Below are 230,686 nucleotides of genomic sequence, written 5' to 3'. Positions count from 1 at the left end.
GAAAGAGAGTTCCAAAAAGCAGTGGATCACCTGGAGAAATTCTCCTCTGATGATTATTTTGTCCAAGCCAAGGCCTATGCACTTATTGGTGATGCCTATTTTGAATTGAAGAACATAGACAAGGCCATCAGCAATTATGACAAAGCAGCCAAATACAGACCCAATAAATTCTTTACGCCCCGTTACCTCATGAAATTGGCAGTGGCATATGAAGAAGCTGGCCAACTGAATAAGGCCATCGAGGCTTATGGAAGAATCGAACAAGAATACTTTGAATCATACGAATTTACCGCAGCACGAAAGCATAAAGCTCGCCTGGAAGGCCTTGCTTCAAACTAATGCGTTACGATCTGCATTAAAAAAAGAGTAAGGCCTTCGTCTTACTCTTTTTTTGTTGTATCCTAAAAACCACATAAATCATGGCTACCTCCCTGAAAAACCTGAGTCAGCATTCAGACAACAACATCATCAATATCAGCAAAAAGAAAATTGCTCTGGTGGTATCAGAATGGAATGATACCATCACCGAATCCTTGTATAGTGCAGCTTTGGAAACTTTGCTGAAGCATGGCGCCAAAAAGGAAAACCTTTACCGAAAAAATGTACCCGGCTCTTTTGAGCTTCCCCTTGCTGCCCAATGGATGGCAGAACGCAGTGAGATTGATGCCGTAATTTGCCTGGGCTGTGTGGTTCAGGGAGAAACCAGGCATTTTGATTTTATCTGCGATGCAGTAGCGCATGGCATTACCCAGGTAGGCCTTAAATTTAACAAGCCGGTTATTTTTGGGGTACTCACGCCCGATACCCAACAGCAGGGACTGGACCGGGCAGGTGGCAAGCATGGGAACAAAGGTGATGAAGCAGCCATCACAGCGATCAAAATGTTAGGGTTTTAAGCCCAGCAATTTTGAGGAGTTGTTGCCTCGCTCCAGCTTAACTTTTATTCAGAATTTACCATCAAACCTATAAAACCACATCCATCACATGAAAATCATGAAATTTGGAGGGACTTCTGTGGGAAGACCCGACCGCATGCATCAGGTAAAAGATCTGATCACACGAGACCCTGAAAGAAAAATCGTGGTCCTTTCCGCCCTTTCCGGCACCACCAATGCCTTGGTAGGGATAGGTGAGGCGCTGGCTGAAGCAGATAAAGACCTGGCGAAAAATAGAATAGATGCCCTTCATGCCCATTATCTTCAATTCTATAAGGATTTGCTAAAGCAGGATGATACGCTTGTGAAAGCCGAAAATATCATAAAGGAACATTTTGAATTCCTTAACATCATTCTGAAAATTTCTTTTAATGAAGCCATAAACAGGGATATTCTGGCGCAGGGCGAACTGCTATCTACCAAATTATTTTTTACTTTGTTGGAAGAATTACAGATTCCTGCGGTCTTTTTATCTGCATTGGATTTTATGAGTATTGATGAAAATCAGGAACCGGAACTTTTGAAAATAGGGGAAAAATTGAAATCCATTTTGGCGGAACATCCCGAAAACCAGATTTTTGTAACCCAAGGATACATTTGCAAAAACCACCGGAAAGAAGTTGATAACCTCAAAAGAGGCGGCAGTGACTATACAGCCTCCCTAATCGGGGCAGCCCTAGGGACAGACCTCATTGAGATATGGACGGACATAGATGGCATGCACAACAATGACCCACGGATCGTGGACAAAACCCGGCCCATAGCTGCCTTGTCCTTTGATGAAGCGGCAGAGTTGGCCTACTTCGGAGCTAAAATCCTTCACCCAGCTTCCATATGGCCAGCCCAAATGTACAATGTTCCCGTCAAGCTGCTCAATACCATGGAACCTGACGCTCCAGGCACCACCATTACTGCCAAAGAAACTACCACGGGTGTGAAGGCACTCGCTGCCAAAGATGGCATCACCGCGATCAAAATCAAATCCAGTCGGATGCTTTTGGCCTATGGTTTTTTAAGAAGGGTTTTTGAAATCTTTGAAAAGTACCGCACCCCCATTGATATGATTACCACCTCTGAGGTTGCCGTCTCACTGACCATAGATGACACCTCACACCTTGAAGAAATCAAACAGGAATTGGAGCAGTTCGGAATCGTGGAGGTGGATGAAAACCAAACCATCATCTGTATCGTAGGCCATCAGGTAGCTGAGACCAAAGGGAGCATCAAAACCATCATGGATGCTTTGAATGAATTTCCCTTAAGAATGGTTTCCTATGGTGGAAGCCGTCACAATGTCTCCATTTTGATAGATGCCTCCTTAAAAAATCAAGCTTTAAAAAGTTTGAATGAAGGATTATTTATCTGGTAAAAAGTAAGGCTAAACATCAAATTGTTGAGCCTTTTTGGGAAATGGTCAGGGGATTGGCGCTTCAGAGGCGCTGCATCCACCTGGCCAACAAAACATCGTGGACGAGGTAATGATCCCCATCCCTTATGACCAATTCTTTTTGCTCCAAAGCTTTTAAAGCTGTACTGACCGTACTGGCAGCTCCGAGCTGATAAGTTTGAATAAAATCTTTACCTGTGGGATTTTTAAGAGGCTCTGCTTTGGCAATGGATTTCAAGAGCTGCCACTGCACATGGGTCAGCAGCTTGGGGAAATTGCTGAAAATGGATTGGTGCTGGTCCAGAATCTGATAAATAACTGTATTCAAAGCCTCTTCTTTGACCTGGTCAAATTGACTGTAAAGGTGATTACAGATCAGTTGCACAGTGTAGGTTTGTCCCCTTGACCACTCGTAAATTTTTTCTATCAAACTATTCTTGATGGTTTTCTGATTTTGGTTAAAATGCTTTTTGATGAAGCTTGAATAGCTTTCCAAAGGAATGGAATCCAGGGCCATCAATTGGGCACTCTGGTAAAAAGGTCTGTTTTTTTCTACAAACATGGCCTGCATCATACCCCGGTGGCTTCCTGAAAATATAAATCTTATTTCTGGGAAATCCTCCACCCATGACCTAAACTGAGCTTCAGCTTCCTGGCCGGGATAATAAATAACCTGCTGGAATTCATCCAAGGCGAGGATGATATTTTTCTTTCTATCCCTCAAAAATTCACCCAATACCTGTAGTGACTGTACATTGAATTCCGGCTTTCTTAGGCCTAAACTGATTTCTGGGTTTCCCGAAAAAGGATCAAAGCTTAATGTTGCCCCAACCATGGCGAGAAGCCGTTGCAATGTAGCGGACAAGCCGCTCTGCGTCTTCCCGAATTTTTCATAAATGGCTATGGTGATGGCTTTGATCGCACCAGCCATGTCTTGAGTCGGAAGTAAATCGACAAAGATCGTTTCTGTCTCTTTTTCTTCTTCTACTTCCTCAAAGAATCCTTTGATCAGCGCGGTTTTACCCATCCGTCTCCATGAAAATAAAACAATATTTCTTCCATTTTGAACATGGTTATGCAGAGATTGAATTTCTTCCAGGCGGTTACAGAAGTACTTTTTGCCTCTAAAAGCTTGAAGAACAAATGGATTAACGACTTTTTTCACCTTCCAATTTCTTAAAAATAACTTTATTCGTAAATGGCGTTACGTATTTTCCGTAATGGATATTCCGTTACGGAAAGTACGTAATTTAAATTCAATTTCAAATTTTTCACCTAAATATTAAACTGGAATTGTAAAGAAAAACCATGTGGGAAAAACGCCAAAAAGTTGCATCTTCGCCTATGCAAAAAGAATCAACTCCAAAGTCAGGCTTTCTGCAAAAGCTACGCAGCAAGTGGCAATTGAAGAGTATTTGGCAAGTTGTCCTTGTCCTTTTGGTATTTGCCTTAACTGGATTTACCGTGTTGTTTATCAAAAAACCTCTGTTTGATTTTTTGGGCATCAGCTTAGAAAAAGGTGGATTCTGGAAGACGGTTCTCTACTTGATTTTTGTTTTGCCCTTATACCAGTTGATTTTGCTTTTTTATGGTTTTCTCCTTGGTCAATTCCACTTTTTTTGGGAAAAGGAAAAACTTTTTTTCCGACGTGTTGGGAAAGTATTTTCAAGTCAAAAGAAAACACCATAAGTACCCTGAGGTTATATTAAGTGGTTTAAAAAGTTTACATTTGTAGGCGAAAAAATAAAACAGTTTGAAATGGCGAAAAAAAGAGGTGTTGGACTCGAAACGCATGAAAAAAGAAAGTTAAATAAGGAAAATTTAGGAAAGCTAAGCGGTATATTCCGTTTTGTTTGGCCTTATAAGACTCCTTTTTTATTAGGTCTCTTATTTCTGCTTTTGTCCAGCCTTACCTTATTGGCCTTCCCATATGTCGCCGGCAAACTGATAGATACTGCACAAGGAGAGCCATGGCTTTTCAATGACATCAATGGGATTGCCCTGATGCTTTTGGGCATCCTTTTGGTGCAAAGTATATTTTCTTTCTTTAGAGTTTGGCTTTTTGCAGTAGTCAGTGAAAAATCCATGCGGGATATCCGGCATGCTTTGTACCATCGACTGGTCCACCTGCCTATGTCTTTTTTTGACAGAAGAAGAACCGGAGAACTCATCAGTAGAATCACTTCGGATGTCAGCATGCTTCAGGACACTTTTTCAGTGACACTGGCAGAATTGTTTCGCCAAATCATTACACTTGTAGCCGGTGTAGCGGTACTCTTTGTCATGACGCCAAAATTGACCTTATTTATGCTGGCCACTTTCCCGGTCCTGGTCATCATTGCCATGGTTTTCGGAAAATTCATCCGCAAACTTTCCAAAGCCACCCAAGATGAATTGGCCTCCGCCAATGTAATAGTAGAAGAGACCCTTCAATCCATCATGACCGTCAAATCGTTTACCGGGGAAGCCTTTGAAGCTGCAAGGTATGGCAAAGGTCTGAATAGGGTGGTCAAAGTAGCCCTGAAAGCGGCCACCTACCGAGGGGCCTTTATTTCCTTTATCATCTTCGCCTTGTTTGGCGGCATCGTAGCGGTGATGTGGTATGGTGCTTCCTTGGTAGGGTCGGGGGAAATGAGCGTGGGCAATTTGGTTTCTTTCGTCCTCTACACCACTTTTATTGGCGGCTCTATCGCAGGTCTAGGAGACATTTATGGCCAACTACAGAAAGCAATTGGTGCTTCCGAAAGGGTGCTCGAAATCATGGGGGAAACCCCTGAGGAGGCGCTGAAACCTGTTCAGAAAGTCAAAGTAGAAGGGGCGATCCAATTTCATGAGGTTGCCTTTACCTATCCTACAAGAGCTGAAATTGCGGTTTTGAATGACATCAGTTTCCATGTCAGGGCGGGAGAGAAGATCGCTCTTGCCGGCCATTCCGGAGCGGGTAAATCCACCATCATCCAGCTGTTGCTTAAGTTCTATGACATACAAAAAGGTCAAATTCTGATTGACCAAAAGCCCATTCAGGATTGGAACTTGCAGCAATTAAGATCGCAGATTGGCATTGTACCCCAAGAGGTGCTTCTTTTTGGGGGAAGCATCAGGGAAAACATTGCTTATGCTAAGCCGGATGCCACTGAAGAAGAAATCATTCTGGCAGCCAAAAAAGCCAATGCCTGGAGGTTTATCAAAAAATTTCCAGAAGGATTGGATACGCTTGTCGGAGAACGGGGAGTGAAATTGTCTGGAGGGCAAAGACAAAGGGTGGCTATAGCACGCGCCATATTGAAAGATCCAGCGATTCTAATTCTGGACGAAGCCACTTCATCTCTCGATGCCGAATCAGAGGCTTTGGTACAGGAAGCCTTGGACGTATTGATGAAAAACAGGACCACCATCATCATTGCCCACCGATTGGCAACCATCCGAAAGGTTGACCGCATCTATGTACTTCAGGAAGGAAAAATTGTAGAAGAAGGCAGCCACGATTGGCTCGCTGCTCAGGAAAACGGCTTCTATGCCAATTTGGTCAGGTTGCAGTTTGCAGAGTAAACACAACGACAAAAGCTCATCGGTGGAAATCATTTTTTTTAAATACAAAAAAAGGCTGATCTCCACTGACCAGCCTCTTTTGCTTTTCAACTTATTTTTTTCTTGCTTTTTTCATGGGATTCTCTCCCTGAGAAGCTCCTCTCACCCCTCCCCTTTGTTGAAATAATTCAAATCGATTGGGAGCATATTGTCTAGGCCAGGAATTGTTGCTTTCATCAATGTCGGCTGTTTCCCTGAATGGATCCAAAACAATGTGGCTGATTTCATTTTTCTTTGCAAATACTTTGGTTACTGAGGTTTCATTTAAACGCCAGATTTCCGCAGGGATTCTTTCTACCTCTGAGGTACCATCTGTATAGTTGAACTCCAAAATCAATGGCATGACCAATCCCCCTACATTCTCAAAAGTTATTTCATAAAAATTCAATCCGGAATTAAGCAGTTCTTTTTCTTTTGTGCTCAAACCTGCCATAAAATCACGGTAAGCTTTTTCATCTTCAGGAGTTACCGAAAAGGGATTATAGCTATTATAAAAGTCTCTGGTAGCAGGGTCTGTCTCTACTACCGTTTGGGGGACATCCTGTTTGTTCCTGGATTTGGTAATAAAATCCTCCTCTATGTCAAATGCAGCTTTGTCATCAGCCTTTTTTTGAGCCGCGGTTCGGTTATCAAGCTTGTACCAGTTGACTTCTTGGATAGCTATATCCACGGCTTCAGTTCCATAGAACCAGCCTCTCCAAAACCAGTCCAAGTCAACCGCTGAAGCATCTTCCATCGTACGGAAGAAATCCTCAGGGGTGGGATGTTTGAACATCCATCTTTGGGCATATTCTTTGAAAGCAAAATCAAAAAGCTCCCTGCCCATGATGGTTTCCCTTAGAACATTGAGTGCCGTCGCAGGTTTTGCATAAGCATTGGGGCCAAATTGAATGATGTTTTCTGAATTGGTCATGATCGGTTCCAGCAAGTGTTTTTCACTTTTCATGTAAGGGACTATTTTATGGGCTGGACCCCGTCTTGAAGGATAGTCGCGGTCCCACTCCTGTTCAGCCAGGAATTGAAGGAAGGTGTTCAGACCCTCGTCCATCCAAGTCCATTGCCGCTCGTCTGAATTGACGATCATAGGGAAATAATTGTGACCCACTTCGTGAATGATCACGGATATCATCCCGTACTTTACAGCATCGGAATAAGTCCCGTCAGCATCAGGTCTTCCATAATTGAAACAGATCATGGGATATTCCATGCCATTGGTGGCTTCTACCGAAATGGCTACCGGATAAGGATAATCAAAGGTTCTGGAAGAATAGGATTTGAGGGTATGGGCCACGACTCTGGTAGAATACTGTTCCCACAGTGGGTTGGCCTCCTTGGCATAGTAAGACATGGCCATTACTTCATTACCCCCCTGCTTCACGGCCATGGCGTCCCAAATGAATTTTCTGGAAGAAGTCCAGGCAAAATCCCTCACGTTCTCCGCATGAAAAACCCAGGTTTTCTTGTCTCGAGCCCTACCTTTCTCCAAACGCTCAGCTTCTGCTTGTGTACGGATAATCACTGGCTTGTCGAAGGTCTGTTTGGCTCGATTCCACCTTTCCAATTCGTTGGCACTGAGCACCTCCTCGGGGTTTTGCAATACTCCTGTGGCTCCCACCATGTGATCTGCTGGCACTGTAATTTTAACTTTATAATCTCCAAAAGTTAGCGCAAACTCTCCTCTTCCTACAAATTGCTTGTTTTGCCATCCCTCAAAATCTGAATAAACGGCCATTCTTGGAAACCACTCGGCCATGGTATAGAGGTAATTGCCATCTTGCTCGAAAAATTCATAGCCAGGCCTACCCCCGATAAAACTCATCCGGTCATGGATGTTAAAACTCCAATCCACGGTGAATTCAAAGGATTCCCCTGAAGGCAGTGGCTGGGGTAAATCTACCCGCATCATGGTCTGATTGATGGTCACCGGAATTGCTTGCCCATTTAATCCCTTGACCGAATGAATGGTATATCCCAAGTCCTGGTCATGCCAAAGAATCGACTCCAGTTGCCGCAAAGACATGCGGGGATTAATTTTACTTTCGGCAATTTTAGGCGTATTGGAATCTTTCGCCCGTTCATTTTGGTCCAATTGAATCCATAGGTAAGACAGCGGATCCGGGGAATTGTTGATATAGGTCACTTTTTGGCTACCAGTAATGGATTGGTTGTCGTCATTAAGTTCGACCTCAATTTCATGATTGGCTTTTTGTTGCCAATACAGGTGACCAGGGGCACCTGATGCGGTACGATACACATTGGGAGACCGCAACATGGGCCCCAATTGTTCAAAACGCTCACCGTGGTTTTGCTCTGTTCTCTGTGCCGTAACTGAAAAGGCCACCAACATGACCAAGCCTAGACCTAATATAAGTTGCTTCATGATTTTATATTGTATTAACTAATTCATAATTAAGTTATGTATAAATTGTTTTGGCCTCTTTACCAGAATTTGGCGTCGATCATCATCATTAGGGACATGCCTAGAACAATTGCCGAAACGACTAAGGTCCATTCTTTGCGGTTGATTCCCATGATCCCAACCAATACTGATGAAATTAAAAGGAAAACCGCCACGACCACCAACTGCCCCACTTCCAATCCCACATTAAACGCCAAGAGAGGTTCTAAAATTGATCGTTCCCTTCCAAGTAAAGACCGCAGGTAGTTGCTGAAGCCCAGTCCATGTATCAACCCAAAGAAAAGGGCAAATAGGTAATTGATCTGAAGGCCCCCGGAACCGGATGGCTTTGGTTTAATGATATTGACCAAAGCGGTAATGGCGATGGTCACTGGGATAAGAAATTCAATGAGGTTGCTGTTCAGATTGAGTAACTTAAAAGTAGCAAGCGCCAAAGTGATGGAATGTCCAATGGTAAATGCGGTGACCAAAATCAGAATTTTTTTCCAATCTCTGCTTAGGTAGATGGCGCACAATACGATCACAAACAAAATGTGATCAAAACCTTTTAAATCAAGAATATGCTGAATACCTAATTGAAAATAGAGTTGAAATTGACTCATATAGGAAGTTTAGTTATCAAAAGGTCCCATTGCATTTTCGGGATTGCAATATTAATGTATAATTTGCACAAAATATACAATAGATCTGAACAAATGCATCAATATTACATGTTTACCCTAGTTTGGGGATATGTGGCCTTTTTTCACCCCTTTTATATCAGCTTGACGGATATTAGGTACAATCCAGAAGCTAAAAGCGTGGAAATTGCCCAGCGAATCTTTTGGGATGATCTTGAAGTGGCTTTGGCAAAAACATACGATAAAAAAGTCGACTTTCTGAATCCAGATGATCCAGATCAGTTGGAAGCACTGCTGGAGGATTACCTCACTGCACATAACCAAATCCATATTAACGGAAAAAAAGTCCAGCTAATGTACTTAGGCCATGAGGTGGAGGAAGATGCAGCGTGGTTTTACCTTGAAGCAAAAAAGATAGCCAAACCCAAATCGGTTCAAATCACCAACACTTTACTTTTTTCTCAATTTGAAGACCAGCAAAACATTGTGAATTTTTACATGGATGAAAAACCAAAGAGCCTGCTTCTTGATAAAAGAAAGGAAACAGGCTCCTTGAATTTTTAATATCTCGCTGTGGTAGGATTGGGAAGCAATAGGCCTTCTTGACGAAGTGCTTTGCTAATTTTCCTGGCGTAGTGGTTGTTCAATACATCATATCCGGCATACAGTTCTCCCCTCAGAAAAGCATTGGAAACCCAAACGTTTTCATAGTTTTTGGTTTCAATCAGGAAAGAATTGACCACAGCCCTAGGTTCAGAGGTACTTCCCAGAAAAACCTCATAATATGTTTTCAGATGAACAAACAGAATGGCATCCACCCCTGATTGTTCGATGGCGTCTTTAAATTCCATGTAAGACACCTCATTGTGCACAGGGAAAAGCTCATCGGTATCCAATACCACAGCTGGTGCAAGATTTCTTTTCAAAGACCTGAATAGCTGCCCCCTAAAGCGGATGTTTTCCAGGTGATTGAATTGATTCATGATGACATGTTCATAGTTGTCAAAGTCCCATCGCCTAAAATCATCTTGTGATTCCACAAAAACCACAAGGTACCTGTTGTAGAAATTTTTCTCTTCCGTAAGTTTTTGGGAATTCATGTTTACAGTAGCACAACCAAAAACCAGAAGTAACAGCGGATAAACAAAAAGCTTTTTCATATACCTCATATACTGAAACTAACAAGGTAAGGTTGCGCTGAATGAAAAAAGGCCACCTATAAATAGGCAGCCTTTCTGTATATCAAGTGATTAAAATCAATAACCTGGGTTCTGCGGAATCGGTGCAGTAGCGTTAGTCAGTATCTCCTCCAAAGGAATAGGCCAAATGAAAGCATTTGAACTGTATGCAATGGCATGGTCTGTTGGAATAACTCTGTCTGTTGTATAGAAATCTAGGTTTCCAATCTGTCGAGACGATGCTTTTGCAGGTACTCCGTCCATTCTTCCTTCACCAGAAAGCCGGTGAATATCCGGCCATCTTCTGCCTTCACCAAGAAACTCTATTCTTTTCTCGTTGAAGATGGCGGTTAAGACACCTTCCTGTCCACCTAATCCAGCTGCGGTAAAGGAAGGAACACTTGCTGGAAGGGCCCTATCTCTCACCGAATTCAGTAAAGTCACTGCTACATCCAAGTTACCTAATCTGGCATTGGCTTCTGCGGCAGTCAAGACCAATTCAGAATACCTCAATATTGGGGTAGGATCTGCCCTTGTTATCGGATCAATGTATTTTGCCGAATAGATACCAGCAGCATTTCTTGAGGTCAAGAGTTCCCTTCTAGTATCTTCGGGATGCCAGAAGTTTGATCTCCAGATCAAAGGACTTACTTTAACAAGTCCCCTTCCTCCATCAGCAGGATTGCCATACATCGCAGGCAAAGCACCGTTCACAGTTCCGTTTGATTCAGCTGAATTGATAAAAGAAAAGATGTTGTCAGTTGATGTCCCTCTAAATGGAGCAGCTGGATTGGCTGTAACAGCATATCCTGTAACTTTAGCAAATTCGGTTAAAACACCCTGCCAATCACCCATATGCTGCTTTACTCTGATTTTTAAGCCTATTGCAGCACCTTTATTGGCCCTAGCCATTCCTCCACCTTCTGGAAGCAATTGTTCCGCTTCATCAAGATCAGCTATTAACTGTGCATAATCTTCACCTACTGTGGTTCTACCCACTGCTTCACCTTCTGTTACTAAAGGAACATCATTTATAGGGAAGATACGGTATGGGATACCCATAGAACCTGGATCATCAGTGTAGGGTCTTGCAAAGTGGATCAATACCTCATGATGAGACAATGCCCTCATAAAAAGCATCTCCCCTCTGTAACGGTTTCTTTGATCTTGGGTAAGAACTCCCTCAGAAAGCGCAGGCTCTAAACCTTCTAAAGTAATGTTAGCCCTGTTAATCACCCTGTACAGTGAACTCCACATGTTGTTGTTGTTCGCAGTATTGGGATTGTAGGTTCCAGTATAGGTGATTTCATAGAACAATTGATCATTGTACATGTCCTCACCTCTCATATCACCTTGCTGAACAGTGGCTGCACCAAAAGGGTACCCTCTACCATTTACTGAAGAGCCATTAAAGAACCCTCGTTGAGCGGCCTCATAAACACCGAATACAATCGATTCTATCCGGGCAGCGGTAGCAAATGCCTCCGCATCTGGAATGATGGTGGCAGGAAGCGTATCAATAACGTCGCAAGAGCTTGCCCACATAAAGGCAAATCCCGTCAACCCGGCTTTTATTTTTGTTGAAATTTTCATTTTCATTTCTACTTTTTTTAAAGTGCTGTAAATTAGAAACCGACATTTAGACCCAAAGACCATGTTCTGATGATCGGCGCCACATTCCAGTCTACACCAAAGCTTAGCTGACCTTGGAACTGATTAAGTTCTGGATCAAGTCCGGTATATCCTGTGAAAATAAATGGATTCTGAACTTGAGCAAAGAACCTTGCAGTTGAGATGGCTCCGTTGAAAGTGGAACTTAACCACTGGGAAGGCAATCTATAACCCAAAACAATGTTTTGAACCCTTACAAAATCCCCTTTTTCCACAAATCTTGAGTTGGAAGCGGAGGTTTGCCACATGTTTTGATCCTGACCAGAATACAATCTTGGAATGTCAGTGGTCTGTCCACTTTCTGTCCATCTGTTGAGGATATCTACGTGGTTATTGGAGAATCCCTGTCCTAAAAGGCCTCTGTAAGATTCATTCATGATGAAGTTCCCTCCACTGTATCTCAAGAAGATTTCTAAGTCGAAGTTATTATAAGAAAAGTTATTAGTCCATCCACCATACCATTTTGGAAGCGTATTTCCTAAGAAATCTTGGGTAGGTCCTCCTGCAGCAGCCGTAGAAACGTCACCAGGATTATTGGCATCGTAGGTTCTCCAGCCTAATGCACCTTGTTGTAAATTATACTGGATAACATCATCATTTCTCAAATAAAGCGGATTACCATTGGCAGCATTGACACCCATCCAGGTAAACCCATATAATTCAGCCATTGGCCTGCCTTCTTCGGTTCTATTGTAAGTACCGGTAATCGGGCTGATCAAATTGGTGACTTCGTTGGTAATGAAAGAGAAGTTAAAGTCGGTATTCCAAATAAAGTTGCCTCTCTCCATGACTTTAGCAAGTGCTCTTAACTCAAAACCTCTATTGATCAATGATCCTATGTTTTGTGAAATGCTATTTCCAGGTACACCCAAAGAGGAAGCAGTTGGCGCATTCAATACAAGGTCAGTCACATCATTGGTAAAGTAATCCAACATCAAGGTAACCTGACCTACGGTCATATCTAAACCTATGTTAAACTTAGCGGACCTTTCCCAGCCTAGGGCATTGTTGGCCACGTTGCTATACCCAATACCAGCTCCTGCACCGCCCAATACCGGGCCAAAACCCCCAGCGTAGGGAAAGGCTTGTCCATCAAGGATTTCCGTATTTCCTACTTCCGCGTAAGATGTCCTGATTTTCATATCAGAAATTACAGAGCTGTTAAAAAAGTTTTCGTCAGATATCCTCCATCCAACGGAACCTCCAAAGAACCAACCTCTTCTGTTGTCGGCTGGCAATTGAGACATCCCGTCATTTCTTGCCGTTACTGTAGCCAAATATTTGCCTCTGTAGCTATAATTTACCCTTCCGAAATAGGAATCAAATCCGATATCTGAGAATCCTCCCCCAGAAAACTGATTGTTGTAAGAACCAGAAATTAGGTTTCTTTGGATATAGAACCTGTCGGAGAAATCAGTGCCTTGAGCAGAGAAGTTATAGAAATTGGTATACTGGTACTCAGTACCTAGTGTTACGTTGAATGTATGGTCCTCTGCTACAATTTTTTGATAATTCAGCGTATTGGTCCAGTTCCATCTGAAAACAGGGGCCATTTGCATAAAAACAAACCCATTTGAACCTCTTCCATCTCCGTGTCTTGGATCGAGAGACTGAAAATCATCATTGAGTGTTAAGTCAATTCCAATTTGAGATCTTGCAGTTAAACCTTCGACAATATCCAATTCAGCAAATGTGGCACCATTAATTCTATGTACCCTGTTTCTGTAAATGTTATTGGTCAAGGCAAAGGCTACATTGGGAATGTTGTTATCAGGACCTACCAAATTCGGAGCAAATCCAGTTGTACTTCCATCAGGCTGTACATTGAATCCATCAAATGCTGTATTCTCAGAATCAAAAATGGGCACATTTGGGAGGTTTCTGGTTGCATTGTAAACTGCACCCGAAAGGGAATTTGCACCGTTGTTCAAGCCATTGATTTCAGTATAAGAATAAGCGGTGGTTGCTCCAATTCTTACTCTTCTTGAAATGTCATGGTCAATATTAGCTCTAAAAGAATATCTCTTTAAGTCATTGGCTATAATCGCAGATTCCTGATCGGTAAAACCGATGGAAAAGAAATATTTGGTTGCCTCAGATCCACCTCTGATTGAAAGGTTGTGTTGTTGGGCAAAACCATTTCTGAATATAAAATCCTGCCAGTTGGTGTTGACTCCAGATTGTACTGCATTTCCGGTACCTCCTGCGTTGGTTACCTTTTCGTTGGCAATGGTTACGAATTGGTCACCATTCAAAACCTGGAACCTATTGACTTCCTCATTGACACCCATGCTGACGTTGTAAGAAACCTGAGCTTTTCCGGTGGAACCTCTTTTGGTTGTTATCAAAATTACACCGTTTGCAGCTCTGGAACCAAAAATCGCCGTAGCTGATCCATCCTTCAAAACCTCGAATGACTCAATGTCAGCCGGGTTGATGTTTGCAAGAGGGTTGGATGCATTTACACTTGAACGATCACTGTCTACCAAAGGCACACCATCAATTACGATCAAAGGGTTCGCTCCTCCTGAAAGTGAATTGACGCCCCTAATTCTGATGATAGGCCTAGCACCCAAAATACCACTTGGCGTGGTAATCTGAACACCTGGTGCCCTACCTGCCAATTGAGATTCAAAGGAAGGTGTCACCAAGTTTTCAATGGCGGCATTGTCAATAGAAGTAACTGAACCAGTCACCTCTCTTCTTTCTTGTGTTCCATACCCAACTACTACCACTTCGCTGAGGGTCTTGACATCAGGTGCCAATAGTACATCTACTACTGTACGGTTTCCGATGGCAACTTCCTGGGTTAAGTATCCCACAAAGCTAAATACCAAAGCAGTGGAGCCATCCGGTACATTGACCGAATACGTTCCGTCTAAGTCAGTGATGGCACCGACTGTCGATCCTTTAACCTGGACATTGACACCTGGTACGCCATCCGGTTCATCAGTGGATGTGACGCGTCCAGTTACAGTCCTACTTTGCGCCACTACGGAAAAAACCGTGATCAGTGTCAACGCAAAGCCTAGTAAAACTTTCTTCATACGTTTGTCTTTAAGTTTTTTTAACAGTATTAATAATGCAATTATGACTACTTTTATTAATAAAAGCAAGGTAATTGAATAAAAGGGAAACCATTTTTGAAGGCAAATAAATGGGTTTGGTTAAATTCAGAAGCCTGTTTGACCATTTTTTGGTACTTAATTTTAAATACGGTAAATAATTAACCCATTTCTTCGATATTTCTTAATTTATTTTAATTCAATTAAAGTAAATTGATTCTAAACCTTATTTTATTTTGAAACCGTAATTAAGATCGCTTAATAAAAAAAAAGTTTTTACTGAAAATTTAAAAATTATTTATTTTCAAATTACCCAGATTAGCCATTTCCCAAATTATATCCTTTAAATTGAAGGAGAGAAGATGCAATCAATTAGTTTTAAGAAGATCCATCGAAGTAAAAAAAAATGAAAATTTAATGAAAAAAATAATCTAATCTGGGTCTAAATTGAAACGGAATTAAAAATTAAAAATTTGAAAAATATAGAAACCAAATAAATTAGATGAAAAAATCCCATTTTTAGCGCATTATTTTTATATTCAGCAAGAAATTAAAAAGCATATTTTTGAAATACAATGATAAGAAAAATTAATGATCATTTTACCCACTCAATTTAAATGTTTTCCAAATCTCCCAAATGCGTTCCTTTCTTTTAAGAAGTGTAATTTTGTTCACCCACATTGACGTAGAATATTCCATATCTTTTACCATTTCCAAGACAGGTTGAAAGTCCCTGGTTTTTAAATCCCTGTATGCTACTGTCATGTGTGGCTTAAAAATTTGATCGCTCATTTCTCTATTGAGCAATAATTTTGTCTTACATATATGGGACACCTCCTTTTGTAGACTTATCAATTGAGGTTCATTTTTCACACTTAAGTAAACAACCCGATTGCCAAAATGTCCCACCCCTTCCAAAACCAGTTCAAAGGCAGGCTTATCTACAAAAAATTGCTCCAGGGTAACCATTAGCTTTTGCTCTCTTCTCTCATCCCATGTAAAGGGCATCTTTAAGGTGATATGTGGTGGGGAGTTTAATGCATACTTGGCATTGAATTTCTCCCTGATTTCCAATTTGATGCGGTTTACAGCTTCACGAATTTCCGCTTCGGGCACCACAGCGATAAAATATTTGGCAGGCATTTTTGGCATCTACAGGTCAAAATTCAGAAATAATTCATTTAATAAAAAAGTATTGGTCATTTTAAAACCATGTTGGTTACAAAAGAATATTCTTGAATTTATTTCAAAGCAAGTCTAAAAAAAGTAACTTGAGGTAAAAATCCAGAAAAACGACATGGCAAAAACTTTTAAAGTGATGGTAGGCCTTGACCTGACTGAAATGGATGAAATTCTTATCCAAAAAATTGTGGCTCTCGCCCCAATCATTGATATTTCCAACATTTATTTTGTCCATGTGGCCAGCGACCTCACTTTGCCCAAGGAAATCACAGAGGCCTATCCTGACTTGATGGCACCGGTGGATGAAGCCATTCGTAAAGACCTTTCCAGTAAAATCGCCAAGCATGATATCCCTACAAATGTCAGCTGGGAGGTCAGTGTAAAGGAAGGCAATTCCGTAGATACCATATTACGGTGGGCCAAAATCAAGGATGTTGATTTTATGGTGGTCGGAAGAAAGGAAAGCTTGGAAGGCAGTGGATCCTTGTCCAAAAGTCTGGCTAGAAAAGCCCCCTGTTCAGTAATCTTTCTTACTGAAAAGGCGCCCGCCAAAGCACCTGAAAAGATTCTGGTACCCATAGACTTTTCCACCTACACCAAATTGACGCTTGAATTTGCCCAGCATATAGCAAACAAACTGAATGGCACTGTACAATGTATCCACATCTATGAAGTACCGATCGGCTACCACAAGACAGGCAAAAGCTTCGAAGAATTTGCGAAAATCATGAAAGGGAATGCAGAAAAGGAATACCACAGATTCATTCAAAAAAATAAACTTCCGGAATATCCGTGTGAATTTTTATTGAAAGAAAATGGTAATGTGGCCCGTTTTATCCTCAAACTTGCCAAAGAGCATAAAAACGACCTTATCATCATGGGCAGCAGGGGAAGAACGGATTCTGCGGCTGTGCTATTGGGCAGTATGGCGGAAAAACTGATTGAAATCAATAATCTGACCCCTATGGTCATTTTCAAAAAGAAAGGGGAGACCATGGGCTTCTTTGAGGCACTGATGAAGTTGTAAACGGTTATTAGTAAAGTCAATTTCCTAACATCCACCCATTATCTATATCTATCACCTTTAAGCAGCATCCATAGTAATTGCAATAAACATTCCTTCGAGTCAACTTATCCTCAACCTTCTCCCTTTTCAATCCATCCGCCACCCAAAGCACGGTAAAGTTTGACCTGCGATTGCAGCTGATTGGTTTTGATTTCTACTAACTCAATCTCAGCTTGAAGGGCTCTGCTTTGGGCATTAAGCACTTCAAGATAATTTGCATACCCAACTGAAAACAAGGTATTGGAATTATCCACAGACCTTTTTTGTACTTCCACTTCATAAATTTTTAGCTGCAACTGCTCATCATACATTTTGAAATCATTTACCCACTGCAAAATCTCCAGATAACTTTTTAGCACGGTCTGCTCATAATCCAACAAAGCAATTTTTTGAGAAGCCTTGGCACCTTCAAATTCCGCTCGGATCTGATTCCTGTGAAAAACCGGTGCCATCAACCCCGCTCCAATTTGATAGACTGTGGATCCTGGAGTAAGGAATAGCCTGCTGAAATCAAATGCATTGAAACCTGCCATTCCCATAAGATTGAAGGAAGGAAAAAATGCAGCTCTAGCGGCATTGATGTCCGCACTTGTGGCCAATAAATTTTGTTCGGCCATCCTTATATCTGGGCGGTAAATCAATAAATCAGAGGGTAGTCCCAATTCCAGCAATTCTGGATCTTGAAAAGCCTCCTCCATCTTTAACCGTTGGATCTCATCTACAAATGTTCCCAATAAAGTACTTAAGTAAAGCTCAATAGTTCTGATTTCCCTCTTTTTTTCGACTGCCAATGCCTTAGAATTGAGCATCAGGGCCTCAAATTGATCCACTGCAAGCTGGGTTTCTTTTCCTGAAAACTTAAGGTCTTTAGATAGATTGACTGCCAATTCCTGTAACCTGATGTTATCATTCAGAATCCGAAGTTCTTCGTCCAAACCAATGAGCTGGTAATATCCCATGGCTATTTCAGCAATCAACCAAGTCTTGATATTGTTAGCCATTTCTTCAGAAGCAAGGTATCTTTTGGCGGCAGCCAATTTTCGGTTTCTTAATTTCCCCCACACATCGATTTCCCATTGAAAATCTGCACCAATAAAGAAATCTCTATAGGGATCAGGAATTTTTTTGTCTTCAGGAACTGTGGGGGAAAGATTGGAATCTGCATTTCCTATACCATCCATGGTATATTCCCCGAATTTCCTGGTGGATGCTCCGGCTATCCCACTTACCGTTGGTAATAGTCCGCCTTTGGCCATAGATAATTGAGCCCTTGCCAAGTTAATGCTCTGCAATGCTTTTAAGTTGTCTTGGTTTTTATCTAACCCTATACGGACCAATTTTTTGAGATTTTCGTCCTCAAAGAACATGTCCCAATTGAGCAGTGCAGCCGAAGGCTGACTTGGAATCTGAGATTGCTCGAATTCCAGAGGTATTTCAGATGCTTGAATGAGGGTATTTTTGGGAACTTGACAAGCAACCGCAAAAACCCAAATCGACAAGACACAAATTGGAAGCTTATTTTTTATTTTAGCGATCATGCTTTCACTTTTTGAGATTCGTCAGCCTTTCTTTTGAACTTGGTAGCCAGGGTTTCGAATACAACATAGAGACCCGGGATAAGGATTACCCCGACCAGGGTTCCAATTAACATGCCTCCAGCTGCCGCTGTACCGATCGTCCTATTTCCAATAGCTCCCGCTCCTGATGCAAAAGCCAGAGGAATCAAACCTGAAATAAAAGCAAAAGAAGTCATTAAAATCGGCCTTAACCTTTCCACACCTCCATTGATTGCGCTTTGCAGAATGGACAAGCCCTTTGCTCGGTTTTGGATGGCAATTTCGATAATCAAAATGGCATTTTTCCCCAAAAGCCCTATCAGCATGACCAAGGAGACCTGTGCATAAATGTTGTTTTCTAACCCGGCAAGCTTGAGAAACAAAAACGACCCAAAAATCCCGGCAGGGAGAGACAGTAAAACCGGAAGAGGTAAGAAGTAACTTTCATATTGAGCCGCTAAAAGAAGATAAACAAAGACTAGTGACAACAAGAAAATATAAACCGCCTGATTTCCTGAGGCGATTTGCTCGCGGGTAATCCCTGACCAATCGATGTCAAACCCCCTCGGTAGGATTTTAATTGCTGTTTCTTCGACCGCTTTGATCGCATCACCGGAAGAAAAGCCATCCGCAGCATCACCTGTGACAAGGGCTGAAGTAAACATGTTGTACCGGGTCAGCTGCTCCGGGCCAAACACCTTCTCCAAGGATAAAAAATTGGAGTATGGCACCATTTGCCCCCTTTCATTCTTGGCATACATTTCCAATATTCCCTCCGGATTGGTCCTAAATTCCGGAGAAGCCTGAATCATAACCTTGTACATTTGCCCGTACCTGATAAAGTTAGAGGAATAATAACTCCCCACATAACTTTGTAGGGTTTCCATAGACTGATTTACCGATATACCTAGTTTGGCTGCCTTATCATGGTCCACATGCAAAACATATTGAGGGAAATTAGGCTCAAAATTAGTAGATACTTCCTTGAGCTCCTGCCTCTGATTAAGTTCTTCTACAAATTTAGCCGTTACTTGTGCCATGACAGCTAAATCACCTCCTGTTCTGTCCTGAAGCCTCAATTCAAAGCCTGAGGCATTTCCAAATCCTGGTACCGGTGGTGGAGAAAAAAATTGGATCTCTGCACCTTTGATATGTTCCGTTCTGGCCTGATAACTTTGAATCAATTCATTTACATCCTTATCCCGATCATTCCATCCGACTAAATTGATCATACCCATACCATAGGAGGCTCCAGCCGTTTCGGTCATTAGGGAATAACCTGCCAAGGTGGAAACCGACTCTACCTCCTCCAATGGCAACAGACTGGCTTGAATCTGATCCATCACATCCCTTGTTCTTTCCACAGTGGCACCAGGTGGCGTGGTTGCATTGACATAAATCATTCCTTGGTCTTCATTGGGAATAAATCCAGTAGGCAAAATGGCTATGCCACCATAGGTGAGAGCCAGAAAAAGGATCAATACCCCAAAAGTAAAGATCTGTTTTGCCGCCACTTTGTCCAAAACCATGGCATATTTTGATGAAAGGGCCTCATATTTTTGATTGAACCCATTAAAAAATCTGTCCATCCAACCATTTTTTCCACTATGTTCTACATCTGAAGGCCTTAACAAGAGACTGCAAAGTGCGGGAGAAAGGGTGAGGGCATTGATTCCCGATATGACAATGGCAATGGCCAAAGTCAGTGAAAACTGTCTGTAAAATATTCCCACAGGCCCAGAAAGGAAACTTACAGGTACAAAAACAGCTGACATGACTAAAGTAATGGCCACAATGGCACCCCCGATTTCTTTCATAGCGGCAATGGTGGCATCGGTCGCGTTCATTCTGTCCCTATGCATTTTGACATGAACCGCCTCTACTACGACAATGGCGTTATCCACCACAATGCCTATGGAAAGTACCAAGGCAAACAGGGTCAATAGATTGATAGAAAAGCCAAACAATTGAATAAAAAAGAGGGTGCCTATCAAAGATACAGGAACAGCTATCGCTGGTATCAAGGTAGATCGGAAATCCTGGAGAAAAATGAATACGACCAAAGAAACCAAAAGGAAAGCTTCGATCAAAGTTTTGATCACCTCAAAAATGGAGGCATCCAAAAACCGGGAAACATCATAGGAAACTCCGTAACTCACTCCTGGAGGAAATGAAGATTCCTCCAACTCTTCCATTTTGTCTTTAATATTTTTAATGACTTCCCGGGCATTGGACCCAGGTCGTTGTTTGATCATGATGGAGGCTGAGGGCTTGCCGTCAGTCATGGAGACCATGCTGTACTCCAAAGCATCAAACTCGACATCAGCGACATCTCTAAGTTTGAGTAGGGAGCCATCCGGCAGCGCTTTCAAAGTTATGTTTTCGTAATCCGATTCTTGATTGAACTTTCCAGTGTATTTCAATACATATTGAATAGCCTGTGGATCCCTATCGGAAGATATCCCTGATTTTCCTGGTGCTGCCTCTACATTTTGGGATCTGATAGCTTCTGTCACATCCTGTGGAGACAGGTTATAGGCGACCAAACGGTCTGGTTTGAGCCAGATCCGCATGGCATAATCTTTAAAACCCATGATTTGGGCGAAACCCACCCCATCTATTCGTTTTAGTTCAGGTAAAATGTTTATATCAGCAAAATTGTAAACAAACTTTTCATCCTGGCTAGTATCTGAGGTTACCAGGTTTAGGTAAAGCAACATAGAATTCACTTCTTTTTCTGCTTGAACACCCGCACGAATTACCTCTTCCGGCAATTCATCCAATACTGTGGCAACCCTATTTTGTACATTCACAGCAGCTTGGTCTGCATCAGTACCGACTTCAAAAACAATATTGATCAGGGTAATCCCATCATTGGTATTTACCGAGGTCATGTAAGTCATCCCTGGAACGCCATTAATGGCCCGCTCCAATGGGGTAGCCACGGCTTTGGCCAAAACGTCTGCGTTGGCTCCTGTATACCGGGCAGTTACCGTGACAGAAGGCGGAACGATTTCAGGGAATTGTGTTATGGGCAAAGAGGTCAGCGCCAATAAACCCAACAAGGTAATGAAGACGGAAATAACGGTGGAAAGTATCGGCCTTCTGATGAAAATCTCTAGCATAATTATCTCTAAGGATTAATTTAATACTTCTAAAGAATCATATGCCTCGGATTCAGAAACCGCAACTGGAGCGATCTCCATCCCGTCTTTGGCCTGTTGAATACCTTCATAGAGTATCCTGTCCCCTTCTTCAAAATCGTCTGAAACATAATAGACACCAAATCTCTGAATAGGTCTAAAGCTTCGAACCCGAACTTTGTTGTTCTCATCGAGAAGATAAACATAAGTATAGTCCTGAATTTCAAATGTTGATTTTTGTGGAATAAGAAATACATTTTCCATTTCAGAAGTCATTAGGATTTTTCCGGTAGCACCATGTTTGATCAATTGATCGGGGTTTGGAAATCTGACTCGGAAAGCCAAAGACCCCGTTCCCTTTTCAAAATCTGCATCCATGGTTTCCAGCTTACCCTTGAAAGGATATTGTTCCCCGTCTGCTAAGATTAAGCTAAGTTCTTCACTCATTCCATCTGCTTCACCTTCCAGTTTTGCACGCATATATTGCAGATATTCATTTTCTGTCACTTTGTAATAAGCAAAAATTTCTGAAATGTCAGTGATGTTGGTCAACAAATCTCCTGCTGTGACCAAACTCCCTTTCTTATAGGGTATTCGATCCACAATCCCATCAAATGGTGCTTTGATGCTGGTGTAAGAAAGGCCCGTCCTCGCATTTTTCAGCATAGCCTCCGCTTCCGCAATGGTCGATTCTGCCACAGCCTTTTTGGACTTGGCCAAATCAAGTTCAGATGCTGTAATGATGTTTTTATCAACCAGAATTTGTAACCGTTCTACTTCAAGTTGGGCAGCTTTGGACTCTGCCTTTGCCTGCATGTATTTGGCATTGGCAGAATTCACCAGTTCATTGAATTCCGCAGAGGTCAATTGGAATAAAACATCACCTTTTTTAACAGGCTGACCTTCATCCACATAAATCTGCTCCACATAGCCTTCCACCTTAGCCAGTACTTCAACAAACTGTACGGCCTGAAGATCACATACATATGTTTTTGGAACATCGATGGATTTCGGTTTCAGCTCTAAAATCGGAATATTGATCAAGCTGATCTTTTGATTTTCTTTACTGTTTCCCGTACTGCAGGATTGGAAAACTCCCATTGACAGAAATAGGATCAAAGTAGCCATCAGAGCGCCTCCAATTCGATAGAAAGCACCCGAAGCCATAGAAATGCCTTTAGGTTTCATTTGAATAAATAAATAGTTAAAATTCGCTTAGATAAGGGTATTTTGGGCTATTTAAGCGATTCAAGCTTACTAATAAAAACGACTGAAAAAATCAAGGTGCATTGACCAGGACCGAATACCCTGTCAAATAAATTTGTTTGTTAAATACAATGGTATCGTAAACTTTTAGCAAAGGAATTTCTAAGGAAGAAACCTGAAAAAAGAGCAATAAAGAATCTACCACTTTGACCACCTCTGCCCGATCGATCTTTTGCGAATGAGTATTAAGAGGTCTTGAGATGGAGGTTGGGAAATCCACATAATCAAAATCAATTTCCGCTACCTCAACCTCTTGAATAACAGACTTATCTACTTTTCCCTCAAAACCATCAAAAATGATCAATACCAAAAGAAAGGAAGCCAAAAATATGGCTATACTTCCCATAGTAGTACTGAATTTGTTCTGAAGGTTACCGATCATGGCACAAAATTAAGGCAAATTTTAATATTAAATCAATAGGTTTTAGATTATTTTATTATGAAGACTGAATCCCAATAGACCTTATCTTTTTTGTTTAAATTTCTCCTTTTAGATCTTCTTAAGGTTGAAAGATTTTAGCTTTCTTTTTCATGATTGATTCAATTTTCTCATCAATTGCTATGCCAATGATTGAATTTTAAAAAGTTGACTTTATTCCGTGCAGTTCTTACAGATTTCGATTTGGCTTCTGTCTTTGAGCAACTGGGTCCTAAATTGCTGATAGGTCTCATTTCGCCATATGTCCATAAGCCTGGAATGCCGTAAATTTCCCATTTCATGACTGGCATCCTTGTCAAAGCAGCAAGGGACCATTTTGCCGTCCCAAGTGACCACTGCCCCTTTCCACATGCGCCAACATCGATTGCTGATCTTCCTTTTTAAAGCCCATTTCCCGTTTTCAACATGTTTATACCTAGAATACCTTAAGTTTTCAGGGATCAAATCAGAACCATTTTCATAACCATAAATCTGGGCAGTCTTCAGCTCCAACCCATCTACCTTCCATGCTTTGGCCAAATTTTTTATGGCTGGAATTTGGTGTTCATTTTTGCCGGTAACAAGAAACTGGAGAATCACCTGAGGGAAAACTGCCCCATGTTGATCCCGAATCCGGATCAATTCGCTGACTCCATTCTTGACTTTCTCGAAATTACCTCCTATCCGGTACGTCTCATAGGTATCCTGCGTAGTACCGTCCACTGAGACGATCAAATGCCTAAGTCCAGAGTCTATGGTTTTCTGGATGTTTTCCTGGGTTAGGTAGTGGGCATTGGTCGATGACGAGGTATAAATTTTTAATTTGTTGGCATAGGCCACCATATCCAAAAAATAGGGATTGAGATAAGGTTCTCCTTGAAAATAAAGGTGAAGAAAAGTGAGGTGCTTCGCTGATTCGCGGATGACTTGCTGATAATGACTCATCTGCAACATCCCGGTAGGTCTGCTGAAACTACGCAAACCGCTTGGGCATTCGGGGCACCTCAGGTTACAACTAGTAGTAGGCTCGAAAGAAAGCACGGCAGGATTTCCCAGCATCATTGGCCTTCCCATCAACCTACTCATGTGAAAACTTAAATAAAGCAAGCCATAATTCAACAGTTTCCCTATGGTCAGAAACTGTAAAAAAGCCCACCCTTGTATCCACTTGCTTTTCATCAAAGAAAGATACTTCAAAAAAGCCTAACCAAAAAAAATGGCCGGGACAAAGCCCAGCCATTTCAATTTAGAATATTTATACTTTTTAATCCTCAGCAGGAGGTAGCAATACACTGTCGATCACGTGAATCACACCATTGGTGGCGTGTACATTTAGCAGTCCGGGTATCAGCCCAGATTCATTGATTTCCAGATCAGCAAGATTAACCGTCAGGATTTGATCTTCCAATAGAGTGGGTAACTCAGCACCTTCTCTTAGGTCCTGAGAGAAAGCTCTGGCAGGCACTACATGGTAAAGCAACACGTCAGTCAACAATTCCAAAGGAATATCATCCACTCCGTCTACTTCCAAAGCCTCATAAAGTGCTTCAAACGCAGCATCGGTAGGTGCAAAAACAGTTAAGTTATCTTCAAACCCACCAGAGACCGCATCTACCAAACCAGCTCTGGTCAAAGCAGCAACCAATTGAGTAAACTGAGGCTCGTCACCAGTGGTAAATCCAACCGCGATTTCTGCAATAGACTGAGTAGGAGACGTAATTACATAATCTATGGTGTGAATGATTCCATTATCCGCCATCAAATCTACTGCTGTAATTTGCGCATTTCCGTTGATAAAAATACCACCATCTGGATCCACGCTGACAAAGAAAGGATTATCCGTCAGGTTGGTGACTGAACCTGCCTCAACAGCAGAAGAGGGCACTTCACCCGCTACTACGTGGTAGGATAAAATATCAGCCAGCATGGGTGAGGCCAATATTTCTTCGGCAGTCAAATTATTGTCCTCCAAAAATGCTGTAAAGGCCGCATCAGTAGGGGCAAATATCGTGAAAGGTCCACCATCATTTAAAGTTTCAGCTAAACCAGCTGCTGTAGCAGCAGCGAGTAGTGTATTGAATCCATTTTCTTCCAATACATCTACTAGGGTGTTGTCTTCTGGATCAGGATCTGGAGCGGCAGGGGGCATCAAAACCTCATCTATTCCGTGAATTACACCATTGGTGGCCACAATATTCCTCAATACTAAACCTGCAGAGCCATTAATGGTAATCACATCTATATTGTTCTGAAAGGTCAAAGACTCATTGGCCAACAAGGTAGGTAGGGTACCGGAAGGAATTTCACTTACTGTCCTTCGACCTGATATCACATGATATTGTAATATTCTTGCAAGTTGATCTACTGGGATGTCATTCACACTGGTAATTCCCGCATCTGCAAAAGCTTGATTGGTAGGCCCAAAAACGGTAAATGGTCCCGGTCCTGCCAGTGCTTCTGCCAAACCAGCCCTTTGGATGGCCTGAACCAAAATTGAAAATTCACTTATCCCCTGTGCCGTCTGCACGATATTTTGTGGAGTAGGCGGAGTTGGGGTTTCAAACACATGGCAAGCGGTCATCAGAACGAATCCCATCAAGGCAACGAAGGAATACGTTTTGTTTTTAAAATGGGTCATTGATTTTTTCATATGCTATGGATGGTTTAGTTGATTAATGATTAGATATAAACCTTGGATCAAGATTAAAGTTTAAAATATCGAGAAGAAAATGAGTTATAAAAAGCACAAACGAACTTGTTTAAGCAACGAAATTAACAAAAACATTGATCAAATTTACCAAGCAGCCATTTTTTTTTCCTTTTGACTGGTTTAATGAGGTTGTTTTTCAGTGTTTTGTCCCAAACCGATTTTAGTAAAAAATTCAAACCAATCCTGATGAAAATTCTTGGCCATAGGATCTTTATCAATGGTTTCTTTTGATTTCAATCTGTTCTTTGGTATTCCTAAACATTCAGTATTCCCTTGACATCATTCGTCCACTCTTCAATTAGTAGGTTTAAAGATGCCCATTATTCCGGACGGTCCTACCAGCATTTGCCCAAGCTGACTTTAATTTAAAGGTCTTAAAAAGTGTACCTTTCCCGAATATGGTTATTTTTGGATTTCTAAAGATTACTTCATGAATCAAATGTTAAAATACGTTTTCCTCTTTCTTTTGCTCATAACGGCCTGCAAAAAACAAGAAAAGCCTTGTACACTGTCAGACGAAATCCTGATGACGCCTTTGAATTTAGAAATTGAAAGGATGGAAATCTTGTTTTTTGATTCTGTAGACCAAGATCTGGATTTGTTTCTGGAGGACCATGGGGTTTTTGTAAGAGACTTTTTGCAGGAAAGCGCTTATGAAAATAGGGATGAACTGCTTGAAGAACTTAATTACATGCGGACAGACGAGTCTTTTCAGGAATTATATGGAGAAGTAATGACCCATTTTTCTGACATCAGCGAAATTGAAAGAGATCTGGAAAATGCATTTAGATACATAAAATATTATTATCCTGAATTTAAAGTTCCCAGGGTATACACTTTCGTTAGCGGATTCAGTTCAGATATTTTTATCAACGAAGAAATCCTGGTCATCGGGCTGGACTATTTTTTGCCAGCCAGCCACCGCTTTCAGCCCACGGATTTGCCCCAATACATTGCAGAGAGGTATCAAAAGGATTATCTAGTGCCCAATATCGTCATGGCCATTTCATCTCGGTTTAACAAAAGTGACCTGAAAGATAAAACCCTTTTGGCTGAAATGATTTATTATGGGAAAGCTTACCACTTTACCAAATCCATCCTCCCTTGTGTCAAGGACGAATACATCATTGGGTATACCAATGAAGAAATCATGGCCTGCTATGCCAACGAGGAAATGATTTGGACTCATTTTATTGAAAATGAACTTTTGTTTATCACCAATCCATTCGATGTAAGGAAATACACCGGCGAAGCTCCTTTTACAGATGCCATCAGTCCTGATGCACCAGGTAGAATTGGAAGGTGGCTAGGCTGGAACATTGTAGATGATTATCGCTTCAATAAAAACGTCACCCTACAAGAGTTGATGGCCGATACGGACGCAGATAAGATTTTCAGGCAATCAGGATATAAACCTCGTCTTTAAAACCTGGCTTAAAGGAAGCAGGATCCAAAATATGGAGGGTTTTCATAATGGCCGTTTCCTTATCAAAGTAATGGACAGCCAATTCCCTTGCTTTCTTTTGCATTTCTTGTAATTGTCCGGGGGACTGAATAAAGGACTGCATGGACTTAATGGCTTTTTCAGGGACAGCTGGATCAGCAAAAAGGCCTACTCCGTTTTTGGAAACCAAATCGTACACCCAACCTTTGTGGTTGACCAGTACCGGCAATCCCATGGCCAAGGCATCAAAGAATTTGTTGGGACTGTTGGTTTTCAATACTGGGAGGTGTTCAAAAGAAATGTAGGCCATGTCAGAAAGGGATAATATCTCCTTGACTTTTTGCTTGTTGCCAAAAGAAATGAATTTTACATTGTCCAATCCTTCATTTGATGATTTAGCCTTCAGTTCCTTTTCCAAAGCCCCTTTTCCCATGATCACAAACTGGCATGAATATCCCATCTTTTGGGATGATTTAGCCAATCCCAACAAATCCTGAAGGGCATTGACCCTACCTAAAGCGCCCGTGTAAGTAATGGTGAAAACAGGCTTCAATCCAAATTTATCCAGCAAGGCTTTGCTTTTCCCTGTGGGGGTGAAAAAGTTGGTGTCGGAAAAGTTAGGAACAAGGTAAACCGGCGTTTGGTGTGCTTTAAGCTTGATGTGGTTTTTAATACCAGGTGAAAGGGCCACAATTTTGAGCGCATGCTGGTAGATTTTTTCTTCCAGACGATAAAGACTTTTTTTTACCCAAGCCTGTCTTATTACCCCTACTTGTATCGGAGCTTCAGGCCATAGGTCTCTTACTTCAAAAATATAAGGCAAGGCAAATTTTCTTTTGGCCCATAATCCGATAATCCCGGTGGTCAGCGGTGTAGAGGTGATGTACAACAAGTCAGGTCTAGGAATTTTTTTTATCAACTTTTTGGATTCCCTGACGAATTTCAGAAAAGCGAAAGACCGTTTTAAAAAGCCAAATTCGTGCTCATACCTGACTGGTAAATAATGAACTTTAATGCCTTCAATGACCCGGTAATCATAATCGGGTGAATTATGGGCCGTAATCATTTCCACTTCTATCCCAGCTTCCACCATCCCTTTGGCCAGATGATAAGAGCGAATCGCTCCTCCTTGCTCAGGTGTTAAAAAGTATTGATGGATGTAAATGACCCTTTTCATAGATGGTGGTATTCCAACCAAGACCCCAAAACAAACAAATTCCAAATGGCCAAATAATCTGTTTTGATTCGGGATTCGGCATTTTGGATCAAATTAAGCATTTCCTCTGGAAAATCCTGACCATGCTTCTGTTCGAAGCGCCGGAGCGTCTCCAGTATGGTTTTCCTGAACGTTGGGTGGTCCCTCATCCAATCCTTCAATGGTAACCCAAAACCCATTTTTTTGCGTTTGGTAACGGCTTCCATCCCTGACGCATTCAGTAATCCATTTAGCCATTCTTTAGGGCCGAGGTTGAGGTGTTGGTCTTCAGAAAGGCTTAGGCTCATTTCCACCAAAGGCTGATCCAGATAAGGTGCCCTCCCTTCTATGCCATGACTCATGCAGGCGTTGTCGTGGATTTTAAGCACATCGTGGATCAGATAATAACTTCTGTCCCACTCTAAGGCAGCCTTGTAGGGAGGAAGTTGTTTTGGATAAAAATGAGAGAATGCATTTAACTTTGATTTGGGGATTTGATACAGTGAGGAAAAATTGATGTAAGTCGCCATTTTATCATTATCCAATCCATCCAAAAACTTTCTGCCAGCCCTTGACCAAGTCGGCACCCAATTCTTAAACCTGATTAGAAATTTGCTCAAATGGGGATGCTTTAGGTACCATTTGTATGCCTTATGCCTGTTATAGCCGCCAAACAACTCATCAGCACCGGCCCCACTGATCAAAACTTTTACATAGGGCTTGGCTGACATGGCCAATTTCCAAGTCAAAAATCCCGCACTGTCACCAATGGGTTGATCCAAATGGACAATATAATTCTGCCATTGCTCCATGACAAGTTCAGGGGTAACTGTGATTTCATGGTGTGCACAATGGTACTTTTCTGCTACCGTTTTTGCATATCTGGCATCTTTGGAATTTCTTTGGTACTTCTTTTCAAATCCTATGGTAAATGTGTGTAAAGGTACTTGGGTCTGCTGCATCCATGTCTGCAGTAAAAGCGTACTATCCACTCCTCCACTCAATATTATTCCAACAGGAACATCCGCATGAAAATGTTTCAGCACTGCATCTGTTAACATTTCCCTGAAATCGTTCTGGCTTGGCAGTTTAATTGGCCTTTTGAATATCTCGAGGTAAAATTGATTGAGGATATCCCCTTTGTAGTCCAGTAACATAACTTTTCCTGGTAGCCACTGAAAGATGTTTTGAAAAAAAGTTTCCTCAGGAAAAGTATGCCGTGAATAAAAATAAGGCAAAAACTGAGCGCTTTCCAACTTTTTCCTATAAAGACCAGCGGCCAAAATACCTTTGGTTTCGGAGGAGAAGAGCCAGGTTCCATCGGATTCCCAGTAATAAAGTGGTTTTTTCCCATAGGGATCTCTACCCACGATAATGGTTTGGTCTTCTTGGTCTACAAATACGAAAGCAAACATACCCTGTAACTTGGAGACTCCCTTTTGTCCAAATACCCTCAGCCAATTTACCAGCACTTCCGAGTCAGATTGGGTCTCGAAAACAATACCTTGGTCGAGTAATTCATTCCTGAGGTCTTGGTAATTGTATAGTGCACCGTTCCATACCAAAATCCCTTTACCGTCTTTCGAAAAAACCGGTTGGTTGGCAATGTCCCTTAAGTCAAGAATCTTGAGCCTGTTACCAGCCAGCCAGACTCCTTGGTCCACCTTGATCCAATCTGATTGATCAGGACCTCGGTGACGGGTAGCCTCCATCATTTGCTGGATGGCCAGTTCACCGTTATCTCGGTTGTTCAATACCAAATTGATACCACACATGGCTTACTTTCTTCCTGCCTCAGTTCCCACAAATTCCTCCAAAATATTTAGTCTGTTTTTTTCGAAGAACCTGCAAAAATGGGTGATGGAACATTCTGGGCATTTGGGTTTTCTGGCAAGGCATACATATCTGCCATGGAGAATGAGCCAGTGATGCGCTTTATGGATGTGTTGTTTGGGAATGTGTTTGATCAATTGCTTTTCCACCTCCAATGGCGTTTTAGCGTTCATTGCCACCAATCCGAGCCTTTTTGAAACCCTAAATACATGGGTATCTACTGCCATGTTGGGTTGATTCCAAACCACTGAGGTGATCACGTTGGCTGTTTTCCTGCCAACCCCTGGTAATTTGGTTAGCTCCTCCACGGTTGAGGGCACTTCTCCGTTAAATTCATTCATCAGCATTTTGCCCAACCCTAACAGGTGTTTGGTTTTGTTGTTGGGATAGGAAACTGATTTAATATATGGAAATAGCTCATCAAAGTCAGCCGTGGCCAAGTGGGCCGCAGTAGGAAAATCACGGAAAAGGGCTGGAGTAACCATATTGATCCGCTTATCGGTACATTGGGCTGAAAGGACTACTGCTACCAGCAACTGAAAGGGATCCTCATATTGCAGTTCAGTCTCTGCGACGGGCATGTGGGTTTCAAAGTGTTCTATGAAAGCTCGGTATCTATCTTTTTTCAACATAGGTAATGTATTTCTTCGCTGAGGACCTTAATGATGATTATCATGCTACTTGCCAAGGCCAAAAATGATGGTTTTGGCTACTGCTTTAATGATAACGTAGTCAGGCAAAAATTGATTGAATTAATCAGTTTTAATCACTTCTTGATAAATTTTTCCCGGAAGATGGTATTTTATTTGCTCCTTTGCTATCCAAACTTATATTTAAGACAAAATTAAACTTTATGCTTATTAGATCAAGTAGATGCCTCCTTTATGCATTTTTTCTAATTTTTATTGGCGCTTCTTGTAGTTCAGACGAACAGATTCCTTTAGATCCCAACAGGGAAGTTTTTTGGGAGGATGTAGCTTATGGGGAAGACGAGAGACAGGTGATGGATGTTTTGCTCCCAGCCAATAGAAATAGGCAATCCACCAAAATACTGATCTGGATCCACAGCGGGGGCTGGATTAACGGAGACAAGCGGGAATTTGAAGCACAAAGGGATTGGCTAAAACTCCAATTGCCAGACTATGCCATGATCGCGTTCAATTACCGTCTTTTTGATTTCAATACCAATGCCAATCGTTTTCCCACCCAAGAAAACGATATCAGGGAAGCGGTGGATTTTGTACTTTCCAAAAGTGATGAATGGAATATATCAGGTGATATGGTTCTGGCAGGTGCCAGTTCGGGAGGGCATTTGGCGCTGTTGCAAGCTTACAAACATAACCAAGCCAAACGAATAAAAGGAGCAATTGCCTACTTCCCTCCCAGCAACTTGGAAGCACTCTTTACTTATAATTCCTTTACTGCACTGGGATTGGCCACTATATTGGGAGGTACACCCGATCAGGTTCCTGATTTGTATCAGCGTTCCAGCCCATTTCATTTTGTGGGTTCAGACAGCCCTCCTACACTTTTGTTGCATGGAAGTGAAGACCTCGTAGTTCCGGTCTCTCAAAGTATCAGCTTACAAGAAAAGCTGATCCAAGAACAAGTGATGCATGAGGCCTACATTATTGAGGGGCAAGGCCATGGATTTGATGAGGAGGTCCTGATAGAATCTTTAGACACAGTGATCCAATTTATTCAGTCCAATGTGCCATAGCTCGAGATTGAGCATCCAAGAGAAGATGGCACGCTTAGGTTCACTTTACTTTTTCATCATCCTTCAAGGGAGATTGTAAAACCCTACCAAAAAGGCTGATTTTTCTTTAAATATTTACCCACACTATAGTGCCTTATGAATAGACTGGCCAAAAAAAAACCGAAGATCCTGTTATGCAAACCTGATCTTCGGGTGAACCTTATTGTAAGGTTATGAAACGCTTTGTAATCCGGTAGATTTAAACCTCTTTTTGATGGCTCTTACTACTTTTTCAGATGGATGGAGGATGATTTGATTGATGTGTTCAATTGTGCTCAGCATATCAAGATAATCTTGCATCAGAGAACTGTTCTCTCGCAAGGCCTGCACTAAATTATCACTCTCCCCATCATTCATTTCCTGATAAATATACCTTATCAGGTCATTTTGGGTAAAAGATTTTGTCATAGGCTACATTTATTTGTTTCAGTTTTTTCCTCATGTTGATCAACGCATACCTCATGCGTCCCAGAGCGGTATTGATACTCACCCCTGTTTGTTCAGCAATTTCCTGAAAACTCAAATCCATATAATGCCTCATAATAAGGACCTCTTTTTGGGATTCAGGCAATCCTTCTATCAATTGCTTGACCAAGTCATGGGTCTCTTCTTTGACCCTTTGGTCTTCTATGGTTTCCTCAGAAAATTTCAACGTGTTGAAAATGTTGCCCCCATCCTCCATGACAATGGTGGGATAGCGCTTCATTTTCCTGAAATGATCAATGGCCAAGTTATGGGCGATTCGCATCAACCAAGGCTGAAACTTACCCTCTTCATTATAACCGTCAGCATTTAAAGTATGTACTACTTTCACGAAAACATCTTGTAACAGGTCTTCGGCAACGCCTCTATCTTTGACAATCATATAAATTGTCGTATACACTTTGGATTTGTACTTATCAACCAGCGCTTCAAAGGCAACTTCACTTCCGTTTCTATACTGATTGATCAGTTCACTGTCCTTAGGTCCTACCCTCTTACTCATAAATAATTGACTTTTAAATAACGTAGAGGTTTATGCCATATTGTGAAATATTTTAGAATGAAACATATCTGTATATTCAAATGTATCAAAATCCAGCATATCAAGCAATCAATCCAAAAATTTTTTTCCTATTCCTTCCTTGAAAAAACAAATTAAACGAAAAACGTATTTTGAAAATTCAAAAAATATAGAATAAAATACTGTTTTAAGTATTTATTGTGAAAAAAATAAAACAAATCAAGTGCCAAAAAAAATTAACTCACTTTAAAAAAACGTAATATATCAAATTATGTTATCTCATATATTGGATTTTTATGACAAAAGAACCTAAATCACATTCCATACTGTTATACTTTATTGTCAACAAATTACCATATACGCTGTTCTCTTGATAACTTTGCGCGTCATGAATGAAATCCAAGAATCGAAGGTAAAAAATTGGGAAGATCTAGATCCTAAACAATTCATTATCATTAAAAATGCGAAGGTCAATAACTTAAAAAACCTGAGTGTAGCCATTCCAAGGAATAAATTAATTGTTGTAACAGGTCTTTCCGGATCTGGAAAATCTTCATTGGCTTTTGACACCCTCTTTGCAGAAGGACAAAGGATGTATGTAGAAAGCTTGAGTTCATACGCCAGACAATTCTTGGGCAGGATGGAAAAACCTGATGTGGAATACATCAAAGGCATTTCGCCAGCCATTGCCATTCAACAAAAAGTGACCTCCAAAAACCCTAGATCAACAGTAGGAACCACGACCGAAATTTATGATTATTTAAAGCTTTTTTTCAGCAGGATAGGTCGTACTTTCTCCCCCATAAGTGGCGAAGAAGTGAAACACCACACTGTAACGGATGTGGTGGATTACATTCATGGATTTGAAGAAGGAGAGAAAGTAATGATCAGCTGTCCGCTACAGGTAGCAGACCATCGGAACATCACCCAAGAACTTGAAGTTTTGCTGGGAAAAGGGTTTTCCAGGATCATGATCAATGGCGAGGCTTACTTTGTAGAAGACCTTTTGGCTAATGGGGAAGTACCAGATGGAAATATGGACATCCTGATCGATCGGGCTGTTGTCAGGATGGAAGATGAGGACAATCTATTCCGAATATCAGACTCCGTTCAGACTGCTTTCTTTGAAGGTCATGGGGACTGTCACATCATTGTCCCAGATAAGGCAGAAAAAACCTTTTCAGATAGATTTGAGCTAGACGGGATTAGTTTTGAATTGCCCAGTGTAAATTTCTTTACCTTCAATAATCCTTACGGTGCCTGCAAAACCTGTGAGGGTTTCGGATCTGTATTGGGAATAGATCCCGATTTGGTGATACCAGACAAATCCATGTCAATTTACGAAGGGGCCATCGCTCCCTGGCGTGGGGAAACTACCCGTAAATGGCTGGAACCACTATTAAAAAACGGCATTCGTTTCGATTTTCCTATCCATAGACCTTATGAGGATTTGGATGAGGCGCACCAATCACTTTTATGGGATGGCAATGAGTATTTTAAAGGTTTGAATGAATTTTTTGCCCACCTTCAAAGTAAAACCCATAAAATCCAATATCGGGTCATGTTGTCCAGATTTAGGGGAAGAACAACCTGTCCTGATTGTAAAGGCACCCGATTAAGAAAAGACGCCAATTATGTAAAAGTAGACGGGAAATCCATTACCGATGTGGTGTTAATGCCATTGGATAAGGCCCTTTCTTTTTTTCAGCACATCAACCTAACCCCCGAGGAGCAAAAAATTGCCAACCGCTTGCTCAAGGAAATCATCAATAGGCTGGAGTATATGGAAAAGGTAGGCTTGGGTTATCTGACCCTCAATCGCCTTACTTCTTCTCTCTCAGGCGGGGAATATCAGCGCATCAAACTGGCCACCTCACTGGGAAGTGCCTTGGTGGGATCTATGTATATATTGGATGAACCAAGTATTGGACTTCATCCAAGAGATACAGATCGACTTATCGTGGTGTTGAATGCTTTACGGGATTTGGGAAATACAGTGATAGTGGTAGAACATGAGGAAAAAATCATGAAAGCTGCAGATCAAATTCTGGACATCGGGCCAGAAGCCGGTGTGCATGGTGGTGAATTGGTTTTCCAGGGAAGCCTTGAAGAACTCTTGATAGCCGGGAATTCTTACACAGCACAATACTTAAAGGGAGAGGAGCATATCAACCTGAAGAAACGAAACAGGAAGTGGAAAGACAGCATCCTGATCAAGGGGGCGCGGGAAAACAACCTCAAAAACCTTCAAGTGAAGATCCCTCTGCATACCCTTACCGTTGTGACAGGGGTGAGCGGTTCCGGTAAATCAACTTTGATCAAAAAGGTGCTGTATCCAGCCTTAGGCAAAGTGTATGGTAACATCATAGATGAAACTGGCAAATATGACCGACTAGAAGGGGATTACAAGTCGATCACCCAGGTGGAATTTGTGGATCAAAACCCCATCGGGAAGTCAAGCCGATCCAATCCAGTCACCTATGTGAAAGCCTATGATGCCATCAGAAGCCTATATTCGGAACTTCCTCTTTCCAAACAAAGAGGTTACAAACCAGCTTTTTTCAGCTTCAACGTAGATGGAGGAAGATGCGAGGCCTGTCAAGGCGAGGGAACCCAGAAAATTGAGATGCAGTTTATGGCTGACATTTTCCTTACCTGTGAATCCTGTAAAGGAAAAAGGTTTAAAAATGAGATCTTGGATGTAAAATACCAAGACAAAGACATTTCAGATATCCTAGATATGACCATTGACGAAGCTTTGGAATTCTTCAAAAACAAATCTGCCATCACCCATAAACTGATGCCCTTGCAGGAAGTAGGATTGGGTTACATTGGCATGGGCCAATCTTCCAACACACTCAGCGGGGGAGAAGCCCAAAGGGTCAAGTTGGCCTCCTTTTTGGGGAAAAACAACAACAAAGGACAGGACCATATTCTCTTTATATTTGACGAACCAACCACAGGACTCCATTTTCACGACATTAAAAAACTCCTGTATTCGATCAATGCGCTCATTGAGCAAGGCCATTCGGTCATCATTATCGAGCACAATACCGAGGTGATCAAATCTGCTGACTGGGTAATCGATTTAGGCCCGGAAGGAGGAGAAAATGGTGGACAAATTACTTTTGAGGGCACGCCGGAAGACTTGAAAACCATTCCAGACAACCATACGGCCAAATACTTACGTGAATCTATGATGAGCTGATTTTTTGTAGATTTTATTATAATTTAACCTAACCTCCTAACTATCAAGATCGAAACAACACATGTATTGTCTAAAAAAGGGCATTAAAGACCGTTTAGGCCATTTATTTGGTTAGCCGAATCCACGAAAAGTTCAAACAATTTTTGAGAGGATTATTAAATCAAACTTTCATGTATTATCTTTAAATGTCAGAGATGGGATTCCCAATGGAAGGAGAGCATAAATCCGATTTTATTTTGCTTTTCGCTTCTTATCTGATATTCACCTTTCATCCATGCATGTAATTTTACAGAAATGACATTTGAAATAATACCATCTATATGGATTATTAACGGGAAATGTGTCCGGTTAAAAAGAGGAGATTTTTCGACTGAAGAAGTGATCTCTCACAATCCCCTGGCCATTGCCCAAGCTTTTGAAGATAATGGGATCAAAAGACTCCATCTTGTAGACCTCGATGGAGCCAGAAGAGGAGAACCCAAAAACTACCATATCTTAGAAACCATCTCGGGATACACCAACTTATCGGTGGACTTTACTGGCGGAGTGACTACAGACGGTGATGTGATCAAATGTTTTGAACATGGTGCCAAAACCATTACTGCAGCATCAGTGGCTGCCAAATCTCCAGAAAAATTTACCCAATGGATGGTCTCCTATGGTAGAGAAAAGATTAATCTTGCTGCCGATACCAATCCTGCAGACCATAAGATAAAAATAAAAGGATGGCTTAAAAAAACGGATATAGATCTCTTCGAACACATTGAATACTTTTATGATCGAGGGCTGAAATATCTGAAATGTTCTGATGTATCCAGAGACGGTGTTATGGAAGGACCGAATCTGGAACTGTACAAAGAAGTGCTGGAAAGATTTCCCAGCCTTAATCTAATTGCAAGTGGCGGAGTGAGAAATACCGATGACTTCAAAAAATTGAAAGAAATAGGTGTTAGGGGAGTCGTATTCGGGAAAGCCTTTTATGAAGGGAAAATTAAATTAGAAGAGTTAAAAGAATTTGCCTAAATAAAATTTCTACTCTACACCTTGCTTCTGATCTTCTTTAAATTTATCCATGATGTAAATGAATAAATTAAAAGATAAGGTGGATACGTTTTCCTTTTTCACTATTTCTTTGTCATTCCCTTGACGGTAAATTTGATTTTCTTTCTTTGGAGCATTATCTACCTTGACATTGACGGATTCTTTTGAATTTTTGGATGGTGCAACGGAATACTCCAACAATGGTTCTCCAGGATTTTCATAGGAAGAAATTACACCTTCTTCTTTGTCAACCTCTGGGAAATTTTTATCTTTTTCATCTTGAGAATAGGCACTGAAACTTATAAAAACCCCACAAAAAAACGTAAAAATGATTGCTTTGGCAGAGTTTCCTACAAATTTCATAAAAGTATCCATGATTATAAGTGTTAGGTTGACTTTTAATTAACGGAATTGAGTCAGCTTTGTTTCAAAAGTATTAAAATAATCACTCCAATGCAAACGATAGACTTCTCTGATTTTCAAAAACTTGAGTTAAGAATCGGCACCATCATCCATGCCGAAACTTTTGAGAAAGCCAGAAAACCAGCTTTTAAGCTACAGGTAGATTTAGGAGAAATTGGGATAAAAAATTCCTCTGCTCAAATCACTGAAAACTATGACATAGAAGATCTCAAGGGAAAACAGGTGATTTGCGTTTGTAATTTTGCACCTAAACAAATTGCGAATTTTATTTCTGAAGTATTGATCACTGGTTTCAAAGACGAAAAAGGTCACGTGATTTTATCCACTGCAGATAACAAAGTACCAAATGGCAGTTTGTTGTTTTAGGGACCTATCTCAATTAACAATCCCTCGTCTCCAATTTCTGTTCGGTATACTTTCAGGTCATCACAACCACCCATTTTGGCCTGTCCCGTCTGCAGATCAAAGCGGTAATTGTGCAACGGACAGACTATTTCCTTCTCAGCATTGGGCCAACCCGACGACAGTTCAGCCCCTCTATGCGGGCAAAAAGGCTCAAATGCAAAATATTGACCCTCTATCCTGAGAAGACAAATCTTTTTCTCTCCCAATCGGCTTAGTATAGGTTTCCTATTGGGGAGAAGAGATTCAACTTCCTCTTGGGATTTACCAATCATGTATTTTTTCATTTTTTTCCCCTTTGCATTTTGTAACTTAGTTGTAAACAATTACCAATCATTCCATAATATAATGAAACAAGCAATCTTCTCCACATTGGCTTTCTTAATTTCTATTTGTCTACACGCCCAGGATTTATCCGGCGCATGGAAACTTACCCATCAGGATGGACAGGCTGTTGGAGACCGGGAGGTGATCAAAACCTATCAAGATGGCTATTTTGCTTTTGGTGCAAAAACAGCTTCTAAAAATGAATTCCTCAATGCAGGAGGAGGTGAGTATGCCCTGGAAGGAACCCAATACACTGAAACCTATGACTTCAATGCTTCTTCTAAAGACAAAGTAGGACAATCCTACACTTATAACCTGGATATGGTAGAAGGAAAAATGGTTTTGTCCCTTGAAACCTCAGGACAAACCAAAGTGGAAATTTGGGAGCAGGTATCAGATCAAAAAGATGAGCTTACAGGCAATTGGGTGATTACCGGTAGAAAAAGAGGCGATGAAATCAGCAGCATGACGCCGGGTGCCAGAAGAACGGTCAAAATCCTCAGTGGTGGTCGTTTTCAATGGATTGCCTTCAATTCAGAAACCAAGGAATTTAGTGGAACCGGTGGTGGTTCTTACACCGCTGAAAACGGCAAGTATACTGAACAGATTGAATTTTTTTCAAGAGACAATGACCGAGTAGGTGACAGTCTTGAGTTTGACTTTGAAGTAAAAGAAGGAAAATGGCACCATAGTGGATTAAGTTCCAAAGGTGATCCCATTTACGAAGTTTGGTCTAAGTATCAGGAAGCATACAGTAAACCTCAGTAAGTATATTTTAAAAGGTGAAAATCACTGAAGGCCTGTTGTTTGAACTGCTTTAATATAATCAATTCAAAAACCAAATAGCGGCATTCAAAGCCAAAGCAAAAGATATCCATAGCAGATAGGGGATCATGATGAATGCCGCCCATCGCTTTATTGGATAAAATAACCGGATGCATATCAATATGGCAATCCACAGTGGTATGATAATCACCAAGCCCAAAATTGGAGACTGCAATCCAAAAAAAGCAGGAGACCAAAGGGCATTCAACGCAAGTTGGATCCAGAAGGCAATCAATGCAGATTTTTTTAAAGGATGATTGGAATTCCAAATCAACCATACAGCCAATCCCATAGCAAGATAAAGGATGGTCCAAACAGGACCGAATAGCCAAGAAGGTGGAGTGAAAAATGGCTTGTTCAAGGAAGGATACCATGTCTCCACGGAAGAAAACGTCGCCAAAGCTCCCAAAACTGCAACCAGTTGAGGTATAACAAAAGAGATTACTAACTTTAAAATTTTAGGCAAAATATTGTTTTAATTTATAAACCTTACCAGCTGCCACCAGCTCCACCACCTCCGAAACTTCCACCTCCGAAGCCGCCGAAACCACCACCCCCGCCAAATCCTCCGCCGAAGCCTCCCCCAAAGGAGCCCCTACCCGAGGAAAAATCCTTATACTTCCCGCCTTTTCCACCCTGTAGCATTCGACCCAATAAAACGGTGGTGAGCCAATCCACTTCTGCCCCTTTGCCTCCCATGTGGTTATCATTGCCAGACTTCTTGCTCAGCATCGGAATGATCACAAAGAAAAATACAATGAACAAAAACAGAAAAATCAACCCCCCATATCCCTCAGACGCCATTTCTTCCTCCGCCTGATATTCCCCTGAGGCCAATTTGATGATCATATCTGTGGCTTTATCCAGACCCCCATAGTAATCCTCCATTTTGAAAGCCGGTACGATCAGATTACTTACGATTCTTTTTGCTAGTGCGTCCGGCACAGCACCTTCCATGCCATATCCGGTTGCCAAAAAAACCTCTCTGTCATCCATGGCGGCCAAGATCAATACACCATTGTCTTTGTCATTTCTACCTATCCCCCATTTATCTCCAAGCTGAAAAGCATAGTCACTTATGTCATACATTCCCACAGATTTAATCAATACAATAGAGATCTGAGTAGAAGTACTATCATTGTAGGCCATCAATTTGGTTTCCAATTGGTTGATTTGAGAAGCACTTAAAGTCTTTGTAAAATCATTGACCAGTTTCGGCGGAGAGGGAGGATTGGGAAAGTCACTTTGCGCTCTAACCGGCAAAACAAGGGTAAAAAGAATTCCCAGGAGGACAAAAAACAAGAGATTTTTGTATTTGATCATCTCATCCAAAGGATATCTCATCCGGTAATTCATTGATATTGTCCACGTCTTCAAAGGGAAAATGCTGGCTAAGTTGCTCACCGGCCAATTTGATTCCCGTAGTGAGCCCTTTGGTATATTCCCCTTCTTTAAAATGTTTGATCATGGTGTTTTTGATGTTTTCCCAAAAATCGTCAGGCACTGTCTGATTGATTCCTATATCCCCTAAAATAGCCAGTTTGTGGTCTTCCACTGCCAGATAAAACAATACACCATTCCTTTTTTTTGTTTGGTGCATTTTCAGCATTTCAAAAACTTCAGCGGCACGATCAAGTACATCCCCTTTGCAGTGACGTTCTAGATGTACCTGGATTTCTCCGGAAGTTTTCAACTCAGCCACTTTAATGGCTTCCACGATCCTATTTCTTTCTTCTTTGGAAAATAATCCTATGGCCATTAATTAGTCGTTTTCAATAGCAGTACACATGGTTTCACCGAAATGAGAAAACCCAATTTTTAGCCAATTGATTCCCTTTTCTAATGAAAAGTTGAGATCACTTGGGATATCAAAACTGTACTTGTGGAGCAGTTTCTGCTCCCGGAGCAGATTCAAAGTACCCCTTGGCCTCAAAACCATACCAACCAGCAAAAAGATTGTTTGGGAAAGTCCTTAGATTGGAATTGAAGGCTTGTACCGATTGGTTGAAATTTCTTCTAGCTACAGCAATCCTGTTTTCGGTCCCTTCGAGTTGTGCCTGTAATTCGAGAAAGTTCTGGTTGGCCTTCAGATCAGGATAGCGCTCTACAGTAACCAAAAGCCGACTTAGTGCACCACTCAACTGATCTTGGGCTTCCTGGTATTGCGCCAGGTTTTCCGGTGTCAGGTTATTCGCATCTACATTGACAGAGGTTGCTTTAGCCCTGGCATTGATCACACCTTCTAAGGTTTCCCTCTCGAAATCAGCATAACCCCTCACTGTGCTCACCAAATTAGGAATCAAATCCGCCCTTCTCTGGTATTGGGTTTCTACCTCAGCCCACTGTCCATTGATGGTCTCTTCCGTTTGAACAAATGAATTGTACACCCCTACTGCTTTGGTGTAGATGAAAATCCCTACTATTGCAATGATGATGATAGGAATAAGTGCTTTTTTCATGGATATGTTTTTTATTTAAAAATAGCAAAATGAATGCAAAATCTAATTTTATGCCATTTTATATTTTAAGAATTAATTGTGAAAATGTGCCTTAGTGCACTTTTGAGGGTATGGTAACTTTCATCTGCTTGAGATAAACCACAAATTTAGTCCCTTTATCAACCTCACTGACCACTTCCATCCTTCCCCCATTACTGCGGATCTGCTCGTTTACGAGATAGAGACCCAAGCCTTTGCCCTCCACATGCGAATGAAATCGCTGGTAAAGGCCAAAAAGCCGCCCTCCAAATTTCTCCATATCGATGCCAATGCCGTTGTCTTGAAACTCTATAACCGTAAAGCCTCTTTTCCTTGAAGTCCTGATGTGGATTACAGGATCCCGTTCAGGATGTTTGTACTTGATGGCGTTGGTCATGAAGTTAAGGAAAAAATTATCCAAATGGGCATGAATGTAGTTGATATAGGGGGCGGATTCGAAATCTTTGATGATGGTTACCCTGGCATCATTGATTTGTTTCTTAAGACTGATTTCTATGTTAGAAAGTATGGTTCGAAACTCCAATCGTTCCACCTTGGGTATCTTCTCCTTTTTCACAGAAACCACTTCTATCAGGTCCTGCAAGGTTTCATTGAGCAGAGTAGTAGATATCCTAAGGTTTTCCATCACCTCCTCATTTTCATGATCGGCAGGATATTGGTAGTTATACAAATCTATTAGCGAAGTGATGTTGACAATGGGGGCCCGAAGATTATGGGAGACGATATAAGTAAACCGTTGCATTTCCTCGTTTTGATGTTTGAGGTCAGCTATCAGCTTTTCCCGTTCCACTCCTGCTTTCTTGGTATCGGTGATGTTTTGGGTCACTATCAGAAACCTTTCAATTTCCCCTTTTTGGTTTAACAAAGGAACCCCACTGTTGAGGTAATTGTACCCCATAAACTCAATCTCATACTGTACTGATTCCCCTTTAAGCAGTTTTCGAAGCTGAGATTTTGCCACTTTTGTCACCTCAGCCGAATATTTATCCAAGTGCTTTGTGCCTATAAACTTTTGACCATCAATCTTCAGCTTGGCATATTCCCTTCCATCTGTATAGATGTAGCGGAGATTCTTATCCAAAACATCCACAGTCCCATTAGGGAAATTTTCCGCAATACTTCGAAACAACTGCTCAGAATTGACCAAATCCTGCTCAAAAATCATCCTTTGCAATTCCGCACCTACACGATCCCCAATGATGCGCATCAGTGGCGTAAGGCTAGTTTCCAATGGCATGGTTTTTTTGTTCATCAAGGCCAGAAGACCGATTTTTTTTCCTCTCCTATCCCTGAAAGTCACAGAAACGACGGACTCAATTTCTGAATCATGCAAAAAGTCCGGTTTTGGGAATAACCTCCAGGCATTGTATGGGATATTCTGTACGTTGAACTGTGACTCATGCAGCAGCATTTCAAAGGGAGAGTCCCTTACCGGAAATTCCACCTCGGGCACCAATTCCCCATTGGAAACAAAGGAAATGGTTTTGATGGTTTTCTTGTGTGCGTCAAAGCGCCCAATGAAACACATGGGTATTTGCATGTTTTTGGATAGGAGCTTTACCAACTCATTGAAGAAATCCTGGTCATGGAATTTGGCGGATTTTTCTGAAATTTTATTCAGCAGACTTTGCACAAAATACTCCTCAGTAATGTCTTCAGCTATGGCTTGGAAGGTTGAATTATCATTCATCGCCGAAAAGGTTACCCTGACAAAAAAACTTTTTTTACTGAAAAAAGTGGTATACGGTCCTTCATAAAACCCGAATCCAGTCGCAAAGCATTTCTGCACAGCCTCCATAACCGGATGATCCCCCAAAAGCTCAAGAAAATTATTTCCCAAAATAAGGTTTTCATCAGGAATGCCAATTTTCTTCAAAAATGTGGCATTCACATCCAATACAATACCTTCCCTGTTGAAATGAACGATGCTTTGAGGATTATTGTCAAAGATGCTCTTGTATTTCAAAAAATGCTCCTGCGCTTCTTCTTCTTTTTCTTTGGTATAGGAAACGTCTACAAAAAAACCGGTCCAGATCGAATCACGCTTGTATTGGTTGAGCCGGTTAGAGGCTCCATAGATCCATTTGATCTCACCAGACGGAGTTTTTACCCTAAAATAGTTTTCAAATTTTTCATTTTTTTCGGTGGCAAGCTTACTGGCACTCAGGTAATGTGAAACATCTTCTTTGAGCATCATTTTCAGAATGAGATCTGAATGTTCAATCAGCTCGTTGGGATTGAGTTCAAAAAGACTTTTCGAACCATCGCTTACAAATAAGAACTGCTCGGTCTGGTCCGGTAATTTTTTCAACATATACACCATACCGGGAACTACTTTCGTCAATTCCTGTAATTTGGATTGATTTTCATATAAATCTTCCTCAACTGCCTTTATCCTGGAAACATCTTTGATGGTTCCCATGACCAAGGGTAAAATCATGTCTGGTTGTTGATATATTCTGGCCATGTCCTGGACATAGATGTAATGTCCGCTTTTGTGCCTTAACCTATAGGTGGTATCAAAGGTCAACCTTTCTGAAATGTCCTTGCCTCCACCCAGTAAAAATTGGTCCAAATCCAAAGGATGAATCAAGGCCTTCCAGTCTTCTAATGTGGACACCTTCCAATCCGCGGCTTTATAGCCAAGTACCTGTTGGATTGCACCTGACCAATGCATCAGGTTACTGCCTAATTCATGCTCGTAAAACATGGCCCCTGATTGTTCCTTAATCAATACCTCCCTGTCACCGGAAAAAATTTCAGGCTGGGACACATAAGTCATTGCCAACAGTACATATCCATTGTTGATGATCTCCTTTCTCAGCACCAAATACTTTTCAAATAAAGGAAACTCCTTGACTTCGCTGTCTTTTAAAAAATCATCCAATTGTTCTTCTTCAAGGAATTTAAAGCGTTCTATCAGGTATTGTTTGAGCTGAGAAACATGTTTGAAGTTTTCCTTGATATGGTTATCTGAGCTATTAAATATCAGCCCTTTACGGATGTGGTATAGCCAACAAAGTTTGGATTCTTCTTCTTTGGAAACAGAGGAAATAAGGATATTGACCAGGTAGTTTTGATCATCCTGGGCTATGGTATATCCTTCGATTTGGACCATTTGAAAAATATGGCGATCTATGACAAGGGGAGCGCCCACTTTTTCCCCTTCTCCCATAAGATAAAAGAGTGATTCATAAAGCGGCCGGGTAACTGTGGGTAATATTTTTTCGAAAAAGGATTCCTTATAAAATTTTTCCGACTTACCTAAAAACTTGCGAATGTCAGAGGAAACGTACAGCAATTCATACCTCTGATCGCTAAGTCTGTTTAAAGTAAGTAATAAGTTATTAAAGTAAGTGTTAAAATGTTTAACCATAACTTTGGCTTCTTAACAATATAGTAAAAAAAAATTGATGGATAATCCTAAATTACAACAAATTGTACTTTTAAATAAACTAAATGATTGAAAAATGTTTAGAATTTTTACCCAATAGTTTCGTAAAAAAAATGATTTTAGCCAAATTTTGGATCTAAGCCGCTGAAAAAACCGAAAAAGCCTAATTTTTGCGCCGGTTTTGATCAAATCTGCCTTTTTAGCTCAAAAGTAGCCTCAATAATCTGCTCAACAACCACTGTTTCGCCCGCTTCAGATTCTTCCTTTCTCCTGATCACATCCAGGCGGATTACCCTTCCTTCTCGGGATCTTAAAATTTTGTTGACCTCTGAAAGTTCCCAAAAATCAATGGGGATTTTATTGACTGCCAATATTTCATCAAATGTCCTCAGCCCATTTTCATACGCTGGCGATCCATCTCTCACCTCCGATAAGTAGAATCTCTTTTCGTCCGTAGGCAGCATCCTGATGCTTACCCCACTCATGTCAAACTCAAAGGGACGCCCAAAATCCTGTCCTTTTTTAAAGAGCATTCTGTTTCTTTGGTAATCCAGAATTACCTTGGTTCTACTGATCAAATCTGTTCCTATGCTTCCTTGTCTCCCACTTTCCTGGATGATAAAAGAAAACTCGGTGATCTCGGGATAGGAGGTTATGACCTCTTTGAATTTAATCCCACCTATTTTTACTTTATTGACCCTTCCGATAAATCCAAAAAGGTCACCTCCCAAGGATCTCCCCAACTCACTTTCCATTACTTTAGGTGGTAATTTGATATCATCTGTGGTTTCCCTGTTCAGCAACAGGCCATGATTGGCCCCGGTGTCAATAAGCAGCTTTAGGTTTAGGTCCGGGCCTTGAATCTGATCCAAAGAGGCCCTTAGGTAAGGCTTGCTGTTTTCTATCACCAAATCAGTTTTGCGATAACCCAACGGCCTCCATTTCATGGCAGAGGACCGGTAGAATGTTAGGGTCTTTAAATCATAATCAATTTTTACGGGATTAAACTTGAAAAACTCATAGCCGATGACCCCCATGATGGGAATGCCGATGACCATTTCCAGTTCCATAAAATCCTCGTCCAAAACCAGCATGGGTTGCATTTCTCCCACCACAGGCCCTACATCCAAAGTGTTGTTGGGGGAAACTGATGCTGTGAGCACAGTTTGACCATCGGCACCCATGAGATTGAGTTTCCGCGTATACTGAAGGCCGATTTCATCGCCGAGAGTTTTGCTGAACAGGATATTGGACCTGACTCCGGTATCAAGGATGAAATTGACTGACATTTCGCCATTGATCGAGACTGGCACGATGATCAGATTGTTGTAGTCGAAAAAGGGTATAGTGACTGATCTTCGGTCTTTTTTGATATTAAATCCAGGAATTTGTGCTTCTACACCTAGGCTGCACATAAAAAAGATTAAGATATATAAGGCTATATATTTGGGGTTCATGGTTTGATTTGGGTTCCTCTTTCTTGTGTTAATATAAAGAATTAAATTCAGCCCTCAATTGTTTTATGTATTGAATCTATCCTAATATAACATAGATTTTATGCCAATTATTCCCCTTCAAGCCCCCTTTATTTAGAATCAAAGCAAATTGTTCACATTGATGGCCGTCTTGGCTTTCCAATTTGAAAAATCTAAAATTTTATGGCATCTTTAATCTTCAGAATACACAAGCATGGCAGAAAAACCAGTGGTAGAAAAAGCAAAAAAGATTTTTGAAAACTTCCTTATCCGACAAGGCAGCAGGAAAACGCCTGAAAGGAATTCTGTGATCGATGAGTTATATGCACTTCCACAAGACGAACACATTGATGTAGAGGGATTGTTTTTGCTGATGCGCAACAAGGGATATACCATCAGCAGGGCTACCATTTACAATACCTTAGACCTTTTAGTAGCCTGTGGCCTGGCTGTCAAGCATCAGTTCAAAGACAAAGTAGCCTTATACGAACAAGCCCTTACCTACAAACACCATGACCACCATGTTTGCAACCAATGCAGGAAAATCAGGGAATTTTCTGATGAGCGAATCAACGCCATCAAAGTGGCCATGGGCATTGAGTTTCAATCCGCCATAAGCAGCCACTCTTTGGTGCTTTATGGGGATTGCCAAATTGATGATTGCGTCAACCTGAAGCTGGGCTAACCCAATTTCTCAATCTTTGCATGCTGATTTAAAGAAAAGTATTTTTTGTAAATCGGCTTTCTGTACCAAAACTGAAGAAACAAGGCAGGGTAAAGCAAAATGGTAAGTAGTTTAAAAGGAGCTTTGTACTCGATTTCATCCCTGATGACCGTTCCTAATCCTAAATTGATCAATCGATGTCTGTGCTTCCAACTTTTGAGGAAAAAAGGAAGCTTAATCCCCTCATCTACAAAGACGAACTCATTTTCATCTGTTCGATCATAGGTGATTTCACTGGTCCAAACCTGTTTGAAAAAAATAAAGTTCAGCTCCAGACTTACGATGTCCCCTTTGCTAGAACCGTCAAAACGCAACAATTTAACCGGGGGAAAAGGAGGACTTAACTTATTGAAGAGATCCTTGTCAAACCCTTCCTTCACCTGGAGATAAGGTTGGTCTACTTTGGTTTCTATTTTTATTTTCATGACTAAAGTTTGCTCTTGGTTCTCTACTATTGAAACTCTGAGAATAAGTTTTGGTTCAAAATTCAATCCAATAGCCACTTTTAATAAAGCCTCCTCCGGATTTAGGTAAATCCGGAGGAGGCTTTTATTTGACTTAATTTTTAATTAAGCTTCTTAAGATACCTGAAAAACTCACTGTCCGTGGTTAAAATCAGGCTTGTGTTTTCATCCATAGATTTTTCAAAGCTTTCCATGGACCTTAGAAACTTGTAGAGATCCACGGCTTGTCGGTTTCTGTTGTAAGCAGAAGCATAGATGCTTGTGGCCTCTGCATCAGCGAGACCCCTGATTTCTTCCGCATCTCTGAAAGCCTCAGATTGTATCAAGGCCAAATCTTTTTCCTTGTTACCTTGGATCTTTAAGGCTTCGCCTTGACCTTCTGATCTGAACTGATCTGCAATCCTGTTTCTCTCACTGATCATCCTGTCATAGACCCTATCGCGGACCTCATCCACATAGTTCATTCGTTTGAATCTGAAATCCAAAACCCTCACCCCCAAGTCAGAAGTACGCTCATTGGCTTTTTCAAGCACGATTTTTTCAATGGCCGCGCGTCCTACTGAAATGTCTTCCAAGACTTCAATTTCTTCCATAAAATCCTCGGTGATTTCAGGGTCCCGGTTGGTAGACCGCACCAAATCCAACAGGTCATTGCTCGCAATGGCATTTCTGGTTTCTCCATCCAAGATATCATCAAGCCTGGATTGGGCAGACCTTTCGTCACGCAATCTGATGAAAAACTGGAGGGGGTTGGTAATTTCCCAACGGGCATAGGTATCTACAAAAATAAACTTTTTGTCTTTGGTGGGCACTTGGTTTCTGTCACCGTCCCATTCCAGATAGCGTTTTTCGAAAAACTGTACTTTGTGCAAAAATGGCACTTTGTAATTCAACCCGGGTTGGGTCCTCGGTTCACCCACTGGCTTACCAAATTGGGTGACTATGGCCTGCTTGGTTTCATCCAACACATAGATGCTGTTGCTCAGCAGCAGCATGGCTACCGCAGCTATGATGATTAATGTAATGGCTTTTCTATTCATGGCTGTATTCCGGTTTTCTTATCGATATTCAAAAGAGGAAGCACGTTGTTCCCTTTTTCATCCACTATGATCTTATTGCCCAGGTTGGGGAGGATTTTTTCCATTGTTTCCAAATAAATCCTTTGTTTGGTGACTTCAGGGGCTTTTACATATTCTTCAAAAAGCGCATTGAACCTGGTGGCTTCACCTTGGGCCCTGTTGACCCGGTTGAGGGCAAAGGCTTCTGCCAGCTGAATGGTTTCCTCTGCCTCACCTCTTGCACGTGGAATGACCCTGTTGTAGTCGGCCTCGGCTTGATTGATCAGCGTTTCCCTTTCCTGCTGTGCCTGGTTGACAGCATTGAAAGAAGGTTTGACTGGTTCGGGTGGGTTGACATCCTGGAGCACCACCTGATCGATTCTGATGCCATTTTCATATTCATCACATAGCCTTTGGAGCAGCACCTCTACGCTTGTAGCCACCTCCTGCCTGCCTACGGTAAGCACCTCATTGACTGTCCTGTCTCCAACGATTTTCCGCATGGCAGCTTCGGACATGTCTCTGAGTGTTTTATCCGCATTTCTAACCTTAAACAAGTATTTATAAGAATCACTGATTCGGTATTGGACTACCCATTCTACATCAGTAAGATTGAGGTCTCCGGTCAGCATGGTCGATTCATCATAATACCCTGTTTTGGTATATTCAGAGCGCTGCCCTGGCTGAGCGGTTCTAAACCCAAATTCTTGTTTGAGCTGTCTCTGAACAGGTATTTTATGCATGTTTTCTACCCAGAAAGGTAAAATAAAATTAAGACCAGGCTGAACAGTACGACTGTACTGGCCAAGCTGGACAACGACGCCCTCTTCTTCCGGACCTACCGTTTTGACGGAGGTGAGAAGGCCGATCAATATGAGTGCTCCTATCACGATCCTACCCAGGTATTTTCTAAACCAGTCAGGATTGATATTGATCTCATAAGCTTGTTGTGACATATTATTTGCGGGTTTTGATTAAATGATAAGCCTAAAGATAAGGCATTACCTTGGTTAAATGGATACTTAATTCCAAAAGGAAAACCACGGAAACATTAAAGAGCCAATAGAAAGATCAAAAACAAGATCCCCCATATGGCATCCATGTAATACCAATAAGTGGCAAATAGCTTCAGCCGCATTTTTTCGTAAGGATTCACCAATAAATAGAGGTGTTTGATTTCATCCCCCTCCGTTTTTTTTAAATCCGTCAAAAGAAACAGGGCAAAAATCATGGCCCCCAATAGGTGAAAAATATGAATGCCACTCAATACATAGATGAAACTTCCAGCCGGATATCCTTTGAAGTCCACGCCCATTTCCTGCAACTCTTTCCAGCCCAAAAACTGAAGTGCTGTAAAAACAATTCCCAATAGAAAAGTAGTCCAAAGCGCATTTTTCAAACCTTCTGTGTTGTCACCTTGATAATGTGGGATCAACCGGGAGACATAAAAACCACTTAGGATGATGGTAAAGGTACTGGCGATAAAGGCGTCTGGAATGCTGTAATGATTCAAAATGCCTGCGTCAGGCCTGGAAACAAAAAATGCAAGCATCATAAATAGAAAAATCAACCCACTTCCGAACATCCCCAGATAAACCAAAGTCTGATAGGGGTGCATGTTTTCAATTTTCTGAAACCAGGTGAGTTTTGTCTGTGGGGCCATTATTCAATTCATTGGATTATTAGAAACATTTTAAAGCCATGAAGGTTCAGGATTTAACACTTAATTTGAAGATGGTTTTGCCAAGCTTTAAACAAACCTTTTAATTAACTTTGCACTTCGAAATCAAACCATCACCATTCTTCCGCTTATTTTGGACAACAAAGCCTTTCTTTCTCTATTCGAACAAGATCCTTTTATTCAAACTTTAGCCCATGAGGTGAAGCATGCCCCTTCTCAGGTTTTTCATCTCAAAGGCTTGAAAGGAAGTGCGGACATGGTGGTCCTGAGCGCCATCGCCAAAATCAACAAAGGCCATCACCTGATCATTGCCCATGACAAAGAGGAAGCTGCCTACCTGAACAGTGACATTCAAAATTTAATGGGAGACAAAGAGCCAATGCTCTTTCCTTCCAGCTACAAAAGACCTTACCAATACGAAGAAATCGAAAATGCCAACATCCTGATGCGGGCGGAGATTCTCAACAAAATACTGGCAAGGGAAAGTAAAACTGAAATCATCGTCACCTATCCCGAAGCCCTTTACGAAAAGGTCATCAACAAGCAGTCTCTCAAGGAAAATACCTTTACCGCCAAAGTAGGAGAAAACGTAGATGTAGCATTCATTGAGGAGCTTTTGCAGACGTATGATTTTGAAAAAAGCGATTTTGTCTATGAACCGGGACAATTTGCAGTAAGAGGAGGAATTATTGACATTTTTTCCTTTGCCCATGAATGGCCCTTCCGATTGGAATTGTTTGGTAAAGAAATTGAAAGTATCAGAACCTTTGATCCTGAGACCCAGCTTTCCAAAGAGTCCATCAAAAAGGTCAACATCATCCCAAATATCCAAACCCAACTCCTGAAAGAAGTTAGGCAATCGTTTTTGGATTTTTTGCCATCTTCCACATTGCTATGGTTTATGGACTATCAGATGTGTCTTGATATGCTGGACATTTCCTTCGAAAAGGCTTCCAGCCAGTTTGACCAGATCACCCAACAGAATCAAAACAGCAAACTCTTGTTAAAACCTGCCGACCTTTTCGAAAATGCCGAAAGCTTCGGCGGGAAAATGCCTGGATTTACAAGGGTTGAATTTGGCCAGAAGTTTTATTTTTCACCGGATAATGAACATACTTTTTATACCAAAGTCCAGCCCTCATTCAATAAAAATTTTGATCTTTTGGTCAGTACCTTGGAGACACATGAACAGGAAGGTTACTTAAATCTCATCCTTTCGGAAAGTGAAAAGCAGATCGATCGGCTAAAGAATATCTTCTCTGAACTCAATCCTACACTGCAATTTCAATCCCTGCTTTTCAGTTTGCGTGCGGGTTTTTCAGATGAAAACCTGAAGTTGGCCTGTTATACCGACCACCAGATTTTTGAGCGGTACCACCGGTATAAAACCAAAAAGAAATCCAGCAAGTCCAATGCCCTTACTTTAAAGGAATTGAGAAGCCTTCAGCCCGGGGATTATGTGGTCCACGCTGACTATGGAGTAGGTAGGTTTGCCGGTCTGGAAAAAGTAGATGTGGCCGGCAAGCTGCAGGAAGCAGTAAGATTGGTCTTTAGAGATGATGATCTGCTTTATGTGAACATCCATGCTCTCCATAAAATCTCCAAATACTCTGGTCAGGAAGGCACCGCACCCATCATGTCTAAACTGGGTTCTCCTGAATGGGAAAACAAAAAGAAGAAAGCCAAAAGCAAGGTAAAAGACATCGCCAAGGATTTGATTGCCCTATATGCCAAAAGGAAAGAGGCTCCTGGCTTTCAGTTTTCAAGAGACAGTGTATTGCAGGTAGAACTGGAAAGCAGTTTCATCTATGAAGATACCCCAGATCAGGCCCAAGCGACTGAAATGGTTAAAGCAGATATGGAAAAATCCCATCCTATGGACAGATTGGTCTGTGGCGATGTGGGTTTTGGAAAAACCGAAGTAGCCATTCGTGCGGCGTTTAAGGCGGTAAATGACCGGAAGCAAGTGGCCATCTTGGTCCCTACCACGATTTTGGCGATGCAGCATTTCCAAACTTTCAATGAAAGGCTCTCCGAATTTCCAGTCAAAGTGGAATACATCAACCGATTCAGAACAGCCAAAGAAATCAAAGAAATCATTCAGCAAACCGCCACTGGAGAAATAGACATTCTAGTAGGTACCCACCGCATTGTGGGCAAGGACATCAAGTTCAAGGACTTGGGGCTTCTGGTCATCGATGAGGAGCAGAAATTTGGCGTATCGGTCAAGGAGAAGCTCAAACAATGGCGGGTCAATGTGGATGTGCTCACCTTGACAGCCACCCCCATTCCCAGGACCCTCCATTTTTCACTCATGGGGGCCAGAGACCTTTCCGTGATTGCCACCCCTCCACCCAACAGGCAGCCAGTCACCACCGAAATCCATACTTTCAATGAAACCATTATCAGAGATGCCATCGCTTACGAATTGAGGAGAGGTGGGCAAGTCTTTTTTGTTCACAACAGGGTAAATGAAATAGATTCCATTGCCAACCTCATCATGCGGCTGGTTCCGGATGCCAGGGTGACGGGTGCACATGGACAGATGGAGGGGAAGAAATTGGAAAAGGTAATGGTGGACTTTATCGACGGGGCATACGATGTATTGGTATCCACCAACATCATCGAGTCGGGGTTGGATATTCCCAATGCCAATACCATCATCATCAATAGGGCCCATATGTTTGGCTTAAGTGACCTACACCAAATGCGTGGCCGTGTGGGCAGAAGCAATAAAAAAGCATTTTGTTACCTGCTGACCACGCCTTCTTCCGGACTGACTTCTGAAGCTAGAAAACGACTACAGACCTTGGAACAGTTTTCTGAACTTGGAGATGGGTTTAAGGTAGCCATGCGGGACCTGGATATCAGGGGGGCAGGAAACCTTTTGGGCGCAGAACAAAGTGGTTTTATCACGGATTTGGGATTTGATATGTACCATAAGATATTGGACGAGGCGGTACAGGAATTGAAGGAAAATGAATTTGCCTATCTTTTTGAAACTGATTTAAAGGAAAAGGTGGAAGTTTTGGTTCAGGATTGTGTGATAGAAACGGACATGGAATTGCTCATACCGGAAAATTATGTGAGTAATATTTCCGAAAGATTGAATTTATACACGCAATTGGATAGTTTTAAGGAGGAATCTGAGCTTTCTCATTTTGAAACCATTTTAAGAGACAGGTTTGGCCCGATTCCTGATGTAGTGCAGGATCTCCTAGAAACAGTAAGGTTAAGGTGGTTGGCTGAGGGGCTGGGATTTGAAAAGATCGTGTTGAAGAATGGGTTGATGAAGTGTTATTTTGTCCCTGCTACCCGAGAAAGTTACTTTCGGTCAGAAACCTTCGGGTCGATCATCAAATTTATTCAAATTCAGCCCAAAAACTGCAAAATAAAAGAACACAAAAACCGTTTGATTCTTATCATAAACCCCGTAAAGTCAGTCGATTCCGGTAAAAAATGGTTGAGTGAAATAAAAAAATGAAAAAAAATTCAAAATTTTTCATCCGCAAATTATTGTTATTACCCTAAAATAAATTGTAAAATTTGGTCAAATATTGAATTTTCAGGGTTTTATATCATATCGGGGATAAACTAAAAATTTTGAATCAACATTTAAAAGGTTATATATTAGCAATTCAATAAGGCATTAAAATTCAATTGTCAAACGATGATGAAAAATAATAGTTATAGCTTACTCATTGCATGCGTTGTAATAGGAGCAGCATCAATTTTGTCCTCTTGTAATAAACAAAACCCTTCTTATGGAAGGAGAACAACGGCAAACCCTGGAAAGATAAGTGCATCCACCGGAGCTAAATTAAATTTTAATATGGATGACACGACGCAATTTACTGTTGCCAGAATCAACAGGGAAATTGTAGGCCCCAAATTGAAATTTATTCAAGGTGGGCGTGCGGTACTTGGAAGTCAGGAACAAGACGTCATGGCTTTCAGGGATAACATAGAAAGAACAGTTACCATCAACTCTTTTTACTTGGATGAAACCGAGGTAACCAATTTGGATTACCGGGAATTTCTTTTTGATTTCAAATCCAAAGTAAGTGCTGATTCTATTCAAAAAGTAGAACCTAATGAAGGTGTATGGTCTGATGTATTGTCTAGCAACGATGTATATGCTACTTATTATTTCAGACACCCTGGCTTCAACTTTTATCCGGTAGCAGGCGTTTCCTGGGCTCAGGCTCAAGCTTATACCAAGTGGAGATCAGAATATGTCAACAAAGTGTACAGAGAATTCTACAAAGTAGATTCTACCTTGAACCAAACCCAATTGATGGCGAGAGGTGTGGTACTTCCAGAGTACAGACTTCCTAACGAGGCTGAGTGGGAATATGCTGCCAAAGCGATGATCGGTACCCAGTATTTGGACGAAAATCAGGAACACGGCAGAATTTATCCTTGGGATGGCAGAGGCGTAAGAAACCCATATGATGTCAAAAGAAAATCAAAGCAGGGTGATTTCCTGGCCAACTTTAAAAGAGGTAGAGGTGATTACGCCGGTATCGCAGGTACTCAATCCAACGATGGAGATATTTTACCCTCCAATGTATATGACTATCCGCCAAATGATTTTGGCTTGTACAACATGGCCGGTAATGTGAGTGAGTGGGTACAGGATGTTTACAGACCATTGACTTTTCAGGATTTCAATGACTTGAACCCCAGCAGAACGGATGGTACTCTCGATGAAGAGGAATTCTACGAAACTTCTCTTATCGATGACAACTACCGAGTGTACAAAGGAGGATCTTGGAAAGACGTAGCTTATTGGCTGTCTCCAGGAACAAGAAGATTTATGCACCAGGATTCCGCTACTAACCACATCGGTTTCAGATGTGCGATGATTGCGATCGGTTCAATGACAAAATAACAATTGAAGATTATATACCAGCAGTAAGGGGAGCTCAAATGCTCCCTTTTTTTATGCCTATCAAACAAGTATTCCTGCCGTTTACCAAGTTCCCTTATTTTTTATTTGAAATCACCTCAGTTTGGCACTTTTTGTGTGTATTTTTGGAACCATGGGTGCATGTAAAAATGGACCTTAATGTTTAATCAGCCAATATTTTACCTCATTTCATTATAATGCACATTCCTATTGATTAACTGTCGTTGACCTTTCATTTTTCGTCGGATGAAAAGGAGGATGTTGCCATTATGTGGTCCCCAATTTGGGGAGCTGGGAAAAAAATACTGACTTACATCACCAAATAAATTAGCCCTTATGAATTACAACAAAGCTTCCCTCGTGGGATGTCTGCTTCTGTTCAACCTATGCTGGTTGACAGAAGTGATGGCACAGGAAAAATCCGGCTATCAAAATCCCCCTTCTTCCATTGCAGCACTTGCCGATGCCCCTCCTACTCCATTGGTGAGTTTTAGCCCCTCGGCCGATCTTATGATTATCCTTGATAGACCCGGATTGACTTCCATCGAAGAATTGAGTCAGCCTGAACTTCGTTTGGGTGGCATCCGGATCAACCCGAAAACATCAGGTCCCAGTCGTTCCGCCTTTTATAATGGCATCCGAATCAAAAAAATGATAGGTGGTGAAGGCCTTTCCTTACAGGGATTGCCCAATGATGCCAAAATCAGGAATGTAAGTCTTTCCCTAGATGAGAAATATGTGGCATTTACCCATACTTCTTCCACAGGAATCAGTCTATGGGTGGCCGACATCAAAAAACTCAAAGCCTATCAGCTTGCCGCTGATCAAATCGTCAATGATGTGTATGGCAATACACTGACTTGGCTGCCGGACAACCGGATCATATTTAAATCCAACAATCCTGACCGCGGTGACATGCCTGAAATGCCCGTTAAACCCAGTGGCCCCAATATCCAGGAAACCTCTGGTATTGCAGCACCTTCCCGGACTTATCAGGATTTGCTGCAGAATCCTTATGATGAAGCTTTGTTTTCCTATTTTATGGATACCCAACTGATGGTGGTAGACCTGGATGGCAAATGTGAACCTATCGGGGATGCTGGCCTTATCAAATCCTTCAGCACCTCACCTGACGGATTTTACATCTTGGTGGATCTGATTCAGGAACCTTTTTCTTACTTGGTACCAGCCAGTCGATTTCCTTATGAGGTAGAAGTATGGAATATCAAAGGTGAAAAGGTCAAAACCATCGCGAGCATTCCTCTTGATGAGGTAAGGCCTACCGGCTTTGATGCGACCGTCACGGGCCCTCGATCCATCAACTGGAGACCTGATGAACCCGCTACCCTGTATTGGGCTGAGGCACAGGATGATGGGGATCCGAAAAAAGAGGTCAAAGAGCGGGATCATATTTATACCCTTTCTGCCCCATTTTCTGGACAGAAAAGCAAACTTACGGGAACCAGCCTTCGCTTTGCAAGCATTTCGTGGGGGGATGACAAATTTGCTATCCTCAATGAAAGGTGGTTTGAATCAAGACAGGAAAAACGAAGCGTGATCAATCCCTCCAATCCAAACCAGGCACCCAGGACAATCATTGAACGCTCCTATGATGACATTTACAACGATCCGGGAACCCCTATATTTACCCAAAACAAATACGGACAAAATGTACTGTTGACCAAGGGAAGCCTAATCTACATGAACAGTGAAGGTGGATCACCTGAGGGAAGCATGCCTTATTTGGCAGCTTTTGACACCCAAAGTGGTAAAGAAGAAATCTTGTGGCAAAGTGAGGCACCTTTTTACGAAAGGGTAGTCAAAGTAACGGACCATACCGTAACCAGACTCATCACGCTGAAAGAGGGCCCAGATACCCAGCCCAATTACTGGATCCTCAATACCAAGAATAGGATCGCACCTATTCCATTGACCTTCTTTGAACATCCCTATGAATCCATCAAAGGAATACAAAAGGAACTGGTCACCTACAAGAGAAAGGATGGCTTGAACCTTTCAGCCACCGTATATACCCCTGAAGGCTATGACCCCAAAAAAGATGGCAGACTCCCTGTCCTGATGTGGGCCTACCCAAGAGAATACAAGTCTGCGGAAATTGCCGCACAAGTAAGGGGCTCAAAGTATGAATTTACCCGACTCAGCTGGGGCACACCGCTTTATTGGGTGACCCAGGGCTATGCCGTCATGGACCGCACCGAAATGCCTATCGTAGGGGAAGGAGATGAAGAACCCAATGATTATTTTGTGGAGCAACTTGTGGCCAATGCCCAAGCGGCGATAGATTATATCGTTGACGCAGGCATCGGTGACCGCAACCGCATTGCGGTAGGAGGGCATTCGTATGGTGCCTTTATGACGGCCAATTTGCTTTCCCACTCCAATTTGTTTGCTGCGGGCATAGCCAGAAGCGGGGCTTACAACCGTACCCTCACTCCCTTTGGCTTCCAGTATGAGCAAAGGACCTATTGGGAGGCTCCTGAAGTATACCATACCATGTCGCCTTTTATGAATGCGCACAAAGTCAAAACCCCAATTCTCTTGATCCATGGTGAGGCCGACAACAATTCCGGCACTTTCCCGATCCAGTCTGACCGTTATTACAATGCCCTCAAAGGTCATGGCGCCACCACAAGATTGGTGTTTTTGCCCAACGAAAGCCACGGATATGCTTCCAAGGAATCCATCATGCATACTTTGTATGAGCAACATGAATGGTTGGAAAAGTTTGTGAAAAACAAGAATTCAACTGCTGTCAGTCAGAAGTAAAAAAGCTTAAACAATACAAAAAAGTAAAAAAAGCCTCCTAAAGGAGGCTTTTTTGTTATGTTTCTTTATGTTACCCAGCTTCATGAAGTGAATATGAAAAGGGGGTTTGCCTAAATCTAATTTTATCAGAACATTATTTTAATATCTGATCCGATCATAAAATTTTTTTTCTTTGTTTAGTATTGTTAGATTATCTTAAAAAAACACGTAAACCTTTTAACCACAAAGACTTACATTTTGATAAAACCTAGTCGGAAAAGAGAATCACCTGTAATTCTGAATAGAACTGAAGACCTTGGCCAGAAAACTTAACCTAAAATCAGCAACCCAAGCCTTAAGTTGTCAGTAAATAGAAGTATGAAAAGACCTATCATTTTGCTTCCGCTGATGTTGGCCCTATTTTCCTGCGCCACAATTGACATGAATTCTTTTATGGTGGGAGAACCTACCTCTCTATACAGTGAAATTCTGGTACTGTTTACCGATGCTGAGGATGAATTTTATGAATGGAATGAAGAGAATTACCAATATACCTTGATGGGTAGAATAAACAGCTTAGACAAGGCAAGACTACGGGAAAGGCTGACCAAGGAAATGCGCAGTCAGTTGATGCCCACGCGCATTCGTTCTGTGGAAGATTTTTTTCCCATTCAGAAACTTTTACCTTATGAAGAATTTATGTCAAGACTTGAGGCAACCCAAGTTGAAGCCATTCTTGTGGTCAACACCAGGGGCTCTTGGAATACAGAACTCTTCCTCGATGGTGAGGTTTATCATCAGCCTAATGCAGAATATCACTGCTTTTTGATTGATCGAAACGGGATGGAAAAAGTATGGATGGCCAAAGTAGGAACTTATGGGCACTCTTTGAATACCCACAGTGGTTTACAAAATCGCTTTATTCAGCACTTGGGAAAAGAGCTACATGCCAAAAACCTGATCAACAAACCTGTTTACGGGAATACGGCGATGGGGGTATATTAAACTTCCAAAAACCGCTAATGCAGTGATCTTGCAATTGATTTGCTTTGGATAAAGCTCCCCTTCAAAAAGTATATTATTTCAACCGCATCCGCAGCACTTCACTGTCAGCAGTGATAAAAAGCCACTTTTCATCTGCGGAAAAAGCGCAGTTGGAAGTGGCTTCCCCTGTGGCAATTCTGGCTACCGGTTTGGCATTCATGTCAAACACCCATACACCTCCTGGCCCGGTAGCGAACAGGAACCCGGCACTGTGCACCTTCATGCCATCGGGCAGACCCGCATAACCTGCCTTGCCCACGAAAGAGGTCGCATCATAAAACAAAGTCCTGTTGTCCAACACCCCCGGTGCCAATACATCATACCGGTACCAAAGCGCGGCTTTTGGGTCAGAATTGGCGACTAGCAGGCTACTTTGGTCAGGAGAAAAAGCGATTCCATTGGGACGGCTCATGGTATCCAAAAACAACAGTTCACCATCGGTTTTCAGGCAATAAATGCCCTGAAAGTCAAGCTCCTTGGCCGGGTCATTCATATTCAATTCCAGTCCATAAGGCGGGTCGGTAAAGTAAAGGTTTCCGGCTTTGTCGTACACCGCATCATTGGGGCTGTTCAATCTTTTTCCCTGATAGCTGTCCACCAATGTGGTGAATTCAGCCTGCGGATCATCGAGAGCACTTTCCATCCTCGCCATCCGGCGGTCCCCATGCTGACACATGACCAGCCTGCCTTCCGGGTCCAGCAGCAAGCCATTGGCCCCCACCTCTCCGCCACGTGGTGTTTTACCGGTATATCCTGAGGGTTTCAGGTATAGGCTGCTTACTCCATCCCTGACCTGATAGATGGCATTGTTGGGAATATCGGCAAAAAGCAAGGTATTCGATTCTTCCAGCCACAAGGGCCCTTCCGTCCATTCATGTCCTGAGGAAATGATTTCCGGTTTCGTATCCGGATCAATCAATGACAAAACCTTATCGTCAAACATCTCGATATGAGCATCTTGCTTGATTTGAGGTCCTGCGGGCTGACAGGCTTGATAAAATAAGGTCAAAACAAGGAAATAAGGCAGGATTCTTTGCATAAGCTGGGTTTTATGGTGATGGATTCGACTAAAATAAATATTATTGTGGGGATTGGCTACCTGCATCTGTCAATTAACCTTAATTTTTGATCAATGAATGGCTTGATTGGTTTTATTGATATCGAAGTTGATCCCCAAAGCGGGAAAATTTTCGATTATGGGGCCATAAAGTCTGATGGCAGCAGCTTTCATTCCGGAGACTTTGACGATTTTTCAAAATTTATTTTAAACACAGACTTTGTCTGTGGCCACAATATCCTCGATCATGATCTTGAATTTCTCCGGCAAAAAGGGGCAGTGTTTGGCAAGGTGATGGATACGCTTTATCTGTCCCCACTCCTGTTTCCCAAACAACCCTATCATCACTTGGTCAAGGACGACAAGCTTCAGACGGACAGCCTTAACAATCCCTATCATGATGCGCTAAAAGCCAAGGATCTTTTTTTTGATGAGCTCAGTGCTTTCGAATCCCTGGATTCAGAAATTCAGGATATTTACCATGCCCTTCTCCATGATAAAGAGGCCTTTAAAGGGTTTTTTGAGTTTTTGGATTTCAGGAGATCCGTGGATCATCCAGCTCAATACATCCGGGAAAAATTTGAAGGATTGCTCTGCATCAATGCCAATCTGGAAAGGATGGTGGAAAAGCATCCCCTGCCTTTGGCGTATGCACTCTCCCTGATCCACGGGGGGGACCGTTTTAGCATTACTCCACCATGGGTACTTCGGCAATTTCCCGAAACCGACCGCTTGATGACCTTGTTGAGAGGCCGACCATGCTTACAGGGTTGTACCTTTTGCAATGAAAAACATGATGTACAAATGGGCTTGAAGGAGATTTTTGGTTTTGACCGATTCAGGTCTTACGGTGGTGAGCCTTTACAGGAAAAAGCCGTTCAGGCTGCGGTGGATGGAAAATCCCTTTTGGCCATTTTTCCTACCGGAGGAGGAAAATCCATCACTTTCCAATTGCCTGCCCTGATGGCTGGCAGAAATGAAATGGCCCTTACAGTGGTCATTTCTCCTTTGCAGTCTCTGATGAAAGATCAGGTGGATAACCTTGAGACGTTGGGAATCACCGAAGCGGTTACCATCAATGGCTTATTGGATCCTATCGAAAGGGCCAAATCATTTGAAAGAGTGGAAGAGGGATCTGCCTTCCTCTTGTATATCTCACCCGAATCCCTTCGCTCCAGATCCATTGAGCGGCTTTTACTGGGCAGGAAAATCAACCGATTTGTCATCGATGAGGCCCATTGTTTTTCTTCTTGGGGACAGGACTTCAGGATTGATTACCTGTATATCGCAGATTTTATCAAATCCCTGGAAAAAAAGAAAAAACTGCATGACCCCATCCCCGTTTCCTGCTTTACCGCCACTGCCAAACAAAAGGTCATAGAAGATATCCGGAGTTATTTCATGGAAAAGCTTTCCCTGAACCTCGATATTTTCCGTTCTACGGTTTCCCGTACCAATTTGACCTTTGAAGTGGTGGAAAGGAACAAAGAGGAGGATAAATATGGCGCCCTCCGGGATTTATTGGAGGCCAAGCAATGCCCCAGTATCATCTATGTCTCTCGGACTAGAAAGGCATTTCAACTGGCAGAAAGACTGATCAAGGACGGTTTCCAGGCCAGGGCTTATCATGGTAAAATGGATAAATCGGAAAAGTCCGCAAACCAAAACGCCTTCATAGCCGGAGAGGTGGACATCATGGTGGCCACTTCTGCATTTGGTATGGGCGTAGACAAAAAAGATGTGGGTTTGGTGGTGCATTTTGAAATTTCCGATTCCCTGGAAAATTATGTTCAGGAAGCTGGCCGGGCCGGCAGGGACGAAAATATCGAGGCGGATTGCTTTGTCCTGTTTGACGAGGAGGACCTCAGCAAGCACTTTATCCTGCTCAATCAGACCAAACTCACCCTCAAAGAAATTCAACAGGTGTGGAAAGCCATTAAGGAATTGACCCGCTACCGGAGACAGGTGTCCAACTCCGCCCTGGAAATTGCCCGGAAAGCTGGCTGGGATGACTCCATTCTGGATATAGAAACCCGGGTGACCACAGCGATTGCTGCCTTGGAAGATGCAGGCTACCTCAAAAGGGGCCAAAATATGCCCCGGATTTTTGCCAGCAGCATTCAGGCCAAAACCGCACAGGAAGCCATCAACAAAATCGATGCATCTACCCTTTTTTCCGAGAAGCAAAAGGAAAAAGCGGTTAGAATCATCAAAAAACTGTTTTCCTCCAAAAGCAGGCAAAAAAATCAGGATGAAGAGGCGGAAGCCAGAATCGATTACATCGCTGACCATTTGGGCATCGTCAAAGAAGAGGTGATTGAAATCATTCAACTGCTTAGGCAAGAGAAGATTCTGGCAGATGCCAAAGATCTAAAAGCCTTTGTACGGAAATCCGAAAAGGTCAACCGTTCCTTGGATATAGTGGATGCTTTTGGTCTATTGGAGAATTTTTTGCTTGGTCAGTTTTCCCAAAAAACGGACGTTTACAACCTCAAAGCCTTAAATGAATCCGCAGAACACGAGGGATTGCAGGACGTAACTCCGGTGCGGATCCGCTCAGTCCTCAATTACTGGGGCATCAAAAATTGGGTCAGCAAGAGGTTTTCCAAAACCTCCAAAAACCATGCAGAACTGAAGTTGAATCTGCCCCTGGAAGTCCTGAAAGAAAGGTTCAGAAAAAGGCACGAGCTGTCCAAATTTATCATTCAATATCTCTTTGAACATGCCAAGAGAGCTGAATCTGAAGGGCCACTCTTTTCAGAAGAAATGCAAGTGGATTTTTCAGTTCAGGAACTCAAAGAGGGCTTTGAATCTTCGAGTGACCTTTTTGTAACGGAATGCACTTCTGCTGAAGTGGAGGATGCCCTTTTCTACCTCTCCCGCATAGAATCCCTGAAAATCGAAGGCGGATTTTTGGTCTTGTACAACAAGCTTACCATCGAAAGGACAGTGGAGGACAACAAGACCCGGTACAAGCAGGATGATTACCAAAAGCTGGAACGGTTTTACGAAAACAAAGTGCAACAGATCCACATCGTAGGGGAATATGCCAAAAAGATGATTGCCGATTACAGGGAGGCACTGCGGTTTGTGGAGGATTACTTTCAAATGAATTATCCTGCTTTTCTCAACAAATATTTCAAGGGCAACAGGCAGCGGGAAATCAGTCAGAACATCACTCCTGCCAAATTCAAAAAGCTTTTTGGGGAGCTTTCCCCTTCACAGCTGAAAATCATCAAGGACCAAAATTCCAAGTATATCGTGGTGGCCGCAGGCCCGGGCAGCGGCAAAACGCGGATCCTTGTACACAAATTGGCGGCCTTGTTACTGATGGAAGATGTCAAGCAGGAACAGTTGCTGATGCTTACTTTTTCCCGTGCGGCGGCAACGGAATTTAAAAAGAGGCTGATGGAGCTCATTGGAAACGCAGCCCTTTATCTGGACATCAAGACCTTTCATTCCTATTGTTTTGACCTGTTGGGGAAAATGGGGACGCTGGAAAAATCCGGAGAAATCATCGCTCAGGCCACCACCCTTGTCCGGGAAAACAGGGCAGAAGTGAAGGAAATCACCAAGACGGTCCTGGTCATCGATGAGGCCCAGGACATCAGTGCCGAAGAATTTGCCTTGTTGGAAGCCTTGATGGAGCAAAATGAGGAAATGCGGGTCATCGCAGTGGGAGACGATGATCAGAACATTTATGAATTCCGGGGATCAAGTTCCATTTACCTCGAAAAGTTCATCACGGAAAAAAAGGCCATCAAATATGAATTGGTGGAAAATTTCCGAAGCAAGGGCAATCTGGTGGACTTTACCAACCAATGGGTGGAGACCATTGACCATAGGCTGAAGCATACGCCCATCATGGCAAGGGACCAAAGCCCCGGTGAACTCAGGCTGACCAAACATGCCGGAGATTTTATGGTCAAACCCATGGTGGAGGAGATTTTATCCACAGACCTGATGGGCACTGTAGGGGTCCTGACCAAAACCAATGAAGAGGCCCTCAAAGTAGTCAGCTTACTGCTGCAGGGGGGACTTCCTGCAAGTTTGGTGCAGAGCAACGATCTATTCAACCTGCTACAACTCTACGAAGTGAGGACATTTTTCAAGGCACTTAGGTTACAGCCAAGTGAATCTACCATTTTGGAAGAAAAGTGGATTCAGGCCAAACAGGTCTTGAAAAAGGAGTTTGGAGGCAGTAGCACTTTCGAATGGATCAGCAACATGTTGGAGGACTTTGAGAAAATCTACCCAAAAGTCAGGTTCAAAACCGATTTGGAGACCTTTATATCCGAATCCCGAATGGAGGATTTTTATAGGCATTCTTCTGATAGCATACTTGTATCCACCATCCACAAAGCCAAGGGCAGGGAATTTGACCAGGTCTTTCTGATGTTGCAGCAAAGGCAGGTGAAGGAAGACAAAGAAAAACGGCTCTTGTATGTGGGCATGACAAGGGCCAAAAGCCTGCTGTCCATTCATTGTCAGGGGCAGTATTTAGACAACCTGAAAGTACCTTCCATAAAATTCAAAGCAGAGACCAACCCATTTGAGGATACCGACAAATTGGTCTTACCACTTACCCACAAAGATGTGTTTTTGAGTTTCTTCCATAGCCGACAGCGACTGATTTCCCAACTCAGACCAGGGATTACTTTAAGGTACCAGGATTATGAATGTTTCAATGCCCAAGGCCATGCGGTCCTGCGGTTTTCAAAAGCTTTTTGCAAGACCCTTGATGACCTTGCTGTTAAAGGCTACCATATTCAGAAAGTCAGCGTAAACTGGCTGGTTTATTGGAAGGATTCCGATACTGAACGGGAGGCATTGGTGGTGTTGCCGGAGGTGGTTTTGGGGAGGAAGGGGGATGGGGACAATTTTGATAACCATGATACCAAGTAAAGCTTGCCAGGTGAAAAAAAGGTTCGAGTAATACATAAGAAACCTATGGTCAAGGGTGAGGAATCACAGCGTGCGATGAGGTCACTGAGATCAAAAGCTTGGGAATGGGGACTATCAAATCGGCAAGCATTTCCCTTCCCCTGACCTGGAGATATCTGAGAAAAAACCGGCACTTGAAGGCAAGGTTTATCCATGATCCTGTTTGCCCTCTTTTTCAGCATCTACACTTCATCTATGATTTTTAAAGGTGCTTCTGTAAGCCTAAAAGAAGCCGTCGCCAACATGGCCACCATCAATGCCCTTGGCATTGCCCGGCTTGTAGGAAGTGTATTTATTCTCCCTTGCCTGGTTTATTTGATTTACAGTTTTCAGAGGAGGCCGATTTATGTGATGAGGGGGAAGGAATAGACCAGGAGGTGTTATCTTAGCAAAACAAATCGTCTGAAATAATATTAGCCTAGATTAATACTGTTTCATTTTTTTGAAATTGATATTAATATTCGTATCATTGTTTTGTGTAATCTAATTTATTGTTTGCCTGTGAAATATTCTGAGCTTGAGCGAAAACTTAAAAAAAATGGCTGTTATCAAGTCGAAGATGAAGGGAGGCATCCCATCTGGTTTAGCCCTATTACCGGAAAGGAATTTCAAACATCCCACCACAAAAGCCAAGAAGTAAAAAAAGGCACACTGAATGCGATCTTAAAAGATGCAGGAATCAAATGAAAGCCAGGCATTAGTCAACATTCAATAATTAAAAATTGTAAAATAAAAACCGTGAAAAATGGAAGTCAAAGTGAAAATCGAAAGAGGAGATGATGGCACTTATGGTGCATATATTGAAACCAACAAGCTTCCTTATGGTATAATCGGTGAGGGAAATACCGCCAATGAAGCGATACAGGATTTCTTGAATTCATACCAAGAAATGAAACAACATTATATGAGAAAAGGAAAAGCATTTGTTGAAGCTCAATTTGAGTTTGTCTATGATGTTGCTTCCTTTCTGAATTACTATAGTAAAGTCTTGACCCTTGCCGGCTTGGAGAAAATCACAGGTATAAACCAAGGACAATTAAGCCACTATGTAACCGGACGCCGAAAACCCGGAAAGAAAACCGTGGAAAAAATAGAACAGAATCTGCATCGGTTTGCTGATGAATTGAAGGAGGTGGGGTTTTTGTGAAATAGGTGTTTTATGTTGGATCAATATGTTTAAAAAACTTTTCGTTAAATTAGAATTAAACTTTTAAACCGGGAATTTTTATGAGAGATGAAATCTTTTCCAACATCAGCAACCAAAGCCCGTTGATATTGATTGCCCATTTTGTTTTCCGGACCCTGAAACAGAATTGATCACCGAATCCGCCACCGCCTTCGCCATTTCCGACAAGTACCCAGTGAATCCCGGCCATACCCTTATCATACCCAAGCGGCATGTGGATAATTATTTCGATCTTACTTTCCGCGAACAGTCCGCCTGTGTGTTTATGCTCAATTTTGTCAAAGAGTTGCTTCAAAAAAAGTATAATCCGGATGGCTTCAATATTGGCATCAAAATAGGCACTGTCGCAGGTCAAACCATCCCCCACACCCATATCCACCTGATTCCCCGTTATCAAGGAGATGTGGATAACCCTTTCGGAGGAGTTCGAGGGGTGGTGCCGGAAAAGAAGGATTATCCATCTTCTAAAAAGTAAATCACACGCTCAATTAACATTTTGTAAATTTATACTTCCTCATGGAAGTATCTGTACGGTCTTTTTTTCTAGTAGGCAAATAGAAAACTAAATAGGACCTTCATCGAATCTCACAATGTATCTGAATTTGATTCAATATATCCATACCTCTTATTTGGTTCAGGAAGCAATCACCTTCACCGATGAGCAATCGCCTTCTTGGTGATGTAATAACCCAACAGGCCGGAAAGAAAAGAGGCCAACAAGATCCCCATCTTGGCCTGTTCGAGATAAACCTGATATTCGAATGCCAGGGAGTTGATGAACAGGGCCATGGTAAAGCCAATCGCTGCCAGAAATGAGGCTCCCAATACCATCTTGGCATTCAGGTTCTCAGGCATTTTGTACCAGCCCAGTTTCAGCCCCAGCATGGACAGGCCAAAAATCCCGATCAGCTTGCCGACCATCAAGCCCAAGATGATCCCCATGGATACCGGACTGGAGATCATTTCCGCAAAATTTCTGTCTATCACCACGCCGGCATTGGCAAGGGCAAAAATGGGCATCACCACAAAAAGCACAAAGCTGTGCATGCTGCGCTCCAGCCTTTGCAGGGGAGAGATGGAATCATAGGAAATGCGTTGGATTTCTCCGATGATGTTTTCTTCATTGGGAGAGAGCAAATAGACTTCTTTCTCGGACTTCCCTGCCACTTTGAATTGTTCCATCAGGTGATTGAGGTCTGCCAAATACTTGTCCTTGTCTATGGCCCTTGTGGCCGGAATGGCAAAGGCCACCAATACCGCGGCAATCGTGGCATGGACCCCTGACAACAAAAAGGGTAACCACACCCCTACAATCCCAATAATGGCAAAAACAAGCACGTCTCTAACCCCCAATTTGCTGAGTAAAAACAACAATCCCAAAAACACTCCCGCTATCACCAGATTAAATACAACGATTTCTGAAGTGTAAAAAAGTGCCACTACTGAGACTGCCCCGATGTCATCTATGATGGCCAAGGCAGTGAGAAACACTTTAAGCTGTATGGGCACCTTGGGACCCAAGAGATAAAGTACCCCCAGTGCAAAGGCAATATCTGTGGCCATCGGAATTCCCCAACCGTTAAGCGATTCAGCTGAACCTTGACTGTTGACAAAATAGTACACCAAAGCCGGTAAAATCATTCCACCTGCCGCACCCACCATGGGCATGACAACATTTTTAGGGTTAGAAAGCTCCCCAGCTATAATTTCCCGCTTGAGTTCTAAGCCTATCACAAAGAAAAAAATGGACATCAGACCGTCATTGATCCATAGTAGCATGGTCTTGTACACCGCAAAGTTGCCAATGGTAAAACCAACTGTTTTGTATAAAAATGCCTGGATATGTTCATGGGCAGGGGTATTGGCCAATACCAAGGCCATGAAGGCAGAAAAAAACAACAAATAAGAACTAAAGGAGCTCTTTTTGACAAACTGAAGGATTGGGTTGAGCGCTTTTACATCGTTTTTCTTGGTTTCCATAGGAGGAGGTTGTTAGATAAAACTATTGTTAGGAAATTGAATATTTGACTTTTCAACTTAAATATATTACCCTTATGGACCCACCTTAAACCCCTAAATTACTGCACCATCCAATCCAAAAGTACCAGTTCACTTTTTTGAATATGCTAAACGAAAGAAAATTTAAATTAACGGAAACATTTTTGATTACAAGCAAAATAACCAATAAAAATTTGTCCCAATCAGCCAATAATCAAATAAAATGAGCAAAAATCACTCATTTACCAAAATTATTCTTCTGTAGCTAAAAAAACTCAGTGCTCCATTGTCTCCCACTTCCAAAACAACATGCAGGTCCTGCCCGGGGTTGAGCTTGGGCATTTCAAAGACCAGTTCTTCACCCTGGGGATTGTGAAATTCCAAATCGCCATTAAACTTTCCTGCCTGCTTGTAAACCCATCATTTGTACCGCAGTTGATGCCCATCCGGAACAAAGGTTTCTTTGGCGGAAAGTTGTACTTTATTTCCTGCTTTCACTTTCCCTTTTGCCAAGTCTTTTCTTTCATTTTTGTTCAGCACAATGATCGGGTTGTGGTTGGCATCTGCCTTGGAATTAGCCACGGTCCAGTCCATTCTGACAGCTAAGTCATGTTGAAACGCCTTCCTTCACCTCCAGATGGTCGCCTGAATCGAAACTACACCGATGAGCAATCGCCTTTTTGATGATAAAATATCCTAGCCATCCTGAAATAAAGGAAGCTGACAAAATACCCATTTTGGCTTGCTCCAGGTAAATATGGTTTTCAAATGCCAGAGAGTTGATGAACAAGGCCATGGTAAAGCCAATCGCTGCCAAAAAGGACGCCCCCAAAACCATTTGGGTATTCAGGTTTTCCGGCATTTTGTACCAGCCCAGTTTCAATCCCAACATGGACAGGCCAAAAATCCCGATAAGCTTGCCAACCATCAAACCTACGATGATGCCTAGGGATACGGGACTGCTAATCATTTTCGCCCAATCGCTTTCTATCTCTACGCCCGCATTGGCGAGGGCAAAAATGGGCATTACCACAAAAAGTACCAAACCATGCATGTTGCGCTCCAACCTTTGTAAGGGTGAGATGGAATCATAAGATATGCGTTGGATTTCTCCGATGATAGCCTCCTCTTTAGGGGAAAGCAAGTAAATTTCTTTCTCTGATTTTTTTGCCTTTTTGAACTGTGCCATGAGCTGTTTGAGATCTTCCAGATATTTTTCCTTATCTATGGCCCTAGTGGCAGGGATGGCAAAGGCCACCAAAACTGCTGCAATAGTGGCATGGATCCCTGATAAAAGAAAAGGTAACCACACCCCGATAATCCCGATTACCGCAAAAACAAGAACATTTCTGACCCCTAGTTTGCTCAACAAAAACAAAAATCCCAAAAAAACCAAGGCCACGGCCAGGTTAAATACCGAAATTTCAGAAGTATAAAAAATAGCCACCACTAAAACAGCCCCTATGTCGTCAATAATAGCCAATGCAGTCAGAAACACCTTGAGCTGTATGGGCACCTTGGGACCCAAAAGGTACAACACCCCTAATGCAAAAGCGATATCAGTGGCCATCGGTATACCCCAACCGTTAAGCGATTCAGCCGACTCTTGGTAATTGAATAGGTAGTAAATCAAGGCAGGTAAAACCATACCTCCTATAGCCGCGACCATGGGCATGATGATGTTTTTGAGATTGGATAATTGGCCTGCTTTAATTTCCCGTTTAAGTTCTAAACCTATGACAAAGAAAAAAATGGACATCAATCCATCATTGATCCAGAGCTGCGTGTTTTTATACAATTCAAAATTGCCTATGGTGAAGCCTATTGTTTTGTACAAAATTGCCTCTATGTAGACATTGGCTGGGGTATTGGCCAATACCAACGCAGAGAAAGCAGAAAAAAACAACAACAAAGAACTAAAGGAGCTCTTCTTAACATACTTTAAAATAGGTTGAAGGCCATTTGAATTGTTTTTTAATAATTCCATACCAGTAGGAAGTTTTGAAATACAATAATTAGAAGTCTGTTTGATATAATATCCTTTTCAAATTTTACTTGAGTTGTGCTTATAGACCCTCCATTATCCCCAAATATTATCACACTTTCTTATCCAAAAGCATCAGTTTTTTTTGATACGTGGATTTTATAAAATGGATTAAAAAAAAATTACCCTCCTTTTAAAGTAGGAGGGTTTTTTAGTAAAAAAACCTTATTAAATCATTTCCGAATCTTTCAAAAACCCAAAAACTATTTACTCATTGGTCAGAATGATTCTTCTATAACTGAAAAGTCTCGGTGCTCCATTGTCTTCCACTTCCAAAACAACATGCAGTTCCTGCCCGGAGTTGAGCTTGGGCATTTCAAAGACCAGTTCTTCACCGTGAGGATTGTGAAATTCCAAATCGCCATTAAACTTTCCTGCCTCCTTGTAGACCCACCATTTGTACCGCAGTTGATCTCCATCCGGATCAAAGGTTCCTTTGGCGGAAAGTTGTACTTTTTTTCCTGCTTCTACTTTCCCCATTGCCAAGGCTTTTCCTTCATTGCCATTCAGCACTATGATGGGGTTGTGGTTGGCATCTGCCTTGGAATTAGCCACGTTCCAATCCATTCTGGCAGCAAAATCATGCTGGAATGCCTTTCTCCACCTCCAGATCGTCGCCTGATTGGAAGCTTCCTTTCTGCCACCGGGCAAAGTCACTTCATCCTGGGTATCTATGGAGGAGGTCCAGATCTTATCCACTTCACCATAGGATTTCCAAAGTTCATATCTACCTGCCCAGCCTCCATAGGTCGGGCTTTTGTACCAAGCCAAACCATTGTTGATCAAACCTATAAATGAAGGTGTATCTCCTTCCATTATGTATTCAACGTGCAGGTAATTTGCCCCTAATGGCCCATGGTTTTCCATGATGTTTTCCTTGAGCCAAGGGTTGTCCACCAATTCAAAATCGAGCATGGGCCCGTTTTTGTACCAGCGGTCTCCTCCTATCCCTGTCCAGGTGGCCTTGTAATATTCCCGCCAGTTGTCCCCGGCACTTGCATCGACGATATAGAAAATTCCGGGAAAATTATGCCTGACCCATGGACCTGCAAAATCCTGATCCGATATGGTATATACCCTCAGTTTGTCTACAAATGTCTTGACCTCAGTCTCGGATCGGGTGTTTTTTACTTTCCAAAGTGCCTGTGCCAGACAGTTGGCCCCTCCCCAGACCGACACCCATAGTGGGCGCTCGTCTGCCTTGTCCACGGCTTTGATCAAAAGCTCTGAACCCGGTGAATCCTTGCCTTCACCTACCCCATCCATGCTATAAAGTGGCAAATGCTCAGTGGTAATGCCCAATAGATAATCCATGCTAGGAAATCCATTTGCATGTTTGTCCAGATTGGCTTTTACTTCTCCGTAGTTCCTGACCAGATCTTCGATTTTATCTTTCCGGGTTTGGTTTCGGAGGTGGGTGGAAGTGGTGGCCACTATGCCTTCGATGTCATACTCATTGGCATAGACCAGAAATCTAACCAGGGATTGCTGATCATCAGGTTCATTGGTGATGTCTGTAAGTACAAAGACCCGTTGCTTGACGGGTTCTTCAAATGTAAGGGGAGTTTGGGCCAAAGTAAGTCCCTGCCAAAATAAGAGTAGTACTGCTGCAATATATTTTTTCATGATTGGTTTGGATAGGTTTATGGTAATTGGTTAAAGATAAATAAAATTATCAGGTATGTTTCAAAGGAATTGACCAAGATTTCAAATGACTTAGGTCGAAAGCCTTACAATTTATGTAAGGACTCTCTACTTCTATTGCGTTTTTTGGTGAAGTTTCTTTTTCAGAGACTATCAGTAACACACGCATCTCCTCCGGCCTCTCTAAATCCAAATTCCTTCTCCCACTTTTCCCCTCTGCTTTGAATCGGATTGGTCCTAAAGCAGTGCGGTAGGTCAATTTCAGTTTTTCCAGGTTCCCCATTTGAGGACGGATATGGACTGTTTTCGCACCAGGCTCGATCACCTCTATGCCTGCGAGACACATGTAGGCGGCAAAAAAAGGTGCAATTCCCGCATGGCTAAACTGATTTTGTGAATCTGGGACGGCATGCCATTGTTCCTGAATGGTATTGTTTTCCTGCACCGAAAGCATTTGAAACCACCTGTTTTGAAAATCCATCAACATGGGCGACGTGTCCCCCAACCTGGTCAAAGCCCAATAAGGCCAAATGGCATTCGCAGGATAACATCTTCCAAGTCGCTGAGGCCTTTCTGTAAGTTCCTTCAAAAGAGCCGGGGCCTCAGAAGTCAACATAAAGTCACCCAAGACATAGTGCGCAAGAGACCTTTCACAGGTTCGTTTTTCTCCGTCCTCCTGATGCCAGGGCAAATTGATGATCAGGATATTTTGTAAAGCATCCCAAAAGACTGCCTTTACCCTTCTTGACAATTGCTCGGAAAGTCCTTCCATTTCCTTGGCTTCGGCTGCCAAGCCAAACTCACGGGCAAGTGGAGCCAGAGCTAGTTTGAACATACTAGCCGCATACAGATTAAAGGCGCATTGCTTGTCTCTGTTGCTTTTGTAAGCATCTGTATCCATCCATACGGCGGCTATTCCCAGATTTTCGACAGGAAGCAAACCGTCTTCTTGAATGGATTTCTTCAAAAATTCATAAAAAACCATCAATCGTGGAAAGGCCTCTTCCAAATCCTGCAACCGTCCGGAATACAAATAATGGTACCAACAGTCAAAACAAAATCCTATGCTATGGTCCAATAAAATTCCCCATGGCGTCAGGTCCAATTGTCTTTGGGCTATCCTGTTTAACCGGTCATAAGCTGGCCAACTGTCCATAAAATAACCCTCTAAAGTCAGCCCCTGACTGTATGTATCCACATAGCGGTAAGGAAGAAGTCTTTCCCCAAATCCCGCATGCAATGCATGGAGCATGTGGCCAATGTCGCCACTGTATTGTTGCCTTTCCCGCCCCACACAATCGACAATCGTCTCATGGCTATTGTTGTACACGGTATTGATGCAGGCCAAGAGGACTTTGTTGTAATTTGGACTACTGGTACTGACCTCTGCTTGATCAGGAAAATCATACACCCTCCTCAAAAAGCCGACTTTGGTTATTGTTATAGGCCCATTGCATTGGTGCAAATGAAGCTGTATCCATTTGACACTTTCGTAGTCAAAGGTGATCAGCGTATTCATCCCTTCCTTACAAATAAACCTTGTCCATGAATTAAAATTATTGTTGGTCAGGGGTGGCCCTCCTTCTCCTACTGTCCTATGGCTTTGCTGCACCATCAGTTCTATTGTTGTTCCTTCGGCACATTCAACGGTAAAATAAGGCCAGCCAACCATTTGCTCTTCCCATTCAAAGGAAAGGACAATGCCTTCATTTTTAGCTTTTGAAGACCCAAAAGTCCAGGTGTCTTGCTCAGGACTTCCGTAATGTATATTTTCTTTCCACCGAAATGCCTCTTTTGTTTTGAGGTCAAAATACTCTTCGACAGGTACTTTCCATGTGATGATATGGGCCTCCCTCAATGAGGGGCTTCCTGCATCCATTTCCTTGATCAGAGGAACAATCCTCCTTCTCAGTTGGGTATTTTGATTGCCGCCACTGTCATACATATAATCCGTGATGGATGTGCTTAGTGCTGTCTTGGCGCTGTCCCCAACCATCTCTTCCGTGAAAAACCAGGATTCATCCAACTCAAATCCGGGGGAATACCATCCTTCCGGATAAATTCTATTGTCAAAAACTTCCTGCAGAGACCTCAAATACCACCTTTTGTATTTTCCCAAAGGCCAGCTTTTGGCAACCTGAACCTGCCAGTTGTGATCAGATACAATGCTTTCCTCTCGGCCGCCGACATATTCTATTTTAAGGTTGAAAATAAAACCTGCTTTTCCTGCCGGCCAAGCCCCGTCCCCAAACCCATAATAAAGGACGGTAGCTCCGATTACATTTTCTCCTGAGTTTAGAATTCCCCCAAGGTCCATAGGATCTGCTTCGGTAAATCTTGGATCTGATGGAGAAGGCCCAAACTGTATTCTCTGACCGTTGACAAACAAAAGATAGCGGCTGTCTCCTAGGATCCAACCTTTGGCAGATTTGATGTTTTCTGAAATTTGAAAGGATTTTCTGAAGTGAAAAAAGGAATTGGGAAGCACCCTTTCGCCGGGATACCAAATCCATTTGGCAGGACTGAGATCAAGAGTTTTTCGGCTTGGAAATTGAAAAGGCTTGGTTTTTAATTTCTTTTCCAAGGCTTTTTTAGGAAGGATTTCACTACTCCATGCCATTTTATTAGGGACCAACGAAAATGTACCGGATAGGGCAATCACTCCAATAAAGTCACGTCTGGAAAGTGTCATAGAGGGGTTTAAAATATTAAGGTTCTTTTGACTTAGGCCTGAAAATAAAAATACACAATTCCATCAAATGTACCGTATTCTGCAAAGTTTTCATTCTGGCCATATGGTTCTCCTTCTGTATTGGTTCTTACCACACCAGCTCATAATAAAAAGTTTGGTGCTCCGACCCGTCGAGTTGGAGCCAACCGTCGGAAAAAGAAAAATTACGGCCTGTCCTTCTACCCAAATGATCCAGAACATGTACGGTTCCTTTTTTAATTTTTCTGAATTGGATCTTGACTTGCACGGGTTCCAGCAAAAGTGGTGGTCCCCCGATTTCCTTCAATTCATTGTCATCTCTATTGTATTCCATTCCGGTGTTTGAGGACTTGGCCAGTGTGGTAATCAGTAGGTGTCTGGATTGACGGATATTTTTTGTTTTGTCCAAGCTACTGACAAATACCACGGCAAAATCATTTTCAATCTCCCATTCCATTTCTTTGAATACATGCAACTTGGCCCCGCCGAATCCCACCATACCTACTGTCCCGGGAGTATCGATTGTAAAGAATCCCTTTCCTTCGGTATTCCAAGTCAGTTGACCGGTGTTGGAACTTAGATTTTTTGGGTTTTTATTGGCAGATAAGTAAGTCTCGGTTTCTTCAGGATTTTGAGTAAATTCCACCACCACTCTCCCTTCTGCCAAGGCAGATGGAGGCACTTCCCCAGAAAAACTTTTGACATCGTGGTCCTGTGTAACCTGTTCTTTGAACCCCAAATCTCCAGAGGTGAGACTTGGAATATGGACTTTTCTCCTGTGAATGGTTTTGCCTTCCTGTACATCACCTCTGTAAATCATCCTTGCTAGTGCGGGAAAAAGTCCCATTTGGGAGGGGACATCGGGGTTGTAGACTCCCTGTGACTTTGGAAATTGTATGGTGGGGTGAAAACCCGGATAATCATTGCTGAAAATGTAGGAGGCATCCCAACCCTGAAGGCCCATGCCATAAACAGCAATGATGGGAGAAGCCTCGATGGTCCATTGATTGGGAATCAGGCTCATCCACTCCGAAAAGGCAAAGGGGCGACCCTCCACCTGCTGCAGACCAGCACTCAACAAGCCTGATCCGGGACTGGAAACCATGGCCTCATTTTTGAATTTGCCTATCTTCAACTGATGTCCTCCGGCTCCCCCTCCGAAATAATTATGTCGGTCAATGAAACCTGCTTCATAATCTGCATAAAGGTTGTAATAATGGGTAATGCCGGAACCGGCCTGCCAACAGGAACCTACGATGGGTCCTTTGTAACCCGTATTGCGCACAGCAGTTACAAATTTCTGATAAAAGTCAAGCTGTTTTTCAAACAGGAACCTTGCCTTGTCCAAAAAAGACTGCCTCATTTTTCGACCTTCGTTTATGGCCTCTAGGTACTCAGCATCAAATTTGGAATGGTTGGGATCAGGATAAATATTGCGGTCAGCCAAGCGTTGTCCATCTGGAATTGCCCCAAGTTCCCATGCATTCAACAAGGCTTCCTCGGATCCATATTTTTCCAAAAGCCAATCGGAAAACTGTTCGAAGAGCAGCTTTCTGTATGTTGGGGTTTGCTCTAGGGTTCTTTCAATGGCTCCCCAAAAAATATTGTCCTCGTTTTGAAACTCCACGAAATTGAGGGCAGGATCATCTGCATACCGTAATCCCGTATGGGGATTGAGGTGGTTGAGCATATTCACAGTCAGTTCTATATTGAGTTCCTGCAGGTCGGGTGCAAAATTGACCAATCCCGCAGTCGATCCATTTAGGTGCGCCCATGGAAATTCGGTATTGGCGATCTCATCATAAGCCAACACTCGGTTGCGGTCAGCTTTCTTAAGTCTGTGTCCATAGATGTGTGACCATCCGTAATAGATTCCTTTTTCCCTCAAGGTCTTCAAAAAGTAATCCATGCGTTCATATTTATCTTCTGCCAATTGGGTAGAGGAATCTCCTTTGGCCGCATACCAGGTAAACTTATGAAAGCGGACGGCATTGACCCCGTATTTGGCCAGGTAATCGGCATGTTTATGGGCGGTTTCCGGTTCAGAAAAAATGATACCCCCAGAAATGTTTACCCCCCAGAATTTGATCTTTTGGCCATTTTCAAATTTAAAATCCTGCCCATCCATCATCACTATGCCATGTTTTCCCGCAGGAGCATCCAACCAGTCATCCATGCTGATGACCGCTTTCGAAAAATCCTGCTCATACATCAATGGGAACCAAGAACTCCGGTCCACCTGAGATTGGCAATGGATGAAGTACAAACAAAACAAAGGCAGCAAAAATCGCTTCATGACACGTTCAGAAAGGGTTGAATAAACGCCAATTTGACTCAAGATATTTTGGTCCTCATCCTGTACTGTCAAGAATTTAATCAATACAGGACATCAAAGGACAGTATTTTTAACCTATTTTTATTATTTGATCTTCAATCCAATCTTTATGAAAAAAATAATTCTGTTGGGGCTATGCTTTCAGTTGTATTGCTTTGTGCCCATAATAGCCCAAACGGGTTCTGTTTTGGATATTGATGGGAATGCTTACAGAACCGTCAAAATCGGCAACCAAATCTGGATGGCTGAAAATCTCCGGACAAGCCGATACCGTGACGGTGATTCCATCCCGGAGATCAGCGACCGGAAAGCATGGGAAAATACCCAATCCGGTGCAAGCAGCCACTACCAAAACAATCAAAGTGAATTTGGAGAAAAATACGGAAAACTTTACAACTGGCATGCCGTGTCCACCGGGAAGCTATGTCCCAAAGGCTGGCATGTGCCTGGTGACGAGGAATGGCAAGCACTGGAAAGGCACATCGGCATGAGCGAAGATTTGATCGCCACAGTCGGGGCAAGGGGTTGGGACCAACAATGGGATGGAAAGCTGAAATCGGCAGACAAAGGCGCATGGCACACCGACAGGGACTATTATAGCAATGAAACAGGCTTCACCGCTCTGCCTGCAGGTTACAGGACCCATACCGGGACCTTTCAGTTTATTAGGCAGTTTGGACATTGGTGGACGTCGAGTGCCGACAATGAAGCCATGGCGTGGAAGCGCCACCTTTCCTATTACCGGGACATCATCAACAGGAACACCATGTTAAAAAATGCAGGACTGTGTGTGCGGTGTGTAAAAGATGAGTCATGAGACTTGGCCTGACCATCAACCATCAGTCACCTTAACACCCCTAAATGCTTAAGATTTAATGAAGAATTTCCAAAAAGCCATCTTTTTTTCAGTAATCATCATCTTGCTCAGTTCACCCCTTGACGCGAAATCATGGTATGTATCCAAGTCAGGTCATGATCAAAACAGAGGCAGCTTGGAAGCGCCCTTTGGCTCCCTTGAAAAAGGTCTGAGAATGGCGGTTCCCGGAGATTCTGTCATTGTGCGGCAAGGAAAATATGAACTGCATCAGGGGCTGACCATCTCCAAAAGGGGAACACAAAACCAATGGATTTCCTTGGTCGCCTTTCCCGGTGAAGAGGTCCTTTTGGATGGGGAAAAATACACCTACGATTCGGAAGGAAATCACCTGAGTTCCTCCAATCATGCCATTGTGCTGATCAAGGACGCAACCTACTTTAGGATGGTTGGTTTTACGGTGGCCAACAGCCATTCCCAAGGCATCATCGTCCGTGGTCCAGGCACCACTGACATTGAGGTGTTGCATTGTAAAGTGGACAATACCTACGGATCCGGCATTGGCCTTTGGTACTCCGACCGTACCCGTGTCGCCCATTGTGAAATCACAGGTGCCAACCGGATGAACATGGCCACTACCGGGAGGAGAATCGGATCCGAAGCTCCGCATGAAGCTTTGACAGTGGCTGGTGCAACCCATTTCATCATTCAATACAACCACCTTCACCACTGTGACAAGGAAGGAATAGACGTAAAAGAAGTCAGCAGAAACGGGATCGTCCATCACAATTATGTGCATGACCTGAAAAGACAGGGGCTCTATGTGGATGCCTGGTTTGGGGAATTGGCCAACATTGAATTGTTTGGCAATGTGGTCCATGATTGTGAATGGGGTTTTGTGATCTCAGTGGAAGGAGAAGGCTCTTTGGTGAATGGGGTAAACTTTCACCACAACCTGCTTTATGACAACAGAGGTTCAGGGATTTATTTTGGAAAGTGGGGCCATGATCTCCTGAGAAAAAATATCAGAATTGCCCACAATACAGTCGTTAACAATGGTACTCCCAAGCATTGGGCAGCTCCAGTAGGTGGCCTCGACCTTAGGTCTGAGGCTTTTGAAAATGTTCAGGTGGAATACAACATATTTTTTGGCAACTACGGATACGACATGGCAGTGCCCTTTCCGGCATCAACGGAGAGGGAACAGATCCTATTCAGCAAAAACCTTTCATTTGGGCCCAACTGGGTGGGGAAAAACAGCCATGTTGACGAAAGTTCCTCCTATGGAAGCATGTATGCCGTTTCTTCTGAAATCATATCCAAGGCTGTATTTGAAGATCCTGAAGCCAAATCCTTTTTCTTAAATCCAGAACAGCTCTGGCAAAGCAGATTATGGCCTGAGCATTTGGATGGGAAATACTTCGGTGCATTCAATCCTTACCCACCCCAAAACAAACCCTTACCCTGATGCTTTCCAAACTACCTCAATACAGCCTGTTGCTTTCTACGATCATCCTCATGATCAGCTGCCAAAACCCAGATCAGGTCAGAGACAAATACCGGGTAGTGATCATGACCGACATGACCCATGATGATGGCAATTCATTAATCAGAATGCTGTATTATCCTGAGGTTTTCGATATTGAGGCTGTCATCATCACCCAACAGCTCCCTGACTATGACTTTGATGCCAATGAACCTTGGGACAAGGCCATGGGTATATACAAGGCCTATGAACAGGAATTGCCCCAACTCCGCAAACACTTGCCTGATTTCCCCTCTTATGAGGCGCTGATGGCGGTAACCAAGCCGGGAAGAGGTGCCTTGGTCATTAATTTTCTACAGGAGGGTCAGCGATTTGATGATTACATCGGGGAAGGCATCAATCCCAATGCCGAGCCCAAAGACTCGGAAGGCAGCGAATTTCTGATAGAAGTATTTGAGAAGGAAGATGACAGACCTATCTATGTGCAGCTTTGGGGAGGTCCTGTAACTTTCGTGCAGGCGCTCTATCGATTCAGACAGCGAAATGGAGACGAAAAACTTCAGCAGTTGCTCCAAAAAGTATTTGTCTATGGCATCCTGCTTCAGGACATTACGGCAGATTACTTTGTTGACCTTTTTCAGATCAAGGAATCCGGTTGCATGGGTCTGGGAACCTATCAGCCGGAAGAAGGATTTCAGGGCAGGAGGGTGCAGCCCGGAACGTTTGTCTATGATGGCGGGCATTTTTGGGATTACCTCAAAGCCGTAGACTATCGTACCGTCAATGGTCATGGACCCATGTCGGAGATCTATGACAATGGAGGTGAAGGAGATACCCCCGCTTTTCTTTACCTGATCTCGGCTTTCTATGGATTGAATGACCCCATGGATCCCACCATGGGATCTTGGGGGGGCAGGTTTGTCCCTATGGACGAAAGTTACGGGGCGAATTACTATCACACCTGCGGACTGGAAAAATCCAACCTTATTCGGTGGGTACCGCAAACCAGTCATGATTTTTGGGCCAGACTGCAATGGTCGATCAAAGATCCTGAAGAGGTCAATTATGTGCCAATGGCCTGCATAGACGGTAACAAAAGCAATGAGATCCTTTACCTGAAGGCAAAAGCCGGTGAAAAACTAACCTTTGATGCCTCTTGTTCCACTGATCCCAATGGGGACGATTTAAGCTTTCAATGGTCCCACTATCAGGACGCGGGGACCTTCAAAGGTCAATTGAACCTGGATGAAACTGATCAACCAAATCTTACCCTTGTTTTACCGGAGGATTATCAGGGAGAAGCCATTCATTTGATCCTTGAGGTCAAAGACAATGGCGAGATTCCCTTGGTGGCTTACAGGAGAGTGGTCATTGGGGGTATTTAGTTGAACAGGATATCGGAGAAAGGGCCCGAAGCTCAAAGTACCGAAGCAAATGACAACTAGGCAACCAGCCCCCGCAGGTGGGCCTTGACAACCCGACAACGGAAATTGGATAATCAGATAAGCAGACAACCGGGATATCGGAGAAGGCGCCCGAAGTTGAAAGCCTCGTAAATCCAAAATCATAACAGGATATCAGAGAAGGGCTCGAAGCTGAAAGCTCAAAGTACCGAAGCAAATGACAACTAGACAACCGGCCCCTGCAGGTGGGCCATGACAACCCGACAACGGAAATTGGATAATCAGATAAACAGATAATCAGGATATCAGAGAAGGCGCCCGAAGTTGAAAGCCTCGTAAATCCAAAATCATAACAGGATATCAGAGAAGGGCTCGAAGCTGAAAGCTCAAAGTACCGAAGCAAATGACAACCTGACAACCGGCCCCCGCAGGTGGGCCATGACAACTAGACAACGGAAATTGGATAATCAGATAAACAGATAATCAGGATATCGGAGAAAGGGCCCGAAGCTGAAGACTTCGTAAATCGTAACTCGTAAATCCAAAATCATAACAGGATATCAGAGTAGGGGCTCGAAGCTGAAAGCTCAAAGTACCGAAGCAAATGACAACCTGACAACCGGCCCCCGCAGGTGGGCCATGACAACCCGACAACGGAAAATGGATAATCAGATAACCAGGATATCGGAGAAAGGGCTCGAAGCTGAAGACTTCGTAAATCGTAACTCGTAAATCCAAAAATCATAACAGGATCTCGGAGAAGGGGCCCGAAGCTGAAAGCTCAAAGTACCGAAGCAAATGACAACTAGGCAACCGGCCCCCGCAGGTGGGCCATGACAACGGACCCCCGTAGGAGGGTCCTGACAACCTGACAACATGAATATTCCAACTTCCTGCCTTAGAACCTTCGTGGCAAACCTTAAAAAGAAAATTACAAGCTAAAAGCGCCTTTCATGCTTTCCATCTTTTGGTCCACCTGAGTATCCACCATAAAGGAAAGTTTGACGTTTTCCCAGGCAAAAGTCACCTTAGCTACCTTGTTGTCTTCAGCTGAGATGTGGTAAGAAAGCCTTTCCTGGGTCTGAGACAACTTTTCAGGCGTTACTTTGATGGAAACCGCATTGTCCTTCATCATGGCTTCCTCATCGATTTTGCCCTCTTTCATATAGGCAAAAACCATGTTTCCCTTGCTGTTGAAATGAATGGTCCAATCCCCGGATTCCTGAGGGGTCATGAAGATGGAATATTTGCCTGGCCGGAGGTTAGTACCGCCGATGTTTACCCCGGTGCTAAATTCGATGATGGTGGCTTGGTTGGCACCTGCCCTCCAAGGGGTACCGTATTTTTCCGTTTCTCCGAAAATTTTCCTCCCTCTGACTGCGGGTGAGGAGTAGTCAATGCTGATTTTGGTGAATCCCACCACCTGGGAAACTGAGGCCGCAGGACTGGGTGCCGGGGCCTGCATCTGTGCCATGGTTTCAAAAGGGACAGCTAAGACCAACATCATCGCGATGGCCATAAGACAGTATGTTATTTTTTTCATGCGTTTTGGTTTTTTGGTTTTACGTATTGGTGAAGATACAACTCCTCAGGCAAATTCTGGTTTTTGAATCAGGGATTTTAATTTCAGAAAACAGGGTGTTATGGATAAAGGAGAAGTTCAATTACACCCTATTGCGGAGGCAAAGCGATCAAAGCATTTAAGTATTCGGAAAAAGACTGACTGATATCGGCTTTCTCCGATATGAAAAACTGGGACTTGGCGTTCCCGCCAGTTACCCATCGGCAACCCTTTTCGGGATCAAATTCCAGGTTGCCTTGGGGGGCTGCTTTCAAAAATTCCCCCAGCCCCTCCACGGCAAAGTAAACGGCAGCCAAATCCCAACTGGGCCTTTGGTCTTGCAGGGTTTTCTTTTCCACATTCCAAAGCCAATCCCGGTAAGCTGTTCTGACAATGTTGCCGGCCGGGGTATTTTGGAGGCCTTTTCCGGTCAAGACTTTTGAGCCGGCATCCACCAAATAGATTTCCTTGGGAAAATGTTGAATTAAATAGGCTGTGTATGAACTTGTCCCATTAAAGAAGAAGTTCCAGTCTCTGACCAAATGGCCTTCCTCATTGGCGGCATTTAAGGCGCCCAAGGCCACCCAGCGCTTGACTTTCTTTTGAACAAGCTCCCGACCGGTCAACGCACTGTAAGCATCAGGTTCTGAGATCAATAAATCATACAAACCTTGGGTATGGCCTATGGTCACATAGGTGATGCTGTTGTCTTCCTGCTCAGCCAAAAGCCTTCTGTTAAGATCTGTTTGTTCAGTAAACTCCCTGTTATGGATCCGTGTGTGGCCAAAGGCTGCGGTATCCCTGGCCAATTTCTCAGCCAGCATTTTATCTACCGGATCTCCAAATTCAAAATCATGGGAAGCGCCTACTGGAATATCGGGTTTGCCATAGTACACATTGATGGCCTCTACAATGGCTGCTCCATAGGGCACTTTTCCGGAGCTGTAAACCACCCCCAAAATGTCGGCCTTTTCCATCCTTGCATATTGATGGAGAAGGGCCAAAGCGCCTACATCATCACAATCAGATCCCATGTCGGTATCCAGGATGATTTTTGGCTTTTCTTCTCCGCTTGATTGGCCAAGGCCGATGCCTGGGATCAAACAGGATATCGCAAACATCAAGCAAAAACGGGAAGCTAACCGACTAAGCTGTTCACAGAAGAAAGATTTTTTGAAAGGCATGGTCTTTTCTTATTCATCAAAAGTAAACTTGATGATCCGGTTTATGCTGGGAATAGATAATGATATCATCCAAATGCTCCCTGAGGGAATCGGACTGAAACAGGTTATCATGTTTACTTCCCCCCAACAACAGTACCGGCTGACCTTTATATCGCCAATAAGCCGGGTTTCCGGTATAGGGCCGCAGGGTTTGGGAATAGCCCCAAAAAGGAATGATTCCAAGGAGAAAGAAAGTTAAATTCCATCTATAAAACTCCGCGATTCCATTTTTACCCATCGAATTTCCCATAAACGAAATTTAGTGAATTTAGCCGTTTAATCCCCCTATCAGAAACCAGCAGGCGTTTTTGAGATTGCTTTAAAGCCAAAGGATGCATCATGGACCAGGGCCTGACCTGCTTCCGAAAGGTCCCCGTCCGTCTCATATCGATAATCAGGAGTGTCTACTACTCCATAAAAGGGCTTATCCGGCCCATCTGACCATGCCCAAAACAACCACCCTATTCCATTTGCTTTACAGGTCTCCAGCAAAATTTCCGGATTATAATTGATCGCAGAACCCTCTCCTGACCAGCCAAACTCTCCCAAAACTACCGGGGCATCCAGCATGGCCAGTCGGGGAACCAATTCTTCTACAGAAAACGGCGGAGTCCAGTTGGTAAATTCCTTATCGTTTGTTCTCCAGAATCCATACATGTGGATGGAAAACACCACATTTTTTAAAGGGTCATGATGAAAGATTTCATTCCCATAATCCAGTAATGAATTGGGGTTTTGTCCACAGTTTCCCCCTGCATCGATCACAATCACATTATTGACATTGGCCGCCCTTAACCTGCTTATGGCTTCTTTGTAGCAGGATAAAAATGTTTCATCTGCTGCCCCCCATTCGTTGGCGATGTTCAGCATGAGTTCCTTTTCAAACTCGATCAGCAGACTCCTGTTTTGTGGTTCCAGCCACTCGTCCACGAGCTGTTTGAGCCCCATCTTACCGTCAGCGGGAGCTTGGTCACAGTTGGTCACACAGGTGCCGTCATGCATTTCTATCATGGGGACCAGTCCGGCATTGATGGCTTTCTGTACCAGAGCCCTTTTTTGCCCGGTTGTCCGGCTTTGGTTGTTCCAAGTCCAGGATTTCCCAGCGGTAACCAAGCGTACCGTATTGGCACCGGATTTGGGAATTTCGTTTTCCAGGGCATTCAGGCTATTTTGCTCATCCAGCCAAATGTGGATGCTATTCACCCCAAATGGGATAAATTCCTGGCCGTTTTTATCCAACAACTTTCCATTTTCTACCCTGATCCCAGGGCTTTCTTCTGATTCTTCTATCTCAGGCAGGTCAGTACCTCCATCATCAGCATTACAGGAAAAAACAATCAACAAAAAGCAGCAATAAATGGCATATTTGAAAACAGGCATATCAAGTAAGGGGTTAAATTTCGAATAAAAATACACCCTATTCCTGCCAGCCTTATCCTGTACTTTCCTACCTTTTCTACAGACCGGTCGCCCTGTTTTCTTTTCCTCTTTTCTGAATGAGTGTTGCCCTGATTTTTTCTTTTCGATAAAATGCTAGTGGGTTTAACAATCCTCCAGCCTGAATTCTTGCTTCCCGGATCAAGGGCCTCACATCGGTCTGATAAGCTTGTTGCAGACATTCCTGGGCCATGACCACATCTCCGGTCATTTGGTATTGGACCAAAGCATCTCGGTCCACCATCAGCGCTTTGGCATAGGCAACCTTTATGGCCTCCAATGCCTGCATCAGGTCTTCAAGAGGATCCTTGGTATTGTGGCTTGCATCAATCATCCATGAAATGCTGTCCCAGGTCTGACATCCATCCGCTGCCCCGGCTACCAGTTCAAGGAAGATCAGAAAAAGCTGGTAGGGCTTGATGCTTCCGGTACTCAGGTCATCGTCCCCGTATTTTGAATCATTGAAATGAAAACCCGCCAGCATATTCTGCTGCATCAAGGTGGCGACAATTTGTTCGATGTTGGTATTGGGCAGGTGGTGTCCCAGATCCACCAAAACTTTGGCCCGGTCACCCGTCTCCCTACAAAGCAACATGGAAGTGCCCCAGTCAGGGATTACTGTGTGATAAAAATTAGGCTCATAGGGTTTGTATTCCAACAAAAGTTTCCAGTCTTCCGGCATTCCGGCATAAATTTGCTGTAAAGAAGCGCGGGTATGGTCGAGGGACTTTCTAAAGCTGCTTTGACCGGGAAAATTACTGCCATCCGCCAGCCAAATCGTAAGCCCTTTACTCCCTAATTTTCGTCCGATTTCTATCACATTAAGATTGTGGACAATAGCCTGTTCCCTTGTCGCCTTGTCCGCATGGCTTATAGAGCCCATCTGATAACTCAGCGGCTGTCCATAGTCTTGAAAAGTATTGGAATTGACTGCATCAAAACTGATCCCATAGGATTTTGCGTGGGATTTTATACCTTCATAATCTGTGGGAATGTCCCATGGAATGTGGAGAGAAACCGCATCCGTACTTTTGGTTAACTGACGCAGTAGGCCTATATCCTCAATTTTTTCTTCCAGGTTTCTCGGTTCGCCACCTATTTTAAAACGGCCAAATCGGGTCCCTCCTGCACCCAATGCCCAACTGGGTACGGCAATTTGAAATTTCTGAATCTTTTGGATCAAATCATGGACCTGCTTTCCCTCAGCTTCCAATTGTTCTTGGAGACCCGAAAAGGCCCGATCGTGCGCCTTTTCATAAGCGGAATTGGCATTGTCTATGGATTCAGGATTTATCTGCATGGTTTTTTTCGGTATTTCGGTTGATCCAAAGCGGAGCGGTGACAAACCACAACAACATTCCGACGGCCATCAGACTGTTGTTGGTTTGGATGGTAATTCTTTCCATAAAAAGCAACACGGAAGGAATTAGGGTGAGACCAAGCCCCACATAAGACAGAATTTTTAAGAACAATGTCATGCGAGTACCTCCTTGTTTTTAGGGTTGAATACTTTCGAAAGGACCAGAAAGAGCAAAACCGCCACAAACCATCCCGGCAAACCCAGAAAGAAGATTTCCACTCCAAATCCCAAATTTAAAACCAGGCAAATGCCCAAAGTAAGGAGCCAGGTCATAAAGGTGGATACCGAAAAGGAAACCTTTTTGTGATAAGCCATTTCGGGTCTGATTCCAAATTTGGACGACAGGTAAAAGTCCGCAAAGATGACCGCCCCCATCGGCATCAACAACAAGCCGTAAAGGGCCACAAAGTCCAGCAATCTCATGACTAAAGCAGGGAAACAGGCTGCCAAACTCGTCACTGCCCCCACCCAGGCGGTTACCTTCCAGGTGGGCAACTTCGGAAATATCCCCTGCAAAGCCAAGCCTGCCCTGTAGATGGTAGGATTGGCGGTAGACCAGCCTGCCACTACCACACAGACAGGGCCTGCAATCCCCACTGCCGCATAGGCGATTGGACCAGGGGCAAATTCCGAAGAAAAATCACTGCTTTGTAAAAAGGCCGCATAAAGGATTCCTGAAGCAATCCAAGCAATAAAATGGCCTAAAAACATGCCTGAAAAGGAAAGAAATCCATATTTCCATGATTTGGCATAGCGGAGAATGGTCAGGTCTGACATCCCAATATGCATGGCCATGTTACAAAACCAGGCAAAAAACATCACGTGCCAAAAGGTGAATTTACTCACCCCCTCCAGAGGAACTCCTGTCCAAATCACCTCGTTGGCTACAGCCCAGAATTCAGAGATATGGCTTACCCCTAGTCCGGGTAAAACCGCCAACGCAGCAGCAATGAATACAAGAATCATCCAAGGAGCGGTAACATTTGCAAATCGGGCCACTTGGGCATATCCTCTGATGGCGACCAAGGTGATCAAAAACCCGATCAGCAATACCGCAATCACCCATCCCAAAGAGGTGGGCAGCCAAGTATCCAGCGTAGGCATGGTTAGGCCAAACGGTATTCCGACCGCAGTAGCCGAAACTGCGATCATGGATCCGGCCAAAAAGCAAAACATCAATGCATTGACCACATTGTAGATGGAAACCGTGGTGCGTCCACAGATGCGTTCCAGCTGATAGTAGAGGGTCAGTCTTTTATTGGTGGCTATAGGAGCGGTCATCAATCCCCAGCTCAACACCGCCAGCACATTGCCCAAAATCAAACCCGCAAAAAGATCTATTGCACCTACGCCATGGGCCACAAAGAGAGGCCCTATGACAAATTCTGTTCCTGCCGTATGTTCACCGGCATACATGCCCAAAAAATTCCGCCAGCCTTTTTGACCGGCCAAAGGAACTGGCTCTCGCTCATATTCCTTTACTGGGCCTACAAGCTTTTTGATGGGTTGATTGCTCATTGAAAAGGGTTAATCGACCAATTAAATGAAATTTTTTACCTGCACTATCCTGTACCATCCTAACCTATCAAATTTGGTAATTTTTAATGAAAACCCCTTTACTGTATTGATTTTTATTGTCATATTGAAAGGCTATAACTGTGAATATTTTAAACCCAAAATATTATCCTGTCGCTGAATTTCAAGGGTTTAGCTTCAGATAAACCCTATGAAAACGGATACCTATTTGATTTTTGATATCGGCAAAACCAATAAAAAAATGGTGCTTTATGATACTGATCTAAACATCATTCAGGAAGAAAGCACCTCCTTTGAAGAGTTATTGGATGGGGACGGGGACCCTTGCGATGACCTGGCCGGCATCAGTGAATGGATCCTCCAAAAAACAGCTGCTTTTTTACACCATCCTGTTTTTCAGGTAAAAGGCATCAATTTCTCCGCCTATGGAGCAAGTATGGTTCACCTGGACCAAAAACAGCAGGTATGTACCTCATTTTACAATTATCTGAAGCCCGTAGAAAACTTTATCTGGGAAGATTTCCTACATGAAAACCCTAACCTGCTTCTACAAACTGCATCGCCAGCCCTCAGGATGCTCAACAGTGGTTTTCAACTTTATTGGCTCAAATACAAAAAACCAGAAGTTTTCAGAAAAATCCACTTAAGTCTCCATTTTCCCCAATACCTCTCATTCCTTTTTGGAAAAAAAGGCTGGGAGGATCCCTGTAGCTTAGGGAGTCATACCTTGCTTTGGAATTTTGAAACGCAAACTTATGCCGAGTGGATAACTCGACATGATTTGAAACGACTTTTCCCCCCTTTTCCAAAAGCAATGGCACATCCCATATCTTACCTCGGTAAAAGTTTTTTATTGGGTAATGGACTCCATGACAGTTCAGCAGCTCTGATTCCTTACCGGCAACTGCTCAAGAACCCTTTCGTATTGATATCAACGGGGACCTGGAGCATTTCACTCAATCCTTTTGACCATCAACCTGTGGATCAAGCCGCTTTGGACAATGATTGCCTCTGCTATCTGCAACCTGACGGGCAACCCGTAAAAGGTGCACGGATATTCCTGGGTAAAGAATTCGAAGTGCAGGTAAAACTTCTTGTTAAGCAATTTGGGCAACCGTTAAAAGAGATCACTGAAATGACTTTTCCGGATAGGGTTTTATTTGATTTCTATCAAACCAACATAAAAAATCCCGCGGTCTTTAGTCCCCTCGCAATGAGCGGAACGGGTCCAAAAATCCCACCATCCTCCACTCAGAATCCGTTAAGCTTATTTGAAAGCCTTGAAGAGGCTTACCTTCATTTGATGTTGGATCTGGTCAGGTGGCAAAAAATAAGTACCGATTGGTGTCTGAAGCAGGTAGATTGCGAGACCATTGTCGTCAGTGGAGGATTTGTTAAAAACCGCGTGTTTTTGGCATTTCTCCAGTTCCACTATCCCAAAAAATACATTTTTACCAGTGAACAGTCCAAAGCCTCCACCCTTGGAGCCGTTATGGCAATTAATGAAGATAATATAATGAATGACAAAATACTCTACCTAAAACAAATAAAAATCAAGGATATCCCTTCGTAAAGCGTAAAAAAATCATTATTTTCCAAGACAGCACAGGATAGGAAAAACAATCCAAACAGTGAATTTTAGTTGTACAATCAAACCTAGAAAAGCATATGAATATCGGTACCAAAAGTTTCAAGCATGTCAGTTTTTTATGGGATAACCAGAAAGCGGATACTTTTGAGGGAGATGAGGTAGGTTTATTGATCTATCGATCCAATATTCTTGGCAGTGACCTCAGAATCACCAATTATGGCGGCGGAAATACCAGCTGCCGGACCATGGAAAAAGACCCCCTAACCGGTGCCGAAGTCCCCGTGATGTGGGTAAAAGGTTCTGGAGGAGACATAGGAACTCTGACCAAAAGCGGCTTGGCAGGTCTTTACCTGGATCGCTTGCATGCTTTGAAAAGTATTTACAGAGGCCTGGAATTTGAAGATGAAATGGTAGAGTTGTTCAACCACTGTATTTATGACCTGAATTCTAAAGCACCATCGATAGACACACCTTTGCATGCTTTTTTACCTTACAGACACATCGACCACCTGCACCCGGATGCCTTGATTGCAATTGCTGCTGCCAAAGATGGGGAAGAAATCATCCATTCCCTTTTTGGAGATACCATCGCTTGGACTCCCTGGCAAAGGCCTGGTTTTGATTTGGGATTGAAATTAGAGGCTGCCAATGAAAAAAACTCCGGTTTAAGGGGTATCGTCTTGGGTGGACATGGCCTCTTTACTTGGGGAGACAACAGCTTTGACTGTTACATCAACAGCTTGGAGGTTATAGAAAAATGCAGCAGGTACCTGGAGGACAATTATGGCAAAAAAAGGGCTGTATTTGGCGGGGTAAAAACTGAAACCAAGCTCTCGGATACTGAAAGGAAAGGCCAAGCCGCAGCTTTAGCACCCACGCTGAGAGGATTGTGTTCCTCTGAAAACCTCATGGTTGGGCATTTTACGGATGCCCCAGCGGTGATGGAGTTTATCAACAGCAAGGATGTCGAACGCCTGGCTGCCATGGGCACAAGCTGCCCAGACCACTTTCTAAGAACCAAAATCTGTCCTTTGGTTTTGGACATGAGCCCAGAGACAAATTTGCAGGATACCAACGGTATCGTTGAAAAGCTGGAAAAACAATTTGATGACTATAGAAAAAACTACAAAAAATATTACGAAGATCACAAACATCCCAATAGTCCAGCCATGCGGGACCCGAATCCTGTCGTCATCATTTGGCCAGGCATAGGCATGTTTACCTTTGCCAAAAACAAACAGACTGCTAGAGTAGCGGCTGAATTTTACGTTAATGCCATCAACGTGATGAAAGGGGCGGAAGCGGTATCCTCTTATGTTGCGCTTCCTTTGCAGGAGGCTTTTGACATAGAGTATTGGCTCTTGGAGGAGGCGAAACTTAAAAGAATGCCTGCGGAAAAACCCCTTTCCCGAAAGATAGCCCTGATCACTGGAAGTGCTGGGGGCATAGGTAAGGCCATTGCAGAAAAATTTGTGCAGGAAGGTGCCTGCGTGATCCTTACTGACAATGACCCCGACCGATTGGCGGAAGCCAAAACCGAATTTGAAAAGAAATATGGAAAAGACAATGCCATAGCACTTCCACTGGATGTCACGGACAGCCAAAGCCTTGACCAAGCCATAGAAGCCATTTGCCTGCAATATGGAGGAGTAGACATCATAGTCAACAATGCAGGCATTTCCATCAGCCGGGCTTTTGATCAGCATACGCTAGCGGAATGGGATTCTCTTTTGGACATCTTGGTGAAAGGTCAGTTTATCGTCTCTCAAAAAGCGCATGAAATCCTAAAAAAGCAGAAAAAAGGCGGAGATATCATCAATATTGTAAGCAAAAATGCCTTGGTGGCAGGTCCAAAAAATGCCGCCTACGGAACAGCAAAAGCAGCCCAACTGCATCTGAGTAGGTTGATGGCGGCAGAACTTGCCGAGCACAAAATCAGAGTCAATGTCATCAACCCGGATGCCGTGATCGAAAATTCAAAAATCTGGGAAAGCGGATGGGCAGAAGACCGGTCAAAAGCCTATGGGGTTGCACTAGAAGAATTGCCTAAATTTTACGCCAATCGGACCCTGTTAAAAGAACCCGTAAGGGTAGATGACATCGCATTGGCAGCATTTGCCTTTGTCAATGGTCTCTTAAATAAATCAACCGGTAACATCTTGAACGTGGACGGCGGCTTTGCTCCTTCCTTCCCAAGATAGCCCACTAAAAACAATAAACCCTATAACCCAAAGTATCATGATTTTAGACAAAACGGATCGCATCAACAACGATTCCAAAACTCCTAAATACCAACAGGTCGTCAACCTGATTTTGGATGATATTGAAAAAGGCGTATTAAAAATCGGAGAACGTATCCCTTCCATCAACGAGACGAGCTTCGACTTTTTATTGTCTCGGGATACCGTGGAAAAAGCCTACAACGAGCTAAAAGACAGAGGCATCATCACCTCAGTCCGAGGCAAGGGCTTTTATGTCAGTTCCAACAACATCTCGAATCAAATCAAAGTTTTGCTCCTTTTCAATAAATTAAGCTCTTACAAAAAAATCATTTATTATTCCATTGTGGACAACTTGGGTGAACAGGCACAGGTGGATCTACACGTACATCATTACAACAAGTGTGTGTTCCAAAGGCTGCTGGAACAGAACCTTGGAAAGTACCACTATTATGTGGTAGCGCCACATTTTTTTGATGAGGAGTCCCATCAGGAAGATGGCTATGATCTGATCAAGATGATTCCGGAGGAACGCCTGCTCATCATGGACCGTGCCGTCAAAGGGCATGAAAATGAATTTCCAGGTATTTTTCAGGATTTCGAAAAGGACATATTTGGTGCCATGGAAAGTGGATTGGATCTGCTTAGAAAGTATGATAAACTTAAATTGGTGTATCCAAGAGGATTTATGTATCCTCCTGAAATCGTAGATGGCTTCAAAAAATTCTGTTTTTTCCACAATTTCGATAATCTGATCCTCGATGGAATCGATGAGGAGCCTTTGTATGCCAAGGATGTCTATGTAGTTTTGGCCGAAACAGATCTGGTCAACATTGTCAAAAAAAGCCGGGAGCAGGGCTTGAAACTAGGGGAAGATGTAGGTCTGATCTCCTACAATGATACCCCACTCAAAGAAATTCTGGCTGACGGAATCACCACCATTTCCACAGATTTTGAGCACATGGGCAAGACGATAGCGGATCTGATTTTGGGTAAAGGGGAAAAAACGACCACCAAAAATCCATTTAAAATGACCATCAGGAAGACCCTGTAAGCATACCAAATTTTGATTGAGCTCATAGGCCATCATTTCCACCGACCTTTAACCCAACTGTACCATGGGAATTGATAAGATCGAAAAGTTCGATGAGAATTCCAGCTTACCCAAACACAGGCAGCTCGCTGATCTGATTTTGGAAAATATAGAAAAAGGGGTTTTTAAAAAAGGTCAGCGGATTCCTTCCATCAACGAAACCAGTTTTGACTTTTTGGTTTCGAAAGACACCGTAGAAAAAGCCTACCAGGAGTTAAAAGAAATGGGCATCCTCACCGCTGTAAGAGGTAAAGGATTTTATGTCACCAAGACCAAATTTCAAAAAAAGCCAAAGGCCTTATTGCTGTTTAGTAAATTAGACCCTTTTCTTCGGACAACTTACCATTCTATCATCAAGGGGGTGAATGATCGGGCAGTATTGGACATTCACCTTCACCATTGTAACCTAACTATCTTTTCCAATCTGATCCGGAAATACAAGGGGATGTATGACTTTTACGTAATTGTGCCTCAATTTTTCGATGGTCAACAGCATGTGGAAGATGGATTTGAAGTGATTCGGAAACTTGCGAATAACCAGGTATTGATTCTGGACCAAGCAGTGCTCAACCATGAAAAGGAGTTTGCCGGAATCTACCAGGATTATGAAAAAGATATTTTTTCCGCACTTGAAACCGGGTTAACCCACTTAAAAAAATACAAAAAACTAAATCTTGTTTTTCCAAAAGACCGCTTGTACCCGCTTGAAATTATCAAAGGATTTAAAAAGTTTGCCTTTTTCCATGAATTTGAAAATCATATCATTGATGCTGTGGATGAAACTGATGACTTGGAAAAAGGCGAAATTTATCTGGTGATATCAGATACAGATATGGTTCAGGTAGTCAAAAAATGCAGGGAACAGGGCTTGGACCTCGGCAAAGACATCGGACTGATTGCTTATTATGACAGCCCACTCAAAGAAATTTTGGCCGATGGCATCACGGCCATATCCGCCGATTTTGGCCATATGGGTTCCTTTATTGCCCAGCTTATTACAGGGGAGGAAATTCTTCAATTGGTTAAATGTCCTGCCAAGTTAATCATGCGGAATTCCCTTTAAAGATTGTCCTCTTACTTTTAATATAAATTCTCTGTTCAGGTAAGTACTGGACAGAAGGCCTTCATTTAAACCTTATTTTTAAGTTTAACAAAACCAGTGGCCTATATGACTTTCGATTTAAAAAAATCCACCTTGAATGTATTGCTTGCATGTGGTATTATTTGTTCCTGTGGAGGAGAAGAAAACGGTCCCAATGCTCCCAATGGCAATGGGAATTTAGAAACAGTCCCTGTCAATATCACACTAGACCAAAGTACGACTTTTCAGGAGATCGATGGTTTCGGGTTTTTTGGGGCAAGAGACGTGTGGTGGACCGGCAACAGGGAAAACCTGTATTCAGATACATGGGCAGACCTGGTGATTCGCGATCTGGGGATCACCATTTGGAGGAATGAATATTATCCTCCTGCTACAGCCACCCAAGGCCAGGATGCCGACTGGGAAAAGCAACTCCCAGTGGTAAGAGGACTCAGGGACAAAGCCAATCAACATCAGGTAGACTTGAAGTTTATCTTTACCGTTTGGTCACCACCTGCCGATTTCAAGTGCCGGGAAGCCAATAACGAAAGATTTCCCGGGGAGCCCCATCCGGAAGGAACCAAACAAGGAGGTACCCTGGATCCCAATAAATATGAGGCATTCGGCAATTGGCTGGGAGATGGCATACAGTTATATGCCAATGAGGGCATTGAGGTCTATGCCATCAGCCCTCAGAATGAGCCTCTTTTCAGACAACCTTTCAATTCCTGCTATTACAGGCCTGCTTGGTACAATCAAATGCTGGTCAATTCCATTCCAATTGTTAAGGCACGTTTCCCGGAAGTCAAGGTATTTGGATCCGAAAATATGCTGGCCATAGAGGCTGGGGATGATGGGCAGTTTTTCTACCATGAAGCCCTGAAAAACGATCCGGAAGCAGCTGCTATGATTGACATTCAGGCCATCCACGGCTATGTGGATGGGGTGGTGCCATCCAGCACTTCCCAGATGGTCCGATTGTGGAATGATTTTCAGCAGAAATATGTCACGGCCATGCCTGATCCGGTCTGGATGACGGAAACTTCAAGTTATTATGAAGATTGGACCACCACCGATAACCGATCGGGAGCCTTGGATCTGGGTTTGGCCATTCATTCGGCTTTAAGTGACGGTAATGCTTCCGCCTGGGTATGGTGGCAAGGTGCCCAAACCGACGGAATGAGTGAATTTAATCTGATGCGGGGAGAAGAAAGAGGGAAGCGGTACCATGTCTCCAAGCATTTTTACCGATACATCCGTCCCGGAGCGAAAAGAATTCAACTGGAACTTGAACAGGAAGACTCAGATTTGTTTGCTTCGGCCTTTGTGCATGAAAGCCGGGATATTTACACAATTGTGTTGATCAATGCAGGTTCGGACTTACTCGAAGTCAATCTCCAGGGTTCCGGACTTCCTTCCAGCTTTGAATCATTTGCCAGCAGCGCCACCCTCAACTGTGAAAAAGGGGAGGACATCAACAGCGGAAAGGTATTGATCTCCCCAAAAAGCATCATTACCCTGGTTTCCGGGGATGTGTATGAATGATTTGAAAGGAAATAAGGTAGAATTATATTGAAATAAAATAGAAATATGGGGTCGGGATATTGATGGAGATTAGTTGGATATTTTTTATCCCATTTGATATTGAGATACTTTTTCCGCAAAATTCTATTGAATTTAGCGATTATGATCGCTGATTTTATATAAATTTTGCGATTAGGAACTTCTTAAATCATTCTTTTTCATAGTAAAACAAAAAAAATTCGATTGGTCTACTGTGGCCTATCCTTAAACCATTGTCCGGCAATTACAAAAACCACCGCACCGATCAAGGTCACAATAATACCCAAACTGTCGTTTAATAATGGTTTATCCAGCCAAATGGCTATAAAATATCCTGCTAAGATGACAGCTCCCATGATAAAAAATCCAATCATCATAAAGGTAGGAAAACCATTTCCCTTCACATTTTCTTTTTCTCTCTGTGACAGGGTACTATAGCCTGCAATTAAATTCGGAAATAGTTTGACCATAATTCCGATCGCTATAAAAAATAACGCAACATAAATATGCTTCATGGTTGTTGGTATTAGGTGTTGAAAACTGGATTTGAAATATAACTGTAAAAAGTTTGTCTGACAAGAAACTTAGTTTGATCGGAAAATAGAAATAAAGGTTGAAATTTGTTAAAATCGAATCTTTAGCCTAGATCCCGAGAGCAGAACGATTCGGGATTAATTAGATATTTGAATGATAGCAATCAGAAAAGCAACACCCGCTGACTACAACCAAATTTGGAACATCCTCAAAGACGTAATCGCCGGCGGTGATACGATTGCTTTCAGCCCGGATAGTTCCCGGGAGAAAATGTTGGGGTTTTGGTGCGGAGCGGACAAGCATACTTATGTTGCTATCATAGATGGAGAAGTTGTGGGAACACTTTTTATCAAAGACAATCAACCTGACCTGGGGTCACATATTGCCAATGCCGGTTATCTGACATTGCCATCTGCAAGGGGAAAGGGAGTGGGATTGGCCATGGGTGAGTTTTCATTGGTCGAAGCCAAGCGGCTTGGCTATCAGGCCATGCAGTTTAACATTGTTGTAAAAAGTAATCAAGGGGCTGTAAGGCTGTGGGAGAAGTTGGGATTTAAAATCATCGGGGAAATTCCGGAAGCATTTAACCATTTGCAATTGGGAATGACGAATGCTTATATCATGTATCAGAAACTTTGATGGAAATCAATACTGTTTTTCAAAAAATCAGATTTTAATGGGATCTGTATTGGGGGCAAGGATATTGGTTGATACTTGGGGATATTTATTGATATTTTTTGGCGAGGTTAATTTTTTAAGATTTATCGGTAGAAAATTAAGAGTGAAATCGAAAAATCAGGCGTATTATTTAGAACGTAATCTAAAAATTAGGCGTAATATTTAGATTATAATCGAAAAATTAGGCGTATTTTTTCGATTACGATTTAAAATTCAGTATCTTCGATCTTCAATTTCGCAACAATGATTACCAGAACTCTTGACGAAAAAATCATATCTTCCTGTTTCAAAGGCAAAACCATTTTACTGCTTGGACCAAGACAGGTAGGGAAAACAACGCTTCTTAAAGAAATTGTCAAGCAATTAAATGTCTCCTATATTTGGTTCAATGCTGATGAAGCGGATATTTTGGAAGCTTTTTCTTCTGCAGTTACCAGTACACAATTGATCCAACTTATTGGGACCAACAACAAATTGGTCATCATAGATGAGGCGCAACAGATTCCCGAAATCGGCAAAAAACTTAAACTCATTTTCGACAATAGGCCTGACATACAAATCATCGCAACCGGGTCTTCGGCTTTTGATCTTCAAAACCAAACAGCCGAACCATTAACGGGGAGAAAAAAAACCTTTCATCTTTTCCCACTTAGTTTCAAAGAAACAGTAAATCATACCTCCCTGATTGAAGCCAAGAGACTGTTGGACTCAAGGTTGGCTTATGGATTTTATCCTGAGGTAGTAAACAATCCCGGGAATGAAAAGGAGATCTTGATAGAAATCGCCCAAAGCTATCTTTACAAAGACGTACTACAAATAGACAACATCCGAAAACCAAGCCATATCGAAAAAATATTAAAGGCATTGGCTTTTCAAGTTGGAAGTGAAGTCAGTTACCATGAATTGGCCCAAATCGTAGGAAATATAGATACGACCACTGTTGAAAAATACCTTGACTTATTGGAAAAAGCCTTTGTCATTTTCAAACTTCCTGCTTTTAGTCGGAATCAAAGGAATGAAATCAAGAAGGGTAAGAAATATTACTTTTATGATAATGGGATACGCAATGTCCTGATCAGTAATTTTTCGCTTCCTGAAATTCGCCAAGACAAAGGAGCTTTATGGGAAAATTTCCTGATTTCTGAAAGGCTCAAGCAAAATGCATACAACCAAAAGTTTGTCAACTCCTACTTTTGGCGCACCCATGACCAGGCAGAAATTGACTATCTTGAAGAGGCGGACGGTATCCTGTATGCCTTTGAATTCAAATGGAAAGATCAGAAAGTAAGATTTCCGGCATCTTTTCTCCAATCCTATCCGGAACATCAGACGGCTGTGGTCAATAGAAAGGAATTTGAGGAATTCGTTGGCTTGTAAAAAACATTATCTCAACTGCACTATCCCAATCACCGGATTGGCCTCTTCAATAGTCGCATCTTGGTATTCCACGCTTTTGACAAAATAAAAAGTGTCCTTGGCCAGGTCCACCGGCCTTAAGATCAAAGGTTCACCATCTTCATCCAAAACGCCTCCGTTGAGGTTATAGCCCTTTGAAGTCCGCTTATCGTACAAAAACATCTTCGCTTCCCAATCAATAGTATATTCTACTATCAAATAGTTGGCCGAATAAACAACATTTTGCAAAATCAAAGTCTGAACACCAATAACATTAGTAAGACTTTCCTTCATAGACTGTGGTTTTTCGAAATTTAATTTCAGGTAGGGGATAAACTTTTTATCTGCAAAACAGTACAAAGTATCCCTGATCAAGTTTTCTGAGGTAAGAACTGATTTGTAAAAAAACACCCCCTCCCCATTGTCAGAAAAAAAATGCTTGTATCCATAACCGCCTATTTCTTTTTGATTCAATATAACTGTCCTGAAAGGGAGGGTATCCAAGATGTCCAAATCAGCATTGAGTTCAATTAGATTGGTCTGATTGGCAAAACCATTTTCTAAAGGGATTCCAATTTCTTCTGTCAGGATAAAGGGTGTTTGCTTCACAAGCTCCACATAATTGACAAACATGCGAAATGACTTTTCATTTAAGAACTCACCCTCTTTGTTATAAACTATTATTTTCTTTGCGGAAGCCACATACACCAAGCCTGTCTCAGGGTCCAAAGTCATAGCACTGTTACTTCGATATTCTCCAGGACCATCACCCTGACTCCCAAAAAGTCCAATAAACCTTCCTTCCCTATCGAACATTGAAATTTTATATACTTCTCCCAGATAAAGTTTTTCATCGGTTACTTTGACATCTTTGAGGTAACCTAATAAGGCCCCCTCCACCGTTTCTAGCCGAATCCGCTCAATGGATTTGGCAATGTCCGCAAGATGTAAATCCTCATCGAATTTTTCCGGGATTTCAATTTGAAGAAGAACCGACTTGGGCTTTTCGTTACAGGCCATTTGGTGGACCAAAAAGAAAAGAATTAAATAAAAAAGAGATTTAGACATGGCTCTTCCAAGTATTAAATGATACGTCAATATACCAAGAGAATAGTTGAATTTCAAAAGTTTATCTCTTTCTCATATAAAATTTGGCATCATTGACTATTTATTGATTTGTTAGATCTTTTGAGGATGTTATCCCATCCTATTCCTTCATAAAAATGTGATATCAAGCATTTTTTCAAATGAAAAAATGTATGGTGTTACACTTTTGCAAAGGAAAAGCATATGAGGATTTTGGAGCCTTCAAACTTTTCCTTTTGGACATTGGCATTTTGGGAGCAATGGTTGAGATTGATGCCATTACCATATTGGAGGGCAATCAACTCTTTACTGAATTTAAAGGAGCCGTTACTGAACAATTTGTCTTACAGCAATTGATTGCCTCAGGATCAAAGCCATTTTCTTGGTCAGCTGATAATGCAACAGCGGAAATGAAGTAAAGGCAGAACAAAATCTAAAAGCCAAAAGCTTAAAGGTATTTTTGGAAAAGTACAAAACGGAAACTAATGTCAGAACTTCTCTATCGGATTACAGAAAAGAGGAATGGCTTGTCAATGTCCCCTTGTATGGCATTCATACCATCTGTTAATTTAGATCAAAAAAAGACGCACCGATTAGGCGATTTTGCACAGATATTTATTCTGTGGCTATCTGTGGTATCTGTGAGAAAAACCAAAACTTAAGCAAAGGATATCTTCTATTAAATGAAAACTATGTGTTTAAAACGATGTTCCATCTTATTTATATATTATTGAATGGCCTTTTTTTTAAAAAAATCCAAATTTTATAAGGAAAAATATAAACAATATAGAATTGGTTCGGTTTTGTAAAAAACAAAACTTCCAAAAAATGAAAGAATTAGGTAATGCCACCTTTGAGAACTACATAGGTCTGACTCAAGGTTTCAATGAAATGGCCTATCAGATGGTGGCCCACGTGTTAACGCTCGGCTATGCGGTGATGTTGGCAGGGCTTTTTTACTTTATCCTAACCATCAAAACGGTAGCACCTCGATACAGAACATCTTCTGTATTGTCAGTAGTGGTCATGGTGTCTGCCTTTTTGTTGCTGTATGCACAGGCAGAAAATTGGACCAGCAGCTTTGTTTTTGACAAAGAGCAAGGGAAGTATTTCCTGGGTCAGGGCGCGGATCTTTTTAACAATGGCTACCGATACCTCAACTGGCTGATCGATGTTCCGATGCTCCTCTTCCAAATCCTATTTGTGGTTACCCTTACCAAATCGGATTTTTCCAGTATCAGAAATCAGTTTTGGTTTTCCGGAACAGGTATGATCCTTACCGGTTATATCGGGCAGTTTTATGAAGTGACCAACCTTACCTGGTTTGCCATCTGGGGTGCCATTTCAACCGCTTTCTTCATCCACATATTATTCCTCATGAAAAAAGTAATCAATGAAGGAAAAGAAGGAATACCTGCAGCTGCACAAAAAAACCTAGATACCATTTGGCTGTTGTTTTTGGTCAGTTGGATGCTCTATCCAGGCGCATACCTGATGCCTCACCTTTTGGGAATTGAAGGTGGATTGTTCAATGAATCAGGGGTGGTGGGCCGACAGATCACTTACACCATTGCGGACGTGAGTTCCAAAGTCATCTATGGGGTACTCTTGACCAATGTTGCCCAGATTTTGAGTAAATCAGAAGGGTACGTAGAGGCCAACACCTAAATGTTTTCAGCCCAGGCTGAAATAATTTTATTGAAATGTTTCTAACTATTGTTTAACAAAACCATTCAATTAATATCCATTGTAATTTTTTCTAATTTGTTTTCTTTTGATTGCTCTGTTTCTTATCGGTATCGTTGGGAAGCAGAGCAATTGTTTTTTTCGCATCCCTCCTTTTCTATTAATACATCTCATTCAAATTGACCAAGTGAATTGACCCATTGAGTATTTTAGAAAAAAATTACTAAAACCGAACATACGGATTTTTTAATGGTATATTGAACCGAAACAATTAACCCATGTCAAATACAAAAGCACCCAAGTCAAGTAAAAATGTTAGAGGAACCATTACCTGTGACAATACCACAATTCATTTGCTTCAGGCCAATGATTTTGTTGCGGAGAGTATCCGAAATATGATGTCAGAGCAAAAAGTTCTCATGATCAATATCACCTCCTCAGCAGGAAGTGGAAAGACCACCCTGATGCAGGAAACAGTCAAAAGGTTAAAGGATGAAATCAAGATAGGTATATTGGTAGGGGACCTTGAAACAGAAAGGGATGCAGACCGCATCAAGGAGGTAGGTGGAAAAGCCCTGCAGATTGTAACCGGTGGCATATGTCACTTAGAAGCTCAGATGGTTTGGCAGGCTTTGAAAAGTTTTGATACAACAGGCTTAGATGTGCTCTTTGTAGAAAATGTCGGAAACTTGGTCTGTCCCGCTTCCTTTGATTTGGGCGAAGATTATCGTGTGACACTGATTGCCACCACTGAAGGTGATGACAAGCCCCAAAAGTACCCCAAAATGTTTTTGACCAGTGAATTGATGTTGGTTTCCAAATCGGACCTTTTGCCCTATCTGCCTTTCAGTGTGGCTGCTGTGACCGAGGATGCGAGAGCCATTAATCCAACCATCGAAGTTTTAGAAATCTCTTCCACATCAGGAGAAGGATTGGGGGCATGGTGTGATTGGCTCAGATCTAAGATAAAAGAAAAAAAGACATCTGATTCACTGACGGTTTAGTGCAGTGCTGGAAAATCCATATTGAAGGGCAGGTTCAAGGAGTCGGGTTCAGGCCTACAGCGGCCAGAATTGCCTGCGAGAAAAATATTTCCGGTGAAGTTTTCAATACTTCCTCCGGAGTAATCATTCGGCTTTTTGGCTCCATAGCACAGCGCGATGAATACCTCGATGCACTAAAGGCCAACCTTTCTCCCCTTGCCCTGATTACAGCAATTGTAGTGTCAGAAGTGCCAAATGCCGAACCATCCAATGGTGTTTTTAGCATCATCAATTCAAAAGAAAACACGAAAAAAAATGCCATACTGAGCCCTGATTTTGGCATCTGTGAAAGTTGCAGAAAAGAAGTTTTGGATAGGAAAAACCCCAGATATCAGTATCCCTTTATTTCCTGCACCCAATGCGGCCCCAGGTATTCCATTCTTGAAGGCATCCCTTATGATAGACACCGGTCTGCCATGAAAGATTTTGAGATGTGTTCCAGTTGCTTGGCAGAATATCATCACCCCAATGACCGAAGGTATCACTCTCAGACCAATTCCTGTCCCGAATGCGGCATGCAATTGGCTTTTCATCCCGATCAAGGTTTAAGTTTTGCTCATCCCATAAAATTTGTAAAAAAAGCCATCTCAATCATCAAAGAAGGGAAAATTTTGGCTGTAAAGGGTTCGGCTGGCTTTTTGTTAATTGCGGACGCGAGCAATGTTGAAGCGGTTTCCCTGCTCCGGGAAAGAAAGAAACGGCCAAGAAAGCCGCTTGCTTTGATGGTGCCTGATAGCGAAGTATTCGACGAATATTTTTTTACTGATCATCCAGTGTTGGAAGCGATGGAATCACCGGCAAGACCCATCGTCCTCTGCAAACCCAGAAAAAATACAACTTTAAGTATCACAAAGGAATTGATAGCCCCTGGCTTGGATCAGCTTGGGGTATGTTTTCCGGCTGACCCCTTGATGTACCTGATTTCCAAGCACTTTTCGAAGCCAATTATAGCCACTAGTGGTAACTTACACCAATCCCCGCTGCAATTTGAAAACCAAGGGGCCATAAAAAATCTTTTTGGAATTGCTGATGCGGTGTTGTATCACAATAGAGCGATCCATTTTCCACAAGATGACAGTGTTTGCCGTGTAGCCAAAAGATCTTGTCAAAAAATAATTTTACGAAGGAGCCGGGGAATGGCACCTACTTTCTGGAATATCCCAAAAACAAAAACCGACACCACTATTTTGGCCCTTGGTGCTGATCTAAAGAGTACCTTTGCCCTTTGGGATGAATACAATGTCTATGTAAGTCAGTATTTAGGGAACTTGGAAAGCATTGATTCACAGGAGTGCTTTATGCAAGTCCTGAATAAACTATTGCAACTCACTGAAAAACAACCGGAATTGCTGCTCTTAGATCGGCATCCAGAATACCACAGCAGAAAATTTCTAGATGTATTTCCATCTGTAGATTTCGTTGAGGTCCCTCATCATGAGGCACACTTTGCCGCCTTGCTTTGGGAGCATGCTGCCTTGGACCTTTCGGAGCCGGTATTGGGTATCATTTGGGATGGCTCAGGTTTTGGTAATGACGGGGCGATTTGGGGTGCAGAATTTTTTGTTTATTTTGAAGGTCAGTTTGAGCGGCGTTTCTCTTTTGATTACTTTGATTTTTTCCTTGGGGACAAAATGTCCAAGGAGCCAAGAATTGCGGCTCTGTCACTTTGCCATCGCTTGGGTGAATATCCCTCTTTCTTACAGGAAAAATTCACCCCAAAGGAGTGGTCTCTTTACACCAAAATGCTTTCAAACGGCAATCATGCCCAGACCAGCAGTATGGGAAGGGTATTCGATGCTATTGCATCGATCTTGGGACTGACGGATTTCAATAGCTTTGAAGGGGAGGCGGCCATGCTACTCGAAAATATAGCCCAAACATACTTTGATGAGCAGCCCGCCATGGAGATAAGTCCTTATAGTTTTACAGAAACTAGTGATAATAAAATCGAATATGCCCAAATCCTACTTCAAATATTGCAGGATAAAGCCGTGGGCTTTGATCCGGGTTTAATTGCTGCAAGATTTCATGTAACTTTAGTTAGAATCATTGCTTATTTCCTTGAGAAAATCCATTGTCAAACCTTGGGATTTTCAGGTGGCGTTTTTCAAAATGCTTTATTGGTAGACCTTCTTCAACAGGAATTGGGAGGGAAATACCGTCTCTTGTTTCATGAGCAAATGTCACCCAATGATGAGAACATTTCACTGGGTCAAATGGCCTGGTACCATATCAAAAATAAATCTCACAAAATTAAAACGAAGACCTATGTGTTTAGCGATTCCCGGTAAAATAAAAAGTATAGAAACCATGTATGACGGTTTGGTAAGAATGGCTAAAATCCAGTTTGGCGGGATTGTCAAGCAGGCCAGTTTAGAAATGGTCCCGAAAGCAAAAATCGGGGATTATGTATTGGTCCATGTGGGTGTGGCCATCAGCATTGTGGATGAGGAGGAAGCCAAAAAATCCTTTGAGTATTTGGAAATGATCGGTGAAATAGACGAATTGATAGAGCATACCCAAACCGACCGGAATGACCTGCCTCCTCTTGAACAGGATAATCAGAAATCCGTCGATTGAGGACGCAAACAGAAAATAATCAGGTTCATACCAGATAATTAACCTTAAGCCTAACCAACATGAAATACCTTTCAGAATATAGAAACCCAGAATTAGTCAAAAAATACTTGGATGAAATCCGGCAAGCATGCACCCGTCCATGGATGATTATGGAGGTCTGCGGAGGGCAGACCCACAGTATTGTCAAAAACGGATTGCTGCAGCTGCTCCCAGAAGAAATCACGATGGTCCACGGTCCAGGTTGTCCGGTTTGTGTCACCCCCATGCATTTGATTGATAAAGCTGTTTATCTGGCCCTTAAAGAAAAGGTGATTTTGTGTTCTTTTGGAGACATGTTGCGTGTCCCCGGATCTACCGACAGCCTACTGGAAGCCAAGTCAAAAGGAGCCGATGTTCGGATCCTGTATTCACCATTGGAAGCGGTTAAATTGGCCAGGGAAAATCCCGACAAGCAGGTGGTTTTCTTTGCGGTGGGTTTTGAAACCACTGCACCTGCCAACGCCCTTTCCGTAATACATGCCCATAGAGAAAGCTTGAAGAATTATGCCATCCTCGCCTCCCATGTGTTGGTGCCCCCGGCCATTGATGCGGTGATGAACGATGAGATGGTAAAAATTCAGGGTTTTTTGGCTGCCGGACATGTCTGCACCATCATGGGGATCAGGGAGTACCAACCCTTGGTGGACAAGTACAAGGTTCCTATTGTGGTGACCGGATTTGAACCTGTGGACATTTTACACGGTATCCTGATGGTGGTCAAGCAGTTGGAAAAAGGTGAATTTAAACTGGAAAACCAATATGCCCGAGTGGTAAGACCTGAGGGAAATCCGGATGCCATAAAAGTAATTGAGGAAGTCTTTGAGATTACGGACAGAGAGTGGAGAGGAGTGGGAAACATTCCCTTGAGCGGTTACCAGGTGAAGGCAAAATACTCGGAATTTGATGCCAATATCAAGTTTTCAATCAAAATGCCCAAGGTGGAAGAAAATCCTGAATGTATCGCGGGACAGGTTCTGAAAGGCATCAAAAAACCACACGAATGTCCGCAATTTGGCAAAGGCTGTACTCCCGAAAGACCCCTGGGTGCTCCTATGGTGAGTAGTGAGGGTGCCTGTGCTGCCTACTACCACTTTTCCAAAATCAGTGGACAATTGACTGAAGTCTGATGGGGATAACATTAAATTATCGCATGTATGTCTGATCACCGAAGTATTTTATCAGCCTCCTGTCCCATGCCCAAGCTTGATTTTGAGATCATAACCATGGGTCATGGAAGCGGCGGTTTGCTGACCCATAAACTCCTGGATGCAGGCGTGTTTGATTTACTTTCCAACGAATTCCTTGACAAGCAGCACGATGGTGCCATAGTTGATGTATCTGCGGGGAAAATGGCTTTTACCACGGATAGCTATGTGGTTTCGCCCATTTTTTTCCCAGGGGGAAATATTGGAGAATTGGCCATCAATGGCACCGTAAATGATCTTTGTATGTGCGGGGCAAAGGCCGAATTCATCTCTTTATCATTTATTATTGAGGAAGGTTTACCCGTCAAAGATTTTTGGGAGATTTTGATCCACATCAAACAGGCCTGTGATCTGGCAGGAGTCAAGGTGGTGACCGGAGACACCAAAGTAGTAGAACGGGGCAAAGGCGATAAAATCTTTATCAATACCAGTGGTATTGGCAAGGTACTTCCAGATGCATCTATTGATCTTGATCGGGTAAAACCCGGGGACAAAGTGATCATCTCCAATGACATCGCCAAGCATGGAATTGCCATTATGAGCGTGCGTGAAGGGCTGGAGTTTGAATCTGACATCGTCAGTGATACCTGCCATTTCAACGCCATCGTTCCGGAACTGATCAGTAGATTTGGCGAAGATATCCACTTTTTGAGAGATGCTACCAGAGGTGGGTTATCCACGATCCTCAATGAGGTCGCCCAATCCTTGAACAAGGGGATTACCATTCACCAAAAGGCCATTACAGTCGACGAGTCCGTTTCAGGTGCTTGCGAATTGTTGGGGCTTGATCCATTGTACGTGGCCAACGAAGGGGTATTTGTTGCTTTTGTAAAAAATAGCATAGCAGATCATGTGGTTGACAAAATCAGGGCTTGGAAGAATGGCTCTCATGCAGCAGTGATAGGCGAAGTCACGGAACGACATCCCGGACAGGTGGTACTACACAGTGAAATCGGAGGAAGGAGAGTAGTGAACATGCTGTTGGGTGAACAACTCCCAAGAATTTGCTGATATGAACGAAGAAAATCCAAATATAGCACTCAACATTACACTGAAAAGGGCAGTCCCACCCGCTTCACATGCAGTTTCAACTGTAAAAAAAATAGAAGGAGCCCAAAGGGTTTTCTTAGGAGATCCTGAAAGTCCATTCTTGGCTCCAAGAGGGGTCTATGTACATGGCAACAAATTATTGGTGTCTGATACAGGGCAGAATCGGATATTTATCTGGAATGAGATTCCTATTGGCATTCAGCAAAAACCTGACCTTGTCATCGGGCAATCTGACCATAAAAAAACAGGCAGAAATGCAGGAGGATTGGCCTCGTCCCAATCACTTCAATATCCATCTGCAGTTTGGACGGACGGGAAGTGCCTTATTGTAGCTGATGCATGGAACCACAGGGTGTTGATTTGGAAGGATTTCCCAAACAGAGATCATCAAACAGCAGATGTGGTAATTGGACAAGACGATTTTACAGGAAATCTCCCCAATAAAAATGGGGTAAATACAGATCCTACAGCTTCTTCCTTGTACTGGCCGTATGGCATTGCCGTGTATGATGGGAAATTGTTTGTGGCGGATACAGGAAATAGAAGGGTATTGGTATTCAATCGTATTCCTGTAGATTCGGGAGCGAAGGCAGACTTTGTAATCGGCCAGGAAGATTTTGAAAGCAGAGGTTATGATCCCGAGCATGCCATTTGGCCCTATTCGGTTTCTCTCGGAAAAAAGGGTGAGTTGGCGATCACTGATACCCAATATTACAGGGTCCTGCTATGGGACCATTGGGAAGATGCGCTTTCAGCCAAGGCCAAATGCCTGATCGGTCAACCCAATTTTGAGGCCAACGGTCAGAATCAGTTTGGGTTGAGTCCCGCTCCAAATACGCTGAATTGGTGTTATTTTTCTTGCTTTTTTGGCGAGGGAATCTTTGTAGGAGATACAGGGAATTCCAGGGTTTTATGGTATGAGAAAATTCCCGATAAACATGGAGCAGCTGCCGATTCACTCATTGGAAAGCCGGATTTTTATACCGGAAGTGAGTTTGCAGATACTGTTTTTGGAACCGAAAAGTCTTTGTATTGGCCATTTAGTTTTGGCGTGGAAGAAGTGAGGAACCAAATGGTCTTGGCAGATACAGGAAACCATAGAATTATGATTTGTGATTTATTGACCCTTAAGTGAATATTCGAATGACTGCGGTGGAGCGTCTGCTGGAAATGATGCAAAAGTATAATTTGCCTGTTTTGTCTCAGGCAGGAATAGAAATTCATACCCAATCGGGTTATGTCATCGAGGTGGAAGGTTCAGCATTGTACAAGTTGATTCATTTGGGAGATGTGGTTGCACCTTTTGATGACTTGGATGAATTGTGCGGTTTTATCAAAACTTACAGTTGAAAGATAGGCGCTATGGAATTGATTGAAATTTTTATTGTGGCGATGTCTCCCAGTATCAATTCTCCCGGCAAATTTGCTTTGATCTTGGAAGACACGGATAAAAAAAACAGATTTCCATTACTTATTGGAGAAGCGGAAGCACTATCCATTGGCGTGGCATTGGAGAAAATCAAGACCCAGCGTCCCCTGACCCATGACCTGTTTTTTGAGGTAATAAGTTTGTTTGATGCCAAGGTGGACCATGTATGGATAAAAGAAGTGAAGGACAATATCTTCAAAAGTGAAATCGTATTGAAAAAAACCAATCAAACCGAAGAACTGCGGGTGGACAGCAGAACATCCGATGCCATAGCCTTGGCCTTACGCTTTGACAGCCCCATTATGATTTCCAGACAAGTATTGGAAGAACAACGTTTGGATATGGATATCTATGTAGGAGAAAGTAATCGAACCGCATATTCTGCCTATACTTTAGAGGAACTTGAGCGTCTGCTTCAAAATGTGTTGGCAAAGGAAGATTACCAAAGTGCCGTGAGGATCAGAGAAGTAATCGCAAAAAGAAAAAATAATGACAAATAGCCATGCATGAGATTTCTTTGGTAAAAAACATCTTTGGGTCACTGGATTCAATCTATCCGGAAAAGGATAGGGGAAAAATAAAAAAGATATACATGAAAGTGGGCTTACTTTCAAATGTAGAACCGATTTTGATGCAAAATGCCTTCGAAGCGGTGGTGGCTACGGAAAGAAAAGAGTATAGCTCCTGCGAACTTCAGATTGAAGTTTTGCCTATCTTGGTCTATTGTGAAGATTGCTTAAAAGAATCGGAAGTACTCAATTATAGGTTTGTTTGCGCCTGCAACAAACCTACGAACAACATCATTCAGGGGAACGAGCTCCTGATTTCCGGTGTTGAATTTATGGAGTGAGACAATGCATCTTGAAAAACAGTTGGTCTCGGGTTTTCAAAAAACAAATTCTCCTAAAATTTCCTATAACGCCAATGCCGAGAAAGGATACGAAAACCAGAATCAAAAATGTAGCCCTGAACCTGTTCAACAGGGATGGGTTTGTCAATGTGAGGCTACAACACATATCAGATGTCTGTGGGTTGAGTTTGGGCAACATCGGTTACCATTACAGAACAAAAAATGACATCCTTTATGCGCTCTTCAGTGATTTCGTAGATGAGCAGAAACTTCTGCTTTCAGAGTTTAGGGTATTGCCTTTGTTTGAGGATTTCAACCGGTTTTTAATCTCCAATTTTGAATTGCAGCAGCGGTATGTTTTCTTCTATAAAGATACACTGGATCTGACCAGAATGTATGAAATCATCAGCAAGCAATACAAGGAGCATTTGAACTGGCAGGAGTTGCAACTACAAGGCATGCTGGTTTTCAATGAGGCAAGGGGTGCACTCGATTCCTTGGGCGATCCTTCTTTTGGTCCCAAAATGTCATCTCTCCTGGTTTGGGCCAGTGAAAGTTGGATCAATAGGCAGGCCGTTATTGGTATAGAGGAATACAACAGGGGAAGCTACCTTGAAATGGTTTGGTTTTTATTACAACCCTATTTTACACCTATAGGAAGGGAAGAATTTGATAACAGGGTGGTTATATTTGAACAATGAAAAGGAATCCGGTTTTAGACTACCAAATGTATGAATGGATCCTCAAGTCCATCAACCAAATGTCTTTATACGACGACAGATTGGGGCATGAGTCTGAATTCAACTTTTTGAGAGCCAATCGATGGCTAGGGGATACAGCAGTCATAGAAAGAATGATCTACAGAAAGGGGGAGTTCAGGATTGATCTGGTATTTGCCCATCATAAGCAACCTTTAAAATTACTCATCAGGAACATCACTGTCCAATCTGACAGGAGAAAAGCAGAAATCATGTCGCAGCTATTTAGAAGACAAGCTGCCAAAGACCAAAGAGGAACGTTGTTAATCAAAGAAGGTTTGTTAAATTTGGGGTATAATTAATTTTTGGGAAGATGTCCAAAACTAAAGATAAGATTTTAGACGCAGCCATCAAAACCTTCAATGAACATGGGGTGGCAAATGTCAGGCTACAACAAATCGCTGATGCTGCTGAGATAAGCGTGGGAAATCTGGCCTATCATTTTAAGAATAAAGAAGCAATTGTTTCATTTACCTATGATTACATTTTTGCGGAGTTTTCAGAAATACTATCCGATTACTTGTTGATAGATAATTTTCAGGGTTTGGATAAAAACCTTGGACAGTATTACGATTTTTTCATGAAGTTCAAGTTTTTCTTCATTGATATGTTCGAGATAGAGCGAAATTATCCAGATATACTGGGTAAATGGCATCGATATATCAACAGGATGTTGTTGCAGATCAAATCAAGGATAGAATTTGATGTGCAGCGGGGTGTACTGGTTCCCCAGTCTGATGAAATGAACGAATTGCTGTCCAACAACATCTGGATGTCCATTATTTTTTGGTTGCCACAGAGGATCCTTAGGGGTCAGCCTGCAGAGGAAAAATTATTCAAAGAGGCCGTTTGGAGTCAGATGACTCCCTATCTGACAGACAGAGGAGAGGAAGAATTTGTTGTTTACATCTATCCTGTTCTTATTTAATACGAATCCTTGTCTCATTTTTTGGCCATCTGATATCTAAATCGGATACTTTAAAACCAAGAAGGTAAGCCAGTTTTATTTCCGAATTAGAAAATTTTTTCTAATTATTAGAAAAAATACTCAAATAAATTTAGGAAATGCTTTCTAATTTGAATCATAATTTTTAGATTTGATAAAGTCGATGAATACCAAAGTAAATTTTGGTTTTAATCGATATCAACTTAACATTTAAACCCGAAAACAAACTAATATGGCAAATGTTCTTTGGTTGCAAGGAGGGGCATGTAGTGGCAACACCATGTCTTTTTTAAATGCAGAGGAGCCAACGGTAGTGGAATTGGTGACTGACTTTGGAGTAAACATTCTTTGGCACCCCTCCATTGGCTTGGAAATAGGACATCAGGTGTCTGAACTCCTGGAAAGTATCGTTGCTGGAAAAACCCAACTGGATATCCTTGTTTTTGAAGGTTCCATTGTTCAGGGACCCAACGGTACCGGCTCGATGAATTATTTCGCGGAAAGACCGATGATGGACTGGATCAAAGACTTGTCCAAGGTATCCGCTTATGTGGTAGCGATCGGTGATTGTGCCACCTGGGGAGGAATACCCGCAGTGCCACCCAATCCCTCAGAAAGCACAGGAATGCAATTTCTCAAAAAGCAAAAGGGTGGTTTTTTAGGCCCTGATTATGTCTCCAAAGGAGGTCTCCCAGTAATCAATATCCCCGGCTGTCCAGCCCACCCGGATTGGATTACCCAGATCTTGGTGGCCATATCTACAGGAAGGATTGGAGATGTTCTGTTGGATGAATTCCACCGACCCAAAACCTTTTTCACAGACTTTGTGCAAACCGGTTGTCCCAATGCGATATCCTTTGCCCAAAAGGTGGATGGGCATTTCGGCAAAAGAGGAGGCTGCCTCTTTTATGAGGTTGGGTGTAGAGGACCCATGACCCGTGCCAGTTGCAACAGGATCTTATGGAACCGTCAATCCAGTAAAACGAGAGCAAATCATCCTTGCCTTGGCTGTACAGAACCTGGATTCCCTCACAATGACCTGGTCAAAGGGTCTGTATTTAAAACGATGAAGTATCTGGGTTTTTTACCCAAATCGGTACCCGTAGGAAATAGCAAGGCAGCCTACTATGCCCGAGCCGGTTTTGAAAAAGCCATGGGTACCCTTGATAAAGCAGTAGTAGGAAACAGACCCCAATTTGAAACATCAAAATAACCTAAGGCAATGTCAAATTTCAAAGAATTAAACATATCCCCCGTCGGTCGTGTGGAAGGGGACTTGGATGTAAAAGTATATATGGAAAACGGCGTGGTAACCAGGGCCCACACCCAGGCGGCCATGTTCCGTGGGTTCGAACAGATTATGGCAGGGAAAGACCCTCAGTCAGGTTTGATTGTCACTCCGAGAATTTGTGGAATATGCGGAGGATCTCACCTCTATTGCGCCTCCTCCGCTTTGGATACCATTTGGAAAACCCAACTTACACCCAATGCACTTCTGCTGAGGGCAATCGGTCAGGCTTCAGAAACGATTCAGAGTATCCCAAGGTGGTTCTATGCCATCTTTGCTACCGATATGGCCAATAAAAAATTTGCCAATAAACCTCTCTATGAGGAAGTAACCAAAAGATTTGCTGCCTATGTGGGCACTTCTTTCCAAACAGGACTTACTGCTTCTGCATTGCCCGTTGAGGTGTATGCCATTTTTGGTGGACAATGGCCTCACTCATCCTATATGGTCCCTGGAGGGGTCATGTGTGCACCTACACTTAAGGACATCACGAGAGCCCATGCGATTTTAAACCATTTTAGAAACAGGTGGCTGGAAACCAATTTCCTGGGCTGCTCTATTGAAAGGTACTTGCAGGTCAAGTCCTGGGATGATTTGCTGGCATGGGTGGAGGAAAACGAAAGCCAAAGAAACAGTGATTTGGGATTATTCATCCGAGCTGGTTTGGAATTTGGTCTTGATAAATTTGGTCAGGGTGTCGGTAAATTCATTGCTTATGGCACTTACCTGCACAAGGACAAATATAACTTCCCAACCATCGAGACCAGAAATGATGCCGTGATCTCAGCAGGAGGATTCTATGACGGAGCCAAGTTCCATCCATTGAACCATCTGGACATACAGGAACATGTGGATCATGCCTGGTACAAACAGGTGCCACCTGCACACCCATGGGATGAACCCATACCCACTCCTGTACCCTCACAAAATCTTGAGAACACTGATTTTTCAGGCAAATACAGCTGGTCCAAATCCCCAAGGTATATGGGGTTTGCAGCGGAAGCAGGACCCTTGTCGAGAGTAATCATGGCAGGAAATCCTGATAATCTTGACCACCAAAACAGAGACCCTTTGTTTTTGGATATTATGGATAAATTGGGTCCCTCCGTATTTACCAGAACGCTTGCAAGGCTACATGAAGCCCCTAGACTTTACGAATACCTCAATCAATGGCTAGGTCAGATTGACTTGGATGGTGAATTCTACATCAAGCCGGAAGAAAAAGACGGCAAAGGCTGGGGGGCTACCGAGGCAGCCAGAGGAGCACTGGCGCACTGGGTAGAAATCAAAGATGGCGTCATTGAAAATTATCAGGTAATGGCACCTACTACCTGGAATGTGGGTCCTAATGATGGGAAGGGAAACCCCGGTCCCATAGAAGCGGCTTTGGAAGGCACTGAAATAGAAGATCCTCACGATCCTGTAGAAGTAGGTATGGTGGCCCGTTCATTTGACAGCTGCCTGGTATGTACCGTCCATGCCCATGACGGCAAAAGCGGTAAAGAACTTACAAAATTCAAATTATAAATTCCTCTTCCTGCAGAAAAGTGGAAATCTGATTAGGTTTCCACTTTTTATGTTTTTCCAAAAAACCAAAATCATAACCAATGGGAGCATGCTCCCCTTTGATTTAATCCGTTTGACATGAAGAAAACCGCCATATTGGGTTTTGGTAATCCGGTAAGGAGTGATGACGCTGTGGGATGTGAAGTCATTAGACTACTGAAGGAGAAATTGAACCCTATTCCAGAACAACTCACCATTATCGATATGGGGACCTCTGCCTTTGAAGTCTTGTTTTCCCTAAAGAATCACGATAGAATGCTATTGGTAGATGGGGTAATCAACTCCGGACATGAAGATGGAAGCCTCTTTAAAATGCCGGCCGAAGAAATTAAATCTTCTATACAAGATGATCCAATGGTTTTCCTTCATAGCCTAAAATGGGATCAAGCACTTTCCTATGCCAAAAAAATCTTTCGGGATGAATTTCCTGAGAATGACATCACCGTATACCTGGTTTCTATTACAGATACCAAATTGAAAGTGGGCATGTCTCCTGTCATCGCAGCAGCGGCCAAGTCTCTTACAGAAAAAATCATGTCTGACTTAGAATTGTGTGAACAACATGGAAAGAGCCTTTGATTTCAATCGAATAATCCCTCCGTTGACAAAAATGCTGGAAACTCCAGTACAGCTATTCAATCAGCATTTGGTCCTTTATTTGGATGTGGCGGAAGGGTTCATTGGAGAAAGCCGGCAGGTTTTTGCCTCATTTATCAATGAAGAAAACAAATTGCTTCTCGCCAATGTCAGCAATGTGGGTTTCAAAGCAAAGCATAAACCCATCATGCTTTTTGTCAAGCAGAAGAATGTCAGGGGAGACAAATCCATTTCTCTGCAGGAATTTTTTGCAGATTGGCCCCATATATCCAAGCACAATAGAGAATTGAAATACCTTTTCAACGAGAATGAAGGTATTCTTGAAATAAATTTATGCGTATGATCAAGTTATTCTGTGAAAAAGCGCTCTGGGAGGAAATCAAAGAATCCGTTTATTTCGAGTTCAAAATAGAAGCGTGGGTGGATTTTGGTGACATACTGTCCCAAAAACCTTCAGCTACGGCCACTCACCTAATTGTCGAAAATGGATACATTTCTTTCCCTGTAGACTGGCAAAACTCCATGCCTCCCTACCTGCTTCCCGAAAAAATCCTTTTCAAAGAAAACATCCTGATGGCTTTGGTCATGTTGAGATTGGGCGAATTGGACAAATCTCTTCATCTTGTACAGTCCGATCCTGTACTCAAATCGGAATTGGAGCACATCTTTCAGTTGCTTACCGGAGACCCAATGGATCCTAAATCCCTCGCGGTGGAAACTTACCAGGATTTTGACGATTACCGCTTGATGCATAATCACGCTGTGGTGCGCCATTATGGAAATTGTGAAGAAACCCAAATAGATTATTACTACAGAGAGGCTGTTTTTTCAGCTCCTAGTGAAGAATACGCTGCATTTACTGCATTTCATTTTTTCAATTATCTTTTTGATCAAGGAAGGTATGAAGAGGCAGAAGGTTTCCTTCATAAAATTAATTTGCCTGAGGTTTCCATGGAAGCAAAAATGAAAATCCAAAGCAGCCTGTCTCATTTGCATACCCAACAGCTCAGTCCGCCCTATGATGCCGAACACTTGGAATCTCTTAAAGACACCATATGGAAATGCGTCACCTATTATGACATTCATGGCTTCAAAATCGAAGAGGCACAATGTCTATTGGATGCAGGTCTCATTGCATCCATTTCGGGAAGTTATGCTGAAGCACTGGGATATTACACCAAGGCTGTCAAACTGTTTCAGAAAGAAGATTTGGACGAGTTTGCCTTTCAGGCTTTGTTAAAAAAAGCCAGATTGCTGACCACTTGGGCCCAAAATGGTAACCCACAGTTTTATAAATCTGCCATGGATGCCTATCAGCAGGCCAGTCGGTTTTTTAAGAAAGAGCATTTTCCCCTGGCATATGCTGAAATCCAGGAAAACCTTGGGATCGTCTATTCAGAAATACCGGACGAAGCAAAAAAGAAAAGCATTTGGGCTGCAGTTTCTGCATCATCCTTTCAAGAAGCCTTATCCATATTTAACAAAGAAGATTTTCCCTATGATCATGCCCGCGTATGCAATCATTACGGAAATGCGCTTATGAAATATCCACAGGCCGTAAGGTCGGACAATTTTGTCAAGGCATTGAGTTATTTTCAGGAAGCACTTTCTATAAGAAATGCCGAGGAATTTCCTATGGAAAGAAGTATCACCCTCTTAAACTACCTGGAGGCATGTTGGAATGCAGACAATTCACATGATGAGAACAATCCCGGCCGACTGCATGAAATGCAGAGCAGAATCAATGAGCTTCTGGAAATCAATGCAGGAGAAGATTTTATCCAAGATGCCAAAATCCATCAGGAAAAATTAGATCAACTGAAAACAATCATAGCAGAAGAAGAAAATCCTTAAAGTCCTAAAAACCCATAATCAGGAAGAGGAACCTTCTCCTTCTGAATTTCCCAAATAATTAGGAATGACCATCTTGCTGCCACTCAGTTGTTTCATCTCACAAATAGGGCCGTAAATCTGCTTTAAAATACCTGTTCCCAGAACTTCTTCCGGAGGACCGTCTGCTATGAGCTTTTGGTTGTCCATCACCAGCACCCTGTCACAAAACCAAAGGACATGATTGGGGTCATGGGTACAGACAAAGAGCGCTTTCCCCTGCTTTTTTAAATCCAAAAGCATGTTCCAAATCAGGAGTTGATTTTTAAAATCCAAAGAAGAGGTGGGTTCATCCAGCAACATAAGTGGCGTTTCCTGTGCGATGGCCCTTGCTATCAACACCATTTGCCTTTGTCCCCCACTCAATTGACTGAAGGGCTTGTCCGCGAGATGATCGAGTGAAAGTGATTGTAAGGCTTCCTCCACTTTGAGATGATGCTGGTCAGATATGTTGAAAAAATTGGAGATGTGTGTGGTTCTACCCATCAACACCATTTCTCTCACCAAAAAAGGGAAGGTGACAGGATGCTCCTGAGGGACATAAGCCACATTCTTTGCAATTTCGGATGTTTTAAGCTTTGCAAGGGGCTGATCTTTTAAGTGAATTTCGCCGGCATAAGGCTGGAGAAATCCCATACAGCACTTAAATAAGGTGGATTTACCGCTGCCATTGATCCCCAAAATAGCACATAGCTCACCTTCCTTTAAAGTAAAACTGACCTCCTTAAAAATCAAGTGGTTGCCATATTGAAAACTTAAACGGTCTACCTGTAGCAATTTTATAGGGTTTTAGTTCTGAGTAAATAAAGTAGATAAGGTGCCCCTAATATTGAAGTGAGAATGCCAATGGGTATTTCACCTTCGATTAGGTTTCTAGCCAGTGTATCACAAAAAATAAGAAAGAGCGTTCCAATAAAGGCTGAAAGAGGAATGACATATCGGTTGTCTGGACCAATCAACATCCTGGAAGCATGAGGTACCATCAGCCCCACCCAGGCAATGATGCCCACATAGGCTACAGAAAGTGAGGTCAAAAGCGTCGCACAGATAATCAACAGTATTTTGTTTTTCCTTGGATCCACTCCCAGACTTTTGGCTTCCTCATCTCCTATGGATATGATATTGAGTTTCCAAGCCAAAAACCAAACCAAACCAGCCACAGGAAGGATGATGGGTGCAATTAAATAGATCTCATTCCAGCTGCTGTGGTAAAATCCCCCCAACAGCCAAAAGATGATTTCCCTTAAGGCAGCATCATTGGAAATATATTTTAAAATGGATACCATAGAAGAAAAAAAAGACCCGATAACCACCCCGGCCAGAATGAGGGAAAGCGTCTGTATTTGTCCTCTGATATGACCGAGAGACAATGCAATCAGGACCGTAAGCGCTGCAAAAATGAAAGCGGATAAGGGGATGGAAAAAAACAGGACTGGAAATACAATGGCCAAAGAAGCTCCAAAAGCCGCACCACTCGACACCCCTAGAATGTAAGGCTCCACCAAAGGATTACGAAAACATCCCTGAAAAACATTACCGGAAACCGACAACGCAGTCCCAACCAATCCTGCTATTAGAATCCTGGGGAGTCTGATATCCCAAATGATCAATTGCGCCAATTTACCCCTTTCATCCAAAGAGCCTTCTCCATTTTTGAATTGAAACAGGACCTGAAAAATTTCCTTTAGCGCCAAGTCATAAGGACCTATGCTCAGAGATATCAAGGCAAACAAAACCACCATCAGAATCAAAAAAAGTAACCATATCTTTTTCTTTTGATTTGTTTTTTTTCTGTTTACAACCTTTTCCATAGATTTAAATCCCATCAAGCGTCCAGTCCAACCACATGACTGATCGAATTTCTTTGGCCTTTTCCTCACTTACTCCATAAACCCTCTGGTAGAATTCTAGTACCCAATCATGAATCTCAATATCCTTAAAAACTTCCGGGTAGCTGACCTTTGCCATCATCATGACATCTATGGGGTATTCTATCCTTTTGGAGCAATTGCAGGGGGTCCAAGGTAAGGCCACAACTTTTCTGGCTTTGACAGCCTTGAGATTTTGTAATTTGGCATAATAGGGTGCCTCATACAATTCCTCTGGTGGATGGTAGCCTGAGGCGGTCGGTAGAACAATGACATCCGGATCCAAAGCCAATATCTGTTCGGTATTGAGCAATAAGGAGGATGTCCTCCCTCCATATCCCTGATAGGCGTTTCTGGCATTTACCAGTTGCTCAATCATATAGCCTTCCATGGTGTCTTTCCCTTTGGTGACACCGGCACTTCCCCCTTCTCTGGCTAGTGGAGATAGTCCTAGTAAGAGTAAACTGGGTTGTTCATTTTTGGTAAGTCTGTTGGTTCTGTTTTTGACCAAGTGGATGGTACTGTCTAAAAAGCGGATCAATGCTGCTGCTTTTTCCTCTTGATCAAAAATTTCCCCCAGTAAAGAAATTTCTTGGTTAAACTTGCTGAGATCAGGTGGATCAAATTGGTTGGTCCCCTTCAAAACCACTACAGGAATACCGAAGGAAGACAAAATGGACAAGGCCTGCTTACTTTTTGGATCTGCAAGATTGGGTAGCGTGCAGCAACCCTCTCTCAACAAAATCAGATCAGGCTGCAGTGCAGCGATTTTTTCCAATTGAAGGGGCAAACCCGAGCTGGCCACCAAGGGAAGTTCGGCAACAAAAGGAAAAAGCAAGCGGATCGGATTCATGCCCTCCGAGAAATGGAGACTGTTTTGAATTCCGGGAATTTCATAAGCAAAGTTTCTCTGCAAACAACTTGACCCAACTGCAATCAACTTATCCATTACTCCAAAGTTGGCCATGACCGTCTCAATCATGCCATCGCTGACGGTGAGGATTCTTTTTGGATTGATGGGAATATCCACTGATAGGTTTCTCATATCAGTTATCGTTTTGAATCCCGTTTTGATGGCATCCTGAGTTGTTTTTTCAGGATTGTTTTGACAACCTCCAACTAAAAGGATCATCCCTACCAACAAAAGGTATTGACTATGGAAGGAAAACATAAATTCATTCTGCGGCATGTCCGGAATTTGTCAAAAGTCGGTTAATAACAAATTCTAAACTACCACTTTGGAGTTGATAATTCACCATCTCACTTTAGTAAAAAATTTCTATATCGAAAATAGGTTCAATATACTCAAATCAATCTGAGCCCGTCACAATGAAACATAAGGGTCATTCATTCATTTGGTTTGGGAAAGCTTCTGATCACCCCCCTTAATCTCGGATAACTTTCGAAAATATCGCCGTTACCGGTTACTCTCGGGTCATTGGTTTTCATCAGGTAGCCGCCCAAAAGCTGTCGGTGTTCTAGCAGGTCTGATTTGAATTCCGGGTTGTCCGAAAGGTTATGGAGACAGTAGGGATCGTTGCGAATATCAAAAAGTTCTTCTGTTGGTCTTTTGGCCACACTCAGTTGCAAGTATTTTCCATACTCCTCATCATCGGCGTGCTCAACAAGAAAATCTTGGGTGGGAGCGGCATCAATATCGTAATAGGCCTGATGCATGGGCCCTAAGGTTTCATCCGACAATATTTCCTGAGGATCCCCGGCTGGCCACCTATCCGGAGTGAAGTTTCTAACATAAAGAAAATGCTGTGTCCTTACCCCACGCTGTGAGTAACCCAAGTTATTCCATCGGGAACTGGAATGGCGCTCTCTGGCAGCGTATACCGCATTTCTGGATTCATCCACAAGGCCTTGCTTGTCGGATTTCAAAATGTTCATCAGACTTTTCCCTTCCATCACCGCCAAGACTTCTCCACCTATACCTGCAACCTCCAAAAAAGTCGGAGTCAAATCAATCAGGCTGACCAAATCGTCCACAATTCTTCCACCCGATACCTGATCTCCCCACCTGATGGCCATTGGAACATGGATGCCATCCTCATAGAGATTGGCTTTGGCACGGGAAAATGGCATTCCATTGTCAGAGGTCACCACTATAATGGTATTCTCCAGTTCTCCCAGTTCCTCCAAGAGGGCTATCATTTTAGACAAATGAAGATCAAACCATTCAATTTCAAGGGCATAATCCAATAAATCGGCGCGTATCTCCTCCGTATCAGGTAGATAATCAGGAACTTCAGCCTGTTCAAGTTTCTTGCCAGATGCCAAGCCTGAACCTTTTTCATAAACCCTGTGAGGTTCTGAACTTCCATACCAAAAATGAAAAGGCTTTCCTTCTGGGCGCTCATCTAGAAACTTCTTGAAATTTGCAGCATAGTCTGTTTTCACTATGCCATCAAAAGGGGGCTCAAGTACCAGAGAACTAAAGGCATTTCCTGCTGGGTTGCGTTTTCTTCCGCTGGCTTCCCAATTTCCTGGTGCCCAGCCCTTTTGGGTATAGCCTATAAAATACCCTGCTTCTTCCAGCAAATCCGGATAGACCATATATGCCAAGGGAAACGAACTGGCATGAGTCCCTGCCTCTTCGATCTGCCAGGTATTCATTCCTGTGAGTAAGGCTGCTCGACTGGGAGAACAGCCCGGAGAAGCTACGAAAGCATTATTGAAAAGAATTCCCTCATGGGCAATTCGGTCAAAAGCCGGGGTATTCACCATTTTGCTTCCATAAGCCGATGCATGCGGAAATGACTGGTCATCTGATATGGCAATCAGAATATTGGGTCTTCGCGGATGATCTGCTCTTTGCTCAACATCCTGTTTACAGGATGACATCAGGCACAGAAAAAGGAGGATGCTGTTGGCAATATTTGACTTTGATTTACTCAAGGAAGACACAAGCATTTTATAAATTGATTAGCATGGGCAATTTTAATCCTTTAATTATTTCTATTCTTTTGGGCATCGAATGTCCTTGGCAAATTGGAAGTCACCTATCAATTTTAGTTAATTCTCCTAAACATGTTAACCTGTTCTGTCCTGATTCTTGGAATCCAAATTAAGCATGCAAGCAAGATCATTAAAGTGAATCACCTATTTGCAAATCAATCCTTGTTTTAACCTGATACTACAGGATATATCATGTTCGATAATTTTTGAAATTGGAAGCTTGTTCTGAAATCGTACTTTAGAGGGTTATCTTCAGAAATTCATAGATACTAATTGATACTTGTGGATACTAGTAGATATTTTAGGATATTAGATGCATTGCAAGTCCATTACTGAGGGAAAATATCCAGAACCTACCTAGATTCAATAGCAATGATGATCTAATATCAATATCTTCCCTTTTTAAAATGTACCCAAGGTAAGCATGAATTTAAATAAAAAAATCGCCCTATTTATCCCTTGTTACGTCGACCAGTTCTACCCCAATGTAGCCATTGCCACTTTGGAGCTTCTGGAAAAATTGGGTTGCAGCGTAAGTTATCCTATAGGCCAGACCTGCTGCGGACAACCTATGGCCAACGCGGGATACGAAAGGGGAACCTTAGGAACTACCAAGCATTTTTTGGAAACTTTTAAGGATTATGATTACATCGTATCTCCCTCGGGAAGCTGTGTGTTACATGTCAAGGAACATGCTCCTGCAATCGCAGGTATGGAATTAGAACAACAAACATTGCATGACAAAATCTTTGAACTAACGGAATTCTTGACAGATGTGCTCAAAGTGGAACCCATCAAGGGTTCTTATCCCCATAAAGTAGGTTTCCATGCTTCCTGTCATGGCCACAGGGGATTGCGTCTGGCTTCCTGTTCTGAACGTAACGAACCCTTTTTCAGCAAAACCAAACAACTTTTGGAGCAGATTGATGGTTTAGAATGGGTGGACCTGACCCGAAAAGACGAGTGTTGCGGCTTTGGTGGAACATTTGCAATCATGGAAGAAGCGCTGTCTGTACAGATAGGAAAGGACCGTTTGGAAGATCATTTGGTCCACGGGGTAGAAATCCTCACTGGTGGGGACATGTCCTGCATCATGCACCTCGAGGGGATTGCCAAGAGAAACAAACATCCTCTTCAATTTAAACATATTGCTGAAATCCTTAATGAAGTCATCTCATGAGCCATTCTGCCAAAGCCTCAGAATTTTTAAAAGATGCCGCCCAGTCCAAGTGGCATGATGAGACGTTGTGGTTTGTCCGGGACAAACGGGATACCATCAGCAAGACCATACCCGAGTGGGAGCAACTTCGGGATCTTGCCTCTCAGATCAAAGACAATGTGTTGGCCCATCTGGATGGTTATCTTGTGGAATTTGAAAAAAATGCACAAAAAAACGGGATCAAAGTCCACTGGGCCAAAGATGCAGAAGAACACAATCAGATCGTTCTAAGCATCCTGCAACAGCACAATTGCCAGGCCATTGTCAAGAGTAAATCGATCCTGACAGAGGAATGTCACCTCAATCCATTTTTGGAGCAAAATGGAGTCGAGGTAGTGGATACAGACTTGGGTGAGCGTATTGTACAGTTTTTGAATCAACCGCCCAGTCATATTGTGATGCCTGCCATCCACCTGAAGAAAAAGGAGATTTCAGCCCTTTTCCACGACAAACTGCAGACCGAAAAAGGCAATGAAGACCCAGCCTACCTCACGCATGCCGCCCGCCTACACCTTCGGGACAAATTCCTCAGAGCCAAAGTCGCCATTACCGGGGTCAATTTCGGAGTGGCCGAAACGGGGGAATTTCTGGTTTGTACCAATGAAGGCAATGCCGATATGGGTGTTCACCTGGCCGATGTGCACATTGCTTGTATGGGCATAGAAAAAATCATTCCACGCAGAAAAGACTTGGGTGTTTTTCTGCGTCTCTTAGCCCGATCAGCCACAGGACAGCCGATTACCAATTATAACTCCCATTTTCGCTCACCTGCTTTGGGTAAGGAAATCCACATCGTCTTGGTAGACAACGGCAGAACAGCACAGCTAGGCAGAGAGAAATTCAAAAACTCCCTGAAATGTATCCGTTGTGGGGCCTGTATGAACACCTGCCCGATCTACCGAAGAAGCGGTGGTTTCAGTTATGGTTCTGTGGTGCCGGGTCCCATAGGTTCCATTCTTTCACCAGGTTTGGATGTTAAAAAATACAGTTCACTTCCCTTCGCCTCCACGCTTTGTGGATCATGCTCAGATGTCTGTCCGGTCAAGATCAACATCCATGAACAACTCTACGAATGGCGGCAGGAAATCACAAAAGCCCAAGGGACTAATGCCAAGAGCATATCCATGAAAATCGCCAATGGAATTTTTGCGGTACCCTTTGCCTATAAGGTTAGCGGCGCCCTGATGCGGGGTGCTTTAAAAATTCTTCCTGACAGCATCACCTATTCGGGTTTGAACACCTGGGGAAAGCAACGCGAACTGCCTGCTTCACCAAAGGAATCTTTCAAAGACTGGTACAAGAAGAACAGGTCATGAGCAGCAGAGACAGCATTTTAGACAAAATTTCCTCCATAAAGGTTGAGAGGAAGCCACTCCCTGAGATACCAGATTTTGAGGTTGCGGAAGATTTAAGGGAGCTGTTTATCCGGTCCATTGAAGGAAACAAGGGGGAGGTAATCGATCAAACCCAATTAAAGGAATTTTTGGAAATCAACCGGTTTATCAAGGTCATCTGCTTGGCACAAGAAATAAAGGTTACAGCCAATTTGGCACTTCCTGATGATGCTCACGAATTAAATGATTTGGAGGTGGCAATTATTCAAGGGCAATTTGGCGTGGCTGAGAATGGGGCCATTTGGCTGACCGATGAAAATATGTGTCTCAGGGCTTTGCCTTTTATCACCGAACATTTGGTGATTGTACTGGATGAAAAAACCCTGGTCTCCAACATGCATGTTGCTTACCAAAAAATAGGCGACCAACATGCCGGTTTCGGCCTTTTTATCGCCGGACCATCCAAAACTGCCGATATTGAACAGTCTCTGGTAATCGGCGCTCAGGGTGCCAAGAGTTTGAGGGTAGTCCTTACCAACCTTTGAGGTATTTTTTTCCTCGGTTGTCCTAAAAACTCTTTGCGCCTCTGCGCCTTTGCGTGAAATTTATTTTCAACCGGGTGATATCTAAAGCTCTAACTCACACAGGAAGTCCTAATCCAGAACCAACTTATTTTTTATCCTTTTTGATTCAGATAACCTTCCAATGCCTTTACATAATTGTCAAAGGCATCCTTTCCTTTTCGCGTTATTTTGCAGGTGGTCAAAGGGAAATTGTCCCTAAATGATTTTTCTACTTCAAGGTATCCCGCTTCCTTCAATTTACTGATCTGAACACTCAGATTGCCTGAGGTGGCGCCGGTTTTTTCCTTGATGAAATTGAATTCTGCCTCCTCCACAGACATCAAAATGGAAACAACCGCCAGTCTCAATTGACTATGGAGCAGTGGATCTAGGTCTTTGAACATATTCAATGACTCACCGGCTTCATCAGATGGGCCGGCAATATATAACTTACAACAATCACCACCATCAGTAAAAGCAACTGGAACTGAAAAGGTTGGAAAAAGGCTACCACACCCAAGATGATACCCAATATCCCTCCCCATATCAAGGGATTAAATTGAATGGCCTTACCAGTGGCGTAACAGGCCACACCATAGAACAACATAAAGCAAGGATATACCACTTGCCAGCCTACATGAGTTGCAGCGATCAAAAGACCAACAACCGCCATAAACATCCCACTCCATACCCCTTGCATCATCCTCCCGTGAAACGTTGAAGCCCCGGATTTTTTTACCTTTTTGGCAATATACACAAAGTGGACTACTGACACTGCCGGCATCACCAACCACACCAGATAAGGCTGCCCATAACCGACAAAATACGCCAAAACATAGTGAATCGCTGCACAAATCAAGGTCGCGTAACCCCATAAAAAATACAAAAACCTATCCGAATACAACTGATATCGGGTGGATTCAATCATCTCTCTGATAAGCTGAATGCTTTCAGCCTCATCCCAATTTTTTGCTTTTTCCATATGCCTACCTACTATTTTTTGTCCAACAACATGTTAAAACTAGGGTACCAAGTGTTCCCGTCCTGGGAAAACTCCCCCGTTTCAATCCATTGGCCTTTTTCATTGAGAGAAATTAAATACCTGATTTTACCTTGTGGGATCTCAAAGCCCCACTCCCATTTCTCCTGGTCATGTACCTTGATGTAAGCCTCCGTTTTTTGTCCGGTGCTAAGCCAACTATTCATTTCATACTCTTGCCTCGCTTCGTCAAAAGTGATCACAGCAAATGCATTGAATTCCAGTTCTTCTCCTTGATATCCCTTTCCTTCAACAATCATTACTTGTCCGCCTAAACGCAACTCAACATGTTCATGTTGATCGAGAACCATGTTTTGGCCCGGTCCAGTAGTGACATTGGATTTCCCCTGCCATTGTCCTTCGATAAAGGCCAATTTCTTTATGGCTTCCTCTGAAGTCACCTGTGCTTGAATAGCATTTGCTCCAACAAGCAGACAAATTATTAAAATGAGTTTTTTCATGGTATGGATTGTTTTGGTTTAGACAAATGTAAAGTAGTTTACATTATAAACCAAATTATTTACAAAATATCCTTCCAAAAAATAATTCGATTTGATGGGTTTAGGCCACATAATACATTCAAAAATCATGTGGACCCTGTTCCCTATTTGGTAAACCTTTTTAAGACTAAGCATAGGATTGGAAAAACCCTTCAAAGATTGCCTGGTTAAATTAACCACATAGTTACATGGTTCACATAGAGGTTTTTTACTCAGATAACTTGATTTCCTCAAATAGAAATTCGAAATATAAATTCATTTGAATTATCAGGTTAATTGGATCCAACCATCTATAAAAACCCAATCTTTGTGTTCTCTGTGCCCTATGTGGTAAACTCGAAAAAGTAAACAATTTGGTAAAAAATCGGATATCCTCCTAATATCTATCAATATCAGCTTTGGCCAGAATCCATTATTTTTGCGTGAAACATGCCGTCTAGTCAGAAAATTAATTTATAAATTGAGTGCTTATCCCATTCTGAACCATGAAAAATTTTCCCAGATACTTCTTTATCTTTTGGATTTTGGCCTTTCTGCTCTTTGCCTATTGGCAAATCAATGATCCCGATCCTGAAATTTGGGTGTCTGTTTATCTTGTAGCCGCCATTTTCAGCTATCTGGCAGTAAGGGGCATACATCCCATTCTTCCCCTTTCTGTTTGTATCCTGGCCTGCCTGATTGGTGCCATTTATTTTTTCCCTGACTCAGTGCCCGAATGGGTCGGCTATGAATTGGAAAACAAAGACCTGACGATGAAAACGCAGGAATCGGAAGAGGCCAGGGAGACATTTGGGTTGCTGGTTGTGGCCATGGTAATGGGCTATTCTGCCTTTCTGGGTTTTAAAAAGCAAAAGTCATCAGGATGATCATTTCTATGTATTTTTGAGTAAATTCCCCCCTGACCCGAAACCTACACACATGAAAATCAATATCCTTATCCTGACATCACTGATCCTAGGAACCCAAGCCATGGCCCAAAAACCCGAAATGGAATATTTTGAAATGCGTACCTACCACGCACACGAAGGTAAACGGCCTGATCTAATCAAGCGGTTTGAAGACCACACATTAAAATTGTTTAGCAAAAATGGCATCGGTAACCTGGCTTATTTTATCCCTACCGATCCCAACGACCAAACCCTGACATTTATCCTGGCCTACCCAGACCAAGATAGCAGGGACTTGCTTTGGAACCAATTTGCCAATGACCCCGAGTGGCAGGCCGCTTACAAAGCTTCAGAAGCCAATGGCCCCCTTGTGGCGAAAGTCGATCAGGTTTTCATGACCATGGCTGAAGACCTCAATGAGGTAAATCCTGAATGGAATCCCAAAAAGAAGAAAATTTTTGAATTACGGACCTATACCCTTTACCCTGGCAAGCTGGATGACATTCACCGTCGATTCCGGGACCACACCCAGACATTATTCGAAAAACAGGGAATGGAAAATGTGGTCTATTGGTATACCGTGGAATCTTCTGGAAACCAACCCAAGCTGGTCTATTTATTGGCCCATAAAAATGAGAAAAAAGCAAAATCTTCTTTTGAAAAATTCAGAAATGATCCGGATTGGATCGCAGCAAGGGATGCCTCAGAACTGAACGGACCCATCGTGGAAAAAGTAGAAAGCAAGTATCTGAAAGCTTTGCCCTTTTCTCCCTTACAATAGTCCTATCCAAACTTATCCATTCGTGATTATTCGATTGGAAAAAGGGGTAATCTTTGATTTACAAACATTAAAAAGCCGAAGAGAATACATCCCTTCGGCTTTTTTGGTTCTTTATTGTTTTAAACAACAAGGTTTCAATTTGCGTGGTATAAGGTAAATAGAGACTTTTCCACATTTTAACCGACAACTAATTCTGTTTGAATTCAATCGAATAGAGGATGGCATTGGGTTCATCTTCCGATTGGGGAGTAGTCACCACAAACACATCTACCAATTTTCCGGCGGTATCATGCTTGATAGGAATTTTCAAACTTCCCGGACCTACCCTCTGATTGCCTTTTTCTCCCACTTTAAATACCCCTTCACCTAGTTTTTCTCCTGTAGGTGAACCAAGCCTGATTTCTACTTGGTAGCCTTTTAAGCTCGCTTCCTGTCCCCCACCTTCTATTTGGAGTGACTTGATTCCAGTCAAATCCACTCCGGAAAAGGAGAAAGAACCGATCTCTTTGGGCATGATTGCCAAATCGCGCCCACCAAAATTTCTGACGGAGTAGCCCTCTAAGTTATCGGCCTGACCCATATTCATCACCGGATTTCTTAAGGTCACCGTGTTGTTGGCGGAAAGGGGCTTGATGTTTTCACCGCCTCTGTCTGTAAAACTTGCTGACAACACAAATACCCCGTTTTCACTGAGGGGTTTATCTACTGTTGGATCTACTTTGCCACTGGCAGGAAGACTTGGAATTTCCTGAGTCCTTCTACCCAGGGAAAGGATGTAGGCTACGATTTTACGTGCATCACCGCTTTTAAGATCGGGATTGGCTGGCATCACGGTTTCTCCCCAGACACCTCCGCCTCCCTTTTGGATTTTTCCCACTAGATATTCTGTGGCCTCCGGATTGCTTCTGTATTTTCTGGCCACTTGCACATAGGAAGGTCCTATTGAAGTTTCATCTTCTTTGTGACAGGTCATACAGGTCAGCGAACTGACCAAACTTTTTCCGGACATGGCTTCGGTCATGATCTGATGTCCCTTGGCAGCTTCTGCTTGGTCCAGACCAGCGATATAATCTGCTGTCACCCAGAGACTGGAAAGATCTTCACCGATGTTTGGGTCATCTTCATCCGATACCGTTACAGCATAGGCCACCGGTTTTCCGGGAAAATAAAATGTCTGGTTTCCTTCCAGTTGGATGTCCACGACCGGAGCGATATTGCCGGCATACAATGACACAGTAGGACTTTTTACGGATAGTTTTTCAGGATCCTGAACCTCCACTTTGACATCATAATCCCCTGCTTTGGTATACGTATATTCCAGCTGCGGTTCTTTGGTGGTGACAGTCTCACCATTACCCAAATCCCAAATATAAGTCAGTGGATCATTTTCAGGATCAGAAGCTTTTACTTCAAAAGAAACCGTCAAAGGCAGAGCACCGGAAGTTTTGTCCAAACTGATGTCATGCACCAAGGGACTTCGGTTTCCTGGATTAAAATCTATTCTGAAAAGGCCCGCATCTGGATTTTTAGAAAACCACCCATTCCCATATTCCAAAATATAGAGTTTTCCGTCCGGACCTACCTCCATGTCGATCGGAGCATTGAACTTGGTTGTGGCCATGAATGGCTCCATTTTATCATAGTCACCCTTAGCGGTCATGGTCACTGCTTTAATCCAACCTCTTACCCAATCGTAGATAAACAATTTCCCATCAAAATAATCCGGATACCTGGTATCTTTGGGAAACATATCTGTATAGTAAACAGGACCCGCCATGGCATTTCTCCCTCCTGTACCCAATTGTGGAAAAGTGGTGGAATTGCCATAAGGATAATAAATGAATGCTGGCTGCGCTTCAGGAAGCTCTTTCAGCCCGGTATTGTTCGGAGAGTTATTGACCGGCTTTTTCACATCATAGGGTTGGCCAGGCTTGCCGGTGGCAAAGTCAAACTCCACATAGGCTGCATTGTTGCCCACAAAATAAGGCCAACCATAGTTGCCTGCTTTTCTGGCTTGGTTGACTTCATCATAACCCATTGGTCCTCTGGTGCTCAAACTGTCCCCGCTCGCATCAGGACCTACATCACCCCAATAGAGGTAATTGGTTTTCTGGTCTACTATGATCCTATAGGGGTTTCTTGTACCCTGCACGTAGATTTCAGGTAAGGTTCCTTCTGTACCCTTGGGGTACAAATTATCATCCGGGATGGCATAAGAACCATCTTCGTTCACTTTTATTCTCAATATTTTCCCCCTTAAGTCATTGGAATTCCCTGCGCTCCTTCTCGCATCAAACTGTTCAAAACCTGGTCTGCCGTCCAATGGTGCATATCCCCGTAGGATATACTCACTGTCTGATTGATTGAATGGGGTGGAATTGTCTCCTGTGGAAAGGTACAAAAGACCATCTCCACCAAATGCAATAGATCCCCCGGTGTGGCAGCAGATGTCTCTCTGGGAATAAAATTCAAGGACTATCTTTTCCGAAGCCAAATCAAGTTTGTCATTTTCAAACTTAAACCTTGAAAGTCGGTTGACCTCTTTTTCAGTGGGACTGTAGAAAACAAAAATATGCCCGTTTTTGGCAAAATCAGGATCTTTTTGTATTCCCAAAACCCCTTCTTCAGCATTGACCCTAGGCACATCTGTTCTCCAATACACATCCAGTTTGGCTATCTCATTTGCCGTAGAATCTCCATTTTTGTAAAGCAGGATTTCCCCTCTTCTTTGCGCAATCAAGATGTCCAGATTGGGCAAAATGGTCATTTCTGTCGGTTCAAAAAATTCACCCATAACCAAGGTTTTCTTCTCAAACCGGTTTTCCTCAGGTCTCTTCTGGGTTCTGGCCTTGGTATAGTCCAGTTTCTTATTGCTGCCCATGGCATATTTGATCCCTTCCAGGATATGCTTGAGAAACAATTCTTCCTGAAATGATTCCTTGGTATGGCCTCCCGCTGTGTAGAAGGCCCTGCCTCCATCATATTCGTGGTACCAGGCCATGGGGTGGAAACCCATGGGTTTGGTGTGTTGGTAACTTTCTTCATCGATATCCATCAATACATTTACATCCGGATTAAGACTTTTGAAATGGTACCATTCATCTTTTCGGTTCCATATTTCAGGTAAAAAACTGGTAGTCGAATGCTTGCGGTCAGTTACCCGAAGCTTGCCATCCTGAACATTGGGATGGGGGTCTCCTATTCCGGGGTGATAGGAAAAATATCCACCTACCAATCTGTTGTACCATCCCCAATGATACTCCGTATCAGCAGCGGCATGAATCCCTATAAATCCCCCTCCGGATTGGATGTACCTTTCGAAGGCTGTTTCCTGGTCATGGTCCAAAACATCGCCGGTGGTACTCAAAAAGATCACCGCTGCATATTGGCTGAGGTTTTCTTCCGTAAACAGACTGGCATCTTTGGTGGTATCCACCGCAAAACCGTTTTCAGCACCCAATTTTTGGATGGCAGCTATGCCCTCAGGGATAGATTCGTGATAGAAACCAGCCGTCTTGCTGAAAACCAGCACTCTGGGTTCACCGGGTCTTTTGTTACAGGAAAAGCAAAATGTAAGGAATAGAATAGCAAGTAATAGAATTCCAATGGGGGAATTTCGGGTCTTCATAGGTGATAAATTTTTGGAAAGATAAAAAATAAATGGTTGAATGACTGTAAGGATTATTTAAAAGGACATTTTTCAAGATAAACCAATCCATTTTGACATTTACTCATAATTAAAATTGGGTCGCAGGATGAAACAGGATGCTTTATTTGGTTTCTGAAGCTATTATTGACTAAATTAAATCCCCTAAACCCCAACTTTATGAAATGGATAGCCTGTCTTTTCCTTGCCTTCTTCAGTTTATCTCAAGCCACTGCCAAACTGAGCTTGACCCTGCTTAGGTGCGAAAACCGCGTCAACCCGGTGGGACTGGATGTAACAGAACCCCGGTTTTCCTGGGAGTTGGTGTCCGACAAAAGAGGGACCTTGCAGACAGCCTACGAGGTAAGGGTCAGTAAAACAAGCAATTTCAAAAATCCGGTCTGGGCCTCAGGCAAGGTGGAATCAGGACAATCCATACTGGTAAAGTATCAAGGCGAAAAGCTGATTCCCAACCAAACCTACCATTGGCAAGTAAGGACATGGGACAATCAGGGTCAGGTTTCAGGTTGGAGCAGTGCTGCTACATTTAAAACGGGGTATTTTGGGGCTTCCGATTGGAGTGCACAATGGATTGGTCAGGGATTCCCGGAGGAGAAAAGCAGGCCAAGTCCCTATTTTAGAAAAGAATTTGCCGCAGAGAATAAAATTGAGCAAGCTACCGCTTACATTTCAGCCAGAGGACTTTACATGGCTTCCATCAATGGCAACAAAATCGGAAATGACTACCTGACCCCTGGCTGGACCAGTTATCACCATCGCATTCAATACCAGGTGTATGATGTGACTGAGCTGATCCAATCGGGTCAGAATGCAGTCGGCGTGGTTTTGGGAGATGGCTGGTACAGGGGATCCATCGGCTTTACCGGTCAGGAGATGTTCTATGGAGATGAATTGTCTTTCCTGATGGAAATCGTCCTGGAATATGCTGATGGGAGCAAACAAAAAATCATTTCTGATGACAGCTGGACATCGGGCAAAGGGGCGGTTTTGAGTTCAGACATTTACAATGGTGAAACTTTTGATGCCAGGTCGGAACCCAAAGGATGGAATCAAGTGGGATTTGAGGCATCGAGCTGGATGCCTGTAAAAACCAAAGATTATGGCTACGAGGACTTGGTCGCCACATACAATGAACCCATCAGGGCACAGGAAAACTTTCCAGTAAAGCAGCTCTTTACAACCACCGATGGGGAAAAGGTGATGGATTTTGGCCAAAACCTGGTGGGTTTTGTCCGGTTTAAAGTCAGAGGAAATGCAGGGGATACGGTCAAGCTTTCCCATGCAGAGATTTTGGATAAAGAAGGCCGGTTTTACACCGATAACCTGAGAGCAGCCAAACAGCAAATCACCTACATTCTCAAAGGCGGGGAAGAAGAAATCTATGCGCCTTATTTTACTTTTCAGGGATTCCGGTATATCCGGCTCGATGCTTTTCCGGGAGAGATCAAAGAGGCTGATTTTACGGCTGTTGCCCTCTATTCGGATATGGAAACTACCGGAAGCTTTACCACTTCACATGAATTGCTGAACCAACTGCAGCACAACATCAAATGGGGCCAAAGGGGCAACTTTCTGGATGTGCCTACGGACTGCCCGCAGCGGGATGAAAGACTGGGTTGGACCGGAGATGCACAGGCATTTTCCAGAACGGCAACATTTAATTTGAATGTACATCCCTTTTTCACAAAATGGCTAAAGGACGTTGCCCTTGACCAAAAAGAAGATGGGGCTATTCCCTTTGTGGTGCCCAATGTCATCGGTGAAGGAGCTACGGGTTCGGCAGGCTGGGCAGATGCTGCCACCATCATCCCTTGGGACATGTACCTGGTGTACGGAGATACCAGCATCCTTGAGACCCAATATGAAAGCATGCAAAGTTGGGTGGGGTATATGGAAAATACAGCAAAAAATTACCTGTGGAATACCGGCTTTCACTTTGGGGATTGGTTGTTTTACCGTCCTGATGATGACAATGACGGCAGGGCTGCCGTTACCGACAAATACCTTATTGCCCAATGCTTTTTTGCCCATTCCACCCAAATCATGATTCGGACCGCTGCGGTGCTGGGCAAAGTGGAAGATGTCAAAAAATATGAGGCGCTTTTGGCTGAGGTCAAGGCAGCTTTTCTCAAAGAATACCTGACCCCCAACGGCAGATTGGTATCAGGAACCCAGACCGCGTATGTACTGACCCTGCACTTTGACATGCTCCCGAATAACCTGAGGCAACAGGCCGCAGACCGCTTGGCCGAAAACATCAACAGCTATGGTCACCTGACCACCGGTTTTTTGGGCACCCCTTATCTCAACCATGTATTGTCAAGGTTTGGTTATGATGACTTGGCCTTTCAGCTTCTTCTCAGAGAAAAATACCCTTCTTGGCTTTATCCGGTCACCATGGGTGCCACGACCATTTGGGAGCGATGGGACGGGATCAAACCGGACGGATCTCTTCAGACTCCCAATATGAATTCCTACAACCATTATGCTTATGGGGCCATTGGAGACTGGATGTACCAGCACCTGGCCGGGATACAATTGGTTCCTGAGCATCCCGGTTACCGTCAGTTTGTCATCAAACCCAAAGTGGGTGGCGACCTCACTCAGGTAAAAGGAAGCCTCAAAACCTATTATGGTGAAATCATTTCAGATTGGAAAATTGAAGAGGGTAAATTTAACATGACCGTTCAAGTCCCCGCCAACACCCAGGCCATGCTTTACCTGCCCTCCTCAGATAAAAGCCGCATTTTGGAAGGTGGAAAAAACATGTCCACTAAATCTGCCTGGTCCGCAATGCCTTTGGAGGGGGAATATACGCCGGTTAAATTGGGTTCAGGAAACTATACTTTTGAAGTTACTGACTGGAAAGCTGAGGAACTAAACACGGACTAATTTGATGGGATAAGTTTTGCCTGCATTCCACTGGCATACATAGAGGTTATCGTCCTGGTCCAGGCATACATCATGACAATGCTTGAAAATGGGCTGGTCCTGCACCATAAGCTGCAATAGCCCGTCTTGATAGACAGGAGCAGTACCACCGGGATTGGATACGACCTTATCGGAAGCATCCAGAATGGTGACGAAGCCTGAGTTGTCCATGGGCTCCAGGTATTTGCTTCTGGACCAACAAACCCCCGAATACAGGTGATCCCCATGAATGACTGGCCTGCATACAAATGCGCCAGGAAGAAAAACGGTCTCCAGATATTGGCCTTCCATGCTGAACCTCTTGAATGAATTATGTACCCTTGAGGTACAAATCAGGCTGGGAGTTTTGCCCTTTCGGGTCTCTATGCAGATGCCATGGGCGGTTTTGAACTGCTCATCCCCATGCCCATCTCCGCCAAACTTCCGGATAAATTCCCCATTGTGGTTGTATTGCAAAAAGTATTGAGATCCATAGCCATCCGCAATATATAGATCACCGTTTGGAGCCACCGCGGTTTCTGTAGGCGTATAACGCATCCCTTCCTGATAGATTCCTTGGGTAAGGGGATTTGGGATTTCAGAGATGATCCTGCCTTTCAGATCAGTTTTGACCACCCGGCCCCCATTGTCCACGATCCAAAGCATCTCCTCCCCACCTTCATTGACCAGGCTCAGTCCATGGGCTGCCGGCAAGTCAAGCGTCCATGTTTCCAGCAATTTGCCCCCTTGGTCATAAATGATGATGTTGTTGCGCACCTCATCCGTCAAGAGGATCATACGGCCTTTTTGATCCATGACCATTTCATGACAATTGAGCACCGGAGTGCGAGAACTGTCCAACCTGCCCCATTCGGGAAGTACTTTATAGGTAAAATCACCGTGACCGATGACGGTGTCTTTGCCTAGGGCCCAGGTCAGGGAAGGAGATGCCGCCATGGCCATTCCGGCTAAAGCCGATTTTTTCAGGAAGGTCCTTCGATTCTTTTTCATAATCACAAAAACATTTTTGGGGTTTTCTCTAAATTTAAAAAGATTTTCAAGATTACAATTCATTTTTATTAACTTGGATCAATGCTCAAACCTTAACCCAAACCGATGAAAACCTATTCAAGAAAGATTTTATTCCTTTTGCTAGCTCTGATTTCCTATCCCCTTTGTGCTCAGGAAATTGCCCTTCAACTCTACAGCCTTAGGGAGCAAATGAAAGAGAATCCGGTAAAATACCATGAAATGATCGCCCAATGGGGAATCCAAAATCTAGAAGGCGGCGGAACCTACGGCATGTCTCAGGAAACCTATGATCAATTGCTCAAAGACAACGGACTAAAAATCATCGGAGTGGGTGCCAATTACGAAACCCTCAAAAATAACCCACAGGAGATCATCGACAGGGCCAAGCATTACGGAGCAAAATATGCCACCTGCACCTGGATCCCCCATACGAATGGAGAGTTTTCTTTCAAGGAAACCAAGGAAGCGGTTGACTTATTCAATGAAGCAGGAAAAATCCTTAAAAAATCCGGTATCACCCTGGCCTATCACCCTCATGGTTATGAATTCAAACCACACGAGGGAGGAGTTTTATTCGACTATTTTCTCAAAAATGCCAAACATTTTGATTTCAACATGGACGTGTATTGGGTGCAGATGGGCGGGGGTGACCCTGTGGCCATCATGAAAGCCTATCCAAAGAAATTCCCCATGCTTCACGTCAAAGACCGTGCCCACGGAACTCCCGGCAGTACGGATGGTAGAGGAGATGTGGAGTCCAATGTGCCGCTAGGTACCGGGGACTTGGACATGGAAGGCATCATCCTTCAGGCCAAAAAGAACCGGACCAAATACCTGATCATTGAAGATGAATCGTCAAGGTCAGTGGAACAGATCCCCCACAGTGTAGGATTCATCAAAAAAATTCTGGATCGATAAGCCCCATGGAAGACAAGCAACTGAGAAGCCGGCAATGGTTTGGCCGGAAAGGAAAAGATGGGTTTATTTACCGTGCTTGGATGAAAAATCAGGGCTTTCCTGATCATCTTTTTGAGGGCAAGCCCATCATTGGCATCTGCAATACCTATTCAGAACTCACCCCCTGCAACGCTCATTTTCCCGCCTTGGCAGAGGCTGTGAAGCGTGGGGTTTGGGAAGCCGGAGGCTTTCCGCTGGAGTTTCCCGTCATGTCCCTGGGAGAATGTACCCTGAAACCCACCGCCATGCTTTTCAGGAACCTGGCCAGCATGGATGTGGAAGAAAGCATCCGTGCCAACCCTTTGGATGGCGTTATTTTGCTGTGTGGATGTGACAAGACCACCCCCTCCCTGGTCATGGGGGCCTGTTCTGTCAATATTCCGACCATGGTCGTGTCCGGAGGACCGATGTTGGCAGGCAGGTTCAAAGGCAAAAAAATCGGTACATCTGACCTTTGGCGCTTTGTAGAAGACCATAAAACCGGAAAGATGAGCCAGGAGGAGTTCGTTGCAGCAGAGGCGGCCATGGCCCGATCCCCGGGACACTGTGCACCCATGGGCACTGCCTCCACCATGGCGGCGATGGTAGAATCCCTTGGTCTTGCCTTGCCCGATAATGCCACCATACCTGCGGCTGATTCCCGACGCAAGCGCCTGGCCCACCTGGCAGGCATACGCATGGTGGAAATGATCAAGGAAAATGTCCTTATGACGGATATTCTCACCCGTGAGGCTTTTGAAAATGCCATCATGGTCAATGCCGCTCTCGGGGGATCCACCAATTTTATCATTCACCTTTTGGCCATAGCAGGAAGAATCGGGGTGGAGTTGAACATTGCTGATTTTGATCGGCTTTCAGCCAAAATCCCCCTATTGGCCAATGTGCAGCCTTCGGGAGAACATTTTGTGGAAGATCTTTTTTATGCGGGTGGCTTGCCGGCAGTCATGAAAGAGATGGAGCAATTCCTCCACAAAGATCAGCTTACCGTCAACGGCAAAACCATCGGGGAAAACATTTCCAAAGCCGAATGCTGTGACCGCAACCTGATCGGTACTTTGGAAGCGCCTTTTAAACCTGACTCCGGCATTGCGGTGCTCAAAGGCAATTTGTGCCCCGATGGGGCTGTGCTCAAACCCTCCGCTGCTACCCCTAGACTGATGACCCATACCGGCAAAGCGGTCGTCTTTGAAAACATTGATGATCTGAAAGCCCGCATCGATGACCCGAATCTGGACATCGACGAGGACTCAGTGATGGTATTGAAAAATGTGGGCCCCAAAGGTTACCCGGGAATGCCCGAGGTGGGTAACATGCAAATCCCCGAAAAACTGCTGAAAAAGGGCGTCAAGGACATGGTCAGAATCTCAGATGGCCGCATGAGTGGAACAGGATATGGCACCGTGGTCTTACACATTTCACCTGAAGCGGCTGTTGGGGGCAATTTGGCTTTGGTGCAAAACGGCGACCTTATTCGGCTGGATGTGCCAAACAGATCCCTGGATCTATTGGTGGAACCAACAGTTTTGGAACAAAGGAGGATGGCATTTGAATCAGAAAACCTTGGTTACAACCGTGGGTATGCCAAACTATTTATAGAGCATGTGAACCAAGCCCATGAAGGGGTGGATTTTGATTTTTTGAAGGGGTCTTCAGGTTCGGTAGTCAAAAGAGATTCTCATTAAATCATGAAAAATCAGGTAGCCATCATCACCGGAGCCGGGAAGGGAATCGGCAGGGAAATCGCCAAGCAATTGGTCATCAAAGGGGCGGCTGTTTTGCTCAATGACCTGGATGCGGAGTTGGCTGAGGAGGCAGCCAAGTCCATCAGGGAACAAACCAAAGGTCAATGTAAGGGAATGGGTGGAGATGTCAGTGACTTGTCTTTTTTGGAAAAATTCGTGGATAGGGCCCTTTCTGAATTCGGGAGATTGGACATGGTAGTGGCCAATGCGGGCATTACTTTGTACGGGGATTTCTTTACTTTCCCAGAAAAAGATTTCTACAAAGTCTTACAGGTCAATTTGGGCGGTAGTTTCTTTTTGGCACAAACGGCGGCTAAGGTGATGAAAAAACAAGGTGAAGGGGGATCCTTCCTGTTTACCTCATCGGTGACTGCCCATCAGGCACACCTTGACCTTGCGGCTTATGGGATGACCAAGGCAGCCATAGAGATGCTCGCCAAAAATCTGGTCATCGACCTTTCTCCGCATAAAATCAACGTCAACAGCATCGCCCCAGGTGCGACCCTGACGGAAAGGACCCAAGAAGATCCCGATTATGCCAAAACCTGGGCCAAGATCACGCCCCTGGGTCGGCCTGCTTCTGTGGAAGACATCGCACATGCTGCGGTGTTTTTGTTATCACCGGAGGCGAGACATATCACCGGACAAAATTTGATCATTGATGGGGGATGGACCAGCATCAGCCCTTTGCCAAAGTAGTGGACCTGCTCTAAAGTGAAGCTTCCATCAACAAGGGAAAAAACTGACCTTCCATTTTGGCCCCCTTTGGGATGATGGGTACTCCTTTGAGCAAGGTTTCGTCCGAATTGGACAGGGTACCTTCGGCGAATACATTGAGCACAAAAGCACTTCTGGATCTCGAAGAACGGTTTTCATAGCTGCCATGCACCATCAGCGGATGGTGGAAGGTGCCCTTCCCGGCTTCAAGTTCGATGGGCACAGGATTGAAAGCTGCCTTTTGGGCTTCGTTCATAAATTCCATCAGGCCATCCATGTTTCCTGCCAAGGCCGGTTTTTCCAGTAATCCCCAAGTATGGCTTTTGGGGACATAGTAGAGACATCCATTGTCCACTGTCGCATCATCGAGACCACACCAGCAGGTCAGGTGCTGCATTTTGACGGTTCGGGTCCAGTAGGAATAATCCTGATGCCAAGCCACCACTCCCCCATGGCGGGCGGGTTTGCAAAAGAGTTGGTCATGCCAAAACCTGAGGCCCCGCTCTCCCAGAAGCTGATGTGCTGCCATCACAAAGGCGGGATTCCAAATCACATCATGGAAAGCCCTGGAAATCCGCCAATGCCCGAGAGAATGAAAGAGCACCGAATCAGGATCTTCGGATTCATTGCTGTGAAATTCATGGAACAAATGATGCAAGGGATGTGAAGGGTCAGCCACTTCTTCTAAATCCTTTTTTAAAGCCGAAATCTGATCTGAATTCAATAGTGTAATGCCTGAAAGATAGCCTTCCTCCTGAAAAAATTCCAGTTGTCCCTTGCTAAGGCGATAGGGTTCCCACTCCTTCTTGCTTTTTGGCCAGGGAAACAGGTCTGTAAGCGGGTGGTGGAATTGGGAGAGGTCTTCCATGTCATTTTGGATTTTAAACCCAATTTAAGCATTCGTCCTGAATTTCCATCAGGTGATGGGGACTGACAAATTTGGCTAAATATTTAATCAAGAAATCATGCTAATTCTCACGTCAATTTTTTATCTTCAAATTTAAATCAAAAAGTCTTTATGAAAATCTTATCATGTTTATTGTTGGTTATGGGCTATTTTATTGCTCCGTCTTTTGCTCAGGAAAAAGTAGTGGAAAGGGAACGTAAAGTCTACACCTCTTCGGGTGGAGAATGGATTTTTTCTTCCGGGACTTTGGACAACCTCAACAATGTGGTCCGCTTTTCTCCGGTATTCAATTTCCAGAACCTGGTCAATTTCGATGAAACTGACCGTTTTGGCTGGTTTACCGGACTCAATCTGAGAAACGTCGGTTTCATCTACGATGAATCCCCTTCAGTTCGAAAAAAAGCCAGGGTGTATAACTTAGGCATACCGCTCGGGGTGAAAGTAGGGGACTTAAGCAACCGCTTTCTATTTTTTGGATATGAACTTGAAATGCCCTTGAACTACAAGGAAAAGACATTTACCAATGAACGGAGAACGGATCGCTTCAACGTCTGGTTCAGCGATAGGGTAAGGCCTTTCCAACATTCCCTTATGGTAGGCATGGGCCTTCCCAAAGGCACAAGCATTAAATTCAAGTATTACTTCAGCCAGTTTTACAACCGAAATTTCCAGCAAACGGATGCAAATGGCATCACCAGCAGGCCTTATGAAGATCTCAATGTGAACATATTTTATGTCTCCCTGAATTTCTCATTGTTCAGGAATACGGACTTTTATTACCTGGATAAATAAAACAGTCCAAATTAAGCCATTCTGCTTGCTACTGATTTGGGTTATTGAGGAAATTCCCATCTGGGTGAAGATTGACGAAGACGCTAGGTGTATCTTCACCTTATCAAAGTGAATTGGCAATTCAACAACGAAACAGATTGTATTATTTGAGAATAAGATAGAAGTATAAAACTTCGGAGAAAATTTTTAGAAAATCCTGAAAAAAGGTCAAAGTTAGCCAAGCGACAAAAGCTAAGCCCCATCCCTGATCAAAAAAACCAATTTTTCAAAACCATATTTTCAGGGACATTCTTTATCTTTCCATTTGACGTCACCCTGAAAAAAATATGCTGAAGCGCGGTATCCGGAAGTGGGATCTGTTTTTTTTGATTATCAATGGTGTTATCGGAGCTGGTATTTTTGCCCTGCCGGCCAAGGTATTTGCGCTCTCAGGTGCTTATTCTCTTTTGGCCTTTGGCGTCTGCGCCCTGATGATGTTGGTGCTGATTTTGGTTTTTGCCGAAGTGAGTTCCAGATTTGAAAAAACAGGTGGACCCTACCTCTATGTGCATGCTGCTTTTGGTCCTGTGCCTGCCTTTATCATAGGCTGGCTTTTGCTGCTGACCAGGCTTTTCAGCTATGCCACACTGATCAATCTGATGGTTCTCTACCTCTCCTTTTTTTCTGATGTTTTTATGGAGGCCTCCATCCGGATTGCCATGATTTTGGGAATTACCTTTGCACTGACCCTGCTCAACTGGATCGGGGTCCGCAGTTCTGCCCGAGTGGGAAATGTACTTACGGTTGCCAAACTCTTTCCCTTGGCCATCTTTATCATCGTGGGCTTGTTTTTCCTGGACACGGACCTGATCAACTTTGCCGAGCGCCCTGATTTGACTGCTTTCTCTGCCTCCACCCTCTTGCTGATTTTTGCCTTTGGCGGATTTGAGTCCGGTTTGGTCAACAGCGGGGAGATCGAAAACCCCAGAAAGAATTTACCTTTTGCCCTTATTGCTGCTACCTTGGTCATCACCCTTTTTTATGTCCTGATCCAATTGGTTTCTATAGGGACTTTGCCCGAGCTGGCCCAATCTGACAAACCCATCGCCGATGCCGCACAGGGCTTTATGGGTTGGGGAGGTGGTTTGTTGATCACCTTAGGTGCGGTGGTTTCCATTTTAGGAACCTTAAATGTGCAGGTACTGAGTGGCTCAAGAATGCCATTTGCACTCAGTGAAGAGGGTCAGTTTCCGCAAATCTTCTCCCGGGTCCACCCGAAATTTGCCACTCCGGTGGTTTCCTTGTTGTTTTTTGGCATCTTGGTGGGCTTTGTGTCGGTATTTTGGGGATTTATGAGCAGCCTGGCCATATCTGTGATTTCACGCCTGCTGATGTATATTTTGGTTTGTGCCGCTTTGATCCGACTCAGACAAATTCACCCTGGCAAGGGCTATTTCCGAATACCATTGGGAAAGTTCTTTGCCATTTTTGGGATCCTGATGTCCATTTGGCTGCTTTCGGGCACGGATCTTCTGGAAATCCGCGATGCTGCCCTGTGGACCGGTCTGGGACTGGTGATTTATGCCGTTCATTATTTTGGAAAAAGAAGAATACGGTGATTGATCAGGATGAAATACCGGAGCTCAGAATTCTGAAAAAATCATCCCATACCTCATGTTTTGGTCGAATGGGATTTTTATCATCCCCCATTCTCACAATGACCATGTTCCATTCCGGAATGATGAAACACATGTTGTGGTTTAACCCGCTAAGATAGGCCGTGCCAATCGGGGCATGAGGCATTCTGCTCAGGCCATCTTTGGAATTGACCCACCAGTTAAACCCATAAGAACCAGAGCCCTTGACATTCGCTCTATCTCCTCTAAAGACAGGTAGCCCAGAAGGCACTTGAGGGCTTGTGGCCTCACGGACAAATCGTGCACTAACCAGCTGCTCCTCCTTCCATTTGCCCCGATTCAAAAATAGCCAACCTATTCTTGCCAGCTGGGATGCATTCAGATGTACGCCTGTGCATCCGTTGTTTATGTCTATTCCGGCGGAAGTAGTTTGTTCTGTACCCCAGTGCCATTCTCCTAACCCTATTTTTTGCATAATGGCTACATCCAAGTACTCATGCATGGTCCTTCCAAGTACTTCGGTTAGGCCTTTTCCGAACATCATCTGTGCCTCATCCCAATATTCAAAATGGCTCCCAGGTTCAAAATGTGGCGCTTCAGGGGAATAGGGAGTCAGAGACCAGTCCGCATTTTCATCCTCCCAGCGGCTCCTCCCTTCTGCACTATACCCTGAAGTCATGGTGGCAAAGTGTCTCCAAGTCAGTGTCCCATATTGATATTTCAACTCCGGCAAAATTTCTGCTACATGGTCGTCCAACCTTATTTTTCCCTCATCAACCAAAAGCCCCATAACCAAGGAAGTAAAACCCTTTGAGCAAGAATAAATGTTTTGGGAACGCTCCACAGCATCACCACTGAAGATGACTTTGCCATTTCTTATCACCATCACTTGGCGGATTCCATCCTCAAAAGATTCATTCCGGAGGAATTCCAAAGCATGAGATAGGTGGGTCTCATCTACTCCAATCTCCTCATGCTGGGCATAAGACCATGTAACACCTGGATATTCTATTGGTTGGCTTGGTCTACAGGAAAATATAACACTGAGTACAAATAGATTAAAGACGAATTTCAGACGCATCTTGGTTAGGATTTTATGATTAAATGTAATGAAATTATGCCAATTTGGATAAGCTTGCTTATAGTCTTAAAGCTGTTACGAACCGGGCAATGAAAACAGTTGGAAAGTAAGAATGCTCCACTCTGCCAAGAGCACCACGGGCGATGGACTACGTGAACGGGACAACGGTTTTTTTCTGTGATGTATATTTTATGTTGTTGGAACATCTCAGGCCGCTTTTGTCGGTCAGCCGGATTGACAAAGTGACTTTTTCAAAGCTGTTCATCTTCGATTCGACCACCATACGGCTTTTTTCGGACATCATGAAAGGCGTGGGCCGCAATCCCAAGAACGAGGGAAAGAAGAAGGGAGGCAGAGTAGTGAGGATTATATCTGCCTAACTGATATGGTAAGGGGTGAAGAAGGTGAAGACCATATCAGATACTGGATGCGGAACAGAAATACGGTTGAGTTTATCGGACTTTGGGAAACCCTTCATAACCCAGGTTTTAAACCTGTCGAATTCGACACCTTAGAAAAAAAGCTGGACTTAATAATTTTAACCTGACGCCGAGAAAGTGGATTGAAGCGACGAACGCAATTGGGATTTTTTCAAAATCTGGCAGATATGGGGGTACTTATGCCCACAAAGAAATCGCTTTTGAGTTTGGCTATTGGATAAGTCTAATGTTCAAACTTTTGCTATAAAGGGATTTTTTATGAATTTCGGATTGATCTGAAAACCAAAAGAGCCATAGAACGGAATATTGAAATAATGGGTGAGGCAATGTTCAGAATCCTAAAGGTGGATTCCACCTTCAAGATCAAAAACGCCAGAAAGATTGTTGACACAAGGAATAGAATCATCCATGGATATCACGGTGTATCCGAAGAAACTATCTGGTCCATTGCAATCCGAGATTTACCGGAACTGGAAAGTGAAATCGATGATTTACTGGAAGGTGCTAGGCAATAGGCACCGGCCAAAAAATAATTTTTGATTTTGGAGGCAATACCCACGAACTACGAAATCATTATCTTTAAGCGATCAGATGTTAGATTTCAGGATACAACTCCTGATGCCCGTCGTCTTCAAGCAGAATCCTGATGCCCAAAAACTCAATGAAATTCCTGCTTCACCTAATTATTTTTGTCCTTTTGACAATCATAACCCAGATTGGTGGTATGATCTATCTGATTTCAATTTTAGCAATCAGGAAAACAACTGAAAAAAGGGGACTAAAACGATTTGGAATTTTCGTTTTACTTTATCTCATCGCAACCTATCTGATTGTCCCAAATATCGCCCCGATTTTTGGGCGGGAAAAAATCAAAGAAACTGAATCATTAAAAGCTCATTCCATATTTTACACGCTCGCTAACCGAAATTACGTCCGGCCAGAATTAAACAAATCCATCGAGCGGATTTCAGCAGAATTCAGCAATCGGAACAACGGAATTAAAATGCTTTACCTTGACGCCAATTTCCCATTTATAGACAAATTCCCCCTTTTGCCCCATCTTAGCCACAATGACGGAAAAAAGATAGACATAGCTTTGATTTATGAAACCAACGGGAACTTGACCAACAAAAAACGTTCAATAAGTGGGTACGGAGTCTTTGAAAATCCAACCCAAAACGAGTTTGATCAAACTACAGTTTGTAAAGAAAAGGGCTTTTGGCAATATGACTTTCCCAAATACCTAACTCTAGGAAAAATCAACAAGGACATTGAGTTTTCAAAAAGAGGAACACGGGAACTGACTAACCTAATTTTAATCCAAAGCGAAATTGGAAAAATTTTCATCGAGCCACATTTAAAGACCCGACTGGATTTGAGTAATGAAAAAGTGAGATTTCACGGTTGTCAAGCTGTAAGACACGATGACCACATCCACATTCAATTAAAATAAAAAAATACTGCCTCCCGTCTAACGGTTAAGGTGGAATCTCACCCACATACCATTCACAACCTGTCCCGTCACATAGTCATCGGCTTACGGAGCTTCCCGAGTACTCGGAGAATGGCTTCGAATAACCGCCATATCCAAGCTGAATTACATTAGTAGCAAGGCGTGACGAACCCAATGGCAGCCTTGCTACTGAAAACAATGGCATTTTTAGCAAAACAAACAAATCTAAACGTATCAAATCGTATTATTTTGTATCTAAGCGACAATCACATAGTGACAAAAATTCACCTAAATATGGGTATTTTTTAGTTTCAGAAAATTAACTATGTTTGGATGCAAAAACGAAAAGTTTCTATATCATCCAATGAAAACAAATTCTTTTAGAAAATTCCCGACAGTTGTTTGGATTTTGTTTGTTGCCATATTTTTATTCAGATGTACTTTCGAACCTCATGATGAATACATATCCTCAATTAAACCACCTGAACCGATCACTGTTAGTTTCATCGTGAATGACCCGGGAATTAAAGACTACACCTGAATATTCAAAATTGAATTTAAGTATCGAAACTGAAATTAAACCATTTGTAATGGTCAGGTAGACACCATCCCTTAAAAAAATACCACGTTTTCTTGGAATTGAGACAAAACCTAACGTATCCTATACTAGACCCTTACTAGGCCCTAAGGTATCTATGCCGGAACACCATGGCAAAAAGGATGTAAATTGAATTATTAGATCTCCTTAGAACAAAAACGAAGGGAGGATATGGTTTTGTGGCCCTGCTTGCGTATAGTGCATCGCGGTAAGCTAGATCATGGGGATCTATAAGTTGAAATTTTTGAATAATTGGGTTTTGGTGGCAAATTGAAATATGAAATATTTACCCTTGATCTTCTTTGCAGGGGGGTGATTCCGAACAATAATCATATCGAAATGAAATCACTCTCCCTTCTCCCCCATTACTCCGTACTACGCTTATACTTGAACGTTGGGTGTAATTTGACCTCAACAAGAAAAGTCATCACAAATTTGAGTTATACGGACTTATTTTTAATATTTGTACGTATAGAAATAATTGACTATGGACACTAAATTGACTTTAAAGCTTAATCAAAAGATTATTGAGAAAGCCAAAGAATATGGTTCCAACAAAAAAATCAGTTTATCTCGACTTATTGAAGCCTATTTACAATCCTTGACTACCGAAAATGACACCTCTGAATTTGAGATTTCGCCATTTGTGAAAAGCATTGCGACGGGAACTGAAATACCAACTGATTTGGACTATAAAAAAGAGTATGCTGATTATCTAATGGAGAAGTACAAATGAGCAAAAGGATTTTTATTGACACCAATATTTTGTTGGACTTTTTAGGAGAACGGAAACCTTTTTACGAGCCCATAGCCAAAATTGCAACTTTAGCAGAAAAAGGAAAATTAACAATTATTGTTTCCCCTATTTCCTTTGCAACGGTAAACTATTTTCTTGCAAAATTCGAGAGCCCAAAAATTGCGAAAGAAAAACTAAGGAAATTCAAAATAATCAGCAAAATAAGTTCTTTAGACGAACATACAGTGGAAAAGGGACTTAATTCTTCCATCAAAGATTTTGAAGATGATTTACAATATTTCAGTGCGACAGAATCGGAATGCGAAATAATAATAACAAGAAACGGAAAGGATTTTAAAAAATCGTTATTACCTGTAATGACAGCGGACGAATTTTTGAAATCTTTAAATACAAAATAAATACACACAGTCGAGAAGGTAAAGGGGAATCCCACCCCATAAACCGCTTACAGAACCGTATCCCGATGAAAAATCGAGACATGCTGTGAATCTCTCGATTCATACAGTTCTTATTATGCAGTCGGTTATAGTCAGCTATGCGAGACTAATTTGTACCCCAGTTCCCAGTGATAGAACAGGTTTGGAAAAGAAACTGAATTAAAATGCCTAAAGCTAAAATAATTATGTTAGTAGCTATTCTTAACATTCTATCAATGGATGTGTTCGCTTGCTCATGCAGTCGTGCCTGGAGAAATAGTTTTTTATCTAATGTAGGGCGGTTTGATGTAATTGCAATGGGGACAATTGGACAGCCGAATTCAGATGACGGATTTGGCAAACCTTACCTAAATATTACAAACCTATATAAGGGAAAAGTAAATGATTCTATCATTCAACTTGTGGATGGCGGTCTTGATTGTAGACATATTTGGAATGCAGATTCTGGAGTTCAGATAATTGTAGGTTTAATCATAGATAATCATAAAAACAATCAGAATGAAGTCCAGTATTACGGAGCCGGCTGTATAACATCTGTTTTAGTTTTAAGCGAAAAAGATAGAGTGATTTCAAACTCAAAACATATTGATTATGCTGGACAGGTACGTAAAGCCAGAGTTAGCTGGTTATTTAGGAAAATGAAGCTTCGAAAATTTGAAAGAAAGTTCAAACCATTACCCCACTGAAATCTAAATAATCAATAACCCCCTATTTATCCTTCTTTCTGCAAAGCAACCATACCGTAGTCGTGATGGCAGCATAAATGGCCACTTTTTCGATCAAGCCAATTTTGTCATATTTCCATTGGGCAGGCCAGCCTTTTTCTGCGATGATATTTGGGAAGTTGCCCTGTTTGATATCATCTATGATCCCTTCAATGGCATTGATCCGGTCGGCCAAAATAAGTGGAATCCAGTGACTGAACTCGCCTTCCCCATGCTCAAAGGCAAAGCGTCTTAATTTGCCGCTCAAACCAGAGGGTTCCGGCCCTAAGCCATACACCGCACTTACATTCGGTCTTTCGTTGGAATGCAGGACTTCTTGGATAATGGGTTGTTGCTTTTGACCCCTTCTTTCGTATTTCAATGGGCCCTCTTTTCGGTTTTGCATCGGATAGGTAGGATCGTTTTTGGGATCCGCATCTATTCCCCAACCTTTTATATGCGAATTATCTCTTGTCTCATTGTTCATGGTTATCTACTTTTAAGGCTAACAGATTATGGAATCAATACAGGTTTGATCATGTAATCCAGTTTATCGGAAAACATTCTATAGGCATCAGCTGCCTCCTCCAAGGGTATTCTGTGCGTAATCAGCTCCTTCGGATTGATGATACCATCCTGCACATGTTTGATCAATCTTGGAAGCAGTCTTTTGACGGAAGCCTGTCCCGCCCGGATCGTGATGCCTTTATTCACCACATTGCCGATAGGTACCAGATTTCCCGTAGGACCATACACACCCACTACCGAAACAATTCCGCCTTTTTTCACAGAGTTGATGGCCCACTCCAAGGCAGTGGCTGATCCTGCCTGAAGCAATAATTTCCTGCCTGTGATGGTTTGCAAAGCATCGCCGGCTGCTTCTGCCCCCACAGCGTCTATGCATACATCGGCACCAACCCAATCCGTGATTTGTTTGATGAACTTTACGGGATCTTCTATGGAAAGAAAGTTGTAGACTTCGCAGTCCGCATATTTCTTGACAAAATCAAGCCGGTATTCTTCCTTATCGATCACAATCACCCGTCCTGCCCCAAACAGCCAGGCACATTTGGCGGCCATGATTCCCACCGGCCCTGCACCAAACACCACTACCGTATCTCCTTTTTGGATGCCGCCCATTTCGGCCGCTTGGTAGCCGGTGGGCAAAATGTCGGTAAGCAGAACAGCATCATCAAGATCCATGTTTTCAGGAATGACCATAGGGCCAACATTCGCATAAGGCACCCTTACGTATTCCGCTTGACCACCCTGATGGCCTCCTGCAAGGTGGGAATAACCAAATATTCCGCTCAAGGCGGTAGACTGAGCATTGGATTCATGGCAGGAAGAATACAATTCTTGCTCACAAAAAATGCATTCTCCACAAGCAATGTTAAATGGTACGATCACCTGATCTCCCACCTTGATGTTGGTCACATCAGGGCCAATATCAGCCACCGTTCCGACAAACTCATGGCCAAAAATACTGCCTACCCTTGTGTCGGGTACATTTCCATTGTATAAATGAAGGTCAGAACCGCAAATACAGGTCCTCGTTACTTTGATGATGGCGTCTTGTGGATGCTGAATTGTGGGGATTGGCGCATCTCTGTCCACACGGATTCTTCGTTTTCCTCTATAATTAGTTGCGAGCATAATGGTATATTGAGAATTGATGGTTAAACAGGATAAAAAGAACAATGAACATTGTAGCGCTTAACGGCAACCGTGGCTTTCAATGACTATCCTATAAAGCTATGAATCAAACCATTGTATTTCTTACACAAATCACAGGTAGATTTACAAATAAGACTGCTCAGGCAAATTTTAAAGATATTGATTTAATCTTGAATTTTTTAAAGACAATGAATAGCAGGCAACATATTATGCAAGGAATGGAAGCCCTGAAAGATCCGATAGAATCCAAATCGATAGTTTTTAGTGTAGTAATCAATAAAAAAGCTGATTAATATCATTATCCAAATCCAATTTTTAAGGGAAATTTGATTTGTTAAACCATTCAATTGACAGTTATTCGCTACAAGGTCTTATTCTGTCCAATGATGACTCTTAACTGCAATCAATCTCTTACATCATGAATTCAATTCAACTTGAATGTGAAATTACAGGTCATGAAAATAAAGAAACCCTGTTTTTTGTGCATGGCGCAGGGGGAAATGCGGGTCAATTTAAACAACAGCACCGCTTTTTCTCCGATCATTACAAGGTAGTTTCGGTATCCTTAAGAGGACACGGAGAATCCCCTTCACCCTCTCCTAATACCACCGACCAATATTCCTTAACACTTTTGGCAACCGATATTATCCATTTGATTGAAGACCTGAAGTTGGACCGTATCCATTATGTGGGCAATTCCGCAGGTGGGGTGTTGGGGTATATTGTTGTCAATAGAATCCCAAGCCGTTTTTTGAGTTTGACCACCTTCGGAACCACAAGTCAGATGAACATACCCAGGTTTCTGGCGCCTGTAGTCAGAGGAATTGATACGTTCATGCTCAGGTTTTTTACAAATTGGTATTTAAAATTTGTGGCATCTCATGCGGGATTGAATGAAGAATCCAAGGACATTTCCTATCAGATGCTTTTGAAGGCATCACAGGCAATTCCACATATGAGGTATCATTTGGTCAAATATGATTTTACATGGATGATCGAGCAAAGCCCAATTCCATATACTTTGATCAAATGTGAATTTGATCGTGATATTAACCGAGCTTTAAATACAACCCTAAGCGCTGTTGCTAAAAACGAAAAAGCAAAAGTCGTGGACCTTAAGGGTGTTGGCCATATGGCCAACCTTGATAACCCTGAGATATTTAACAAGTGCCTCACGGGAATTTTAAAATCCCTAATAATAAAGAATAGGAGATGAAGATAGGATTATTTTCAAGTAACTACGGAGATGTTTATTATGAGTTGTCAGGCGTGGAAAATGCCCCTATTCTTGTTTTTATCCATGGTGTAGGCATGGACCGACTTACTTTTCAGGAGCAGGTTGAGTTTTTCCAATTGCAATACAGAACCTTGGTCTGGGATCTGCCAGGACATGGGAGCTCGTCAATAAAAAATTACAATAAGCGATTTACCGAAATTTCTGCCAATTGTTTGAATGAGCTAATGGAAGAACTCCAAATTTCCCAAGCAGTTTTGGTAGGTCAGTCTTTGGGTAGTATGATTGCCCAGTATTTTCAGTTAAAGCACCCCGAAAAATTATTGGCTGTGGTTCATGCTCCTGGAATTGAATTGAAATCCCATGTTGGTAAATGGGCAAAAATACTGGTTCCTTTTTTCACCTTTTTGATGGGTTTGATTCCCGAAAATGTGTTTTCAAAGTCTTTTGGAAAACACAGGGCAGTAAAGAAAGGCGTTCAGGATTATTTGTCTTCCACCATGAAGAAGGCCGGAAAAAAGTTTGCCCTTCAAATAACTGCTGATATGTGCTATGATTTGATCGATTCCTCGCCCCAACCTAAAAAAGTGCCCTTGTTGATACTTTATGGGGATATGGATCTTTCATTTATCAGAAAAGCGTCCAGATCCTGGCATGCCCAAGAATCTTTGAGCCATTGTGTGGCCATACCTCATGCCAACCATATTGCCAATCAAGATAATCCAGAGGCATACAATATGGCTTTGCATGAGTTTTTGAAAAGGGTTTTAATAGATTAGACCTGCTGAGTCAAAAAAATCTATTTATAACGAGCCCGATTGTGGCAGACAGGTATCTACCAAAATCTATATGCTATCTATTCGCTTAATTGTAAAAAACCAGTATTTTAAAGATCAGGCATCTATGAAAAGAAAAAAGTTTTACCTCGCCCTAATCTTATTTTTCCTCGGGATGTTGGGCATGTTGTCCATGTTGACGGTGGATATCCCTTTACCGGATGAGATATTATCTGTCTTGGGAGATCAGTTTACGCCATTTCAGATTAAATTGCTGATTTTGATCAACCCAACCATTATTTTGATAGTGGCTGTACTTGTGGGAACTTTACTTTACCAAAAAGTCAACCTCAGCGTTCCTATTATTGAGAAATTTTTGGGCATCAAAGAAGATACTATCCAAATTCCACAAATAATTCTATATGGAGTTTCTGGGGGAATCCTCACAGGAATGGCATTGAGCATCCTCGGACTTTTAAAGTTAATCTCCCCTTCGGAATTTGAACTCCTCAGCGGACAACTTCACCTTACGCTTGCGGCAAGGTTTTTATATGGTGGCATCACAGAAGAAATCTTTATGCGCTTTGGTTTGATGACGCTGTTGGTTTGGTTGACAGCTAAGCTTTCTAAGGGACTCAAGCCAATAGTATATTGGATAGGTATTATCCTCTCATCCCTGATTTTTGCGGTAGGTCATTTCCCTGTAGTCTTTCAAACTGTAGGAAATCCCAGTATAGTCATGATAAGTTACGTGCTTTTAGGCAACACCATTGGAGGGCTTGTATTCGGATGGCTCTATTGGAAAAAAGGCTTAGAGAGTGCCTTCCTCGCTCATATTTTTGCTCATGTTGTCATGGTACTCACAGAAAGCATATTTTAATGGATTCAGATAATATAAATAGCAAACCCATTCCGGTCCGGTTCTTTGTGATTACTTTTCTATGGTCTTGGCTGTTATGGCTTCCCTTTGTGTTGGGTGGTGTAGGCATCTGGAACTGGAATGAAAGCCTGCGCGGCAGTTTGAGTATGCCTGCCATCCTTTTGGGTGCTTTTGGTCCTGGTATTGGAGCGATTTATTCCATTAGAACCCTGCAAGGAAAGTCATTTGTCAGACCTTTCCTTAAGTCCTTTCTTTCTATCAAATTTGGTTGGAAAGTTTGGCTTATCATTCTTGGTGCAATGGGTATTGCTAATTTTTTAGCCTGGTATCTTCCCGGGTTTTTTGGATATGAAAGATTACCTATGCTCTTGCCCACGATTTATGTGTTCCCTGTTTATTGGCTTTTGATGATCTTTTTTGGTGGGGGTCAGGAAGAAATCGGTTGGAGGGGATATATCATGCCTTACTTGGAGTCCAAGTTTGGCTTGTGGTATGGGAATACGATTTTGGGATTAATTTGGGCCTTCTGGCATTTGCCTTTATGGGCTATTCCTGATTCTTTTCAGGTGTTTATGCCTTTTCCAGCTTTTCTGATTGGATGCATTGGATTGTCGTTTTTTCTGTCTTGGGTGGTCAAAGCTTCAAAAAACAAACCCATGTCTGCCCTGGTTGCCCATGGTACTTCCAATGCATTCCTGCCGATATTTCCTAGTTTGGTGATGTCAACAGAAGTTTTTCAATTTCATTTTTGGCTACTTGAGTTCCTTGTATTTGGAATAGGGATAATGGCCTTACTATTCATGAAAATCAAAAATCCATCTACTCCCTACCCTTAACAACCAGATTTTCCATATGTTCCCTTAGCATTTACCATTTTTGTAACTTTTATTAACTTCAACCTCAGAAAATTGAATCAAGAAGTCTAATTGCTAAAAAGGTACTACGGACATCTGGCAAAAGCATGACGATTCAGGGAACAGTTAAAAATTTGGCCTAAGGAAGTATTTAGGAAGAAAAAAAGTAAATAAACTCATATGAACAAGTTACTGACATTAGTAGGATTCTTAGGACTAGGATTATTTGGATTTAAAGCTGAAGATGCAACAGCCCAAGAAAGCCGGCGATTTTTTACTTTTACCCCTATTACCGAAATTGATTTTAATAAAGCTTTAAATACCAATTTCAATGCCCATTTTGTAACCAACATCCCAGACCCTACAAAACTTGAAAAATCATTTGAGTCCATTGAAAAAACTTACAATGAATGGGAAAAAGAACTCGCTAAAAGGGAATTATGTAATTCACCAAGATGCCTTACTTCCTTTGAAGCACATTATCCTACCCTGGATTTATATTTGTTTTACATACTTGACAATCATTATACAAAAGCTAGTTTCGTAATTGCCAGCACCAATGAAATGGCTTCAGGTTATCGGAGATTTCGAGGCTCTTTTGGTGTAATGTCTATCGACGGTCTTTGGGTCGGGCTTGAGAGAGAAGGAAGTGATAATTACCTGCAAATTGAAATATGTAAGTCATCAAAAAATGGGGTTTGGCCACTTTTTACATTTGATTTTCATGGTTTAGATATCAATGGAGAAGAAAAAACTCCCATGTTTTGGGCAGACAAAAATACCATTTACATAGCCACCCGTGAATATGATCAGGTTGAAAATGATCACTTATTTAAATATTACGCCCTTGAGTTTGAATATTAAGTAAGGCAGAAAAAATGTGGATAATATCCCTAAACCGGAAGCCAACCTTGGTCTGGTCTGCCATTCAAGTTGGACACTTTAAAACCAAATTTTCAGACATCCCAGTCAGACCGCTTTTACTGGTTTACACTTCAGGGATAGACAAAAAAATCAAAGACAATTGGATAATGTGCGACCTTTTAATTGAAACTGCACGGTTACGCATATACTGCTGAAATTAAAAAGCAAGAACCATGGCAATGTAAAACTGATCAAAGCGGTTGATCAATTTTTTTCAGACATCTAAAATGCCAAGTGGACCAAACAGACTGAAATAAAAGAAACCCGACCTGATACAGATTGTGTGCATAGCAATGGATTTTACTTTTCCGATTTGAGTATTCATCGGACCATGGTTTTAATAGTGTTCGAAGAAAATGAAGCAACTGTAATCTGGACAGGCTCACATGATGAGTATGGTCATACATTCAAAGGTAACAAGTCACCAATTGAGAAGTGGTTACGTATTCACAAACTGATCTAAAATGGATAAATTTTCAATACAAAATATTACTTCACTAAGCAGTGAACTTGAATATGAGAAAGCCACATCTTTGTTTTTACAACTTAGGGTGCTGGTAAAAACCGATAAATCTTATGTACCCATTAGGAATCATTTGCGTGATTTGATTAAAAATTTCGAAAAAATACATTGGACGAATGAAGATACGATTGCTAACAATCAGATCAAGGAGAGCGATTTGGCTGAAGCAATAATTGAATCCGAAAATGAATTTTATCAAACGAGAAAAGAGCTGATTAAAAAAAACCTTAAACAGGCTGGATTAAACCAAAATGATTTGGCTAAGATTTTAGGCCATAGAAAAGGATACATGTCAGAATTGATCAACGGGCTGAGACCTTTTTCTAAGGAGGATTTAGTAATTATTAACCGGCTTTTTAAAATAAAAATTGAGTATTTAATTCCAGCCTTCATTAACCAAGAAAGAGCTACTCTAATTAAAAAAACCTTGGAATCGCTTTCAAATAAAAAAATAAAATTGTCCAACCGAGATTTAATGTTTAAATGACTTGACAAGGATTTAGCAGAATTTATAATGATTTCAGTTATTTTTAAATCACGCCTTTGTAAAATTAGCATCTTTAACCAAATATAAAGTTCCACAGCTACCGCTTCATTTTTGGAGGCTTCTTCAAATTAATCTCCTTTTTTTCTAAGGACTTACTTCTATAAGTAAATAATAATACTATTTTTGTATACCGTATACGGATTTAACTTTTATTTTGACATTAACAAGGCCTATGAAAACCTATAACATTGCCGTGGTTCCAGGAGATGGAATCGGGCAGGAAATCGTACCTGCCGCCGTAAAAGTACTGGAAGCTGCCGCTCAGCTTTTTGATTTTTCCCTGTCGCTCACCTATTTTGATTGGGGTGCCGGCAGGTATCTCAGAGAAGGCGCCTTTATGCCTGAGGACGGACTGGAACTCCTGAAGGCCTTTGATGCCGTGTTTTTTGGTGCCGTGGGATTGGCTGAGGTGGATGATACCCTACCGGCAAAACTCTACACTTTCAAAGTCAGAACGGCCTTCCAACAATATGTCAATTATCGTCCTGTCAAACTTTTCAAGGGGCTGGAAAGTCCTTTGAAAACCAAAACGGCAAAAGACATCGATTTTGTAGTCATCCGGGAAAACAACGAAGGGGAATTTGTCCAGTCAGGAAGCATATTCAGGCCAGAAGATCCCGAAGGATTTGGTCTGGATACCAGTATTTTCACCAGACAGGGCATCGAACGGGTTGCCCATTATGCGTTTCAATTGGCCCGAAAGAGGAGAAAAAAAGTCACCAATGTGACCAAATCCAATACCCTGATCCATAGTCTCAAGTATTGGGACGCCGTCATTGAAGAAGTGGCCTCCCAATATCCGGATGTGGCGCTTGTGAAAATGTACATCGACAATGCCAGTGCCAACTTTGTACTGCATCCGGAATATTTTGATGTCATCCTGACCACCAATCTTTTTGGGGATATCCTCAGTGATTTGGGTGGGGGTATCATGGGAAGTTTGGGTTTGGGTGGCAGTGGCAACATCAATCCGGAAAAAAACTTTCCCTCCATGTTTGAACCCATCCATGGGTCAGCCCCGGACATAGCTGGTCAAGGCATCGCCAACCCGGTAGGAACCATCTGGTCTGCAGCCCTGATGTTGGAACATCTGGGAGAAAAGGAGGCCTCTGCAGAAATGGTGCAGGCCATAGAGCGTACATTCGAAAGCGGTTTAAAAACGAAAGACCTTGGTGGTACAGCCAAAACTTCCGAATTTGCAGCAACCGTAATCAAACAGCTACATGCCTACCATGAAATGGATTGACCTCACCCTTACCTTATCAGTCAACATGCCCGGTGTCTACATCAGGCAGGTCAAAACCTTGGAATCGGATGGATGGAATGCCCGAAACCTGGACATTTACACCCATGCCGGGACCCATATGGATGCTCCTGTTCATTTCGGCATTCCGGGGCCTACCATCGATCAATTTACCCCGGATCAACTGACCGGAAAAGCCTGGGTCATAGACCTGCAGAACAAAGAAGACAGGTACCTGATCCTTATCGAGGATTTGGGAGAAGCGGCAGACAAAATCCAGGAAGGAGACAGCCTGATCTTCAAAACCGGTTGGAGCCAATTTGTCGAATCAGATCCTCACAAATACCGAAATAGATTGCCCAGGATAAGCGAAGACTTGGCCAATTGGATGGTCGCAAAAAAAATCAAAATCCTAGCTGTGGAACCTCCTTCTGTGGCAGATGTCAACGACCTCTATGAGGTAACCAGAATTCACCATATCTTATTTAAAGGAGGAGTCATAATCGTAGAAGGCATCTGCAATGTAGCAGCAATTGAAACCGAACAGGTTACCTTGATGGTGTGTCCGCTCAAAATAAAAGACGGAGATGGTGCTCCAGCCAGGGTTCTGGCGGGTATCTCTGAATAGATGCATGTCAATGACAGGAACCAACCCCCAGGATCGCCCCTATGCTACGGAAATTTCCAGCATTTTCCAATCTTCCCCCTGGACCTTGGTGGTCGTGGATGACGATCCTACAGGTACCCAAACAGTCCATGGAGTTCCTGTGCTTGGGGATTATTCCGTTGACACTTTCTTCAGGGAATTTGTTAATAAAACCCGGTTGTTTTTTGTATTGTCCAATTCCAGAAGCCTCCCACTGGAAGAAGCTTTGGGCCGGATGAAAACCATCGGAAACAATCTTGCCGCTGCTTCAAAGAAAGCCAAAAGGCATTTTTTGTTGGTCAGCAGAAGCGATTCTACCTTAAGGGGACATTTCCCGGAAGAAGTATATCAACTCAGTAAAGCCGCAGGTTTTCCCTCATGCCCAATTTTGCTTATTCCGGCATTTTTTGAGGGGGGAAGGATCACTGAAGGCGACATACATTATCTTAACGAGAACAACGTCAAAATTCCTGTAAACGAAACCCCCTTTGCAAAAGACAAAAGCTTCGGCTTTGAGCATGGCGATTTGAAAAAATGGGTGCAGGAAAAATCCAAAGAAAAGATCAAAGCCGAGGCGGTAAAGAGTTTGGGGTTGGAAGAGATAAGCCAAGGTCTCACAGTCATTGCTGATGTTTTGTCAGAATTGAAAAATGATGACATCCTCGTGGTGAACAGCACCTGTTATACCGAACTAGAAAAGGTTTGTTTGGCTCTGTATCACCATCTGGGAGAAGGAAACCACATGCTTTTCAGGACTGCCGCATCATTTGTATCCGCCTTTTCGGGAATAAAGGCCAAGTTGTACTTGCCATCATCGAATATCCGATCCATAGGAGGCTTAACCATTGTGGGGTCGTATGTGCCAAAAAGCAACAGTCAACTGGAAAACCTACTTTCCAAAAAACAAGTAACAGCCATAGCAATATCAGTTCCCCGGCTTCTGGAATCAGATCAACAGCCATACCTGAATGATTTGGCAGTGTGGATCGAGACCCTGTTGAAGCAGGATAAAGAAGTCGTTGTATACACCTCACGGGAGTTGATCCAAGGTAAAACTGCCGAAGAGAGCCTCGGAATCGGTCAAAGGATTTCAGGATTTTTGGTGGAAATGCTCAAATGTCTGAACGTGCAACCTGCCTATTTGATTGCCAAAGGGGGAATCACTTCCAATGACCTGGCAGTAAAAGCACTGGGGATGAAAAGAGGCCTCGTTTTGGGACAGGTGATTGCCGGAGTTCCGGTTTGGGAGCTGGGTCCGGAAACCAAGTTTCCGGGTATGCCCTATGTGGTTTTTCCCGGTAATGTGGGCGATGAGGAAAGCTTAACGGAAATAGTGTCTCTTTTCAACAATTCCAATATTCCATCATGAAAAAACTGAAAGGGGTGATGATAGGAGCAGGCTATTTCAGCCACTACCATGCAGATGGATGGAACCGAATAGCAGAGGTGGACATGGTAGCGGTTTGTGATACCCATAAGGAAAAAGCAGTGAAATTTTCAGGCATTTATGACCTGCCCAAGGTGTATCAGGATGCAGAAAAAATGTTGGATAAGGAGGAACCTGATTTTGTGGACATCATCACACCCCCTGATGCTCACCTGCCGCTGATAAAATTGGCCATGGATCGGGATATTCCAGTGATTTGCCAAAAACCACTTGCGAATACCTTTGGGGAAGTAATGGAAATAAATGACTTGTTGTCAAAATACACTACAAGGTTTATGGTCCATGAAAACTGGCGCTTTCAACCTTGGTACCGGCAAATCAAAATTTTGGTGCAATCAGGGGTGATCGGGGAAAAAATCTTTCAGTATGCTTTTCACTTACGGACAGGAGATGGATGGGGGGCAAATGCCTACCTGGACCGTCAGCCCTACTTCAGAACCATGCCCAGGCTGTTCATGCATGAGACAGGGGTACACTTTATAGACACTTTCCGCTACTTGGCCGGAGAAATCACCGACGTATATGCCCAGATGAGGCAAAATAACCCCCTGATCAAGGGGGAAGATGCTGTCATGGTCCTGATGAATTTCAGTGGGGGAAGTGCTGCTTTGTTGGATGCCAACCGATACAATGAACCCAGTTATGAAGACCCTAGGTATACTTTTGGGAAAATGCTGGTAGAAGGTGAAAAAGGGAGCCTACATCTGCATCCAAATGGACAGATTTCCATCAAACGACTCGGGGAAAAAGCTTATTTTCATGATTTCCAGCCCAGTCGTTTGGGGTTTGCAGGTGACAGTGTAAAGTCCTGTCAGCAGCATTTTATTGACAGGTTGAGTTCAGGGAATCCCTTTGAAACTGAATTATCCGATTATTTGAAAAGTCTTCAAGCTGTGGAAGCCGTGTACCAATCCCATTTAGAAAGTAAAAGAATCTACCTGAATCTGGTCAGTTTGTAACAAAATGCCTTGAAAAAGAAAAATTTTTTATATCTTTAAAATGTATACCGTATACAAAATCATCAGTTGTAACATTTAACCGGCACGAATATGATAAAAAACGATGAATTGGGTCTACAGGCTTATAGGGAACTGAAAAAAATGATTGTAAGCGGTCAATTGGCCCCGGGTGAAAAAATAGTCCAGGAAAAACTGGCAGCCCGAATGGGCATCAGCCGTACCCCCTTGCGTGTAGCCCTTCAAATGCTGGAGGCGGAAAACCTCATCGAGCCCAAATCCAAAGCAGGATACCAGGTAAAGTTGATGGACGATTCCGAAATTCTGGAAATTTTTGATTGCAGAATCGCGCTGGAAGCCACGGCAGCAGGATTGTTGGCCAAAAATATCGGCGGCAAAGACCTGGAAAAGCTGAAGGGATTTTTTGAACCTTACCTGGACAAGAAGACCTTTTCTCTGGCAACCTATAAAAAGGATGACAGCAATTTCCACCATTTCATCATCGCCAAATGCGGCAACAAATTTCTTGAAAAACTCTTCCAACAAGGCAACCTGATCACCTACATAGAAAGGATCGGATTAATCCGTCCCCCAGAGGAAACCCTTCAGGAACACCTCGATATTGTCCATGCAATCCTCAGTAGGGACCCGGTTCAAGCCGAATCAGCCATGAAGTTACACTTGGCCAAATCCAAACAAATTGTAGAAGACAAAATCAACAATAAACAAAACCTCCTTGCAACGTCATGATCAAAAGGGAGGATTTTGAAAGAATAAAAAAAATATCCGCAAAGATGATCAGGGAGGCCCAAATCCTGATCACGGATCAGGAAGCGGATGCCATTGATGTGGCGGATTTTGGGCTCAATGACATTGAGAAAGAGGGAGTTCAGATTCTGACCCATTTCAGTACCAAAAGAATTTCAGCCAAAGTGTTGGTCCTGTTACCCAACCAAACCGAACCTGAACACTGGCATCCTCCGGTAGACGATGATGCCGGAAAGGAAGAAATCATCAGGGCCATAGCGGGTAACCTTCGTTTTTACATTCCCGGAACCCCCAATATGAAGGAGGGCTTTATCCCTGAAGGCAAGGAGGACTATTACACCATGAGACATGAGCGCATCCTGAAACCCGGCGATCAGCTTCATCTCCCCCCCGGTACCAAACATTGGTTTCAGGCAGGGCCTGAAGGAGCAGTATTGTATTCTTTCTCCACCTGTGTGAGAGATGGTTTTGACCGGTTTACCGATCCCAATGTGGTGCGGGCGACGATCATCGAAGACTGAAGAAAAACATCAAACCTAGCATAAGCATGAAGCAAAGCATCATCACCTCATTTTTAAGTAAAACACAGGACAGATTTTCTGCCTACCATGAACCTACCACCCTGAGAGAAAGGCTGGAATTGGTCACTCAGATTGATGGCTGCGATGGCGTGGAAGTGGTCTACCCTTATGAAACAGGGGATGCAGCCGAAACCAAAGCCTGGATGGAGGAATTGGGGCTTAAGTTTGCAGCCATAAATGCCAACATCAAAAAGGAACCCCAATGGGTAGGTGGGTCCATTTCCAGAAACGACCCCGCGTTGAGAAAAGGGGCCATTGACATCATCAAAGGGGCAAAGGATTTTGCCAAGGCAGTGGGTGCCCCGCTAGTGACCTGTTGTCCACTGACCGATGGGTATGATAACCTCTTTCAGATTGATTACCGCACTTCCTGGAGAAACATGATAGACTCCGTAGCAGAAGCAGCGGATTATTTGCCTGAAATCCCCCTCTTTATAGAATACAAGTATTCTGAAACCAGGGTGCATTGTCAACTGGATACTTGTGTCAAGTCCATCTTGCTCCTGAAGGAGGTCAACATGCCTGGCACCGGAGTGACCATTGATTTTGGCCATGCCCTCTATGCCCAGGAAAACCCCGCCCAGTCCATCGCCATGTGTGGGGAAAGCGAAGTGGATTTTTACCTCCATACCAACGACAACGATTGCCGGTTTGATTGGGATTTAGTGGGAGCCACCAGAAATTTTCTTCACTACGCCGAGTTTTTGTTCTATGCCCAATTGTACGGCTATGACAAATATTATACCACAGACGCCTCGCCGAGGGTCTTCGAAATGATGCCGTTTTTTGACAACCATTCGAAAATGTCACGGGGAATCTATCAGCTCGTGCAGTCTCTCGACAAAGATAAATACCTGAAGCTGATGCGGGAAGAGAAGGCCATGGAGCTGCTTCAACTGGTAAGAGAGGAAATCTACCGGATATGAGCCAAATAACCCATTCACCCTACACCTTAAATAGTGAAAAGCTCTCTTTGGCTGGCGCCAGGCATTTGGCACAGTCTGCCTTTGCCATAGCCCAAAAAAGAAAAGTACCCGGGGCATTGGCCATCGTGGATGATGGAGGCAACCTGCTGCTGGCAGAAAGGTGGGACCACAGCATGGTTGCCGCCATACAAATTGCCATTGATAAAGCCATAACGGCTTTGAGTTTTCAGAGGCCCACTATAGACCTAGAAAACACCATCCTATCCGGGCGTTTTCCCATGTTGCAACCTTCCAAAAATATCGCTTACTCCCCACTTCAAGGAGGACATCCCATCCTAAGAAATGGGAAAATCATCGGGGCAATCGCCGTTGGAGGCACCCTAAAGGCAGAAACTGATGAAGAAATTGTAAAGGAGGTTTTGGAGGATTTCTACAAGACTTTTGAATGAACATAGGCATTAAAAGAATCCATTAACCCAAAATACATGTCAGAAATCAATACCAAACCTGTGATACCTAGCCGATACTTCATGGTAGGTGGGACTTTCCTGCTTTCCATGTTGGTATTGGTGGATAGGATTGGGATTTCTGTGGCCAAAGAACCCATGACGGAGGCTTTGGGTCTTTCGGATAAGCAATTTGGGTGGGTATTGTCCATTTTTGCCTTAGGTTATGCCCTTTTTCAGACCCCCTTCGGCATGTTGGCGGATAGGTTTGGTCCCAGAAAAATCCTGACCATGGTAGTAAGCCTTTGGTCGATCTTTACCGCATTGACCGGGGCTGTCACCCAGTTTGTGTCGCTTATGGTAGTCCGTTTTCTCTTCGGTGTCGGGGAGGCGGGTGCCTATCCCGGTATGGCCAAGGCCATTTACCACTGGATTCCTATTCGGGAAAGGGGCATTGTCAACGGCATCAATTTCTCCGGTGGAAGATTTGGGGCAGCCTTCTCTCTGCCCTTGATCGCCATAGTGATTGAGCTGATGGGCTGGAGAGCTACCTTTTTTTTGCTGGGTCTGATCGGAATAGCCTGGGCCATCGCCTGGTACTGGCTCTTTCGGGACAATCCCGAAGACCATCCCAGGGTCTCCGCTTATGAAAAAGAAGAAATAATCCATTCCCGAAAAAGTGAAGGCCATGAAGGAAAAGCCACATCCGGGGTTGCCATTCAGTCCATAGTAGGATCCAGAAACATGTGGCTGGCGATGGGGCAGTATTTTGCCAGCAACTTTACTTTTTTCTTCTGCCTGACCTGGCTTTTTCCCCATCTCAAAGAGCAATTCATGCTGGACAATGTGGCCGCAGGTTTTTTTGCCTCACTACCTTTGGTGGCCGGAGCATTTGGGAATATGTTCTCCGGCTGGTTGGTGGATTACATTTACAGGAAAGGTCATTTCCGTTGGTCAAGGTTATTGCCAGCGATCATCGGATTTGGGTTGGCTGCCTCAGGCCTGATTTTGAGCCTGTTTGCCCAGGATATCAACGTGGCCATCATTTTCCTTTCCATGGCGGTTTTTGGTGCGGACATGACCTTGAGCCCGTCTTGGACATTTTGTGTGGACATCGGAAAATTACATTCGGGAGCTGTATCGGGAACCATGAATATGGCAGGAAATTTAGGCTCTTTTGTCACCGCGCTGGCTTTTCCCTATCTCAAGGATTGGACTGGATCTGTCACTCCATTCTTTATCATAGGCGCCCTGCTCAATGTGGCCGCCATCTTTATCTGGCTACGGATGAAGCCGGAAAAACCGATTGATTTTCACCTTAAAACCCAGAATATATGAAGCACTTGCCTTTCACAATGGTTTCGCTTTCCTTTCTGATGTTATTTCTGGTCGCTTGTCAGCCGAAAACTGAGCAGCACACCTTTGCGGAAAAGGAGGGCATCATCAGGATAGAAGCAGAATCCCATCCTCCTGTTTCCGGATGGGAATTGAAAACGGACAATCCGGGCTACTCAGGCAAAGGCTATCTGGAATGGACCGGAGAGATGAATTTTGACCCTGATTTTGGTGTCCTCCATTTTGCTTTACTGGTGGAAAATGAAGGGGATTATCATTTCAGGATTTACAACCGGCATGATCACCCCCATGATTACACCGAAAACAATGACATTTTCACCAAAACCAATGATGGGGATTGGCTGAAAACCTTTTCCCATTTGAGCTATAAGGAATGGGGCTGGGATACCCGATTTGAGATGGGACACCTGGATTTTATGGATCCTCCCAAGGTGTACCTAAAAAAAGGCCGCAATGATTTTTACATCGGAGGAAGATCGCCCGGCTTTAAAATGGATCAGATCCATTTCTTTCATTCACAAATGATTGCCGACCATTACGATACCAACCAGGACAATCCCCATGTATTGGCCATAAATTTAAAAGATTCACAACATGAAGATTAATCTAACAATTGGGATAGGGCTGCTATTGGTATGCTGTGCTTTACCGGCCCTTTCCCAAATCCAAAAACAGGAGTACAAGAGAAATCTTGAAGTAAAAGCAGAACAATGGCAGGTCGTGGATATCAGTTTCAAAGGAAAACCCATTGGCAATGCCAATCCTTTTGAGGTGGAATTTGGCGCGATTTATAGCGGACCTGATGGTCAATCCTTAAAAGTACCCGGCTTTTATGACGGCGAAAACAAATGGATTGCGCGCTTTTCTTCCATGACCCCCGGCACTTGGACCTTTGAGACATACGCTTCAAAACCCGAACTAAGCGGGCAGAAAGGTAAAATCATGATAAGTACGAATACAAGGGAGAATCAGCAGGGGGCTGTAATCCTTGACCCGGAAAATCCCCAGGCCTTTATCTATGAGGATGGCAGTCCGCATTTTATGCTGGCCTTTGAGCTGGATTGGCTTTTTGCCCTGGATTATGACAACCCGGATGCCATGCCCAAAACCGAACAAATCCTGAAACATGTACAAGAAAACGGCTTCAACCATGTGGTGATGAACCTTTATGCCTACGATGTAGGATGGGGGATTGCCAAAGATGTGCCCGAGGAGTATTTCTATGGCAGGCCGGATTATACCCCATTTTTGGGAGACAATGACAACCCCGATTTTTCACGGCTCAATCTCAAGCTATTTCAACACCTGGACCGGGTTTTTGCCAGCATGCAGGCAAAGGGTTTGGATGCCCACCTGATGATCTATGTATGGAATAAAAAAGTAAATTGGCCAGACATGTACTCCAAAGCGGACAATCAGTATTTCGACTACATCATTGACCGCTATCAGGCTTTCAGCAATATGATCTGGGATGTATCCAAAGAGGCGTTGGATTATGGCAGATGTGACATCCCCTATATCAATGAACGGATCAGCCGCATCAGACAAAGAGATGCCTTCAAGCGTTTGGTAACCGTTCATGACTATGAATACAACTCCAGGGAATCCCAAAGGGTAGACTTTATTTCCATTCAGAGCTGGCGTTCCAATCTCTATTCCCTGATGCTGCAAGGGAGGGAAATCCATTCCGATAAGCCTGTGGTGAACATCGAACATGGTGGTTATGAAGAAGGACCTTACCGTTCTTTTGAGGGCAATTATACCCATGCGGAAACCTGTCTGGAAAGGACTTATGAGTGCGTGTTTGCAGGGGTATATGGGTCTTATTACTGGCAGAATACGTCATGGAACATTGTCATCCACGATCCATTTGATGAGAAACATGAATTTGATGCTCCGAGGTTTGATTATTACAAACACCTGGCGGGGTTATTTGAAAGGTACGACTTCAATTCCCTCAGACCGAGTTTTCCCAAGCTGACCACCAATGACAAAGGAGGACAGGATAACCTGGCCACCAATGGATTTGCTTTGCACAATGGCAAAGACCTCTACCTGATGATGATTCCTTCGGAAAGTGACCGGGTCAATATAGTCATTCCCAAACCTGAAAGCGGCAAGCTCAACATCACCTGGTTCAATCCTTTTACCGGAGAATACCAAGAAGAAGGAGAAAGGGCTTGGAGCAGTTGGGCTGAGGTAGTCAATCCATGGAAGAATAAGACCGGTGTACTTATCATAAAAAGTTTATAGCTTTGATTTGCCTATATTACCAATGAATCAAAGCAGCTGACCTTATGAAAAAATATCTCGTCCTTTTCGTTCTTCTGATCCTGATCGTCCCCTCCTTTGCGCAAAAACAAAAAGTATGGTTGGACTCAGATACCGGGAATGAAATGGATGACCTTTATGCTATTGTCAGGTTACTCAAAGATCCGAATGTTGAGGTAGTAGGACTGAGTTCCGCACATTTCAACAATCCAGATCTGTTGGTTTTTGAAAAGTGGAATGCTTATGAAACCAAAGGCCTGCAAACCATGGAAGACAGCCAAAGGCTAAATGAAGAAATCCTTGAGGCCATGGGCTTGTTGCGACTCCCCCATCCCAAAGGAGCAGACCGACAAATCGGCCGGGCCTGGGGTGGACAGGAACCAAGGGATTCTCCAGCTGCCCAAGCCATTATTGCATTGGCCAAATCCCTCCCGGAAGGGGAAAAGCTGGATATCCTGACTTTGGGAGCCCTGACAAACGTCGCATCTGCCCTCATTCTGGCCCCTGAAATTCTCCCGAAAATCCGAATTTTTGCCTTGGGGGCTCGATACAATCAGGAAACCCGGGCTTGGAGTAAAAATGAATTCAACATCCGAAATGACCTCAATGCCTTTGATCATTTATTGGATCTGGATGGCCTGGAATTTACCATTATGCCACTTGAAACTGCCCTTCCCCTGCAATATGACCGTGATGATACCTATGGAAGGCTGGATGATAGCATCCCCATCCAAAAAATCCTTCAAAACCGTTGGAGGGAGCAAAATCCACAGGACCGAACCCGGGTGATGTGGGACCTGGCTTTGGTGCAGGCCTATTTGTTGCCACAACATTCAGAAACTTTGCAGGTCAATTCTCCACCGGAAAACAAATCCTTTACGGTGAAAATTTATTCCAAAATTGACAAAGAAGCTTTTGTAGCGGATTTTTGGCGTGTTTTGAAAGAATAATCTTATATTCAGAGTTGTAACGATGGATCCCGATTCCATTTTCCTGTTCTTTCACCCATCATTCCAAAATTAATGTCGAGTAGAATTTTATTGCTATTGACCACGGCCATCCTAGTGGCCTCCTGCAACACCCAACCCGAAACCGCTTCCCTAGATTACAGTGAATGGCAAACCTTTGGGGGCACCAAAGATGCTGCCCGCTATGTCTCCCACACGCAGATCAACAAATACAATGTCAAAGACCTTCAGGTAGCCTGGACCTTTGAAACGGGTGATGCTACAGAACGTTCTCAGATCCAATGCCAGCCGATCGTGGTGGATGGGGTCTTGTTTGCCACAAGTCCCCAAATCAATGTCTTTGCCCTGGATGCTGCCACAGGGAAATTGCTCTGGCGCTTCAATCCCTTTCAGCTTCTCGGTGGTCAAAATTCATGGGCGGGAACCAACCGAGGTGTCACTTACTGGGAGGATGGAGCAGATAAACGGATTCTTTTTACGGCGGGAAACTGGCTAATGGCGCTTGATGCCACTTCCGGTCGGCCTATCATGGATTTTGGAGATGGGGGAAAAGTAGACCTTCAAAAAGATCTGGATACAGATTTGGAGAAATTTCTAATTGTTTCCAATACCCCAGGCATCATTTACGGCAATAAACTTATTTTGGGCATGCGCCTTTCCGAAGGCCTTGATGCTGCCCCAGGCCACATCAGGGCCTATGATGTCAAAACAGGCAAGCGGGAATGGATTTTTCACACCATTCCCCAACCCGGACAGTTTGGGTATGACACTTGGGATACCACCTACGTTAAATTTATAGGCGGTGCAAACAACTGGGCAGGCATGAGTTTGGACGAGGAGCGGGGCATTGTGTATGTTCCTACAGGATCCTCCACTTATGATTTCTGGGGAGGATACCGGCATGGGCAAAACCTCTTTGCCAATACCCTATTGGCTTTGGATGCTGCAACAGGGGAAAGGATCTGGCACTTCCAAGGGGTACACCATGACATTTGGGACCGTGATTTTCCTGCCAATCCCAACCTGGTCAGGATCAAAAAAAACGGAAAATGGATCGATGCGGTGGCACAGACCTCCAAGCAGGGTTATGTGTATGTACTGGACCGGGTGACCGGAGAGCCCGTTTGGCCCATTGAGGAGAGGGAAGTACCTGCCTCCACCTTGCCAGGAGAACAAAGCTGGCCCACCCAACCCCATCCCACGCTTCCCGAACCCTTTATGAGGATGGCCTATACGGAGAGAGAAATCCTTAACCTCACTCCAGAGTGGGAATCGGATATCCGGGGCAAACTGGAAAATGCAAAATATGGACACATGTGGTTGCCACCCAGCGAAGAATATGGGATTGTGCTTTTTCCCGGAATGGATGGTGGGGCTGAATGGGGAGGCTCTTCTTTTGATCCCCACACGCAGACCCTCTATGTCAATGCCAACGAGATGCCGTGGCTGATTCAAATGGGCCAGAATCCGGATTTTGATAATTTAGGGCAGAGTGTCTACGTGAATTATTGTGCCAATTGCCATGGCATGAACAAAAAAGGCAACCCTCCAGCATTCCCATCGCTGGAAAACCTTGGAGATAAATATGATGCCCAAAGTCTGGGTAACCTGATCAAAAGAGGAAAAGGTGCCATGCCTGCATTTGCCCACATTGAAGAAAGTCAAAGGGAACTGATGGTCAATTACCTCTTGGGTAAAGAGCAGGTTACCGTGGGGGATAAAAAAGAAATGGAAGGGGGACAGGAACGGCTGTATTCCCGCTACTTTATGAAAGGATATTCCCGCCTGCTGACAGAAGACGGGTATCCGGGCATCAATCCGCCATGGGGAACCCTGACAGCCATAGACATGAATACCGGGAAAGTAAAATGGCAATCTATACTGGGAGAATTTGAAGAACTGACCGAAAAAGGCATCCCCCCAACCGGGACGGAAAATTATGGAGGACCCGTCACCACCGCAGGCGGATTGGTCTTCATAGCCGCTACCAAGGATGAAAAAATTAGGGCCTTTGACAAGGACAATGGGGATTTGTTGTGGGAAGCAAGCATCCCCGCTGCGGGTCATGCCACCCCTGCCGTGTACATGAAAGGCGGGAAACAATATGTGGTCATCGCATGCGGAGGAGGTAAAGGAACCAAATCCGGAGATGCTTATGTGGCTTTTGCCCTGCCAGATTAGTATTTTCTGCGAAGCAAACCAAGCATCAAACGCATCTCTGCCCCACAGTTGATGGATTGTCGGTGAAAGTGAAAAAATGTCCCAAACCCGATCCCAAATCCCCTTGTAATCGGAAATTCCAAAGTGGGTCTGACCATGAATCCGAGACCTTGACTATCCACCAATTCATAGGAATAATTTCCGGCAACAAGACCTGACCCTGACACCCGCTGCCAGTTGGTAGGTGTGCTGATTTGGTTCCAGGTAGGCCCGATTTTGAGGTGCAGGCGCTGATTCCCTTCCGGGGTCAGGACTATGGATTTTCCGATTAGCAGCTGATAGGAACTGATGTAATTTCTGGGAGCCGCCAATCCAAAAGTAAAAATACTGAGCATGCCCCCATTGTAATCTTCCGGGCGATCCCCGGGTCTTTTGGCCATAATCATTGCTCCCAGTTCCACCACCAGATTTTCTTTATGGATGTAATTGAGACTCATGGTCGCTCCAAAGTAATTGCCCACAAAAGCGGATTGGCTAAGGTAAATCGCGTTGTTTTCTGAAAACTGTGCCTTCACACCCTGACAAATCAAAAAGAAAAATCCCAACAAAAATGTAAGCTTCATGTTGCTCAAACTTGATTCAAATTATCGTCAAAAGTATAAAAGTTCTACTGAATTTTAAGGTTATCAAATGATTAACTAAAGCCAACAAAGAAAGTTTTCTTTGAAGATTTTCTTTTCTAAAATTACATGATAGGGCATAAAAAAGGCCAATTTGATTGGCCTTTTTTTATTTAAACTGTTTTTTCAGCTTTTAATTTGGGATAATCAGTGTATCCTTTTTCGCCTGGGGTATAGAAGGTATCCTGATCCCAATCTGCGATAGGGGCATCATTGGCAAATCTTTCCACCAAGTCCGGATTGGAAACGTAAGGCTTGCCATAAGCCACTGCGTCAGCCAAGCCTTCCAAAATGTACCGGTTACCTTTTTCCTGATCAAAGTCCCCATTGATAATCAAGGTGCCTTTGTACATGGGCCTGTATCTTTTGGCGATCTCACTTACTGCGTGAGGAAGTTCCGACACATCTGTAAAAGGTTCTGAAAGATGGAGGTAGGCCAGATCATAATGACTCAGCTTTTCAATGATATAGTCAAAAGTGGGAATACTTTCTTCGTCCATGGTCATCCCAAAAATCCCATGCAGAGACGGATTCAATCTGAGCCCAATCCTGTTTTCTGGCATGACTTCTTTGAGTGCCTCGATGATTTCAAATAGGATTTTGGCCCGGTTTTCAATGCTGCCTCCATAGCCATCTGTCCGCACATTAGAGGTTCGGCTGAAAAATTGATGGAGCAGGTATCCGTTGGAGGAATGGATCTCCACGCCATCAAAACCAGCCTCCATGGCATTTTTACCGCCCATTTTAAAATCATTGATGGTGTTTTGAATTTCTTCAATGGTCATTTCCGCTGGGGTCACCGTTTCTTTGAAACCTTTTGGTGTAAATGACTTGGAGTTGGGGTTGATCGCAGAAGGAGCATGTGGCAATTCACCGTTATGAAAATCCGGGTGTGAAATTCTTCCCACATGCCAGATTTGAATGAATATCTTTCCACCTTTTTCATGGACAGCTGATGTTACTTTTTTCCAGCCTTCCACCTGTGCCGGTGAATAAATGCCCGGCGTATTGATATACCCAACTGCCTTCTTGGAAACCTGTGAGCCTTCGGTAATGATCAATCCGGCTGATGCCCTTTGTTTGTAATATTTGACATGAAGTTCAGTGGGTTTATTGTCCGGATTATCCGCCCTGCTGCGGGTCATGGGAGCCATGATGACCCTGTTTTTCAATTCCAGATCTCCCAAAGTTAACATCTCTAAAAGTGGTTTGGTGCTCATAATGTAAGTTGGTTAGTTTTCAAAATTATATGTATATACAACTAACCTGATCTTGGAATCGTTCAGGAAAAAAGTAAATTCATCAGCCATAAGAAATAAAACCCCTGAATAACAATTAGATATGCAAAAAATCTCTCTTTGATTGATGGAACCAGTTGCCTTCTATACACTGGTAAAGGAAAAAAACTTAAGTTTTACTAGAAATATATCCCTGTCAAAAACTGGAAATTGACTACACTTGGAGGATGATTGGAGGCGGGTTTTCCTCCCACATTGTTATTCATCCCTCCTGTCTGTTCTGCCCTTGCTTCAAAAAACAAAGCCTTGTTTTTATTCCATGATTTTTGAATACCCAATGCGGCCCACAGGCCAAATTGGGACCTGGTCAAAGACTGACCTTCCCCTTCAAAGATGGTCAAGGTTTCGACAATCAGTCTCTCTCTGACACTACTGGATGATCGCCTAAGGTGATGCGTATAGGACAAGCCCGTTCGAAAAAAAGGACTCAAGGTTTTCCCTGTAAACTTGTAAGTAAACCCCACTGGTAATTTGAGTTCCATGATACTCACTTCCATGTTGTAGGTATTTCTGAGAAAAGGGGCTTCAGAGATTGTGCTTACGGAATAGCGATGGTTCTGAATCATGGGATTAAGGGTCAGGGAGATTCTTTCACTCATCCTGGGATTAGAAAAGTCAATGGTCATCCCCAAAATAGGGGAAACGGAGTAGTCTGAAAATCCATTAAAATCCCTATAATCCGGATCGCCTGCTACAAAGTTTGCCTGGGAAACGCCTACCCCTATCATGGGGGCAATTTTAACCGAAAGCCATTCTTTGTCACCTTTATAAGTCACATATTCCACACCCTTGCATTCATTGTAATTTTCCACGATTTGAGTGAAGCTTTTTTCCCCACTTCCCATTGAGGCAACTTTGGTTTTCATGGATGGACAATCTGCCGTGAGGGCATTCATCACCCTGATGTGTTGATTGTTGTCTTGAACATATTGCTTACCACCCTGCTGAACCATTGTCCTAGGGGCAGTCAGTCTTGTTAAACTAGCCTGAGGGCTCTCCACAAAAAAATCCTGATCCGCTTTGTACAAGGAAAGCTCACCGCTTACCAAAACCTCAAAGAAATAGGTTTTCTCTTCACCATCCTGCGAGACAATGGTTTTGGATTCAAAAACTCTATCTCCAAAAAAGCCAAAACCATTGATTTCGGTTGGGGTGAAAGTGACCACATCAGCATCCGCAGAAGCCTTGAACCGACAATGCAACATGTTCTTTTTGCTTTCCCTGTAATCTATAAAACCATAAACCGTATCCTGCTCCAAGGTTAAAAGATAACTGCTTCTAAAGTCGGATTGGGCAAATGATGCCTGAAAAAGGACAAAAAACAGCGGCATAAAAAAAAGATTCTTCATAGGGTGGGTACAATTAAGTATAAATGGTTATTTAAATTTGTTGTTTCAATCTACATCATAAGCTGGGTCATATTCCCAGAAGTCATTTACATTAATAAAGGAACCTGCGGTACCTAAATAAACTTTCTGGTTGATGACAAAGGATACCGCGTAATTTCTGAAATCTGGATCTTTAAAGGCCCTTTTCTCCCAAAAATCCTGTATCGGATCATACCTGTACAATGACCGAAAAGTTCGGAGAAAGGCCTTTCCATTGATCACAAATGCATTGGACCCTTCATGAGATTCCCCATCCCATAGTTCGGCTTTTGGCAGCCAAACTTTTAAGTTAAAATCATATTCATACAGTCTATTGATTTCTTCGAAGGGGTCTAAAACATACACAAACATCCTATCATCGATCACGAAACCTGTTTCTGGATATTTGGGAAGGCCTTGATTTCCCAAATCAATCCAATCATCCTTTACAGGATCATATTCCCAGAAATTTTGCTCTTCCCGAGGAATGATTAAGAATGCTCTTCCTCTTGTAGACAAGCCAATTCCTGTGTATGACCCAAAAGGAAATGGTTTGATAGCTGAAAATCTCTTGGTTATTGGATTAAATTTCCAGAAATCCTGAAAGTAATTAAAAGGATAATTGTACCCAAGGCCTATATATACAAACTCCCCTAAAGAAAAGTGTGCGGCCAGTGACCTGTTCTTGCCGGGAAATGTAACACTCTTGTTCCAAGAATCCATCATGGGGTCATATTCCCAGAAGATTTCCGAATTTTCTTCACCTAAGCCTACATAACCTTTTCCATAAGCTGAAAATCCTACTGCCATATTTACTTTTTCTCCGGAAAATGGAAAATCCGCAATTCTAAGCCATGGGTCCAAAAGTTGGAAGGAGACATCCAAAGTATTGCTTTGTTCGGCTATTTCCACTGTAAAATTATCCGTTCTATTCCTGTAATGACCTCTTGTTGGCATTCTGAATTCAAGGAAATCTGTTCCGGAATTAAGGATTTCTACCTCGGTATTTCCAAAAAAAAGTTTATTTTGATCGGTAATCGGATTAAAATTTTCACCATAAATTTTTAAACTGGTGTCGGTGAAGCTACTGGTTTTTTCCAAAGCCAAAAGTTTTGGCGGAATCAAGGTAAAATAGTCATTGAATACCAAGTGACTTTCCACGAACTGCAGGCTGATTTTACTGTTTTTGACTGAAACTTCATCCGGTACGATTACTTTAAGCTTGTTTTGTTCCATGCTAACCAATCTGGCTGGATGTTCATCAAAGTAAACCTTTAAGTGATGCAGGTAATACCCAAGGTTTAGTCCTTCCAAGATCAGGGTATCTCCAAAAATCCCCGTAGTCGGTGAAAAAGACAACAATTCGGGTGCTGAAAACTTAAACACCTCAGGTGCTTTCGCAAGCATCCCTGCGGTTTGGACAGCAATGGATGCCGTTGGATAGGAGCTAAATGTGGGAACCAAACAATAAATAAGACTATCACTGCTGTTGATAATTTCTGCTTCGGCTTGTCCGAAAGTGACCTTATTGTTTTCGGGTCTTTGATTGAAATTCTTTCCTGAAATCCTGATGGTATCCCCCCAAACACCAATTCGGGGTGAAAAATCAAGGATCATGGGAGATTTACTGCCAGGGCTGACAAAAGTCTCGACGTTTCCATATACGATATGGGTATCGGTGACAGCATATGCTTTTACATGATACGTTTTATCCTTTACCATCCCCCTGTCCAGGACAAATTCAAAATTCAAGGAACCCTCGGTTGCTCCTCTGGAAAACTTTTCTGAAAGTTCCAAACTGAGCTCTTCTTTTTCTCCCCAGATAAAACCATGGTCAAGGATTTTGAAGTTTTTATGAAAAGTTATGGCCCCGGAAAATGCAACACTTGTTTCGCCCATGATGGCGATGGAGTGGGTTTCAACCTGAGGATATCCAGGAATTGGAAATTCTTCCTCCCGGCAGCTTAATGTCATCATCAACAAAAAGCCTAAGCAGCCTATGAATCTGTTCATGAAACTTATTTAAAGTAAATACCAGTCAAAATCTGAAAATTGTTTACACTGGGTGAAATGTCCAATCCGGGTCCGCTCTTCTGACTGTTTAGTCCATTTGTTTTTTCTGCCCTAAACTCAACAAATCCGCTATACCGAGATGACATTTTCCTGATTACACCCAAAGAAGCCCAAATTCCCATCTGAAAGTCATTGATTTCCTGACCATGCCCACGACTGGTATATACCACACCTGCTTGATTATTTTCATAAATGGCTTCGGAATGTCTATTAAAATGTAAAGTGTGGGAAGCTCCTCCACTAAAGAAGGGACTTGTTTTTTTACCTGTCAGGGTATACGTCAAACCATAGGGAATCTTCAATTCGAAAAATGACAATGTCATGTAGCTGTTGGTAGAATTCAGTACATCCCTTTGACCTGAAAACACCTTATAGAGCTGATTTCTACCAATGAGATCTATTGTTATCCCCAGTTTTTCATTGATCCTCGGGGCGAGAAATTTAAAAGACAAACCCAATCCCGGAGAAAAATTGGTATATGAAGACCCATCCAAGTGGCTTTCATATGAAAGTCTCGAAACCATATTCGCCTGTGAGGCATTGTAACCAAATACCAACCCAATCTGTGTTACAGTCCAGGGTTTTTCTTCTTTGTAAGCGATGTAAGGCAATCCAGTGCATTCGTTGTAGGATTCAACTACCTCGGTGAAGGACTTTTCATCCACTTCTACCTTATCAAATTTGGAAATTGAATATTTACAATCTGTAAGCAATGAATTGAATATGCCGATGTGTTTGATTGGCTTCCTGTAATATTTTCTTCCGTTCTTTTCTACAAGTACTTTAGGATCTGTAAGCCTAAGCAATCCGCTCTCTTCTTTTTCTAGGTAAAAGTCATCTTTGTACCGGTACAGAGAGGCTTGACCTTTTACCAAAACCTGAATAAAAACACGGTCCACTTCATTGTTCTCCTTCACCACCTCCTTTGATTCGAAGAATTTGTCCTGATTAAACCCATACCCAAAAATTTCCTTAGGATTAAAATCATTGGTCATGCTGTTATTGTAATCAATAAACCTGCATTTTTTGGAATTAAGGGCACTTTCCTTGTAGTCTACCAATCCAAAAAGCGTGTCCCGCTCTAGGGTGATGACATATCCAGCCCGAAAATCAGATTGCCCAAAGGCCAAATGGGTCAGCATCAGTAAAAAGATGCCTGTGAAAAGTGATTTCATTTTGAGGATGGTCTGTCTTTAAACTATTCAAATTTGGCTCCTCAGGGAAGTTTATAGGCCACCACATTTCCAAAAACTGTATGCGTTTCCGTTTTAGCAAATGCCCTAAAATAATATGTAGTGCCTCCAGCAAATTGTGGCGGTGGTGGAGAGGTAAAATCCAGGGAACCTTGGGCAGTGCCTAGGGAGATTTTTTCTCCTTCATACTTGAGTGTAAGTTCATTGGTGCCATAAAGGAATCCATGGTCGGATATGGCTTGATTGGAGGGGAAATCGATTCTACCACGAAGGTTAGCAGATGGGTTGACCTCCATGGTTTCAACTCTCGGATAGGCCTGTTCTGGTAGTTCTGATTCTATGCAGGCAGATAAGTTTAGGGCAAGCAACAAAATTACCCAAAGTGATTTTTTCATGATTTCATTTAAAGTTAATACCCAATACCAATTGAAGATTGGTGACCCTTGAGGTCATGCCGATAGGTGACCTTGGGTCTCCTTTATATACCCCGTTGGTATGTTCCATTCTCAGTTCTACTATTCCTTTCATTCGCTCAGAAAGATTTTTGGATAATCCCACACTTCCCCATGCTCCCAGCTGAAAACTTCTCAGGAGATTGTCATGGTGAAAAGTTTCTATTTCATTGCGGCTTTCTATTTCCTCCGCCCAAAGATTTTGGGTGTTCAAATTAAAAGTCTGTGAAAGTCCAATGGATACAAAAGGTGTAAGATTTCTTTCTGGAAAATGATAACGGACTCCCATCGGGACTTTTAATTCTTGATTTGAAAGTGTAAAGAAGTTTCTTTTTGTCCGGTCAAATACTGGTCCTTCGTGAAAGAGATTATAGGTCGATTTGGTATAATTAAGTCCTGCGGTTACTGAAACCCGCTCATGTAGCCTAGGGAAAAATAAGTCAAGATTGACACCTATTAAAGGACTGGAAACCAAGTCATTGGTCCCATTCACTATTTCATTGGTTACATTGGCACTTTTTACGGACATCCTGGAAAAATGCATGCCGGCCATTGGCCCCCCTTCAATTCTAATCCATGGTTTTTCTGCCTTATAGGAAGTATACGTTTTCTCAGTGCAAACATGGTAATCAGAAATCAATTTTGTCAACTGCTTTTCATTCAAGCTTAGCTTCGGAATCCTTCCAGCCATGTCTGGACAATCGGCCAAAAACAAGTTCAAAATTCCTATGTGTTTGTTTGATTTGGATATCATGGTCTTTCCATCTATTTCCTTTTGAACATCTTTTTGGTTCAACTGGAAAAACCCTTTTCCTTCCTTTTCCACATAGAAATTATTGGCATCTCTAAACAAGGTAATTTCTCCACTCACCAAAACCTGCAAAAATTCCATGCTATTGCCATCATCCGCAGCAATTTCTCGAGATTCAAATCTTTTGTCTCCTTCAAAACCAAACCCCTTTAAATCATTGGGGGAAAATTTCCTGATTTCCGACTTGGGATCGTTTCTAAAAACACAAACTTGATAATTTTTCGAATTTTCTTTAAAATCGATTTGACCTTTTATGACATCTCCATTTGGGAAAATGACATAGCCAGCCCTAAAATCAGATTGCCCAAAGGCCACATGGGTCAGCATCAGCAAAAAGATGCCAGTAATAAGTGATTTCATAAATGAGGAAAAGGGTATTCAAAAACGTAAAATTGAAAACTAAAATTTCAACAATATAATGCAATACCAAGTTAAAAAACTAAAGAATTTTTATAAAAATTTTCACATTTAAATATTGGAATTTTTATGTTTACAAAAATGTTTTTTGTCGCTAATTATTTGCTATTTGATCGTTTTAATAAAATAAATGTATGTACCTAATGATGCCTGTAAAATGGTAATTCCATATAATACTCGCCAACAAATTGAAATGTCCCGTACATTCTTGCCCGACTCAGGCGGGCCTGCCCGACGCCGACAGAAGGACTCCCGACTTCGGACTTCCAACCCGTTTAAGCAGAATATTTTGTTTCTAAAAAACTTCAATCATAAAACAAATGATGCAGCTCAATCAAAGGGAGCGCTTCTAAGACCTTTCTCTTGTATTCCCCTTCTTCATTTGCCCAACGAACCAAGGCAATCTGTCCACCTGAAATTTCTATTCCAGACATGCTTCCGTCATTGAAACAACAGCATCCCGCATTGAAATAGGTCGGTTTCTCCCCATTTTTGTCTGTAAGGCGACCATCGCATTGGCTGGGATGCCGGTTGATTTTCTCCTGCCATGAAGCTGCCTCTTCTTCTAAGCCTTGATCCTGTGCGATGGACAGCTGTTGCTTGAGCCATTGTATATGGCTGTAAGAGTGAAAAATGGTCTGATGGGTATGTCCGGTGATCAGCACCAGGTTTTTTTGATTTTGACTCCACTCATACATCAACTGGTTGTGGTAAGTTTTCTCCTGTTGGCTGAGGGCAGGGGTATTGATGTTGATCTCCAAAAAAGACTGCAAAGGCCCCCAGATGTAAGCCACAAACCATTTGGAAAACCAATTACCGTCTGACCTACTGTCACCCTGATGTCCATGGGTACAGAAGAAATCAATGTAATGTCCTTCCGCATAGTTGACCCGAATGACAATCCCTCCGTAAATGTTGATGGGCTTGCCATACAGCTGCCAGAGGTAAAAACTGGCAAAAGGATCTATTTTCCAGAAAATATCATGGTTCCCATAGAGTTTGAAAAAAGCTTTTCGCTTTACAAATTTTTTCTCCGCTTCAAATGTGGCCTTGTTCTTTTTCATGATGGAAAAAATGTTGTATTTCCAAAGTTCTTCACTGTCCCCTAAATTGATGTAATAGCTGTCTTTTTGATCATAATAATCCAAAGCAGCCAAGTAGGTCCCCTCGGTGTGTCTGAATTCATCGCCTCCTCTTCGGTTTCCTTTGTGGTGATCTGTCAGGATGATGGTGCTCCGGCCGTCTTTCAGGTTGATGTCATACATTGCCCCCTCTTTTAAATCCGAATCAGATGTAATGCCCTCGTAAATCTCACTGAGCCTTTCAAAAACCGCTTCTTTTTGGGGTGATGAGGAGACACGTTGCGAAAACCAAATGATGGGTCTTTTCAATACAAATACAATCGGTGCTTTGATCAATCTGACAAGCTTTCTGAACATCGAAAAAGGAGTTAATTATGACGGGATGTAAAAGTTAAAAAAATACAGTTAAATATTCCCTATTGAGCCTGCATTTACTTTTGGTCAAAAGATGGAAATCCTGTATCTCAAACAAAATTTCTCTAATAGCCATTGAAAAAATTCACTTTAACTTTTTACTTAAGTCATTAATAACCAATTAAATATATCAGGAATTGCAAAATTTTATCCCTGATTTTCAGCCAAATATTTTCTACCTTCGAAGTACATTGGTTTTTGTTGATTTGACAAAATAATATCATCATGAATTTTTTGGCTTACAATAATATGCAGGGATGTTGGGTGAAAAATGAATGGCCTAAGCGCTGGGTTATTCATCTTGCATGGCTAATTCCGCTCTTACTTTGCTGCTGTTCCACGAAAAACTCAGAAGAAAACCTCTTCTACAGTCAAAAAGAATTTCCGGTGTATGGGCATTACCGGTTGGAAATGCTACCCATAGACAAAGGGGTCAGCATCGTAAATCCCATACAGATTTCCTTGGGGCCAAATGGACATATCTATGCCGCCAATCAGACAGGGGAAATCTACCGGTTATTGGACTCTGACGGGGATGGGCTGGAAGACGAGGCGGCATTGTATGTTGATGTCAGCGAATTTGGCTTACGTTCACCCTCAGGTTTTACCTATCGGGGTGACACCGTTTACATTGGTACCAGCCAGGAAATCAGGGCTTTTGTGGATATGGATGGAGATGGTAGGGCTGACAGCAGCTGGACTTTTTTTAATGAGATCCCATTCAGCAACCATCCATATGAATGGACAACAGGCTTGAATTTCGGCCCTGATGGCTGGCTTTATTGTGCCATGAGCACAGATTCCTGGAATGCCGGTGCCTCTCCTGACCCAAAAGGGTACAGAGGGGCCATCATCAGAATTTCACCGGATGGCAAGCAATCTGAAATACTGGCCTCTGGTATCAGATCGGTCTATGGAGTGGGATTCAATCAGGAAGGGGATCTTTTTTTTACTGACAATGAAGGTGGAGGCAATCCCCATGAAGAGTTGAATTTGCTGGTAGCCGGTGCATTTTATGGACACAACCCCCTTAAATATGGCTCACCCGGTAAGCTTCAGGAACCTGCCCATATTCTCAAAACTGAAGTAGCTCCAGGAGGCATGGCTTTCAATTCGACAGAAAATGATTTTGGAGATGCGGCCGGTCAGCTGTTCATTGCTTTTTATGGCCCGGGTGAGCGTTGGCAACGTGGAGGCGTAGGCAGGGTGAAAATAGAGAAGCAAGATGATAGTAACTATGTGTTTGAAGAGTTTCCTGTGGCGGATATCCCAAAGCTTTCAGACTTGGCTTTCGGCAAAAACGGTGACCTGTATCTGGCACAGCACGGTCGCTCAGATTACTGGTACAATCCTACAGAAACCCAAACCGGGGGATTCTTTAGGTTGATTTATGACCCCGAAGTATCTCCTACTCCGGTGGCCCAAAGAGAACTCAAACCATCCGATCTTTCAGAAAATGCCATCGAGGCCGGGAAGCAACTTTTTGCAGAGCGTGCCTGTTCTGCCTGCCACCAAGTGGATGAAAGCGAGGAATTGCTGGGACCCAATCTGAATGATATAGGAAACCGATTATCAAGAGCAGAAATACGGGAAGAAATCGAAGCCCCTTCCGAAATCATTAAACCCAGCATGATGGGAGTCAAAATCACGCTTAACGATGGAAAAGTGCAACTTGGCAGGATCATCAATACAGATGAAAAGCACCTCTCTGTCATGTTGGTCGGGAATTTTGTAGAAAAAATCCCAAGGGATCAAATCATAAAGGTAGAAGAAGAAAAAAAATCCCTGATGTACGAAGGTTTGCTCTCCGGACTATCCGAGCAGGAAATTGAGCATCTTTTGGATTATATCATCAGTCTTTCGAGGTCAGAATAAGTTTTTCAGTTTGTATGCCGTCTTGGATATTTGTTGCAACCTCTCCAGTCCATTTTTCATGCTGCAAAAAAACCCGGAATTGGCATCAGCATAATTGTTGCGGGTCAAAAATTGATCCTGGACCCTTGACATTTGAATTTTGTATTCCACAAATACCAAATGACCATGCCTGATTTACCGGGAATAAAAAAATTGGCTTAAATTGAAGGAGTTTTAACCGCAATAAAACCATGAAAAACCTATTAATCCTTTCTCTTTTATCAATTACCTCTCTTACTGCGTTGGCCCAAAACGTAATGCCACTATATAAAAACGCCATCCCCAATGCCATTGATGTTCCTGATGAGGAAAAATCAGAAACCAGTGAAAACGGAATCTTGAGGATCAGTAAAGTGACGAATCCTACCTTGACTGCCTATCTTCCTTCTGAGGAAAACGCAACAGGTCAGGCTGTCATCATCTGCCCTGGAGGGGGATATTGGATCCTTGCTGCCGGTCATGAGGGATCGGATGTTGCAGAAGAATTTACCCGAAAGGGAATTGCTGCCTTTGTGCTCAAATACCGCCTACCCAATGATGAAAGCATGATAGACAAGACCATAGGCCCCTTACAGGATGCCCAGCGAGCCATTCAAATGGTCAGGGAAAATGCGGATAAATGGAACATCAATCCTGATCAAATCGGAATCTTGGGGTTTTCGGCAGGGGGACATTTGGCTGCCACGGCGGGTACCCAGTATCAAAGAGTCGTCATAGACAATCCCAACCAGACGAGTCTCAGACCTGATTTTATGGTTTTGGTGTATGCGGTAGTCAGCTTTGACCCCGACATCAGCCACAGTGGTTCGGCCAAGAACCTTTTGGGGGAAAACCCCACAAAAGAAATGCTTGACCTATATTCCAATGAAAAACATGTGAATGAAAATACACCTCCAACCTACCTGGTGCATGCCAAAGATGACAATGTAAGCATCAAAAATTCCTATGTCATGGAGGCTAAGCTCAAAGAACATCACATACCTGTAGGCACTACCTATTTCGAGGAAGGAGGCCATGGCTATGGCATGAACAATCCCACTTCATCCGTCAAGTGGATGGATGAAGTGGAAAAATGGATGAAATCGACAATCATTGATTAGCCTTTTTTCTTTTTTCTTCAAGAAATTCGTAATGGCTGTTATCCACAGCCCCTCTTAGGACTTTACTTTCTGGAAGAGGACCCAGCTGTTGGACAGCCAAATCCATGTTGCGGTACATTTGTGCAGCTTTTTCCGGGTTTGCCTTTAGAAGATTGGTGGATTCTTCAGGATCATTTTTAAGGTTTACCAATAAGGTGTCATGTCCATCAACTTTTTGCTTCCAATTGGCTCCTGGAAATCCCTTATAGGGTCTTTTGATTTTCCAGTCTCCATCCCTATAGCCTTCCTGAATTGCACCATCATAGTATAGAAATTTATCATCGGCCCTTTTCCCATTTTCAAATAAAACAGCACTCAGGTCTTTCCCGTCAATCAGTCGATCATTTGGCAACTCAGCACCTACCATCTGGCAAAAAGTGGGAAACCAGTCCATCATGGTCGCCAAATCCTCATAGACTTGTCCAGCTTGGATCTTACCTTTCCACATGGCAACTGCAGGTACCCTCATTCCTCCTTCAAAGGTATATTGTTTTCCTTCTCTCAAGCCGCCAGCAGAACCTCCATGCTCTTCCATCACCAACCACGGTCCATTGTCAGAGGTGAAAACCACCAATGTGTTCTCCAAAAGACCTTCATCTTCCAGTTTCTTTACTATTTCACCAACACTCCAATCCAATTCTTGGATGACATCGCCATATAGTCCTCTTTGAGAGGTACCCAAAAATCCGGGAGAAGCATATATTGGTACATGGGGCATGCTGTGGGGGATATACAGGAGGAAGGGTTGCCCCTTGGCACCATCAATGAACTTCAAGGCTTCTTCCGTGTAATTTTTCGTAATATACTGTTGATCCACTTCAAAAGATGCCACTTCGTTGCCCCGCAAATAAACCACTGAGGCCATGTCATTGCTGTAAGGAATTCCAAAATACTCATCAAAGCCCTGATTCAGCGGAAGGAACCTTTCCATGTGTCCAAGATGCCATTTCCCGACAATGCCGGTTCTGTAACCTTTGTCCTTTAGGATCTCTGCAAAAGTGATTTCATCTGGATCCATTCCTGTGAAACTGTCCGGAAAAAAAACCCCGTTGATTCCCATTCTTTGTGGCATTCGTCCCGTCAGAAGTCCCGCCCTTGATGGACTACAAACAGGAGATGCAGACATGAATGAAGTGAATTTTATTCCTTCAGCAGCCAGTCGGTCAATATGCGGAGTAGCAATATCAGTTGCCCCATAACAGCTCAGGTCACCATATCCCAAGTCATCAGCAAAAATAAAAACGATATTGGGTAGCGTATGGGTATTTTCATCTTGTTGTTTGCAGGAAATCTGGAAAATAAACAAAAAAATTATGGCTATCCTGTAATAAGGCTTTGACATGTTTCTAGGGAATATTCGTTGCAAAATAATTAATTTGATTTGATCTGGAAATTACAAATGCTTTGGTTTTATCACAACATTCTGAAGGCTTAAAAAACCCAGAAAGGAGAAATCAACTGGTCCATTTTCCCAAATATTTGTTGCGTATTCTCGAAAACAAACTTATAAAATGATGGAAGAAATGAAACTCCACAAAAGATTGCTTTCCCTGCCAGAGTCATTTAAATTTATAGCAATTTAAATTTTGTACGTACTTTAATGCCAAACCATGAATTTAAACAGAAATAGCCTATTACTCCTTTGTGTATTCACTTTCTGCATCATTGAGTTTTCATCGGGCCAGATCCCAAGGCAATATCTGAACATCTCTGTGGCCCCGGATAAAACAGATTGGACTTACAAAACAGGGGAGAATGTGGAGTTTTCCATCAACATCACACAATCCGGCGTGGCTGTGCCGGTAGAAAATGTCAGGTATGTGGTGATGGAAGAAAAGATGGAGCCATTGAAGGAAGGGACGCTTAACTTGAAGGATGGTAAAGCCAAAACCCAGAAATTCACCATGCGGAATCCGGGATTTCTCAGGTGTGAGGTGTATGCCACCCTAGACGGTAAGGAATACAAGGGTTTAGGTACCGCTGCATTTGAACCGGAAAAAATTCAGCCCACGGTCAAAATGCCGGCTGATTTTGCTGCTTTTTGGGACAAAGCCAAGGCAGAATTGGCGGAAATTCCGATGGATTATACAATGACCCACTTACCGGAGAAAAGCAACCAACACCTGGATGTCTACCATGTCAGTTTTCAAAACATCAGAAATTCCAGAATCTATGGAATTTTAAGCATTCCTACAGGGGAAGGGAAGTTTCCCGCGATCTTGAATGTACCCGGAGCAGGGATCAGACCTTATGGAGGAGATCTGGGAAAAGCAATGCGGGGTGCGATTACTTTGCAGATTGGCATTCATGGCATTCCGGTAGATCTTCCTCAGGAGGTCTATAACAATCTATCCGCGGGAGCATTGAGCGGATACATGCATATCAACAATCAGGACAAGGACCTGTATTATTACAAGCGGGTGTATTTGGGCTGTGTCCGGGCTGTGGACTTTTTGGTCAACCTGCCTCAGTACGATGGCCAAAATCTTGCCGTTCAGGGAGGAAGTCAGGGAGGGGCATTGGCCATCATCACGGCAGCTTTAGATTCCAGGATCGACTATTTGGCAGCAGTTTACCCTGCCTTGAGTGACCTTACGGGATACCTCAACGGGAGAGCAGGAGGCTGGCCCCATGTATTTACTGGTCAAAATCTCAAGCATTACAACAAACCTGAAGTGATCGAAACGCTGGCTTACTATGATGTGGTCAATTTTGCCAGAATCCTGAAAGCCCCCGGCTTTTATACCTGGGGATTCAATGATGAAGTCTGTCCTCCCACCTCTTTCTATTCCGCCTACAATGTGATCCAAGCGCCCAAAGAAGTCTTTGTGGTTCCGGAAACCGGGCACTGGACATATCCGGAACAAGGGAAAAAAACAGAAGATTGGCTGTTTGGAAAATTTGGGGTAAAATAGGCTTCATGAATATCCGTCAGCCTGCAATTTGATACAGTTATTTTTCTTACCACAAGTGTTTAGGCGTAGAATAATGCCTCATTCCTATTTGACTTTTCCCAAAATTGATCTTACTCAATAAGTCTTTTTTTAGAACCTGACCTTCAGATTGGGTATAATCTTTTCTCATTTTTGGCTCAGTTTCATCACAAAACCTCCAAAAGGAAGCACATTTACAGAAGGTGTGTTCCCTTGCTCGGTGTCGGTTTGTCCAAAGGAAAAAGACTGATGATCTTCCCCATCTGCGAGGAGTTCGACTTCAAAATTTCCATTTTCCAGAAAACCAAAATCTACCTCAACGGTTCTGCTTTCTTCCAGTCCATTGATATAGCCTATGTACCAGCTGTCTCCGCTTTTTCTGGCAACCAAAGCATCTGAAGAGGGGTGACCTGCCAGCAGTCTGGTGTCTTCCCATACCGCCGGCAAGTCTTTGATAAAGTCCAATACGGGACTTGGAAGCTGTTTGTATTGGTCCACGGCATCTGATGGATGCACAAGCCCGCTTTCAAAAACCACCCCTAAAGCCAGTTCATGCCCATAACTGGTCTTTCTGGGATAGGTAGAGTTGGAAAATGCCAGAGGAGTATAATCCATGGATCCCACCACATTACGGGTAAAAACCAGATGGACATTATGTAGAGGCGCCTTTTCAGGGAAGTCCCTTCCGAAAATATAGGTTTCCATTCCCCTTGCGCTTTCCATGGTCAGCAGGTTTGGCCATGTCCTCGCCCAACCTCTGGGTATGGTGCAACCATGAAAATTGACCATAATCTGATGCGCAGCGGCATCCTCCAAGATCCCCATGTATTGCTCAATGATGTGCTGTTTGTCACTTTGGAAAAAATCCACCTTGATGCCTTTGATGCCTTTTTCCTTAAGCATTTTAAACTCTTCTCTCCTTGCCTCTCTTTCATGCATCCTGTCTCTCGGCATCTCAGTCACCACATTGTGGGGACCACCGGAATTGTACCATAGCCAAAGCCCCACCGATTTGGATTTGGCATATTCATTCAGCTCCCAGACATCTCCTCCTTGCATGACATTCCAATTGGCATCTATCAGAGAATACTCCCATCCCATTGTGGAACCAAAATCAATAAAGGTTTTGAGTTTATCAAAATCCTGCGGGCTGTCATTGTCACTCCACCAGCTCCAGGAAGCACGGCCCGTCTCTACCCAGGAGAAATCCTCATCTGCTTGTGGTGATGCCAGATGATGCACCATATTGGATTCAACTATGCCGGAAATTTCTTTGGAAACAGTGATGAAACGCCAAGGCATTTCCCATGGAAGGGTGTTTTCCGCATATACATTCCCTTCTCCAAAAGCCTCTCCTTCTAAAGGCCCTGCCAGGGAATATGTTGAGCCATTCCCTTCCAACCTTGATCCATAAAACCCCTCATCCAAATCGGTCTCAGAAAGCAGCACCCAATGACCTGACGTCTCAAAGAGTGCCGGAAAACACCAGCCGTTTCCATACTGAGGCCGACTACCCAAAGGCTCCCCATTGGTGTAGTATTTTTCATATGCAGGGGTATAATTGGTAATGGAATCATAGGGTTGAATCCATTTTTTACTGGATTCATTCAATTGAAATGAAGTATATTCTTTGATCACCTTGAATTTCCCATCTTGTTTTTCAGGAAATACATACCGAAAGGCAATCCCCTCATCATATGCCCTAACCACCAAATTCAGTAAACCGCCTTGTTGATTGGAGAAGGTAAGGGTCATTTCTTCTGCTTCATCTTTGTTATCCAATCGCTTTCCGGTGACCATCGTGTATGCATCTGAGTGCCTGACCGGTCCCGACATTTCCTCAAAAACCAACCCCGAAAAGAATCCTTGATCTTCCCGAGCCAAACCCAAAGGTGCAGGCAAAAGTATGTTCTTTTTCTCTGCCCCCTCCATACTGAAAACTTCGTACATGAGCCGCGAAGAATCTGATTCGAGATAAAACCTTGCAGACAGATTTCCATTGGGAGATGCTATTTCCCAAGCGTTTTCGGAAGAAGGTGGTTGGCAGGAAAAAAAAATCGGGAGAAAGCCAAACAATACAAGATTAAAAGAGAGAAGGGATATTTTCATGATGGATCAATTGGGTTAAGGTTTGAACGGGTTTACTTATCAAGTATAACAAAAACATCCTATTTTGGAAAGCATATCCCAAGATTTAGCGTCACTTAAAATCTTTATTCATTTCATCTCTTTTTTATGTGTCCTATGAAAGGAAAAAGATATATTGTAATCAATTGAGTAAAAATTAAATGAGATACCGTTTTGATAAGTCACTTTGAAATTTTGCCCTCCAAGGACTATAATTTTTCCAGTAAATCGCTTTTACAGTATTTTATGATAGGTCTTTTCACCTTGGGCACCTGGAGCTGTGGAGAAGGAAATCGGGGAACAGAAGCATCACTCGCTGATAGGGACAGGCAAAAACTGCATGAGCTGGCCAATTCTGATTTGGACTTGACCGGAATCCAACTTTCTCAAGCCTACTGTGGTACCTGTCATCTGAAACCTGACCCCGAATTGTTGGATAAAAAAACCTGGGAGAAAAGCGTCTTGCCGGACATGCGTAAAAGGCTGGGATTAAGGTTGCCCGAAGATCCACAGGTAGCCATCAATGCCATGAACCCAGAAGTCTACCCGGTGACTGCCTATATTTCAGAATCGGACTGGAAAAAGATTGAGGCCTACTATTTGGAAGAAGCTCCTGAAAAGCCCTTGCCGCAACAGGAGATCCCTGAAATCGAGAAAGGTATTCCAGGATTTAAATTGGAAATTCCAGATCTGGGAAAGCAACGGGCTCCCCTGACCACCATGCTGAGAAAGGATATGGATAGAAATCTGCTTTATGTCGGGGATAGACTAGGACAGGTTTTTGTCCTCCAATCAGACAGCATGGAAATCATCGATTCCATTCAGGTGGACAGTGCACCATCTGACATCAGATTCAGGAAAGATGGCAGTTTGGACCTGCTCACCATGGGCATCATGGACCCTTCCACCAAAGCCATTGGGCAATGGAACCGGTATCCGGGCACTGGACTCCAGGCGCCCAACCTTCAATTCGAAAACCTCAACAGGCCTGTGCATTTTGCCTTTGGCGATCTCAACCAAAACGGGATGGAAGATGTGGTGATCAGTAATTTTGGCAACCACAAAGGGAACCTTGCCTGGTTTGAGCAGACCCAAGAAGGCTACAAGGAACACAGGCTGAGGGATTTTCCGGGTGCCCGTCGGGCTTTTATTGAAGACATGGATGGAGACGGATTGCCCGACATCGTGGTCCTGATGGCGCAGGCCTATGAGGGCGTGTACATTTTTTACAACCAAGGCGGTGGCAAGTTTCTCGAAAAAGCCGCCCTACAGTTTCATCCTTTGTTTGGTTGCAGTGACTTTGATTTGGTGGACTTTGACGGCGATGGACATTTGGATATTTTATTGACCAATGGGGATAATGCGGACCTTTCCCCCATTTTCAAAAATTACCATGGGGTAAGGATTTTCTTGAATGACGGAAAAAATAATTTCGAGGAGGCTTGGTTTTTCCCTATGCATGGGGCCTCACGGGCCATAGCAGGTGATTTCAATGGAAATGGGGAAATGGACGTGGCAGCTATCTCTTTTTTTCCGGATTGGGATCAAATGCCAAGGCAGGATTTCCTTTATTTCCAAAATCAGGGAAACCTCAATTTCAAACCTTTTGCCCTTCCTGAGCCATTGATATCCAATTGGTTGATCTTAGAAAAGGCTGATTTGGACAACAATGGCAAGGAAGATTTGCTTTTGGGATCATTGATGTTTCAACCCGCCCAATCAGAAGGGAATTTTTTTGCACCTTGGGTTCCTTTTGTAGTCTTAAGGAATCATAACTGAAAATCGGAGATCACACCTTGTATTTCATATACACTTTATCCCATGGCTCCCGCATCTGTCTGGAAAGCAACTGATTGGCCAGGAAATTATCTTTAACTTTTTCTTTCACCGGATCCCATTCCAGATCTTGATTAAGCATCATGGCGATATTGCCCAAATGCGAGATGGTTATCGAACGGTGAGCGGTTTCTGCCGGTGCAGCAGTTTCCTTACGCGAGATAACACAATCAATAAAGTTGCGATAATGATTGTTGCTGGTGTACAAGCGGTCCTTTTCCTCCAGTTCAATGTCCAGGACACTTACCGGATCGGCGTGGTGTTCTTCACGAGTAGCCCATACACTGCCGGCTTCACAATGGAAACGTACACCGGATGGTATGTCTATATCTTTACCGAGATTGCTGACAATCAGTTCTACCTCATTTTCATATATGGCTTCAAAATAAAATTCAGTAGCCGTATTGTAAACCGGGTGGTTTGACCATTTTGATTTGGGATTCTGGATTCTTATGGGACCTGAACCATCGGCACCAATTCCCCACTGGGCAATATCCGGATGGTGGCCGCCCCAATCGGTAACCATACCACCGGAATAATCGAGCACCCAACGGTAATTAACATGTGTACGACAAGGCTGATAAGGCGCCTCAGGAGCCGGTCCAAGCCACATGTCAAAGTTGAAATCTTTAGGTACAGGTAGTATTTCGGTAAGATGAGCGGTTTTGCCAAAATCAGGTGTCCCGCCGGGAAGTCCACAGGTAACCTTCTTTAACTTTCCTATTTTGCCACTACGGACCATTTCTACCGCCCAGCGGAAATGTTCATTGCTGCGTTGCTGGCTACCGGTTTGAAAAACCACATTGTGGTGTTTTACCGCATTGCTCATGTCCCGTCCTTCCTGAACAGTAAGGGATAGGGGCTTTTGGCAGTAGATGTCTTTTTTGGCAGAGGCAGCCATCATGACCGGGATGGCATGCCAGTGGTCCGGTGTGGCAATTTCTACTACATCAATATCTTTTCTTTGTAATACTTCCCGAAAGTCCTCATACCCTATTGTTCCTTTGTATCTTCTTCCAAATTTCTTCTGATAGGCCTGGTCCACCATTTCCATCATAAACTCCCTACCGGCAACTTTTCCGTCCCAATAACCATCGCTTTTTTTATTGACATCACAAATGGTGGTGATCTGCACTCTTTCATCCTGTAAAAATGAACGTGTGTCATTGCCGCCTTGATTACCGGCACCGATTACCGCCATGGTAATTCTATCGGATGGGGCGACAAAACCATTTTTACCCAAAGCGGATGCAGGAATAATGGTCGGCACTGCAATCATAGCACCCAGTGCAGCACCCCCTTTTTTTATAAAGTCTCTTCTTGATGCTTTCATAAATTCAATTCTCTTAACCATATATTTCGAAAACTAATTTTATTATCATGGTCCTGCAACATCAAAGGCCCTTTGGTAGCATGCTCTGGCAATGCTTTATTAAAAGCTATGGTAGGTCCTTTAATCTCTACATGGTACTGAATCAAAATACCGTTGTGAAAAACAGTTACCCTGCCAGGTTCTTTTTCCATACCTTCATTGTTGTATACCGGTGCTTTGAAAACAATATCATATACTTGCCATTCACCCGGTGCGCGAGAAGCATTTACCATGGGCGGATGTTGCAAATATATAGCACCTGCCTGTCCATCCGGATAGGTTTCATTGCGAAAAGAATTTAAAATTTGAACTTCATATTTGCCCATCAGGTAAATACCGGAATTACCGCTTTCCTGATTTTTTTTACCGATATCCTCAGTAGGCGTACGCCATTCAATGTGTAATTGTATGTCGCCGAAATGATCTTTTGTATGAATGTTTCCGGTGCCGGGATTTACGGTGAAATGGTCACCCTCTCCTATCCATTTGGCAGGTCCGCCTGTTACACTTTCAAATTTATCCAAATTACCACCATTGAATAAAACCACAGCATCGGAAGGGGCATTCCATTTTTCTGCCGGATCCACCACTTTAGGCTGGGGCAATTCCTGACTTTGTACAGCAAATGCCACTAGGAAAAGACTCAGTATTAGCAAATTCACTTTAATTTTCTTTTCCATAATTTGTTTCACCTCCTTTTGGGCGTAAAATGGTAAATCAATATAATTCTCGCCATCAAACTGGAATATTCGGTACATTCCTGCCCGACTCCAGGCGGGCCTGCTCTGCGACATGCGGGGGACTTCCGACTTTGTGCCGATAGCTATCGGGATCCGACCAGTGTATTGGGTACATGTATAGATATTTATTATTTTTTTCTGAATACTCACATAAGACTATAGTTTAATTGGCCCAAGTTGTTACATTCAAGAAGGATAGGTCTAGTTTTCGAGACTCTCCTAAACTATTGAATACGGTCACTTGAGTAGCATTTTCAGGTATGATAATCTTTCTGCTGGAATGGGACAAATAGGAAGAACCATGATAGAGTTCATGTATGGTTTGGTTGCCGTTTTTCAATTGAATCACCACTTTGGTATCCAATGTCTCTGGCCTGAAAAGGCCTTTTGAACTTAGGCTGGGTGCAGAAAATGCCTTGAGATCCGCGTCGTTGGAACTGACCAGGATCAAGGTTTCACCGTTTTTGGAAAACAGGCGGACCATCCCTTTGGCATCAGTATCCACAAAAAATCCAGATTCTTGATGGCGGATAGGGGTAAAATCCCCTTTCCCGTTTCCTTTTAACAGCAAACCAATCCCGGCATCATACCAGCCGGAATGGATTTCAGCAGCATAACTGTTTCCCGCAAGCAACACATCAAGGTGCCCGTCTCCATCAAAATCTCCTGCCTGCAACCCAAACACCGGCGAAATTTGGGCTTCCAAAGGAAGCGGAGTCAGCTTGAATTTACCTCCTCCCAGGTTTTCCAGAAAGGAAGACGCCATGTGATCAGCAGTCAATTGTAAGGCGTTTCTCCTTTCCTCTTTGGTAAGCACATTATCAATGTTGGCCTCTCCATAGATCTGATACCTTGGAAACCTTCTTTTCATGGAGGGGATTTGACTGATCAGGTTATCCCTTGGGTGTACGGGATATTCCCGGCCTTGAATGAAGCGGGTCATCAAAGGATCAATGCTGCTGTTCCGGTCAAAATCATAGGCATACAGTCTCAGCGGTGTCTCTTTGGATGCTTTGTTCTTACTGTTCAACCCCAAATTCCCCAAGACATAATCGGTTTTTCCATTGCCTGTGAAATCCCCCGCGGTAATGCTGTTCCACCAGCCGCTGGTGTTTTTCAGACCGGTGGATGCCGTCACCTCTTTGAATTTTCCTCCCTGATTTTGAAAAAACCTGATAGGCATCCACTCTCCCACTACGATCAGATCCACCTTCCCATCTCCGTCAAAATCCGTCCAAATTGCATCGGTCACCAGTCCCAAATTCTCCAGTTCAGGCAGGACTTGCTGTGTTACATCCTCAAACCTGCCTTTCTTGTTTTTTAAAATGTAAGACTTCGGTGCAAGAGGATATTGACCAGGAATTACCCTGCCTGCCACAAACAAGTCCAGCAATCCATCTCCATCAAAGTCTGCTGCCGCCACCTTGGAGCCACTCCCCAGTAATTTGGGCAATGCTGCCTCATCCAAGGTAAAATTTCCTTTTCCGTCGTTGAGGTACAGCCTGTCCTGATAGTGCTCAGAATCTTGAGGATGTACGCTGCCTCCTGACACCACATACAAGTCCAAATGACCATTTCCATTGGCATCAAAAAACAAGGCACCCGTTTCATCCGGCCCAGGATCAAAATCAAATGGTTTTGGCACAAAACCATCTCCGGCTTGCAGAAACAGCTGACCTGAAAATCCAGCAGCACCTCCTATGTAAAAATCCTCCAGGCCATCCCCATTCACATCCCCCACAGCCATTCCGGGCCCATTTCGGGAAAACTTATGGGGAATCAAAAACTGGTCTTTGAAATCAGAGTAGTCCATTTCCTCATGCTTGTATTGCAGCCCCATGGTACCGCTAATATCAGTGAAAAGGATCTCTTTGGACTTTTTGGATTGAGGTTTTGTCCCAGAAGGCTCTTCAGCATCTTCCTGTTTGAGTGTCAGTCTTTGGTTTGCTGAAACCTGATGCAATTCCTGATATCGCCCATCAGGCCATATTACCTCAATTTTATCCACCAGCTCTGTTTCACCCAAGCCAAAATGGGCTTTTTCCGAAATGCTGGACTTATAGCCCCGGTAAAGGTGATGTTCATGAAACTGCATGGTTTCTCCTGTTCTAAGGGTGATTTTGGTCCCCAATGCCTGGGTGTTTGGGGCCTCTCCCACTAAGCTGATCTGCAGCCAATTGGTGCCCCGGTTTTGATCAGAATGGTTTTGGTATATTCCCGCTTCCCCATCAATGTTGTTGATGACCATGTCTAGGTCTCCATCATTGTCCAGGTCCACAAAAGCAGCTCCATTGGAATAGGTAGGATGTCCAAAACCCCAGCTTTCAGACACATCTTTGAAGATCAGACTGCCATCATTCTTGAACATGTAATTGTGGACATGGGCACCGGGCAGTTTTTCCAGCTGAACCATGGCTTCCTCCCAGTTGGCCCGTTCTGTCCCAAACATATTTTTTTCTCTGTTGTAAACTATAAAATCAAGGTTGGTCACATCCTTACGGTAGCCATTGGTAATGAAGAGGTCTTTGAATCCACTGTTGTTGAAGTCAGCAAAAAGTGGGGCCCAGCTCCAGTCGGTCTCATGCATGCCAGCCAATTGACCGATTTCGCTAAAGGTGCCATTGCCATTGTTCATCTGAAGGGTATTGCGAACATATTGCGGGGTATATCCCAATGAAAGGATCATTCTGAACTGATTGTAATTGATGTCCGGAAACATGGTTTTTTGCCTAAGGTTATCCGGAGGAAGCATATCCATAACAGCAATATCCACATAACCGTCATTGTTGAAATCCGCTACATCCACCCCCATGCCGTTAAAACTTTGGTGTTTCAGATATGTACCCGCTTGGTCTGTAAAGGTACCATCCTGATTGTTGATCCACAGCAGGTCATTGGTCAGAAAATCATTGGCCACATAAATGTCCGGCCAGCCATCCAGGTTAAAATCGGCAATTGCAACACCCAAGCCATATCCTTCTATCAGAATACCCGCTTCTTCCGAAACCTCTGTGAAAGTACCATCCCCATTGTTCCGGTAAAGCCGGTCGGTGTTCATGGCTTCACCCTGCGTTTTTTTGGGTCTTACGAAATTTTTATTGCTGGTTTCGTAAGCATTGGTCAATACATACAGGTCTAGGTGCCCATCCCTGTCAAAATCAAAAAAGGCCGCATGGGTACTGTATCCCCTGTCCGCAATGCCAAACTCCTCCGCTTTTTCCGAAAAGGTTCCGTCACCATTGTTGACATACAGGCGGTTGGCACTCAATTCTGGGTTTTTATTGGCCACCGATAAGTAGATATCAGTGAGCCCGTTTCCGTTGATATCGACCATGGAAGCTCCGGTGACCCATACATCAGTTTCAATCCCGGCCTGCACAGTGATGTCTTCAAATTCAAAATTACCTTTGTTGAGGTAAAGTCTGCTGGAAACCATGTTTCCCGAAAAGAACAGATCCGGCAAACCATCATTGTTGACATCGCCCACAGCCACACCGCCGCCATTGTAGATATAATCATAATTCAGGGCATTGAGGGTGTCATTGGTTAAGATATCATTGGAAAAATGGATGTTGGTGTGGGATGCAGGCATTTTCTGAAACAAAGGCTTCTCTTCCTCAGTTTGCCTACAGCTAGCTAGACCTAGGATGGATACAGCCAAAAGAAAAAATAATATGTCAATTTTTAGGTTCATTTGGCTAAGAATTAGGTAACAAATGGGTTGATCAAAATAAGGCTGAAATCATGCATTTCAAAATAAAAGACAAGGAAAAGGCTGCCAGTCAAAACTGACAGCCTTTTGTTCAATAGGCAATAGATCAATTTCTATCAATATCCAGGGTTCTGCACAAGATCAGCAGTCAGATCGATTTCCCTTTGAGGATATGGTTTCAAAAGATGCGTGGTATTCCAGTTTTGATTGGCCAAGCTGGAACCGAAGTCAATGTCGGTCGCGATGTTGATCAGGCCGGCATTGTGCCACCTGACCAGATCATTGTAGCGATGGCCTTCCAGTGCAAGTTCGACCCTTCTTTCATGCATCAACCATTCCAGCATTTGCTGTGATGAAGCTCCCGCAGGCCGGTCTGGCAGGATATTTCCGGAAGGGTCAGCTCTTCTTCTGACCATATTGATCAGTTCCGCAGCCCTCGCTACATTGCTATTGCCAAGCAGTTCTGCTTCTGCCAACATCAGATAAACATCGGCAAGTCTGATCACCCTTTCGTTATTGGAACCGGCATTGGGTTGGGGATAGGTAATGAAATTCCGGATGTATTTGGAAGGAGTGGCTCCTGTAATGGACCAGGCTGGATTGTAGGGGACTCCAAAATAATCATCCCCTTCCACAAAAAAGGTATGGAATATCCTCGGGTCTCCGGGTTCAAATTGATCTTGAAGCGGTTGGGTGATATGAATTCTTCCATATCCATTGCCATTGGCTCCTGGAGCACAAACACCCAGAAAGCATGATGCTCGGAAATTTATGGTCCGCCCAGTACCTGCATGCCCTACGTTTTGATTTTCATTCAACCCGAAATCTACTGGTAACCATGGATTGAAATCTCCTCTTGAAAACTGAATTTCAAATATGGACTCGGAATTGTTTTGATGATCCTCACTGAAATTGTGTCCATAGTCCGCAACCAAACTATATTGGCCACTATTGATCACTTCATTGAATTCCCTGATCGCATCGGTATAATTTTGCCTGTACAGGTAAACCTTGCCCAACAAGGCGGTGGCTGCCCCGCTTGTAGCCCTGCCCACATTGGAGGCATTCCAGCTTGCTGGCAGATTGGCCTTCGCATTGATCAAGTCCTGAATGACAAAATCGAGTACTTCACCGGGAGCTGAATTGCCTATCCTTGAACCTTCCAAAGACGTTACTATCTCAGGCACCAATGGAGGATTACCCCAGTGAATGGCCAAGTTGAAATACATGTAGGCTCTTATAAATTTGGCTTCTCCTTCGAATCTGGCCTTTTGGGCATCAGTCAACTCTGAATTAGGCAACCTGTTGAGGATGGTATTGGATCTCATGATGCCTTTGTAGGATTCCTGATAAATCCAGGAGAAGTTCCCGTTATTGGGCAACCAGATAAAATCCACATTATTTTCATTACCCTGACCACCATGCCTGCTATCATCTGATGGATATTCAATCCCATTGTAGTGCCCCAATCCGTTCTGTTCATAGTAGAAGTTTAACAAGGTACTGTAAGGAGCCAAAGAGGCCGCTTCAAAATCATCTATGGTAATATAAAAGGTCTCTGAATTCAATTCTCCAAGGGGTGCCAAATTCAGTTTATCTTCACAAGAGGCCATGGTCACCAATGTCATGATGACACATAATGCTCCAATTTTTAATATTTTCATGGTTTTCATAGCTTATGTTAAAATGATAGTTGGATACCCATTTGATAAATTCTCGGTTGAGGCATGTTACCTCTGTCTGTTCCGGCACCTGTTTGTGAGGAGTTAGATCCGTAAGTCATGACTTCTGGATCCATACCGGTGTAGTTGGTGAAAGTAAACAGGTTGGAACCTCCAAAATAAATTCTTCCACTGTTGAAGCCAGTCCAACGGTCTGTAATGGATCTAGGCAATGAATAACCGATCTGTATGTTTCTCAAGCGAAAGAATCCGGCATTTTCCACAAATCGATCAGAGAATCGGTTGTTTTGATTGGGGTCACCCGATATGGCTCTTGGTACAGAATTACTGGTACCTGGACCAGTCCATCTTTCCTGGGTTTCTATCAACATATTCCTGCCGGCTCCACCCAAATTCAGTCCGTTTCTCCTGACTTCATTGTATACCTGAACATCACCTACTCCCTGCCATAACATAGACATATCGAAGTTTTTGAAGGTAAAGTCCATGCCCAGTCCATAAAAATAAGACGGGATGGTTTTGCCCAGGTAAGTCCTGTCATTGAAATCAATCAAGCCATCAGGTTCTCCGGAAAACTGGGTTTCTTCACCCGGTCCATTGATATCCAAAAACCGGACATCTCCAGGTCGGGGTCCCTGTGGAGAAGAGGCATCTCTAAAACCTCCTGTGAATACGGCATCAATTTCTGCCTGGCTTTGCCACAAGCCGTCGGTTTGATATCCAAAGAAATATCCAATCGGTCTTCCGATCGCAGTCCTGTAAATATCACTCGCAGTAAACTCTTCCAATCCAGGAGCCAATTCCTCCAATCTATTTCTGACTGTTGTTATATTGCCACTTATCCTCATTTGAAGGCCATTGGCAAAAGTGGTATTATATCCTATTTCCAGCTCTATCCCTTTGTTACTTACTGTTCCCAAGTTAACAGGGGTTCCTGTAAATCCAGTCACAAAAGACAACGGCAGATTGAAAAGAAAGTCTTTTGTAGTCCTGTCATAGTAAGTGGCCAAGATGTCCAGTTTGTTGTTGAACATGGACATGTCAAAACCAATGTCGAAAGTTTCCACAGTTTCCCACACCACGTCTTGGTTGACAAAGTTGATGGGTGCAGGGGCCTGAACTGTATTCGAACCACCCAAAGCATAATCAGGAGTAGTAGACACCCTGAAAATATGGGGAAAAGGCTGTGTATTGGCATTGCCCAATTGCCCCCAGCTGGCCCTCAATTTCAGATCACTTATTTTACCTCTATTGAAAAATCCTTCCTCACTCAATCTCCAAGCTCCTGAAAAAGAGGGAAAGGTACCCCACCTTCTGTTGTCCACGGGTGAGAAATTTGATGTGCCATCTCTTCTTACAGTTGCAGTCAACAAATATTTATCCCCATAGTTGTAACTGGCTCTTCCTATATAGCCTACAAATGAAGACTGACCGGCTCCTCCTCCAATATTGGGAGTGCCACGTCCATTGTTGACAACACGGTAAAAATCCCTGCTATTACTGATAAAGTCAGAACCCCTTACTCCGAGACTGGTCCCCCGAAGCTGCTGATATTCCAACCCAGCTAAAAGATCAATGTTGTGGTTTCCAAAACTCTTGTTGTAATTGAAGGTGTTGGTATAAACCTGCGTGATGGATTCGCCTCTGTTGTCATTGAATTCATTTCCCGGTCTGTTCAATCCCATTTCAGCCACCAAGTACTCCGGTCTCCAGGAATCATCTCTGGAGTTGATCATATCCGCAGAAGCAACAGTCCTGAAAGTCAATCCCTCAATGATGTCGACCTCCGCATAGATACTTCCCAGCATACGGGTCCTTCTATCAAAATTGGCGATTATTTCGTTAATACCAACTTGATTTCCGATGGTCAGCCCCCCTAAATCGGCGTTTCCGTCATACCCATAGCGGTTTCCCGGGATTGGATTGTTCGGATCTTCAAAAATATTGAAAAAGGGAGGCATGGTTACCGAGTTTTGAAGCAGAAATCCATCACCTCCACCATTCATACCCCTTTCAATTTGTTGGTAGGAAATGGTAAAGGTTTGACCAACTCTCACCCGGTTGTTTACCCTAAAGTCTGAATTTGCCCGGAAGGTGTATCGGTCCATATCGAACCTATTTACAGTGGCCTGCTGGTTGAAATATCCTCCGGAAACAAAGTAATTGTAGCCTTCACCTCCACCTGATACACTCATGTTGTGGTTTTGGATAGGGGCACCCTGATTTAAGGCAGCATCTCTCCAAGCCAAATTATTGTTCCGGTTCCGAATTGGACTTCCTTCCTGGAGATCTGGGTGCAAAAACTGAAAGTTGTCATCTCCTGGCACCAAATTGTTCTGGGCATTGAAATTGTCATAAGCATTTTGGGTCAGACTGAGGTATTCTCCTGTGGAATTGTATTCATTGAATCTGGGGACCTGTTGGACCCCATAATAACTGTCAATATTGATGGTAGGCTTACCGGTTTTTCCTCTTTTGGTAGTGATCAATACGACCCCGTTGGCTGCCCGTACTCCATATACCGCAGCAGCTGAAGCGTCTTTTAATACGGAAACACTTTCTATATCAGCAGGGTTGATGGTTGACAAGGGGTTGGTTCTCTGATCACTGTTGTTGCCCACAGGCACACCATCTATTACAAACAGCGGCTGTGTATTGCCAACGGTACCGACACCTCTTATCCGAATGGCCACAGGAGCTCCTGGAGTACCATCCACACTCGTCACCTGCACACCGGAAATCCGGCCCTGTATGGCTTGATCCACAGAAGCTACAGGCAACTGATTGATTTCCCTGGACCCCACTGTTCCGATAGACTCGGTCATCAACTTACGGCTTTTTTCACCATAGCCAATCACGACTACTTCTTCGAGTGCGGCCAGATCAGGTTCGAGTCCCACATTGATTGTGGTTCTGTTTCCGACTGTTACTTCCTGATTGGCAAAGCCAATAAAAGAGAATACCAAAACGGCATTTCCGTCTGGCACTTCTATCGAATATCGCCCATCCATGTCAGTCACTGTACCGATACTGGTACCTTTGATCAGTACATTCACCCCGGGAAGGGTGGCGTTATCGCCAGTGCTAGTTACAATCCCTTGAATCACGGATTGAGCCTGTTGCTCAATCATGGTCATTTCAAAGCCCGATGCATAAGTTTTGGCGGCTGCTTCTGATAATCCAATTCCCCCAAAAAGGAGCAGGGCTGAAGAGAAGAAAAGCCAAAAACGCATCTGGCATTTTGGTATACTTTTTTTCATAAGAACAGTTATTTTGATTAGGGTTTAATTATTTAGTTTTACTTTTTTTGTCAATCCTATTGAATTAGTGACTTTCCCAAGTCTATGATAAATTTTGGATTTTTTGAATTTTAAACCATCCTGTACTTTCAGGGAGGATTTAGAGATACAAAAAATTAGTAATCCCCTCATCCATAAAATTTTTTATATTACCTGTCTTTGAAAAAAATAATTTGTAACTGAGTACATAAAAGATAAAATTTCTTCCCAGAATATCCGATTGAGCAGGAGAGTATAGGATAGTTTGTCTCGGATTTTTCTTTGCTTTAGGGAAATTTCATTATAGTTAGTTTTAAAAAATATGCAAAGAAGGAAATTTTTGAAAGGTTTTGGGCTCAGTCTTTCTACTGCTTGGCTTGGTCCAAAAGGAATGGCAGGAATAACCTCAAACCATTACCCCTTTTCCCTACAAGAAATCTTTCCTCCGATCACTTCCCTTGAAGACCTACTCAATGAGGAAGGAATGGTGTTGCTAAGGGTTTCCTTCAGCAGTCAATCTCCTGAGGAACTCAATGAAGTCTCTGGAAGGATCCGTGTCAAGGGAGGTGAAATACATAAAACCCAAGCCTACAATTTTAACCCAAGTGAAGACTCCCTGACAGCCAATCACACATTTACCAGTATGACTAGCCTGGATAAATCTGATGTGATGGTCTTGTGGCTCAAGGACGTGAAAGACAACACGCAGGTGAGCATCGATACCCGTAAGGATTCCATTAGATTTACGATTCAAGAACTTCTTGCCAAGTCTCAACTTGAATGGCAGATAGAACAAACCAAAATCGAGGTAAATTATCTTTTGGATAAAGAAATCGGGTACTTGGATATGCGGGAAGTCGGGGTCAATTTCTCGGGAGATCAATTCACTTTTGCCATCATGGCCGATCCGCAGGGTGGCGACCCGAGTGACGAATCGAATGACAGCACCACCAGGATGAAGGTCCACAACGCCTTTATTGAGGATAGTGTAGCCTTGATCAAAGATCATGGCAATTGTCTTTTTAATTTGGTCCTTGGGGACATTGTAGATTCCAAAGGTCAATGGAGCAACTACCTGGTCTTGTTGGATTTCTTGAAAAGAGTTGAGTGCCCAACATTATGGACCGTGGGCAACCATGAAACTGCCTACAACATCGAGTTTTCCCCTGGATACAACATGGAAGGATTCACCAATTTTTTTAGGGCCCAAAAGGCCATGAATGGCATGAAGGAAATTTTGTATGCTTTTGATTTAGGCAAATGGCACTTTGTCGTATGGCCAGATCCTTTGCGAAGGAATTTCTGGGAAACCCATCCCCATTATTTTGATTGGCTGGAGAAAGATCTTGAAAAAAACAAAGACCGACCCACGATCTTCTTTCACCATGTGCCGCTCTTACCTATAGGTATTGACCCTTTGATAAATTATGTAGAAAGTGTGGATGTCAAAAGAAAAGTACTTGACATCATCACCAAACATGGTAATGTTAAATATGCCTTGTCAGGCCATGTTCACATTCCTTTGAAAGCTTCATTAAAAACAGCCCGTACTTATAAAGGAATCCACTTCATCAACCTACCGGCAGCAGGGTACCGGCCTAGGGCTTTCGGAGAAGCCGACCTTACGGGAGGTCCCGTTCAGGGCATCTGCTTGGTAGATGTCCATGGTGATCAAGCCAAAATTCGATATCGGACGGTGACCCGACAGGATTTTAATTACCCAGAATCCTTTCCGGAATTCAATGAAAGTGATTACCCACTCTGGCTCCTTCATAAATGGGAACTGCCCGTGCAAAAAACATTGATCAACGGTGATTTTGAAAAGGACTTGGAATACTGGAACAAAAGATATCGCTATGAGGAAGATGAAAACCCTTCCAATCGGATGGAAGTTAGGCCGGATCCTGAAACAGATTCAGACAAAGCCCTGTATCTGTTCTCGAAAAAAAGGGGTTTCCATATTCCAGGTCAAGACCGAATGCCTCAAACGCTCAATCAATTGTGTCAAGTAATAGCCCTGTCAAAAGGGGCCCAACCTACCATCAAATTGCAACTTCGGATTGATAAGGATAATACCCTTCTGGACAGTTTCAATGGCGTGTTCATTTGGATTGAAGGTTTTGAAAAGTCTTACAAGCGGGTAAATTTAGTTTATTCCTTTAATAAAATGTTTTTTGGCATTGGTGGACAATACAGCGAATTGAGGACAGTCCCTCCTCAACATTTTGACCTTGGATCACTTTGGTCAGGCTGGGCAGAGATTCAAATAGACGTTAAGTCAGATTTTAATAAAAAGGAAGAACACCGATGGGCAGACTTAAATTTGGACAGATTTGCCATTAACTTGGGTACCTGGACTGTCAATGATGGGGAAAATCAGTCCATTGGGGCTTTCATAAAAGATATTACAATAAGTATGGACTCAAATACCCAAAGCCAAAGTGAAATCAATGGAGCGGCGCTCCTTCCTAAAAAAGAAGAGGCACTTTGGTATGGCGGTATCAAACACATTGCCGGAGAACACATCTACACAACCTAATGCGCTAACAGCATAATAAAAAACCCACACCTATGACCTATCCCAAATTGCTAATCGCTCCCCTTTTAATTTTGGCACTTTTTTCCTGCCAGAAAAGCCAGCAAATAGAATTAAAAAACCTTAAGACCGAGTACCTGGAAAATCCTTTGGCGCTTGACACCGATACTCCACGCTTTTCATGGGAAATCGAAAGTTCGGAAAGGGGTATATATCAAAGCGCCTACCAAATACAAGTGCATACTGAGCATGAAAATGAAGAGGCGCTTTGGTGGGATTCCGGTAAAAAAATGGAAACTGAAAACATTCAGATCCAATACAGCGGTCCAAAATTGGAGAAGGGAATCAGGTATTTTTGGAAGGTGAAAATATGGGATCAGGAAGACAAGGCATCAGGTTTCAGTGAGGATGCTTTTTTGGAAATGGGGCTTAGAGAAGGTGATTGGGAGGCGGCTTGGATCGGGGACGGAAGACCGATGCCCGAAAAACGGGAAGATTTCTATGAGGAAATGCCAAGTCCCTATTTCCGAAAAACCTTTGCTTTAGATAAAGGCATCAAAGAGGCCAAACTGTACATCACCGGCCTAGGATACTATGAAGCATTTTTGAATGGTGAAAGAATCGGTGATCAGGTATTGGATCCGGGATGGACCAACTACAGCAAAAGGGTTTTGTACAGTACCTATGATGTTACGGATCATCTAAAGTCAGGAAACAATGCCCTGGCTGTCCATCTGGGCAATGGCTGGTACAATCCCTTGCCTTTAGGGTTGTTTAGAAGATTTAACCTCAGAGAATTTTTGGCCATAGGGGCACCCCAGCTGATCGCCCAAATGGAGATCACTTTTGAAGACGGTACACAAGCAAAAATATTCAGTGATGGAACATGGAAATGGGCAGAAAGCCCCCTGCTCAAAAACTCCGTGTATTTGGGAGAGGTTTATGATGCTCGAAGAAACTTAAAGGGCTGGGAGGATCCTGACTATGATGACAGCAACTGGCAGGAAGTGAAGATGATGGAGGGCCCTGGGGGCAAGCTAGAAGCCCAAATGGCACCCCCGATCCGACATACCAAAACTCTGACACCAACCCAAATCACCTCCCCAGAACCGGGTATTTTTGTGGTGGACATGGGACAGAATTTTGCCGGTTGGCTGAGGCTGAAAAACCTGAAAGGTGAATCTGGAACAGAGGTCAAAATGCATTTTGGCGAACTGCTCTTTGAAAATGGCCGAGTCAACGGGAACACCACTGTAGCCGGTCACATCAAAGAGGTCTGGAACCTGAGCGGTGGGCCGGGTGCACCGAAAACTGCCTATCAGGAAGACACCTACATCATGAATGGGGAAGGTTCTGAGAATTATCAGCAAACCTTTACCTTTAGAGCTTACAGGTATGTGGAGATCTCCGGATACCCTGGCACCTTGACTGCTGATCAGATAGAGGGTATTGTATTGAATTCAGACTTGGAAAAAGCGGGGGATTTTCAATCCAGCAATGAACTGTTCAACCAAGTCCAGGATGTGACGCTTTGGACCATGCTGAGCAATGTATTCAGCATTCAGTCTGACTGCCCGGGCAGGGAAAAGTTCGGCTATGGGGGAGACATTGTCACTGCTGCTGAGGCCTATCTGTATAATTTTGACATGGCCCAATTCTATACCAAAACCGTGAAGGACTTCCGGGATGACCAAAGGCCCAATGGTGGTATGCCCGAGACTGCCCCCTACAATGGCATAGATTCCGAGGGCATGGGTGAGGGCTCAGGACCCATAGGGTGGCAACTTGCCTATCCTTTTGTGCAATACCAACTTTATTTGTTTTATGGGGACAAAGCCGTCTTGGAGGACCATTATCCTGCCACCAAAAAAATGGTGGATTTTATGATCAGCTATGCAGAAGAAAACGGGGATGGCCTGGTAAGGCATGGTTTGAGTGACCATGTGGCCCTTGACCCCAAACCGGTTGAACTCACGAGTGCCGCTTTCTATTACCACAATGTCAAGCTTTTTGCGGATTTTGCAAAGATCCTGAATAAAGAAGCTGATGCTAAGAAATACGGGGATGAAGCTGAAAGAATCAAAGCCCAGATCAATGAGGAATTTCTAAGGGAGGATTCTGGTCAATTCACAGAAGAGCCGAGTCAAATCACCCAAACTTTCGGACTTTGGTACGATTTCCCTCCAAGTCAAGACCTTCGTGACAAAGCAAAATCTGTTTTGGTCAGTGAGGTGATGGACCGTCACAAGGGACATATCAGTACAGGGATCTTTGGGACCAAAATGATCTACGATGTATTGCGGAGAGAAGACCTTCAGGAGGTGGCTTACACCATGCTCAATCAAAGGGAATATCCCAGCTATGGATTTATGCTGGAAAGCGGTGCAACCACCCTCTGGGAGCATTGGAAAGAAGACCTCAACAATTCGCACAACCACCCCATGTTCGGTTCGGTGAGTGAGTGGTATTTCCGTTCTCTGGGGGGCATCAATCCAGACGAGGCAGCACCGGGATTCAAAAGATTCATCCTAAAACCCTACATCGACAAGGATGAAAGTGCCAAAGTTAGCTATTATTCCATCCGAGGCGAGATCCTCAGTGAATGGGAAAATGCTGAAAATGCCTTTAACTGGACCATAAAAGTCCCCGGCAATACCACTGCCGAGGTACACCTTCCCCGGCATCTGTATGATCGGTTTGAGGAAGGCAATACAGCACTAGACAAAGCTCATGGCATCAAAATAATTTCAGATCAGCAAGATAAACTGGTGCTGGAGTTGGGGTCGGGTGTGTATGACTTTAAGGGGATTAAGGAATAAAACCACTTTGAGAACATATGTTGAGATTTAGAATAAAAGGTAGCGCTTAAATGGAAAAATCAAATTCAAAATTGTATTTCTTCCCTTAATCAATTATGGAAGAATTTTATCGGTCATTTTTAATACAAAAAACCAAACAGCCATAAAGGGACTCTGTTTTTTAACCCAGTTTCAATACCATCAGAAGCTATCAAAAAAGTGTCCTGACCTCTCACTTGTTTACTGGACTTGTTCTTTCCTCCGACTTCAATATGGATTCCCTCCGCAAGAAAATCACCTTTATCAGGAAGGGTAACTTTTATTTTTTTATTGAGCAACTGGTTCAATAGAAAAGTCTCTCTTATTGAACCTAAATCAGGCTGTAGGCTCAAAGCATTGGCAAGATTAGTGTTTTCGAGATAAACTTTTTCGGGTTTTTGCAACAAGGATATGCCTTTGCCTTCCATTGTTAGTAAGTTGAGTAGGCGGGCATTTTCAAGGAAGGAAAACCAAGAATAAATAGAATCTCTGCTCACTTCCAATTTACGGGCAATCGCTGAGATATTAGGTTTAAATGGAACTGATTCAGCTATTACCCCCAGTAGTTTTTTTATTTTAAAGGCAGTTCCAGCTCCATATTCTTGAATATGACCCAAATCTGTTTCAATAACAGCATTTATGGTTTGGTTAAGTCTTATTGGTATTTCTTCTGGTGATCCTTCATGAAACAGGGGTAGGTAACCATACTTTAGGTATTTCTTGAACAAAGGCAATGGTTGGACCTTGTTTAAGATATCAATGGCTATTTCGTGATGGTTTTGTATCAGGTTTACCAAATCGTAGCTCGGAAATTTACCGTGTCCTCCCAATTCCAAAAACTCACGAAAAGAAAGTCCGGGCAACTCATAAGTGATCACCCTACGGCTCAAATCAGACTCCCCTCGATAGATATCCAATGCTGAAGAGGATGAGAATACAATCCTTACTTCTGGATATCCGTCATAAATATTTTTAAGCTCTCTTGACCAATTTGGATACTTATGAACCTCGTCTATAAACAGGTATCGACCTCCGTTTTTGTAAAATTCATCTGCTGTTTCTACTAGATTATGTGTGTAAAACCAATAATGATCTGCTGTGATAAACAGGACCTGTTCCCTAGGTTTTTGAAGCAGAAAGCGGATATATTGTAGCATCAGGGTGGTTTTACCGGACCCCCTGGGTCCTTTTATAGCCAGCATCCTTTGGTCCCAATGAATCTCTTTAAAGAGATACCTAAAGAAGGAATTATTAACCTGTTTTATTAAATTGTCGTGATAAGAGTACAAAATTTCCATATTTTTGTCTTTTACAATCGACATAATTAATTATAAATTGTCAATTTGTAACGACAAAATTAACCAAAATCGATCTAAGAAAAAATTAAAAAGAGTGAATTTTCGACTATAGGGACTTTATATATATAAAATAAAATGGAATATTACCGTACTTAAACCAAGTCGATTTGCTGTCCAAAAAAGAACCTATTCAATTTAGATCTGAACCAATCTTCGCCATTCGAAAATACTTGATGGGTTTTGTGTTTATTGATTGATTTGATTAGTTTAGGATTATTTACTAATCTATCTTCACCGTTTTGGAAATAAATCTGTTTTTATTTGGCTTATCCATAGGAGCTAGCCTGATTGGTATCCTTTGTGCTATTCTGCTGTTGGTATTCAAAGGAGAAAACAGATTCAACAATGCTTTATTGGCGGTGGGTTTGTGGGGACTCTCTTATGTGATTTTGACCAACAGCTTCACTTATACCAATATCCTGATCGATAATCCTCATTTTTTTCGAAGCAATTTCCCCTTCCATTATCTAACACCCGCCGTTTTGTTTCTGTATGTCAGAGGGATGCTTTATGGTGAAAGTTCGTTTAGAAAGTGGGATTTTCTACACTTTATTCCGGCTGTTCTCCACAGCATGGAGATGCTCCCATTTTATTTTAAAGGGGCCGAATACAAAAGGGAACTCATCCTTTTTCTGATGGAAAGTCCCGGACTCATGGCAGCACATGGGCAAGGTTTTTTGCCTGATTTTCTTCATCCCAAATTGAAATGCGTGGTAGGCTTAGTTTACACCTTTTGCGCCCTTTATTTGATTTTTAAAGAAAAAAGAAAACTTCCGGTTTTAAACATGCCCATTCCTTATGCCATTTACTGGCTTTTAGGTTTGATGACTCAATTGCTGATTTTTTATGTGGTCTTGCTTTCAGTCTTTATTTTTCAGCCTGTAATGCCCAATATGCGGGAAATTGTGGACTTGCCCGTTGTTTTCCTTTTACTCAGTGTGGCCATTTCTCTTTTATTCAACCCTTCTATATTATACAACAAGGTTTTTCAAGATCCCAAAGAGGATTCAAAAACGGAAGAGAACATCGATAATGCCAAAAAATTTCAACTAAACGATCGAGAACTTCTGCAAGGGAAATGTAAGGTGGAAGACTACTTGACTTTCAATGAACCTTTTTTGCAGGCTAGTTTTAGCATTTCCCAACTTTCAGAGGCCTTGGATTTGCCCGTACACCACCTTTCACAAATCATCAATCGGGGATTTGGGATGAGTTATTCGGACCTAATCAACCAGTATAGAGTGGAGTATATGGTTTCCCATTACCATCAAAAAAACTGGGAACACCTTACCTTGGAAGGCATTGCCAGAGAAGTGGGATTTGGTTCACGAAGTGCCTTTATCCAAGCCTTCAAAAAAATAAAAGGGATGACCCCCTCGGCTTATTTTAACGGATCAAGGAGTAAAATCCTAAATAAGTAAAAACTTTTTTACCTCGTTTCCTATTTGCAAAACTGTCGGAGATGGAAGGGCTCTCCTTAACCACCAAGAATGTGTCTTGTTTTTTGAAACGAAACACAATTAATTGTTTTTTAAGTGAATGTTGTGCCTTTAAGCTTAAATTTATAAGAATGTCGTTTTTTCCAGCACACGAAGTTTTACACTCACTTTGAAACTGCAATCAAACAACTTAAACGCTATGAGATTTTATTTACTTCTGGTTTTGGCCTGCATGGGGACATATACCACCTATGGGCAAAAAAATATCCTCATCAACAATGTGGAAATCTTCAATGGAAAAGACGAGGCGACCATAAAAGGAAATGTATTGATTGTGGACAACTTGATCAGCAAGGTCTCTACCACACCAATTCCAGTCAACAGAAGGGCCGATACCCAAATCATAGAAGGACAAGGAAAGTTTTTAATGCCAGGATTGATTGATGCGCATGTGCATTTGTTGATGGAATCTATTCCTCAGCAGGTGGCCATGTCGTCAGACGTTGCTTACATCAATCTTTTTGCTGTAAAAAGTGCAGAGAACCAGTTGATGAGAGGGTTTACTTCTGTAAGAGATCTTGGTGGAGCCTCTATCAGTTTGAAAAAAGCCATCGATCAGGGTTTGGTCAAAGGCCCAAGGGTCTATCCAAGCGGCGCCACCATATCCCAAACCGGTGGTCATGGGGATTTTGGGATGCCAACCGACGTGCCGAGACAAATTGGTGGCCCCATGGGCTATTTGGAGCAGACAGGCATGACCAGTGTTGCCGATGGTGCTGATCAGGTGCTGATGAGAACCCGGGAAAATCTAAGACAAGGCGCTACTCAGATCAAACTGATGGCAGGGGGTGGTGTGGCTTCGGATTATGATCCTCTGGATGTAACTCAATACACAGAAGCCGAATTCAGGGCTGCGGTGGAAGCGGCGGAAAACTGGGGAACCTATGTTACCGTCCATGCCTACACTCCCAAAGCCGTTCAATCAGCTGTAAAGGCAGGTGTCAAATGTGTGGAGCATGGGCAGTTGATCGACGAGGAAACGGCTCAGATTTTGGCTGAAAAAGGAATTTGGCTTTGTTTGCAACCCTTTTTGGATGATGAGGATGCCATACCCTTTAAGGAGGGCTCCGAAAATCGAAAAAAACAACTTCAAATGGTAGCCGGAACTGAAAATGCCTACAACTATGCCAAAAAACACGGTGTAAAAGTAGCCTTTGGCACCGATGCCCTATTTGATGCCAAATTGGCTTCGAGGCAAGGAGCACAACTGGCCAAGCTGTCCAAATGGTACAGTCCATATGAAGTACTCAAAATGGCCACCTCCACCAATGCAGAATTACTTCGGATGTCAGGTCCTCGAAACCCTTATCCAAATGCCTTAGGGGTAATTGAGGAGGGAGCTTATGCTGACTTGATCTTAGTGGATGGAAATCCGATAAGAAATCTTGACCTAATTGCCAATCCTGGGGAGAAATTCCTGTTGATTATGAAGGATGGGGAGATTTACAAAAACAAGCTGAATTGATTGAATTTCCTTTGAAATTAGCCTCTGGGTTCCTTTAATTTTAAACTTACGATCATGAAAAAAGACAATTACAACGCAATTAAAAGAAAATTCAACTATTTGCTTATTTTGGCATTTTTGGGATTTGCGTGTTCACCTCAAGGACAAAAAGCCCAAGAACAGAATTTTGAAATCGTCGTCAAAAATGGCAGGGTAATCGATCCTGAAACCCAACTGGATGCGGTACGTAATCTGGGGATAGAAAAAGGAAAGATTGTTCTGATAACCGATTCGGATATATCCGGCCAAAAAACAATCGATGCACGGGGTTTGGTGGTGGCACCGGGATTTATTGATCTGCATGCCCATGGACAGACTTTGACAGCAGACCGGATGCAGGCATTTGATGGCGTGACCACGGCTTTGGAATTGGAATCCGGCATTTTACCCATTGGTCCGTGGTATGAAAGCATGGAGAGTAAAGGCAGAATCCTCAACTATGGTGCCTCTGCCGCCTGGACTTTCGCCAGAATAGAAACAATGGAAGAAATACCCATGGAGCCAGATTTGAGGTGGTTTCAAAGTGCTTTTTCTCTGAGTAAATGGGTGAATGATCCAGCCGATGAAAAACAGATCGATAATATATTGAGGCTAATAGAGGAGAAGGGAATAAAACAGGGATCGATAGGCATTGGCATCAATGCTGGTTATGCCCCGGGAGGAGGCTTTAAAGAACTTATGGCTGTTCATGCCTTGGCAGCCACCTATGAAGTGCCAACTTTTACACACATCAGTGGGGATTTTCCAAGCGATCCCAAAAGTGCCGCAGAATATGTGGGACAGATTATTGCCTTCTCGGCTGCCACGGGCAGTCAGGACCATATTTGTCATCTGAACAGCAGTAGTCTAAGAGATGTTTCGACCACTCGGGGAATGATTATTCAAGCTCAAAAAAGCGGTTTGCCAATCACTACAGAAAGCTATACCTATGGGGCTTCCAGTACAACTATTGGTGCTGCACTTTTCAATAAAGAAGGGATAGAAAGAAAAAACATCAAAGCGGAACAAATAGAATTGAACGGAAAGCCTTTAACAGAAGAGGAATTCCAAAATATTCGGAAGAAAAACCCCGGGTCAGTAATCGTTTTCCGTTTTCTGAACATGCCCCAAGATGAATCCATCTTGGAGGAATCGGTTTTGTTCCCTGGAGGATCAATAGCTTCAGATGCCATGCCTTGGGTAGACATCACCACAGATGATTTGTTTGATGACAATACTTGGCCACTGAATGAAAATGCCTTTGCCCATCCCAGAAGTGCAGGTACCTACAGTCGCCTTTTGAGCCATTATGTAAGGGACAGAAAAGCCCTGAGCCTATCTGAAGCCCTTGCTAAATCCTCCCTCTATCCGGCAAGAATCCTAGAAAAATCAGTGGACCAAATGAAATATAAAGGGAGGATTCAGGAAGGAATGGACGCGGATATCATTGTTTTTGATCCGGAAACCATTCAAGATAGAGCTACTTTTACCGAACCCTACCTCACCGCTGAGGGCATGAAATACGTGTTGGTCAACGGAACCCCTGTCATAGAGGACGGTGAATTGGTTATGGAAGTGAGGCCTGGTAAAGCAATAAGGAGGGATGTGGAAAATTAGAATCTTATGGTCTCGTATTATCTGGTTCACTTTGTTCTAAAACACCTCTGATTCCATTTCCAAAAGATTATACCTTAGATTTCTCAAAAAAATCTGAGAAAAACCCTTTGAGCCTACACGCCTTCTAGGCAACCATTCCCTACTTAAAAAATCTGTGCCTATCTGTGTAATCTGTGAGCAAAAAAAACATAAAAAATTAATTTACAAATTTCCCATAGACGCCAATTCCATTCTCCCTAATTCAAAACCCTTCAAAAAAAATCTGTGCCTATCTGTGTAATCTGTGAGCAAAAAAAATCGACCTACTGATCCACTCTATTCTTTTTAAAAACTCAGCTTTTCTCAAACAAAGTAATGCTCTGTGGAAGCACTTCGAAAACAGTCCCGGGATTTCCTTTCCATTTCCCCCACATCAGAATTCCCAGCTTTTCATGGGCTTTGTCCGTAAAGCGCTTGGGAACAAAGCCTGCCGGCAGTTTCACTGTCAGGTCCTTTTTGCTCCAATTGACTACCAGACAAATTTTTCTCTGCTCCTGTTCAAATACAATCGCATCCACCAAAAGTGGCTGCTCGCTTTTTATTCTTCTAATTTTTGCCTTTTTGAACCCATTCAATTCCTGCCAAAAATAATATATAGGGGAGCGCTGAATGCCTTCTTCCGGATCGATCCCATTTTTAATCCAGCCATTTTCTCCGGTGGTCTCGAAATAAGTAATGGCATCTACCTTAGATTCTGCCAGGTATTTGAGACTGATCAAAAACCAACATGCTCCAAAAAAAGAATACTGCCTTGGGTCCTTCCCTCCCGTTGGCTTTCTGAGCCCATCTCCTGAATCTGTGGCATTAGGATTCCAGCGCATGTGGAAACTGACCGGGGAGATTCTGATTTTTTTACCCGGAAAAAGCTGTTTGGCCGATTCAACGGTGTAGGCCTGTGCCTCCAAGGTCTCTATCAAAGAAAGGTCATCAAAAGCGTGCACCTGAGGATTGATGGAATAACTGACCCCAGATACATGACGGCCATCGACAGGTTCCCTGTTCAGTTCTGTGAAAAAGGCATCTGTACCCGCAAAAACTTCTGTCTTTGGAAACAATTCTCTTACCTGAGGCACCTGATCGGTAATGAACGCAGGAGTAGTCTTGTAACTGTCACCAAATAGCACCATAGTTTTGACACTTTTCAATTGGTCCTTGTATACCGTCAATTGGTCCACAAAATCATGCTGATCCGTAAATACACACAGTTCAACCCCGAGTTTCAATTGCTGGGCCAGGGCTATCTTGGTCAAAGCCGAATCCAGTGGATGATCCAAAGGGAAATCAATCCTGACATAATCCAAACCGATATCTTTTATCCCCTGTATCAATTTTTCACCATTTCCGGGCAATTCCATGACCGCGCCGATATTCGGAAATTCAATGAGTTCATTGTAGGTTTTGAATACTATGGGTTTGTCCACCCTTTCGAGGGCCTCCCTGGTTTCGAATTTCAAAACCACCTTTTGCTCTACCAGATCCCCTTCCTTCAGCTGAACCGGAAAAGGTAAATCCAAGGGTGTGCAGTAGGTTTTGAAGGAAGCATCAGTCCAGTTTCTCTGATCCTCGGTTTCAAATACATCCCCTTCAAAACTTAAGAAAGCCTTGCCGCCTTGTCCGACAAACCAAACCATTTTACTGATGTTTTTAAAAGGTTGATGGGCGCTGATTCTTCTTGGGAATTCTGTCCTAGTTTCTCCACCTTCTGTGTCAGTTATGGTGACAGGATGACCTGCACATGGGGCAATCGGGTGCATCACAGTGAAACCTATACGGTTTTTCCTAAAACGGCTTTTGGCCATGCCCCGATAGCTGAAACTGATTTCACTCTTTTTACTGCCCACTATGGTGCATTCCAAATCAAAATCAATGTCGTTGGTCAAAAATTTCCCCTGATAAGTAATCTGAAAGCTTTTGTCTTTGATAATGACCTTTTCTTTGGAAATCTGCATGGGTACAGTTCCCCAATTGTGGTCCCTCACGGCATGGTTGATCATGCGGATTACCTCATGATCCCCCCATTGAATGTATCGGAGAAATCCATCTTGATACAGGACATTCAAGTTCCCTGCTTTTAATTGTTTCCTCATGGACTTAGCCTTGCTTTTCCCCTATCAGAAGTACCCATGGATTTTCATCTGGCATTTGAAAGGTTTGGGATTCGGATTCCACTTTGCCTTGATCCAAAGTTTCACCGGTTTTTGGGTTTAAATATCGGACTGGAAGTCCAATTTGGAGCGAATTGATCGTGATACTTCCCCCTTCCGGAAGGTAACTCAGGTAAAACTTCCCTGCTTTGTACAAAAGTTTGTGTCCATCGGTCAATTCATGGCCTATCGCCATATCAGCCAAATCATACCCTTTCAAGGCTTTGCCCAGAAGTCCGGGATACTGACTGCCTTCAAAACGGATCGCTTCATCCCATGAAGCGTTGGTGGTGGACCAATCATCAAAACCTGGCTCTTCTGAGCGGAGCTTCCAGTTCCACAGTCCGGCAGCCCCGTACACCACACCCATGGTGCCCCCTGAGGTCAACTGAGACCAAGCCTCATGGCCCTGCCACCAGCCGGTTGCCTTTTCCATGTTTCCCATCCGTTCATAGGTAGGCTCTCCATTGGCCACCGCTTTGGTGGGTTTGTTCTGGAACATGATTTCCACTTTATGCAACAAATGTTCCCCATCATGACCGGTTTGCGCCCATTGAAAATCAAGCCAGGATGCTTCTTGAAAAGATCGGTTATGGTGTAGGTAGAAATCCTCTGGTTCCCCATTGTGCCAAGTTGGGACATAGTCATCAGCAGGTGAATAATGAATGCCTCTGGGTTGGTTGTAACAATCCCATTCTTCGAGCATTTTTCCGGTTACTTCTATGGCTGGTTCTTTTCCATTGCCGTCAGCGGATACCAGGTACATGACCGGGATGGCACCGTATCTGGCCAAGAGGTATTTGGTATATCGCTTGTATTCTTCAGGATCGGCTGTTCTACCTAAGGCATTTTTACCTTTCCATCCAAAGCCCTGAAAAACAGGTTGCAATACCGGAACAATCTCATGCTGGTGTAGGATCAAAAGCAGGGAATCCAAGTCTTTGAAATAGCCGGGGTTCATTTTATTTAAATGACCGTCTTTGATATCATAAAAGGCTCGGCAGTATCCAAGGTCCTCTCTGCGGTTATCCGGTCCTTCTGCATTTTGATCAGGTTGCACACTCATGAGCAAGGCCGCATTGAAGCCTTTATCACTCCTGTCTTTGGCGTATTTTCTCACAGAATAAGGAGTTCCTCTAAAGGGTAAGGCCCATGGGGTGTCTCCCACTACCAAAAAAGGGGTTCCGTCTTGGTGAATTACATTTCTTTTTCCAGGAGACATGGTCAAAAACCCTTTTTGCAATAAAGCATTTTCACCTTCATATGGTTTGGATTCAAAAGATCCAGTTGCTCCATGTAAACCGGATACTTCCCCGGAGGAAAAAGTTTTCCATGTATAATGCTTGTTGGCTTTAGTGGGAGCAAACCTGATTTTCCATTTGTTTTCACTGTACCAAAATCCAGGTCTGCGCAAAGTTTCCCCGTCTTCATCTGTAAATTCTGCATACAGCTCAACGTCTGTGTAGGGATTTTCAAAATTCTGGTTTGATTCAAGATGAATTTCATAAATCTCCCATTGGCTTATCACTGGAATCTCTTCCTCCTGTTGGCATGAGGTAAATAAAATAAGTATGATTATGACGATCGGAAAACAGTTTTTCATCAGGTTATGGCTTTAATTTGAGCTTTAACAGAATCAGGTTCGAAAATTTCCTTCCAATCAGGTTTGAATAATTTTCCCTTTCCTATTTCGATGGCTTTGATGGCCGCATCAGAAAATTTACCGCCGGGAAGCTGTCCAAACAGCAGGGCGAGTTCTATGTTGATATGGCCGAGCAAAAATTCATATACCGCCTCTTTGGGGACTCCCTTTGCTATGGCAACATCTGCCCCTTCTTTTAACACAGTGATCAAGGCACCGCAAAAAGTCTCTGAAAGTGCCGGTTCTAAAATTCCCATTTGCTCAATGGTTACCCTTATGCTTTTCAACACTGGACCATAAATGACTTTGGCAAGCTCTTCTCCTATGGCATAATGTTCCTCAGGTCCTTGGATCAGGGCGCAGACAATGTTTTGTTTGGCAGCAATCCCTCCAAAATAATCATAATGGGCATCTTCATCCGGCTCCCAATTGAACACGGAAGGATGGCAGGGATGACTGGCAAAATAGCTGATGTCGGCTCTTTGGGCGAGGTGACCTGCCAAAGGAGCCGCAGGATCCAAAAACATGCCTATGGCCTTCTTTTTCATTTTAGGCACATAGAGAGCGGTTACTTCCCCTATGGCTACATCCGGAACGGCATAAATCACCACATCTGCATCATGAATGCATGCCGAGGCTTCAGTTGCCTGTATCCCTAGCTCTTGCATTCTTTTCAGACCTTCATCATGGATTTCAATGTAGCGGACCTCATAGGCCTTGTGGTCCTTTAGGTTTCTACTTAAGCGATATCCCATTTTCCCTCCGGCCCCTATTAAAGTGACCTTGAGTTTCTCAATACCCATACTTACTGAATTTAGGTTATTTTGTTATTTGTAATTGTGCTTGGACTTCTTTCTTGGGCACTCTAGGATTTCTCAACCTTTTAAATTAAGCATCAAATAGGAAGAAAAGAAGTTTTTCCACTAGGGATTTTAAATTTAAGGGCTTTATTTGGTGATTGATGAATGTTAAATTATAAACCTTTCTATTCCCTTACCTCTCCTTTCTGCGCCCATTCAAAATATTGTACCGTCCCATTTTGCCCTCCTTTGATGGCTATTTCCAACCCATCTATGGCTTTGGATCTGGAATGGGCCACACACATCGGAGCACCGGGTGCCAACACCTGAATAAATTCCAAAGCTTGGATCTCAAGCTCTTTGAGAATGTATCCGGAGGTGTCCCCCCCGGCAGTAACCAGGCGTTTGATTTCAGTTTGATTCAATATAGCCAGCGTAATTTTGGCTTGGGTTTTGGCAATGAAATGAGGCTCCAATGAATTATTACCGGCTTCCATGGTATTCCTCACCGACGGATCATTTGGCCCCAAAGCAGAATAAATTACCACATGCTTACCATCCATTAGATGGTTTACAGCTAATTGAATAACTCTTTTTTTCTCCGTTTCAAGCGAAACTCTATCATGGAGCTGTTCGATTTTCAACCTTATCCCAACATATCCCAAATTTTGGACATAGGTAATTTGGTCAGCGGTGGTTTGAGAACAACTACCCGAAACTATCAGCATTGAGGAAGTTGGTCCGTGGTCTTTCACCTCTTCTGCTTTCCTCCCAAAGACTTCCCCCAAGGCATATTCTATGGCAGAGGATCCCAAAAGCAGCTGGTGCTGTTTTCTCCCATAGGCATTCAGCCATTCTCCAATGAGCTTCAGGTGGTTGTGCTCCAAGGTATCGAAAAGAATAAGTGGTGGATTTTCCCGATAAGTGAAATCGCCGGAAAGACGCTGAGGAGTGAATTCCAACACATTTTCCAAGTCAAAATAATCTACCAAGGCCATGTTCTTATCCATTTGTTTATGCAAGTGTAACCGAATATCACTTTCATCCATGGGGGTCACAGGGTGTTTGGACATGACCGGATGCCGGTCGAGTCGGTAGGTTTTAGTTCCGATTTTTGCAAACAGGTGACCGAAAACCACAAATCTATTTAGCAAAGGAAGTCCCATCAACATGGGTATAAAAGAACTTGGAAAATACTTTTCGGCGATCTCCATCGCCTTACCGATGTTTCCTGTTTTCGGAGAGCTGTCCAGTGTAGAGCATATTTTGTAATGAAAAAACCTACTCGGTATCCTGCTCAATTTATGAAATATGGGATCCAATTCGGCCTCCATGGCCTCTGGATCCAAACTACGTGCGATGCCAGCCACGCCAAATGCCAGCCACTTGCTTTTTTCATTGGGCTTTATCTTCCAGGTGAAGTTAGCTATATCATTGGATTTTGGGGGTTCAATAAAAAGGATGGTAGGAATACCATTCAGACTCAGTGCCTCCAAAACATCTGCTGATCCGGTAAAATCATCTCCGTAGTAGCTGAGCAGTATTTGTTGTTCATTCATTTTTCAAAAAATTCAAAAGCCTTTTTGACACTGGGAAACTTGGCCTGGGCTGCAGCTGCATCAAGTCCTTCGATCGCGGCCTGCCATGCCTCTTTGATACTGTTTACTCCGGCAACCATCCCATCAGGATGACCCATAATACCCCCACCACACAAATACATCAACTCTGTATTGCCAACCGCATTATAGGTGTCAAAAGCTTGGCTGGCCCATTGCCCGGAGGAAACAACGGGCAATGCCCTATCAGACTTTGTCCATAGCGGGCTTTGTAGCGCTTGGATGGACTTAAGCACTGACTCATCCGGTTCGCAGAATTTATTTCTCAAACCATTGACATGAAGATGGTCAATTCCAGCAAGGCGCCAGATCTTGGAAAGGGCAGTGAAGGAAATCCCTATTGCAGGGTGGCGGGAAAACAGTCCCCAACCATTGCGATGTCCATGGATAGGCAATTGACTGTGTTCGGCCAACTTTTCCAATGCAGCCAACCCCACCCAATTGAGGCTCGCCATGATGCAGGTACCTCCTTGTTCCAATACATAATCGTGCCTGGCAAGCATCTCATCCACCGAACCGCTTACGTTGAATGCGTACATCGGCATGATCCCGGTTCGCAGGGCATGATCATTTATCACTTTCATACTTGCTTTCACTCTATCTTCAAACCGGTTGTAGGTGGGAGAACCCATCAATTCATCATCTTTGATAAAGTCCAAGCCCGCCTCCACCAAAATTTTGACCTGTTGGGCGGTTGATTTGGCGTCTAGCCCTACACTGGGTTTGATGATCGTTCCTATGATAGGCCTTCCTTGCACGCCGGCCAGTTGAAAAGTGCCCTCTATTCCAAATTTGGATCCAGTATATTTTTTTCTGAAAGCCTCTGGAATTGAAATATCCAATAATTTGAGACCTGAAAAAGGCGCTAATTCAAACAGGTTTCCAGCAACAGTGGCCATCAGATTGGACAAATTAAACCCCACATTGGCCAAAGGCCAGCTAAGAGTGACTTCTGCCTGAAGAATAGGGCCTCCGAATCTTCTGGAAAAGGGTAGAGAAGGTGCTTTCACTTCTCCAAGAACCTTGATGGTTTCCACTTTGGCCGCAAACTGCTCCAAAACCTTAGAAGTTTCTCCTGGTACTTTGACAAATGTTCCTGTAGACTGTTCTCCCGCCATCATGTTGATGGCCTTTTCTAAGGGAAAATCTGTTTCTATCCAATAAGTGGCGGTAAATCTATCCATGTTTAGGTTTCATCACTTGGTTATGTTGAGCGGAATCATAAGACAAAAATACCAATTCCATGGTTTTCAGGTTATCAGCGCCGCTTGTTTCTCCTATTCCTTTGCCTTGAAGGCCTGACAAGATGTTGAGGTTGCAAGCAACAATGGAAGAATGAATCAGAGCATAATCCGGGTCAGCCCAAGCATAAACCGGTGGATCAACTTTCCAGCTGCTGCTTCCTTTGCCTTTTTGGGTTAGGGTAAGGAGATGGTTGTGGTCCAGTCTCATCGAACCGGTATCTCCTTCAATGAGCATGAGCGTCTGAGGAAAAGATTCTTTTTCCAAATAGGAGGCATAGGACATTTCTACAAAACAATCGATCCCGTTTTGCATCCGCATCAGGATATTGGCTACATCTTCCCCTTTGATTTTGGGGTTAACCTTCTGGGTCTGACAATAGATTTGCTCAACCTCCCCAAATAGAAAACGTGCCGTATCTAATAAATGTACACCCAAGTCAGAAATGATGAACTGATCCAAATTAGCTAGTGAAGGTTGATTTTCAAAGACCGGAAACCCAGAGCAAAAAGTCAATCTGGCCTTGAAAGGCTGACCGATTTCACCGTTTTGAATCAAATCCTTGCAAGCCCTAATCGGAAGTTGAAACCGGGCATTTTCATGAATGAAAAACTGAACCCCTGCCTTTTGGCAGACCTCTACCAATTCCTTGCAAGTTTGAAAGTCTTCCGCCATGGGTTTTTGGCAAATGACGTGGACACCTTTTTTGGCAGCCAAGCGCACAAGCTGTGCATGGGAAGGAATGCTACTGATGATATCCACGAAATCTAAAGTTTCATTTTCTAAGAGTGCTGAAGCGTCTTGATAAAAACGATTTATTCCATGTCTCTTGGCTGACTCTTCTGCTTTGTCGCCTTCAGGGTCACAAAGGGCTACCAATTCAACTCCTTCTATTTCCTGCCAACCTTTGATTTGGAAATCAGACCAAAAACCTGTCCCTAGTACCGCGAATTTTAGCTTTTCTTCCATCATTTTTTAAGTTAATCACACAGCAAACCCATTAACTTAATTGAATACCGATCCGGCATGTAGATGGATGACATGTTATAAATTGTAAATTGCCTATGGAACAGGGAAACCAAAGCAGCTTTGTTTTTCATATCCGTATCATTTTGAGTTAAAAATTAATTGAATAAGATAAGGAAATCAAGCTCCATTTGGAAGGGTAGAGGTAAAAACTTGCTGGTATTCACTTTACCAATAGGTCTTCCATCAAAAAGACAGTACAGGAAAGTCTCCGAAACATTTGCTTGTATTTTTAACCTTATCCGTTAATCCCTAAAGCGCTATGCCCAAACCAATAGAACGTTCGATTAGATATTGTTTGATTTGCCTGATGATTGGTTTTGCTTTTTTTTCTTGTAAAGAAAAAGAAATCCAAAGGCCCAACATTGCCTGGTTTGTCAGTGAAGACAACAGCCCTTATTTGGGTGTCTATGGAAACACGTTTGTGCGGACGCCCACCTTGGACAGCATGGCAAGGGCGGGGATACTATACACCAATGCTTTTTCCAATGCACCTGTTTGTGCTCCATCCAGATCAGGCATCATCACAGGCGTATTACCGGTAACCATGGGATCCCAACATATGCGCTCGAATGTAGCTATCGCAGACCAGATCGGATATTTTACCAGTTACCTGAAGGAGGCGGGATATTTCAATTCTCTCCGGAAAAAAAGAGATTACAACATTGATAGGGACGACCAAAGTTGGCATATAGATGACTGGTGGGCCATGGATGAGGCCTTGGCAGAAAGGACACCCGATCAGCCTTTTTTTATGTTTTACAATACTTGGATGACCCATGAGGATAAGCTCCATGGACAGGATAAGGCAAGAGACTACTTTAGGTCTACTTTTGCCCATTTGCCCCAAGAGGAGTTGGACATGCTTGAGGAAAGTCTGCACCCCATTGACCCAGCCGAGATTTCCATTCCAGGATATCTTCCGGATATTCCAGAAGTGAGGTCTGACATGGCAAAATACCTTGAATTGATGGAGATGATGGACCACGAGTTCAAAATGTTTCTCGATCATCTCCGGGAGATTGGAGAATTGGACAATACCATCATCATCTATTCCAGTGATCATGGAGGCGTCATGGCCAGAAGCAAACGCTTTCCCTTTGAAACAGGACTTAAAGTCCCACTGTTCATATGGTTTCCAGAGAAATACCAGCACCTTGCTCCTGAATCCCCCGGAACCGTTACCGACAGACTGGTTACTTTTTTGGACATCACGCCCAGTATTTTGAATTTGGCGGGACTGGAAAAACCAGGCCACATGCAGGGAGCGGCCTTTTGGGGACCAAATCCCCAAAAAGAAGCGGCCTATGCTTTTGGATTTCGGGACCGTATGGATGAAGCCTATGACCTGGTCCGAACCATAAGGGACAAAAAATACCGCTACACCAAAAATTTTATGCCCTTTAGACCCTCGGGGCAAAAGGTGAGTTTTCTCTGGAAAGCAGCCCATGTGCCTGCTTGGGAAAAGCATTACCTCGAGGGCAAGTGCAACGAGCTGACAAGTCAATTTTGGGAAAGCCGGGAATCTGAGGCTTTATATGACACAGAAAATGACCCTTTTGAATTGTACAACCTGGCTCAGGATCCTGCTTATCAGGAAACCTTGGAGACCATGCGTTCAGATTTGTTGGATCACCTCATCTCGATCAATGACCTGGGCTTTGTTCCGGAAGGATTGCTATACCAAAAGCGACTCAACGAGGGACTGAGATACGATCAAATGTATGCCTCAGATACGCTGGAAAGCCTGATTCGAAGTGTCTTTAAAATGACACAAAACCAGTATCCTGATGACATCAGAGCACTTTTGAATCATCAAAACCCTGCTTTTCAGTTTTGGGGCATATTGGGGGTAAGAATGATGGATGATCCCTCTGATATGAAGCAGGATTTGATGGATATGACTGAAACCACCTCGGGAGATGTGAAGGTGGCCTTAGCAGAAGCATGCTACATCATGGGAGAAAAGGAAACCGCCCTTGATCTCTTCAGGGAAAGCATGGCCACACAAAGCTCATATGTATTGCTGAGAACTTTGAATACGCTTGAGGTTTTAAATGAGCCTATGCCCCTCTTCATCCAAGAAATCTCAAACTTGTCAGAAGAGAATTACTCTGAGCAGTTTGGCTATCCTTTTAGGGTTCAAAGTCGGATTTTAGATGAATTTAAAAGTAAAGGTCAATGAAATTTCGACAATATTTTTGCCTTAGTCTGCTGGCTTTGGTTTGCAACATGGCCAGTGGACAATCGTTGTATTGGATCAGGGAATCCGGTGCCGAGCGCAATGAATATGTTTTTTTCAGAAAGGAATTCCAACTGAACAAGCTTCCTGATTCGGCAGAATTAAATCTGTATGCCGATTCCAGGTATGTGCTCTATGTCAATGGGAGCTATCTGGGTTTCGGTCCGGTCAGGTCTTTTCATGCCCATCCCTATTTTGATACCCATGACCTCATCCCTTATTTAAAAACCGGAGAAAATGTCATCACGGTTTTGGCACTATGTAATGGAATGGAAACTTTCCAATTGTTCGATTACCATGGGGGGGTGGCCATTTGGGGAGAAATAACCTCCCCCGACCAAAAAATAAGCTTGGATACAGAAAGCTGGCGGGCCCGCAAGTCCTTGGGTTATGATCAGACTACGCCTCGTTTTTCATTTGCCCAAGGGCCCATAGAAAGCTGGGACAGTAGCAAAGACAAGGGATGGCTAGACACAAAACAGAACCTTGAAGGCTGGCAAATACCCGTTAAATTAAGTAGTCAAAACAATTGGGGAGAAATGGCACCTAGACCCATTGCCCCCTTGACCAAACAGGAGCTTCAGGCCATCAGGACCTTTGGGGTTTATCCCATTTTGGACGTAGAGGAAATCCATTCATTTCGGATCCCTTCCAGAGATGAAAACATCCGGGAATACAGTAAACCCTACATGGGATTGGCCTATACCTTTATTTATTCTCCCCGTGAACAAGTGGTAACCGCCGGCTTGTGGTGGGGAGAGCATGTGTTGAACGGAAAAAAATTAAAACAGCTACCAAACCAATCCAGGGACAATTACCGGCAGGACCATGCTTTGCCTTTGAAAAAAGGCTGGAATTCCTTTTTGGTCCGAAATCGCATCATCTGGGGAACCTGGGATTTTTACATGGCCTTGCCCAAAGATAAAGGATTGGTCATCTCCTCGAGTCAACAAACCAATGCTTTGGAGCCCTTTCGCTCTTTCGCTCCTTTGGATCCGGTGATAGATGAAAAGATCCAAGAACTTGACCTTACCCAACCTTTGGAACGAATCAGGGAGATAGGTCTCTGGGAGATCCATCAGGCAGCAGCCAATCAACCCGCAAGGGATGTGGCTTGGTATGAACCCGATTTGGAAAAACAAATCCTCCCTGCCGGACCTGTCCCGGGTAAGATCCTTTTACCGGACAATCCAAGTGGACATACGTTGTTTATGGATTTGGGGGAAACCCAGCTGGGCCATCTCTTTGTGGAAGGTGATTTTCCTGAAGGCACCATCATAGACATAGGCTTCAGTGAAGAACTGGATCAAGATGGATTGCCATGGTTATACAAGCGGCCACAAATAGGCGCAGGCCTGAAATTTGTCACCGCAGCAGGGCAGACCCGCTATCAATCCTTCAAACCCTATGGCGCCCGGTATCTGAAAATCAACATCCGGGGTACAGCAGGTCCTAAAACCATTAGCAAAGTGGGTGTGATCCGGCAAGTGTACCCTTTTGAAACAGCAGGGAGCTTTTCCTGCTCAAATCCCTTGTTTGACCGAATCTGGGAAGCCAGTTGGAGAACCCTGCAGCTGTGTGCCGAGGATGCCTATACCGACACCCCTTTCCGAGAAAGGGGCCTTTATGCCGGAGATATGTTGCCTCAGCAAGCCATCACCATGGCCATCAGTGGAGATATGGATCTGATAAGACATTCCTTACACGTTTTTCAGGACATGTATCGGGAAGAGATGTGGGAAGGCGAGCCAAACGTACATGATGATTATCCTCTGGCCACCTTGATTGCATTGGACGTCTACAGCCAATATACTGGGGACTGGTCCTTGGTGGAGGCCTATTATCCAGCATACAAAAGCCTTTTAGGGCATCACCTTAACAGGAAAAATGAAGCGGGATTGATTCATACGGAGAGTGTATTTATCGAATGGTCGGAAATCAATAAAAAGAACGCCATCATGACCGCTTTTCAGGCCATGATGCATCATTCCCTAAAAGTGATGGCCAATTGGTCAGGTAAACTGGGTTTAGAGGAAGATAAGGCCTACTTTGATTCGGAAGCTGCCTCACTTGGCCAGGCGGTCAATGAGGTACTATTTGATACCGAAGCAAGAAACTATCAGGATGGAATCAAGGAAGGGGAATTTCTGGCCAAAAAACACCTGAGCTCAAGCATTTGGGCGGCCTTGTTTGGCATCAGTGATTCCAGGCAATCCGATGACATTTTAGAATGGTTAAAAGTAGAATTGGAGGACATCGGGCAGGAAACCCGCAAAAGAAAAATCTCTCCCTACAGCTCATTTTATCTATTCTCATTGCTTTATCAAGCTGGGGATGCAGGCACTGCCGAGCAGTTTATCCACAAGCATTGGGGACCCATGGCCTTGCACAATGACAAACCCACCGTATGGGAAAACTTTGATGTGACAGGAGTTTTGGGCACCTCCAGCCATGCATGGACTGGACATCCTGCCTTTTTCTTTGCCACAGAAACACTTGGGGTAAACTTGGGTTTTTTTAAAGACTTCAGTGCTGACCTGATTGAAATCCAGCCCCAATCAGAAAGTCTTACCTGGGCTAAAGGAAGAGTGATGCACCCATTAGGTCCGGTGGATGTGTCATGGGAAATCAAAGGGGACAACCTTTTTCTGGAATACTCAGTACCTGAGGGAGCCGAGGTAAGGATCTCTCCAAGAGGAAAACTGGGTCAGTTAAACTTAATCAGCATAAAAAAATGAGCTTCTTTTCTGGATAGAAATGATTCATCTAGAGTTTTGCCTGAGTTGGGCAAATCAGGTAAAAATTGACCCCCCACCTGGGTCTGATGGCCAAAAAGGGGATTTTTTTTCCAACCACTACACAGGCACAAAGGTATGTGCACCCTCACGCCCGGCATTTATGACAGGTCTCCATACTGGCCATACACCCGTCAGGGGCAATTTTGAAGTCATGCCAGAGGCTCAGTATCCTATGCCCGATACCTTAATGACAATTCCCAAACTGTTGAAGGAGGCTGGCTACGCGACGGGGGCTTTTGGAAAATGGGGCTTGGGCTTCAATGGAACTTCAGGTGATCCAATCAACCAAGGTTCCGAAAAATGGGCCTGCTTTATTTAAAAAATTGAATTTCAGCGTACTGGATCATGCAATGACCTCATAAGCGATCAGCGGGGACTTCTTGTTTTTAAGGGTCAGTGGACCTACCTCCTTGCATTGAAAGGATTCTTTAACCATCTCGTAACTCTTTTCGGAGATCAGGATCTGGTTTTGATCAGCAGCAGCCTGAAGTCTTGCCGCGGTATTGACCGTATCACCGATTACCGTATAATCCAACCTTCGCAGCGTGGAAGAACCGATGTTGCCTGACACCATTTCTCCGGAATTGATTCCTACAGATACCTTGGGTTCAAAGGTAGACTTGCCTTTGTACACTGGTTCGCTTTTTAGTGTCTGACGTATCGCCAAACTGGCATCCAAAGCCCTATCCAAGTGGTATTCTCCGGTAAATACTGCCATCACGGCATCTCCTATAAACTTATCCACGACCCCGTTTTCCTTAATGATTTCTTTGACCATGATGTCAAAGTACTGGTTTAAAAGTTCGACCACCTTGTCTGCTGCCTCAAATTCGCTGATGGCTGTAAAACTGCAAATGTCAATAAAAGCCACTGTTCCTTCCACGGTCCGGTTGTGGAAAAGCGCTTTCTCAATTTCCATTCCCCCCATGAAGTTTAGCACCGTCTCATCTACATACATTTTGAGGATGTTGTTTTCTTTTACTGCCTTCACCGTTTCTTTGAGCTGGAGTACATGTTTGAGGGTCTTTTCTATCGTAATTTCCAGATCGGCAAAATTGACCGGTTTGGTCACAAAATCAAAAGCTCCCCGGTTCATGGCAGTACGGATGTTGTCCATATCTCCATATGCCGAGACAATGACCGATTTCAGCAGCAGGTTTTGCTCACTCAATTTGGTCAACAGGGTGAGACCATCCATTTCTGGCATATTGATATCACTCAAAATCACATCGACATCTTTGTGAATCTGAAGTTGCTCAAGGGCTTCCCTTCCGTTCATGGCAAACAAAAACTCATATTCATTCTGGCGGATTTTTTGCCTGAATTTCTGTTTGATCAGTACTTCCAAATCTGCTTCATCATCTACTACGAGAATCTTTGCCATTGCTTGTCAGTAATATGCTTAATTCATTAAGGCTTTAATTTCTTCTCTTAAAGAATCAAAGTTAATGGGTTTGGTGAAAAATTCTTTCGCTCCTGATTTGATCGCTTTGTTATAATTATCCGAATCCCCATAAGCGGAAATCATGCTCACGTTGATCTGGGGATACTTCTCCTTGATTTTATCCAATAATTCCAATCCGGTCATGCCAGGCATGTTGATATCCGAAAACACATAAACCACCTTGGGTGGGTTGGATTCCTCCAACACTCGCATTGCCTCTGCGCCTGAAAAAGCAAAAACCAACTCCAGGTTTCCGTTTTTTATTTCTTTTCTGAATTTTTGACGAAACAGCATTTCCACGTCCTTTTCATCATCAACAATTAAAATTTTCATATGGGTCAATTAAGTGTTTTTTGGTAATAAAATATTGAACCGGGTAAATTCTCCAATTTCGGATTCAACTTCTAAGGTGCCATCATGATTTTTTACGATGTCATTGGTGATGCTCAAGCCCAAGCCGGTTCCCTCAGTGCCTTTTTTGGTGGTAAAAAAGGGCATCAGTAATTTGTCCTTAATCGCTTCGGATATGCCTGGTCCATTGTCCTCAATTTGAATCTGCACCTTATCTTTGATCTCACGGCTGCGGACCAACAATTTGGGACCATAAGCAGGGGGCCTATTTCCTTCAGAAGCATCAATTTTTGCAATTGTATCCAGCTTTTCGCGCATGGCATCAAAAGCATTTTTACAGAGGTTCAAAATTACTCGGCTGAAATCTTCGGGATAGAGCAAAAGCTTGTCCATACCATCTTCTAAATCATATTCTATGGTCACATTGATGGGGTTTTTATTGGCTCGCATTCCGTGAAAAGCCAAGTTGACGTACTCTCTGATCAATTCATTCAAATCCACAGCTTCCTTGATGCTTTTACCTCCTCTGGAATGCATCAACATGGATCGAACTATGCCATCCGCCCTTGAACCATGTTGTAAGATTTTAGTCAGGTTGGCAGAAACATCATTTAAAAGTATTTTGATCTCGGCTTTGACTTCATCGTCTTTTTGTTTGTCCAAATATTCGTTGATTTCTTCAATGTATTCAAGACTTAATTCCGAAAAATTGTTTACAAAGTTGAGCGGGTTTTTGATTTCATGGGCGATACCTGCTGCCAATTGGCCCAAACTGGCCAATTTTTCCTGTTGAATCAGTTGTTGTTGTATGACTTGAAGCTTTTCTTGGGCCTTATCAATATCCTTGAGCAATTGCTGTTCTTTTTGCTTGGTGCGTTCTCTTTCTCTCACAATCAACCACCACCCAAGCAAAAAAATCAATAGGACCAACAAGAGCAGACCTATTACGGAAACCCACCACATGGAAGGAAGCATGGCTTCATTTGACTGATTTTCAAGTCCTGATACGGGCTCAACCTGCGCATAAATCACTGAAGAAAAAAAGCAAAAGCCCATCACCAAAAGGCAAAAAACGCGCTTTGTTAATTGCCTTAATTGGTCTGTATAATATCTTTTTTCCATACAATAAGTAAGGTCTAATATGGATGTAAAATACATAATTGTTCCGATATTTTCTGATTTAGACCCATATTTTCAATATTTTCAAGAATTTTCAGGACTATCTACCTAATTTTATTTGCTGTTAATCCATCACAATACTTTCCTTGACTGATCCACTCCAGGTAGTGTGATTTCGAAGGTGGTTCCCAATCCCTCTTTAGACTTAAGGGTAAGATTTCCTCCATGGGCTTTGATAATGTCATAGCTCAAAGATAAGCCTAGGCCAGTGCCTTGCCCGGTTGGCTTGGTGGTAAAAAACGGCTGAAAAATTTTTGACCTGATATTTTCTGGAATCCCTGACCCATTGTCAGATAAGGATATTTTAACCCCTTTTTTCCCTTTGAAATCAGGTATTGTTGAGGTGGATATGGTCACTTTAGGTTTATAGGTCTGCAGATTTGGATCCTTTTCATCCTTTGCATTTTTGCTTCGTTCATTGACAGCATAAAATGCATTGTTGATCAGGTTGAGAATCACTCTTCCGAGCTCTTGTGGAATTCCTTCCACCTTAGGTAGGTCAGGGTCAAGTTCGATAGAAAAATCCGAATTGAATGATTTATCTTTTGCCCTTAGTCCGTGATAGGAAAGCCGCAGGTATTCATCCGCAATGGCATTGAGGTCACACAGGTCTTTTTTTCCATCATTGCTCCTGCTGTGTTGGAGCATCCCTTTGACGATAGCATCTGCCCGTTTCCCGTGGTGGTTGATTTTCTCTAGGTTTTGTGCCAAATCCATGGCAATGGCCTTCACCTCTTCTATTTCTCCTTTGGATAATTCCTCCTGCATTTCCTGGATCAACTCATGGCTCACCTCAGAAAAGTTATTTACAAAGTTCAGCGGATTCTGGATTTCATGGGCAATCCCCGCAGTAAGCTCCCCTAAGGAGGCCATTTTCTCTGCATGAATCAATTGGGTTTGTGTGGACTTCAACTCATTCAAGGCCTTTTCCAAGGCTTCCTTTTGTTGGGTCAGTGCAGCCGTCCGTTCAGCCACCTGTACCTCCAATTCAGCTTTTAAGGATTCGGTGATCCTGAATTCCTTTTCTCTTTCCTCTGCCTTTTTTCTTTCCAGTTCCAAAGCCTTCCTTTGCTTTCTGGAAATAAACCACATGCTGATGGCCCATATCAAAGCAAAAAATCCAGCGATATCCAAAAGGTATTCCAGTGTTTTGTACCAATTTGGACTGACAAATTCTATGATGTCTGAAATGACAGAAATTACTATCAGTGGCAGCAAGGCATATACCAAACTCCTTCTGCCATGAAAATCTTCAATATTGACCACGGCATATACCACTCCGGCAATCAGGGCCAATCCGATGAACTTGGTCAGCAAATCAGGAAGCAGATTGGTTGCTTGCAGGACCAAGGTAGTCACCGCGACAATCATCCCCCATTTCAACCAATTTTTCCATTCGGGGCTAATGGCGGCCACACCTATAGGCTTTCTAAGGTAATAGAGGAGAATTAAAGCAATGATGTTTTCAAAATTCATAGCGGATAAAAAGGGCTGAAATTTAAGCGTTAATATTTTGAACAGTTTGTTCTTCTTGACTACCCCGAAATCTAAATGATACCTGTTTTTCTCTTTTGAGAGGCTATTCGTCTAAATCATATGCATGGCTGTTCATAATGGTTCGCAGTAAAAGTTGAAAATACAAGAAATTCCATCAATTTGAAACTAAGACTCGCTAATTTACCCCCTCAGGCAATCCTGTCTTGAGCAAATGGGCATGAAAGGACAAAAAGAGTTTGACCATAATTTATCTGATTTAAAATTACTTAGATTTAAAAAGGATTAGCCTTACATCAAACTTCACATTAAAATGGGCCAAAAAACGTCTATTCACATCCTTTAGGGTTTGCTTCTTGCTGTAGTCCTTTTTCATGCTGACGTGTTGGTCAAACTGATTCCCTATGACATCGTTTGGGGCGGCAGGCTCCAAAATGATTCAGAAATGTTGGTTTTTGAAGCACTATCCATCCTTATCAATTTGTTTTTAGGATTTGTTTTACTCATGAAAGGAGGTTATTTGAAACCCGTTTTCAGTCAAAAAGCAATTAGATACATCCTGTGGATATTTTTCATTTTATTTGTAGTAAATACGATAGGAACGTTTACGCCATGGCAAGCTTCGAAAAGTCATTTGCGGTTTTTACCTTGATTTTTGCCTTCTTGATGTGGGATGTCCTTCATCCAAAAATCACAATTCGAGATAAAACTGCTCTACCCAAATAAATTTTATATCCCCCAATAAACCGTTCCCTTTCGGTTTTGAAGATGTAGTTCTGATCTTTTTCAGAATAGGTAACATTTTTCTTTAGGGTTGATCTATTAAAATTCCGATTCTATTTTTCTTTCAGATTAACCTATTTCAAACGATGATACCGCTAGTTTTTTTCTGTTTCTGTGCTTCATGGTGCTTCATGAATTGAAGATTCAAATTGCTGACTAATAGCCCAAGAGTTATTCTATAAATACTCCTATTTTTATTGGGCCATAAAATAGCCTTTCAATTCAACTTTCGTTTAGGTACTTCTATAATAATTTCAAAAATTGTAAAGAGGAATTTCTTCTAATTTCAACCTTTGGAAACACCGATAAAACCTTGGGCCTCAATCCTTTTGATGATCGGTTTTTTGCTAAAATAAATGTATTTTAAATTTGTTTTTTTGCATTTAATACCTAATATTAGGTATATTCGGAGACTGTTTTCAGCTCTAATTTCTAGTCTTGGAACCCTTCGTTTTGTATTGAAATTCTAGTTAGAGAAAACTTAAAATATCAAAAGTATTTTACTTATCCTTTTTCCAAAAAAACTTGAAAATATGAAAAAAAATATTAAAATAATATTGTTGATATTTCTTTCCGGTTCTATCCTTCAGGGTTGCGACTTAATGGAAGAAGATAAGCAAATCCAAGAAGATTCTGTATTGGAAGCCAATGCAGTGTTTTCCACTCTAGTTACAAATGACCCCCTTCTCGCTCAACTTAGTGAATTTGAAACCGTCTCCATTAATAGTTACACGGTAAAATTTCTTGGAAGGGAATTTGTCAATGGATCAACCACTTTTTTCTACACTGTATCAGGGGAGGGGAAAAACCCACAGCTTGACAGTTTTTTTCTTGAAATTCCAGCCTGTGCAGGAAAGTTGATCGGAAGATCTCCCCAGAATGCTTCCGGCATTGAAGGAAACAAAGTAAAATGGAATGCATCAGTTTCCAGTACAGGCTCCCAAAATTACTCGCTTACTTTTGAAGGTGATGTTTCTTTGGGTATAATAGAAGCTACTGTAACCAGGGGAGGCGTTACTATGAGCAGTTCTGTTGTAGGTCCATGCAAAGGTGTTTCCACCCTTAGCGGCAGCATATTTATTGATTCGGATGCAAACGGCAAAAAAGAACCTTCTGAAATGGGATTAGCGGGATTCCCTATTACGGTAGTAAATAATGTGGATCAAAAAGTGGTAGCAGAAGTAAAAACAATCGATGGAGGTTTTTTTAATATAAAAGTTTTACCAGGGAATTATACCATAAGATCTGCAGACAAATTGCTGAACGAAAATTATGATCCTTCCACACCAATCTTTATTGAATT

189 protein-coding genes and 2 pseudogenes (2 of these 191 cut by a window edge) are annotated in these 230,686 nt (G+C 43.0%); 105 read left to right on the top strand and 86 right to left on the bottom strand.

Features of this window, described 5'->3' with window-relative positions; translation table 11 throughout:
* The 3 genes from H1A14_RS07015 to H1A14_RS07005 form a co-directional block, all read left to right on the top strand.
* Positions 1-339: the 3' end of a tetratricopeptide repeat protein gene (locus H1A14_RS07015; RefSeq protein ID WP_194775497.1), read on the top strand. The gene continues 381 nt to the left of window position 1, outside the view; 339 of the gene's 720 nt are visible here — the last part of the coding sequence; the start codon falls outside the window, past its left edge; it ends in the stop codon at positions 337-339.
* 80 nt (positions 340-419) lie between these two features.
* Entirely contained in the window at positions 420-896 is a 477-nt protein-coding gene (ribH, locus tag H1A14_RS07010) for a 6,7-dimethyl-8-ribityllumazine synthase (RefSeq protein WP_194775496.1), read from the top strand.
* A gap of 88 nt (positions 897-984) precedes the next feature.
* Positions 985-2,304: an aspartate kinase gene (locus H1A14_RS07005; protein ID WP_194775495.1), complete on the top strand. Its 1,320-nt coding sequence runs from the start codon at positions 985-987 to the stop codon at positions 2,302-2,304.
* Positions 2,305-2,365: 61 nt separating this feature from the next.
* Here the strand turns inward: H1A14_RS07005 and H1A14_RS07000 are convergent, their stop codons facing one another.
* Complete coding sequence (locus tag H1A14_RS07000) at positions 2,366-3,487, bottom strand: AAA family ATPase (protein WP_194775494.1); 1,122 nt, start codon at positions 3,485-3,487, stop codon at positions 2,366-2,368.
* Between the two features lie 179 nt (positions 3,488-3,666).
* Between H1A14_RS07000 and H1A14_RS23165 the strand changes: the two genes are divergently transcribed.
* Together H1A14_RS23165 and H1A14_RS06995 are read left to right on the top strand one after the other, a co-directional pair.
* Positions 3,667-4,011 carry a DUF6787 family protein gene (locus tag H1A14_RS23165; RefSeq protein WP_228527659.1) on the top strand — a complete coding sequence of 115 codons (345 nt, stop codon included), beginning with the start codon at positions 3,667-3,669 and terminating at the stop codon, positions 4,009-4,011.
* Between the two features lie 69 nt (positions 4,012-4,080).
* Positions 4,081-5,871 (top strand): ABC transporter ATP-binding protein, encoded by a 1,791-nt coding sequence (locus H1A14_RS06995; RefSeq protein ID WP_194775493.1) that lies wholly within the window; start codon positions 4,081-4,083, stop codon positions 5,869-5,871.
* A gap of 91 nt (positions 5,872-5,962) precedes the next feature.
* Here the strand turns inward: H1A14_RS06995 and H1A14_RS06990 are convergent, their stop codons facing one another.
* Entirely contained in the window at positions 5,963-8,290 is a 2,328-nt protein-coding gene (locus tag H1A14_RS06990) for a M1 family metallopeptidase (RefSeq protein WP_194775492.1), read from the bottom strand.
* 59 nt (positions 8,291-8,349) lie between these two features.
* Positions 8,350-8,931, bottom strand: coding sequence for a HupE/UreJ family protein (locus H1A14_RS06985; RefSeq protein ID WP_194775491.1), 582 nt, complete (start codon positions 8,929-8,931; stop codon positions 8,350-8,352).
* Between the two features lie 93 nt (positions 8,932-9,024).
* Here H1A14_RS06985 and H1A14_RS06980 point away from each other — a divergent pair, with 93 nt between their 5' ends.
* Positions 9,025-9,513: a DUF6702 family protein gene (locus H1A14_RS06980; protein WP_194775490.1), complete on the top strand. Its 489-nt coding sequence runs from the start codon at positions 9,025-9,027 to the stop codon at positions 9,511-9,513.
* Here H1A14_RS06980 and H1A14_RS06975 read toward each other — a convergent pair.
* From H1A14_RS06975 to thpR, 4 genes are all read right to left on the bottom strand, one after another.
* The gene (locus H1A14_RS06975; RefSeq protein ID WP_194775489.1) at positions 9,510-10,049 is read right to left on the bottom strand and encodes a hypothetical protein; all 540 of its coding nucleotides are present in this window, start codon (positions 10,047-10,049) and stop codon (positions 9,510-9,512) included. The two genes, H1A14_RS06980 and H1A14_RS06975, sit on opposite strands and share 4 nt — an antisense overlap.
* Positions 10,050-10,205: 156 nt before the next feature.
* Positions 10,206-11,720: a RagB/SusD family nutrient uptake outer membrane protein gene (locus H1A14_RS06970; protein WP_228527627.1), complete on the bottom strand. Its 1,515-nt coding sequence runs from the start codon at positions 11,718-11,720 to the stop codon at positions 10,206-10,208.
* Between the two features lie 32 nt (positions 11,721-11,752).
* A complete protein-coding gene (locus H1A14_RS06965) occupies positions 11,753-14,845 on the bottom strand; it encodes a SusC/RagA family TonB-linked outer membrane protein (protein WP_194775487.1) in 3,093 nt (1,030 codons plus the stop codon).
* 618 nt (positions 14,846-15,463) lie between these two features.
* Positions 15,464-16,006: an RNA 2',3'-cyclic phosphodiesterase gene (gene thpR / locus H1A14_RS06960; RefSeq protein ID WP_194775486.1), complete on the bottom strand. Its 543-nt coding sequence runs from the start codon at positions 16,004-16,006 to the stop codon at positions 15,464-15,466.
* A gap of 154 nt (positions 16,007-16,160) precedes the next feature.
* On the opposite strand from thpR, the gene H1A14_RS06955 reads away from it, so the two are divergent.
* The gene (locus H1A14_RS06955; RefSeq protein ID WP_194775485.1) at positions 16,161-17,072 is read left to right on the top strand and encodes a universal stress protein; all 912 of its coding nucleotides are present in this window, start codon (positions 16,161-16,163) and stop codon (positions 17,070-17,072) included.
* Between the two features lie 110 nt (positions 17,073-17,182).
* Here H1A14_RS06955 and H1A14_RS06950 read toward each other — a convergent pair whose 3' ends face one another.
* From H1A14_RS06950 to H1A14_RS06925, 6 genes are all read right to left on the bottom strand, one after another.
* Positions 17,183-18,649, bottom strand: a complete 1,467-nt coding sequence (locus tag H1A14_RS06950) for an efflux transporter outer membrane subunit (protein ID WP_194775484.1) — start codon at positions 18,647-18,649, stop codon at positions 17,183-17,185.
* Positions 18,646-21,792: an efflux RND transporter permease subunit gene (locus H1A14_RS06945; RefSeq protein WP_194775483.1), complete on the bottom strand. Its 3,147-nt coding sequence runs from the start codon at positions 21,790-21,792 to the stop codon at positions 18,646-18,648. The genes H1A14_RS06950 and H1A14_RS06945 overlap by 4 nt, the downstream gene beginning before the upstream one ends.
* Positions 21,793-21,807: 15 nt before the next feature.
* Entirely contained in the window at positions 21,808-22,911 is a 1,104-nt protein-coding gene (locus H1A14_RS06940; protein ID WP_228527657.1) for an efflux RND transporter periplasmic adaptor subunit, read from the bottom strand.
* Positions 22,912-23,089: 178 nt separating this feature from the next.
* Complete coding sequence (locus H1A14_RS06935; protein WP_194775482.1) at positions 23,090-23,458, bottom strand: hypothetical protein; 369 nt, start codon at positions 23,456-23,458, stop codon at positions 23,090-23,092.
* A gap of 210 nt (positions 23,459-23,668) precedes the next feature.
* Positions 23,669-24,673, bottom strand: a complete 1,005-nt coding sequence (locus H1A14_RS06930; RefSeq protein ID WP_194775481.1) for a radical SAM/SPASM domain-containing protein — start codon at positions 24,671-24,673, stop codon at positions 23,669-23,671.
* Positions 24,674-24,758: 85 nt separating this feature from the next.
* Positions 24,759-26,144, bottom strand: coding sequence for a fasciclin domain-containing protein (locus H1A14_RS06925; protein ID WP_194775480.1), 1,386 nt, complete (start codon positions 26,142-26,144; stop codon positions 24,759-24,761).
* 490 nt (positions 26,145-26,634) lie between these two features.
* On the opposite strand from H1A14_RS06925, the gene gldB reads away from it, so the two are divergent.
* Complete coding sequence (gene gldB / locus H1A14_RS06920) at positions 26,635-27,630, top strand: gliding motility lipoprotein GldB (protein WP_449406496.1); 996 nt, start codon at positions 26,635-26,637, stop codon at positions 27,628-27,630.
* Here gldB and H1A14_RS06915 read toward each other — a convergent pair.
* The 3 genes from H1A14_RS06915 to nth are packed head-to-tail and all read right to left on the bottom strand — an operon-like array spanning position 27,599 to position 31,308.
* A complete protein-coding gene (locus H1A14_RS06915) occupies positions 27,599-28,825 on the bottom strand; it encodes a glycosyltransferase family 4 protein (protein WP_194775478.1) in 1,227 nt (408 codons plus the stop codon). The two genes, gldB and H1A14_RS06915, sit on opposite strands and share 32 nt — an antisense overlap.
* Positions 28,822-30,618: an asparagine synthase (glutamine-hydrolyzing) gene (gene asnB / locus H1A14_RS06910; protein ID WP_194775477.1), complete on the bottom strand. Its 1,797-nt coding sequence runs from the start codon at positions 30,616-30,618 to the stop codon at positions 28,822-28,824. The genes H1A14_RS06915 and asnB overlap by 4 nt, the downstream gene beginning before the upstream one ends.
* A gap of 3 nt (positions 30,619-30,621) precedes the next feature.
* Positions 30,622-31,308 (bottom strand): endonuclease III, encoded by a 687-nt coding sequence (gene nth, locus H1A14_RS06905; protein ID WP_194775476.1) that lies wholly within the window; start codon positions 31,306-31,308, stop codon positions 30,622-30,624.
* 221 nt (positions 31,309-31,529) lie between these two features.
* On the opposite strand from nth, the gene H1A14_RS06900 reads away from it, so the two are divergent.
* Entirely contained in the window at positions 31,530-32,396 is an 867-nt protein-coding gene (locus H1A14_RS06900; protein WP_194775475.1) for an alpha/beta hydrolase, read from the top strand.
* A gap of 210 nt (positions 32,397-32,606) precedes the next feature.
* Here H1A14_RS06900 and H1A14_RS06895 read toward each other — a convergent pair whose 3' ends face one another.
* Together H1A14_RS06895 and H1A14_RS06890 are read right to left on the bottom strand one after the other, a co-directional pair.
* Complete coding sequence (locus H1A14_RS06895) at positions 32,607-32,843, bottom strand: hypothetical protein (RefSeq protein ID WP_194775474.1); 237 nt, start codon at positions 32,841-32,843, stop codon at positions 32,607-32,609.
* The gene (locus H1A14_RS06890; protein ID WP_194775473.1) at positions 32,818-33,420 is read right to left on the bottom strand and encodes an RNA polymerase sigma factor; all 603 of its coding nucleotides are present in this window, start codon (positions 33,418-33,420) and stop codon (positions 32,818-32,820) included. Before H1A14_RS06890 ends, H1A14_RS06895 begins: the two co-directional genes overlap by 26 nt.
* 406 nt (positions 33,421-33,826) lie before the next feature.
* Between H1A14_RS06890 and uvrA the strand changes: the two genes are divergently transcribed.
* Both uvrA and H1A14_RS06880 read left to right on the top strand, forming a co-directional pair.
* A complete protein-coding gene (gene uvrA / locus H1A14_RS06885) occupies positions 33,827-36,646 on the top strand; it encodes an excinuclease ABC subunit UvrA (RefSeq protein WP_194775472.1) in 2,820 nt (939 codons plus the stop codon).
* A 294-nt stretch (positions 36,647-36,940) separates the two neighbouring features.
* Positions 36,941-37,669, top strand: coding sequence for a 1-(5-phosphoribosyl)-5-[(5-phosphoribosylamino)methylideneamino]imidazole-4-carboxamide isomerase (locus tag H1A14_RS06880; RefSeq protein ID WP_194775471.1), 729 nt, complete (start codon positions 36,941-36,943; stop codon positions 37,667-37,669).
* Between the two features lie 9 nt (positions 37,670-37,678).
* Here the strand turns inward: H1A14_RS06880 and H1A14_RS06875 are convergent, their stop codons facing one another.
* Complete coding sequence (locus tag H1A14_RS06875) at positions 37,679-38,062, bottom strand: hypothetical protein (protein ID WP_194775470.1); 384 nt, start codon at positions 38,060-38,062, stop codon at positions 37,679-37,681.
* A 78-nt stretch (positions 38,063-38,140) separates the two neighbouring features.
* Between H1A14_RS06875 and H1A14_RS06870 the strand changes: the two genes are divergently transcribed.
* The gene (locus tag H1A14_RS06870) at positions 38,141-38,476 is read left to right on the top strand and encodes a tRNA-binding protein (RefSeq protein WP_194775469.1); all 336 of its coding nucleotides are present in this window, start codon (positions 38,141-38,143) and stop codon (positions 38,474-38,476) included.
* Here the strand turns inward: H1A14_RS06870 and H1A14_RS06865 are convergent.
* Positions 38,473-38,799: a Rieske (2Fe-2S) protein gene (locus tag H1A14_RS06865; protein WP_194775468.1), complete on the bottom strand. Its 327-nt coding sequence runs from the start codon at positions 38,797-38,799 to the stop codon at positions 38,473-38,475. The two genes, H1A14_RS06870 and H1A14_RS06865, sit on opposite strands and share 4 nt — an antisense overlap.
* Positions 38,800-38,860: 61 nt before the next feature.
* Here H1A14_RS06865 and H1A14_RS06860 point away from each other — a divergent pair, with 61 nt between their 5' ends.
* Entirely contained in the window at positions 38,861-39,607 is a 747-nt protein-coding gene (locus H1A14_RS06860) for a hypothetical protein (protein WP_194775467.1), read from the top strand.
* A 58-nt stretch (positions 39,608-39,665) separates the two neighbouring features.
* Here the strand turns inward: H1A14_RS06860 and H1A14_RS06855 are convergent, their stop codons facing one another.
* From H1A14_RS06855 to H1A14_RS06830, 6 genes are all read right to left on the bottom strand, one after another.
* Positions 39,666-40,130, bottom strand: coding sequence for a TspO/MBR family protein (locus H1A14_RS06855; protein ID WP_194775466.1), 465 nt, complete (start codon positions 40,128-40,130; stop codon positions 39,666-39,668).
* A 23-nt stretch (positions 40,131-40,153) separates the two neighbouring features.
* A complete protein-coding gene (locus H1A14_RS06850) occupies positions 40,154-41,008 on the bottom strand; it encodes a TPM domain-containing protein (RefSeq protein WP_194775465.1) in 855 nt (284 codons plus the stop codon).
* Positions 40,989-41,423: a TPM domain-containing protein gene (locus H1A14_RS06845; RefSeq protein WP_194775464.1), complete on the bottom strand. Its 435-nt coding sequence runs from the start codon at positions 41,421-41,423 to the stop codon at positions 40,989-40,991. Before H1A14_RS06845 ends, H1A14_RS06850 begins: the two co-directional genes overlap by 20 nt.
* A 109-nt stretch (positions 41,424-41,532) precedes the next feature.
* Positions 41,533-42,123, bottom strand: coding sequence for a LemA family protein (locus tag H1A14_RS06840; protein ID WP_194775463.1), 591 nt, complete (start codon positions 42,121-42,123; stop codon positions 41,533-41,535).
* Between the two features lie 91 nt (positions 42,124-42,214).
* Entirely contained in the window at positions 42,215-45,337 is a 3,123-nt protein-coding gene (locus tag H1A14_RS06835) for a PAS domain S-box protein (protein WP_194775462.1), read from the bottom strand.
* 404 nt (positions 45,338-45,741) lie between these two features.
* Positions 45,742-47,013, bottom strand: a complete 1,272-nt coding sequence (locus tag H1A14_RS06830; protein ID WP_194775461.1) for an aspartyl protease family protein — start codon at positions 47,011-47,013, stop codon at positions 45,742-45,744.
* Between the two features lie 232 nt (positions 47,014-47,245).
* Here H1A14_RS06830 and H1A14_RS06825 point away from each other — a divergent pair, with 232 nt between their 5' ends.
* Complete coding sequence (locus H1A14_RS06825) at positions 47,246-47,716, top strand: Fur family transcriptional regulator (protein WP_194775460.1); 471 nt, start codon at positions 47,246-47,248, stop codon at positions 47,714-47,716.
* On the opposite strand, the gene H1A14_RS06820 is transcribed toward H1A14_RS06825, so the two are convergent.
* The 4 genes from H1A14_RS06820 to H1A14_RS06805 all read right to left on the bottom strand — a co-directional run bounded on the left by H1A14_RS06820 (position 47,713) and on the right by H1A14_RS06805 (position 50,940).
* The gene (locus H1A14_RS06820) at positions 47,713-48,180 is read right to left on the bottom strand and encodes an SRPBCC family protein (RefSeq protein ID WP_194775459.1); all 468 of its coding nucleotides are present in this window, start codon (positions 48,178-48,180) and stop codon (positions 47,713-47,715) included. The genes H1A14_RS06825 and H1A14_RS06820 overlap by 4 nt on opposite strands.
* A gap of 140 nt (positions 48,181-48,320) precedes the next feature.
* On the bottom strand, positions 48,321-49,259 hold the full coding sequence (gene hflC, locus H1A14_RS06815; protein WP_194775458.1) for a protease modulator HflC: 939 nt from the start codon (positions 49,257-49,259) through the stop codon (positions 48,321-48,323).
* Complete coding sequence (gene hflK / locus H1A14_RS06810) at positions 49,256-50,233, bottom strand: FtsH protease activity modulator HflK (RefSeq protein ID WP_194775457.1); 978 nt, start codon at positions 50,231-50,233, stop codon at positions 49,256-49,258. The genes hflC and hflK overlap by 4 nt, the downstream gene beginning before the upstream one ends.
* Before the next feature lie 95 nt (positions 50,234-50,328).
* Entirely contained in the window at positions 50,329-50,940 is a 612-nt protein-coding gene (locus H1A14_RS06805; RefSeq protein WP_194775456.1) for a cytochrome c oxidase subunit 3, read from the bottom strand.
* Positions 50,941-51,091: 151 nt separating this feature from the next.
* On the opposite strand from H1A14_RS06805, the gene mfd reads away from it, so the two are divergent.
* The 4 genes from mfd to H1A14_RS06785 all read left to right on the top strand — a co-directional run bounded on the left by mfd (position 51,092) and on the right by H1A14_RS06785 (position 59,641).
* Positions 51,092-54,442 carry a transcription-repair coupling factor gene (gene mfd, locus H1A14_RS06800; protein ID WP_194775455.1) on the top strand — a complete coding sequence of 1,117 codons (3,351 nt, stop codon included), beginning with the start codon at positions 51,092-51,094 and terminating at the stop codon, positions 54,440-54,442.
* Positions 54,443-54,628: 186 nt separating this feature from the next.
* Positions 54,629-55,852 (top strand): gliding motility lipoprotein GldJ, encoded by a 1,224-nt coding sequence (gldJ, locus tag H1A14_RS06795; protein ID WP_194775454.1) that lies wholly within the window; start codon positions 54,629-54,631, stop codon positions 55,850-55,852.
* 354 nt (positions 55,853-56,206) lie between these two features.
* Positions 56,207-58,657: an alpha/beta hydrolase family protein gene (locus tag H1A14_RS06790; RefSeq protein ID WP_194775453.1), complete on the top strand. Its 2,451-nt coding sequence runs from the start codon at positions 56,207-56,209 to the stop codon at positions 58,655-58,657.
* A 357-nt stretch (positions 58,658-59,014) separates the two neighbouring features.
* Positions 59,015-59,641 (top strand): hypothetical protein, encoded by a 627-nt coding sequence (locus tag H1A14_RS06785; protein WP_194775452.1) that lies wholly within the window; start codon positions 59,015-59,017, stop codon positions 59,639-59,641.
* A 73-nt stretch (positions 59,642-59,714) separates the two neighbouring features.
* Here H1A14_RS06785 and H1A14_RS06780 read toward each other — a convergent pair whose 3' ends face one another.
* On the bottom strand, positions 59,715-60,719 hold the full coding sequence (locus H1A14_RS06780) for an SMP-30/gluconolactonase/LRE family protein (protein WP_194775451.1): 1,005 nt from the start codon (positions 60,717-60,719) through the stop codon (positions 59,715-59,717).
* Between the two features lie 93 nt (positions 60,720-60,812).
* Here H1A14_RS06780 and H1A14_RS06775 point away from each other — a divergent pair, with 93 nt between their 5' ends.
* The 5 genes from H1A14_RS06775 to H1A14_RS06755 all read left to right on the top strand — a co-directional run bounded on the left by H1A14_RS06775 (position 60,813) and on the right by H1A14_RS06755 (position 67,342).
* Positions 60,813-65,642, top strand: coding sequence for a RecQ family ATP-dependent DNA helicase (locus tag H1A14_RS06775; RefSeq protein WP_194775450.1), 4,830 nt, complete (start codon positions 60,813-60,815; stop codon positions 65,640-65,642).
* A gap of 192 nt (positions 65,643-65,834) precedes the next feature.
* Positions 65,835-66,050, top strand: coding sequence for a hypothetical protein (locus H1A14_RS06770; RefSeq protein WP_194775449.1), 216 nt, complete (start codon positions 65,835-65,837; stop codon positions 66,048-66,050).
* A gap of 132 nt (positions 66,051-66,182) precedes the next feature.
* Positions 66,183-66,368 (top strand): type II toxin-antitoxin system HicA family toxin, encoded by a 186-nt coding sequence (locus H1A14_RS06765; protein ID WP_194775448.1) that lies wholly within the window; start codon positions 66,183-66,185, stop codon positions 66,366-66,368.
* 58 nt (positions 66,369-66,426) lie between these two features.
* On the top strand, positions 66,427-66,828 hold the full coding sequence (locus H1A14_RS06760) for a helix-turn-helix domain-containing protein (RefSeq protein WP_194775447.1): 402 nt from the start codon (positions 66,427-66,429) through the stop codon (positions 66,826-66,828).
* Positions 66,829-66,994: 166 nt separating this feature from the next.
* Entirely contained in the window at positions 66,995-67,342 is a 348-nt protein-coding gene (locus H1A14_RS06755; RefSeq protein ID WP_228527623.1) for an HIT family protein, read from the top strand.
* A gap of 176 nt (positions 67,343-67,518) precedes the next feature.
* Here the strand turns inward: H1A14_RS06755 and nhaA (H1A14_RS06750) are convergent, their stop codons facing one another.
* The 7 genes and pseudogenes from nhaA (H1A14_RS06750) to H1A14_RS06725 form a co-directional block, all read right to left on the bottom strand.
* Entirely contained in the window at positions 67,519-68,847 is a 1,329-nt protein-coding gene (gene nhaA / locus H1A14_RS06750) for a Na+/H+ antiporter NhaA (protein ID WP_194775446.1), read from the bottom strand.
* 252 nt (positions 68,848-69,099) lie between these two features.
* Positions 69,100-69,273 (bottom strand): annotated as a pseudogene (locus tag H1A14_RS23405) (hypothetical protein); the annotation flags it as partial.
* 12 nt (positions 69,274-69,285) lie between these two features.
* Positions 69,286-69,459 carry a hypothetical protein gene (locus H1A14_RS06745; protein WP_194775445.1) on the bottom strand — a complete coding sequence of 58 codons (174 nt, stop codon included), beginning with the start codon at positions 69,457-69,459 and terminating at the stop codon, positions 69,286-69,288.
* Positions 69,460-69,472: 13 nt separating this feature from the next.
* Complete coding sequence (gene nhaA / locus H1A14_RS06740; protein WP_194775444.1) at positions 69,473-70,852, bottom strand: Na+/H+ antiporter NhaA; 1,380 nt, start codon at positions 70,850-70,852, stop codon at positions 69,473-69,475.
* A 264-nt stretch (positions 70,853-71,116) separates the two neighbouring features.
* Positions 71,117-72,535, bottom strand: a complete 1,419-nt coding sequence (locus tag H1A14_RS06735; RefSeq protein ID WP_194775443.1) for a DUF1593 domain-containing protein — start codon at positions 72,533-72,535, stop codon at positions 71,117-71,119.
* Positions 72,536-72,584: 49 nt separating this feature from the next.
* Positions 72,585-75,245: an alpha-L-rhamnosidase-related protein gene (locus tag H1A14_RS06730; protein ID WP_194775442.1), complete on the bottom strand. Its 2,661-nt coding sequence runs from the start codon at positions 75,243-75,245 to the stop codon at positions 72,585-72,587.
* Positions 75,246-75,372: 127 nt separating this feature from the next.
* Entirely contained in the window at positions 75,373-77,559 is a 2,187-nt protein-coding gene (locus H1A14_RS06725; protein ID WP_194775441.1) for a hypothetical protein, read from the bottom strand.
* Between the two features lie 148 nt (positions 77,560-77,707).
* Between H1A14_RS06725 and H1A14_RS06720 the strand changes: the two genes are divergently transcribed.
* From H1A14_RS06720 to H1A14_RS06710, 3 genes are read left to right on the top strand one after another with little or no spacing between them, the layout of a single operon-like run.
* Positions 77,708-78,415, top strand: coding sequence for a fibrobacter succinogenes major paralogous domain-containing protein (locus H1A14_RS06720; protein WP_194775440.1), 708 nt, complete (start codon positions 77,708-77,710; stop codon positions 78,413-78,415).
* A 58-nt stretch (positions 78,416-78,473) separates the two neighbouring features.
* Positions 78,474-79,880: a right-handed parallel beta-helix repeat-containing protein gene (locus H1A14_RS06715; RefSeq protein ID WP_194775439.1), complete on the top strand. Its 1,407-nt coding sequence runs from the start codon at positions 78,474-78,476 to the stop codon at positions 79,878-79,880.
* Complete coding sequence (locus H1A14_RS06710; RefSeq protein WP_228527621.1) at positions 79,880-81,283, top strand: DUF1593 domain-containing protein; 1,404 nt, start codon at positions 79,880-79,882, stop codon at positions 81,281-81,283. The genes H1A14_RS06715 and H1A14_RS06710 overlap by 1 nt, the downstream gene beginning before the upstream one ends.
* Positions 81,284-82,232: 949 nt before the next feature.
* Here the strand turns inward: H1A14_RS06710 and H1A14_RS06705 are convergent.
* The 7 genes from H1A14_RS06705 to H1A14_RS06675 all read right to left on the bottom strand — a co-directional run bounded on the left by H1A14_RS06705 (position 82,233) and on the right by H1A14_RS06675 (position 88,400).
* Positions 82,233-82,844, bottom strand: a complete 612-nt coding sequence (locus tag H1A14_RS06705; protein ID WP_194775438.1) for a DUF2911 domain-containing protein — start codon at positions 82,842-82,844, stop codon at positions 82,233-82,235.
* Between the two features lie 128 nt (positions 82,845-82,972).
* The gene (locus H1A14_RS06700; protein WP_228527619.1) at positions 82,973-84,046 is read right to left on the bottom strand and encodes a nucleoside hydrolase; all 1,074 of its coding nucleotides are present in this window, start codon (positions 84,044-84,046) and stop codon (positions 82,973-82,975) included.
* A gap of 16 nt (positions 84,047-84,062) precedes the next feature.
* Positions 84,063-84,335 carry a hypothetical protein gene (locus tag H1A14_RS06695; RefSeq protein ID WP_194775437.1) on the bottom strand — a complete coding sequence of 91 codons (273 nt, stop codon included), beginning with the start codon at positions 84,333-84,335 and terminating at the stop codon, positions 84,063-84,065.
* A gap of 38 nt (positions 84,336-84,373) precedes the next feature.
* A complete protein-coding gene (locus H1A14_RS06690; RefSeq protein WP_194775436.1) occupies positions 84,374-85,465 on the bottom strand; it encodes a cellulase family glycosylhydrolase in 1,092 nt (363 codons plus the stop codon).
* 76 nt (positions 85,466-85,541) lie between these two features.
* The gene (locus H1A14_RS06685) at positions 85,542-86,822 is read right to left on the bottom strand and encodes a TIM barrel protein (RefSeq protein ID WP_194775435.1); all 1,281 of its coding nucleotides are present in this window, start codon (positions 86,820-86,822) and stop codon (positions 85,542-85,544) included.
* Entirely contained in the window at positions 86,806-87,000 is a 195-nt protein-coding gene (locus H1A14_RS06680; protein ID WP_194775434.1) for a hypothetical protein, read from the bottom strand. Before H1A14_RS06680 ends, H1A14_RS06685 begins: the two co-directional genes overlap by 17 nt.
* Complete coding sequence (locus tag H1A14_RS06675; RefSeq protein ID WP_194775433.1) at positions 86,997-88,400, bottom strand: purine-cytosine permease family protein; 1,404 nt, start codon at positions 88,398-88,400, stop codon at positions 86,997-86,999. Before H1A14_RS06675 ends, H1A14_RS06680 begins: the two co-directional genes overlap by 4 nt.
* Before the next feature lie 208 nt (positions 88,401-88,608).
* On the opposite strand from H1A14_RS06675, the gene H1A14_RS06670 reads away from it, so the two are divergent.
* From H1A14_RS06670 to H1A14_RS06650, 5 genes are all read left to right on the top strand, one after another.
* Positions 88,609-89,991, top strand: coding sequence for an FGGY family carbohydrate kinase (locus H1A14_RS06670; RefSeq protein ID WP_194775432.1), 1,383 nt, complete (start codon positions 88,609-88,611; stop codon positions 89,989-89,991).
* Positions 89,992-90,086: 95 nt separating this feature from the next.
* A complete protein-coding gene (locus tag H1A14_RS06665; RefSeq protein ID WP_194775431.1) occupies positions 90,087-92,210 on the top strand; it encodes a bifunctional aldolase/short-chain dehydrogenase in 2,124 nt (707 codons plus the stop codon).
* 37 nt (positions 92,211-92,247) lie between these two features.
* Positions 92,248-93,282, top strand: coding sequence for a GntR family transcriptional regulator (locus H1A14_RS06660; protein WP_194775430.1), 1,035 nt, complete (start codon positions 92,248-92,250; stop codon positions 93,280-93,282).
* Positions 93,283-93,346: 64 nt separating this feature from the next.
* Entirely contained in the window at positions 93,347-94,384 is a 1,038-nt protein-coding gene (locus H1A14_RS06655) for a GntR family transcriptional regulator (protein WP_194775429.1), read from the top strand.
* 105 nt (positions 94,385-94,489) lie between these two features.
* Positions 94,490-95,947: a glycoside hydrolase gene (locus tag H1A14_RS06650; protein WP_194775428.1), complete on the top strand. Its 1,458-nt coding sequence runs from the start codon at positions 94,490-94,492 to the stop codon at positions 95,945-95,947.
* Between the two features lie 227 nt (positions 95,948-96,174).
* Here H1A14_RS06650 and H1A14_RS06645 read toward each other — a convergent pair whose 3' ends face one another.
* A complete protein-coding gene (locus H1A14_RS06645) occupies positions 96,175-96,480 on the bottom strand; it encodes a DUF3784 domain-containing protein (RefSeq protein WP_194775427.1) in 306 nt (101 codons plus the stop codon).
* Between the two features lie 172 nt (positions 96,481-96,652).
* Here H1A14_RS06645 and H1A14_RS06640 point away from each other — a divergent pair, with 172 nt between their 5' ends.
* Entirely contained in the window at positions 96,653-97,138 is a 486-nt protein-coding gene (locus H1A14_RS06640; protein WP_194775426.1) for a GNAT family N-acetyltransferase, read from the top strand.
* A 282-nt stretch (positions 97,139-97,420) separates the two neighbouring features.
* Positions 97,421-98,554 (top strand): ATP-binding protein, encoded by a 1,134-nt coding sequence (locus tag H1A14_RS06635; protein ID WP_194775425.1) that lies wholly within the window; start codon positions 97,421-97,423, stop codon positions 98,552-98,554.
* A 6-nt stretch (positions 98,555-98,560) separates the two neighbouring features.
* On the opposite strand, the gene H1A14_RS06630 is transcribed toward H1A14_RS06635, so the two are convergent.
* Positions 98,561-99,640 (bottom strand): 6-bladed beta-propeller, encoded by a 1,080-nt coding sequence (locus H1A14_RS06630; RefSeq protein ID WP_194775424.1) that lies wholly within the window; start codon positions 99,638-99,640, stop codon positions 98,561-98,563.
* Between the two features lie 179 nt (positions 99,641-99,819).
* On the opposite strand from H1A14_RS06630, the gene H1A14_RS23160 reads away from it, so the two are divergent.
* From H1A14_RS23160 to H1A14_RS06535, 19 genes are all read left to right on the top strand, one after another.
* Positions 99,820-100,077, top strand: coding sequence for a DUF4143 domain-containing protein (locus H1A14_RS23160; protein WP_228527618.1), 258 nt, complete (start codon positions 99,820-99,822; stop codon positions 100,075-100,077).
* Between the two features lie 409 nt (positions 100,078-100,486).
* A complete protein-coding gene (locus tag H1A14_RS06620; protein WP_194775423.1) occupies positions 100,487-101,326 on the top strand; it encodes a bacteriorhodopsin in 840 nt (279 codons plus the stop codon).
* Positions 101,327-101,622: 296 nt separating this feature from the next.
* The gene (gene hypB / locus H1A14_RS06615; RefSeq protein WP_194775422.1) at positions 101,623-102,348 is read left to right on the top strand and encodes a hydrogenase nickel incorporation protein HypB; all 726 of its coding nucleotides are present in this window, start codon (positions 101,623-101,625) and stop codon (positions 102,346-102,348) included.
* Positions 102,348-104,678: a carbamoyltransferase HypF gene (gene hypF, locus H1A14_RS06610; protein WP_194775421.1), complete on the top strand. Its 2,331-nt coding sequence runs from the start codon at positions 102,348-102,350 to the stop codon at positions 104,676-104,678. The genes hypB and hypF overlap by 1 nt, the downstream gene beginning before the upstream one ends.
* A complete protein-coding gene (locus H1A14_RS06605; protein WP_194775420.1) occupies positions 104,656-104,967 on the top strand; it encodes a HypC/HybG/HupF family hydrogenase formation chaperone in 312 nt (103 codons plus the stop codon). Before hypF ends, H1A14_RS06605 begins: the two co-directional genes overlap by 23 nt.
* Positions 104,968-105,026: 59 nt before the next feature.
* Positions 105,027-106,133, top strand: a complete 1,107-nt coding sequence (gene hypD / locus H1A14_RS06600) for a hydrogenase formation protein HypD (protein ID WP_194775419.1) — start codon at positions 105,027-105,029, stop codon at positions 106,131-106,133.
* Between the two features lie 27 nt (positions 106,134-106,160).
* A complete protein-coding gene (hypE, locus tag H1A14_RS06595) occupies positions 106,161-107,222 on the top strand; it encodes a hydrogenase expression/formation protein HypE (protein WP_228527616.1) in 1,062 nt (353 codons plus the stop codon).
* A 1-nt stretch (position 107,223) separates the two neighbouring features.
* Positions 107,224-108,396, top strand: a complete 1,173-nt coding sequence (locus H1A14_RS06590; protein WP_194775418.1) for an NHL repeat-containing protein — start codon at positions 107,224-107,226, stop codon at positions 108,394-108,396.
* Positions 108,393-108,611: a hypothetical protein gene (locus H1A14_RS06585; protein ID WP_194775417.1), complete on the top strand. Its 219-nt coding sequence runs from the start codon at positions 108,393-108,395 to the stop codon at positions 108,609-108,611. Before H1A14_RS06590 ends, H1A14_RS06585 begins: the two co-directional genes overlap by 4 nt.
* A 12-nt stretch (positions 108,612-108,623) precedes the next feature.
* Positions 108,624-109,190 carry a bifunctional nuclease family protein gene (locus H1A14_RS06580; protein WP_194775416.1) on the top strand — a complete coding sequence of 189 codons (567 nt, stop codon included), beginning with the start codon at positions 108,624-108,626 and terminating at the stop codon, positions 109,188-109,190.
* A 2-nt stretch (positions 109,191-109,192) separates the two neighbouring features.
* Entirely contained in the window at positions 109,193-109,540 is a 348-nt protein-coding gene (locus H1A14_RS06575) for a hydrogenase maturation nickel metallochaperone HypA/HybF (protein WP_194775415.1), read from the top strand.
* Positions 109,541-109,614: 74 nt separating this feature from the next.
* Positions 109,615-110,241 carry a TetR/AcrR family transcriptional regulator gene (locus tag H1A14_RS06570; RefSeq protein ID WP_194775414.1) on the top strand — a complete coding sequence of 209 codons (627 nt, stop codon included), beginning with the start codon at positions 109,615-109,617 and terminating at the stop codon, positions 110,239-110,241.
* Positions 110,238-110,600, top strand: coding sequence for a hypothetical protein (locus H1A14_RS06565; protein WP_194775413.1), 363 nt, complete (start codon positions 110,238-110,240; stop codon positions 110,598-110,600). The genes H1A14_RS06570 and H1A14_RS06565 overlap by 4 nt, the downstream gene beginning before the upstream one ends.
* Positions 110,601-110,611: 11 nt before the next feature.
* Positions 110,612-111,226, top strand: coding sequence for a TetR/AcrR family transcriptional regulator (locus H1A14_RS06560; protein WP_194775412.1), 615 nt, complete (start codon positions 110,612-110,614; stop codon positions 111,224-111,226).
* A 250-nt stretch (positions 111,227-111,476) separates the two neighbouring features.
* Complete coding sequence (locus tag H1A14_RS06555; protein WP_194775411.1) at positions 111,477-112,457, top strand: NADH-quinone oxidoreductase subunit B family protein; 981 nt, start codon at positions 111,477-111,479, stop codon at positions 112,455-112,457.
* 9 nt (positions 112,458-112,466) lie between these two features.
* Positions 112,467-114,059, top strand: coding sequence for a nickel-dependent hydrogenase large subunit (locus H1A14_RS06550; protein ID WP_194775410.1), 1,593 nt, complete (start codon positions 112,467-112,469; stop codon positions 114,057-114,059).
* Between the two features lie 117 nt (positions 114,060-114,176).
* Entirely contained in the window at positions 114,177-114,677 is a 501-nt protein-coding gene (locus H1A14_RS06545; protein ID WP_194775409.1) for a hydrogenase maturation protease, read from the top strand.
* Positions 114,661-115,038 carry a hypothetical protein gene (locus tag H1A14_RS06540; RefSeq protein ID WP_194775408.1) on the top strand — a complete coding sequence of 126 codons (378 nt, stop codon included), beginning with the start codon at positions 114,661-114,663 and terminating at the stop codon, positions 115,036-115,038. The genes H1A14_RS06545 and H1A14_RS06540 overlap by 17 nt, the downstream gene beginning before the upstream one ends.
* Complete coding sequence (locus tag H1A14_RS06535) at positions 115,035-116,549, top strand: hypothetical protein (protein WP_194775407.1); 1,515 nt, start codon at positions 115,035-115,037, stop codon at positions 116,547-116,549. Before H1A14_RS06540 ends, H1A14_RS06535 begins: the two co-directional genes overlap by 4 nt.
* A gap of 18 nt (positions 116,550-116,567) precedes the next feature.
* Here H1A14_RS06535 and H1A14_RS06530 read toward each other — a convergent pair whose 3' ends face one another.
* From H1A14_RS06530 to H1A14_RS06515, 4 genes are all read right to left on the bottom strand, one after another.
* Complete coding sequence (locus H1A14_RS06530; protein WP_194775406.1) at positions 116,568-117,362, bottom strand: ABC transporter ATP-binding protein; 795 nt, start codon at positions 117,360-117,362, stop codon at positions 116,568-116,570.
* Between the two features lie 2 nt (positions 117,363-117,364).
* A complete protein-coding gene (locus H1A14_RS06525; protein ID WP_194775405.1) occupies positions 117,365-118,396 on the bottom strand; it encodes a FecCD family ABC transporter permease in 1,032 nt (343 codons plus the stop codon).
* A gap of 4 nt (positions 118,397-118,400) precedes the next feature.
* Positions 118,401-119,642 (bottom strand): ABC transporter substrate-binding protein, encoded by a 1,242-nt coding sequence (locus H1A14_RS06520; protein ID WP_194775404.1) that lies wholly within the window; start codon positions 119,640-119,642, stop codon positions 118,401-118,403.
* Positions 119,643-119,800: 158 nt separating this feature from the next.
* Positions 119,801-121,372, bottom strand: coding sequence for a sulfatase family protein (locus H1A14_RS06515; RefSeq protein WP_194775403.1), 1,572 nt, complete (start codon positions 121,370-121,372; stop codon positions 119,801-119,803).
* A gap of 469 nt (positions 121,373-121,841) precedes the next feature.
* On the opposite strand from H1A14_RS06515, the gene H1A14_RS06510 reads away from it, so the two are divergent.
* From H1A14_RS06510 to H1A14_RS06500, 3 genes are read left to right on the top strand one after another with little or no spacing between them, the layout of a single operon-like run.
* Positions 121,842-122,597, top strand: coding sequence for a (Fe-S)-binding protein (locus H1A14_RS06510; protein WP_194775402.1), 756 nt, complete (start codon positions 121,842-121,844; stop codon positions 122,595-122,597).
* Complete coding sequence (locus tag H1A14_RS06505) at positions 122,594-123,952, top strand: lactate utilization protein B (protein WP_194775401.1); 1,359 nt, start codon at positions 122,594-122,596, stop codon at positions 123,950-123,952. The genes H1A14_RS06510 and H1A14_RS06505 overlap by 4 nt, the downstream gene beginning before the upstream one ends.
* Positions 123,949-124,515, top strand: coding sequence for a LutC/YkgG family protein (locus H1A14_RS06500; RefSeq protein ID WP_194775400.1), 567 nt, complete (start codon positions 123,949-123,951; stop codon positions 124,513-124,515). Before H1A14_RS06505 ends, H1A14_RS06500 begins: the two co-directional genes overlap by 4 nt.
* A 131-nt stretch (positions 124,516-124,646) precedes the next feature.
* On the opposite strand, the gene H1A14_RS06495 is transcribed toward H1A14_RS06500, so the two are convergent.
* Genes H1A14_RS06495 through H1A14_RS06485 form a run of 3 tightly spaced genes read right to left on the bottom strand, consistent with a single transcriptional unit; the run spans position 124,647 to position 126,033 of the window.
* Entirely contained in the window at positions 124,647-124,937 is a 291-nt protein-coding gene (locus tag H1A14_RS06495) for a winged helix-turn-helix domain-containing protein (RefSeq protein ID WP_194775399.1), read from the bottom strand.
* A 2-nt stretch (positions 124,938-124,939) separates the two neighbouring features.
* Complete coding sequence (locus H1A14_RS06490; protein WP_194775398.1) at positions 124,940-125,515, bottom strand: hypothetical protein; 576 nt, start codon at positions 125,513-125,515, stop codon at positions 124,940-124,942.
* Positions 125,516-125,526: 11 nt separating this feature from the next.
* A complete protein-coding gene (locus H1A14_RS06485; protein ID WP_194775397.1) occupies positions 125,527-126,033 on the bottom strand; it encodes a DUF1579 family protein in 507 nt (168 codons plus the stop codon).
* Between the two features lie 524 nt (positions 126,034-126,557).
* Between H1A14_RS06485 and H1A14_RS06480 the strand changes: the two genes are divergently transcribed.
* Together H1A14_RS06480 and H1A14_RS06475 are read left to right on the top strand one after the other, a co-directional pair.
* The gene (locus tag H1A14_RS06480; protein ID WP_194775396.1) at positions 126,558-126,938 is read left to right on the top strand and encodes a transmembrane 220 family protein; all 381 of its coding nucleotides are present in this window, start codon (positions 126,558-126,560) and stop codon (positions 126,936-126,938) included.
* 52 nt (positions 126,939-126,990) lie between these two features.
* Positions 126,991-127,740, top strand: a complete 750-nt coding sequence (locus H1A14_RS06475; protein ID WP_194775395.1) for an NIPSNAP family protein — start codon at positions 126,991-126,993, stop codon at positions 127,738-127,740.
* A 187-nt stretch (positions 127,741-127,927) separates the two neighbouring features.
* On the opposite strand, the gene H1A14_RS06470 is transcribed toward H1A14_RS06475, so the two are convergent.
* Positions 127,928-131,368, bottom strand: a complete 3,441-nt coding sequence (locus H1A14_RS06470) for a ThuA domain-containing protein (protein WP_194775394.1) — start codon at positions 131,366-131,368, stop codon at positions 127,928-127,930.
* Between the two features lie 198 nt (positions 131,369-131,566).
* Between H1A14_RS06470 and H1A14_RS06465 the strand changes: the two genes are divergently transcribed.
* Positions 131,567-134,299, top strand: a complete 2,733-nt coding sequence (locus H1A14_RS06465; protein ID WP_194775393.1) for a glycoside hydrolase family 78 protein — start codon at positions 131,567-131,569, stop codon at positions 134,297-134,299.
* On the opposite strand, the gene H1A14_RS06460 is transcribed toward H1A14_RS06465, so the two are convergent.
* On the bottom strand, positions 134,285-135,328 hold the full coding sequence (locus H1A14_RS06460; RefSeq protein ID WP_194775392.1) for a twin-arginine translocation signal domain-containing protein: 1,044 nt from the start codon (positions 135,326-135,328) through the stop codon (positions 134,285-134,287). The two genes, H1A14_RS06465 and H1A14_RS06460, sit on opposite strands and share 15 nt — an antisense overlap.
* Before the next feature lie 105 nt (positions 135,329-135,433).
* Here H1A14_RS06460 and H1A14_RS06455 point away from each other — a divergent pair, with 105 nt between their 5' ends.
* Genes H1A14_RS06455 through H1A14_RS06445 form a run of 3 tightly spaced genes read left to right on the top strand, consistent with a single transcriptional unit; the run spans position 135,434 to position 138,747 of the window.
* Positions 135,434-136,267 (top strand): sugar phosphate isomerase/epimerase family protein, encoded by an 834-nt coding sequence (locus H1A14_RS06455; protein ID WP_194775391.1) that lies wholly within the window; start codon positions 135,434-135,436, stop codon positions 136,265-136,267.
* Positions 136,268-136,272: 5 nt separating this feature from the next.
* Positions 136,273-137,988: an IlvD/Edd family dehydratase gene (locus H1A14_RS06450; RefSeq protein WP_194775390.1), complete on the top strand. Its 1,716-nt coding sequence runs from the start codon at positions 136,273-136,275 to the stop codon at positions 137,986-137,988.
* A 3-nt stretch (positions 137,989-137,991) separates the two neighbouring features.
* Complete coding sequence (locus H1A14_RS06445) at positions 137,992-138,747, top strand: SDR family NAD(P)-dependent oxidoreductase (RefSeq protein ID WP_194775389.1); 756 nt, start codon at positions 137,992-137,994, stop codon at positions 138,745-138,747.
* A gap of 10 nt (positions 138,748-138,757) precedes the next feature.
* On the opposite strand, the gene H1A14_RS06440 is transcribed toward H1A14_RS06445, so the two are convergent.
* The gene (locus H1A14_RS06440; RefSeq protein WP_194775388.1) at positions 138,758-139,633 is read right to left on the bottom strand and encodes a phytanoyl-CoA dioxygenase family protein; all 876 of its coding nucleotides are present in this window, start codon (positions 139,631-139,633) and stop codon (positions 138,758-138,760) included.
* Between the two features lie 150 nt (positions 139,634-139,783).
* Between H1A14_RS06440 and H1A14_RS06435 the strand changes: the two genes are divergently transcribed.
* Both H1A14_RS06435 and H1A14_RS06430 read left to right on the top strand, forming a co-directional pair.
* On the top strand, positions 139,784-140,464 hold the full coding sequence (locus H1A14_RS06435; protein ID WP_194775387.1) for a hypothetical protein: 681 nt from the start codon (positions 139,784-139,786) through the stop codon (positions 140,462-140,464).
* Between the two features lie 326 nt (positions 140,465-140,790).
* The gene (locus H1A14_RS06430; protein ID WP_194775386.1) at positions 140,791-142,062 is read left to right on the top strand and encodes an APC family permease; all 1,272 of its coding nucleotides are present in this window, start codon (positions 140,791-140,793) and stop codon (positions 142,060-142,062) included.
* 4 nt (positions 142,063-142,066) lie between these two features.
* Here H1A14_RS06430 and H1A14_RS06425 read toward each other — a convergent pair whose 3' ends face one another.
* On the bottom strand, positions 142,067-143,161 hold the full coding sequence (locus H1A14_RS06425; protein WP_194775385.1) for a serine hydrolase domain-containing protein: 1,095 nt from the start codon (positions 143,159-143,161) through the stop codon (positions 142,067-142,069).
* A gap of 143 nt (positions 143,162-143,304) precedes the next feature.
* Here H1A14_RS06425 and H1A14_RS23155 point away from each other — a divergent pair, with 143 nt between their 5' ends.
* From H1A14_RS23155 to H1A14_RS06390, 8 genes are all read left to right on the top strand, one after another.
* The gene (locus tag H1A14_RS23155) at positions 143,305-143,541 is read left to right on the top strand and encodes a hypothetical protein (RefSeq protein ID WP_228527614.1); all 237 of its coding nucleotides are present in this window, start codon (positions 143,305-143,307) and stop codon (positions 143,539-143,541) included.
* A 5-nt stretch (positions 143,542-143,546) separates the two neighbouring features.
* A complete protein-coding gene (locus H1A14_RS23295) occupies positions 143,547-143,708 on the top strand; it encodes a hypothetical protein (RefSeq protein WP_262893957.1) in 162 nt (53 codons plus the stop codon).
* Positions 143,663-143,848 (top strand): KilA-N domain-containing protein, encoded by a 186-nt coding sequence (locus H1A14_RS23290; RefSeq protein WP_317174856.1) that lies wholly within the window; start codon positions 143,663-143,665, stop codon positions 143,846-143,848. The genes H1A14_RS23295 and H1A14_RS23290 overlap by 46 nt, the downstream gene beginning before the upstream one ends.
* A gap of 4 nt (positions 143,849-143,852) precedes the next feature.
* Complete coding sequence (locus H1A14_RS06410; RefSeq protein ID WP_194775541.1) at positions 143,853-144,116, top strand: HepT-like ribonuclease domain-containing protein; 264 nt, start codon at positions 143,853-143,855, stop codon at positions 144,114-144,116.
* Positions 144,117-144,247: 131 nt separating this feature from the next.
* A complete protein-coding gene (locus H1A14_RS06405) occupies positions 144,248-145,054 on the top strand; it encodes a hypothetical protein (RefSeq protein ID WP_228527613.1) in 807 nt (268 codons plus the stop codon).
* 1,085 nt (positions 145,055-146,139) lie between these two features.
* On the top strand, positions 146,140-146,388 hold the full coding sequence (locus tag H1A14_RS06400; RefSeq protein ID WP_194775384.1) for a DUF6364 family protein: 249 nt from the start codon (positions 146,140-146,142) through the stop codon (positions 146,386-146,388).
* A complete protein-coding gene (locus tag H1A14_RS06395) occupies positions 146,385-146,807 on the top strand; it encodes a type II toxin-antitoxin system VapC family toxin (protein WP_194775383.1) in 423 nt (140 codons plus the stop codon). The genes H1A14_RS06400 and H1A14_RS06395 overlap by 4 nt, the downstream gene beginning before the upstream one ends.
* Positions 146,808-147,010: 203 nt before the next feature.
* Positions 147,011-147,532 carry a hypothetical protein gene (locus tag H1A14_RS06390; protein WP_194775382.1) on the top strand — a complete coding sequence of 174 codons (522 nt, stop codon included), beginning with the start codon at positions 147,011-147,013 and terminating at the stop codon, positions 147,530-147,532.
* A 22-nt stretch (positions 147,533-147,554) separates the two neighbouring features.
* Here the strand turns inward: H1A14_RS06390 and H1A14_RS06385 are convergent, their stop codons facing one another.
* Positions 147,555-148,037 carry a hypothetical protein gene (locus tag H1A14_RS06385; protein WP_194775381.1) on the bottom strand — a complete coding sequence of 161 codons (483 nt, stop codon included), beginning with the start codon at positions 148,035-148,037 and terminating at the stop codon, positions 147,555-147,557.
* A gap of 26 nt (positions 148,038-148,063) precedes the next feature.
* Complete coding sequence (locus H1A14_RS06380) at positions 148,064-149,206, bottom strand: zinc-dependent alcohol dehydrogenase (protein WP_194775380.1); 1,143 nt, start codon at positions 149,204-149,206, stop codon at positions 148,064-148,066.
* A gap of 101 nt (positions 149,207-149,307) precedes the next feature.
* On the opposite strand from H1A14_RS06380, the gene H1A14_RS06375 reads away from it, so the two are divergent.
* The 21 genes and pseudogenes from H1A14_RS06375 to H1A14_RS06275 all read left to right on the top strand — a co-directional run bounded on the left by H1A14_RS06375 (position 149,308) and on the right by H1A14_RS06275 (position 168,754).
* A complete protein-coding gene (locus tag H1A14_RS06375; protein WP_194775379.1) occupies positions 149,308-149,520 on the top strand; it encodes a hypothetical protein in 213 nt (70 codons plus the stop codon).
* 125 nt (positions 149,521-149,645) lie between these two features.
* Complete coding sequence (locus H1A14_RS06370; RefSeq protein ID WP_194775378.1) at positions 149,646-150,443, top strand: alpha/beta fold hydrolase; 798 nt, start codon at positions 149,646-149,648, stop codon at positions 150,441-150,443.
* Positions 150,440-151,240: an alpha/beta fold hydrolase gene (locus H1A14_RS06365; protein ID WP_194775377.1), complete on the top strand. Its 801-nt coding sequence runs from the start codon at positions 150,440-150,442 to the stop codon at positions 151,238-151,240. The genes H1A14_RS06370 and H1A14_RS06365 overlap by 4 nt, the downstream gene beginning before the upstream one ends.
* Positions 151,241-151,364: 124 nt before the next feature.
* Positions 151,365-152,117, top strand: a complete 753-nt coding sequence (locus H1A14_RS06360; RefSeq protein WP_194775376.1) for a CPBP family intramembrane glutamic endopeptidase — start codon at positions 151,365-151,367, stop codon at positions 152,115-152,117.
* Positions 152,117-152,953, top strand: coding sequence for a CPBP family intramembrane glutamic endopeptidase (locus H1A14_RS06355; protein ID WP_194775375.1), 837 nt, complete (start codon positions 152,117-152,119; stop codon positions 152,951-152,953). The genes H1A14_RS06360 and H1A14_RS06355 overlap by 1 nt, the downstream gene beginning before the upstream one ends.
* A 198-nt stretch (positions 152,954-153,151) precedes the next feature.
* Positions 153,152-153,835, top strand: a complete 684-nt coding sequence (locus tag H1A14_RS06350; RefSeq protein WP_194775374.1) for a hypothetical protein — start codon at positions 153,152-153,154, stop codon at positions 153,833-153,835.
* Positions 153,836-154,133: 298 nt separating this feature from the next.
* Positions 154,134-154,358: pseudogene (locus tag H1A14_RS23400) on the top strand (type II toxin-antitoxin system HigB family toxin); the annotation flags it as partial.
* Between the two features lies 1 nt (position 154,359).
* Positions 154,360-154,905 carry a helix-turn-helix domain-containing protein gene (locus tag H1A14_RS06340; RefSeq protein WP_194775373.1) on the top strand — a complete coding sequence of 182 codons (546 nt, stop codon included), beginning with the start codon at positions 154,360-154,362 and terminating at the stop codon, positions 154,903-154,905.
* A 232-nt stretch (positions 154,906-155,137) separates the two neighbouring features.
* On the top strand, positions 155,138-156,211 hold the full coding sequence (locus H1A14_RS06335) for an isocitrate/isopropylmalate dehydrogenase family protein (protein ID WP_194775372.1): 1,074 nt from the start codon (positions 155,138-155,140) through the stop codon (positions 156,209-156,211).
* Entirely contained in the window at positions 156,198-156,836 is a 639-nt protein-coding gene (locus H1A14_RS06330; protein WP_194775371.1) for a cyclase family protein, read from the top strand. The genes H1A14_RS06335 and H1A14_RS06330 overlap by 14 nt, the downstream gene beginning before the upstream one ends.
* 10 nt (positions 156,837-156,846) lie before the next feature.
* On the top strand, positions 156,847-158,223 hold the full coding sequence (locus H1A14_RS06325; protein WP_194775370.1) for a four-carbon acid sugar kinase family protein: 1,377 nt from the start codon (positions 156,847-156,849) through the stop codon (positions 158,221-158,223).
* The gene (locus H1A14_RS06320; protein WP_194775369.1) at positions 158,220-159,260 is read left to right on the top strand and encodes a Gfo/Idh/MocA family protein; all 1,041 of its coding nucleotides are present in this window, start codon (positions 158,220-158,222) and stop codon (positions 159,258-159,260) included. Before H1A14_RS06325 ends, H1A14_RS06320 begins: the two co-directional genes overlap by 4 nt.
* Positions 159,261-159,350: 90 nt before the next feature.
* Positions 159,351-160,007, top strand: a complete 657-nt coding sequence (locus tag H1A14_RS06315; RefSeq protein WP_194775368.1) for a GntR family transcriptional regulator — start codon at positions 159,351-159,353, stop codon at positions 160,005-160,007.
* On the top strand, positions 160,004-160,546 hold the full coding sequence (locus H1A14_RS06310) for a D-lyxose/D-mannose family sugar isomerase (RefSeq protein ID WP_194775367.1): 543 nt from the start codon (positions 160,004-160,006) through the stop codon (positions 160,544-160,546). Before H1A14_RS06315 ends, H1A14_RS06310 begins: the two co-directional genes overlap by 4 nt.
* 26 nt (positions 160,547-160,572) lie before the next feature.
* On the top strand, positions 160,573-161,532 hold the full coding sequence (locus tag H1A14_RS06305) for a sugar phosphate isomerase/epimerase family protein (protein WP_194775366.1): 960 nt from the start codon (positions 160,573-160,575) through the stop codon (positions 161,530-161,532).
* Positions 161,529-161,981 carry a GlcG/HbpS family heme-binding protein gene (locus tag H1A14_RS06300; RefSeq protein ID WP_194775365.1) on the top strand — a complete coding sequence of 151 codons (453 nt, stop codon included), beginning with the start codon at positions 161,529-161,531 and terminating at the stop codon, positions 161,979-161,981. Before H1A14_RS06305 ends, H1A14_RS06300 begins: the two co-directional genes overlap by 4 nt.
* Before the next feature lie 36 nt (positions 161,982-162,017).
* Positions 162,018-163,316, top strand: coding sequence for an MFS transporter (locus H1A14_RS06295; protein WP_194775364.1), 1,299 nt, complete (start codon positions 162,018-162,020; stop codon positions 163,314-163,316).
* On the top strand, positions 163,313-163,939 hold the full coding sequence (locus H1A14_RS06290; protein WP_194775363.1) for a hypothetical protein: 627 nt from the start codon (positions 163,313-163,315) through the stop codon (positions 163,937-163,939). The genes H1A14_RS06295 and H1A14_RS06290 overlap by 4 nt, the downstream gene beginning before the upstream one ends.
* Positions 163,929-165,587, top strand: a complete 1,659-nt coding sequence (locus H1A14_RS06285; protein WP_194775362.1) for a DUF5060 domain-containing protein — start codon at positions 163,929-163,931, stop codon at positions 165,585-165,587. Before H1A14_RS06290 ends, H1A14_RS06285 begins: the two co-directional genes overlap by 11 nt.
* 44 nt (positions 165,588-165,631) lie before the next feature.
* Positions 165,632-166,555, top strand: a complete 924-nt coding sequence (locus tag H1A14_RS06280) for a nucleoside hydrolase (RefSeq protein ID WP_194775361.1) — start codon at positions 165,632-165,634, stop codon at positions 166,553-166,555.
* Positions 166,556-166,627: 72 nt separating this feature from the next.
* Positions 166,628-168,754 (top strand): outer membrane protein assembly factor BamB family protein, encoded by a 2,127-nt coding sequence (locus H1A14_RS06275; protein WP_194775360.1) that lies wholly within the window; start codon positions 166,628-166,630, stop codon positions 168,752-168,754.
* On the opposite strand, the gene H1A14_RS06270 is transcribed toward H1A14_RS06275, so the two are convergent.
* The 8 genes from H1A14_RS06270 to H1A14_RS06235 all read right to left on the bottom strand — a co-directional run bounded on the left by H1A14_RS06270 (position 168,751) and on the right by H1A14_RS06235 (position 178,463).
* Entirely contained in the window at positions 168,751-169,356 is a 606-nt protein-coding gene (locus tag H1A14_RS06270) for a hypothetical protein (protein WP_194775359.1), read from the bottom strand. The two genes, H1A14_RS06275 and H1A14_RS06270, sit on opposite strands and share 4 nt — an antisense overlap.
* A 170-nt stretch (positions 169,357-169,526) precedes the next feature.
* Complete coding sequence (locus H1A14_RS06265; protein ID WP_194775358.1) at positions 169,527-170,633, bottom strand: alkene reductase; 1,107 nt, start codon at positions 170,631-170,633, stop codon at positions 169,527-169,529.
* Between the two features lie 197 nt (positions 170,634-170,830).
* Positions 170,831-172,060: an outer membrane beta-barrel protein gene (locus H1A14_RS06260; RefSeq protein WP_194775357.1), complete on the bottom strand. Its 1,230-nt coding sequence runs from the start codon at positions 172,058-172,060 to the stop codon at positions 170,831-170,833.
* A gap of 45 nt (positions 172,061-172,105) precedes the next feature.
* On the bottom strand, positions 172,106-174,091 hold the full coding sequence (locus H1A14_RS06255; RefSeq protein WP_194775356.1) for an IPT/TIG domain-containing protein: 1,986 nt from the start codon (positions 174,089-174,091) through the stop codon (positions 172,106-172,108).
* Between the two features lie 5 nt (positions 174,092-174,096).
* On the bottom strand, positions 174,097-175,326 hold the full coding sequence (locus H1A14_RS06250; protein WP_194775355.1) for a hypothetical protein: 1,230 nt from the start codon (positions 175,324-175,326) through the stop codon (positions 174,097-174,099).
* A gap of 41 nt (positions 175,327-175,367) precedes the next feature.
* Positions 175,368-175,739 (bottom strand): hypothetical protein, encoded by a 372-nt coding sequence (locus tag H1A14_RS06245; RefSeq protein WP_194775354.1) that lies wholly within the window; start codon positions 175,737-175,739, stop codon positions 175,368-175,370.
* 4 nt (positions 175,740-175,743) lie between these two features.
* Positions 175,744-176,967 (bottom strand): outer membrane beta-barrel protein, encoded by a 1,224-nt coding sequence (locus H1A14_RS06240; protein ID WP_194775353.1) that lies wholly within the window; start codon positions 176,965-176,967, stop codon positions 175,744-175,746.
* A 362-nt stretch (positions 176,968-177,329) separates the two neighbouring features.
* Positions 177,330-178,463 carry a metallophosphoesterase gene (locus H1A14_RS06235; RefSeq protein ID WP_194775352.1) on the bottom strand — a complete coding sequence of 378 codons (1,134 nt, stop codon included), beginning with the start codon at positions 178,461-178,463 and terminating at the stop codon, positions 177,330-177,332.
* 282 nt (positions 178,464-178,745) lie between these two features.
* Between H1A14_RS06235 and H1A14_RS06230 the strand changes: the two genes are divergently transcribed.
* Together H1A14_RS06230 and H1A14_RS06225 are read left to right on the top strand one after the other, a co-directional pair.
* Positions 178,746-180,395 carry a DUF7133 domain-containing protein gene (locus tag H1A14_RS06230; protein WP_228527611.1) on the top strand — a complete coding sequence of 550 codons (1,650 nt, stop codon included), beginning with the start codon at positions 178,746-178,748 and terminating at the stop codon, positions 180,393-180,395.
* Between the two features lie 230 nt (positions 180,396-180,625).
* On the top strand, positions 180,626-181,534 hold the full coding sequence (locus H1A14_RS06225; protein WP_194775351.1) for an alpha/beta hydrolase: 909 nt from the start codon (positions 180,626-180,628) through the stop codon (positions 181,532-181,534).
* Here the strand turns inward: H1A14_RS06225 and H1A14_RS06220 are convergent.
* A complete protein-coding gene (locus H1A14_RS06220; protein WP_194775350.1) occupies positions 181,524-182,915 on the bottom strand; it encodes a sulfatase family protein in 1,392 nt (463 codons plus the stop codon). The genes H1A14_RS06225 and H1A14_RS06220 overlap by 11 nt on opposite strands.
* A 268-nt stretch (positions 182,916-183,183) precedes the next feature.
* Here H1A14_RS06220 and H1A14_RS06215 point away from each other — a divergent pair, with 268 nt between their 5' ends.
* Positions 183,184-184,488: an acetylxylan esterase gene (locus H1A14_RS06215; protein ID WP_194775349.1), complete on the top strand. Its 1,305-nt coding sequence runs from the start codon at positions 183,184-183,186 to the stop codon at positions 184,486-184,488.
* Between the two features lie 165 nt (positions 184,489-184,653).
* On the opposite strand, the gene H1A14_RS06210 is transcribed toward H1A14_RS06215, so the two are convergent.
* The gene (locus tag H1A14_RS06210; protein WP_194775348.1) at positions 184,654-186,615 is read right to left on the bottom strand and encodes a glycoside hydrolase family 97 protein; all 1,962 of its coding nucleotides are present in this window, start codon (positions 186,613-186,615) and stop codon (positions 184,654-184,656) included.
* A 192-nt stretch (positions 186,616-186,807) separates the two neighbouring features.
* Here H1A14_RS06210 and H1A14_RS06205 point away from each other — a divergent pair, with 192 nt between their 5' ends.
* Positions 186,808-188,412, top strand: coding sequence for an FG-GAP repeat domain-containing protein (locus H1A14_RS06205; RefSeq protein WP_194775347.1), 1,605 nt, complete (start codon positions 186,808-186,810; stop codon positions 188,410-188,412).
* A gap of 10 nt (positions 188,413-188,422) precedes the next feature.
* Here H1A14_RS06205 and H1A14_RS06200 read toward each other — a convergent pair whose 3' ends face one another.
* From H1A14_RS06200 to H1A14_RS06180, 5 genes are all read right to left on the bottom strand, one after another.
* The gene (locus H1A14_RS06200) at positions 188,423-189,802 is read right to left on the bottom strand and encodes a Gfo/Idh/MocA family oxidoreductase (protein WP_194775346.1); all 1,380 of its coding nucleotides are present in this window, start codon (positions 189,800-189,802) and stop codon (positions 188,423-188,425) included.
* A complete protein-coding gene (locus H1A14_RS06195; RefSeq protein ID WP_194775345.1) occupies positions 189,799-190,521 on the bottom strand; it encodes a 3-keto-disaccharide hydrolase in 723 nt (240 codons plus the stop codon). The genes H1A14_RS06200 and H1A14_RS06195 overlap by 4 nt, the downstream gene beginning before the upstream one ends.
* Before the next feature lie 223 nt (positions 190,522-190,744).
* Positions 190,745-194,275 (bottom strand): VCBS repeat-containing protein, encoded by a 3,531-nt coding sequence (locus H1A14_RS06190; protein WP_194775344.1) that lies wholly within the window; start codon positions 194,273-194,275, stop codon positions 190,745-190,747.
* A gap of 134 nt (positions 194,276-194,409) precedes the next feature.
* Complete coding sequence (locus H1A14_RS06185; RefSeq protein ID WP_228527609.1) at positions 194,410-195,957, bottom strand: RagB/SusD family nutrient uptake outer membrane protein; 1,548 nt, start codon at positions 195,955-195,957, stop codon at positions 194,410-194,412.
* Positions 195,958-195,974: 17 nt separating this feature from the next.
* Positions 195,975-199,235 carry a SusC/RagA family TonB-linked outer membrane protein gene (locus tag H1A14_RS06180; protein ID WP_194775342.1) on the bottom strand — a complete coding sequence of 1,087 codons (3,261 nt, stop codon included), beginning with the start codon at positions 199,233-199,235 and terminating at the stop codon, positions 195,975-195,977.
* A gap of 340 nt (positions 199,236-199,575) precedes the next feature.
* On the opposite strand from H1A14_RS06180, the gene H1A14_RS06175 reads away from it, so the two are divergent.
* Both H1A14_RS06175 and H1A14_RS06170 read left to right on the top strand, forming a co-directional pair.
* The gene (locus H1A14_RS06175) at positions 199,576-201,792 is read left to right on the top strand and encodes a metallophosphoesterase family protein (protein WP_194775341.1); all 2,217 of its coding nucleotides are present in this window, start codon (positions 199,576-199,578) and stop codon (positions 201,790-201,792) included.
* A 32-nt stretch (positions 201,793-201,824) separates the two neighbouring features.
* On the top strand, positions 201,825-204,608 hold the full coding sequence (locus tag H1A14_RS06170) for a family 78 glycoside hydrolase catalytic domain (RefSeq protein ID WP_194775340.1): 2,784 nt from the start codon (positions 201,825-201,827) through the stop codon (positions 204,606-204,608).
* 119 nt (positions 204,609-204,727) lie between these two features.
* Here H1A14_RS06170 and H1A14_RS06165 read toward each other — a convergent pair whose 3' ends face one another.
* Positions 204,728-205,924, bottom strand: coding sequence for an ATP-binding protein (locus H1A14_RS06165; protein WP_194775339.1), 1,197 nt, complete (start codon positions 205,922-205,924; stop codon positions 204,728-204,730).
* Between the two features lie 299 nt (positions 205,925-206,223).
* On the opposite strand from H1A14_RS06165, the gene H1A14_RS06160 reads away from it, so the two are divergent.
* The 3 genes from H1A14_RS06160 to H1A14_RS06150 all read left to right on the top strand — a co-directional run bounded on the left by H1A14_RS06160 (position 206,224) and on the right by H1A14_RS06150 (position 210,583).
* Complete coding sequence (locus H1A14_RS06160) at positions 206,224-207,405, top strand: helix-turn-helix domain-containing protein (protein WP_194775338.1); 1,182 nt, start codon at positions 206,224-206,226, stop codon at positions 207,403-207,405.
* 217 nt (positions 207,406-207,622) lie between these two features.
* On the top strand, positions 207,623-208,948 hold the full coding sequence (locus H1A14_RS06155; protein WP_194775337.1) for a metal-dependent hydrolase family protein: 1,326 nt from the start codon (positions 207,623-207,625) through the stop codon (positions 208,946-208,948).
* Between the two features lie 54 nt (positions 208,949-209,002).
* On the top strand, positions 209,003-210,583 hold the full coding sequence (locus H1A14_RS06150) for an amidohydrolase family protein (RefSeq protein ID WP_194775336.1): 1,581 nt from the start codon (positions 209,003-209,005) through the stop codon (positions 210,581-210,583).
* Between the two features lie 332 nt (positions 210,584-210,915).
* On the opposite strand, the gene H1A14_RS06145 is transcribed toward H1A14_RS06150, so the two are convergent.
* The 6 genes from H1A14_RS06145 to H1A14_RS06120 all read right to left on the bottom strand — a co-directional run bounded on the left by H1A14_RS06145 (position 210,916) and on the right by H1A14_RS06120 (position 219,038).
* Positions 210,916-212,709 carry a hypothetical protein gene (locus H1A14_RS06145; protein ID WP_194775335.1) on the bottom strand — a complete coding sequence of 598 codons (1,794 nt, stop codon included), beginning with the start codon at positions 212,707-212,709 and terminating at the stop codon, positions 210,916-210,918.
* A gap of 4 nt (positions 212,710-212,713) precedes the next feature.
* On the bottom strand, positions 212,714-214,369 hold the full coding sequence (locus H1A14_RS06140) for an apiosidase-like domain-containing protein (protein ID WP_194775334.1): 1,656 nt from the start codon (positions 214,367-214,369) through the stop codon (positions 212,714-212,716).
* A complete protein-coding gene (locus H1A14_RS06135) occupies positions 214,369-215,211 on the bottom strand; it encodes a phosphogluconate dehydrogenase C-terminal domain-containing protein (protein WP_194775333.1) in 843 nt (280 codons plus the stop codon). Before H1A14_RS06135 ends, H1A14_RS06140 begins: the two co-directional genes overlap by 1 nt.
* Before the next feature lie 182 nt (positions 215,212-215,393).
* The gene (locus H1A14_RS06130; protein WP_194775332.1) at positions 215,394-216,767 is read right to left on the bottom strand and encodes a four-carbon acid sugar kinase family protein; all 1,374 of its coding nucleotides are present in this window, start codon (positions 216,765-216,767) and stop codon (positions 215,394-215,396) included.
* Positions 216,764-218,008: a ribulose-bisphosphate carboxylase large subunit family protein gene (locus H1A14_RS06125; protein ID WP_194775331.1), complete on the bottom strand. Its 1,245-nt coding sequence runs from the start codon at positions 218,006-218,008 to the stop codon at positions 216,764-216,766. Before H1A14_RS06125 ends, H1A14_RS06130 begins: the two co-directional genes overlap by 4 nt.
* Positions 218,001-219,038 (bottom strand): Gfo/Idh/MocA family protein, encoded by a 1,038-nt coding sequence (locus H1A14_RS06120; protein WP_228527607.1) that lies wholly within the window; start codon positions 219,036-219,038, stop codon positions 218,001-218,003. Before H1A14_RS06120 ends, H1A14_RS06125 begins: the two co-directional genes overlap by 8 nt.
* A 316-nt stretch (positions 219,039-219,354) precedes the next feature.
* Between H1A14_RS06120 and H1A14_RS06115 the strand changes: the two genes are divergently transcribed.
* Genes H1A14_RS06115 through H1A14_RS06105 form a run of 3 tightly spaced genes read left to right on the top strand, consistent with a single transcriptional unit; the run spans position 219,355 to position 224,451 of the window.
* A complete protein-coding gene (locus H1A14_RS06115; protein WP_194775330.1) occupies positions 219,355-221,277 on the top strand; it encodes a sulfatase family protein in 1,923 nt (640 codons plus the stop codon).
* Positions 221,274-224,072, top strand: a complete 2,799-nt coding sequence (locus H1A14_RS06110) for an alpha-L-rhamnosidase-related protein (protein WP_194775329.1) — start codon at positions 221,274-221,276, stop codon at positions 224,070-224,072. Before H1A14_RS06115 ends, H1A14_RS06110 begins: the two co-directional genes overlap by 4 nt.
* 19 nt (positions 224,073-224,091) lie before the next feature.
* The gene (locus H1A14_RS06105) at positions 224,092-224,451 is read left to right on the top strand and encodes a sulfatase-like hydrolase/transferase (protein ID WP_194775328.1); all 360 of its coding nucleotides are present in this window, start codon (positions 224,092-224,094) and stop codon (positions 224,449-224,451) included.
* 24 nt (positions 224,452-224,475) lie between these two features.
* Here H1A14_RS06105 and H1A14_RS06100 read toward each other — a convergent pair whose 3' ends face one another.
* From H1A14_RS06100 to H1A14_RS06085, 4 genes are all read right to left on the bottom strand, one after another.
* A complete protein-coding gene (locus tag H1A14_RS06100; protein WP_194775327.1) occupies positions 224,476-225,516 on the bottom strand; it encodes an adenylate/guanylate cyclase domain-containing protein in 1,041 nt (346 codons plus the stop codon).
* A gap of 18 nt (positions 225,517-225,534) precedes the next feature.
* The gene (locus H1A14_RS06095) at positions 225,535-225,909 is read right to left on the bottom strand and encodes a response regulator (RefSeq protein WP_194775326.1); all 375 of its coding nucleotides are present in this window, start codon (positions 225,907-225,909) and stop codon (positions 225,535-225,537) included.
* A gap of 9 nt (positions 225,910-225,918) precedes the next feature.
* Positions 225,919-227,049 (bottom strand): sensor histidine kinase, encoded by a 1,131-nt coding sequence (locus H1A14_RS06090; protein ID WP_194775325.1) that lies wholly within the window; start codon positions 227,047-227,049, stop codon positions 225,919-225,921.
* A gap of 129 nt (positions 227,050-227,178) precedes the next feature.
* A complete protein-coding gene (locus H1A14_RS06085; protein WP_194775324.1) occupies positions 227,179-228,582 on the bottom strand; it encodes an ATP-binding protein in 1,404 nt (467 codons plus the stop codon).
* Between the two features lie 1,334 nt (positions 228,583-229,916).
* Between H1A14_RS06085 and H1A14_RS06080 the strand changes: the two genes are divergently transcribed.
* Positions 229,917-230,686 carry the 5' portion of a hypothetical protein gene (locus tag H1A14_RS06080; RefSeq protein WP_194775323.1) on the top strand. 580 nt of this gene lie beyond the right edge of the window, so the window shows 770 of its 1,350 coding nt (coding positions 1-770); it begins with the start codon at positions 229,917-229,919; its stop codon lies off the right edge, out of view.

Source organism: Pararhodonellum marinum, assembly GCF_015354735.1.
In the GTDB taxonomy this organism is placed as follows: domain Bacteria; phylum Bacteroidota; class Bacteroidia; order Cytophagales; family Cyclobacteriaceae; genus Pararhodonellum; species Pararhodonellum marinum.
This window is presented reverse-complemented; position numbering and strand designations above follow the sequence as displayed.

Excerpts from the sequence above, each read along its gene's own strand:
- H1A14_RS06635 (WP_194775425.1), top strand. The coding sequence starts at position 97,421 with ATGATTACCAGAACTCTTGACGAAAAAATCATATCTTCCTGTTTCAAA.
- H1A14_RS06575 (WP_194775415.1), top strand. The coding sequence starts at position 109,193 with ATGCATGAGATTTCTTTGGTAAAAAACATCTTTGGGTCACTGGATTCA.
- H1A14_RS06630 (WP_194775424.1), bottom strand. The coding sequence starts at position 99,640 with ATGTCTAAATCTCTTTTTTATTTAATTCTTTTCTTTTTGGTCCACCAA.
- nhaA (WP_194775444.1), bottom strand. The coding sequence starts at position 70,852 with ATGGAATTATTAAAAAACAATTCAAATGGCCTTCAACCTATTTTAAAG.
- H1A14_RS06735 (WP_194775443.1), bottom strand. The coding sequence starts at position 72,535 with ATGAAAAAATATATTGCAGCAGTACTACTCTTATTTTGGCAGGGACTT.
- H1A14_RS06535 (WP_194775407.1), top strand. The coding sequence starts at position 115,035 with ATGATCAAGTTATTCTGTGAAAAAGCGCTCTGGGAGGAAATCAAAGAA.
- H1A14_RS06165 (WP_194775339.1), bottom strand. The coding sequence starts at position 205,924 with ATGGAAATTTTGTACTCTTATCACGACAATTTAATAAAACAGGTTAAT.
- H1A14_RS06845 (WP_194775464.1), bottom strand. The coding sequence starts at position 41,423 with ATGGCCATAGGATTATTTTCCAAAGAAGAAAGAAATAGGATCGTGGAA.
- H1A14_RS06325 (WP_194775370.1), top strand. The coding sequence starts at position 156,847 with ATGACAGGAACCAACCCCCAGGATCGCCCCTATGCTACGGAAATTTCC.
- H1A14_RS06515 (WP_194775403.1), bottom strand. The coding sequence starts at position 121,372 with ATGCTTGTGTCTTCCTTGAGTAAATCAAAGTCAAATATTGCCAACAGC.
- H1A14_RS06645 (WP_194775427.1), bottom strand. The coding sequence starts at position 96,480 with ATGAAGCATATTTATGTTGCGTTATTTTTTATAGCGATCGGAATTATG.
- H1A14_RS06775 (WP_194775450.1), top strand. The coding sequence starts at position 60,813 with ATGAATGGCTTGATTGGTTTTATTGATATCGAAGTTGATCCCCAAAGC.
- H1A14_RS06805 (WP_194775456.1), bottom strand. The coding sequence starts at position 50,940 with ATGGCCCCACAGACAAAACTCACCTGGTTTCAGAAAATTGAAAACATG.
- H1A14_RS06100 (WP_194775327.1), bottom strand. The coding sequence starts at position 225,516 with ATGGCAAAGATTCTCGTAGTAGATGATGAAGCAGATTTGGAAGTACTG.
- uvrA (WP_194775472.1), top strand. The coding sequence starts at position 33,827 with ATGAATGAAATCCAAGAATCGAAGGTAAAAAATTGGGAAGATCTAGAT.
- H1A14_RS06695 (WP_194775437.1), bottom strand. The coding sequence starts at position 84,335 with ATGGGAAATTCGATGGGTAAAAATGGAATCGCGGAGTTTTATAGATGG.
- H1A14_RS06145 (WP_194775335.1), bottom strand. The coding sequence starts at position 212,709 with ATGAGGAAACAATTAAAAGCAGGGAACTTGAATGTCCTGTATCAAGAT.
- H1A14_RS06390 (WP_194775382.1), top strand. The coding sequence starts at position 147,011 with ATGCCTAAAGCTAAAATAATTATGTTAGTAGCTATTCTTAACATTCTA.
- H1A14_RS06670 (WP_194775432.1), top strand. The coding sequence starts at position 88,609 with ATGAAAACGGATACCTATTTGATTTTTGATATCGGCAAAACCAATAAA.
- H1A14_RS06830 (WP_194775461.1), bottom strand. The coding sequence starts at position 47,013 with ATGAACCCCAAATATATAGCCTTATATATCTTAATCTTTTTTATGTGC.
- H1A14_RS06995 (WP_194775493.1), top strand. The coding sequence starts at position 4,081 with ATGGCGAAAAAAAGAGGTGTTGGACTCGAAACGCATGAAAAAAGAAAG.
- H1A14_RS06785 (WP_194775452.1), top strand. The coding sequence starts at position 59,015 with ATGAAAAGACCTATCATTTTGCTTCCGCTGATGTTGGCCCTATTTTCC.
- H1A14_RS06375 (WP_194775379.1), top strand. The coding sequence starts at position 149,308 with ATGAATCAAACCATTGTATTTCTTACACAAATCACAGGTAGATTTACA.
- H1A14_RS06675 (WP_194775433.1), bottom strand. The coding sequence starts at position 88,400 with ATGAGCAATCAACCCATCAAAAAGCTTGTAGGCCCAGTAAAGGAATAT.
- H1A14_RS06440 (WP_194775388.1), bottom strand. The coding sequence starts at position 139,633 with ATGGAAGACCTCTCCCAATTCCACCACCCGCTTACAGACCTGTTTCCC.
- hypB (WP_194775422.1), top strand. The coding sequence starts at position 101,623 with ATGTCAAATACAAAAGCACCCAAGTCAAGTAAAAATGTTAGAGGAACC.
- H1A14_RS06565 (WP_194775413.1), top strand. The coding sequence starts at position 110,238 with ATGAAAAGGAATCCGGTTTTAGACTACCAAATGTATGAATGGATCCTC.
- H1A14_RS06250 (WP_194775355.1), bottom strand. The coding sequence starts at position 175,326 with ATGAAATCACTTTTCACAGGCATCTTTTTACTGATGCTGACCCATTTG.
- thpR (WP_194775486.1), bottom strand. The coding sequence starts at position 16,006 with ATGCCTGCCAAATATTTTATCGCTGTGGTGCCCGAAGCGGAAATTCGT.
- H1A14_RS06925 (WP_194775480.1), bottom strand. The coding sequence starts at position 26,144 with ATGAAAAAATCAATGACCCATTTTAAAAACAAAACGTATTCCTTCGTT.
- H1A14_RS06540 (WP_194775408.1), top strand. The coding sequence starts at position 114,661 with ATGGAAAGAGCCTTTGATTTCAATCGAATAATCCCTCCGTTGACAAAA.
- H1A14_RS06690 (WP_194775436.1), bottom strand. The coding sequence starts at position 85,465 with ATGCCTGTTTTCAAATATGCCATTTATTGCTGCTTTTTGTTGATTGTT.
- H1A14_RS06125 (WP_194775331.1), bottom strand. The coding sequence starts at position 218,008 with ATGGATAGATTTACCGCCACTTATTGGATAGAAACAGATTTTCCCTTA.
- H1A14_RS06290 (WP_194775363.1), top strand. The coding sequence starts at position 163,313 with ATGAAGCACTTGCCTTTCACAATGGTTTCGCTTTCCTTTCTGATGTTA.
- H1A14_RS06170 (WP_194775340.1), top strand. The coding sequence starts at position 201,825 with ATGACCTATCCCAAATTGCTAATCGCTCCCCTTTTAATTTTGGCACTT.
- H1A14_RS06445 (WP_194775389.1), top strand. The coding sequence starts at position 137,992 with ATGAAAAATCAGGTAGCCATCATCACCGGAGCCGGGAAGGGAATCGGC.
- H1A14_RS06875 (WP_194775470.1), bottom strand. The coding sequence starts at position 38,062 with ATGGATACTTTTATGAAATTTGTAGGAAACTCTGCCAAAGCAATCATT.
- H1A14_RS06665 (WP_194775431.1), top strand. The coding sequence starts at position 90,087 with ATGAATATCGGTACCAAAAGTTTCAAGCATGTCAGTTTTTTATGGGAT.
- H1A14_RS06525 (WP_194775405.1), bottom strand. The coding sequence starts at position 118,396 with ATGGAAAAGGTTGTAAACAGAAAAAAAACAAATCAAAAGAAAAAGATA.
- H1A14_RS06225 (WP_194775351.1), top strand. The coding sequence starts at position 180,626 with ATGAAAAACCTATTAATCCTTTCTCTTTTATCAATTACCTCTCTTACT.
- H1A14_RS06590 (WP_194775418.1), top strand. The coding sequence starts at position 107,224 with ATGAACGAAGAAAATCCAAATATAGCACTCAACATTACACTGAAAAGG.
- H1A14_RS06915 (WP_194775478.1), bottom strand. The coding sequence starts at position 28,825 with ATGAAAAGGGTCATTTACATCCATCAATACTTTTTAACACCTGAGCAA.
- H1A14_RS06820 (WP_194775459.1), bottom strand. The coding sequence starts at position 48,180 with ATGAAAATAAAAATAGAAACCAAAGTAGACCAACCTTATCTCCAGGTG.
- H1A14_RS06480 (WP_194775396.1), top strand. The coding sequence starts at position 126,558 with ATGAAAAATTTTCCCAGATACTTCTTTATCTTTTGGATTTTGGCCTTT.
- H1A14_RS06300 (WP_194775365.1), top strand. The coding sequence starts at position 161,529 with ATGAGCCAAATAACCCATTCACCCTACACCTTAAATAGTGAAAAGCTC.
- H1A14_RS06685 (WP_194775435.1), bottom strand. The coding sequence starts at position 86,822 with ATGCAGATAAATCCTGAATCCATAGACAATGCCAATTCCGCTTATGAA.
- H1A14_RS06550 (WP_194775410.1), top strand. The coding sequence starts at position 112,467 with ATGTCAAATTTCAAAGAATTAAACATATCCCCCGTCGGTCGTGTGGAA.
- H1A14_RS06150 (WP_194775336.1), top strand. The coding sequence starts at position 209,003 with ATGAAAAAAGACAATTACAACGCAATTAAAAGAAAATTCAACTATTTG.
- hflC (WP_194775458.1), bottom strand. The coding sequence starts at position 49,259 with ATGAATAGAAAAGCCATTACATTAATCATCATAGCTGCGGTAGCCATG.
- H1A14_RS06450 (WP_194775390.1), top strand. The coding sequence starts at position 136,273 with ATGGAAGACAAGCAACTGAGAAGCCGGCAATGGTTTGGCCGGAAAGGA.
- H1A14_RS06770 (WP_194775449.1), top strand. The coding sequence starts at position 65,835 with ATGATCCTGTTTGCCCTCTTTTTCAGCATCTACACTTCATCTATGATT.
- H1A14_RS06660 (WP_194775430.1), top strand. The coding sequence starts at position 92,248 with ATGATTTTAGACAAAACGGATCGCATCAACAACGATTCCAAAACTCCT.
- H1A14_RS06900 (WP_194775475.1), top strand. The coding sequence starts at position 31,530 with ATGCTTATTAGATCAAGTAGATGCCTCCTTTATGCATTTTTTCTAATT.
- H1A14_RS06095 (WP_194775326.1), bottom strand. The coding sequence starts at position 225,909 with ATGAAAATTTTAATTGTTGATGATGAAAAGGACGTGGAAATGCTGTTT.
- H1A14_RS06275 (WP_194775360.1), top strand. The coding sequence starts at position 166,628 with ATGTCGAGTAGAATTTTATTGCTATTGACCACGGCCATCCTAGTGGCC.
- H1A14_RS06220 (WP_194775350.1), bottom strand. The coding sequence starts at position 182,915 with ATGTCAAAGCCTTATTACAGGATAGCCATAATTTTTTTGTTTATTTTC.
- H1A14_RS06985 (WP_194775491.1), bottom strand. The coding sequence starts at position 8,931 with ATGAGTCAATTTCAACTCTATTTTCAATTAGGTATTCAGCATATTCTT.
- nhaA (WP_194775446.1), bottom strand. The coding sequence starts at position 68,847 with ATGGAAACCAAGAAAAACGATGTAAAAGCGCTCAACCCAATCCTTCAG.
- H1A14_RS06560 (WP_194775412.1), top strand. The coding sequence starts at position 110,612 with ATGTCCAAAACTAAAGATAAGATTTTAGACGCAGCCATCAAAACCTTC.
- H1A14_RS06990 (WP_194775492.1), bottom strand. The coding sequence starts at position 8,290 with ATGAAGCAACTTATATTAGGTCTAGGCTTGGTCATGTTGGTGGCCTTT.
- H1A14_RS06085 (WP_194775324.1), bottom strand. The coding sequence starts at position 228,582 with ATGAATTTTGAAAACATCATTGCTTTAATTCTCCTCTATTACCTTAGA.
- H1A14_RS06395 (WP_194775383.1), top strand. The coding sequence starts at position 146,385 with ATGAGCAAAAGGATTTTTATTGACACCAATATTTTGTTGGACTTTTTA.
- H1A14_RS06835 (WP_194775462.1), bottom strand. The coding sequence starts at position 45,337 with ATGGGAGAAGGGGAAAAAGTGGGCGCTCCCCTTGTCATAGATCGCCAT.
- H1A14_RS06680 (WP_194775434.1), bottom strand. The coding sequence starts at position 87,000 with ATGACATTGTTCTTAAAAATTCTGTCTTATGTGGGGCTTGGTCTCACC.
- H1A14_RS06705 (WP_194775438.1), bottom strand. The coding sequence starts at position 82,844 with ATGAAAAAAATAACATACTGTCTTATGGCCATCGCGATGATGTTGGTC.
- H1A14_RS06235 (WP_194775352.1), bottom strand. The coding sequence starts at position 178,463 with ATGTTCAGAAAGCTTGTCAGATTGATCAAAGCACCGATTGTATTTGTA.
- H1A14_RS06280 (WP_194775361.1), top strand. The coding sequence starts at position 165,632 with ATGAAAAAATATCTCGTCCTTTTCGTTCTTCTGATCCTGATCGTCCCC.
- H1A14_RS06790 (WP_194775453.1), top strand. The coding sequence starts at position 56,207 with ATGAATTACAACAAAGCTTCCCTCGTGGGATGTCTGCTTCTGTTCAAC.
- H1A14_RS06315 (WP_194775368.1), top strand. The coding sequence starts at position 159,351 with ATGATAAAAAACGATGAATTGGGTCTACAGGCTTATAGGGAACTGAAA.
- H1A14_RS06320 (WP_194775369.1), top strand. The coding sequence starts at position 158,220 with ATGAAAAAACTGAAAGGGGTGATGATAGGAGCAGGCTATTTCAGCCAC.
- H1A14_RS06865 (WP_194775468.1), bottom strand. The coding sequence starts at position 38,799 with ATGAAAAAATACATGATTGGTAAATCCCAAGAGGAAGTTGAATCTCTT.
- H1A14_RS06215 (WP_194775349.1), top strand. The coding sequence starts at position 183,184 with ATGAATTTAAACAGAAATAGCCTATTACTCCTTTGTGTATTCACTTTC.
- H1A14_RS06195 (WP_194775345.1), bottom strand. The coding sequence starts at position 190,521 with ATGGAAAAGAAAATTAAAGTGAATTTGCTAATACTGAGTCTTTTCCTA.
- H1A14_RS06135 (WP_194775333.1), bottom strand. The coding sequence starts at position 215,211 with ATGGGTATTGAGAAACTCAAGGTCACTTTAATAGGGGCCGGAGGGAAA.
- H1A14_RS06475 (WP_194775395.1), top strand. The coding sequence starts at position 126,991 with ATGAAAATCAATATCCTTATCCTGACATCACTGATCCTAGGAACCCAA.
- H1A14_RS06640 (WP_194775426.1), top strand. The coding sequence starts at position 96,653 with ATGATAGCAATCAGAAAAGCAACACCCGCTGACTACAACCAAATTTGG.
- H1A14_RS06130 (WP_194775332.1), bottom strand. The coding sequence starts at position 216,767 with ATGAATGAACAACAAATACTGCTCAGCTACTACGGAGATGATTTTACC.
- hypE (WP_228527616.1), top strand. The coding sequence starts at position 106,161 with ATGTCTGATCACCGAAGTATTTTATCAGCCTCCTGTCCCATGCCCAAG.
- H1A14_RS06330 (WP_194775371.1), top strand. The coding sequence starts at position 156,198 with ATGAAATGGATTGACCTCACCCTTACCTTATCAGTCAACATGCCCGGT.
- H1A14_RS06720 (WP_194775440.1), top strand. The coding sequence starts at position 77,708 with ATGAAAAAAATAATTCTGTTGGGGCTATGCTTTCAGTTGTATTGCTTT.
- H1A14_RS06950 (WP_194775484.1), bottom strand. The coding sequence starts at position 18,649 with ATGATCGCTAAAATAAAAAATAAGCTTCCAATTTGTGTCTTGTCGATT.
- H1A14_RS06570 (WP_194775414.1), top strand. The coding sequence starts at position 109,615 with ATGCCGAGAAAGGATACGAAAACCAGAATCAAAAATGTAGCCCTGAAC.
- H1A14_RS06230 (WP_228527611.1), top strand. The coding sequence starts at position 178,746 with ATGAATTTTTTGGCTTACAATAATATGCAGGGATGTTGGGTGAAAAAT.
- H1A14_RS06500 (WP_194775400.1), top strand. The coding sequence starts at position 123,949 with ATGAGCAGCAGAGACAGCATTTTAGACAAAATTTCCTCCATAAAGGTT.
- H1A14_RS06850 (WP_194775465.1), bottom strand. The coding sequence starts at position 41,008 with ATGAGATATCCTTTGGATGAGATGATCAAATACAAAAATCTCTTGTTT.
- H1A14_RS06545 (WP_194775409.1), top strand. The coding sequence starts at position 114,177 with ATGAAGAAAACCGCCATATTGGGTTTTGGTAATCCGGTAAGGAGTGAT.
- H1A14_RS06340 (WP_194775373.1), top strand. The coding sequence starts at position 154,360 with ATGGATAAATTTTCAATACAAAATATTACTTCACTAAGCAGTGAACTT.
- H1A14_RS06200 (WP_194775346.1), bottom strand. The coding sequence starts at position 189,802 with ATGAAAGCATCAAGAAGAGACTTTATAAAAAAAGGGGGTGCTGCACTG.
- H1A14_RS06605 (WP_194775420.1), top strand. The coding sequence starts at position 104,656 with ATGTGTTTAGCGATTCCCGGTAAAATAAAAAGTATAGAAACCATGTAT.
- asnB (WP_194775477.1), bottom strand. The coding sequence starts at position 30,618 with ATGTGTGGTATCAATTTGGTATTGAACAACCGAGATAACGGTGAACTG.
- H1A14_RS06185 (WP_228527609.1), bottom strand. The coding sequence starts at position 195,957 with ATGAAAATATTAAAAATTGGAGCATTATGTGTCATCATGACATTGGTG.
- H1A14_RS06710 (WP_228527621.1), top strand. The coding sequence starts at position 79,880 with ATGCTTTCCAAACTACCTCAATACAGCCTGTTGCTTTCTACGATCATC.
- H1A14_RS06355 (WP_194775375.1), top strand. The coding sequence starts at position 152,117 with ATGGATTCAGATAATATAAATAGCAAACCCATTCCGGTCCGGTTCTTT.
- H1A14_RS06715 (WP_194775439.1), top strand. The coding sequence starts at position 78,474 with ATGAAGAATTTCCAAAAAGCCATCTTTTTTTCAGTAATCATCATCTTG.
- H1A14_RS06955 (WP_194775485.1), top strand. The coding sequence starts at position 16,161 with ATGGCAAAAACTTTTAAAGTGATGGTAGGCCTTGACCTGACTGAAATG.
- H1A14_RS06360 (WP_194775376.1), top strand. The coding sequence starts at position 151,365 with ATGAAAAGAAAAAAGTTTTACCTCGCCCTAATCTTATTTTTCCTCGGG.
- H1A14_RS23295 (WP_262893957.1), top strand. The coding sequence starts at position 143,547 with ATGGTAAGGGGTGAAGAAGGTGAAGACCATATCAGATACTGGATGCGG.
- H1A14_RS06285 (WP_194775362.1), top strand. The coding sequence starts at position 163,929 with ATGAAGATTAATCTAACAATTGGGATAGGGCTGCTATTGGTATGCTGT.
- H1A14_RS23155 (WP_228527614.1), top strand. The coding sequence starts at position 143,305 with ATGGACTACGTGAACGGGACAACGGTTTTTTTCTGTGATGTATATTTT.
- H1A14_RS06980 (WP_194775490.1), top strand. The coding sequence starts at position 9,025 with ATGCATCAATATTACATGTTTACCCTAGTTTGGGGATATGTGGCCTTT.
- H1A14_RS06470 (WP_194775394.1), bottom strand. The coding sequence starts at position 131,368 with ATGAAGACCCGAAATTCCCCCATTGGAATTCTATTACTTGCTATTCTA.
- H1A14_RS23160 (WP_228527618.1), top strand. The coding sequence starts at position 99,820 with ATGAAAAAATGTATGGTGTTACACTTTTGCAAAGGAAAAGCATATGAG.
- H1A14_RS06940 (WP_228527657.1), bottom strand. The coding sequence starts at position 22,911 with ATGGGAGTTTTCCAATCCTGCAGTACGGGAAACAGTAAAGAAAATCAA.
- H1A14_RS06725 (WP_194775441.1), bottom strand. The coding sequence starts at position 77,559 with ATGAAGCGATTTTTGCTGCCTTTGTTTTGTTTGTACTTCATCCATTGC.
- H1A14_RS06700 (WP_228527619.1), bottom strand. The coding sequence starts at position 84,046 with ATGCCTTTCAAAAAATCTTTCTTCTGTGAACAGCTTAGTCGGTTAGCT.
- H1A14_RS06825 (WP_194775460.1), top strand. The coding sequence starts at position 47,246 with ATGGCAGAAAAACCAGTGGTAGAAAAAGCAAAAAAGATTTTTGAAAAC.
- H1A14_RS06400 (WP_194775384.1), top strand. The coding sequence starts at position 146,140 with ATGGACACTAAATTGACTTTAAAGCTTAATCAAAAGATTATTGAGAAA.
- H1A14_RS06730 (WP_194775442.1), bottom strand. The coding sequence starts at position 75,245 with ATGACACTTTCCAGACGTGACTTTATTGGAGTGATTGCCCTATCCGGT.
- H1A14_RS06975 (WP_194775489.1), bottom strand. The coding sequence starts at position 10,049 with ATGAATTCCCAAAAACTTACGGAAGAGAAAAATTTCTACAACAGGTAC.
- H1A14_RS06860 (WP_194775467.1), top strand. The coding sequence starts at position 38,861 with ATGAAACAAGCAATCTTCTCCACATTGGCTTTCTTAATTTCTATTTGT.
- H1A14_RS06140 (WP_194775334.1), bottom strand. The coding sequence starts at position 214,369 with ATGAAAAACTGTTTTCCGATCGTCATAATCATACTTATTTTATTTACC.
- H1A14_RS07005 (WP_194775495.1), top strand. The coding sequence starts at position 985 with ATGAAAATCATGAAATTTGGAGGGACTTCTGTGGGAAGACCCGACCGC.
- H1A14_RS06090 (WP_194775325.1), bottom strand. The coding sequence starts at position 227,049 with ATGGAAAAAAGATATTATACAGACCAATTAAGGCAATTAACAAAGCGC.
- H1A14_RS06745 (WP_194775445.1), bottom strand. The coding sequence starts at position 69,459 with ATGGACTGGACCGTGGCTAATTCCAAGGCAGATGCCAACCACAACCCG.
- H1A14_RS06425 (WP_194775385.1), bottom strand. The coding sequence starts at position 143,161 with ATGCGTCTGAAATTCGTCTTTAATCTATTTGTACTCAGTGTTATATTT.
- H1A14_RS06430 (WP_194775386.1), top strand. The coding sequence starts at position 140,791 with ATGCTGAAGCGCGGTATCCGGAAGTGGGATCTGTTTTTTTTGATTATC.
- H1A14_RS06495 (WP_194775399.1), bottom strand. The coding sequence starts at position 124,937 with ATGTTCAAAGACCTAGATCCACTGCTCCATAGTCAATTGAGACTGGCG.
- H1A14_RS06385 (WP_194775381.1), bottom strand. The coding sequence starts at position 148,037 with ATGAACAATGAGACAAGAGATAATTCGCATATAAAAGGTTGGGGAATA.
- H1A14_RS06180 (WP_194775342.1), bottom strand. The coding sequence starts at position 199,235 with ATGAAAAAAAGTATACCAAAATGCCAGATGCGTTTTTGGCTTTTCTTC.
- H1A14_RS06890 (WP_194775473.1), bottom strand. The coding sequence starts at position 33,420 with ATGAGTAAGAGGGTAGGACCTAAGGACAGTGAACTGATCAATCAGTAT.
- H1A14_RS06370 (WP_194775378.1), top strand. The coding sequence starts at position 149,646 with ATGAATTCAATTCAACTTGAATGTGAAATTACAGGTCATGAAAATAAA.
- H1A14_RS06510 (WP_194775402.1), top strand. The coding sequence starts at position 121,842 with ATGAATTTAAATAAAAAAATCGCCCTATTTATCCCTTGTTACGTCGAC.
- H1A14_RS06555 (WP_194775411.1), top strand. The coding sequence starts at position 111,477 with ATGGCAAATGTTCTTTGGTTGCAAGGAGGGGCATGTAGTGGCAACACC.
- gldB (WP_449406496.1), top strand. The coding sequence starts at position 26,635 with ATGAATCAAATGTTAAAATACGTTTTCCTCTTTCTTTTGCTCATAACG.
- H1A14_RS06840 (WP_194775463.1), bottom strand. The coding sequence starts at position 42,123 with ATGAAAAAAGCACTTATTCCTATCATCATCATTGCAATAGTAGGGATT.
- H1A14_RS06240 (WP_194775353.1), bottom strand. The coding sequence starts at position 176,967 with ATGAAATCACTTATTACTGGCATCTTTTTGCTGATGCTGACCCATGTG.
- H1A14_RS06245 (WP_194775354.1), bottom strand. The coding sequence starts at position 175,739 with ATGAAAAAATCACTTTGGGTAATTTTGTTGCTTGCCCTAAACTTATCT.
- H1A14_RS06175 (WP_194775341.1), top strand. The coding sequence starts at position 199,576 with ATGCAAAGAAGGAAATTTTTGAAAGGTTTTGGGCTCAGTCTTTCTACT.
- H1A14_RS06265 (WP_194775358.1), bottom strand. The coding sequence starts at position 170,633 with ATGAGCACCAAACCACTTTTAGAGATGTTAACTTTGGGAGATCTGGAA.
- H1A14_RS06620 (WP_194775423.1), top strand. The coding sequence starts at position 100,487 with ATGAAAGAATTAGGTAATGCCACCTTTGAGAACTACATAGGTCTGACT.
- H1A14_RS06405 (WP_228527613.1), top strand. The coding sequence starts at position 144,248 with ATGCCCAAAAACTCAATGAAATTCCTGCTTCACCTAATTATTTTTGTC.
- H1A14_RS06485 (WP_194775397.1), bottom strand. The coding sequence starts at position 126,033 with ATGAAAAAACTCATTTTAATAATTTGTCTGCTTGTTGGAGCAAATGCT.
- H1A14_RS06870 (WP_194775469.1), top strand. The coding sequence starts at position 38,141 with ATGCAAACGATAGACTTCTCTGATTTTCAAAAACTTGAGTTAAGAATC.
- H1A14_RS06310 (WP_194775367.1), top strand. The coding sequence starts at position 160,004 with ATGATCAAAAGGGAGGATTTTGAAAGAATAAAAAAAATATCCGCAAAG.
- H1A14_RS06935 (WP_194775482.1), bottom strand. The coding sequence starts at position 23,458 with ATGATCGGTAACCTTCAGAACAAATTCAGTACTACTATGGGAAGTATA.
- H1A14_RS06945 (WP_194775483.1), bottom strand. The coding sequence starts at position 21,792 with ATGCTAGAGATTTTCATCAGAAGGCCGATACTTTCCACCGTTATTTCC.
- nth (WP_194775476.1), bottom strand. The coding sequence starts at position 31,308 with ATGTTGAAAAAAGATAGATACCGAGCTTTCATAGAACACTTTGAAACC.
- H1A14_RS06105 (WP_194775328.1), top strand. The coding sequence starts at position 224,092 with ATGATTCATCTAGAGTTTTGCCTGAGTTGGGCAAATCAGGTAAAAATT.
- H1A14_RS06880 (WP_194775471.1), top strand. The coding sequence starts at position 36,941 with ATGACATTTGAAATAATACCATCTATATGGATTATTAACGGGAAATGT.
- H1A14_RS06295 (WP_194775364.1), top strand. The coding sequence starts at position 162,018 with ATGTCAGAAATCAATACCAAACCTGTGATACCTAGCCGATACTTCATG.
- H1A14_RS06435 (WP_194775387.1), top strand. The coding sequence starts at position 139,784 with ATGAAAATCTTATCATGTTTATTGTTGGTTATGGGCTATTTTATTGCT.
- H1A14_RS06650 (WP_194775428.1), top strand. The coding sequence starts at position 94,490 with ATGACTTTCGATTTAAAAAAATCCACCTTGAATGTATTGCTTGCATGT.
- H1A14_RS06380 (WP_194775380.1), bottom strand. The coding sequence starts at position 149,206 with ATGCTCGCAACTAATTATAGAGGAAAACGAAGAATCCGTGTGGACAGA.
- H1A14_RS23165 (WP_228527659.1), top strand. The coding sequence starts at position 3,667 with ATGCAAAAAGAATCAACTCCAAAGTCAGGCTTTCTGCAAAAGCTACGC.
- H1A14_RS06305 (WP_194775366.1), top strand. The coding sequence starts at position 160,573 with ATGAAGCAAAGCATCATCACCTCATTTTTAAGTAAAACACAGGACAGA.
- H1A14_RS06520 (WP_194775404.1), bottom strand. The coding sequence starts at position 119,642 with ATGCCGCAGAATGAATTTATGTTTTCCTTCCATAGTCAATACCTTTTG.
- H1A14_RS06210 (WP_194775348.1), bottom strand. The coding sequence starts at position 186,615 with ATGAAAATATCCCTTCTCTCTTTTAATCTTGTATTGTTTGGCTTTCTC.
- H1A14_RS06505 (WP_194775401.1), top strand. The coding sequence starts at position 122,594 with ATGAGCCATTCTGCCAAAGCCTCAGAATTTTTAAAAGATGCCGCCCAG.
- gldJ (WP_194775454.1), top strand. The coding sequence starts at position 54,629 with ATGATGAAAAATAATAGTTATAGCTTACTCATTGCATGCGTTGTAATA.
- H1A14_RS06965 (WP_194775487.1), bottom strand. The coding sequence starts at position 14,845 with ATGAAGAAAGTTTTACTAGGCTTTGCGTTGACACTGATCACGGTTTTT.
- H1A14_RS06190 (WP_194775344.1), bottom strand. The coding sequence starts at position 194,275 with ATGAACCTAAAAATTGACATATTATTTTTTCTTTTGGCTGTATCCATC.
- H1A14_RS06260 (WP_194775357.1), bottom strand. The coding sequence starts at position 172,060 with ATGAAGAATCTTTTTTTTATGCCGCTGTTTTTTGTCCTTTTTCAGGCA.
- H1A14_RS06155 (WP_194775337.1), top strand. The coding sequence starts at position 207,623 with ATGAGATTTTATTTACTTCTGGTTTTGGCCTGCATGGGGACATATACC.
- H1A14_RS06350 (WP_194775374.1), top strand. The coding sequence starts at position 153,152 with ATGAACAAGTTACTGACATTAGTAGGATTCTTAGGACTAGGATTATTT.
- hflK (WP_194775457.1), bottom strand. The coding sequence starts at position 50,233 with ATGTCACAACAAGCTTATGAGATCAATATCAATCCTGACTGGTTTAGA.
- H1A14_RS06365 (WP_194775377.1), top strand. The coding sequence starts at position 150,440 with ATGAAGATAGGATTATTTTCAAGTAACTACGGAGATGTTTATTATGAG.
- H1A14_RS06115 (WP_194775330.1), top strand. The coding sequence starts at position 219,355 with ATGCCCAAACCAATAGAACGTTCGATTAGATATTGTTTGATTTGCCTG.
- hypD (WP_194775419.1), top strand. The coding sequence starts at position 105,027 with ATGAAATACCTTTCAGAATATAGAAACCCAGAATTAGTCAAAAAATAC.
- H1A14_RS06490 (WP_194775398.1), bottom strand. The coding sequence starts at position 125,515 with ATGGAAAAAGCAAAAAATTGGGATGAGGCTGAAAGCATTCAGCTTATC.
- H1A14_RS06110 (WP_194775329.1), top strand. The coding sequence starts at position 221,274 with ATGAAATTTCGACAATATTTTTGCCTTAGTCTGCTGGCTTTGGTTTGC.
- H1A14_RS06120 (WP_228527607.1), bottom strand. The coding sequence starts at position 219,038 with ATGATGGAAGAAAAGCTAAAATTCGCGGTACTAGGGACAGGTTTTTGG.
- H1A14_RS06895 (WP_194775474.1), bottom strand. The coding sequence starts at position 32,843 with ATGACAAAATCTTTTACCCAAAATGACCTGATAAGGTATATTTATCAG.
- H1A14_RS06930 (WP_194775481.1), bottom strand. The coding sequence starts at position 24,673 with ATGAAAAGCAAGTGGATACAAGGGTGGGCTTTTTTACAGTTTCTGACC.
- H1A14_RS06460 (WP_194775392.1), bottom strand. The coding sequence starts at position 135,328 with ATGAAAAAGAATCGAAGGACCTTCCTGAAAAAATCGGCTTTAGCCGGA.
- H1A14_RS06655 (WP_194775429.1), top strand. The coding sequence starts at position 93,347 with ATGGGAATTGATAAGATCGAAAAGTTCGATGAGAATTCCAGCTTACCC.
- H1A14_RS06780 (WP_194775451.1), bottom strand. The coding sequence starts at position 60,719 with ATGCAAAGAATCCTGCCTTATTTCCTTGTTTTGACCTTATTTTATCAA.
- H1A14_RS06580 (WP_194775416.1), top strand. The coding sequence starts at position 108,624 with ATGGAATTGATTGAAATTTTTATTGTGGCGATGTCTCCCAGTATCAAT.
- ribH (WP_194775496.1), top strand. The coding sequence starts at position 420 with ATGGCTACCTCCCTGAAAAACCTGAGTCAGCATTCAGACAACAACATC.
- H1A14_RS06270 (WP_194775359.1), bottom strand. The coding sequence starts at position 169,356 with ATGAAGCTTACATTTTTGTTGGGATTTTTCTTTTTGATTTGTCAGGGT.
- H1A14_RS06335 (WP_194775372.1), top strand. The coding sequence starts at position 155,138 with ATGAAAACCTATAACATTGCCGTGGTTCCAGGAGATGGAATCGGGCAG.
- H1A14_RS06465 (WP_194775393.1), top strand. The coding sequence starts at position 131,567 with ATGAAATGGATAGCCTGTCTTTTCCTTGCCTTCTTCAGTTTATCTCAA.
- H1A14_RS06760 (WP_194775447.1), top strand. The coding sequence starts at position 66,427 with ATGGAAGTCAAAGTGAAAATCGAAAGAGGAGATGATGGCACTTATGGT.
- H1A14_RS06455 (WP_194775391.1), top strand. The coding sequence starts at position 135,434 with ATGAAAACCTATTCAAGAAAGATTTTATTCCTTTTGCTAGCTCTGATT.
- H1A14_RS06255 (WP_194775356.1), bottom strand. The coding sequence starts at position 174,091 with ATGAACAGATTCATAGGCTGCTTAGGCTTTTTGTTGATGATGACATTA.
- H1A14_RS06970 (WP_228527627.1), bottom strand. The coding sequence starts at position 11,720 with ATGAAAATTTCAACAAAAATAAAAGCCGGGTTGACGGGATTTGCCTTT.